The sequence below is a fragment of the Olleya sp. UBA1516 genome, from assembly GCF_002323495.1.
Classification (GTDB): Bacteria; Bacteroidota; Bacteroidia; order Flavobacteriales; family Flavobacteriaceae; genus Olleya.
This window is the reverse complement of sequence record NZ_DCQO01000006.1, coordinates 1-230,686: the sequence shown is the minus strand read 5'-3', so window position 1 is coordinate 230,686 and position 230,686 is coordinate 1. Positions and strand designations below refer to the sequence as shown.

The window sequence follows — 230,686 nt, the reverse complement described above, 5'->3', positions numbered from 1 at the left end:
TACAAATAACCAAAGTGGTACTACAGTTATACTTATGGCGAACCTAAAGGTAGATAAAAACTCAGCTTCCTTAATTTTTGGTTTTATATTATGTCTCCAAACCAGAATAGGCACACATAATAACAAATAAAGGATTGGCTTTATTAAGACTTTAAAATTAGACTGTTTTACACGCTTAACTTGACACGTTTTAAACTGACTTACAATACAATGATTAACACTGTTGGGATTGGTAAAATCCACATTTAACTTATTAAGTTTTTCTACTATTGAAGCATAATTACTTTGTGGTATGTGAGTCGTTAAGCTTATTATCGAATTAAAAACATCCTGCTTAATTTGTTTAGTCGCAATAAAATCGTCTAAATGATTATAAGATTTAGACGCTAAAGCTTCTCCAAAAAAAATGGAAACAGTACTACCCATTGCTTTAGGCGCTTGGTAATTTAAACCCACTGGAATTAAATGTATTGACTGCTTAGGATACGTATCCCTATGTTCTAAAATAATTCTTGTAAACCCCTTACTTAGTGGTCTAACTCGTCTTTCTAAATTGTGATTTCCTTCTGGAAAAATAGTCACTGCTTTGTTATCATGTAACAAATTAACAGTATTACTAAAAACAGATTTATTTTTAGCAATCGTGCTCCAGCCATCTCTAACACGATAAATTGGTCGCATATTCAAGCTATGCAATAACCTACTTACCAATGGTTTTTTAAAAACACCAGCTCTAGTTAAAAAATAACTTAAGCGTCCAGACTTTGTAGCCAATAGCAAAGCATCTATTAACGCATTTTGATGATTGGATAAAAATAAAACGGGTTGGTCTTTTGGGATGCTTTTTTTTCCGTTTACAATTATTTTTTTATAGTAAAAAAACAATCCTAATTGAATATAAATCCTAACGGTATGTAATACTATTTTATTCAAATATCTTAACCATACTACTATGATACAGAAGTTCCGTTAGGAACTTTGGTTTCTGGATTTAACAAAATAACATCTTTAGCATTAACCGCTCCTAATACTAAACACTCACTCATAAATTTTGCAATCTGCTTACGCGGAAAATTTACCACTGCAACAATTTGCCTATTTAGTAAGTCTTCTTTTTTATAAAGCGTTGTAATTTGCGCACTAGTTTTTTTAACTCCCAAACCGCCAAAATCTATGGTCAATTGATACGCAGGGTTTTTGGCTTCTGGAAAATCATTAACTTCTAAAATGGTACCTACACGTAAATCTACTTTGGTAAAATCTTCAAATTGAATAGTGCTCATAATTACCCTTGGTTATAATTTAATTTAGGACTTTAAAATAAAACTAATTTTAAGTCAAAACAAACAATTATTAATCTAAATCCAGCCTTTACTTTTTAATACACCTTCTATATGCGCGTAATGATGATTACTATGCCAAGCATAATTACCTAAATTTTTATCTAAAGCTATCATTTGATTGTTTTCCGGATGAATAAAGGTACGTTGCAATTGTTCTGCTGTTAAGCCTTTTAAATAATACACCAATTTAGCATGTACTACTTTAATATGTAATAGAGATAGCGCTATTGGCTGATTATAATCATGCTGAGAAGCCCAAGTGTTTTCATCATAGGCTTTTATTACTGGGTTATCTTCTGTCATTGCCCATTTAAATCTTATATAACTATGATGGTGACTGTCTGCAATGTGGTGTATTACTTGTCTAATAGTCCAGCCTCCTAACCTATAAGGTGTATCTAATTGCTTGTCTGACAAGTTAATCACCAACTGCTCCAACCTATTTGGAAAATGTTTTAGTATAGATAACCAAGCATCAATAGTCGCTTCCGTTATTGTTGATGGACATTCAAATTTTCCGATAGGATATTTTAAACTTTCTAATTTTTGATCTAACATTGGATTAATGTAATTAAAAAACCTCAAAAGATATTACTCTTTTGAGGTTTTAAATATTTATAATTTTTGTTTTAGAATATCTAAATAGAACAATAAATAATTAATTATTATTTAACATCTACAAGTTCTACATCAAATACAAGTACAGCATCTGGTGGAATTGCTCCTCCTGCACCTCTTGATCCATAACCTAAATCTGAAGGTATAACAAAACGGGCTTTATCACCTACTTGTAATAATTGAATCCCTTCATCCCATCCAGAAATAACTTGACCAACTCCTACTTGAAAATCTAAAGGTTGATTACGTTTGTAAGAACTATCAAAAACAGTTCCATCTGCTAATTGTCCTTTATAGTGTACAGAAACTTGGTTACCTTTTTCAGCTTTTTTACCACTACCTTTTTGGATAATTTGATAACGTAAACCGCTTTTAGTTTCTTCAAAACCTGCTGCTAATTTATCTAATTCTGCACGTTTAGCTTCACGTTCTGCAGCTACACGTTTTTCTCTTGCACCTTCAAATGTTCTAAAGGCTTCAATTGCATTAAAGTTTTCTGCATCAGCACCAACTCTAACAATTTCTAAAGTTTCAATCTTATCTCCTTGTGCAATAGCATCAACGATGTCTTGTCCCTTTACTACGTTTCCAAAAACAGTATGGTTACCATCTAACCAATCTGTAGCAACATGAGTAATAAAAAACTGACTTCCGTTAGTACCAGGTCCAGCATTTGCCATACTTAATATTCCAGGTCCACTATGCTTTAAATCTGGGTGAAACTCGTCATCAAACTTATATCCTGGATTACCTGATCCGCTACCTTGTGGACAACCTCCTTGGATCATAAAATTATCAATTACTCTATGAAACTTTAATCCATCGTAATAAGGTGTCCCTTGTGGTTTAACATCGTTTTCCATGTTACCTTCAGCTAAAGCAACAAAGTTACCAACTGTTCCAGGAGTTTTCTCAAATTCTAAAGCGACTAAAATTTCGCCTTTATTCGTATTAAATTTTGCGTATAAACCGTCTTGCATTACATTGTTTTTTAATGAACTGCAAAGATATAAAGAAGTTAAAAGTAATAAGTAATGACAGATGATTTTTTTTATCCAATCCTGTTTTACTAAATTTTGTTAGATTTGAAAAAATAAAAAATTATTATGGGTGTATTTAATAAGCTATTTGGAGGTAATGATAAAAAATCAAAAAACAACCAATTAGCTGATACCAATTATATTGAGGCTATTTTAAAGCATAGTGAAGACCAACCTGTAGGTATTGCAGATCAAAATGTGATTTATGCAGGTTATGCAGAGCTTGGTGGTTATTATTTTTTACAAACTTTTATTGTTGGAAAACTAAATATAAAAGCAAAAAAAGGCGCTAGACTTTTAATGGTTAACAACGATCATACTTTAGATTTAAAATCAGACATGGATGAGTTTGAGTCTGAAAACATGGGTGTTTTTGATGGTTATGTTACTAGAATAGATTTTGAAATTGAAAAAGAAGCTGCCGAAAATATCAAACGATCTGCAATTAAAAATATAACACTACAAGTAAAAAAACACGCCATTACTTTTACACCGCTTACCATGGAAGGTTTAGATGAATTACAAATAGCAGAAGAAAACAAAAAAGACCTAACAAATTAACTTGTTAGGTCTTTAATAAAGTGTTTTTTTGGTATTATGCTTAGTTTGCGACTTCACTTATAAATTTAATACGATATAATCGTAACTCTTCATCATCATAATCTCCATCAAACTCGTCTATTGCAACGTCAATCTTATCTGTTTGTGACTCCATAAAATAATCATGGATTTCTTCTTGTTGGTCTTCGTCTAAAATATCATTGATCCAATAATTAATATTTAATTTTGTCCCTGAAAAGACAATAGCTTCCATTTCTTTAATAAATGCAGACATTTCCATTCCTTTAGCAGATGCAATATCTGTTAATGGTAATTTTCTGTCCACATTTTGTATGATATATAATTTAAGTGCAGAGTTGCTACCTGTAGATTTAACCACTAAATCATCTGGTCTTACAATGTCGTTATCTTCTACATATCTTGCAATAAGCGCGACAAAATCTTTACCATACTTTTTAGCTTTTCCTTCTCCAACACCATGAACGTTAGATAACTCTTCCACAGATACTGGATATTTTAAAGCCATATCCTCTAAGGATGGATCTTGAAATATAACAAAAGGAGGTACACCTAATTTTTTAGCATTAGTTTTTCTTAAGTCTTTAAGCATTTTCATTAATGCCTCATCCACTACTGCTCCACCACCACTTTCTGCAGTGATAATAGTATTGTCTGACTCGTCACCAAACTCATGATCTTTAGTCATCATGAATGATTCAGGATTATTTATAAAATCCCTTCCTTTATCTGTAAGCTTAATAACACCATAGGTTTCAATATCCTTTTTTAAAGATCCTGATACTAATATTTGTCGTGTTAAAGCCATCCAATAGGATTTATCTTTATCTTTTCCTTTACCAAAAAAGGGTTGATCGTCGGTTTTATGAGAGCTGATTAACGCGTTAGATTTACCTACAATAACGTTTACTAACTCTTTAGCCTTATATTTCTCATTGGTAGCATCGACAATTTCTAAGACAAGTTTTACATCATCTTTAGCTTCTTGTTTTTCCTTTGGATGACGCATATTATCATCCATATCTCCACCTTCACCTGTTTTGTTATCAAATGATTCACCAAAATAGTGCAATATAAATTTACGTCTTGATATTGAAGTTTCCGCGAAAGCGACAACCTCTTGCAATAGTGCTTGACCTATTTCTTGCTCTGCTACAGGTTTACCTGACATAAACTTCTCTAACTTTTCTATATCCTTATAGGCATAATAAGCTAAACAATGACCTTCTCCTCCATCTCGTCCTGCACGACCAGTCTCTTGGTAATAGCTTTCTATACTTTTAGGAATATCGTGATGAATTACAAATCTTACATCTGGTTTGTCTATTCCCATACCAAAAGCTATGGTTGCAACTACCACGTCAATGTCTTCCATTAAAAACATATCTTGGTGATTGGATCTTTTTTTAGCATCCAAACCTGCGTGATATGGTACCGCTTTAATACCATTAACTTGTAAGACTTGAGACAACTCCTCTACACGTTTACGACTTAAACAATAAATGATTCCGGATTTACCTTCGTTTTGCTTTACAAAGCGAATAATATCAGCGTCTACGTTTTTAGTTTTTGGACGTATCTCGTAATATAAATTAGGTCTATTAAATGAGGCTTTAAAAGTGTTAGCGTCATTCATCCCTAAGTTTTTCAGGATATCCTCTTGTACCTTAGGTGTTGCTGTAGCTGTTAGACCAATTATAGGAATATTATCTCCTATACGTCTAATTATAGATCTTAAATTACGGTATTCTGGTCTAAAATCGTGACCCCATTCACTAATACAATGGGCTTCATCCACTGCCATGAAAGAAATTTTTACGGTACGCAAAAACTCTACATTTTCTTCTTTAGTTAAGGATTCTGGTGCTACATATAATAATTTTGTAATACCATTTGTAATGTCTTCTTTGACTTGTTTAATTTCGGTCTTATTTAAAGATGAATTTAAAACATGAGCCACACCATTTTCATTGGAGACACCTCTAATTGCATCAACCTGATTTTTCATTAAAGCAATTAAAGGAGACACAACTATAGCTGTACCTTCTTGCATTAACGCAGGTAATTGGTAGCATAAACTTTTACCACCACCTGTAGGCATTATTACAAATGTATTTTTTTGTTCTAGGATACTTTTAATGACTTGTTCTTGAAGTCCTTTAAACTCGCCAAAGCCAAAGTATTTTTTTAGTGCTGAATGCAAATCGCTTTTCACTATGTATAACTTTCGTATTTAATTAATTATTTACACTTACATACTTTTGACAAACTATAAATAGTTGCTAAGAATTGAATTCCCCTCTCAATTTTTTCGCTAAATTTGTCGAAATTATTAATCTAATAATCTTAAGGTGATTTAGATTAAGACTAAAGATAGTAAAATCTTTATAAACCAAAAAAAATAAACACATTGAAAACAAAAGCTTCCATTATTAGTAGTGCCAAAGAAACTATTAAACTTGAAGGACAGTCCATATTAAATTTATCAAATTTAATTGATAACGACTTTGCTGAAGCTGTGGAATTGATTTATAATTCTAAGGGTAGAGTCATAATTACTGGAATAGGAAAAAGTGCTATTATAGCAACAAAAATAGTGGCTACGCTAAACTCGACTGGTACTCCTGCTGTATTTATGCATGCTGCAGATGCTATACATGGTGACTTAGGATTAATACTTCAGGATGATGTGGTGATTTGCATTTCTAAAAGTGGAAACACACCAGAAATTAAAGTTTTGGTACCATTAATTAAAAATGCAAAAAATAAAATGATTGCTATAACTGGTAATAAAGATTCATTTTTAGGCCAGCAAGCGGATTTTGTTTTAAATGCATTTGTAGAGAAAGAAGCTTGCCCAAACAATTTAGCACCAACAACCAGTACTACTGCACAACTAGTATTAGGTGACGCATTAGCGGTTAGCCTTTTAGAATTAAGAGGGTTTTCTAGCAAAGATTTTGCTAAATACCATCCAGGTGGTGCATTAGGTAAAAAATTATATTTAAGAGTTCAGGATATTTCTTCTGTTAATCAAAAACCAGAAGTCACTTTAGACACTAACATTAAACAGGTAATTGTTGAAATTTCTGAAAAAATGCTAGGTGTTACAGCTGTCACTGAAAACCATAAGATTGTCGGAATAATTACTGATGGTGATTTAAGACGAATGCTAAGTAAAGTGGATAACTTTAGCGACTTAACTGCTAAAGATATTATGAGTGCCAATCCAAAACGTATCGAAGAAGACGCTATGGCTATTGATGCTATGGAGGTTTTAGAGACCTATGGGATTTCTCAATTACTTGTGCAAAAAGATGGCAAGTACGCTGGTGTAGTGCATATCCACGATTTAATAAGAGAAGGAATTTTATAATGGCAAAAAAAAATGTAAACGAGATGTCTTTTTTAGATCATCTTGAAGATTTAAGATGGCATTTAATTAGGATTGTATCTGCTGTAGTTATTTGTGGTACAATCGCTTTTTGTTTTCCAAGTATACTATTTGATAGCATCCTATTTGCACCTCAAAAAATGACGTTTCCCACTTACCAATGGTTATGTGAAATGTCTAAATTTTTTGGATTGGATGACATGAGTTTTTGTGCAGATTCGTTTCCGTTTATAATACAAAACCGTGAAATGGCTGGACAGTTTTCTATTCATATATGGACGTCCATTTATGCGGGATTTATTGTAGCATTCCCTTATGTAATTTACCAATTATGGCGATTTATTAGTCCTGGTTTAACCTCTAAAGAACGTCGAACATCTACAGGTTTTATCATAATATCTTCTTTACTGTTTTTTATGGGTGTATTATTTGGATACTACATTATAACACCTTTATCCATAAACTTTTTAGGAACCTACTCCGTAAGTACAGAAGTATCCAATGAGATTGATATTTCATCATACGTTGGGTTAATCAGAGCGTCTGTTTTAGCGTCTGGAATAATATTTGAGCTACCAATATTAATCTACTTTTTAACTAAAGTTGGTTTGGTAACACCTCAGTTTTTAAAAAAATACAGAAAATTTGCTTTAGTTATAGTTCTAATTTTATCTGCAGTCATAACACCTCCAGATGTAGCAAGTCAAATAATTGTAGCGATACCTGTACTAATTTTGTATGAAGTTAGTATTCATATCTCTCGAATTGTAGTGAAAAACGAAAATAAAAAACAAAAAAAAGATGTCAGAACTAGTTAAAGAATTTAACGACTATCGCGAAAAAATGAATGATAAAATTCTAGGCGATAACAATAAAATAATCAAACGTATTTTTAATTTAGACACTAATGCCTTTACTGAAGGTGCATTGGACGTAAAAACTAAAGAGCTATTAGGCTTAGTAGCCTCTACCGTTTTACGTTGTGATGATTGTATTAAATACCATTTAGAGTCAAGTTATAAAGAAGGTTTGTCTAAAGAGCAAGTAATGGAAACCCTAAGTATTGCTACATTAATTGGTGGTACTATAGTGATCCCACATTTAAGACGTGCGTATGAGTTTTGGGAAGCTTTAGAAGCGCAGGATCAAGACCAACAAGGTTAAACTTTATATAAATTAAAGCGCCTTTTTAATAAGTTATATTGAAATGCTTATTTTTAGGACAATTAAACACACCAAATGAAGCTAAGAGCCGAACATTTAATGAAGTCCTACAGTGGACGTAAAGTTGTAAAAGACGTATCTCTTGAAGTTAGTCAAGGTGAAATTGTTGGGCTTTTAGGTCCTAATGGTGCAGGAAAAACAACATCATTTTATATGACTGTTGGTTTGGTAAAACCAAATGCAGGAAACATCTATTTGGATGACACTAATATTACCAATTACCCTATGTATAAACGTGCACAAAATGGTATTGGTTATCTAGCACAAGAAGCATCTGTATTTAGAAAACTAAGTATTGAAGACAATATTTTAAGTGTTTTACAAATGACCAAACTGAGCAAAAAAGAACAATTGCACAGGATGGAAGCATTAATTGAAGAGTTTAGTTTAGGTCATATTAGAAAAAGTAGAGGTGATTTATTATCTGGAGGAGAACGTCGTCGTACCGAAATTGCACGTGCCTTAGCAACTAACCCAAGCTTTATTTTATTAGACGAACCCTTTGCTGGAGTAGATCCAGTTGCAGTGGAAGATATACAACGTATTGTAGCGCAATTAACCAAAAAGAACATTGGTATATTAATTACTGACCACAACGTACAAGAAACGTTAGCTATTACAGATAGAACTTATTTAATGTTTGAAGGAAGTATTTTAAAAGCAGGAGAACCTGAAGAATTAGCTAATGACGAAATGGTACGAAAAGTATACTTAGGTCAGAATTTTGAATTACGTAAAAAGAAGATTAGAGATTAATCAGAATGTTGTAAATAAATAATTTATAAATAAAAGCCCAATTGAAAATTCAATTGGGCTTTTAATATTTAATGACTATTTATGTCACTATATTTTTTCTTCAGACTTAGCTTTAATTCTAGCATTCTCTGCCAATATCTTTTTTTGATAACGACCCTGAACAACATCTACAATAATTAAAATAAACAACACAAAATAAAAGGTTGTTTTACTCATAGACTCAATTGGGTTTCCAAATAACTTTAAGTGTGCTAAATGTCCACCTTCGGTAACTAACATTATACCTACAATAAATAGAATAAACAACCCAAGCACTTCATACATTCGGTTTTTTGCTAAAAACACAGAGATTCGATCTGCCAAAAACAACATTAATAATCCGCTAATTACAATAGCAATAGCCATTACAATAAAGGCTGTTGTAGCGTTTTCAATATCACTTGTTAACCCTATGGCTGCTAAAATAGAATCAAAAGAGAATACTAAATTCATTATTACAATACTGGTTATAACAGCACTTGCAGACTTACCTCTCGTGCCATCACCTTCAATATCATGATCTAAATCATGAGCACCAATCATATGCCAAATTTCTTTTATTGCTGTATAAATAATAAAACCTCCTCCAGCTAATACAATTAAACTGTGTCCATTAAAAGCAAAGCTGGCCACATTACCAAATTCACCTGTCATAAACGAAAAAGGCTCTTTAAAAAAATCAATTATCGATACTAATACAAACAATAATATGATACGTAAAACAATCGCAATTAAAATACCAACTTTTCTAACGCGCTTTTGTTCAGATTCTGGTGCTTTTTTTGACTCTAAAGAGATATATAATAAGTTATCAAATCCTAAAACAGCCTGCAACAAAACAAGCATTAAAAGCGTAAAAATAATTTCTAGCATAGTGGGTATTAATTGATGTTATTAAATAAGGATAGTAATATGTATAGTATTATTATTAAAGGGATTGCTGCAAAATGCAACACCACTAAAAGCACAATACTTAAGATTATAAAAATGTAACGTACTGCATTTGACTTAAAACTCCAGTTTTTAAATTTTAAAGCAAATAGTTTTACAGATGAATTTAATATGTAACAACTTAAAATAGTTAACACAATTAAAAACCATTTATTAAGTATAATACTATTTATTAAATCATTATTCTGAAATTCTAAAATTAACGGTAATGATAAAATTAGTAAGGCATTAGCAGGTGTTGGTAGTCCTTTAAAATAACTTTGTTGTTCTTCGTCAAGATTAAAACGAGCCAATCTATAAGCAGACGCTAATGTTATAAACAGCCCAATAAACGGTAATAAGTTAAATGTATAACCTGTCCATTGCATAGTTTCTGACCACTCATCAATGGATGTTACTGCTTTACTATTACTAGCTAATTCTAACAGTTTAAAAACTACTATTCCTGGTACTAATCCACTAGTTACCATATCTGCCAAACTATCTAATTGTAAACCTAAATCGCTTTGCACATTTAACTTTCTTGCTAACAAACCATCAAAAAAATCAAAAAAGATGCCTAAAAACACAAAAAAGGCAGCAAAAATAAAGTGGTTATTAACAGCAAATATGACTGCCACACTTCCGCTAAATAAATTAAGAAGTGTGATAAAATTTGGTATAAAAGCTTTGATGTTCATCAGTTAGTTTTTTGTAAAAATAACAAAGTATTTGTGTCTATTCCAAACACTATGCAATATAGTATTAAAATTGAAGTTTAATATATAGAAAAATTATAGCATCTTTGTAAAAAAAAATTGAAATTGAAAGTAAGTTTACTAGCCTTTTTATTACTGAGTGTCTCATTATCTTTTGCTCAAACCCGAAAATATTCAAACGAATTTATGAATATTGGTGTGGATGCAGCAGCTTTAGGGATGAGCAATGCTACCGTTGCTAGAACCAACGATGTAAATTCTGGCTATTGGAATCCTGCTGGATTAATTAAACTAGAAGACAATCAATTAGCCTTAATGCACTCTAGTTACTTTGCTAATATTGCAAATTATGACTATGCAGCTTTTGCAATGCCTTTAGATGATAATAGTGCTTTCGGAATCTCTTTAATACGTTTTGCTGTGGATGATATCCTAGATACTACACAGCTTATAGATGAACAAGGTAATGTTAACTATGACCGAATCAGCTTATTTTCTACAGCAGATTACGGTTTAACCTTATCTTACGCTAGAGACTTACCGCTTGAAGGGTTAAGTTATGGAGTTAATGCTAAAATTATTAGACGTATTATAGGAGACTTTGCTTCAAGTTGGGGTTTTGGTTTGGATGCTGCTATTCAATTTGAAAGTGATAATAATTGGAAATTTGGTATCATGGCACGTGACATTACCACAACTTTTAATGCTTGGACTATTAATGAAGATGAATTTGCTAAAGTCCAAAATGCAGTAGAAGGTCAAAATCAAGAATTACCAGAAACCACCGAAATTACAATACCAAAACTACAATTAGGTGTAGCTAAATTATATCGTTTTCATTATGATTATACGCTGGAAGCAGAGCTAGACTTAAACGTAAGATTTGAGCAAAATAATGATGTTATATCAACCTCTTTTGCTAGTATAAATCCTGCTTTAGGCTTAGAGTTTGGCTATATTGATATGATTTATCTTAGAACAGGTGTTGGTAATTTTCAAAATGAATTACAGATAGACAACTCTGAAGATTTAACGTTTCAACCAAGTTTTGGTGTCGGTTTTAAATATAAAGGCATCCAAGTAGATTACGCGTTTACAGATATTGGCGATCAAAGCGTTGCTTTGTATTCTAATGTATTTTCGTTAAAACTAGATTTTAGCGTTTTTAGATAAGTTATCTTTGTAGCATGAGACTATTATTATACATTGTTTTTGTACTTAGTACAACTACAGGATTTACGCAAGCAATACCTTTATCCCAGGACACGACAGTAAGTGTTATCACATTTGGACCAGGTAGTAACTTAAACGATGCTTTTGGGCATAATGCCATCCGTATTAAATCCCGATTTGCTGATATTGCATATGACTTTGGCAGGTATAATTTTGACGATCCAAATTTTTATTTAGATTTTGCTAGAGGAAAACTTAATTACCTACAAGGTAAATCCAACTATAAAAACTTTATAGCGTTTTATATTAGTGAAAATCGCACAATAAAAGAGCAACAACTGCGCTTAACTCAAGCTGAAATCAAGCAACTATATGATTATTTAGAGGCTAATTACAAGAAAGATCAAGGAGCTTACCTGTATGATTTTTTTTATGATAATTGCGCCACTAAAATAAGAGATGTCATTGAAACTACTTTAGATGGAAATCTAGAGTATAACCTACCAGAAGACTATAAACAGCAAACTTTTAGACAATTAATTGACCATAATTTACATTGGAATACTTGGGGAAGCTTTGGGATAGATATTGCACTAGGGTCTATAATTGATAGACAAGCAACGCCAAGAGAACAGCTTTTTTTACCTGAAAAAGTTAATCAGTTTTTTGAGCTTGCTACTTTAAAGGATTCAAAAGAAAAATTGGTTACTGCATCTAAAACAATTTTTACTAAAAAAGGAGAAAACGAAAATAAAAACAGCTTTTTTTTAACTAGTCCATTACTTTTAACATTGGTTTTAGCATTGGTTATTCTTTACATAACCTATAGCGATAATAAAAATAACGCTAGAAATAAAGGGTTAGATTTAGCCCTATTTACAGTCACAGGACTAATAGGTATTTTACTATTTTTATTATGGTTTGCAACAGATCATACAGGTACTACTTACAACTACAATTTATTATGGGCTTTTCCTTTAAGTCTGTTTTGTATCCTACAAATTTTAAAGACTAGTCCTAAAAAATGGTTTATAGCTTATATTAAATTTTCAATTTTAATGTTATGCTTGATTGTGATGCATTGGACTATAGGTGTGCAACGCTTTGCTCCTGCTTTAGCACCTTTATTACTAGCGTTAGCAGTTAGGTATATATACCTTTTAAGGTTTTATAAATTAACTGAAAATAAAGCCTAATTATTGTCCTCTAAAAAAGATGACAGTACTTAACGTTTTAACTATAATATTGATGTCTAATAAAAAGCCTCTATGCTTAATATAGTATAGATCATATTGTAATTTTAATAAACTATCATCCACGCTTGAACCATAGCGTGCTTTAACCTGAGCCCAACCTGTTAGTCCTGGTTTAACGATATGTCTCGTCTCGTAAAAAGGAATGACTTGGGACAATTCGTCTACAAAATAAGGACGCTCTGGTCTAGGACCAATCAAACTCATGTCGCCTTTTAAAATATTTAAAAATTGAGGTATTTCGTCTAATCTGGTAACTCTTAAAAACTTACCAAAAGCTGTAATTCTGGTATCATTTTTTGTTGCCCAAACAGCTCCTGCTACTTCTGCATTTTTAACCATAGTCCTATACTTAAAAATCTTGAAAGGGATTCCGTTTTTTCCAACACGTTCTTGAGTGTAAAATAACGCACCTCTATTACCCAAAGCGTTACCAATTAAAATAAAAGGTAAAATTAGTAATCCTAAAAACAAACCAAGTAATGATAACAAAATATCAAAAAGACGTCTGTAGGCTAAATATAATTTGTTTTTATTGTTTCGACTAAATGGAAAATATTTATAAAAATCCTTACCAACAAACTGTACAGGAACACGATAGGTTATATCTTCATAAACCTGAGTATACTCTTTTATTGGAAACCCTTTTTCTAATAAAGTAATTAAATCGGAATATATATTAGAAGTAATATTTTCTGAATTATAGCTTGCAATTACGACTTCAGATATATTTTCATCTTTAATTATCTGATGCATTTTAGAAGGCTCGTATTCCTTTAAACCCTTATATTTTATAGTGTCTTTTTTACTTATTTCGCAATTAATAAAACCAATAATCTTATAATTTGGATCAGCACTAGCAAAAGCGTCAACAATGGTTTTAATATTAGAAATTTCGCCAACTAAAAGCACCCTTTTAAAAAACCTAGGAGAAGAAATAAATGTTATGTAAGCCCATCTCCAAAAATATAAACCAAATAAAATAGCCAAATAAAAGTAAAGTATTTGTAATCTATTTTCGGGTAATGATGGTGTGTAAAACGGAGTTAAAAGATAAAATAAAACGGTCACAGAAGTGGTAAGTAAAACCGTACCTAAAACCGTGTCTAATCGACTTGATTTTTGCAAATCATATAGCTCTAAGACTGTTCCAAAAACGGTAATATAAATGGCAAGCACAATAAACCAGGTCCAATGTTGGTCATACACTTTAAAATAGTCAAAGTCAAAAAAAGTGCTTACTGTAAATAGTGATAAGCCTATAAAAAGTAAATCAAATAAACGCAAAAGTATTTTACGTTCAGAAATTTCAAAGTGGATACCACTACTTGTATTCATTGTTACTGGTTGGTAGAATTATTTCAAAGATAACAAGTAAATGTTTTAAACCAAGTTTTTTACTTTAAAGTGCTAATCCATTTTTGTTTAACGGTGTTCCAATCAAATTGTTCTGCTTTATTTCTGGCAGAAGTAATTACAGATTGTGTCCATTTTGGATTGTTCTTATAATGTAATACGGCTTTAGTAAATGCCTTTACATCATTTGGAGGCACTAATTGTCCGTCTATAGTATTATCAATTAAAAAAGGTAAACCACCTACATGTGTTGACACTATAGGTAACCCTAAAGCCATAGCTTCGATAACGCTAACAGGTGTATTATCAAAATTAGTGGTATTAATAAATACATTGTAATTTTTAGATAAAGTAATCCACTCTTGTTTAGTCAATTTCCCTGTAAAGAACACCTCTAAACCTAGATTGTTAGCATATTTTTTAACTTCTTTTAAACTGCCATCATTGTCAGGACCAACCATACACAACGAACAATTGTAACCTTTTTTCTTTAATTCAGATAAGACATTGATTGCTAATTTTGGATTGTACAAGTTTGAAAAAGAACGTACCCAAAGTAGATTTATGGTATCTATTTCTCTAACTAAAAAAGGATAATTTATAATGTCAATACTATTTGGTATCACTTCTACATTTATATAACCTTTTTCATTAAAACATGCTTTAATATAATTTGAAGGTGCAATATTAACATATGCATTTTTAAAGATAGAAGCACTTAATTTGGGGTTTTTAGTAAGCCGAATAGGTAGATTCCCTCCATGTAAAATAGGAATGTATTTTAAGCCTGAAATTTGACACAACTTACTTACAGCATAGGCATAATAAAAATTTAGCGTACTGTATGTATCGATTAATACATACTCGGTAGATTGTCTATGTCTAAAAACAGTCCATAGCATATGGACCAATCTAAAAAATACATTTTTATAACTAGACGCATAATTTATTTTAAAACCAGCTGCCTCTAGACCTTCTCCCAAAGTATCTATGGTTGTAGCTGTTTTACCTTTTAAAGCTAACTTATTACCTATGTAAACTATGTTTTTCAAAAATGTTTAAAGTTTATATAAAAATATTGGACCTTCGGTATGCACAAGTGTTGCAGGAACACCTTTATTTCTAGTAACAAAATAATCAACATTGAAAAGCTTTAAATAATCAACAACTTCTTGCATGGACTGTAAATTATTGATTTTTTGTTGTCGTAAATGCCACTTAATAAATTGCTCTGGATTCCCTTCAATTAACATAGAAGCTCCTTTACCATCAAAAACTACTGACCGTTTTGTAGCGCCTCTGTAAATATGACTGCCACAAATTAAATCTGACACCTCTGTGTTAGTTTCAATATAATTAGACATCCTATCTATATCTAATTGCGAGTCTTTTACTGTGGAAAAAAAACTTAAATTATGAGGTAAAATAGTGTTTGAAATATCATCTCCTATAAAGGGTACATTTTTTAACCAAGGACTTTGACTGAAGCTTAATAATACAAAGTATAACCCTACTAAATACGGAAATAATTTAATCATTATCCTTTTGGATTTAATTACATTTTTTAATAGAAATGCTAATGCAAAAAAACCTGGTATAATCGCTACTTTTTGGACACGAATTAACTGAAACGACAACCTCAAATTTAAACCTAATACATTATTAACCAATTGCTCAATAGGGACACTAATAGTTGGTATTAGTACTAAAATAAAAGTCAAAATTATTAATACTTTTGCTTTTTGTAATTCCTCTTTTATTTTGAAAGAATATACATAAAACAACCCTAAAGGAAGAATAAAAAATAAGGTTTTAAAATGAAACCATTGTTTTAAAAAAAATAAAGGCTGACTAAAATATTCAGGAATTCTGGCGTTGAATGCTGCATTAAATTCGGCTATACTATAAGTAACCTCTGAAGTTGTTTTGCCAAAGTAAGTTAAGATAAACGGTAGCATACCCATTAGAATACATATTAAAACTGTCATGGATTTAGTTAAGGTTAACCACTCTTGCTTTTTAAAATAAATTTGACTTAATGATAAAAAAGAAACAAATAATAATAGACCACCAAGTCCTGTTATTGGATGAAAATTAAAAATTAATCCAATTATAAAAGCAGCAAATAAGACTCTAGTAAAAGTATTGGAAAGAAGTATAAAAGGTAATGGCAGTAGACTAATATAAAGGGTCCTTGGCATAATAGTCCATAAATCTGAAATACCCCAAATTTCTAGTCCAGGAAGCCAAATAATCCCTCTCATTAATATGGAAACAAATAATGCTACCCAAAAACTATTAATGTATTTGTAAAGTAGAAAAAACCATAAAATTCCAAATGCTAAATGACAAAATAAACCTAAAACATTAATAGCTTGAACGTAATTATAATTTGTAAACTTAGCAATAAACCTTAAGGATTGCACATAAAAAGGTGTATAATACTTAACATTACTTAGATTATCTAAATATAAATCATGTGTAAATAATTGTGGATTATCAAATTTTTGAGCCACCGGAATTATATTTTGAATATCTGAAGATAACTCGCTATAACTAGCGTCTTTATTATCTATAAAATAAGCGACAGCTATTATAATGTTAATAAAAAAAACTAACAATAACTTGTACTTGCCAAGACGCTTCATTTAGTTAGATTTTGGGGCTTTAGTGATATCATAATGCACTGCTTGTAACAATAACTGAAAACCAATTATTATGGTTAAGGTCACTAACATGATAGTCCCTGTAGGCGCAAATATAGATTGACTGCTATAAAACCACCATGTATATAATCCATATATTAAACCAAATAAAAATAATGGAAGACCAAATAATATATATATTGAAGACATGTTAAAATCGTAAATAAAATATGATTTTATAATACGCTTTATAAAGGTTTTAAAAAGCTTTGGTAGAAACACAAAAGGCATTTTCCAGACGCTCATACTTGATTTTTCATCACCATAAATAGCAGGCATTGAAATGTCTTTGATTCTTGACTCCTGAAAATAAAGTTCGGCAATTAATGACGTTTCAAAATAATATCTATTAGCAATATTATCAAAATCCAGCTTTTCTAGTGTTTCTGTTTTAACAGCAAAAAAACCATTTGTAGGATCAAAATTATTCCAATAACCTGTCGCTGCTTTAGTTAAAAAAGATAAGCCTAAGTTTCCAATCTTACGCGTTATAGGCATTGCTTTTAAGGCTTTAAAATCCCTAAAACGATTACCTTTAGAATAGTCAGCTCGGTCATTTATCAATGGTGTAATTAATTCCTCTATATACTTAGTATCCATTTGGTCATCTGCGTCAACCTTAACAACAATAGCTATCCTATCTGTTATTGCAGCTTTAAAACCTGTTTTTGTAGCACCTCCAACACCTAAATTTTTATCATGTTTTAGATACACTACATTTTGAAATCTTGTCAAAACCTCCTTTGGTAATGTTTCATCACCACAATCATCAATAATGTAAATCACATCAATAATCTTTGGTAATTTAACCAATACATTTACTATATGCAGTGAAGCATTATAATAAGGGATTACGACAGCTATTTTATTTTGATTTAACATTGGTAAAGTAATAACGTGGTGCGATTAACATCACCACAATTAACAAAAAGTAACCTAAAATTGTAAATAATGAACGGTAAATATATAAATGTTCTCCAAAAAACAAGGTCACAAGCATAGCTAATACTAAACCATTTAAAACAGATTTTAAAGACTTAGCTTTGCCAAACTTTAAATACAAATAATTGGTTAGCCATTTAAAATATAAAAACAAGCCTACTAATCCTACTTCATTAATTAAACTTAAATAAATATTATGTGCAGAAAACTGAATTAATAAACGATTATTTAACCCAATACCAAAAGGCATAATCAATGGATTTTCAATCAAATAATAAAAATAACGCACAGATAATTGTTTACGACCTGCACCTAAATCTTCATATAAATCTCCAACATCTAAACTTTCTCCTGTAAAAATTCCTGGATTAGATACTTTATTAACCACTCTATTTTCAATGGTTGATGTTATGGCTTCAATAAACTCTAGATTAAAGAAAAACGCAACAATCACGCCTAATGAAATAATAATAGACAGTCCAAAAAACTTTTTAGTACTTGAAACAAATAAGTAACAAACAAAGACAATTAAAGCTAAATACGTTGTTCTAGATCCCGAAACACCTATGGTTGCCAAAGAGGCTAGCAAGGCTACAATCACTAATATTCGGTTAACTTTTAAATGCTTTTGTAATAATAATCCAGTTGCAAAAATAAAAGAGAAAAACATATTCATCCCCAAATTAATTTTATTAGGACCTAAGGCACCAGATAAAAACCCACCATAAGACTCAAGGTAGATATCATTCCATAAAAACGGAACCAATCCAGCATGTTGAGAAAACACTAAAACAGACTCTGCAATAGCTAACACCAAGATTAAGCTAGCAATATATTTATAATGGGATTGTTGTCTTAAATACATTGCTATTAATACAGCTGTGTAAAAAAAGACTAACAAATGATAATAATACATGCAGGTTTGTACAAACCACAACGGTCGACCTTTATAGATACTAAAAGCAGCATTAAATATTAAAGTAAAACCAGCCCACAATATAAAGGTGTTTAAATACTTTAAATAGGTTTTAGAATTGACATAAATTGACACTAATTTAAAATTATTAAAAACTATAAACAGGATAACTACACCTACCATGTCATAAAGTCTTAACTCGTTGCCTCCTGTCAAATCATATTTCAAAGCAGGCAAATTATAAAAATACGAAACCACCATCAACACTAAAGCTAACCTTATATAAAGCGACTTAAAAAGGGACTCTATTTTTTTATTGATGTATTCGCTTTGTGTCATTAACTGGTAATGGTTTGGAATTCATTTATAAAATTTATATACTTTTTTAGGAAACCACTTGAACCATAATTTTTGTTAATATTATAGCTCAATTTTTCTGCCTTAATTTTAGATATTTCCTTATTCATTAATGATTCTTTTATTGCTTTTGCTAGTAGTTCTGGTGAGTTAGGTGGAACTAGCCAGCCAAACTCTCCGTCACCTAAAACCTCCCTGCATTGTCCAACATCTGTACATACAACAGGTAAACCAGCCAAACCATACTCTAAAAGAGATACAGGTAATCCTTCACTTACAGAGCTTAAAACACCCAAGTCAGAAAAGCTTAATAACCGTGAAATATCTTCAACCGGTCCTAAAATTTTTACACACTCAACTAAATTTAAATCAATTATTAAATTGTTAACTTTTTCAACCCAAACCTTATCTTCTAACGACCCAGCCAACAATAATTTAAAATCTACATTTTGGTTTTTTAATATTGAACAAGCTTTTAATAAATTTGGATGATCCTTTTGGTCTCTAATGTTAGCTACGCATAAAATAGTTTTCTCTTCAGACTTTTTAAATTCTATTAAATTTAATAACGGATAATTAGGTATGTAAATAATAGATTTATCCCTTATCTTTAATCTCGCTGAATTCCATTTTTTAATTTTAACATTCACACAAATCACACCATCTATTAAAAAAGAAAACATTCTAATTATTTTCCTATCAGAGTCGCGTAACAAATCACTAAAACCCCAATGATCATGCCAAATCACTATTAATTTTGGGTAAACTAATTTAATAATTAAAACCCAATAAATTGATGTTTGATGTGCATGAATAATTGAAGGTTTTATTTTTTTTATTAAGTTAAATAGTTTGAAAAAGGAAACTAAATCTAGTGCTCTTTTCTTATTTAAAAAACGAACATTTTTTGAATTCTCAATGAATCTACTTAAAGGACCATTATTTCTTGTAACTATTAAATAATTTTCAATTTTGTTTTTGGTTAACGTGTTGTAGATATTAACGCTCATTCTTTCAGAGCCCCCAATACTAAGAGAATCAATCACTTGAAAAATCACATGCTTAGTTTTCATACTTTTAATTATTACTTTTCGCTATTACAACCAAACTAATTCCAAAAATTTTAGAATATAAATAAGGATTAATATTTAAAAAAAATTTCTTAAAAGGCTTTGATATTTTTTGTGTGATACTTTTGTTATTAGAAGGTGCATCAAGCGATTTTTTTGAATACTCATAACCTACAACACTTAATCCTGAAAAAGTAATTAAATTAATCGCAGAATTTATATTTAAAAAAATTAAATGACCTGGATTTTTAATTTTCGTTTTTTGCAAGTTTCTTAAATTAACTGACAGACAATCTTCTAGTGGTATATGCATTACAACATAGTTTGCACGCTTACCTACTTCCTTTAAAAAATTTATTGGATCTGTTATATGTTCGAAAACATCATTTAAAGTCACCAAATCATAGGTCTCTGACGAAAATGTAAAGTCTTCAAAACAAAATTCTACTAAATCATCCTTTATATCCTTAACATGAGGAGAAACATCATAGCCTTTTAAAACTTTAATTGTTTCAAATTCTTTTTTTAAATCTCTCCCTAAAACCTTAACTATATCTCCAGAACCACAACCAACATCAGCATAAGAATTAATGGTGATATTATTTTCTTTTATAAAACTAAATAGTATTTTTTTTATAGCATTTACTTTATAAATACTATCCTCATTGTGCCTATTTGGATTCTTAAAATAATCTCCTTCTACATACATTTATTAAACTTTTATTTTATTGACTATTAAATTTTTAATTTCATTCTCAAAAACATCCAAAGTGTACTGTTGTGACCAGTCTGAAGCTTTAATAGATTGTTCTCGCAAATGCGATTTATCTAACAAACAACTTTCAATTTTGTTAACTGCAGACTCTAAATCAGGTGCTATCAAGAGGCCTCTTTTTCCATTCTCTAACATATTTGGCACACAAGATATTGACGTAGCAATAGGTATGACGCCATAAAACATAGCTTCAGCTAAGGCTTTTGGCCAACCTTCGGACTTTGATGCTAATATTGAAAAATGTGATTGTTTTAATGCTGCTTTTATGGTTTCATTGGTTTGATTTCCGTGTAAAACGATATAGTTTTCTAATTTATTTATTTTTATGTATTGCTGCAATTCTGCTTTTAAAATTCCATCACCATATAATGCTAAGTGACTTGCAATCCCTTTTTTAATTAATTTTTCAACGATTTGTATGGCCAATAATGGACGTTTCCCTTCAACTAAACTACCAACAAAAATAAAATGCAAATCAGCAGAATAATCTCTAAAAATAATCGTTTCTCGATCTTCATTTTTAAAGGTTGCTGTAAAAAACGACTTGATATTTTTAGTCTGATTGTGCCACTCACCATAAACTAAAGCAGTCATATTTTTAGTCCAAGTGGTATTTGAAAGTATTTTTTTTTGAAGTTTGTAACTTAAGGGTTGTTTCGCATTTGGATCCCAATTACCTGCATATTTAGCAGTTTTTAATTTCTTCGGAAAAAAAACCTGAACCATACAACCTAGTAAACCAATATTTCCTGGACATCTTAAATGAATGTGGTCAGCACGTTTACAAGCCTGAAATAATCTAAATAGTATAAATGGTATGGCAACTAATGACTTTAAGATACTACTAAAATTGATAAAAGCGATGGATGGTATCTGAGTAAACTTAACGTTATCGTGCATGTATGCTATATCAATGTCTGAAATAGACGCATTTGTTTTTGGAGCTACGATTTCAACCTCATCTACATAGTTTAACCACAAATTCATTTCACGCACATAAGGTGCATAAGCAAACCATTGCTGTACTTTTGGTTTATGAAAAACATGTGTGATAATTAAAAAACGCATTATTGAATTTTGGGTTTGTTAAATATAAGCGAAATCCAACCAATGTTACGACCTAACGTTTCGGTTAATGCTTTTAATTTTTCTTTAGAGGTAATGATATTTGTAGCTCTAATTGTCATTAATAATAACTCGGTCGCATGAAATTTAAAGCTAGCTTTTAAAGTAGGATTTGGATATTTGACGCGCCACACATACCAACTGTTTCTAACTACCATTTTACCATAATTATACTGGTTTGGTCGTCCAGAACCATCATGATAATGAGCCAGTTTAGCATTTGTGTTAATATATAATGGTCCTAATTTAGCTAGTCTTATTGAAAAATCTGCATCTTCATACAAGCCATAACCTTCAAAATAAGTAGAAAATGATAACTGCTGAAATATTTGTGTTTTATAACTAGAAACGCCACCCATTAGTTGCTCAACGTTATAAATCTTACCAGAAGGTGGTAAAAAACTAACCGAACGTCCATGTGCAAATGTTGGTAAAAATCCAGGATTTGTATCAGGTTGTAAACCAAAAATGGCTCTAATTTTAAATCTAGAGGGCTCACTGCGCATCCAGTTATCAAAATAGAATTTTGATGATTTATTAGCTTTATCTGATACTTCCCATTTTACTTCGTTAGTGATATAACCTCCTACAGCTAGCGCTTGTGGATGCGTTTGATAAGTAGTAATTAATTGCTGAAAATAATCACTTTCTAATACAACATCATCATCCAAAAAGCAAACAACATCTTTGGATTTATCGACTTTACTAATTCCAAAATTACGTTGTTTGGTCAAGCCTCTATTAGACTCATCAACATTAAAATATTTTAGGTTTTTAAAAGTATTTTTATTTAAAACTATTTCAGTTTCAGAATTTGAAGAACCATCTATTACAAGTATTTCATTAGGATACAATGTCTGTAAGGCAACGGACTTTAAAAGCTTAAGTATGGCTTCTGGTCGCATATACGTGCAAATGACTAATGAAAAAGACAAATTCATGGATTCCTATTTAGTTTTAAACTGTTTATAAATTTCTAAAAAATAAGCGTCGCGTTGCAACGTATTAAGCCATAAGTTGCGATTAGAATGTTGGATATTCTCAAATTCAGATGCTGATAATCCTTTATGAAATTCTAAAATTTGATCTGCTATTTTAATGTGACTTGATGTATCTAAAATTAAACAATGTTTAGACCAATCAATATGCGTGTTTAATGGTAATCTACAATCTGTATTTAACAAAATAGGAATGCGTCCTACAGCCAAAGTTTCGTAAAATCTAACCGAAAAATTCCCAACACCTCTTATGCAAAAAGTATAGGCATTACTAAATAGATTATTATAAAATTGCTGAGTAGTTTTTTGTTGTGTTTCAGGAGAATGCGAGCCTGCTCTATATTTAGTTCTAAGAATAAAATTGGTTTCTAAACCTTCATTTATAGCTAGTGTTTGTAAATAGTTGGCACGCTTAACACTGGATGGATAAAACCTCTGTTTATCTGCCAGTATTTTATTAGACTTTCGTTTGACTTGATATTTTAAATGATTGGAATAGTCTTTCAAATATTTTAAAACGCCAGATTGTGCATGACCAACAAAACCAATACTTGGCTTACTTGTTTTTTTTAAAACAGAAAAATCTTGAGTCAAAACGGAAGCATACGGATCGTTTATAAAAGATGGTAAAACATAAGTACTTTTATCCATTTTACTATCAAAACCACCTAACCTAAAGGTATAACTATTAGGTATGTAATTAGTAAACCCATAGTCTCCTGAAGTATAAATCCATATAGGAAGCTTTGCTGCTTTAGCAGCTTTTAAAAGCTCTAAAAAAGGTTTGCTTTGCTTTAAAAACACTGCATAATCTACTGGTAAAACGACAATATTTGCATCTTCAATACTAGAAACAATACTGTACTTTTCAAGTAGCTTTTGGTTTTGCTTAAATACCAAATCAAATAACAACGGAAAGACTTGACGTCGATACGCTTCGGTTAAAAAATTAGTATTTGTGTATAGTTTAAGCATTTCGATTTTACTGTAATTTTTTACTCCAAAATTGACTACGCTCCCATTGTTTTTTATACTGTTTTAAATAAGTATAAGGGTTTTTATTAGCGCTACTTTTAAAGCTGCGTAAACCTAATAATAATTTATAACCTAATAATTGTTCAGGCGTAAAATAAGTTTGATACAACAGTTGTATGGTTGGCGATGGTTTTGGTACAATCTCATCCTCTGACCAAGGATGACTCACTTTGGTACGATAACCACCAATTGGAGCTTTAAGATGGTCTATTTTTATGTCTGCAAAGTAAACCACATCTTCACCTAAATGTCGCAACTGCATACCAAAATCAGTATCTTCTCCATAGTTAAACTCATAGTTTAAATTAAATTTCACCTGTTGGATTAGGCTTGATTTAATAATACTATTACCTGCCCCAAAAATACTAGTTTGCGCTGTTTTTAAATAGGTTTGCACTTCATTTTTCTGCAGATAAACTGTTGTACCTACTTGGACGCCATATTGGTTAATTCGGTTAAATAAAGTCTCTATTAAATTGGAATCAAATCTATTATCATCATCTCCTAAAAAAGTCCATTCGCTTTCTACTTGTGATAAGGCTAAATTACGCGCATTACAAACACCTGATTGATGTGTGAAAGTATGTTTAATCTTGAAAGGCCATGCTTCATTTGTTAAATAATCCAATTCAGATTTTGAAGTTTTTAAGGAGTTTTGTTCTACAATAATTACATTTTTTGGCAAAATGGATTGCGTCGCCAAATCCTTTAAAACATCGTATAAATATTGTTTTCTACCAATGGTTGGAATTATAACATCAATTTCTCGCTTATTAATTACACTTTTGGTGGACTGAATAGGTATTTGTTGTAAATTAAATGTTGTGCTCAGCTGTTTATAAAACAAGCTTTTGATTAAAGGTAATAACGTTATTTTTTTTTCATAAATAAGATAAGATAGACTTAAAAAAAACACCCAAACCCATTTATAATGTTGCTTTACAAATTTAAAAATTTCATAAATCGAACCTTGTTTTATTTCAGCTGTAGCTGAAAAATTTCCTCGTAACAATTTTGGTTCAGAATAACAAAACAACCCTTCAACCATTGCTCGTTTGGCTAACGAATTTATAAAATAATCAAAGTTTATATTAAAATTTAAGTCTTTATATAAGTTATTTATGACTGAAGCATGTATACCTCCAACACAACTTGACATCATCCAAGTTGGATAAGTCACTTTTTTATTGACTTTAACATAAAATGACCGTTCCACATACCCAATTTGTTTTTGCAAATAAAAGTTAGTGTTAGTATTATAACTAGCTAAAATACGTCGATGATGGAATACTGTAGGTATACTATTAACATCTAAAACTTTTAAATAAGCCACATTACACCAAATAATTAATACATCAGGAAATGTCGTCGACACATCATAAATAGTTTGGGTTATAGAATTACCAATAGCAATACATGTAATGGTTTGCATTTTAGCATCCAATACTTGAGTTGTTTTGTATTTATGATGAACAATAATTATCATGCTTCTAGTACTTCAAAATTAGCTTGACCAACAATTGCAGCATATTTAGAAAAACTACTATTATACATTGGTTTTACATTTAAAAAATAGACCGTATCGCTTTTGGCAATCATAAAAAAATCAATTAATGTTTTTAAATGACCATCTGTATTGTTGTTATTACTAAAATTATCCATGTGAAACGGTTGACCTTCTATACTACTAACTTGCCCTTTTTGTTTAGCAAATTTGATAAAATTAATGCTATCTGAAAACACAAACGCATTAATGTTATGCGTTGCCTTAACTCGGTTAATAATAGTCACTAAATTGTTACACAAAACGTCCTGCTCGTCCACAGATAAAACTTTAGTAGTGCTATCTTTAAAATCTCCCATTAATGTTGTAAATCGAGAATGAAATGAAATAAATGGTGTTGTTGTAATAGCATTTAATTTGGCTTCCAATAATTCACTTTTTTTAAATAAATGATTAAAATCAGTACGCCATTTATTCTCTAATTGCTCTGTATTTAAATCCGGAAAAATGGTTTTACCATAATCAATATTAGCGTACACATAAAACTGTTTGGCTTTAGAGTTTTTAATCAGTTTTAATGGGTTAACCTTAAAATCATTTACTAAATACACAGTTTTTGATTTAGTTGGATGCCAACTCATTTTACTTGTGTTAATCTGCCAATCCACAGTATTGGGTTGTAAAAAGAGGTTTAAATCAAATGGATTATTAAAGATTATTTTAAAATCGTAATCCAATATTTGTGCTATTTGATAAAAAGAGATAATGCCTTTTAAACGATCAACCAATCCACCATGCGGAAACAAGCCATCAAAGCAAACTATAATTTGTTTTTGATTGGTTGGCTTCAAACTAAAGTATTTTAGATAGTGAGCAAATACCTTTGTCTTTTTGTGATTTTTACCTAAAAATTGTTTTATTTTTTTTAAAATCATTAAGCTTTAGCGTCTGATATTACAGATTTATAAAAGGTAATATTTTTATCTGCAATACTATTAATATCAAAAGATAATTCGGTTTTTTTTCTAGCAGCACGACCAATATTTGCCGATAACTCAGGATCTTTAAATAATTTTAAGATAGCTTTACTATAACCTTCAATGTCAGAAGGATGCACTAAAAATCCATTGATACCATCATCAATCAACTCTTGTGCCCAACCAATGCTAGTATTTACAACTGGTTTTTGTAATGCCATACTCTCTATAGTAACCATACCTAAAGTTTCAGCAAAACTAGGAAAAGTACAGACATGGGCTTTTTTAATATGTGCTTTAACATCGCTGTAAGGTATTTTACCCAAATACGCCACATTTTGTTTAGCTTGATCTGAAAAGATAGACTGCATTAAAGCAAAAGTAGATGTTTGTCCTGTTTTTATGTCAGGAGCATCACTACCTACTAATTTTAATTTAGCGTTAGGTTCTGTATCTAAAATTCTATTAAATATTTGAGCTAGCTCCAAAACACCTTTTTTTCTGATAATTGTACCTACATATATTAACGTTTTAGGGTCGTAAATTTCAGGTGTATAATTATTAAAATAATCTAGTTGTACTCCATTATGAATCGTCTTTATTTTTTTTCGGTTTAAACCGAAAATCTTAGCAGTAATTTCTCCTGCAAAGGTAGTTGGAGCGATGTAAGCAATAGCTGATTGTAGCGCTAATTTTTCAAAAACAAAATTTTTAAATTTCTGTCGTCTTTTCTCTAGATTGCAAAAGTAAGCATCACTACCATGAAGCTTAATAACTAAAGGTGCTGTTAGCTTCATAAAAGCTGTAATACCAGTCCAATCAGGTGCTTCTATTACATCTATCTTTTGTGTTTCTATTACAGTGTTAATATAGTTCTGAAGTTTCTTTCTATAAAAATACCAAGTAAAAAATGGTGATTTCTTTTTAGGAATTAGGTGGATTGTCACGCCTTGATCTTCTATAATTTGTGAGGTATCCTGATGATACACAAAAACAGTAACTTGCTCACCTTTATTTACTAAAGCATCTGCCAGATTTTTTATGCTAGTACCTATTCCTGCAGCGTGAGACACTTTAGGATGTGGATACCCTGATGTTAAAAAAGCGATGTGCATTAATTGGTTAATTTAATTAACTTTCTACCTAAATTTATAAATGGTTTTTCAATTAAAAAATAGGTGATATTTGAAATTACAAATGTCATACTGCATATTACTAGAAAATTAAAAAAGAAATTAAATAAATAATCTAGATAATTATCTACTTCTAAATAATTTAAACATCCAAAGTGACTTAACCAGTGTAATATAGCAAAATGCACCAAATAAGAACTATAACTAATATTTCCTATATATATAGTTACTCTATTCACAAATAGCTTTAAATTTTGTTTTGATAACAAATAAATAAAAATTGAAAATAAAAAAGCAAAAGGTAAATTGCTATGTATATAATCTCTTAAAAAAAATAAAGATACTAAAGTCACAATTCCAAGAATCAAGTTATTTTTACTTAATTTGTAATCTTTCCTTACTAATAAAAAATACAACAATATTCCAAAGCCAAAAACTGGTAACTGATTTGGGAAATAAAAAAATAAATATTCATTCCATAACCTATTTGAACTTATTAAAACATTAGTCTTCAACAAGGAAAATAAAATTAATGAAATCATAATTGACACTAAAGTGAAATTTACAGCCTTACTCAAGGTTGTTAATTTCCTTACTAAAAATGGAACAATTAAATAAAAAGTCATTTCAACTCCAATAGACCAACCTCCTGGAACCAAACTTGTGATCCAATATGGATTAAAGTCATTGATAAAAAAAATATTAGACAAAACATTATAAACACTTATGTACTCAAAATCACCTAACCAATATCTTGAGCCAAAACCGTCTTGAAACAAAAAATATAGGATACCTATATAATACATAGGTGCAATTCTAAAAAAACGCCTAATAAAAAAATTTTGATCAATATTATTTTTCTCGTCTACTATTCTATTATTAAATGAAATGAATAAAGTAAAAGCACTTATTATAAAAAATAATTGAACTCCTCTTGCTCCATGAGATATTATATTGTTAAAAATACCATCAGAAAATGAAGTACTATATTGAAAAGTATGAGTAGCCATGACTAACAATATAGCTATTCCTCGAAGAGCATCAATATACTTTAACTTCATTATTTTTTCCTCTCTAAAGTTATCTCAATACACTTAGGTTTGTCTTTACCATCAAAACCTCCTGATGGATTAATACCTAAATACACTAAATCAAATTGTGCTTGGCATGAGTTTATAAAATTATAAACGCGATCATGATGTTTATGTAAATCATGAAACTCGAAAACTAAAGCTGAAAAGCAATCCAAATTGGAAGATATTTCATCTAAAAAATCATATTCGCTACCTTCTATATCTAGTTTTAATAAAATATTCTTATCATGATTAAAAGTGGAATTTGCTATTTTCAAAATAGATTCCGGTTGTTTTAACCACAATTTTAGATGTTGACAACGTAAGGTTCTAATTAGATAATTAAATTGTAATGCATTAAACAAATAACGCAGTTTATTAGGCTTTTTAAAAAACAATCGAGCCAATCCCTTAAAGATAAGTTTAGCTCCAGATACCGTAGGATCTACCATTACAATATTGATACGATCATTAAACCTAAACAAATCGTACTCGAACTCTACATTAGAAGATATGCCTCCACTAAATAAAACATGAGATTTTGTAATTGTTTCGGGATTCAGCCAATAGCCACCATCATCAATACTTCCATATCTAAATAGAGACGTATCGTTAACTAAAAACTGATTTTTTATATTTTCGAAGTAGTTTTCAGTCATACGTTAATTAAGTATTATATTAATTGCCTTCCATATATTTTCTGAGGCTTTGGTTGGTGTTTTACCAACAATAATCTCGTACCATCTTTTACCTTCTACTACATTTGATAATTGACCATCTAATATTTGTTTTACTAAATGATCCAAATCGTTTTTATCGGTACAAAATACTGCTGCTTCATCACTTGGCATACTTCTAAAATGAACGTATTTATAGTTTTGACCTATATCTCTAATCCCTTTTTTAAGTTGCGGTTGCTCATAATTATAATAAATGCAAGCTTTGTCGTGCGCAACAAAATCAAAGACAGTGGATGAGCAGACATTGGTTACAAACGCACTATGCTCGCAAACATTATACAACATTTTAAAGTCTTCCTTTGCTGGTAATACCTGGTTCCACTGGTCACCTATTGGCTTCCAAATGGGATCTAAAACGTCAATAATATCTTTATTAGCATGGATTACAGCATCGTATCTTGATGTAAAATCCACAGGACACTTTCTGTAAATGATACCTAAATTTTCGCCTTTAGCATTTAAACGCCTTACTGCATTTGCTAAATCTTCTAAATAATATTGATCTAAAGGTGACGTCGTTTCATCATCACCAGAATAGCAAATGTATTTTTTATTAATATCTAAATTATATTGCTTAAAAAAGTCTGCTCGACTTTGTTTTAAGCTAGTATTATAATGTGGTTCAAACTGTGGTGTTCCTGTTACAAACACTTGTTCAGCTTTCACAAATGGATAATATTGTAAGACTTCACGCTTCATATGGTCACTCCAAACACAATAATAATCAGTCTCCACGACTTGCATCGCTTTGGGTACATTATCCCATGAGTACACAAAAGCAACCGTAGGAATGCCTAAATCTTTTGCAGCTAATAACGCACTTATCGACTGTGTAGCACGTTGCGTTGTACAAAATATTAAATCTGGTTTATGCTGTTGTAATTGTGCTTTACAATACGCATACTTAGGGTTTTGACGCTCTAAATTATTTATCTTTTGTCTAATTTTTTCAACACCTTTTTCAGAAGAATACAATCCAATTAACACTTTGGTATATAAACTTTTTAGCGTGTTTTTAACGCCTTTATAATTAAAAGGAAACTTATAAGTAGGGTAAACCTCATCATTAAATTTATCTCTAGAAACGTTTAATTCTGCATGTTTTCGTGCTCTCGAATATAAGGGTGTTAATGGATGAATTTGATGGTTATCTATCTTAACTTCATTAAAACCTAAATGATCTTTTAACGAAAAAACAGTATTATTCCAATACGTGATATCAAAACCATGCTGTTCTCCAATGGATTTAAAATCTGTAAAGGCAAAGTTTCGTAAACCAACACCATCAGGAAAAAAGACAAATACTTTTTTTTTCATTATAATAAAATCAGGTTATCCTTTTTGATTTTTTAATTTATCACGTTGTACTTGCTCTATGGGTAAAATGTCTTGGCTTTTAAACGTTAAAGCTTTATGCACAGCATTTAAATCTCTTGATAATTTACGTAAACCCATAGGCTCCAAAGAGGCAGCATGATCCGTTCCTTTCCAAGTGCGATCTAAGGTATAATGACGCTCAATAATTGGTGCACCTAAGGTGTAAGCTGCAACATCTACTGCAATACCCAAATGGTGTCCAGAAAAACCAATATGCTTGACTTGATTACCGTATTTTTCAATTAATAAATTAATATCTAATAAACAAACATCTTCAAAGGGTACTGGATAGCCAGAAGTACAGTTATATAACACTAAATCTTTGGCTCTGTTATGCTTACTAAATAACTGTACTAAATCTTCAATTTCAGATTTAGTGGTCATTCCTGTAGAAATATGAAGTTCGCCTTTGTAATGTTCACATAACCATTCTAACATGATAACATTATTATTACAAGCTGAAGGTATTTTGATAAACTTTGGCTGTAATGAAGCAATCTCTTTTGCTGATGTTAAATCCCAAACAGAGGTTGAATAATCAATCCCAATAGATTCGCAAAAATCTTTAAGCTCTTGATGTTGAGCCACATCAAACTCTAAATACTCTCTATGTGCACCATAAGTATCGCCATACGAGTTGGAAGGATTTGGGTGTGGACTATTATATTGTTCTTCCGTTAGCAGCTCAATATTATGACGCTTCTGAAACTTGACAGCATCTACATTACAAAATATTTTAGCCATTTGGATCAACTCTTTGGCAATTTGCATATCGCCTTTATGGTTACATCCAATCTCTGCTATGATGTAAGGTTTTTTGTATGTATTCATGTATTTACTTAATATCTTTTATTATAATTTTTAATAAACTGACAAGCTTCTCTGATGGCTCCTGCGCCAGATGGTTTTGATAATACAACGTCTGCTATGGTTTTAATTTCGGTCATAGCATTTTGTGGTGCTAATGACCAACCAACGCTACAAATGTTAGACATATCGTTTACATCATCGCCTACATAAGCCACATTATTTAACGAAAAGCCTTGTTGTTTTGATAAGGTTTGAAGTAACGTGTATTTATCTTTTACACCTAAAAACACTTGTTTTATTTGAAGCTTCTGCATGCGTTTTGCGACCAACTCGGATTGTTCGCTAGTCATAATCATAACCTCAACACCAAACTGTCTTAAAATCTCTAATCCCATCCCATCACGCATATCAAAGTTTTTGGTATGTTCGCCATCCTTGGTATAAGTTATGGTTCCGTCCGTAAAAACGCCATCAACATCTAAGACTAAATGTGTTATTTTCTCAGCTTTTTTTAATTGTTGTTGACGTGCTATTAATAGATTTTCTACTGTAATCCAATCGGATTCTGTATCAATTTCGTGTAAACTATCTTCTGGCATTTTTACAACACCTACGTTATTTCCTAGTCTATTTTCATGGTCTTTTAACACCTGTTTAGTGCAAGTGTAAACTGCACCATTCTCTATCAACAAGCCTTCAAAATCTTGACGCCTAGGACGCTTCTTGGGATTGTAGTTTATAGCAGTACCATCAGCATTCCATAAAAAACGATGGGTATTAACGACGGTTAAGGCGGAATCTTTTCCGTTATCCAAAGCGGTCAAACAATTATTAATGTCTTGTGCTGTAGTAAAAGGTGACGTCGCTTGTAGTAAGCAAAACACATCAAAATCGTAGTTTATTTTTTCTGCAAATTCCAACATAGCGCTTTCTGTGGAAGCAGTATCTGTAGCGCTACTGTTACTTCTTAAAAGCCCTTTAACTTTATCTGTATAGTGGTATTCTTTTGTAATAAAATCTAATATGGATTGGTCGTCTGTATATACATAAACTTCGTCTAAATTAGAGTGTAAAGCTTCACCCAAAACCCAAGTGTACAATGGTCTTCCAACCATTTTACGTTTATTTTTTCCAGGAATACCTTTTGACCCTTTTCGTAAAGGAATAAAACCTATTGTTTTCATATATTGGGTGACTTTAAAACTTTTTAACAATCGCTAAAATACATAATTTAACAGCGAAAATCTTTCAAAACGTTAATAAAATAAAGCAATCTTATTATTTATTTGAGTTTATAAAATCACTGATTTCTGAGGTGAAAATTTTGGCGCCTTTAGAAAACATATGTGTGTGATCTCTATAAATGTCTTTTTCTTTATATCTCTCATCAAGAGTATCATAAACTATGATTTTCTCGTCAGGACTAACTAATTTTTTAAATCTTTTTAGGAAATCGGTATCGAAAGTCATTAATCCAGGTGTAAACACCAAATAAAGCTCGATATCATTATTACTACACATTCTTTGAATGGAATTAAAAGCTTCTAATTTAGCTAATTCTTCCTCGTTGATTTCATATTTTTTCACTTCATTAATGTACTCTAACTTCTCATTGTTTTTTGCTTTTAATAATTTAGAACCATGAGAAGTCATTACATCTATTTCATAAATTCTTTTAGGTTTTAAAGAAAAATCTTCTCGATTTACTTTAAAAGAATAAAAAAAGTTAGATAGAAAACTTTTTTTGTTGTTTTCTATTAATTTTTCATGAATATATCCATAGTTTTTTAAAGGATTCAGCCTATCAAATCTAAAATGTAATGAATGTTCTTTTATGAATTGATAACCGTTATCAATTACTAATAAAACTTTTTTTGGTTTATTATTATGCAGTAATAGTGTTTTTAAAATAAACTCATGAAAAATAACACTCGAGCCTCGATAAGATAAATTATAACAACTGAATCCTGTTTTTTCCTCTAATTGTTTAGCAGAGACATTATTAGCTCCTCTTGAGGATCCAATAATAACTATATCTTTTTCCATTTTACCTTCAAGAATTAATTCAAGTCTTTTATCATATTCTTTTTTAGGAGCATTTTGAATAAAGTAATACAACCCTTTTTCTACAATAAAAAATAATAATCCAAAAAGCAATATGTGCTTTATAAATAATTTCATATTAAAACTGAAAATATATAAACTCTTGCTGAGTATTACTACTAAATACAAAAACCATAGCGATTATAATCATATAAAAAGCCCATCTAATAAGCCTAGATTGCTTAAGCAGCAACACTTCTATTGCATACTGTTGACGTCTTCCAATCCATTCTATACCTATAAAAAATAGAATAAGCACTAGTAAATTAGTTGGTCTAATGGTTGGTACAGTTAATAAACTAGTACTAAATAGACCTTTTAAATACGTTAATGCTTGAGTAACGCTTTCTGCCCTAAAAAAGACCCAAGCAATAACGGTTAGACCAAAAGTAAGTCCCATTTGCACCAGTTCTTTTATGTTTGGTAATTTTGAATCTTGTGCTACAACATCTAAATTAGTTCTGTTACGTTTGGCCAATAATAATGGTAAAAAATAAAGCGCATTTAAAAATCCCCAAATAATAAATGTCCAATTGGCACCATGCCAAAACCCACTGACTAAAAATATTATAAACGTGTTACGCACTTTCATCCAAGTGCCACCTTGACTTCCTCCTAATGGAATGTATAAATAATCCCGAAACCATGTGGATAAGGATATGTGCCAGCGTCGCCAAAATTCGGCTATGTCTCTAGAAAAATATGGAAAGGCAAAGTTTTGCTTTAAGTCAAAACCAAATAATCTTGAAGTACCAATGGCTATATCAGAATACCCAGAAAAATCACCATAAATCTGAAAAGTAAAAAATAATGCACCTATTAGCAAAGTACTACCAGTATGTTCCGATGAGTTATTAAAGATCTGATTAGCAAACTCGGCACAATTGTCTGCAATAACTACTTTTTTAAAAAATCCCCAAAGTATTTGTCTACATCCATCCACAGCTTGACTATAATGAAATTGACGTTTTTTATAAAACTGTGGTAGTAAATTGGTAGCACGTTCTATTGGTCCTGCCACTAATTGTGGAAAAAAACTAACAAAGGCTAAAAATGATACAATATCTTGTGTTGGCTCAAGTTTTCGCTTATAAACATCTATGGTGTAACTTAAGGTTTGAAAGGTGTAAAAACTTATACCAACTGGTAAAATTATATCTAACGTATTGGGCTGAAATGAACTCCCGAAAAATGAGAAAGCTTCAACAAAACTATCGATAAAGAAATTATAATATTTAAAAAAGCCTAAAAACCCTAAGTTTACAAGGATACTAGACCACAGCAACAACTTTCTTTTAGAAGGTTGTGCTGCTTTGTTTAATTGTAAACCAATGGTGTAATCCACAAGAGAACTAAAAACAATTAAAGATAAAAAACGCCAATCCCACCAACCATAAAACACATAACTAGCAACAACTAATAATGCATTTTGCAGTTTTAAATTTTTATTGGTTACAAACCAATACAGTACAAAAACTATTGGTAAAAATATGGCGAAGTCTAGCGAATTAAAATACATTTATCCTGAATAATTTAGTCCTTTTAGTTTTTTTATAATTTGCAACGTACTGACTTTAACAGGACGTCTATACTTTAAAATAGTTGGTAACTTTAAAAGAGTTGAAAAGCAAACATGCACAAAAGCTTTAAAATACTTAAAGTCTTTTAAAGCATACTTTTTAAAATTATGCAATAACAATTTAGCTATTTTTGTTAAAGGCGACTTATAATACACAAGATACAATCGTATTGTATTTTTTAATTGATGTTCAAACCTAAAATAATTTTTACCTTGTAACTTTCTTTTTGCGGTATCCACACGATGGTTTACTATTATTTTTGAATTGTAGACTATTTGATATCCTAAATCTAAAACCTCTAAAGCCAAAGCTGGTTCTTCACCATAAATATCAATCCAAACAGGAAAACCTCTTGAGGCATCATACGCTTCCTTCTTAATAGCAAATCCACAACCAATAAAATCATTTGTATAATACGGTTCAGTATATTTTGCGAAACTTAAAGCCTCGTTATCGGATTTATATAATCCTCTTATTTCTTGAAAAGCGATTATACCAAGGTTGGTGTTGGCATTAAAATCATCTTCGACAGATTCTATAAAGGCTTTACTTATTGGATGTGCATCATCATCTAAGCCAATAAAAATTTGTCCATTCGCTTTTTTATATAAACTATTTCTGGCTGGCGAAGCACTTATATTTGTTTTAGACACTGTCCAATTAACCCATTCAAAATCTTTAATAATGGTTTCGGTTTTAGGACAACCATCAATAAACACCAACACTTCATGAATAGTAGAATCCATTAATTCTTTCAACTTCATTAAAGTAAAAGCTAAATCTTTTGGTCTATTTTTTGTGACTATTAAAAAAGAAATTTGCATTTATTGGTTTGCGGAATAAACGGTTTGGTAAAGGGTTTCTATTTTGGATTGCAAGGTAACACGATTATAATTTTCTTGGATGAAATCGATATTAAAATTTTGAGCTTGTTGTCTTAAATTATCATTTTGAAGCGCATTTTTTATATGACACGCAATTTCAGTTTCATCTAAAGGATTATTAATCAAATAACCATTACTATTATTAGTAATCACTTCTTCTGTAACTTGTCCTGGATTAGATTGAATTGGAAATGCTCCCATTGACATGGCTTCTAGAAGTGCATTTGGCATTCCGTCGGAAATACTATTTGCTATATGAATACAGCTCTGCCCCATAACAGCTAATAAGTCTGTATTTTGAATAAATTTATGTCGAGAATATACGGTAATATTAAAATCTGAGAGTTTTTCTGAAGCTTTTATTTGTTGCTGAATAACGTCATCTGCGCTGTAAATAACAATATGTTTATTATAAAATAAGTCTTTTGAAACTAAAAGCAATGCATCCAATACTTTAGACGCTTTACCAACACCATCATCATATCCTTTTATCAAAATAAGCGGTCTATTATCAAACGGTTTTATCTTAGATGTTTGGATAGTTAATCCTCCATTTCCAGGAAACACGCCTAAAAATTGATTTTTAAAACCATTTTTTAAAACTAACTTGTAATCGCGTTTACAATCTGTGATTAAATAATTAGCACGTGCGTAAAACTGCTGCAATGCTTGTTTTGAAACACCTAATTGCTCAAAATAAAACACATCACTTCCCCAAGATGAATAGATAAACGGTATTTTATTTTGTAACATAATGGGTAAAATCGGCAATCCTGCTAATTGCATTTCAAAACAATGGATTATATCTGGTTGTATATGATCTATCGTACTTTGAAAGGTTTTTAAAACGCTATTTTCATTAATTTTCTGAATGTTTTTATATAGATTAGGTAAGTATTTTTTTATTGTACTCCTAAAGGGAAAATCCCATTTTAACTTCCAGCCTTTTATTTGAGTAACCCACTCTATTTTTGAAGATTTAGGTCCTCCATCAGTCACGTCAAACCAATACACCTCATAGCCAGACTGCTCCAATTGGTTAACCCATTGAAAAAAGTGATGGTTTGGTATGGCTACCATTAAAATCTTCATTATAATTTAAATAAGGGTTTAAATTTAGTATCTCCTTTTTTTACTAATTTAAAAACAGCTAAAGGATAATTTAACAACTGAAAGCTATTAATATTTTTAATTAAATTAATAGTTACATTAACTGTATATTCTATACTATAAACAAAGGCAAAAAAACCTTTACAAATAGTAAAGACTTGTATTTTAATAGATTGAAGATTTTTTACTATTAAATATTGAAGATTACTTATTGTTACAGCTCTGTACATCATGAGTCTATAAATTGAAAGTATTGAGTCATAACAACTTCATTTGATGCATAATCTAAATAATACTCTCGCATTTTATTTTTTAAAGCATAAATCTCTGATCTATTTTTCTGCAATAGCGATTTTATAGTATTTGTCAACTCTTCTTCTGAGTGTTCAGTTACAAATAAATCTTTATCAACTAAATTTAATCTTTGTGTCATTGCTCCAACTTTTGTAGAAAGCACGATTTTACCTGCAGCCATAGCTTCTATACCTACTAGTGGACCACCTTCGTGTTTGGACAAAACTAATAATACATCTATTTTACTTAAGAATTCAGGTACATTTTTATAAGGAATAAAATGTTCTTTAACAATTTGAGGATAGTTATTAGTTAGATTTACAATTTGGTTATTTAACGGTCCAGAACCTGCAATCCTTAATTCTAATTTATTCTTTTTAAACGTATCAACAATAATTTCTAGCCCCTTTTCGTGACTCATCCTACCCAAATAACCAAATTTTAATGGTTGTTGAAATGAAATATTTAATTGTAACAGTTCTCTTTCAAGACTACTAGACTGCTCAATACACTTAACATTAGTAAATCCTTCGTTTTTAAGTATTTCAAAATTCTCTAAAGAATGGACAACAATTTTTTCATCTTTAACAATGTTAGAGTATTTGGTTTCATTTTTTAAAGAACCAGTCACCCTTATTATTAATTTTTTATTGTTTTGATGGCATAATTCTACTATTAAGTGCAACCATTTATCTGTTAACAATCCACTATAAAAAACAATATCTTTATTGCTTATTTCTTTTTTTAATATTAGACCATATAACTTGTCAAAATCAAAAAAAAGCTTACTAATTTTATTCTTTACTAAAAACAGGTTTTCAATCTGTAAATTGTTTTTCCTTTTTATAATTTGTGAAAAACACCTAATAAAAAAAGATTTTAATGCAACTCTTTCAAAAGAATTCATTTTTTTTTCTCCTAAATACTCATCTACAATAGAAAGCGAAGAGACAGGAATTGTTGAAAAAACAGATGTATGATATTTTTTTGTAAATTGTTCTAAAAAAAAAATACTATTTATTTCCCTTCCTCCTGATTCAGAAATAGGACCAATAATTAGAATGTTTTTTTTACTCATCTTTTTATACTTTGTTTTAATTAGTAAATTTAATATTGTCTATCCACATAATTAAACACTTGAGTCTTAGTTAATCCTTTTCTTTTTAATAAATATCTTAATAAAGGTTTAATTTTTATAGCACGTTTAAAAAGTTTATTGATTATAAAATACTTAACTGCATTTTTCTTTAAAGTTTTTAAAGACGAATAGTCAATAAATTTTTGTTCTCTTTTTTTTAGAGTCTCAAAGTTTTCTTGCATCCATGGTTCAAACACATTACCTAAGTGATATGCATTATTAGTATAAGTAGCCAATCGATAACCATCAGTTAAAACTACTGGTTTATCCATATATAAAAACTCGCTATCTCCATCTATTAAATAAGCGCTATTTTCTTCTGGAAGTGCTTTAAATACTTCTGATTTATAGGTAGCAACAAAATGAGAACAGCCTAAAACTGCAACAGTATTGTCTTTTGCTGTTAATGTACCAATGCTATCACCAAATTCTTCTGGTAAATGGGTCCACCCTATACTTTTTGCAAAATTCTCTAAGGCATCAACATCTTTTACTTTTTTAAATTTTAATTTATTTGAAAACAAATATTTGCTCCAAATGTTTGCTGTTAAATCTAAATGCTTTCTGTAAACAGGGACAGGACACACAGCTCCTGCTTTTGGAAAAGATTTAAAAACAGAAACAACCTCATCTTCCCAATGATCCAAAAATAAAACATCTGCATCTGTAATGGTTACCAAACGCTCTTCTACTGTGCGTAAAGCTTTTAATAGGCTATTAATTTTTCCTATGCCTTCTTTTTCTATAATAAGCTCATCAATATCATGCTCTTGATATAATTGTAAAAGTCTTTGATTAACCTCAAAAGAACATTTATTACTAATAATAGAGACTTTTAATTTTGAGCTTGCAGTTTTTAAGATTGAAAATAGACATAATTCAAAAATCTGATAGGCATCTTTAAAGTAATCATTTTCATGTGGAATGTGTAAAGGTATTATTATCCTATGGTCACATGGCTCTTTAACAACTAACTTACCGCCTTTGGTAGGGTTATATCCTTTACGCATATTATAATTTACTGTAATGTTTAACTAGTTTTAAAACACCTTCTTCTAACGACATCAAATCTCTGCCTAAAACTTTTTTCATTTTTGAAGTATCTGGACAACGTCTAGCCATATCTCCTTCTTCTAATGCTGGTAAATGAACAATATTACTTTTTGAATTGGTTAACTTAATAATGGTTTGAGCAAGTGATAAAATAGTTTGCTCTAAGTCACTACCAACATTTAAAACTTCATTAATACAAGACTTATCTGTAATTGCTTTAATACAGGTCTCAACATTGTCGTCCACATAGCAAAACGATCGTGTTTGCAAGCCATCTCCATAAATATTAATATCTTTATCTTGCAGTGCTAATTTTAAAAAACGTGGTAGTACAAAATCTTCACTTTGATTTGGACCATAAGTATTAAAAAACCTAAAAATGGTATACTCTAAGCCATATTCTTGATAGTAAGATTTAAAAAAAGCTTCGCCAACATTTTTGACTATAGCATAAGGTAATCTAGAATTTAATGGCGTCGTATTTTCATTTTGAGGGATTTCAAAAGGCTCTCCATAAACTTCTGAAGAGCTTGAATAAAACACCCGTTTTACACCAGAATTTTTTGATAACGATAGCACATTTTTAATACCCTCAATATCTTCAAGAACACTCATAGGGTTTTCTAACGTGCGCTTAACACCAACCATGGCTGCATAATGAAACACATAATCAAAATCATAACGTGCAAAAACTGGAGCAATGTCATTATAAGTATTAATATTGGCTTTAATAAATTTTACATTATCTAGTTTTGGCATTTTATTAAGGCTTCCTGTAGATAAATTGTCAACAATTATAATTGTATTTGATTTATCGCTAGCTAAATGTTTTGCTAGTGTGCTACCTACATTTCCTGCGCCTCCTGTTATTAAATATGTGGTCATCTATTAGTATATTTTTACAAATCTAAAATTATAAATACAAACTTAGTGTGTCTAAATAAGCTTTAGCTATAGTTTTCTTAGAATGATTTGCATTATAAATTTCAATATAATGATTTTGAATTTGTTTTATCTCTTGATTACTATAACTTGAATATTCTATTATCCTTTCAGATAGCATTTGACTATCTTTTACATTAAACCACATACGGTTATTATTGACAAAACGCTCTTTCATTGCACCAACTTTAGTTGATATGATTGGAATACCTAGCAATGCTGCTTCCAAAGCATTATAAGGTCCAGCTTCTTCAATGGAAGCTATAATTAGGCAATCAAATTGAGAAATGGTTTTAATCATAAAATCATAGTCTAAATGACCATAAAATTTAATATTCAAATTTTTAGCTTTCGATTTTAAATACTCTAACTCTGGTCCATCCCCAACGATATGTAATTCTAAGTTTTTGTATGCTTTTAAATTATTAAAGGCTTCTATTACGGTTATTATATCTTTATTTTTATCCAACCTAGAAGCACAATAAAACTTTCTAATAGGATTAGTTTTAGTTTTTTGAAAATTTATAATAGCTTCTTCTTTAAAGACACATTGGTCAATTACTTTGTAATTAAGATTACTTTTATTGCTAAATATTTTGGAGTTTTCTTTTGAGTGATTCAAAAATAAACTAACATGTTTTAAGTAAGAAAAATAAGTGTCTTTTAAATTAATTTTAGGAATAGTTCCTGTTGTTCTGAAAACAACTTTCTTATTATTTTCTTTGGCTGCTAAAATAATTTCTTTGGTGTAGTTAGATGTTAATTGAGCTATAATTACTATTAAATCCGATTGCTGAATTACTTTTTTTAATGATTTATTTTTTTTGCGATCAAGTCTTCTAAATTGAAGATTTGCATAATTTAATTTAATTCCTAGATAAGCTTTTATTTTATCCACAAATGACTTGTATTTTGTATAAATAACAAGACTTGGGTTGACTATATATAAATCATTATTTTTCTCAACCGTTTCAGTAGAAAATATCGAAACCTCATATTTTGCCATCAAGGCATCTGCAATAAAAGCAGCCTCAATTTCTCTACCTCCTCTAGAGTTAATCGGTCCGAGAATAGCTATTTTTTTTTTAAACTTCATTTAATTTGAACAGAAGTAACGATTTATCTTTAAATTTTCCATTCGCCTCTTTACAATTTTCATTAATTATAGTTAGCGGTTTTGGAAAATTAAAAGGAGCTTTCTCCATGTTTAATGGTCTCCATTGGCTTGAAATTTTAATATCTTTATTATCTTTTAAATCGACAAATGAGGTTACAAGCAAGTATTTTGATTTAGTTGATTTAATGTTTTCAATTGCTTTAAGTATTTGACTAAATTTTAAATGCACAAATAAATCTCTTACAATAATCAGATCTACATTTTCTAGAGTATCAAAAACGATATCGATTTCTTTAAAAGAAATATTATTTGATTTGTACTTAGAGTTATTATTCTTAATAATTAAAGGAACTATATCTCCTCCAATATAATTGATTTTACTCAAGTCAATATTTTTCATCCAATAAAAATCACCACATGGCAAATCTAAAAGACTTTTTATATTGTAATCGCTTAAAATTTGTGGTAATTTTTTTCGAATTTCTTCGGTTTGTATTAAATCTGAACCAGGTCCTGATTTAGATGGACTTTGTTTAGTATGATTAAAACCGTCATTTTTATAAATACTAGCAAATTTAAATTTATTAAACCATTTATATCTTGAAAGCAACTCTTGAAATTTATATTTTAATCTTGAGACCATTGATGCGACATTATTATATTACCATGAAACTGTTCTTTAAGTTTTTGTTTTAGACTGTACCCTTTTGAGGAAATAATTTCTATTTTTTGAAGATTTTCTAAACGCTTCACCTCATTATTAGTCATGTTAATAACATTTAAATCTAAATAATAAGTACCTAAACTTAAATTTAAACCGACTACATCACAAAGCAAATTTATTTTATCCTCTTTGGTCACTTTAAAACCGGATAAGTAAGTGGAAAAAGTTGTTATTACTTTTCCTTTTCCATTCATAATAAAAACTTCAATTTCTAAATCTATGGCTTCTCCTAATTGCTCTAGCTCTATGACTATTTCAAATGGCTCATTAAAGCCTATAGCATCAATTTTGTTTTTGTTTTTAAAAAGGTTAAACTTTACTAGTTTATATTTATCAAAAAAAACAAATTCTTCTAAATCCTGATTTTCCTTATATTCATTTAAATATGCAGACACTACTTTCTGGGTTGCGTCCGTCATTTTCACTTTTCCATTTACCAATAAAACACATCTTGATGTAAGCGTAGAGATTGCATTCATATCATGACTAACAAATAATACTGTTCTACCTTCTCCACGACTAATATCCTGCATTTTACCAATTGCTTTTTTCTGAAATTCTGAATCACCAACCGCTAAGACTTCATCAATCACTAAAATCTCTGGTTCTAAAAATGCTGCGACAGCAAAGGCTAATCGTACAGTCATACCAGAACTGTAACGTTTAACTGGAGTATCTATATAACGCTGACAACCCGAAAACTCGATAATTTCGTCAATTTTAGACGAAATTTCTTTTTTACTCATTCCTAAAATGGCACCATTTAAATACACGTTTTCACGTCCAGTCATTTCGCCATGAAAACCTGTTCCAACTTCTAATAAAGACGCTATACGTCCTTTAGTTTTAATCTCGCCTGTAGTTGGTCCTGTGACTTTAGATAAAATTTTAAGCAAAGTAGATTTACCTGCGCCATTTTTTCCTATAATTCCTAAAACCTCACCACGTTCAACTTCAAAATTAATATCCTGTAAAGCCCATACGTATTCTGACTGTCCTTTAGTACTACGATCATTACTCTCACCTACTTTTAAATAAGGATCTTCTTTCCCTCTAAGTTTGCTCCACCACCTATTTAAATCATGACTTATTGTACCTGTACCAACTAGTCCTAAACGGTATTGCTTAGAAATGTGTTCTGCCTTTAAGATAATGTCTTTTTCTTTCATATTACACAGTATCTATAAAAGACTTTTCGGTTTTATTAAATATAACTAATCCTATTAAAAACAAGATAACACTTATTGTTCCTGCATATAAAAATTGTGATATTGAAAAATCTCCAATACCCAAAGTCATATATCTAAACAATTCAATTATTGTGGTCATCGGGTTATATTCAACTAGCCAAGAATACTCTGGCACCTTTTCTTTAAAATAAGATAAAGGATACATAACTGCAGATCCATACATAAGTAATTGTACACCAAAACCTACTAAAAAGCTCAAATCGCGATATTTAGTGGTCATCGATGAAATAATCATTCCAAAACCTAAACCAAGTAAACCCATAAAAGCAATTAAAATGGGTAGTAGAACTATAGCTAACTGAGGAAATGCATTGTAAGCAGAATCTGTAAAAAGCACGAAATAAAAATAAAAACAAGCAAATACCAATAACTGAATTCCAAACTTTATAAGATTAGAAAACACAATGGACAATGGTGTAATAACTCTAGGAAAATACACCTTACCAAAAATACCTTGATTCACTTTAAAGGTATCACTCGTACCAGTTAAACAAGAACTAAAATAGTTCCAAGAGGTTATTCCTGCTAAATTAAATAAAAAGGAAGGGATCCCATTACCAGTAGGTATAGCTGCAAGGTTATTAAATATAAGTGTAAAAATTACTGAGGTAAACAAGGGTTGTATAAAATACCATAATGGCCCTAATATAGTTTGCTTGTATTGCGTGATTATATCTCGTTTTACAAATAAAAAAAGCAAATCACGATACCTCCAAATCTCTTTAAAATTAAGATCTATAAGCTTTTTTTTGGGTGAGATGGTGTATAGCCAATCTGATTTAATATGTTTACTCTCCAAATTTATTATTTTATTGCTTATTTAAATGGATTTAAAAATGCTAGAATTTTTTTAGTAAAGGATGTATTCTTCTTTTCCTCCTCATGGTAACCATTAGTATAGTTCCCATAACCGTAGCCATATCCATAACCGTAGCCATAACCGTATTTACCTTTTTGGTCATAACCATTATATAAAAAACTAATATTTTTAATTTCTCCTTTTCTATATTTATCGTTGATTAATGTTAGCATCTCTTTTTTAGAGTAGTCTTGTCTAACAACGTATAAAGATGCGTCTGCATACTCTAACAGCTCTAAAGCATCTGCTACTAATCCAATTGGAGGTGTATCTAGGATAATATAGTCATATTGCGTTTTAAGATTAGCCATTAACTCATCCATTTTTTCGCTAATCAATAATTCTGATGGGTTTGGAGGAATAGGACCAGAAGTTATAACATCTAGGTTGTTAACTTTAGTGTTTTGAATCACCTCATCCAATGTTTTTTGTCCAATAAGGTAGTTTACTGCTCCAATATCATTTTGAATATCAAAATCCCCAAATATTTTAGGTTTACGCAAATCTAATCCTACTAATACGGTTTTTTTACCGCTTAGCGCAAATACTGTAGCAATATTGATAGAACAAAAGGTTTTTCCTTCTCCACTAACAGAGGAAGTAACCATGACAGTTTTAGTACTATCAATGTCGTGCTGCTTATACATGTATTGCAAACTAGATCGAATAGCCCTAAAAGCTTCTGCTACAGCAGACTTTGGCTTACGGTGAACAGCAAGATTATTGTCTAAAACATTTTTACCAACCACACCTAGCATAGGTATAGTACTTATATTCTCTAAAGTTTGTGGATTGTGTATTTTGGTATCCAAAAACACGACTAAAAAAGCTAATAACAATGGAGGCAGGATACCACCAAACAAAGCAAACATGTATCTAGAACTTAACTTTAGATCTATAGGTTGTGCTCCTGTATTTTTTGCGGGATCAATCCATAAAATATCTGATACTGTTGCTGCTTTAATTATATCAGCTTCACCACGCTTAGACAAAAATAAATTATAGGTTTTCTCGTTTAATAAATATTGTCTTTCAATGTCCAATAAATTCTGTTGGTCCTTAGGAAGCTTATTAAATTGACCTCTTGCTGAGCCTATTTTACCATTTATACTACCTAACTCTCTCTCAATACCAATAGATGCAGAGCTAATATTTTCCAACAATACCAACTTGATACTTTCAATTTGACTATTTAAATCATCAAAAATAGAGGCTCCTGGTTTCACTGTTGATTCAAATTTGGCTTTTTGAATAGATAGTGTGTTTATTTTACTAATGTTAGCCAATATATTACCATCATCAATACCTGCGACAGAAGGAGCAGGTAAATTTGTAAAATTATTACTAGTTAGAAGATATTTTTTTAAGCTGGTATAATATGCCTTTTTACGGTTAACGTCATCACGTTGCAACTCTAAATCGGATAATTTTGAAGATAATAACTCACTTTCTTGATCTAAGTCATAAATTCCGTTTTTAGATCTATAATTGTTTAATGCATCAGCATTTCCTGTTAAAGAATCTTTTACACGACTTAATTGGCTATCAATAAAATTAATCGTATTTGTTACAAATAAGTTTTTTCTGTCTAATTGCTCTTTAGATACTACTCGAACGGTTTCATTTAGATAATCCTCAATTTTTTTAGTGTTATTATCAACCATACTAAGGTTAATTATAGCAGAGTTTCTTGGATTAGTTATGGCAAGCCCATCTCTGTACTTCGCAACTACAGCATCAAAAGCCTCCATTTTTAAAAAATAAGTTTCCCCTAACTTAGGTTGCCTATCTTTATCTAATTTAAAAAAACCTTTTAAATAGGGTAAATCAATATATTCACCTAAAATTACACGCTTAGTAATCAACCCTATTGGCACATCAACCACGTTTAATTGAAGGTCAGAATATTTTTGAGCACTAACCGATTCTGATTTAAAATCAAATTCTAACTCAATCTCATGACTATTAATAAAGGAAACCTTAACAGGTGTATTTAATAACTGATAACCAGATGAATCTGGAATAAATCTAAATGGTGCAGCTTTATAAATATCGTCTTTTCTAAACCTAGATTGTTTTAAATAAGTTATGTAAAACTGTAAATTATCCACAACCTGCTCATGCAAACTTCTAGATTGTAATGTGTTTATAACCGTTTGAACTTTACCTGAAACACCTCCATAATTAAAGGTTAAATTAGTGTTTGTAGTAAACAATGGATTTTTATCATCTTCTATGGATATCTTAGTTGATAGTCGAAAAGATTGTTGTTTTCTGATGTTTTGTTGGTAGACTATAAAAACACCAATACCAACACATATAACAAACAACTTCCAATAACTAAGCGCTTTAAATAAAAATGCTTTTATATCGAATGCTGGACTTGAGTCTAAAACATCAAATTCGTCGTTCATGTTTATCTTTTAAAGGTTTTTGGCTAAAAAGTAAGTAGACACCAAAACTGAAAATATACTAGCTATTGTAGTAAATGTTTGTGTAGCTGTCTGTCCTGCTCCCAAAGCTTTTCTTTTAAGCGGTTTAACTAATATCATATCATTAGGCTGAATATAATAATATGGCGATTTTAAAGCTGCCACATCTGTTAAATCTATATGATGTATTTTCTGTCCATTTGGATATTGCCTAATAACAAGGACATCTTTACGATCTCCAGTATCTGTAATATCTCCTGCATTAGCTAAAGCTTCAATGATATTAACACGATCCTGAAATAAGGTCAATACGCCTCCTCCACCTACTTCTCCTGTTACAGTGTAACGTAAACCAGCTAGCTTAACAGTTATAAAAATTTTAGAGACATCTTTTAAATATTTATCTAAAAGTGCTTCTTTAACCTTGTCTTCAATTTCTTCAGTAGTAAATCCTAAAACATTAACTTTATCAAGAATAGGAAATTCAATATTACCATGTAAATCAACCGTAAAACCACTAAAATATAAATTACCATTACCTGTTGTCCCTGCACTTAGCTCTGTTGGCTGAAAAATTTCCACCAACTTTTTAAGTTCGCTATCTGTAGATTTAATACTAATACTTAAAATATCATTAACCTGAACACGATAAGGAGATGCTAAAGCCTGTAATTGCAACGAGTCGTTTATAACCGTACCTTTATCTTGCAAGTAAACAACATCTTTTTGAGTAATACATGAGGTACTTACAAGTCCAAGCACTAGGACAAGATACATTACAATTTGCTTCATTTTTACAGGTTTGTTAATTCACAAATATAACCTTTAGCACTTTAAAACAAAACAACTAACAGGGTTTTTGATTTTAAATTCAAAAATTAAGCACCAACCTTAACTATTATTGTTTTTAAAACCTTTTTTTGGTTACTAGATTATTAACCAAACAACTTTTCACTTTTAAATATTCTACATTTCACTTATAATAACCATCTTTGCTAAAAATTACACGCATTGAATTATTTAACTGTAGAAAACATTGCCAAATCTTATGGCGAATTAACATTATTTGAAGGCTTATCTTTTAGCGTCCATAAAGACCAAAAGATTGCTTTTGTAGCTAAAAACGGAACAGGAAAAACCTCCATTTTAAAAATGCTTGCTGGTTTTGATGTTCCTGATACTGGTAATATTATTTACAGAAAAGATATTAAGGTTGCTTTTTTACCTCAAGAACCAATTCTAGACCCAGAATTAACCATTGAACAAACCATATTTAATGCAGACAATCCTGTTTTAGATATTATTAAAAACTACGAAAAAGCATTACTTAATCCTGAAGATGAAGATGTTTACCAAAAAGCGTTTGAGCAAATGGACAGACACAATGCTTGGGATTTTGAAACACAATACAAACAAATACTTTTTAAATTAAAATTAGACAATTTAGATCAAAAAGTTAGCGTACTGTCTGGAGGTCAAAAAAAACGTCTTAGCTTGGCTAATGCTCTAATTAATAAACCAGACTTATTAATTTTAGATGAGCCAACCAACCATTTGGATTTAGAAATGATTGAATGGTTAGAAGCTTTTTTTGCCAAAGAAAACATCACTTTATTTATGGTTACTCACGACCGCTTTTTTCTAGAGCGTGTGTGTAACGAAATTATAGAGCTTGATCATGGCGAATTATATAGCTACAAAGGAAACTACTCCTACTACCTTGAAAAAAAAGAAGAACGTATAGCTAGAGAACAAGTAGAAACTGGTAAAGCAAAACAACTTTTTAAAAAAGAATTAGTTTGGATGCGTCGTCAACCAAAAGCACGTACTACCAAATCTAAATCTAGAATTGATGACTTTACCGAAATTAAGCACAAAGCATCCCAACGCAGAAAAGATCATGTTGTCGAGTTAGAACTAAATATGGAGCGCTTAGGAAGCAAAATTGTTGAATTAGTTAAGCTATCTAAATCCTTTAAGGACAAAGTCATTTTAGACAATTTTGATTACAACTTTCAACGTGGAGAACGTGTTGGTATTATTGGTAAAAACGGAACAGGAAAATCAACATTCCTAAATATGTTAACCCAAACTACTGCTCCTGATAGCGGAAAAATATTAATTGGTGAAACCGTTAAATTTGGATATTATACCCAAGCAGGTATTACACCTAAACCAGACCAAAAAGTAATTGATGTAGTTAGAGACTTTGGAGATTACATTCCGTTAAAAAAAGGAAGACAAATTAGTGCACAACAATTATTAGAACGCTTTTTATTTGATAGAAAAAAACAATATGATTTTGTCGAAAAACTAAGTGGAGGCGAGCGTAAACGCCTATACCTTTGTACCATTTTAATACAAAATCCCAACTTTTTAATCCTTGATGAGCCTACTAACGACTTAGATATTGTAACCTTAAACGTGTTAGAAGACTTTTTATTAGATTTTCCTGGCTGTTTGATAGTCGTATCTCACGATCGCTATTTTATGGACAAAATTGTGGATCACCTATTAGTTTTTAAAGGCGAAGGTGAAGTAGAAAACTTTCCAGGAAACTACACAGATTATCGTATATACGAAGACAGTAAAGCGCCTGAAAGCGACACTGACGCAGAAGATAAAAAAGAAAAGAAAAATTGGAAAAAAGATAGCAGCAAAGCAGCTCTATCTTACAACGAACAGAAAGAATACAAAAACTTAGAAAGTAAAATAAAATCTCTAGAATTTGATAAAAAAGAGATTGAACAAAAATTTTTAAATCCAGATTTATCTCAAGATCAAATCACAGAATTGTCTGCTAAAATTCAAAAAATCATAGATAGCATTGAAGAAAAAGAAATGCGTTGGTTAGAATTATCAGAAAAAATGGAAGGATAAAATTAGACAGAAAAAGAACAATTAGTACTAAAACAAAATAAAGCATAAAGGCCTACTGCCAAAATCAATTCACAGAATTGAACATTGAAATACAGAAATAATGAATGAAGCTTCAAAGCGCAACTTTAAGCACGTAATTCCTAGAGTGAATGCTACTTTAGTAATTCCCTCATTTCAATATGATTTTTCGGATTGGTTTACCCTAAGCGTAATCGAAGGGTTTGTTTCAAGGCAAAGTGAACAGAAAGAATTTGTCACGATCTAAAAAGCCTTTCAAGAATAAACATTTGATCTTTAAAAAAGAAAAATAATAGCAAATAGCTATCAGATGAGTAAGACTTACCAAATACAATCCTACTTTAATTTTTTAAAACGCTCCACTAATCAACATGGTGTGCACTCCCCTTTTGTTTATGATTTAGTTACCAAGTGTTTTTACGACAAAAAAAAGCACGATGCTTACCTAGATATTAAATCCTACAGAAAAAAGCTTATAAACAACACAGTCAGCATTAACGTCACTGACTTAGGCTCTGGCAGTCAAGTGTTTCAAAACAATAAAAGATCCATTTCTAAAATGGCTAAAGTGGCTGGATCAAATTATAAAGAAGCCAAACTACTATTTCGATTAACCAATTATTTTAAAAGTAATACTGTTTTAGAGCTTGGTACTTCCCTAGGTATTGCGACTCAAGCTTTAGCTTTGGGAAATCCAAAAGCAATAATTACAACCGTTGAAGGCTGTCCTAATATTTCGGCTGTAGCCGAAACCCAATTTAAAAATTTCGACTTAAAAAACATTTCAATAAAAACAGGTGATTTTGCTCAGGTTATTGCTAATTTAAATTCGCAAACCTTAGACTTAATTTATTGTGATGGCAATCATACCAAGCAGGCTACATTGCAGTATTTTGAAATACTACTACCTAAAACGCACAACGACACAGTACTTATTTTAGATGACATTTACTGGTCAAAAGAAATGACTGACGCTTGGGAAATTATAAAAAACCACCCTCAAGTAACCGTAACTATTGATACCTATAAATTTGGTTTTGTGTTTTTTAGAAAAGAACAAGCTAAAGAGCATTTTACCATTAGACTTTAAATTAATTATTAGTCGCGTCGCTTAGTTTTTAACTTTCTACTTTTAAACTTTTCCTTAACTTTACAATTATGAAAATATATACAAAAACAGGAGACAAAGGTACTACTGCTTTATTTGGAGGCACGCGTGTCCCGAAACATCATATTAGGATTGATAGCTATGGTACTGTTGACGAGCTAAACTCTTACATAGGTTTAATTAGAGACCAAGAGATTAATCAACTATATAAAGACATTTTAATTGACATACAGAATAAGTTATTTACTGTAGGTGCAATATTGGCTACAGATCCTGAAAAAGCGATTCTTAAAAACGGAAAAGAACGCTTAAACATTAATAAAATTTCTGATGAAGATATTATCTTGTTAGAACAAGAAATGGATATTATGAACCAGGACTTACCACCAATGACACATTTTGTGCTTCCTGGCGGTCATCAAACTGTGTCATTCTGTCACATAGCCAGAACCGTTTGCAGACGTGCAGAGCGCTTAGCATCAGCACTTAACGATTTAGAGCCTTTTGAAGCCAATGCGTTAACGTATTTAAACCGTCTTTCTGACTATCTTTTTGTATTGGCACGAAAGTTGTCTCATGACTTACAAGCAGACGAAGTAAAGTGGATACCTGAAAAAAAGTAATCCACGTTATAAAGCGCTGTGATTAGTAACACTGCAAAATACTTTAGTATCAAGTAGTTTCAGTTTAGAAGACGTTCTTTTTTTTAATGAAAAAATAATTCACTTTTTTCTTGACTATTTAAACTAAAAATTTATTTTTGCAAAAATTAAAACCGCATAAGAAATGTATTGGACATTAGAATTAGCATCTTATTTAAGTGATGCACCTTGGCCAGCAACTAAAGATGAGCTTATTGACTACGCTATTAGAACAGGCGCACCTTTAGAAGTTGTAGAAAATTTACAATCAATAGAAGATGAAGGTGATTCATACGATTCTATAGAAGAAATTTGGCCAGATTATCCAACTGACGAAGATTACCTCTGGAATGAGGACGAGTATTAATAACACACAAATAGTATCAAAAAAGTCTCAATTAGAGACTTTTTTTGTGCTTTTTAATATAGCTAAACGCAGCTAAAAACGTATATTTAAGCCCTTTTTAAAAGCGCACAAAACATAAAGTACTGTTATTCTTTGTAATGCAAAGAATAGCATCTCTAATAAAACACAAAAACTATGAGTTTTTTAAATTCCGTACTAAAAGTATTTGTTGGTGACAAGTCTAAACAAGACGTTAAAGCCATCACACCAATAGTAGACAAAATTAAAACCTTTGAAAAGGCTATGATAGCCTTGTCTCACGACCAATTAAGAGCTAAAACTGACGAGTTTAAAGCCATAATAGCAGAAGCGCGTCAACCGTTTTACTCTAAAATTGAAGCACTACAAGCTGAGGCTGAAGCAACAGAAGACATAGACAAACGTGAAGATATTTATCAAGAAATTGATAAAATTAAAGAAGAATCTTATACTGCTACAGAGGATACGTTAAACAAAATATTACCAGAAGCCTTTGCTGTTGTTAAAGAAACTGCTAGACGTTTTAAAGACAATACAACTATAACCGTTACTGCTAACGAGTTTGACAGAAGCCTTTCTGGAGATAAAGACTTTGTTACTTTAGATGGTGACAAAGCCACTTGGGCAAACTCATGGGATGCTGCTGGTAAAGCCATTACTTGGGACATGGTACATTATGACGTCCAATTAATTGGTGGTATTGCAATGCACCAAGGTAAAATTGCAGAAATGCAAACAGGAGAAGGTAAAACTTTAGTGGCAACATTGCCTGTATATTTAAATGCCTTAGCTGGTAAAGGTGTACACTTAGTAACAGTAAATGACTACTTAGCTAAGCGTGATAGTGCTTGGATGGCTCCAATATTTAACTTTCATGGGTTAAGTATTGACTGTATTGATTATCACCAACCTAATAGTGATGCAAGACGCAAAGCATACAACGCAGACATTACTTATGGTACCAATAACGAGTTTGGTTTTGATTATCTACGTGATAACATGGCACATGCTACTGGAGACTTAGTACAACGTCCACACCACTATGCAATTGTCGATGAGGTGGATTCTGTATTAATTGATGATGCACGTACACCATTAATTATTTCTGGACCAATCCCTAAAGGTGATGAGCATGAGTTTACAGAGCTTAAACCTAAAGTTGATGACATCGTTAATATCCAACGTAAATATTTAACTCAGGTTTTAGTTGAAGCTAAAAAATTAATAGCAGAAGGAGATACAAAAGAAGGTGGATTAAAATTATTAAGAGTTTACAGAGGTATTCCTAAAAACAAAGCATTAATAAAGTTTTTAAGTGAAGAAGGTGTAAAACAAATTCTTCAAAAAACTGAAAACTATTACATCCAAGATAACAATCGCGAGATGCCAAAGGTTGACGCAGAATTGTACTATGTAATAGAAGAAAAAAATAATCAAATTGAATTAACAGATAAAGGGGTTGAGTACCTTTCTGGAAAAGACAATCCTGACTTTTTTGTCATGCCAGAAATTGGTATTGAAATGGCTAAAATCGAAGCAAAAGGGTTATCTACTGAAGAAGAAGCTGAAGCGAAAGAAGATTTATTCCGTGACTTCGGAATCAAATCAGAACGTATCCACACGCTTAATCAATTATTAAAAGCGTATGCTTTATTTGAAAAAGACACACAATACGTGGTCATGGACAATAAAGTAATGATTGTGGATGAGCAAACTGGTCGTATTATGGATGGTCGTCGTTATAGCGATGGACTACACCAAGCTATTGAAGCTAAAGAAAACGTAAAAATTGAAGATGCTACGCAAACTTTTGCAACAGTAACCCTTCAAAATTACTTCAGAATGTACAAAAAACTGTCAGGTATGACAGGTACTGCTGTTACTGAAGCTGGTGAATTCTGGGAGATATACAAATTAGATGTTGTCGAAATTCCAACAAACAGACCAATTGCTAGAGATGACAGACAAGATTTAGTCTACAAAACTAAACGTGAAAAATACAATGCAGTTATTGATGATGTTACAAAACTATCTGAAGCAGGACGTCCTGTTTTAATTGGTACAACATCTGTAGAGATAAGTGAGTTGCTAGGAAAAATGCTAAGCATTAGAAAAATACCTCACAACGTATTAAATGCAAAACAACATAAAAAAGAAGCTGAAATAGTTGATCAAGCTGGTAAATCTGGACAAGTAACTATTGCAACAAACATGGCTGGTCGTGGTACAGATATTAAATTATCTGACGAAGTAAAAGCAGCTGGTGGACTTGCAATTGTAGGTACAGAACGTCATGATTCACGTCGTGTAGACAGACAGTTGCGTGGTCGTGCTGGACGTCAAGGAGATCCAGGAAGTTCACAATTTTACGTATCGCTAGAAGACAACTTAATGCGTCTTTTTGGATCAGAGCGTATCGCTAAGATGATGGATAGAATGGGATTACAAGAAGGTGAAGTGATTCAACATTCTATGATTTCTAAGTCTATTGAGCGTGCACAGAAAAAAGTAGAAGAAAACCAATTTGGAGTACGTAAGCGTTTACTAGAGTATGATGATGTAATGAATTCGCAACGTGAGGTCGTTTATAAACGTCGTTACAATGCCTTGTTTGGAGAGCGTCTACGTGTAGATTTAGCAAATATGATTTATGATACCTCTGAAGGTATTGCAGAATCTAACAAAGCTGCGAATGACTTTAAGAATTTTGAATTTGAATTAATCAGATTCTTCTCAATGTCATCTCCAATTACTGAGGCCGAATTTAATAAAATGTCAGCTTTAGATATAGCGCAAACCATTTATAAAGCTGGTTTTACACATTATAAAGAAAAAATGGAACGCAATGCAGATATTGCCTTTCCAATTATTGAAAATGTGTACGAAAACCAACGTGATAAATACAAACGTATCGTAGTACCTTTTACAGATGGTGTTAAAAACTTGCAAGTTGTAACCGACTTAGAAAAAGCTTACCAAACTAAAGGAAAACAGTTAGTAACAGACTTTGAGAAAAACATATCGTTAGCCATTATTGATGATGCTTGGAAAACACATTTACGTAAAATGGACGAGCTTAAACAGTCTGTACAATTAGCAGTGCATGAGCAAAAAGACCCTTTATTAATTTATAAATTTGAAGCTTTTGAATTATTTAAAAGCATGATTGACCAAGTTAATAAAGAAGTGATTTCTTTCTTATTTAAAGGAGAATTACCTACTGAAACTACTAATGCCATTAGCGAAGCTAGAGAAGTACGTAAAAAAGAAAATCTTCAAACTCAAAAAGAAGAAATCCCTAATTTAGATGAACGTTCTGCACAAAACAGAGCTGCAGGAAATACACAACCGCAACAACAAGTTGTAGAGACTATTGTTAGAGATCAACCTAAGATTGGTCGTAATGACAAAGTAACTATAAAGCATGTTATGTCGGGAGAAAATAAAACGGTCAAGTTTAAACAAGCTGAACCATTAATCGCAAAAGGCGAATGGGTTATTGTTAATGATTAAACTAAACAAACATTAAATTAAAAAAATCCTAAAGTTTATGCTTTAGGATTTTTTTGTATTTTTAATTAATAATAGCTTCCTTTTTAGGATCAAAATTTAAGACTATGCTTAAAAATATATTAGCAACAATTTTAGGTTTTATTACTGCAGCAGTTGTAGTATATTTAATAGAAACGGTAATTGGTCACACGGTTTTTCCATTACCAGGACAAATTGATCCAAACGACATAGCCTCTATAAAAGCGAATATGCATCTTATTCCAATAGGCTCAAAAGTGTTTGTTGTAATTGCACATTTTACAGGTATAATCTCAGGAATGACAATTGCAGGAATGGTATCAAAAACTAGCATGATTCCCGCTTACATTGTTGGTGCTTTAATGGTTACTGCAACAGCAGCAACCATTGTTATGTTACCAAAAGCGCTGTGGTTTTCGTTAAGTGATGGTTTATTAGCAATTGCTGCTTTCTTTTTTGGAAAGTCATTAGCTTCTAGATATGTTTTTGGAGCTTTAGTCTAAACTCAAACCAATTTAAAACAATCAATTACTACCTAAGAAAACTTAGCATTTAATGCCTGAACAATAGACTCTAACTTTTCATTTTTAGCTTTTTTATCTAAAAAAACAGGAGCTACTTCCCTAACCTTACAATCCATTATAGCGCAACGCTCACAAGTTACACCTACGTTTTTAGATTCAATTTTAGGGTCATTTAAAAAATTAAGTTTACGTTGCAGCTGTTTATTAATTAGCAGTCCTACACTAATGCTTCTATATTGATTCTCTCTAAATGGATCTTTAGTAGCTGAAGACCATACTAAATACTTCATACCATCATTTTCATAGTTAGAGATCTGCATGTCAAAAACATGCTCTAACTTACTATTACTAATATCTTTTAGCATTTTTAATGACACCCAACGTCTACAATAATGCTCATTGGTTTCATTAGCATGAGGTGATTGTTGATGCGATAAATGCAATTCTTTTTTAAGATAAAAACGCTCACTATTTGCTCTATGCGTAAACCTTAAAAAAAACAAATTCTGGATATTATATGCTTTAGGCAAAATATTAGTTAAACGTTGATAAAAAGATTCTGGAGAAGCATTATAAGCTTCAATAGCATTTAAAAACAAGTCTGTATCAAAAGTATCTTTTTCAAAGATTTTATTTAACTGCGTCTTAATTTTTTCGCTAGGTATAATTAAAGCGCCTGCAAAATAAGAAGCATAAAAATTATTTAATACCTGATCAAAGGTGTCAAATTTTATCCATGGAAAAGTAAATAAACGCTCTTTTATTTCTAAAAAATTATACGCTAACTCTTTAGCGTATATAAAGGTTCTTTGCGCTTCATCTATCTCATTAGCTAATAATAGTGTTTTAGTTTTGGGCACAAACATGGATCGTAAATTACCCAAAGCTTCATACTTACTAAGCTCATTAACTTCTATAGTATAACCATATTCTTCAACTAAAACTTCCTCCAAGTCTTGAGATGTTATGATTTCATTTAAATCAATGTGATACGCTTTAGCAAATTTTAAAACACCCTGCTCTAAATCTTCAAAATAATTATTATTCGCCTCCTGAAAAGAGCGTACAGAAGCTAAATAAAAACTTTCACGACTAAAATTATAATTCTGTGCTATTTCTATAATTGTACTAATAAAAGCATTCACTTTTGCTGGTGCATTAGCTACAATATCGATTAGATTACTTTCTTTAATACCAAATAGCTCTAACGGAATTTCTTTCAAAATTTTAGACTGTAAAATATCACCAATTGGTGCTAAATTTTTATCCAATTTTAAAGACACCATTTGGTCGTATGGCACATCCAACTTTTCTGATAATATTGCAATTTTATCTGGTTTGGGATATTTTTTACCATTCTCAATTTCGTTTAAATACGATTTTGACAAACCAGAAAGTTTAGACAAACCTAATAAGGATAAATTCTTATCAGTCCTTATCTGCTTTAGCTTAAGCCCAAAAATTAATTTAATGTAATCTTCTTCCATAATAACAAATATACTCTTTTTTGCGAATATTCAATTTTGGCGAAAAAACATTTTTAGCGAACGTTCGCTTGTTTTTTAAAAATCTTTGTTTTAATATTGTCATATAAAATCATAACATCATGGAAGACACACTTTTAAAACAACCTAAAATTTCGTTCTCAGAAAACGTGACTAATTACTATCCTGAGATTTTAACTGATGAAGCTTTACTATTTTTATCCGAATTGCATAAAAATTTTAATTCCAAACGATTAGAATTATTAAATAATCGTGTTAGTCAACAGCAATATTTTGATAAAGGACATTTTCCTAAATTCCCTGAAGAAACAAAAACGATTAGAGATGGACAATGGACTGCTGGCTCTATTCCGCATGATTTACAAGATAGACGAGTAGAAATTACAGGTCCAGTTAACCGTAAAATGATAATTAATGCACTAAACTCTGGTGCTAACACATTTATGGCAGATTTAGAGGACAGCAATGCGCCTACTTGGTCAAACACAATCCAAGGTCAACAAAATTTAATAGATGCAAACAATAAAACAATTTCATTAATAGATTTAAAAAAGGACAAAACATACAAACTAAAGTCCAAAACAGCTGTTTTATTGGTACGTCCTAGAGGTTTGCATTTAAATGAGAGCCATATAATATTTAACAATCAAGAGGCTTCTGGTAGTCTAATAGATTTTGGTTTATACGTGTTTCATAACACCAAAACACGTCTTAAAAACAATACTGCACCTTACTTTTACCTACCTAAATTAGAGCATTATTTAGAGGCTAGATGGTGGAACGACGTTTTTATGTTTGCACAAGATTACTTAAATGTACCAAACGGAACATTTAAAGCAACCGTTTTAGTAGAGACTATTACTGCTAGTTTTCAGCTTGACGAAATCATATACGAACTAAAAGACCACATAGTAGGTTTAAATTGTGGACGATGGGATTACATATTTTCTTATATCAAAAAATTTAGAAACCATCCTAATTTTGTAGTGCCAAATCGTGATCAGGTTACTATGACAACACCATTTATGGATGCCTATTCCAAATTAGTAATACAACGCTGTCATAAAAGAGGCATTTTAGCTATTGGCGGAATGGCAGCACAAATACCTATTAAAAACGACGAATATGCAAATATTGCTGCTTTAGAAAAAGTTAGAAAAGACAAAGAACGTGAAGTTAAAAATGGTCACGATGGGACTTGGGTAGCGCATCCTGCTTTAGTAAATATAGCTTTATCAGAATTTAATAAACACATGCCTACACCAAATCAATTACACGTAAAGCGCGATGATGTTGTTATTACAGAAAAAGATTTAGTCGAAATACCAAAAGGAACCGTAACCGAAGCTGGCATTAGAAAAAACATTAATGTAGGTATTTTATACACCGAAGCTTGGCTGAGAGGTCATGGAGCTGTTGCGCTTTATAATTTAATGGAAGATGCTGCTACTGCAGAAATCTCTAGAACACAAGTTTGGCAATGGTTAAAAAATGAAGTAACCCTAGAAGATGGACAAAAGTTTACTACACAATTATATACCGAATTATTTAATGATGAAGTTGAAAAAATTGTAACCGAATATGGCGAATCCGAAATTAAAAATACCAAGTTTGAGCTTGCGATAGAGCTGTTTAACACGTTGGTTACTTCAAAGCAATTTGAAGAATTTTTAACAATTCCCGCTTACCAATATCTATAAAAAAACAATCCTGCGATTGCGGCAACAATCAACAGGATCTAATTATTAATAATAAATAACGTATCACAAAATTATGAAAAATTTATCACAAACAAATTATGGTTCTGCTTTAGAGACTGTACGACAATTAAAAGCAAAATATGGAGCTACTTGGGATGCTATAAATCCAGAAAATGCTGCCAGAATGGTAAATCAAAATAGATTTAAAACAGGGTTAGATATTGCAAAATATACAGCTTCTGTAATGAGAGAAGATATGGCAGCATACGATGCCGACTCAAGTAATTATACACAATCATTAGGTTGTTGGCATGGTTTTGTGGCGCAACAAAAAATGATTGCGGTAAAAAAACACCATAAAACAACTAGTAAACGCTACTTGTATCTTTCTGGTTGGATGGTTGCAGCGTTAAGATCAGAATTTGGTCCTTTACCTGACCAATCTATGCACGAAAAAACTGCAGTTCCAAATTTGATTGCCGAAATTTATGATTTTTTACGCCAAGCAGATGCAATTGAACTGAACGATTTGTTTAGAAGATTAAAAAATGGCGAAGATGTACAGCATCAAATCGACAATTTTGAAACACATATAGTCCCAATAATAGCAGATATTGATGCTGGTTTTGGTAATGAAGAAGCAACCTATTTATTAGCTAAAAAAATGATTCAAGCTGGTGCTTGTGCTATCCAAATAGAAAATCAAGTGTCTGACGCCAAACAATGTGGTCATCAAGATGGTAAAGTAACTGTGCCACATGAAGATTTTATTGCTAAACTAAATGCTGTTAGGTACGCTTTTTTAGAATTAGGGATTGACGATGGTATAATTGTGGCACGAACAGACTCGGAAGGTGCAGGACTAACCCAAAAATTACCTATCAGTCAACAAACTGGTGATTTAGCATCACAATATTTAGCTTTTGTTGAAGCTGAAGAAATTGCTATTACAGACGCCAAAGAGAATGATGTCCTACTTAAACGTGATGGTAAATTAGTACGACCAGTTAGATTAGCTAATGGGTTATACAAATTTAGAGAAGGCACTAATATTGATCGTGTTGTTTTAGATTGTATTACAAGCTTACAGAATGGTGCCGATTTATTATGGATAGAAACTCCAACGCCTAATGTTAAACAAATTGCACATATGGTAAATAAAGTAAAAGCAGTAATACCTAAAGCTAAATTAGTGTACAATAACTCGCCATCATTTAACTGGACGCTAAGCTTCCGTAATCAAGCTTATGAAGAAATGCTTACAGAAGGTGAAAACATGACTGCCTATGATCGTAACAACTTAATGGATGCTGAATATGACAATACCGAACTATGTTTTAGAGCTGACCAAAAAATTAAAACGTTTCAAATGGATAGTGCTAAACAAGCTGGTATATTTCATCATTTAATAACATTACCAACTTACCATACCACTGCATTACATATGAATGATTTAACAAAAGGCTATTTTGGTGATCAAGGTATGTTAGCCTACGTCAAAGATGTACAAAGACAAGAAATCCGCAAAAATGTATCATGTGTTAAACACCAACGAATGGCTGGATCTGATCTTGGTGATGACCACAAAACTTTTTTTGCTGGTGATAAAGCTTTAAAAGCTGGTGGAGAAAAAAACACCTCTAACCAATTTGAATTAAAAACAAAAGCTAATACAGTTAAAAATAAAATAGCTGAAGTCGCTTAAATAAGATTTTAGTCTGATTAATCACACAAACCTATTTAAAACTAGCTGTTTGTGTGATTTCTTTTTTACAACAGGCTCACATCAATTATTAGTAAAAAGATTTAAATTAGACCTAGATTTTAAATAATAAAATCTAATTACATTTACTCAAATAAATCGCTAGTAAAATCAATAATATGCAAGAACAATTAAAAATCTTTAAAATCATCCATATAGCACTAGTCGCAGGTCTAATATTTGCTTACTTTTTTTTAGGAAACCTTTCTGATATTACCCAATTAAAGTTACCTACGATAGATAGCGACAATACAGTATATTTAGCTATTCCTATTGCTGCTTTTATAGTTAGTAATTTGCTATTTAAAATGTTGGTTTCTAAAATTGATAGCAATCTAAGTTTAAAAGAAAAATTAGTACCTTATCAAAGTGCTTCCATTGTGCGCTATGCCATTATTGAAGGCTCTGCTTTTGTTATTTTAATATTAGCACCTGACTTTATTATTTTTGGAGTGCTTTTAATTGCATATTTAATATTATTAATACCTACAGAATATAGGATTAAAAGAGATTTAAAGCTATTAGATTAGCCTTTACAAACCTAAAATTGGTTCAGGATTTATAGTATTGGATTTATAAAACTCAAGATCATTTAAGCAACAAACACCTGGATAATCTCCAACTTTATTTTGTATATCTTTTATTATTTGAAAATGTAGATGTGGTGCATAATCTCCGTTTACAGATGCTTGTCCAAGATAGGCTATTGTTTCGCCTTGAGCGACAAAATCACCTACTTTTAAATTTCCGAGTGAAGCTTCACTTAAATGACCATACAATGTGTAAAATATTTGGTTATTTATGTTATGTTCCAATATTATGGTCGGTCCATAATCTCCAAAATTAGTGTTGTTTTTAAAACTATGAATAACACCTTCAAAACACGCCAAAACTGCTGTATTAGCTGGACACCATAAATCTAAACCAATATGAATATTACGCTGTTCTGCTTCGGCTTGAGCCGAAAAATAAGCACTTCTGTTATATAAATTTCTAGTCTCTAAATAACCACCAAATGCAACTTGCTTTTTATGTGATTTAAGGTATTTGGTAATGTAGTCTTCCCAAGCTGAAGAGGATGCAATATCAAACGTATTTAAGTCTTGATTTGCTTTGGATAAATCTATAGCGATATAATCCGATTTTGGGATAGATGCGTCAATGACATTTAGGTTTTGTTCTGTCCATTGACTTAAAAAAGAAGTAGTTGTAGTAGAATTCATTTTTATTAAAAATTGAATTCAAATTTAGAAATTTTATTTAGCAATTACATTACTAAATTTTGCATTTATAATTATAGTTTTATTGGTATTACTATTGTTATTTGGATAATTTTTAATGGTTTTATTAGTCGCTGTCACGCTATTAAATTTTGAGCGATTACCATTAAAAAAAAGATTATAATCAGTATTTGGAAGCTTTAATTTAGCATCGCTGTTTTCTAAAACTATATTAAGATTGTTAAAATCTGAAGCAATATTGTTAACTAACAAATCACCAAAACTTCCGTTTATAATGGAATTTCCTGACAGATTATTTATCTGAATATCGGATGACACAGCGTTTAATATTAAGTTTTTAGCATTGGCAATTATGGCGTCATCCACATACTTTAATTTTAACTGACCAGACATCCAATCCTTTACTGCTACTTTAGCATAAGACACATTAATGGAGGTGTTACCTCCAATAATGTGATTAGCTATAAATGATCCATGAGACACTTCTCCTTTGGCGTTTTCCAGCACATTGGCTAGTTTTAACTCGCCATGCCTTACATTTAGTTTTAACTTAGCTTTTTTAGGCATTTTAATAATAATGGTCTTAGTGGTATTGTAGTCTACATCGTCAAAAATTTTGTTTTCCTTACTACTACTCTTTTTTCCATCTTGATCAAACTGCGCTTCCATTTTACGTTCAAACTCTTCTCCAAATCGTTTGCCCCAAGCTTCTAATTTAGGTGCGACTTCTTTTTCAAACTGTGCAGCCCAAGCTTCAATTTTTGGAGCGATTTCTTTTTCAAATTGTTTACCAAAATTTTCTCCCCATTCTTCCATGCTTTTTTCAAAATCGTCATCAAATAGTTTTTCAAATTGCTTACCAAAGTTTTTTCCCCATGCTTCCATTTCTTTTTCAAACTTATCAATATCTTCTTGCTTGATACTTTTTGCCCAAGTACGCATTTCTTGCTCATAGGCTTCACCATACTCTTTACGGTATTTTTTACTCCAAGCATCTAGATAAGGTTCGCCTTCTTTTTTATACTTGTCATAATCAAAATCTACATTATAATTTCCATCTGGAGATTTTGGAATACGTAATGTTTTTAAGGTTTCAGGCAACTCGCCTAAAACATCCATATTTTCTAACTTTTTTAATAATGGACCTAAATTAAGCTCTAATTTTTCAGGAAGATTAGCTAAAGCCTCAATAGATGCTTCATCCAATATCGTCACGCTCATATCATCAGACCAAATACCTCTTGATCCTTTAGACGTTATTTTTACATAATCCGAGTCTCCTGTTAAAGCAACGTCCCAATTGTCCAATGCTTTTTGCATCTCTTGTTTGGTCAACTTTTTACTTTCAATATAAGCTTCAACCTCTATATAATCCTTATTCCAAGTTTCTACAATAATATTGGTATGACTAGTATTTAGGTCTACGGTTACGTCTTTATTTGCCCTAACCGATTGGTCAATTTTACTTAATTTTTGTTGCGCTGTAACACTTACTGTAATAAGCAGCATTAACGCAATAAGATATCTGTATTTTATAGTTTTTAATTGTTTCATTTTGATTGTCTTTTAACGACTACCCTTGGGAAGCCTTCATGTTGTTTAACTGATTAAGTTGTTCTTTAAGACGATACATCAAGTTTAAACGAAATTTTAGATTTTGGATTAGTGCATTTACCGTATGCTCATCTGGACCATTATCGGTCAACTCTGTAGACAAGCTTTTGTATTCTGCATTTAACTCTTCTAACCTTAACACATAACCATCAAACAATTCTTTATTTTCTGGTGTTAGCTTAAGTTTAGACAATTCTAAATTAATATTTGCCACGTAATAATCTTCTACCTTTTTTAAATCCGGAGAGATATCTCCAAGCGTCATGGTTTTTGTAGTTTTATTAATTTCTGGTTTTGGTTGCTCAGTATCTACGACTGTAATAGGATTTACGTCCTGTTTAAAAAACGTATATCCTCCAAAACCTAATCCTAAAATTATCACGATGCTTGCTGCAATGTTTAAAAACGTCCAATTAGATTGCTTTTTTTGTGGCAATGCTTGGTCTAACTTGTCTAAAAATCTAGCTTCATGTCCTTGTGACATTTGCTTATCAGACTGTTGGTTATCATTTTTAAATAATTCTCTAATATCTTTCGCCATAATCATTTTGTTTTAAAAGGGCTTGCAATTTTACTTTTCCTCTGGATAATTGGGTACGCGACGCGACTTCGGTAATATTTAAAATTTCTGAAATCTCTTGATGGTCATACCCTTCTATTAAAAATAGCATGACTACGTACTTATATTTTTCCGGAAGACTATTAATGGCTTGCTTTATTTGGTCTAAAGTTGTTGTGTCTTCTACTAACCATTTGTCATCAGTATTAGTATCTATTACTTTCAGATGCACCTCATCTAATTCAACTAAGCGTTGTTTTTTAGATTTTAAGTAATCAATACTTTTATTAATAACAATACGTTTTAACCATGCACCAAAAGTAACGTCACCTTTAAATTGATGTAGTTTTGTAAAGGCTTTTATAAAAGCCTCTTGTACGACATCTTCAGCTTCGGCAGTGTGATTTACAAAACGTAATGCAACATGGTACATAGCATCGCAATATTGCTGATACACTTGTAATTGTGCCTTACGGTTATTTTGTTTACACAACTCGATGTTATCTAAAGTAACGACTTTCACTTGTTGGTTTTTGGTTAGTGTTCAGGTTAAAGACGACACAAAAAAAGCAGTGTTGCAAAAAAGTTGATTTTTTTTTCAATTTAGCACAAATATTTAGAATAATTTAAGGGTAATCCTTCTATATGTACTAAATTTTCAGTTAATTTTGTTGCATTATAAAGTGCTAATATTAAGAAACCAGTACATGAAAAAACTTATATATCTATTAATTATCGTTGTAATTGGCGTTTTAGGCTATCAATTTACCACAAAAACAGGCTTATTTAATCAACCTTTAAGTCCAAAGGATACTGCTGGTATAAAAATTAATGATTTAAATTTAAGAGTAGTCTATAATAGACCATCTAAACGTGACAGAGCTATTTTTGGTGCTTTAGTGCCATTTAATAAAGTCTGGCGTACTGGAGCAAATGAGGCGACTACCTTTGAAACCAATCACGATTTATCTGTAAATGGTGTAAAGCTTCCTAAAGGAAAATATACGCTTTGGACTGTACCTATGCAAAACAATTGGAAAGTTATGTTTAACTCCAAACAATATGATTGGGGAGTTAACGAAAAAATGGAACCAAATTGGGATCCAAATTACGACGTTGTAGAAGTAGAAGTGCCTGCACAAACCTTAGATAAACCAGTCGAGCAGTTTACAGTAGCATTTGACAATAGTACAGACGACTTAAAAATGACTATGGCTTGGGACGTTGTAAAAATTGAAGTGCCTTTAAAAGATTAACCTTAGTCTAAAACTAATTTTAACAACGCTTTCGCGGAAATTAAAAGCAACTATGTCCAAAAATAAATCAGCATTAAGCGAGCAAGATGGTGTATCCTCTCCAGAGATGACCAATGCAGATGCTGTTTTAAAAATTAAGGCAAGACGCAAACTGCAACGTACAACACAAGACTTAGTATCCGCTATTTTAAAAGGTAATATAACCGCTTTAAGCCAAGCCATTACTTTAGTAGAAAGCAAAAACACAAAGCATACAGATCAAGCCAATGCTATTATTAAAGCATGTTTACCACATGCTAATACCTCTGTTAGAATTGGTATTACAGGTGTTCCTGGTGTTGGAAAAAGCACTTTTATTGAAGCGTTTGGAACACATCTAACAACATTAAACAAAAAAGTTGCAGTCTTAGCTGTAGATCCAAGTAGCAGTATTACTAAAGGAAGTATTTTAGGTGACAAAACCCGAATGGAAGAGTTGGTTAAAAACACCAATGCTTTTATACGTCCATCTGCTTCCGGAACCTCTTTAGGTGGTGTTGCCAGAAAAACACGCGAAACCATTATCCTTTGTGAAGCAGCAGGTTTTGATACTATTATTATAGAAACCGTTGGTGTTGGACAAAGCGAAACTGCAGTACACAGTATGGTTGACTTTTTTCTACTTTTAAAATTAGCAGGAGCTGGAGACGAGTTACAAGGTATAAAACGAGGTATTATTGAAATGGCAGACGCAATAGCCATTAATAAAGCAGATGGTGACAATGTTAAACGTGCTAAAATGGCTAAAGTCGAGTTTAACAGAGCTTTACATATGTATCCAATAAAAGATTCTGATTGGCAACCTAAAGTAACGTTATGCAGTGCCTTAACAAACGATGGTATAGATGCGATTTGGGATGTAATTTTGGATTACATAACACTTACCAAACAGAATAACTATTTTAATACCAAGCGTACAGAACAAAATAAATTCTGGCTACTTCAAACTATTGAAGAGCAACTTAAAAGTGTCTTTTTTAATGATCCAGAAATTAAATTAGAACTTAATAAACAACTCGCTTTAATTGAAGCTAATAAAACCACTCCTTTTGCTGCTGCAGATTATTTATTGGGATTAGGGTAATGCTGTAATTTAGTAATTTGTCTTAAAAAACTAACAACAAAAAAAGGACAGTTTTATAACTGTCCTTTTTTTTGAATTTCTCTGTATATTTAAATTATAAAAAATTAGCTTTATACCATTCTACTTGCGCCTTAACACCTTCTAACAATGTGGTTTGCGGATTATAATCAAGTAACTGTTTAGCTTTATCTATGTTTGCTTTAGTTCGCAATTGGTCTCCTACTCTAGCCTTAACATGATCTATTTTAATAGACTGACCAATGACTTGCTCAACCGCTTCTATTCCATCTTGTGTGGTATGTTCAACCTCTGTACCAAGGTTAATAATTTCGCCATCTACTTTACTTTCTTTTCCTACTACGCTTACAATTCCGTCGACAATATCACCAACATAAGTAAAGCTTCTTAAATGGGTTGCGCTACCTTCGTATAACGGAAATGCATCTCCATTAAATGCACAAGCAATTAATTTGGTGTACATTTTTTCTGGACGTTCTCTTGGTCCTATAACAGAGTATAGTCTTAACGAGCAACTTTTAAATAATTGCTCTCTACTTTTTTGTAATACTAACTGCTCGGCAGTTAATTTAGTAACACCATAGTACGATGCAGGTTTAGGCGCTTCGGTTTCCGGAAAAGTTGCTTCTAATCCATAAATAGAGGAAGTCCCTATATTTACAAATAATTCTAAATTTGGGCATTGTAATGCATAATCCGTAAGATTCTTAGTCGCAATAATATTGTTAGTAAAATAATCTTCAAAAGTAGAGCTTGCAGAAATACCTGGTTGAGCTGCAAAATGAAAAATATAGTTGATGTCTTTTGGTAAAACTTCTGCTAAATCCTGGTTTCTTAAATCGGTAGTAATAACTTTAATACCTTTTTGTAACAGTGCTTTTTCGTTTAAAGTTTTCAGCGCTAAGCTATAATAATTATTAAAATTATCTAAACCAACAACTTCATGACCTAAATCGTGTAAACGCTCACAGGTGTGAGAGCCTATAAAACCTACTGCTCCAGTGACTAATATCTTCATATGTGTTTTTCTGTATTACAAAGAAACAGATTTTTTTTCGATACTAATTTCAATTCTATAAAAAACAATACATTTGTAACACTAAAAAAGGTTTATGAATTACCAATTTACCATCGTCGTTCCTGTTTATAATGAGGAAGATAATTTACTTAGAGTGGAAAAAGAGTTATTAGCTTACACGCAAATAGCAACCAAAACCACTAAAATATTATTTGTTAATGATGGCTCAAAAGATAAAAGTCAAGATTTAATTGAAGCTATTTGTAGCAGACATGATGCTTTTGACTACATATTATTCAAAGACAATCGTGGTTTAAGTGCTGCTATAAAAGCTGGTTTTGACTACACTACCACGCCTTTAGTGGGATATATTGACTCTGATTTACAAACTGCACCAGAAGATTTTAATTTACTACTAGCACATATAGGCGAATATGATTTAGTTACAGGTGTGCGTGCTAACCGTAAAGATAGTTTTGTAAAAAACATGTCGTCTAAAATTGCAAACGGAATTAGACGTGCATTTACTAAAGACGGAATGGATGATACTGGTTGTCCATTAAAAGTAATTAAAACGGACTATGCTAAACGTATTCCCATGTTTAAAGGATTACACCGTTTTTTACCTGCAATGATTATGTTGCAAAATGGAAAAACTAAGCAAATACCTGTACAACATTTTCCTAGAGTTGCTGGCGAGGCTAAATTTGGCGTTTGGAATAGGTTACTAGGACCTTTAATGGATTGCTTTGCGTATTTATGGATGAAGAAAAAATACATTAACTACGAAGTCGCTAAGCAAAAATAATGAGTAATTGGATTATACTTAGCATAGGCTTTTTAGCACAAACCTTATTTTCTTCTAGGTTAATAATCCAATGGATTACTAGCGAGAAACAAAAACGTGTGATCACGCCTACATTATTTTGGACGCTTAGTTTAATCGCTTCGTTTTTGCTATTTATTTATGGATATTTACGCGATGACTTTGCTATTATGCTTGGTCAAGGGTTAACCTATTATATTTATATCAGGAATTTACAATTACAAAACCAATGGAAAACATTTCCGGTCGGTATACGTTATATCTTATTATTAATGCCAGTATTTATAACTGTATTTTATTTTAATAATAATGAAATTGATACTGTTAAGTTATTTAAAAACGAAGCTATTCCGTTTTGGCTGTTAGTGTTAGGGATCGTCTCTCAGATAGTGTTTACACTACGTTTTGTGTACCAATGGATATATTCTGAAAAAAACAAAGAGTCCTCTTTACCACTTGGCTTTTGGGCTTTAAGCTTAATAGGGTCGTTATTAATTTTAACCTACGCTATATTTAGGGTCGATTATGTGCTATTGGTAGGACACTCTTTAGGTGCTATAATTTACTTCAGAAATTTGTTAATCTTAAAAAAGCAAGATGCCTAAACTATTAAAAGATTATCCAATCATCTTTATTTGTTTGCTATTAGCAGTCATGCTATTACCTAACTTAGAGACCATACAAGTAACTATAATGGAAGCACGTAATTTTATTACTGCCAGAGAGATGCTATTGGATGATCATTGGTTATTAACTACCATGAATGGCGAAGCACGTTACGAAAAACCACCTTTACCAACATGGCTTACCGCTATTTCTGGAATTATTTTTGGTGTAAAAAGTGTTTTTGGAATGCGTTTACCTGCTATTATCATGATAATGATTTTGGCTGTTTATAGTTTTAAATTATCCAAAACCATATTAAAAAGCAGAGCACATAGCATGATTAACACGTTAATATTAATAACATCGTTTTATGTTATTGGTATTACTATTGAAGCACCTTGGGATATTTTTACTCATGGCTTTATGATGATTGCAATCTATCATTTATTTAAGTTTTTTAAATCAGAAAACATAGATTGGAAACATACTATTATTGCTGCTTTTTGTATTGGTTTTTCAATATTAAGCAAAGGGCCTATTAGCTTTTATGCTTTATTACTTCCTTTTTTACTAGCTTTCAGCTTTAGTTTTAACTATAAAAACATCAAAACTAAAGCGCTACCAATTATTGTTATTTTGATATTATCATTAGTTGTTGGTGGCTGGTGGTACTTTTATGTAAGATTAGAAGATCCAACTACATTTGCTGCTATTACTAGTAAAGAAACTGGTAATTGGACCAGCTATAATGTTAGACCTTTTTATTACTACTGGAGCTTTTTTACACAAAGTGGATTATGGACTATTCCGGCTTTTATTAGCTTATTATTTCCGTATTTAAAACGACGTGTAGTACATTACAAAGCCTATAAGTTTACTTTTTTATGGACCCTATTTGCTGTTATTTTGTTATCTATAATTCCAGAGAAAAAATCTAGATATTTGATGCCTGTTTTAATTCCTTTAGCTTTAAATATTGGATTTTATATTGAGTATTTGATTCGTAAGTTTAAAACGCTAAAAGACAAACGCGAAACCATACCTGTCTATTTTAACTTTGGCTTAATTGGTTTGATCGGTATTGTGGCTCCTTTTGTGTTGTATTTTCAGTTTAAAACACAATTAAATAATAGCTTATTCCTTTTTATAATATTTGCAATTATTGTGTTTACTTTAGGCTTGGCCATCCTTTCACAATTAATAAAAAAAGAGATTAAACATGTCTTTTTGTTAACTACTGCTTTTTTTGGAGCTTTATTTTTATTTGGCTTACCCATTTTCAAAACGTTTACAAGCGACAATTTTAAACCCATAACTACGCTTTTAAAAACACATAAACAAAAGGACATAAAATTGTATGCTATTGACTACGTTTCGCCAGAAACTATATGGCAATATGGAGCTAAAATACCTCAAATTAAGCAAGAAAACAATGCTTATAACTTTCCGCTTGAAGCGGAATTTGGAGTTTTATCCAACGGAATAAATCCTAAAAATCAAGCTATTCTTTTTGAAAAATATAATATCAAAGAAATGGCTATTTATGATTTAAATGAGAGTGAGCCAGATAGCAAACAATATAAAGATCGATTGATAAATACCTACTATTATTTTACTAGAAAGTAATTATTTTAATTGAAATCTAGATTGTAAGTATTTATCAAGTTTATAAAACATAAATCCTGAAAGTCCACCAAATAGCATTCCGCTTAAAACATCTAAAGGATAATGTACACCTATGTATATTCTACTATACGCCATAGTTATAGACCAAACAATTAGTATATAAATTAGATATTTATATTTATATCTTAACATTAAACCCGAAAAAATAGCGACAGCCATACTGTTACTTGCATGTCCAGAAAAGTAGCCATATTTACCACCACACCACGATTTAAGCAATCGCATGGCTTGCACTAAATCGTCCTCATGACATGGTCTAGGACGTTTTACCAAGAAATTTTTAAATAGGTTAGTAATTTGGTCTGTAAATAAAATCATTAAAGCTATAACCACTAAGGTTAGTACAAACATTTTAGTATTCAATTTTTTGTACATTAAAAAAGCTAACACAGCATAAAACGGAATCCAATGTAATTTATCTGTATAAAACAACCAAAATCCATCCCATGATGTTGTTCCTAGGTTATTTAAAAATAAAAAAAGTTCTTTATCGTATTGTACTAATTGGTCTAACATAAAATTGTTTTGCAGTTACCTAAAAGTTAGGTTATTTATATGGTTGAAATGATTTTATGAGTGCTTAATCTTCATAACGCTCCACTTCTCTATCGTAAAATGCGGTCGCTTCTTTGATTAGGTTTTCTGTTTCCATTTCCAACTCTTTTTCATCATGTTGGTCAAAATCTTCAAACCACTCAACTTCATCATCTTCTAGATTGATTATAAATCTAGGGAATTCTGTATGAATCACAAAGATTGCGTTTGGTAAATCTGTATTATCACCTAAAATGAATTTTGGTAATTCCATAATATATTTGCTTTTTAAAGGTTAGCGACTAGTTATTTTGAGAGTCCAAAATTAACCTTTTAGTTAGATAATTAAAACGTATAAACAATAAAATAGCAGCAGTAGTTAAGCCAGCTAGTAATCCTAACCAAATTCCAAAACTACCATAAGCATCTGCTTTACCCAAATACCAGCTTATTGGAAAACCAATTAACCAATAGGAAATAAAAGTAATAATTGTTGGTATTTTAACATCCTGAAGTCCACGTAAAGCACCAAGTACAATAACTTGTAAACTATCACTTATCTGAAATATAGCTGCTGCAATTAATAATTGCGAGGCTATTGTGACCACCTCTAGATTATCTTTAAAGTTTACTGCATCATCAAAATCTACATATAACCTTGGGAAAAACTGATTAAATATTAAAAATAAAGAAGCAAAAATGACAGCAAATATAAAGCCCATTAAAAATAGCGATACAGCTACACGACGTAATTCTATGTATTGATGTAATCCTTTTTGGTTACCTACTCTAATCATAGACGCAACACTTAATCCCATAGCAACCATAAAGGTCATTGAGCTTAAATTTAAGGCTACTTGATTTGCTGCTTGAGGGTTTTTACCTAACAAACCACTTAACCAAATAGCAGCAGTAAAAATTGCAACCTCAAAAAACATTTGCATAGCACTTGGTGTCCCTAATCCTATAATTTTTTTAAGCATTAATTTATCTAACACAAAAAACTTAATATTAGTTACATAGTCTTTAGACTTTTTACGACCTTTTAATAACCACCATAAATAAGCGACCATAATAACACGCGACACTAAAGTACCATAAGCTGCTCCAACAATACCCATTTCTGGGAAACCAAACTTACCAAAGATTAGTAAATAATTTAAACCAACGTTAACTAGATTAGCTACAATAGTAGCATACATAGGATATTTAGTTAAAGATAACCCATCACTAAACTGTTTTATTCCTTGAAATATTATTAAGGGAATTAAAGATATTGCTACTAAATCTAAATACGGAATAGCTAACTCTACAACCTCAACAGGTTGCTTCATTAAATACATTAAAGGTTTGGCTAATAGCAATAATAAAAAAAGTAACACTCCTAAAACGGTACATAAAAACAAACCATGTTTAAAAGCTGATTTACCTTTATCAAAATCGTTTGCACTATCTGCTTCCGCCACTAAAGGCGTAATGGCAGTACTAAAACCAATACCAATAGACATAGCTATAAACATAAAGCTGTTACCTAAAGACACAGCAGCTAATTCTGCTGTTCCAATTTGACCAACCATAATGTTGTCCACAAAACTAACAAACGTATGACCCAACATCCCTAACATTACAGGAGCAGCCAATTGCCAATTATATTTAAATTCTTTAGTATAAGTGCTTAATACCATTTACTATTGTTATTATTTATTTTAAAGCCATCGTATTTATCTTTTTGAAAACACGACATTTTCACCTGATTTAGAGATATCAAAATTAAATGTGCTTAATCTTAAGTGCACTAAATCTGTGACACCTGGAGCATAAGTTTCATGTAATTCTAAAAAGCCAAATTTAGTCTTAGATAACCAATATTGATAGTTTTGTTCAAAAACTTTTTTTTCAGAGCCTTCAATATCCATTTTTAAAATATCAATAGTTTTTAAATCGTGCTCTAACATTATGGCATCTAGACTATAGCCCTTAAACTCTTTTGTATTATCCAGCGCTTCCTCCACTCTAAAAGCCCATTTACCGGCTTTTTTATCTAAAATTTTTAAGTCTGCATTTATATCCCAAATACCACCTTGTACAATATGAATATCTTTAATTCCTGAGGTGTTTTTTATAATCATTTCTATATTAGACCTATCAGGCTCAATAGCGATAAGCTTTGCATTTTTAAACTTATTTTTAAAATACACTACAGAATATCCACAATTAGAACCAGCGTCCACAATAGTATTAACGTGGTCTGGATAGTGGACGTTATATTCTTCTTCAATAAAAATTTGCTTGAAAATTTTATAATCAGACGTATTTGGCCTTAAATAAATTGGTTGATTATACCCTTTTAACTTTAACGTCAAATAGGTTTTTTTGCTTGTTTTAGAAGTTAATAGTAAAAAATATTGAAGCAACCCAAGTACACTTATCCATTTAGGAATCCATTTAATTTGAGCTGTTTTACTTAGCAGTTTATGAAGAATCATTATAAAGTTATACAATAACTACTGTTATAGTTTAGTGACATTACTTTTAGCCTCTTCAAACTCAGAAATCATGTCCTTTACAATTTCTGAAACAGGTTTTATATCGCGAATTAGTCCAGCTATTTGACCAATTTCTAATTCGCCTTCCTCTAAATCTCCTTCAAACATTCCTTTTTTAGCACGCGCACGACCTAATAACTCTTTAAGTTGTTCTGGTGTTGGACTTGTTTTGTACAACTCTTGTAACTGATTATAAAATTTATTTTTTACTAGCCTAACAGGCGCTAATTCTTTTAAAGTTAATTGCGTATCACCTTCTTTTGCATCTACTACAACTTGCTTAAATGCTTGATGCGCACTACTTTCTTCACTTGCAACAAATCGGCTACCTACTTGCACAGCATCTGCACCTAAAACCATACAAGCTAACATCGCTTTTCCTGTAGCAATTCCTCCAGCTGCTATTAATGGAATATGTAGTTGCTCGCTTACCATTGGAATAAGTGTAAGCGTTGTAGTTTCATCACGTCCATTATGTCCTCCAGCCTCAAAACCTTCTGCAACTATGGCGTCAACTCCAGCATCTTGAGCCTTTAATGCAAACTTGACACTACTAACCACATGCACTACTGTAATCCCTTTGTCTTGTAACCATTTAGTCCATGTTTTTGGATTTCCTGCAGAAGTAAAAACGATTTTAACTTCTTCCTCTACAATTATATTCATGATTTCCTCAATGTTAGGATATAACATTGGGACATTAATACCAAAAGGTTTATCTGTTGCTTTTTTACATTTTTGAATGTGCTCCCTTAATACGTCTGGATACATGCTTCCTGCACCAATTAATCCTAATATTCCAGAATTACTTGCTGCTGAGGCTAACTTCCAGCCACTATTCCAAATCATTCCTGCTTGAATGATTGGATATTGTATATTAAATAGTTGCGTAATTTTATTTGCCATTTACTATAAATATCTTGTGGTTAATATTTTTAAAAACGAAGGCGATATACGTTAGTTGTAACCTCTAGTTTTTAATTATCTTTTTAGTAATCGCTAAACCTTCAGATTCAACCTTAACTAAATAAACACCTTTAGACAATGCGCTTGTGTTTATTGTTTTATTGATTGCGGTTATCTTTGTATCAATAATTTTCTTTCCTAAAACGTCATATAATCTAACTCTAGCTTCTTCATATTGACTAGGAATTTGAATAGTTAATTGATTAGACACTGGATTAGGATATAACTTTAATGTTACGCTTTCATTTTGAAACTCGTTTACAGACAAACCTTGTGCTAAAGCCAAAGATAAATCAGGAATACCATAGCCTAAAAAGAAATCTGGCGCATTGTATTGCGAAGCAGATTCACGAACTAACTGCATGATTTCGGCATTTGAAAGATTAGGTAGCGCTTGCCATAAGCAAACGATTCCACCTGCCATAATTGGCGAACTAAATGAGGTACCATTAGATGTGGTAACCACATCCGAAGTTGTAATAATATAATTGGCTTGACCTTGGGCCACGACATCTGGTTTTTGAGTTGGTTGTTCACTGCTACCTCTAGAACTAAATGATGCATAAGTACCATCTGCCTTTACAGCACCAATACTAAATACACCAGATGCATCTGCTGGAGCTCCAACAATCTGCCAGCTTCCGCTACCAGAATTACCTGCAGAATTAACAACTAAGATCCCTTTTTGAAAAGCAATATTTGCACCTTTGGTAATGTAGGCTGTGTTACCATCCATTTCGGCAGGAGTATAACTGTAATTAGGATTATCAAAAGTGGTATATCCTAAAGACGAATTTATAACATCTACACCTAAACTATCTGCACGCTCTGCTGCTTCAACCCATAGACTTTCTTCTAAAGGGGTTTCAGTAGCTGCATCTTCTGTTCTAAATAAATAATAATTTGCATCTGGAGCAGTACCTACAAATTCATCTTGTAAATAACCAGCCATATCGCTTAATACCCATGTTCCATGAGAGTTTCCTGTGTAAGCGTATACATCTGTGTTTCTGTCTACAAAATCATAACCTCCTAAAATACCACCATTATCACGCAAACGCTGAAAACCATTCATGGTACCAACATTTGTAAATCCTGCATCTATAACTGCGACGGTCATACCAGAACCTGTATAACTATCTGGATGTTGGTGCAAGTCGTCTGCACCAATCATCACTGCTTGATTTGCTGCATTACCATAATTAAATGTAGTTAGACTAGCTTCAAACTCATGCTTATCTAGATTTTGACTTATTCTGGCGTCAAAATTATCGTCTGCAAAATCTATACTACTAACTATAGTAGTACTATTAACGGTTAAGGTATTTAACGCCATGATATCTGATGGATTACCTATAACGTGCAAGGCATTAAACCATTTTGATTTTGACATTACAGTAACACCTGGTTGAGATTTGATAAGTGCAATGTAACTTTCTTCCACAGGAACGTCTTTAAAATCTACAACAACATTATGAGCTGCTTTACGATCCAGCGCTTTTTGTGTTAAAATTGTATTGGGATTTGCTAATGCTGCTGCGCTATTAGGTTTGTCCGATAAATAGACCCAAGCATGCTCTTGTCCAAATGACAATGCAGAATAGGTTAAAACGAAAAAAAGAAGTAGGTTTTTCATAACAGTAACTTTTGTTACTGCAAGTTAAGAAATTACACCTGAACCAACTAATTCTTCCTCTAAATACCAAGCAACAAATTGTCCCTCAGTAATAGCTGATTGTTGGTTTTCAAATTCTACATACATACCACTTTCTACTTTATGTAATGTTGCTTTTTGCAAAACTTGTCTATATCTTATTCTTGCTAACACTTCCATGGTTTGGTCTGTAGCTAATGCTAAGTCCTCTCTAACCCAATGCAACTCTTCATTAGATACAAATAAAACATTTTTATATAATCCTGGGTGTGTTGTCCCTTGGCCTGTATAAATAACATTTTCTGTAACGTCTGTATCTATCACAAATAATGGTTCTGCTGTACCACCTACTGCTAATCCTTTACGTTGTCCTTTAGTAAAATAATGTGCGCCTTGATGCTTTCCTTTTACTACACCTTCAGCTATACTATAGCTAGGTTTTCTAGAACGATATTTTAATTCTTCTAATTTATTATTGAAACTAGGAAGCGTTTCATTATAAAATGAATTATCTCTTGGTATTTCTACAATAACACCTTCTTTAGGCTTAAGTTGTTGTTGTAAAAAGTCTGGCAATCTAACTTTACCTATAAAACATAATCCTTGTGAATCTTTTTTATCTGCAGTTATTAAGTCCTGAGCTTTAGCTATTTCTCTAACTTCTGGTTTTAATAATTCACCAATAGGAAACAATGCTTTAGCCAATTGCTCTTGAGATAATTGACATAAAAAGTAAGATTGATCTTTATTTGGATCCTTACCTGCTAATAATTGGTGTACCTCTTCTCCGTTTTTTGTAATGGTTGTTTTTCTGCAATAATGACCTGTAGCCACGTAATCTGCACCTAAATCTAAGGCGATTTTCATGAAGACATCAAACTTAATTTCTCTATTACATAAAACATCTGGATTAGGTGTGCGACCTTTTTCATATTCGTCAAACATATAATCTACGATGCGCTCCTTATACTGTTCGCTTAAATCTACAGTTTGAAAAGGTATTCCTAATTTATCTGCGACCAACATAGCATCATTACTATCATCCAACCAAGGACACTCATCAGAAATTGTTACAGTGTCGTCGTGCCAATTTTTCATAAAAAGACCTATAACCTCATAACCTTGCTCTTTTAATAAATACGCAGCAACACTAGAATCCACTCCTCCTGATAATCCAACAATAACTCTTTTTTTCATGACTAATTTTAATAGACTGCAAAGATAAGTCTTTCTAAAAAAAATCAAACACATATATATAAATGGAATGACTTAATAAATGCCTGACAAATAAACATTTAAATAACTTTAACAAATCTTTAATTCTTTTTGTTTAATCTTTTTATAGTTTTGTTAAACAAACCTATTAAAAAACTTTATTATGAAAACGATTAAAAAATTATCGCTACTATTTTTAGCAACTTTTGTGTTATGGTCATGTAGTGACGATGACGATGCGTCAACACCAACGCCAACACCAACGCCAACAACTTTAAATATTGTTGAAACAGCCCAAGCAACAGCAAGTTTAAGTAGTTTAGTTGCTGCAGTAGTGGAAGCAGATTTAGCCATTACTTTAAGTGGACCTGGACCTTTTACAGTATTAGCACCAACAAATGAAGCTTTTGCAGAATTTATGTCTGATAATGGTTGGGCAACAGTACAAGATATTCCAGACGCTGCCTTAGCACAAACATTACTAAACCATGTAATAAGTGGTACGGTTACATCAACAGACCTTGTAGGTTTAGGTAGTGGTTACACTAATACTTTGGCTGATGGTGCAGGAGATAATAAAATAAGTTTATTATTTGATACTTCTAATGGTGTAGTATTTAACAATGTGTCTGAAGTATCAACTGCAGATGTCACTGCATCTAATGGTATCGTACATATTGTAGATAAAGTAATTGCTTTACCTACAGTAGTAGATCACGCAGTAAATAATGCTAATTTTTCAAGTCTTGTAGCAGCTTTAGGTGCTGCAGATGGTGATTTAGTAAATGTATTATCAGGAGTAGGACCTTTTACAGTATTAGCTCCAGACAATACTGCATTTGCAACATATTTAAACGGAACAGCTTTGGCAGATGTACCAACAGATGCATTATCTGAGTTATTATTAAATCACGTTGTTAGTGGTGCATTATCGTCTACCGACTTAACTACTTTAGTTTCTGGATACACAAACACCTCTGCTAGTGGTCTTGGAGGAAACGCTTTAAGTTTATATTTTGACACTACAAATGGTGTTAGTTTTAACGGAATATCTACAGTAACTGCTGCAGATGTAGTAGGTACAAACGGAATTATCCATGCAGTAGATACTGTAATAGATTTACCAACTATAGCAACGTTTGCAACTTCAAATCCTGCATTAAGCAATTTAGTTGCTGCATTACAATACGCAGATTCTGGGACACCAACTGTACCTTATATTACTACTGTATCTGATGCAACAGCTGGACCATTTACTGTATTTGCTCCAACTGATGCTGCTTTTGGAAGTTTATTAATGGAATTAAACGCAACTGCTTTAACAGATTTAGATACTGCTACAGTTGACGCTGTACTAACGTACCACATTGTTGGAGCTAATGTACAATCTAGTATGCTAATGAGTGGACCAGTAACAACATTAGGTGGAGATATTACTGCAGACGCAACTAACTTTACTTTAACTGATCCTAATGGAAGAGTAAGTAACATTGTTACATCATTGGTAGATATTCAAGCAATTAATGGTGTTGTACACCCAATTGATAAAGTAATTTTACCATTACAATAAGAATATAAAGTCTTAATTAAATAGTTTATTCCCTTTAAAACTAACATTTTGATAGCAAAAAAAAACGCCTTAAGACATTAAGGCGTTTTTTAATTTATAGTAACTAAAGCTTATTTTTTCGCTTTTTTATCTAAGTCTTTTTCTTCGACTAACTTTCCATCTTTATAACGTTTCCATACACAACATTTTACGTCGTCCTTGTAATAACCTTCTACAGCTATAACACCATCTTTAGTGTAGGTTTTATAAGCACCTTCAAACTTATTAGCGTTATAAGTTATTAGTTTCATTATGGTACCATTTTCTGCATACCATTTAGATTCGCCATGTAATAATCCGTCCATGTAATATGCTTTTTCGGCTATTTGACCATTTAAATAAAACACCAAACGTTCTCCTTCAAGCTTACCTTTGTCATTATATAATTCTTGCGTCATAACTTGGTCTACATTTTTATGATAAATTACCCATTTACCAATATAATCATGACCACGCATTTTACCTTCACTTATCTTTTTTCCATTACTAGCATAAAAGGTTACTAAAGCAACATTATCGTTACTGTTAAAAACCTTGGTAGCAGTTAATACCGCTTTATTATCTATATTTTTATAAAATTTGAATGTTCCTACTTCCTTACCATGGTCAAATTGGCCTTCATATCTTACCACTTTAGTATTGTCAAAATTCTTTTTCCAGGTACCATGACGTTGTGCATTAGCGTCAAACTGATTTAAACTTTGAGCCATCACTAGACTTGTGACAAATAAACAGAATAATAAAAAACTTGTTTTTTTCATTGTATCGTTACTTTATATCGCTTTCGCGGAAACCATGCCTTACGGTTTAACGTTAATATTAAACATTTGTTATAACAAAAAAGCTGCCAAACTAAAATTATAGCAGACAGCTTTTTTTATTAATTTTAAATAAAGAGATTATTTTCCTTTATTTTTTTGTTGCATTTGTTTTTGTTTTTCAGCTTGTTCCATCATTTCTTTCATTTTTTTCTGGAACTTACTTTCTTTTTTAGGCTTAGCTTTTTGAACCTGAATATTAGCATGAATCTTATCTTCATCTAATATAAAATTCTTGATTACTAATAAAATACCAATACTAATTAAGTTAGAAATAAAGTAGTATAAACTTAATCCTGAAGCGTATTGATTAAAGAAAATTAACATCATGATTGGAGCAAAGTATATCATATACTTCATCATCTTAGCCATATCAGGCATCCCTTCTTGTTGTGGTGCTGACATTTGATTTTGACCAGTCGTTAACTTCATGTAAAAGAAAATAGCGATTGCAGCTAATATTGGAAATAAACTTACGTGATCTCCATATAATGGAATATTAAAAGGTAATTCTGCAACAACATCATAAGAAGATAAATCTTCAGCCCATAAAAACTTTTTCTGTCTTAAAGCAAATGCAGTCGGGAAAAACATAAATAAAGCATAAAATACTGGCATTTGAATAAATGCTGGTAAACATCCTGCTAAAGGACTTGCTCCTGCTTTGTTTTGAAGTGCCATAGTTTCCTGTTGCGCCTTCATTTTGTTGTCTTTATACTTTTCTCTGATAGCATCAAGTTCTGGTTTTAAAACTTTAAGCTTCATTTGCGATAAGTATTGCTTGTATTGTACAAATGACATGGCTAACTTAATAAGTACTGTCATTACAATAATTGCAATTCCGTAAGGTAAAAACGAACTTAATCCGTTAAATAATGGAATAAATAAAAACTTGTTAATCCATCCAAAAATTCCCCATCCAAATGGGATACTTTCTACTAAATTATCATCGTAATTTTTTAAAATCTCGCTATCTGTTGGACCATAATACAACTTTAAATTGTTGTTAATTGAGGCTCCATTTAAAGCTAATGCAGTTTTAGTAGAAAATTGTTTTGTAAATACAGAATCTACCGCTTCGTCTTCTACTAAGTTTTTAGATGTAATTGAAACTTCCTTAAACGCCTTATCAGACACTAGAATAGTACTAAAAAAGTGTTGTCTGTAAGATAACCATGTTACGTCCTCTTCAACCTCATCATCGTCACCCATTTGGGATAACTTGTCTACATCACCATCTGTTTGGTAAGTTAAACGTGTGTATCTATTCTCGTAACTAATACTTTGGTCATGTCTTATCGTTTTTTGTGTCCAATCTAAATTAATAGGATTTGACGTATTTATAGCAGACTCTAAACCTTGAGATTTAATGGTAAAATCTACCATATAATCGTTTGGCTTAACTACATAATTATACTCTAAAAATTTATCTTCTGCAGTTTTTAACTTCATGGACACTACTGTGTTTTCTCCACTTTTAGTTACTGTAGGCTGAAAATATAAATCTTTAGTATTTAAAGTACGATTATCTGTTGTTTGGAAATTGATATTAAATACCGAATTACCATCCTTTACTAAGTAAATTGGAATAGAATCAAAGTTTACAAAGTTTTTAAGTTTAACCTCTGACAGATGACCACCTTTTGTGTTAAACTTTAATGCTAATAAATCACTTTCAACCAATACCTCACTATCTGTAGTAGTTGTAGTCGCTAAAGAATAAGCAAAATCACCGATTTTTGATTGTAATGCTGCTACTTGAGTAGAGTCCTTTGGTTTAGAAAAATCTAATGCAGTAGTAACTTTAGTCTCTGATGGAGCTGTAGCATTTACTTTTTTCTGAGCCTCAATTTGAGCTTGCTTTTCTACCTCTTGCGCTTTAAGCTCTTCAGGAGATGGCTGGTTTTGCCACATCATGAATAATAAGATTCCGAAAATTAATACAAATCCTATTATCGACTTAACGTCTAGTTTTTTTTCTTCCATAATTGTTTGGTTCCTCTAACTTATTCAAGGAATAATTAATTAGTCAAATATACGACCACTTTTAAATTGGTGTCAAATTGACACTTATTTTTTCTTACTGTGCTTTAAACTTGCTTTTACAAATGCCACAAATAAAGGATGTGGATTGGCTACTGTACTTTTATATTCTGGGTGGTATTGCACACCAACAAACCAAGGATGAGATGGGTTTTCAACAATTTCGACCAATTTTGTATCAGGATTATAACCTGTGGCTTTTAATCCTGCAGCTTCGATTTGAGTTTTAAAATTACTATTAAACTCATATCTATGTCTATGACGCTCTTTAATATCTTGAGATTGGTAGACTTTATAAGCTATAGACTCTTTTTCGATATGGCAATCCCAAGCACCAAGACGCATTGTTCCTCCTTTATCTGTGATGGTTTTTTGGTCTTCCATAATATCAATAACTGGATTTGTAGTCTTAGGATCCATTTCTGTAGAGTTAGCATCTGCTAATCCCATGACGTTACGACAAAACTCAATAACTGCCATTTGCATACCTAAACAAATTCCTAAAAACGGAATGTTGTTTTCGCGTACATATTTAATTGCTGTTATTTTTCCTTCTATACCACGCTCTCCAAAACCTGGAGCTACTAATACACCATCAAGGTGTGATAACTTCATTTTAATATTGTCTGCATTTAAATACTCAGAATGTACAGACTCTACATTTACTTTAACTTCATTTTCTGCTCCAGCATGAATAAATGCTTCCAATATAGACTTGTAAGAATCTTGTAACTCTACATATTTACCTATTAATCCGATTGTAATTTCAGATTTTGGATTTTTATGTCTCTGTACAAACTTATTCCAAGTTGTTAAATCAGGAACATCACTATTTAATGCTAATTTTTTAAGTACAACTTGATCCAGTTTTTCTTCAAGCATTAAATTTGGCACATCATAAATTGTTGATGCATCAATAGATTGTATGATTGCCTCTTCGCGTACATTACAAAATAAGGCTAATTTTCTTTTTAGATCTGAAGGTAATTCATGCTCTGTACGACAAACCAATATATCTGCTTGTACACCACTTTCCATTAAAGTTTTTACACTATGTTGGGTTGGTTTTGTTTTTAACTCTCCAGCTGCTGTTAAATATGGAATTAATGTTAAGTGAATGACCAATGCATTATTATCACCTAAATCCCATTTTAATTGTCTTACTGCTTCAATGTATGGTAAGGACTCAATATCTCCAACGGTTCCACCAATTTCTGTAATAACAATATCATAATCTCCAGAGTTACCTAGGATTTGGATTCTGTGTTTAATTTCGTCTGTAATATGAGGGATAACTTGTACTGTTTTTCCTAAAAACTCACCTTTACGTTCACGATTTATAACGCTTTGATAAATACGTCCAGTCGTAACATTATTGGCTTGACTAGTTGGTACGTTTAAAAAACGCTCATAATGTCCAAGGTCCAAATCGGTTTCTGCACCATCATCTGTAACATAACATTCGCCATGCTCATATGGGTTTAACGTACCTGGATCTACGTTAATATAAGGGTCTAATTTTTGGATTGTGGTTCTGTAACCTTGCGCTTGAAGTAGTTTAGCAAGAGATGCTGCTATAATTCCTTTTCCTAAGGAAGATGTTACTCCTCCTGTTACAAATATGTACTTAGTTTCTGATGTCATGTTGCGTTGTTAAACGCGAGCAAATTTACGATTTTTAAGTAGAAACTGTTGGTCTTTCTTGTTTTATTTTTACAACTCTTTTTTATATTTTTTTATGAGCAACTTAGCACTTACATCTACTAATTATTTTAATAACCTAAACTTTGCTTCTTCCATTAGGCTTTAAAAAACAACTGATTATATTTTAATTTAATCAAATTGCTTAGTGATACCGTTTTTACATGGTTATTACTATAACTTTACGTATTTTTTAGAAGGATTAAAAAATCAAACCTATACAATGACTAACGAGCAAACTGCAATACGTACAACTTACTTTAGTATTATTGGAAATACATTGCTTGCACTTATAAAAGGATTAGCAGGTGTTTTTGGAAACTCTTATGCATTAATCGCAGATGCAATTGAGTCCACAACAGATATATTTGCTTCACTATTAGTATTATTTGGTTTTAAATATGCAAAACGTCCTGCAGATGAAAATCATCCTTATGGTCATGGAAAAATCGAACCTTTAATCACTTTTGCTGTTGTTGCCTTTTTAGTTGTGTCTGCGACTATAATTGCATCAGAAAGTATTCATAACATTTTAACGCCTCATAAAACACCTAAATCATGGACACTAATTGTGTTAGGTGTGATTATTATTTGGAAAGAAATAGCGTTTCAGATTGTAATAAAGAAAAGCAAACAAACCAATAGCTCATCATTAAAAGCAGATGCTTGGCACCATCGTAGTGACGCTATAACATCTATAATGGCTTTTATTGGCATTTCTATAGCAATACTTTTTGGTAAAGGATTTGAAACTGCTGATGATTGGGCTGCTTTATTTGCGTCAGCCTTTATATTATATAATAGTTATTTAATTTTAAGACCTGCTTTAGGTGAAGTCATGGATGAGCAAGTTTATGATGATCTAATTATTGACATTAGAGAACAATCCTTAAAAGTGAAAGGTGTTTTAGGTACCGAAAAATGTTTTATACGTAAAGCTGGCATGAAGTTTAATGTTGATTTACATGCTATTGTGGATGGTAATATTTCAGTAAAACTAGGACACGACATTTCACACAACTTAAAAGACTATTTGCGAGAACAAATTCCAAATTTAGGACACGTGCTTATTCATATAGAGCCTAATGAAAACTATTAATAAGCTTAAAATCCACTAAGAAGTCTATTTAGGATATTGTTTTTTTATGTTACGAATTAAATCTTCCAATCCATTTAATTTAACCGTATAAACAGTTTCTAACATTTCGCCTAGTTTTCCTTTAGGGAATCCTTTATTATGATACCAAACAATATAGTACTCTGGTAAGTCTATCAAAAAACGGTCTTTGTATTTACCAAAAGGCATTTTGGTATGTGCCAATTTAATTAAAAAATCTTTGTCTGGTTGAAGCAAATTATCCTTTAGATTTAAACTTGTTTACAGCCTTTAGTCGCACAGCAATACTGTCCTTCCATTTTTTTTGACCATCGACGTTAATAGAATATTCACTTTGTAAGTCGTACGTATTTTGCATCTCTGCTAATTGACTATCAATCGCACTATGCATCTCTTGAAGTGTTTTAGCCAAATCTTCATGTGGCTTAATTGCAGCGATGCGTTGCCTAAATAGCCTTGCATGCAACTCTGTAATATCAAAATGTAATTGCTCGTGACCTAAAACGTGTTTATCTACTTGGTCAGATTTGCACCAAGAATGTTCTGGATAAAAAAACGCTTTAACTAAGGTTTTAAAACCATAGACTTTATCATCACGTTTGTTAATAGAGTAACTAAAAGTAATACCAGATGCTGTTACTGCAACAGCATCTGTATCCTGATTAGGTTGTCCTTTAAAATCATCCCAATTAAGTTTGTAATTTTCACTCCATGACAGCTCTTCCATTACATCACTGTGTAACAAGAAAAACCCCAAGCAAATAAATACGTACTTAAACATGATTATAAAAACGACTACTTTTTAATTTTTTACTTCTACTATTTTTAAATCTTGATATTTAACAATGTATACTGTATTGTTATAATACCCTCCAAATAATTTCTTTTTGTATGCAAATTTATTTTCTACATAAGTTGTCAATGGAGACTCGTTTACAGAGGTATAAATATCCTCTGAAGTTACTAAACGTAAAACAACATCCATTGTTAAATCAAATCCTCTTACAGCGTATGTGTTTGGTGACTCATTATACATTGCTTTGTAACGTTTTGCAAAACTGTTATTTTCATCTTCGCTAAAAGACTTATTAATGGACGCATAGGTAAATCCTAAATTAGACAAATGTGTACTTCTAACCTCATCATCCTCAAACGCATTATTTTTATCTGTAGTTGTTAATACGACAGACATATTTGGTTTAATTTTAGAATTTAGGATACTAGAAACATTTGATACAAATCCTGCATTTTCAGTTTCTAAAAAGACAATATTTTTACCTGGTTTAAGCACATTAACCATATCCTGATCAAATACGTAATAAGCATCTGCTCCTGTCTTAGCAACTTTTCTAGATTTTACCATAGCAGCTTTAGGGAATGACACCTTAAGCGCATCTGCTGTTACTTTATTTTTTATATCAGAGACGATTATAAAGTGTGATGTACTATCTGCTTTAAAATAATTTAATAGTTTTTCTTTTAACAATGCCTCGTCAGGTCTAGATTGAAATACATTTTCTTGTAAGTCTACCGTTTTGGTTATTGGAGATACTAATGGTATTTTTTTACTTTTTAGTGTTGCTGCTGCAGTATTAAAAAGTTTTGGCATTACTGGTCCAATCACTACATCTACATCGTCAAAATTATTAGATTGTAATAATGACACAACTTTACTTTCTCTATTTTCTGTATCATATACATCTACCTTAAGATTTATTCCTAAAGTTGCTAAACTATCTATTGCCATTTTAGCTCCTGAGTAAAAATCCAAAGAGGTACTAACATAAGGATCGTTTTTAATTAGCTTTTTAGCGTCGTAAACTGAGTCTGCATCTACCTTAGTTAATTTAAAAGGCAGCATAATTGCTATGTGTTTTGTATTTGCATCCAAATTACGTGTTGTTAAATCTGATGTAAACAACTTCTCTCCTGCTAAAGTGATACCTAAACCTTCATTTTTTGCTCTAACATCAGAATCAAACGGAATTTTTAAAACCATGCCTTCTTTTAACCCTGTTGTTAAAAGCTCTGGATTTAATTGCTCTAATTGCTCCTGTTCTAATCCGGTTTTAAGTTTTAGTCTGTAAAACCCTTCAGATTTTAAAACTGTATAATAACTGTATTTTTCATCAATTGTTTTTACTTCTTCAGCTTCTAGATTAGGAACATTTATAACTTCTCCTGGTTGTAAAACAGCTGACATATCAGGATTTAAATCCTCTAACTCTTGCACTGTTATACCATATTGATAAGCAATACGCCATTTACCCTCTTTTGGTTTTACAGTATGGCTTTTTGTGGCTAATTTTACCTCAACAACAGCTTTGGTTACTTTGTAAACTGGAATTTTAATTTTATCACCTTTACGCAAATTATTAGCATATAATTCTGGATTATGCTTTTTAATTTCCTCTTGCTCTACATCGTATTTTTTAGATAAACTATATAGGGTTTCTTTACGTTTAACTTTATGGGTTTTAAAACCATCTAACGTTTTAACCTCTGTTAATTGTGGTGAAGCTTGTGCTGCCTTACTATTTGGAATTATTAATACAGAATTTACTTTTACTTCTTTTCTAGCGTCTGGATTTAATGCATAAATCTGAGATTTTGTAACACTATATTTTGCAGCAATTTGCTCTATAGTTTCTCCTGCATTTACTTTATGCGTTTTGTAATTTTGCGCTTTCGCGGAAGCACAGCCAAACATTACGACTACGCTTAAGATATATATTAATTTTCTCATATGTTATTTATACGTTTCAAACTGCGTTAGCGGTTGTAATGGCATCCTTTTTTTTGCTGCCATATATGGCAAAAAAAAGATATAATGGAAGACGCGACCCTTGTGGTAACGCCCAACATTTTGATACTATTTTATCAAGCTTAAAAAATTACTTGAAGTGACGGTATTAACCTTTATTCCCACTCAATAGTTGCTGGTGGCTTACTGCTTATATCGTACACTACTCTATTAACGCCTTTTACTTTGTTTATTATATCGTTACTTGTTTTTTGTAAAAACTCGTATGGTAAATTTACCCAGTCTGCAGTCATACCATCTGTGCTTTCTACTGCTCTTAATGCTACACATTTCTCGTAAGTACGCTCGTCACCCATTACTCCTACACTATTTACTGGTAGTAAAATAGCTCCTGCTTGCCATACTTTATCGTATAATCCTGCGTCGCGTAATCCGTTAATAAATACTGCGTCTACTTCTTGTAATATACGTACTTTTTCTGCAGTGATATCACCTAAAATCCTGATTGCTAGACCTGGTCCTGGAAATGGATGACGTCCTAAAAGGTCTTTATCCATACCCATACTTGCACCTACACGTCTTACTTCGTCTTTAAATAAAGCACGAAGTGGCTCTACAATTTTAAGTTTCATGTAGTCTGGTAATCCACCTACATTATGATGACTTTTTATTGTTGCGCTTGGTCCTCCTGTTGCACTTACACTTTCTATCACGTCTGGATAAATAGTCCCTTGTGCTAACCATTTTACGTCTTCTATTAGGTTTGCTTCTTGGTCAAAAACCTCGATAAACGCGTTACCTATAGCTTTACGCTTTTTTTCTGGATCACTCAATCCTGCTAATGCATCCAAAAAGCGTGCCGAAGCGTCTACACCTTTTACGTTTAAGCCCATTCCTTTGTATTGTTCTAATACATCAGAAAATTCGTTTTTACGTAATAATCCGTTATTTACAAATATACAGTACAGGTTTTTACCTATTGCTTTGTGCAATAACATTGCTGCTACGGAACTGTCTACGCCTCCTGATAATCCAAGAACAACTTTATCGTCTCCAAGTTTTGCTTGTAAATCCTCAACGGTTTCTTGTACAAACGCATTTGGTGTCCAATCTGGATTTACATTTGCAATTGATACTAAAAAGTTTTCTAGTAATTGTTTACCGTCTTTAGAGTGGTATACTTCTGGATGAAATTGAATCGCGTAAGTCGACTCGCCTTCTATCTTATAAGCTGCATTTTGCACATCGTGCGTGCTTGCTAATAATTTTCCGTTTGTTGGTAGGTGTTTGATGGTGTCACTATGACTCATCCATACTTGACTACCTATTGATATATTTTTAAAAAAAGTATCCTCTTCTACTAAGCTTAAGTTGGCACGACCATACTCGCGTGTATTAGATTCGGCTACTTCACCTCCAGAAAAATGGGCTAAATATTGTGCGCCATAACAGACAGCTAGCATAGGCTTTTTACCTCTAATTTCTGACAGATCCGGATGAAAAGCATCCTTAGATCTTACAGACATTGGGCTTCCAGAAAGGATAACAGCCTTATAATCGTCTACGTTTTTTGGTGGTTTGTTAAATGGGTGTATTTCGGAATAGATGTTAAGCTCTCTAACTCTGCGCGCAATTAGTTGTGTGTATTGCGATCCGAAATCTAAAATAAGTACTTTGTCGTGTTGCATGCACAAAAATAGTAATTGCATTGATAAATACTATTTATGATTTATGAAAATTTGCACTATTTTTTTAACAATTAACAAATACTATTTCATGGACTCCAAAATTGCTTTAATATCTTGAGTAGTTGTGTCTGGATTTATAAAGCAAAAACGAGAAACGGTTTCAAAATTAGCTCCTGTTTTCCATTTGGTTGGTGTTACTAATGCAAAGCCTTTATCGTGATTTTTAAAAGTCCAATCTCTGTAGTCATTTGGTGTCCATCCCTTACGTCTATAAAGCACACAAGATAAGCTTGGCTCTCTTACAAGCTCTACATGATCCATATCTTTTATTAACTGTCCAGCTATGGTTGCTAATTCCAAACCACGCTCCACAGCTTCTTTATACCTGTCAGTACCATGAGTAGCTAAACTAAACCATAACGGTAATCCACGTACACGACGTGTTAATTGTATTTGGTAATCTGTTGGATTAAAACCATGTGCTCCTTCGTCTTTAAAAATATCTAAATAGGAACCTTCCTGTGCGTGCGCTTTTTTAGCTAATTCTGGTTGCTTATATATTACAGCACCACAATCGTATGGAGAAAACATCCATTTGTGTGGATCAATGGTAATGCTGTCTGCTTTTTCAATTCCGTTAAATAAGTACCTAACAGAGTCTGCTGCTAACGCACCACCACCATAAGCTGCATCTACATGCAACCATAAATGTTCTGTTTCGCAAATGTTTGCAATACCTTCTAAATCGTCAATAATTCCTGCATTTGTAGTTCCTCCTGTTGCAACTACTGCAAATAGACGTTGTCTTTGGTGTGTTGTTAAGTCTGAAATAGTTTGCTTTAAAGCGTCTCCTTTTAAACGGTCTTCTGTATCTACCAATAATACATCCACATCCACCACTTTAGCCATAGCTTTGATTGAAGAGTGTGCACCAATTGAGGTAATGATTAACCCTTTTTGATTTTTGTTGTCGTCGTTTAAACTTCTCCAATACTCGCGTGCTGTAACAATTGCAGACAAGTTTGCTGCAGTACCACCACTAGTAAATACTCCAAAAGCACCTTGTGGTAATCCTGTTAAGGATACAATCCACTTCATGGCTTCGTTTTCGCAAAAAATACCACCTGCTCCTTCCATCCAATACGCACCATGAATACTTGATGCTGAAGTTACCAAATCAAATAAAATAGAGGCTCTGGTTGGAGATGCTGGCACAAATGCTAAATGACGTGGATGATCAATTTTTACATTGGCATGCATTAAATGTTGCTTCCATAAGTTAAAAGCAGTCTCGCCACCAATACCTTTGTCTGTCACTGTTTCTCCTACAAGCGCTTTTAAAGTTTCGGCTTTTTGAGGTTTACCAATGACGTCTTCAGTTTTTGAAATACGATCTATTGTATATTTCATGACGTCTAGCGTCATTTCAACTAAATCTAAATCTATTTTATGCATGGCTTATAATTCAAGAATTAAAAATTGACCTTGCAAAGGTTTTAAATTTTTAATTAACTGAGGTATTAAATCCGTACCAAATTCTAAATATAATTCTGAAAAATTAGTATTACGTTCTTGCAAACTATAATTAGGAAACAATTGGTATTGTAAATCGGTAATACGCTCTACTTGATCTTTAAGTTTTCTTTTTTGAGCAGTTAACAATCTTTTTTCAAGATGTGCCAACCCATTAATTTGCTTTTTTTCTTGAGAGGCTACTGCACCAACAAAAGACTTATCCGTTGATTCTGCTAGCTTATAAAGTTGTTGAAACTGTGATTTTAGATGTTGAATTTGCTCAGAAAAATCAATATCAATATTAGAAATTTCTCGTACTTTTTTGTTAATAAAACTATCACGTTTTAAAAACAAGTCCTTATCAGATATGCTTAGTTTTTTAAGTTTATCCGCTTGCTGTTTTGTTTTTATCAAAACAGAATTACGTAAAAGTAATATTGGAAAAACCACATTATTAGCTTCAAAATTAGCTTTTAACTGAAACCAGTAAGCTAGCTCACCACCACCACCAATGTAACATAAATTTGGCAAAATAACTTCTTGATACAATGGACGCATAATTACATTAGGACTAAAACATTCTGGAGCCTGGTCTATATGTATTGACAACTCTTCTTTAGTCCAAGATATTGACGTGTTTAAAACAGAATATTTTTGATCTTTAAAAACAATACGTTCTCTTACATTTTTAGTGATATAAAATAAATTTATATCTCTAGGATTTACTTGTATAGCGTAGTTTTCTGATACTTGACTTAATTGATTTGATGTTTCAGTAACTTTTTGAAATGATGTATTATTAAATAACTCTGTTTTAATTTGAGGTATAAATAATGTTTTTAAATCTTTATTATTAGCATCTATAATTACCAAACCATGCTCACCAAATAATACATTTGCTAAATAATGCGTGGCTTTAGCTAAATTATCATGTTTTAAGTAAGCGTTTTCAAATAGTGATTTTAAAAATTTAGCATTTTGACCAATCCCTAACTCTTTTGCAAAAAGGTCTAACACGTTATCTAAACCAGTAGTATCTAAATCTCCAACTGCTCCTGAAGCATTTTTGTTCCAACGTATTTTTTTGCCTTTAAAATTGAAATAATTTATTTCTTCAAAATCATGATCCTCTGAAGCCATCCAATAGATAGGCACAAAATTATATTCTGGATATTGTATTTTTAATTGCTTAGTTAAATTTATTGTAGACACAATTTTATACAAAAAATATAATGGTCCTGTAAATAAATTAAGCTGATGACCTGTTGTAATTGTAAAGGTTTTATTGTCTGCTAATAACTTAATGTTAGTGTCTGTAGCTTCTGATGTTTCCAGTAGGTTATATTGCTCTTGCAAAGTTTTTGCTAAGACCACTCTACCTTCTTGAGAAAAATTATCTTGCTTCTGTTTTATTTGAGCTTCAAAGTTTTTGATATTAGGAAACCTATTATAAAACGGTTTTAGTGATTCAGCTTCAGCTAAATAATCACAAATTAATTGAGAAAAATATCCTGTTTCTTTAAAGGGTATACAGTCTGTTGGCATAGTTACAAATTAATCTGCTGTAAAGATAAGGCAGTTTGCCCTTTAGTATGTCTTAAAATTAACATAAAACCCAAGAGTAAAGTGTTGAAATTTGAGTAACTTTATAAGATAATCTGCAAACACAACACTAGTGAAATCAACTGTACTACCTTTAAACATTAAAAACTACATAGTCTATTTCACACTACTAACTTGTTTTTTTGGTTTTAGTCAAAATATAACCGAATTTAAAGGAATAGTATTAGATAAAACTACCAATAATCCTTTAGCATTAGCCGATTTAATTATTACCAACTCCAACGTTAGTACTATAGCTAATAGTGATGGCGAGTTTACGTTAAAAGTCCCAGAAGACCTGTTACAAAACAATGTAACAATATCTTATTTAGGGTATCAAAAATTAGAAGTTGCTTTATCAGAATTTAAACCAACTGATACTAAAATATATTTACAAGAAGCAGCCACAGTATTGGCTGCTATAGATATTGCAGCACCTAAAGATGCAGAAGAATTAGTAAAGAAAGTATTAAACCTAAAAGGAGAAAACTACGCTACTGAAACTGTGTTTATGACAGGTTTTTATAGAGAAACTATTAAAAAACGTAACAGAAATGCATCATTATCTGAAGCCATTGTTAGCATTAATAAATCGTCTTATAACTCTAGTAAAAATGACAATGTTACTTTAATAAAGGCTAGAAAAAACACAGATTACTCAAGGTTAGATACCATCGCCCTTAAAATTCAAGGAGGTCCCTTTAGCAGTTTACACACTGACATTATTAAGTATCCTGAATACATTTTTAATGATGAAACCCTAAGTGACTACACGTTTACTTTTGGTAGATCTACTCAGGTTGATAATCAATTAGTTTATGTTGTAAATTTTAAACAAAAAGAAACTGTTTATAGACCTTTGTATTATGGCACACTTTATATTGACGCTAATAATTATGCTTTAACTAGTGCTGTTTTTAATTTAAATGTTGAAAATCAAACCGAAGCCACCAAATTATTTGTGAGAAAAAAACCAAGAAAAGCTAATGTATATCCAACTGAAGCTGCTTACAAGGTTAATTACAGAACAAAAGATGGCAAATGGTATTTTGCTTATAGCAATATATTAATCTCTTTTAAAGTTAATTGGGATAACCGATGGTTTAATAGTAGATATACATTACAAAGTGAAATGGCTATAACAGATTGGAATATAAATAAGGATTTATTAACCAATACACAGTCTAAAAAACTTAAACAAAATAGTATTTTGCAAGACCAAGTTTCCGGCTTTAGAGATCCCGATTTTTGGGGCGAATATAATATTATAGAGCCTGAAAAATCTATTGAAACTGCTATTAAGAAAATTAAAAGGCAAGTCGAAAAAAACTAGATTATTTTACTTTTGGTGATTGATTATAATATTAAAATAATTTGGATCGTAAAACGTTTTAAGTGAATTATATTTTTGCTGATCTGTAATACTATCTGCTACTTGCAGAATTTTTAAATTATGCTCGTATATACGCCAAATTAACTCAGAGCAATAATGCTCAGTAGTATCTTTATAATTAAAGCTATGATCAAAGGGTAATTGTTTTTTATAGTAATAATCAATTTGCTTTACAATTTTACTTTGTTTAATTGTATCTATATTTTTTAATCTAGTGACCAAAATCGTCTTATCATGAGAATTGTGCACAAAAGAATCTATTGCCTGCAAACGTAAACCATCCTGATTAGATACGCTACTTGACAGCGCATGTGCAATTTTTAAATTATCATTTTGCTTGATAACAACACCTAGATGAGTTACATCATAGTCCTCACTCATCATTTTAGAAATCATAGTACTTACAAAACCGTAACCACGTCTTAAAATAATATCTCCAGTTTGAAGTTTAGCTTTTTCTTTAGGCGATAATTTATACAAAAAAGACGATTCATACGGTCTGTTTGAATCGTCTTTAAAAAATTTATATGCTAAAAAAATAACAGCTAAGACTAGTGATATTTTTATAGTGGTTTTTAACATTTACTCAGCAGCCTCATAATCATCTTCCTCAATCATTTCCTCATCCATATCGTCATCAGACTCCATATCAGGATTTCCTGTTTCTTTATTAGCTTTATCTAAGCCTTCTTTATTCATTGACTCTTTGTCCATACTTACCAACCATTTCCCTTCTTCTTTAATAAGATTCATTGGCATGTCTTGATCTTTTTCATCTTGACTACTTGACATTTTTACAGTACATACTGCTTTGTCTCCATCAATTTTAGTATCAACTACTTTAAAAGAAATATCTGCTTCTTTCATCTTATCTGCAAATTGATCTTTTGCGCCAAAAGACTCTAGCATAGACAACATAGATTTTGTGTCTGTAGTTGCGTGTTTTTTAGCTGTTTCAAAATCTCCAGAATACATAGCTTCTAAAAAGCTAATTGTAGCACCTTCTGGTCCTCCACCACCACAAGCTGTTAACATAAAAAAGCAAGCTACTACTACTGTTTTTAATACTGATTTTTTCATTTTTTGGTTTGTTTAGTTTTGTAAATATACTTTTTTAGATTTAACATTCAAATTGTTTTATTTTGAACGCCTTAATTTAAGCTTTTACTAACTCACCATAAAGATCAAAATCTTCAGCTTCAGTCACTTTAATATTGTAATATTCTCCTGTTTTTAAATACGTGTCAGTTGCATCAATTAACACTTCATTATCTACATCTGGACTATCAAACTCAGTACGACCTACAAAATAAGTACCTTCTTTACGGTCTATAACCACTTTAAAGGTTTCTCCGATTTTTTCTTGATTTAACTCCCAAGAAATCTGAGATTGAATTTCCATAATTTGGTTAGCTCTGTCTTGCTTCACTTCTTGTGGCACATCGTCTTCCAAGTTATAGGCATGAGTGTTTTCTTCATGAGAATAAGTAAAACAACCTAAACGCTCAAAACGCATATCTTTTACCCACTGTTTTAATTCTTGAAAATGTGCTTCCGTTTCGCCTGGATAACCAACAATTAATGTTGTTCTAATAGTCATCTCTGGGACGATAGCTCTAAACTGCTTAATTAGATTTGTTGTTTTTTCTTTGGTAGTACCACGACGCATACTTTTAAGTAAATCGTCACTAATATGTTGTAATGGAATATCTAGATAATTACAAATTTTTGGTTCTCGCTTCATTAAATCTAACACATCCATTGGGAAGCCTGTTGGAAAAGCATAATGCAATCTAATCCATTCAATACCTTCAACTTTAACTAAGTTTTCAAGTAACTCTGCTAAGTTTCGTTTTTTGTATAAATCTAAACCGTAATACGTTAAATCTTGGGCAATTAAGATTAACTCTTTAACGCCATTTGCTGCTAACTTTTCAGCTTCCGTAACCAAGTTTTCAATTGGCGTAGATTTATGCTTACCTCTCATTAAAGGAATCGCACAAAAACTACATGGTCTATCACAACCTTCTGCAATTTTTAAATAGGCATAGTTTTTAGGTGTAGTTGTTAAACGCTCTCCTATTAACTCATGTTTATAATCTGCACCTAAAGCTTTAAGTAAACCTGGCAACTCTGTAGTCCCAAAATATTGATCTACATTAGGTATATCTTTTTGTAATTCTGGCTTATAACGCTCACTTAAACATCCTGTTACAAAGACTTTATCAACCTCTCCATCTTCCTTTTTTTGCATGTACTCTAAAATAGTGTTCACGCTTTCCTCCTTTGCATTATTAATAAAACCACAGGTATTAATAACTACCACGTTACCTTCTTCCTCATGCACAACTTCTTTTCCGTTAGCTTTTAATTGTCCCATTAGGACTTCGCTATCGTAGACATTTTTACTACAACCTAAAGTTATAACGTTGATTTTGTTCTTTTTAAGTGACTTTGTTCTCATACCTCATTTTTGGACTGCAAAGATACAAAATGATTTAGGATTTACGTTTATTAAATCTTAACATAAACAACTTATAACAGCATAAACATCTAACATTCAAATTGTTTAACAATCAACTACTCTTATCTAAAAAATTTGCTATTTAGTTTAAAAAATTATTTAATATATTGCGAATATTAACCAACGATTAAACTTTTATTTTAATGAAAAAAATACTATTAATTTTTATCTCAATAGTTCTTTTTAGCTGTTCTAGCGACAGCGATAGCGATAATGACACAGATAACACAAACAGTTGTGCTAAACCAACAAATCTTTATCTTACAACTATTGCCAATACATTTGCTCAATTAGATTGGACATCTCAAGTCAATTCATCTTTATATCAAGTTGAGTATGGTAATTTAGGATTTACATTAGGCAGTGGAACATTATATACAGTACCAGATACTTACAAAATTATAGAAGGCTTAGAACCAGAAACTCAATATTCGTTTTATACACGTGTTTATTGTAATGATATCGAAGCTTATAGCAATTGGGCTGGACCTTTTTCTTTTGTTACCACAGATGACAACCCTTATTGTAACGAACCTACAAATTTTAGTTTAGGATACAACACTAATGGTCCTAATGTTGGATCAGATTATGCTAGATTTCTTTGGTCAGATAATGGTGGTGATGAATATGAAATTGAATACGGAGCCCAAGGATTTAACCCAGGAAATGGAACAGTTCATGTAACTTCAGAAAACTCTTCAACAACTGTCTCTGGTTTGACCGCTCAAACAACTTATGATTTTTACATAAAAAGCAAATGTACTGAAAATGGTTATAGTGTATGGACAGGTCCATTAACAGTTACAACAACTACTGCTGCTTTTAATCCAAACTGTATAGATCCTTTTAATTTTGAAAATATTGGCACAGGTACAGGAAGTAGTTCTGGTTTTCCAACAAGGTATTTTGATTTTAATTGGGACCATGTAGATTCCCAAAATAATTGGGAAATAACGTATGTTGAAGCAGGCAACTCATTTAATACTTTAAATACAGCAGCTATTCCTATTGTTCCAGTAAGACTTACATATTTTGTAGGTAGTAGCGGACTAACATCAGGACAAGCTTATGACTATTACATTAGATCTAATTGTGGTGGTACAAATGGGTTTAGTGATTGGATAGGTCCTGTAACTGTTACAGTTCCTTAAAATATAAAACACTTAATAAATAAAAGTCTAGTAAATAAATAACTAGGCTTTTTTTTTGCTATAATTATTAAAATAATCTATTTTATATTAGTACTATTATAAACTATTACTATGAAACCCATCAGAAGCCTTCTCAGCATTATACTTCTTTTTACATTTGGTTGTTCTTCTGAAAACAAGGACTTTGAAATAGAAAATCCAACTACCGAAGCTATATATTTTCCGCCTATAAATTCTGATACTTGGGAAACCCTTTCGCCTTTAGAATTAAATTGGAATACAAACGCTTTAGACGAATTATCATTATTTTTACAAACATCAAATACAAAGTCTTTTATAATTTTACATAAAGGAAAAATTGCTTTTGAGCAGTATTTTAATGATCATGCTTTAACTGATCCTTGGTATTGGGCAAGTGCAGGAAAAACATTAACTTCAACTGTAACAGGTATTGCTCAAGACCAAGGATTATTAAATATAAACAATAAAGTGTCCGATTATTTAGGTACAAATTGGACTAGTGAAACTTTAGAACAAGAACAACTAATTACTTGCCAAAATCTATTATCCATGGACTCTGGTTTGGATGATAGTTTAGGCGATAGTGTTGTACCAGAAAATTTGCAATATATTGCAAACGCAAGTAATCGTTGGGCATACCACAATGTATACGTCAAATTACAAGATGTTGTTGCTGCGGTTAGCAATCAAAGTTGGTCGGATTATTTTAATGAAAACTTAAAAAATAAAATTGGTATGACAGGTACTTGGATTACTATAGGAGACTTAAGTGTTTATTGGAGTACTACCAGAAGTATGGCTAGATTTGGTTTAATGATTTATACAAATGGCCAGTGGGACAACCAACAAATTGTATCTGAAGCATTTTTAAATCAGGCAACAAACACCTCACAAAGTATTAATCAGGCTTATGGCTATCTATGGTGGTTAAATGGTAAGTCTAGCTATCATCTACCACAAACTCAGGTTGAATTTACGGGTGAATTAATTCCTAATGGTCCAAGCGATATGTATTGTGCTTTGGGTAAAAATGACCAAAAACTATACATTGTGCCAAGTAAAGATTTGGTTATTGTAAGAATGGGAGAAGCAGCTGACGACTCTAATTTTGCTTTATCAAGTTATGATAATGCGCTTTGGGAGAAATTAAACAACGTATTTAATTAATAAATTTATATTCCATAAGGATTAATGCTGTATAGTCCATCAAATACAATATTAGGATAGAAAAAATAGAATAAACAGATTGCAAAAATCAAAACAATTATTACCTTATTAAGTGTTTCTTTTAATAGAGTGTTCCAACAATACCAAATACAAAATGCAAAAAGCGGTATTAAAACTACTAAAGGAAAAAGCGAATAGTAGATTAATTCTTCAGGAATTAAAGGACTTTTAGGTTGTAAAAAAGAACTTATAGCAAAAACCACATTACTACCAATTGCTACTAACAAATAAAGTATAATAAATACAGTAATAATTCTAAAAATTCGATCGGAATTAAAAGACATGCTTATTTAAAGAAAGAATCTACAAACTCAAACTTATTAAATACTTGCAAATCTTCAATACCTTCTCCAACACCAATATATTTTACAGGAATTTGAAATTGATCACTTATACCAATTACGACACCACCTTTAGCAGTACCATCTAATTTAGTAACTGCAAGGCTTGTAACCTCTGTTGCAGCAGTAAATTGCTTGGCTTGTTCAAAAGCATTTTGACCAGTACTACCATCTAAAACTAATAATACATCGTGTGGTGCATCACCAACAACTTTTTGCATGACACGTTTAACTTTAGTAAGCTCATTCATTAAGTTAACCTTATTGTGTAAACGACCAGCAGTATCAATAATAATAACATCTGCATTTTGATTAACTCCAGATTGTAAGGCATCAAATGCAACTGAAGCTGGATCGCTTCCCATATCTTGACGTACCATAGGTACATCTACACGATCTGCCCAAACTTGTAATTGATCAATAGCTGCAGCTCTAAAAGTATCTGCTGCACCTAAAACTACTTTTAACCCTTGTTTTTTAAATTGATAAGCTAATTTACCAATAGTGGTTGTTTTACCAACTCCATTAACACCAACAACCATTAAAACATAAGGTGTCTTAGATCCATCTTGCTGTTTAGGTAATTGCGGAATTTTATATTCTGTATCTTCACCAGAGTTAGTTTCTGACAGTAAGCCAGCAATTTCCTCTCGTAATATTCTATTAAGCTCATCTGTACCAAGATATTTATCCTTAGATACTCTAGCTTCAATACGTTCTATTATTTTTAAAGTGGTATTAACACCAACATCACTTGAGACTAATACTTCTTCTAAATTATCTAAAACTGCATCATCCACTTTAGACTTTCCAGCGACAGCTTTACTTAATTTACCTAAAAAGCTTGTACTTGATTTTTCTAAGCCTTTATCTAAGGTTTCTTTTTTTTCTGAAGAAAATATTTTTTTAAAAAAACTCATTTCAAATTATTGTTTTTGTTTATATACTGATCCCTAAAAAGAGATCAAGGTTTAATATACTGTAATAATTATAAGTAAATCTATCACTTATAAATGTATATTTTACAACTTTAAATTAATGTTGTATACTATTAATCACTTTATATAATAATCAACATAACAATTATGAAGCCTAATTTACAGGACTGCTACATTGTCATATTTCTATAATGTAAAGTAACGTAATATTTTAAAAACAAAAAAGCCACTTTCCAAAGGTAAGCAGCTTAATACTATATTAAAATAGAGTAAAATTATTTCTTATCTAAGAAATCTTTTACTAATTCAGGTGACATAATTGATTCAACAAACATGTAAGCTCCAGTTTTTGGAGACTTCACCATTTTAATTGCTTTTGATAATCTTTTAGACGATGTCTGTAAAGATGCTACGGTTTTCTTTGCCATGACTTATATGTTTTAGTATTCCTTAAAGGGAATATTATTTAATTTCTTTGTGTACGGTCATTTTCTTCAAGATAGGATTGAATTTTTTAATTTCCATTCTATCAGGAGTGTTCTTTTTGTTCTTCGTTGTAATATAACGAGACGTTCCTGGCTTTCCAGACTCTTTGTGCTCTGTGCACTCTAATATTACTTGTACTCTATTACCTTTCTTTGCCATAATACTTTAATTTACCTAATTGGGTAATTATTTTATAAATCCGTTTGCTCTAGCTTTTTTCAAAGCAGCAGCAATACCTATTTTATTGATTGTTTTTAATGCTGATGTAGATACTTTTAAAGTTACCCACTTATCCTCTTCTGGAAGATAAAAACGCTTTTTTATCAAATTAGCATCAAATGTACGCTTTGTTCTATTCATCGCGTGAGACACGTTGTTTCCAACCATTGCCTTCTTTCCTGTAAGTTCACAAACTCTTGACATTACTTTATAACTTTAAAAATATGTTATTAAAAATCGAGGTGCAAATATACTAATTATTTACTATTTGGCAATAGCTAAATAATTAATTTTCAAAAATTTCTTTTTGAAGCAACTCTAAAGCCTTATTTACTGTTTTATTTATGACGCGTTCTCTATGGTTTCCCATGTTAAATTTATAAGCCTTTACTCCGTTTTTTGAAGCTATTGCTATAAAAACAGTTCCAACCTCTGCGTCAGAGTCTCCTTTTGTTGGTCCAGCGTTACCTGTTGTAGCAACAGCGTAATCTGTTTTAATTATTTTTCTAATATTGGTTGCCATAGCCTCTGCAACCTCTAAACTGACCACAGAATGACGATTTATCAACGCTTCTGGAACACCTAAAAGATCAATTTTAGTCTGTGTGGCATAACTAACAATTGCGCCTTTAAAAAATTGTGAAGCACCAGAATGTGACGTAAATTGCTCTGCTAATTTTCCGCCTGTACAGCTTTCCGCTAACGCTAAAGTTTGTCCTTTTTTTGTTAATTGTCTTGCAATACTTAGCTCTAAACCTTCATCATTATCCTGAAATCCGACAAAAACATCTTGAATTAATGGTAATATTTTATCAATTTCAACTTGAATATCTAAAGCTAAATTAGCCTCGTCCTCACCTTTTCCTGATAAACGCAATCTTACTTTACCTAAACTTGGCAAATAGGCTAATTTAATATGTTTTGGAAGTGCGTCTTCTATAGCTTCTATACGTTCTGCAATTACGCTTTCACCTAATCCATAGGTTAGTATGGTTTTATGCAAAATATATGGTCGTTTATACTTTTTGACTAAATTAGGTAGCACTTCATTATCTATCAATGCTTTCATCTCGTATGGCACACCTGGTAAAGAAATAAAGGTTTTATTTCCTTTTTCTAACCACATACCTGGAGCTGTTCCAAACCTATTCATTAGCACTTTTGCTTTAGTTGGCACTAATGCTTGTTTTTTATTAATTTCGGAAATGGGTTGGTTGATGTACTTTTTAAATAACTGCTCTACATGGAGTAAAACCTCATCATTTTGAACTAAAGTATCTTCAAAATAATCTGCTAAAGTATGCTTTGTTATATCATCTTTTGTTGGACCTAATCCACCTGTTATAATGATAATATCTGCATTATTTTCTGCTTCAGCAAATGCTTTTAACAAATGCTCTCTATCGTCTTGAATAGAGGTAATTTGATAAACAGAAACACCAATAGAGTTTAGTGCTTTACCTATAAATGCTGAGTTTGTGTCTACTACTTGCCCAATTAGAATCTCGTCACCAATGGTAATTATTTCTGCTTGCATTATAAATTAAAATCTTGAATAATCTCGTTAGTTGCATTATCAATAGCAGCTAAAACGATGTTTAATTTATCGGTAATATCGATCTCTTTTTTTTCAAATTTACCCCAATCTTGCACCTCAATTATATCGTCAAGTATACCTAACTCAAACATATCAACTGTAGGTTTCATTTTGTGTGCTGTTTGATAAGTCAATAGATAATTTTTGTTTTCTACTGCCAATTTAAGCACTTTAGCATCACTTGGTACTTCATCTATAAATGTTGAAGCTAAAGCTAAAATAAACTCTTGATCGTCGTCTGCTAATTCTTTTAGTCTATGTAGTTTGTAATGTTGTTCCATGTATTATTTAACTGTTATAGAAAATAGTTCTTTATCCTCTAGATAACCTTTTAATTTATCATTGGCAACTACCTTGCCAACTCCTGAAGGTGTTCCCGTAAATATAATATCTCCAATCTTTAAAGTAAAATATTTTGAGACATATTCTATCAATTCGTCAATTTTCCAAAGCATAAGGCTTGTGTTTGCGGTTTGAACCACACTTGAGTTTTTCTCTAACCTAAAATTTAAACTATCTACATCAGAAAATTCTGACTTATCAATCCATTTTCCAATTACTGCAGCTCCATCAAAAGATTTAGCTTTTTCCCATGGTAAACCTTTTTCTTTTAATTGTTTTTGTAAATCACGAGCAGTAAAATCTATTCCTACACTTAATTGATCATAATATTTATGAGCAAATTTTTTATCAATATGTTTTCCTAGTTTGGTAATTTTAACCAAAACCTCTACTTCATGATGCACATCATTAGAAAAATCTGGAATAAAAAAAGGTTGTTTTTTTAAAAGTATGGCATTATCAGACTTAATAAACACTACAGGATCTGTAGGTTTTTCGTTTTCTAACTCTTTGATATGGTCTGTATAATTGCGACCTATGCAAATTAATTTCATATTTTAAAATTTATTATTTAAAGCTCTTAATTTAATTGCTGTCAGCACTTTTTTAGTGTACAACGGAAAATCTGCATTAAGTAACCATCCAAAATATCCAGGCTCTTTGTCTAAAACCTCTGTCACCAATTTGCCTTTATGCTTTCCAAAAGAAAACACTTCTTGTCCTTCCTTATCATAACTTATAAAACCTGCAAAATCTGCAAATTTTTTGCGAGAACTAAATTCGGCTAAAAATTTTGTATCATTTTCAAGTTCGTCATAACGCTCTACCTGAGCTTTTAAAACCTCATATGTTGCTAACGTATCCGCTTCTGCAGTGTGTGCATTTTCTAAACTTTTATCACAATAAAACTTATACGCAGCACCTAAAGTACGTTGTTCCATTTTATGAAAAATTGTTTGCACATCTACAGCAACACGACCTTTCATGTCAAAGTCTAAATCTGCGCGCAGCATTTCTTCCGCTAAAAGCGGAATATCAAAACGATTAGAATTAAAGCCTGCTAAATCTGCATCTTTAATCATCGAATTAATCTCTGGTGCCAATTGCTTAAATGTAGGCTCGTTGGCAACTCTCTCATCAGTAACTCCATGAATTGCAGACACCACAGCTGGAATTGGCATTTCTGGATTAACTAACCAGGTTTTACTCTCTTTATTTCCGTTAGGAAACACTTTTAATATAGAAATCTCTACAACCCTATCGTTGGTAATATTGATTCCTGTAGTTTCTAAATCGAAAAAGCAAATTGGTTTTGTTAAGTTTAATGACATAAAAGATTTTATTGGTATGGTTTATGCAAATATAATTCTAATCTGTTACTTTTACTTTGTAATACTTTGAAAATGATTAGAAACCTTATACTGCTGCTTATCACTTTTACTACCATGACTGTTTATTCCCAGAACAATCATAAACATGTCTCTATAAAAGAAGAGGTAAAAGGAAAACGATACGAGCTTTATATTGAAAATACCGACTCCATATCTTATGATGTTTTTTTAAAAGTTGAAACTAATGATTTTAGACGTAGTAGTGAACGTCCGATTTTAGAGACTATTCCTGGTAATAGCAAAAAACGTGTATTAACCATGGTGAAGCTAAATAATACCGAAGGAAAATACACCTACATTTTAGTGGTAAACGAAGTGTCTTATAGCCTAGAGATTGATAAAGATTTTGAAATTATAGATTTTAAATTAGACAGAGCATTGCATAACAAAGAGGTCACACTTTACACTAAGGACGACTGCACGATTTGTCCTGATGCTAAACACATATTAACAAAAAACAAGATTAATTACACCGAATATAACCTAGATAAAGACACAACACATTATGATAAAATAATTAAAGAATTTAAATCCATTAATTCTAAAAGTGACTTTAGCCAAATCCCTATTTTAAAGATTGATGACAAACTTTACAACAATATCACTAGTTTAGACGAGTTTATTCAAGCTTTACGCGAAGGACTAAATTAACAAACACTGCTACCTAATTGGTTTTAAATTAATTATTCTTACCCTATTATGAAAAAAATATACTTTGACAACCTTTCTAACTTTAAGAATTCGTGGTTATCTAAAACTGTTTTTATAGTGGCACTATTATGCATCTTTTCAGGTTTTATTTTTCAGGCTACTGATGCAATTGATGGCGTTTGGATTAAAAGAATACAAAGTTTTGGATACATACTTTTTGCACTTTATTTTTTGAATAAAGTTTTTAGAAAAAACTATGTGCAATGGAACAAATTAGGAATGACTATTAGGATTAATAGTTATTTTAAAGAACACCGATTAACTTTTTCAAAATTTAAATATCATACGTTTGAGAATAATAACTTAACGGTCTACCAAATAGACAACACGTTTACTGTAGACATGAGCAATACTAACACATCTGATACTGATCAATTAATACAAATTATTACCGACAATACAATTAATAAATAAGGCATGAGGATTAACAGACTGTTTTCTAGCTTAGTCGCGTTATTAAATGTGTATTATATAGGTGCCTGGATATTTGTTTTTAATACTTATAGTAATCAAACGGATAGACAGCTTTCTTTTTTAAACGGTTGGTTTAATCTTTTTAAAAACATTAACCAACTGGACATAACGTTAGTTGTTTTAACACTAACCTCTATAGTTTCTACCATTTGGATACATAAACCAAATTTAAAACGGTTTGCCAAAATCACATTACTTATCCATCTGCTATTTTTAGCCTACATGCTATGGTCACATTTATAAGATGCTTACTATTATAACCTAATGTTATTAAACACAAAAAAGCACAATCAAATGATTGTGCTTTTTTTATAAAATACTTTATGTTATTTATATCTCTCTGTTTTTATCCCAAGACTCTAAGTAATCTTTAACAGATTTAACAAATTGTCCTCCTAAGGCTCCATTTACAACTCTATGGTCATAACTGTGCGATAAAAACATCTTATAGCGGATTCCGATAAAATCTCCATCTGGCGTCTCAATTACAGCAGGTACTTTACGTATTGCACCTAAAGCTAAGATACCAACTTGCGGTTGACTAATAATTGGTGTACCCATGATGCTTCCAAAAGTACCAACGTTAGTTACTGTATAAGTACCACCTTGGATATCATCTGGTGCCAACTTACCTTCTCTAGCACGTCCAGCAAGATCATTTACTTGCTTAGTCATACCTACTAAGTTTAATTGATCTGCATTTTTAATAACAGGAACAATTAAATTACCATCTGGTAAAGCTGCTGCCATACCAAGATTAATATTTTTCTTTTTGATAATCTTATCTCCTTGAACAGAAATATTCATCATTGGATGGTCGCGTAACGCCTTAGCAATAGCTTCCATAAATATTGGAGTAAAGGTTAAGTTTTGACCTTCGCGTTTTGCAAAACTATCCTTAACTTTTTTACGCCAGTTCCAGATATTAGTAACATCTGCCTCAATAAAACTTTGTACGTGTGCACTAGTTTGAGTAGACTCTACCATATGATGAGCAATTAATTTACCCATTCTAGTCATTTCAATAACTTCATCTCCAGCAGCAACTTGCATTGGAGCCTGAGGTTTAGCTTGTTGTTTTGGTGCAGGTGCTGAAGTAGCAGGTTGTGCTGCTGCTTTAGCTGGTTGACTACTTCTATTTTCTAGATAAGTAACCATGTCATTTTTTGTAACACGACCATCTTTTCCTGTTCCTGTAATTGCATCTAGTTCTGATTGTGAAATACCTTCTGCTTTAGCCATATTTTTTACTAATGGCGAATAAAAACGATCATCGTTTGATGCTATTGGAGCTGCTGCTTGTTGCGCAACTTCAACCGTTTTAGATACTTCTTTTACTGCTTCTGTTTCTGGAGCAGGACTATTGTCTTGCTTAACAGCTTCGGTTGTAGCACCTCCTTCTCCTTCTGTTTCAATTATAGCTATGGTCTGACCAACCTGAACCACATCGTCCACATTAAATAGTACTTCTACTAAAACACCGTCAACCTCACTTGGTACTTCGCTGTCTACCTTATCTGTTGCAATTTCTAAAACTGCCTCATCTGCTTCTATAGTGTCACCAACTTCTTTTAACCATGAGGTAATCGTTGCTTCTGCAACGCTCTCTCCCATTTTTGGTAATTTAAGTTCAAATCTTGCCATATTAATAATCTAATAGTCTTTTTACTGTGTTGAATTGCAAAATTAATAAAAAAATCAATCAAACGGTTAAATAAGTTTAAAACATCAACTTAAAAAAACGTTAATAGTATTTTTATTATACAATATTAAAAAATATTTGGTTTTGTTTTAAGATATTTTTAGTCTCTTTATTGGGATTTACTAAAATAACGTGTTGAGCTATCTTAATTAATGGTAAATCATCAAAATGATCTGTTATTACAGTATCAATGTGTTTACTGCCTAATGTTTTTAAATAAGTGGTAACTGCCTGCTTTTTAACTTCTCTAACATTTTCAAAATCGGATTTATAGTTTTTTTCTGGTGTGTTAGTTGCCAAACAAACATCAAACCCTTCGTTTAAAGCAATGATTTTTGAATAGCAATTTGGCGCTGCAGTTGCTAAAATTTTAATATCAAATGTGGTTTCTTCAATTACTTTTAAATGGTTTTTATAATTTGACAAACTAGACACAAAAGCTTCATAATTTATTTTATTATTTCCTTTAATTGCCTTTAAAATAATATATTTCATTTTAGAGTGATTAATAAAGCCAAACAACCTTAAAAACATAGCTTTTACAAGCTTAAAAAGCAGTATAACATTAAATGTTTTTATACTAAAACGCACCAAATATTTGATAAAAAAGTGAAAGGTATTAACGCTATACAACGTACCATCCAAGTCTACTACAATAACTTTTTTATTTGATTTATTTTCGTTTATAATCATTGGACCAAGGAAATCTTAATAATGTGTTATTATATAAATAATAATCTGGTTTTATTATTGAACTATCAATTGTCCAAGCTAATACTGCAATTTTTATTTTTGCTTTAGGAAACTTTTGCTGCAAATTACTTTTAACAACAAACATGGTTTTTCCACTATCTATAGCATCATCTATAATAAGAATGTTTTTTATGGGTTTTGCTATTGTATTTCTTGTATCAAATGCTATAGTATTATCCTGTAATTTTTCTAAATTTAAATTAGAAATTTTAGCTTTCACACTATTAGACTCTAAAATACGAAGCCAATTTAAGATAGAATATGGTAATATGGATAAAACAGGTTTTAAAAAGCGCTGTTTAACATTTGTAGATTGTCTTTGTAAGGTTACTACTTCAAATAAACTACTTTTTACATTGGGATGCTGTTTGATAGCTTCCAACACATGACCTCCTCCTGACAATATACCAACAACTAAATCTGGATTAACTTCAAGTTTAGAAATTAATTTGAGACTCTCTTTTTCAAAAGTTTCAGTATTTAATGTTAGTACTTTCATTTATTTATAAAAAAAAGTTTTTTTAAAGTATAGTAAAATACTTTTAGGTATCAGACTAGTCGCAAAAGCTCTAACCAAACCTAAAGTTGCAGTAAATGTATAATTATAATTATCCTTAAGTAGTTTAATTCTACTTTTAGTTTGCTGCTTTCTTTTTAAATTAGAAATACTATTTGGATTAACCTCATACTCTAACAATAACTCTGGCAGAACCATAGTTTTAAAATGTTTAATTACTTTAAAAAAATAAGCATGATCTTCAAGAGCTGGGTAATTTTCTGGATACAACCCAATAGTTTTAACAACTTCCGTCTTATACATTACAGCAGGATGGATAAATGGGTTGTATTTATAAATGGCTTCTTGTAATTTATTATGAGTTAATGGTGGTTTAAAATTAAATAAAAAGCTATTATCCTTTGCTATAAAAGTAACGTAGCTAGAGGCTAATCCTAACTTGGGATCTAATTGTAATGCCTGCAGTTGTTTTGCTAATCTATTATTAATACACTTATCTCCTGCGTCTAGTCTTGCTATATATTTAAAATGAGGTTGGTTTAGAATATAATTTAAACCATTATTTAAGGCTGCAGTTACACCAAGACATTTTGGTTGCTTTAATAAGGTAATATCAATCTTGGACTTAAACGAAGCTATTACGCCATCTATTTGCTTCTGGTTATTACTACCATCGTCAATAATAATTAATGTAAACGGTTCCGTTTCGGTTAATAAAGAATGTAATGTAGCAGTTAACCCTTCAATATTATTGTAGTGAGGCAATAAAATGGCTAATTGATGCTCCATTTATTAGCTTATAATTTTAATGAAGACTCAAACGGAATTCTATTAATTATACTTCGTCCTAAGGTAATTTCATCTGCATATTCCAACTCATCACCAACTGAGATTCCTCTAGCAATCGTTGATGTTTCTATACTATAATCCTTAATTTGCTTGTAAATATAAAAATTGGTTGTATCACCTTCCATAGTTGGACTTAAAGCAAAAATCAACTCTTTAACCTGTCCACTTTTTACTTTTTGGATCAAACTAGGGATGTTTAAATCATGTGGACCTACACCATCCATTGGCGATATTTTACCACCTAAAACATGATAAAGCCCTTTATGTGACGCTGTATTTTCTATAGCCATCACATCTCTAATATCCTCCACAACACACACGACATCATCCTTTCTTAATGGATTAGAGCAAATATCGCATAGTTCGTTATCACTTATATTATGGCATGATTTACATAGTTTTAAGTCATTTACCATATTTAATAAGGCATGACTTAAATTATGTGTGTGCTCTTTAGGTTGACGCAACAAATGCAAGGCTAAACGCAAAGCTGTACGCTTACCAATACCTGGTAATTGCGAGATTTCGTTTACTGCATTTTCAAGAAGTTTTGAAGAAAATTCCATAGCCACAAAATTAAGGTTTTTACTAATGATTCACGAATTTATTTTTGTTAAGAATACACTAATACTCAACAACCTTTTCTAAACAATTTTACTTACCTAAAAACTTTTAAGTGTTATAAACTAAAGTCCTTTTAGTAATTTTGTACTTTGGCACTGATAAAACCCTTTTATGACTTCAATACAAATACTATTATTAATAGCAGCCTATTTTGGAGTGCTAATTTTAATCTCTTATTTTACAGGTAAAGACGACTCAAATGACGTGTTTTTTAAAGGTAAAAAACAATCCCCTTGGTACGTTGTCGCTTTTGGTATGATTGGCGCATCACTATCTGGTGTAACATTTATATCTGTTCCTGGTTTGATTGCAGGACAACAGTTTGCCTATATGCAAGGGGTTTTTGGTTTTTTTGTGGGTTATCTAATCGTATTACTAGTACTTTTACCGTTGTATTACAGGCTTAACGTAACATCTATTTATCAATATCTAGAACAACGTTTTGGAATAGTAAGCTATAAAACTGGTGCCTTTTTCTTTTTGCTATCTCGTGTTACAGGCGCTGCGTTTAGATTGTTTTTAGTGGCTTTAGCAATGCAATATATTGTCTTTGAAAAATTAGGTGTTCCGTTTTGGATAACCGTAGTTATATCCATTGCATTAATCTGGTTGTATACTAATCGTGGTGGTATTAAAACAATTGTTTGGACAGACACCTTGCAGACCTTAGCTATGTTAACTTCTGTAATTGTGGCTATATTTTTAATTGTAAACAAATTAGACTGGTCCATAACTGAGGTTTTTAGTAAAGCGTCTTTTAAATCAAAAAGTCAACTATTCTTTTTTGATGACGTAAATAGCAGTACTTATTTTTGGAAATATTTTATTGGCGGAATTTTTATTACCATCGCTATGACTGGTTTAGATCAAGATATGATGCAAAAAAACTTAACCTGTAAAAATCCTGAAGATGCTAAAAAAAATATGTTTAGCATGTCTGTACTATTGGTCTTTGTTAATGTTATATTTTTATCATTAGGTGCTTTGCTTTTTATTTATTCAGAGCAGTTTGGCGTTTCAATACCTGAGGTAGATGGTAAAGTACGTACCGATTTATTGTTTCCTGAAATAGCAATGAATCAAGGGTTAGGTCTAGGATTACAAATCACCTTTTTAATTGGACTTATTGCTGCTGCTTATAGTAGTGCAGATAGTGCGTTAACCTCATTAACAACATCGTTTTCGATAGATTTTTTAAATATTGAAAAACTGCCAATAGCCGAACAAAAACCTTTACGAAAAAAAGTACATATTGGTGTCTCTTTATTACTGATTATTGTTGTTGTTATTTTTAATGAATTAGAAGGAAGCGTCGTTAATAACCTTTTTAAATTTGCAACCTTTACTTATGGTCCTTTATTAGGATTATTTACTTTTGGTATACTTACCAAACGAAGCATTAAAGACAACTATGCTTGGATTGTTGGCTTGGCTTCCATACTAATTACCTATTTTATTACAGAGCTTCCTGCAAACTTTCCGGATAGTTTTATTGGTAAATACGCCTTCCATTGGGAAATCCTTCCTCTTAATGGACTTATAACTTGTTTAGGCCTGTATTTAATTTCCGCGAAAGCGAAACCTAATACTGATTTGTAGATAATAATACCAAAGTACAAGCAACCTCATAGTCTATTCCGTTTACTTTTAATATTTGATATAATTCTGGATTTTCTGTACCAGGATTAAATATTACGCGCTTTGGATTTAGGCTTACTATATAATTGTAGTAGTCTTTTTGTCGTGAAGGATTTAAATATAATGTTACAGTATCTAAAGCGTCATAATGTTGTAATTGCGTATCAATGGTAACATCAACCACCTCTCCTGCTTTCATCCCGAAAGCCACAGTATCATGATTATACTTAACCAATTTGCGTAACGCAATGTTGCTATATCTATCTAGCTTTAATGAAGCGCCAAGTACTAAAGTTTTCTTATTCATAAATGTTAAATTTTAAAATAAATGTTATTCAAGCGTAACAGATTACTAATTAAGGCGTCTTTATAGCATAACCAAGTTTCATCAATCAATCAATCAAAACAAAAATGAAAAAACTACTCACCATTGCTTTACTATTGGTAGCCTTTAGTATTCAAGCACAAGACAACACAAACGATTCGCCCAAAATAGGAACCATTACTGGTACTGTATTAGACGTAACACTTGACCAACCCTTACCTTATGTAAATGTAATTGTTAAAGACACCAATAACAAATTAATTACTGGTGGTATTACAAATAACGATGGGCAATTTGAAGTTAAGCAAATCCCAGAAGGCACTAACATTGTTACTATTGAATATCTAGGTTTTTTACCTCAAAATAAAACTATTGTTATTAGTAATGACAACAAAATAATAGATTTAGGAACCATAAATTTAGAAGAGGCTGCAACCAATTTGGACGAAGTGACTATTGTTGCAGAAACCTCAACAATACAGCAAAAGGTAGACCGTAAAGTCATTACTATTGGTAAAGATTTACAGACTGCTGGAGCTACTGCTAGCGAGATTATGAACAACCTACCATCCGTTAGTGTGGACCAACAAACTGGATCTATTAGCTTACGTGGTAACCAAAACGTTAGAGTTATGGTGGATGGTAAATTGTCTAACATTCCTGCAGAGCAATTACTTAAACAAATACCGTCGTCTTCTATTAAAAGTATCGAGTTAATTACTAATCCAAGTGCTAAATATAATCCTGAAGGCATGAGTGGATTAATAAATATTGTGCTTCATAAAAACACAAAAATTGGCTTTAACGGAAACATAAACATTGGACTATCACACGATATTGAAGCTAAATTTAACAGCTCCATTGATGCCAATTACCGCAACGGAAAATTTAATGTCTATGGATCGTACAATAATAGTGTGACTAAAAACTTTAATTTTGGTGAAATAAACAGAATTGAACAGGATATTCAGCAAAAATTTGAAATTTTAAATAATAACAAATCACACTTATTTAAGGTTGGTGTGGATTATTATTTAGATGAAAAAAATACGATTTCAGTCTTTACCAATCAAAACCTATTTGATGGTTGGGTTAACGTAAATTCTGGTATTAACTATTTAGCTAATCCGTCTTTAAACGAATCTCAGTTTACAAGAAACGACAACGATAACGATTCTGAACAATACAACTTTAACTACAAGCATGACATAAATGATGAAGGTCATAGTATTGAGTTAGAAGTTGATCATGATACTTACAATGGTTTTGGATATACTAAAAACACTTTTTTTAGCTCGCAACGTCCAAATTTTATTGAAGACACAGATACAGACAGACAAAGCACAACTATAAATTTAGATTATAGCAACCCTTTATCTGAAACTGCAAAACTAGAAGTAGGCTTGCAAGCACGATTGTTTAATACCAATATTTTTTATCAATCTGATGCCAGAGAAACTAATCAATTAGGACAATATATACCTACTACAACAACGTTTGATTACACTAGAGACATCTATTCTGCTTACGCAACATATGGAAAAACCCTAGACAAATGGAGCTACCAATTAGGTTTACGTGCAGAGACTGTTAATGTAGACTCTGAGGCTTACAAAAAAGATTTAGCGTCTAATGAGCAAACTAACATTCCGTTTGAAAATGATTATTTTAGATTATACCCTTCTGGATTTTTAACCTACACACCATCCGAGAAAAACGCATACCAATTTAATTACAGCAGACGTGTAGATCGTCCTGGTATTAATCAGGTTAACCCACTACCAGAATGGAACACGCCTTTAATCTCTCAGTTTGGTAACCAAGCGTTACGTCCACAGTTTACAAACTCGTTTGAAACTAATTACACAAGACAATTAGAAAAAGGAAGCATTACAGCAGGAGTATTTTACAGAATTATTGAAGACGAAATACAACAAGCCATATTAATTGACAGAACAGATACAAATAGATTAATTTTTACAGATCTAAACTTTGATAACTCTACTGCTTATGGTATCGAGTTATCTTCAAACTACAGACCTACAAAATGGTGGAGTTTAAATGCTAGTTTTGATTTGTTTTCGCAAACCCAAAAAAGTTTAGCCGAGTCTTTTGACACCAATCAAAATATTGTTTTAAATACCGTTAAAATAGATAATGTTGTTTGGAATGTTAGAGCATTTAACAATTTTAAAGTTACAAAAGATCTTAGCTTTTCTGCTTTTGGAATGTATAGCGGAAAAAATAAAAACATTCAATTTGAAATGAATGATATGCTTATGGTAAACCTAGGTATGCGTTATAGCTTTTTACAAAACAAAGCAAGCTTTAGCTTAAGTTACAACGATATTTTTGATACTATGTACGCACAATTTGAAGGAGACAGACCTTATGCTCAAGTGGGACGTTTTAACTGGGAAAGTCAACAAATTTCTGGACGTTTAGCGTACCGTTTTGGTGGCGGAAACTATAAAGCAAAAGCAAGAAAACAAAGAGATGATGACACAAAATCTGGAGGCGGATTTATGTAAACCTATAAACAATACCATCTAGAGGTTATTTAGTAGCTAATAAACAGTTAATGGTTAGTGTTTAAGTTAGTTGCTAAATAAAAACCCCAAAGCCTGATCAGCTTTGGGGTTTTGTTTTTAACACGCTTTTTAGTTTATATACTTAACAATGTTAAATACGTGTTAAATACTGATTTTCAGCGTAATAAAATTCACTTTTTGGCGTCTTAATAGTAACAAGACAGTAAATCGTTTTTATTTTTTATTTGAATTAGTCTTCACAAAAAAACCAAGACAAAGATTTATAAAGTTAAGTTTAAGTAGTTAGTTAATAGAAAAAGCCAGAAACATAAATATATGTTTCTGGCTTTTCGTTTTATATCATTTAAGTGGCTTCAAAAGTAAATTAAAGCACTTAAATTGTTACCATTTAATAATTGCACTTCCCCAAGTAAATCCACTTCCAAAAGCAGCCAACACAACATTGTCGCCTTCTTTTATCTTACCTTCTTCCCAAGCTTCCGTTAAAGCAATTGGTATGGATGCTGCAGTCGTGTTACCATATTTCATAATATTGTTAAACACTTGATCATCCGTCAACCCAAATTTTTTCTGGATAAACTGTGCAATACGTAAATTAGCTTGATGCGGAATTAGCATATCAATAGCCTCTTTATCCATATTATTTTTAGCTAATCCTTCCATAATCACTTCGCTAAAACGGACCACTGCATTTTTAAATACAAACTGACCATTCATATGCGGAAAATAACTAGTATCCTCAGGATCGTTATCTGCTATAATATCATTTACCCAACGTTTACCCATTCCTGGTGCAACTAAAACAAGCTCTTCAGCATGCTCACCTTGACTATGTAAATGTGTAGATAATATACCTTTATTAGTATCTTCTTCTCTAGTTAAAACTGCTGCTCCTGCTCCATCTCCAAAAATTACAGTCACACCACGTCCTCTTGTGGTTTTATCTAAACCATGAGAGTGCAGCTCGCTACCAATTACCAATATGTTTTTATACATACCAGTTTTTATAAAATTATCTGCAACAGATAATGCATATACAAAACCAGAACATTGGTTACGTACATCCAAAGCGCCAACCGTTTTAATATCTAAAGCGTGTTGTACTTGCACACCTGGACCAGGAAAATACATGTCAGGACTTAACGTTGCAAAAATGATAAAATCTATATCATCCTTATCTATTCCTGCACGTTCTATTGCTTGTTTGGCAGCTTTTACTCCCATTGTTGCAGTGGTGTCACCAGAGCCATCTTTTACCCAACGTCTTTCTTTTATTCCAGTACGTTCTGTAATCCACTCATCATTAGTATCCATCATTTTGGATAAATCGGCATTTGTGACGATGTTGTCAGGTACATATTTACCTAAACCAATAATTTTTGAATTGTACATTAATTTTAATTTTATTAATTCTAAGCTATTTTTCTGTTTAAAAAAAATAGTATCGCAATTTACTGCTTTCATAAATAACGAATTCACAATTATTTTTTATTCGTTATGCATGCATAATACTTTTATGGTTATTTTAAATGTCATCTTGTCACCTTTCAGCAATTGGCATTTTTGTTGTCTATTACCTAATCAGAAATTAATAGAAGGGTTTCGCTTAAGCGGAACTTAAAAAATAAACATAAAATCATGGCAAAAGGAAATATTAACGTTTCAGTAGAAAACATTTTTCCGTTAATCAAAAAATTCTTGTACAGTGATCACGAAATCTTTTTACGTGAGCTAATCAGTAACGGAACCGACGCAACATTAAAATTAAAACATTTAACTAGTATTGGAGAGTCTAAGTCTGAGTACGGAAACCCAATAATCGAAGTTAAAATTGATAAAGAAGGTAAAAAACTTCATATTATCGATCAAGGTTTAGGGATGACAGCAGACGAGGTTGAAAAATACATCAACCAAGTGGCTTTTTCTGGTGCAGAAGAGTTTTTAGACCAATATAAAGATAGCGCTAAAGATTCTGGAATTATCGGACACTTTGGTTTAGGGTTTTACTCAGCATTTATGGTTGCTGAAAAAGTTGAAATCATTACAAAATCTCATAAAGAAGGGACTACTGCTGCACATTGGACGTGTGATGGTTCGCCTGAGTTTACTTTAGAGCCACATGATAAGGCTGACAGAGGTACTGAGATTATCTTACATATTGCAGAAGACTCGACTGAGTTTTTAGAAGAAGCACGCATTAGCAGCTTACTATATAAGTATAACAAGTTTATGCCTATTCCAATTAAATTTGGAACTAAAGATGTTAACGATCCTAACCACAAACCAGAAACGACTACAGATGCTGAAGGTAAAGAAACGACTGAACCTCAGAAAAAAATTACAGTAGACAACATCATCAACAACCCTAATCCAGCTTGGACTAAACAACCAACCGAATTAGAAAATGAGGACTACACTAACTTTTATAGAGAGTTATATCCAGCACAACACGAAGACCCATTATTCCATATTCATTTAAATGTGGATTATCCTTTCAACTTAACAGGTATTTTATACTTCCCTAAGATGTCTCAGGATATGGCTATGCAAAAGGATAAAATTCAGTTATACCAAAACCAAGTTTACGTAACAGATAACGTAGAAGGGATTGTACCTGAGTTTTTAACTATGCTACGTGGTGTGATTGACAGTCCAGATATTCCGTTAAACGTTTCTAGAAGTTACTTACAAGCAGATGGAGCAGTTAAAAAAATTAGCTCGTACATTACACGTAAAGTAGCAGACAAACTTAAATCACTATTTAATAATAATCGTGAGGAGTTTGAAGCTAAATGGAATGACATTAAAATTGTTATCGAATACGGAATGCTATCTGAGGACAAGTTTTTTGACAAAGCAGATGCTTTTGCATTATATCCAACGGTAGATGGTAAATACTATACTTACGAGGAGTTATTTAATGCTATTAAAGCAAAGCAAACAGATAAAGATGGTAAATTAGTAATCCTTTACACAAGTAACCAAGATGAGCAACACAGCTACATTGAAGCTGCTAAAGACAAAGGTTATGAAGTTTTATTATTAGATAGTCCGATTGTTTCGCATTTAATGCAAAAATTAGAATCTACTAAAGAAAACATCACTTTTTCTCGTGTAGATGCAGATAGTGTTGACAAATTAATTGCTAAAGACGAAACTGTAATCTCTAAGTTAGATGATGACCAAACTAAAGCTTTAGATGCGTTATTAAAAGACGTAATCCCATCAGAAAAGTTTATGGTACAGTTAGAGCCAATGGATAGCAACGCAACACCATTTATGATAACACAACCAGAATTTATGCGTCGTATGAAAGAGATGCAAGCGTCTGGTGGTGGAGGCGGAATGCAAATGTTTGGTAACATGCCAGAAATGTATAACCTTGTGGTTAACACAAACTCTGACTTAGTTAACGAGATTTTAAATACCGAAGCTAAAGACAAACAAGCGCATTTAATTACGCAAAGTTTAGACTTAGCACGTTTATCTCAAGGTCTTTTAAAAGGAAAAGAATTATCAGACTTTATCAAACGTAGCTACGAGTTACTAAAGTAAATCACATAATTATATCGCTTACGCGGAAATTAAAAACCACCTGTAATAGGTGGTTTTTTTATGCTTGAATATCTCGTTTTTAAAAACTAACTTCGTTATGAATCAATAACATAACAATAGCAATCAACTAATCAATCAAAAAATCAATCAAACATGAAACAAGTTCTCTTATTAGCTTATGTACTTCTTATTGTAAGTTGTAATAACACAAATACACCACCCGAAATATTAAAACAAGACCATAATGTTTCAACTAGTAACGATAAAATTAAAGTCTTAAACTTTGGAAGCTTCCATTTTGGAGAAACCACAGATGCTAACAGTACAGATTTTGATGAGACTAGTCCTGAAGCCCAAAAACAAATAAAACAAATTGCGCAAATGCTAGCAGCATTTAAACCTACCATTATTTGTGTAGAAAATTTACCAAGCTTAAATGACACCTTAAATATAGACTATCAAAAGTATCTTAAAAACCCAGACCAACTAGACACAAGTTTTGGCGAAACTAGTATGATTGGTTTTGAAGTAGGACGATTAAATGCAGTTAGCAAATTATACGGAATTGACAATCACATGGGTTATAATTATAGCGTTGGCGATTTTTTTGAATCCAGTCCAGACTATACAAACGCTATAGATCCAAAAACCTATTTACAACTCACTAATCAGCCATTTAAAGATTATCCTGAAATGGCTAAACGTGATCAAAATTATGAGACGTTGTCTGTTTTAGAAAAACTAAAATTAATTAACGAGCCTTTACAACTGGACCAATCTATAGTTGCCAATGCAGACAAATTACTATATGTTGGTACTGAGGATAATTTTGAAGGCGCAGATAATGCAGCTAAATTTTATCATAGAAACATGAAAATATATTCTAATCTAAATAGAATACCAATGACTAAAAAGGATAGAGTTTTTATAATCATGGGATCTGCGCACACAGCGTTTTTAAGAGAATTTATAAACAGAAGCCCAAAATTTGAAATGGTCAACACCTTAGAGTACTTAAAATAAAGTAATAGCTATTAATTATAAAGCCACGAGTAGAAGTATAATTTTTCAGGCTTTGCTAGTGTCCTAAAAATTACCGAACTTCGTTTTACTTATTTATAAGCTATCAGGCCAATTACTGATTCCAAGAAAATATTTAAATGAAAAAATTCTTATTAGTCCTATTATACTTTTCAATAACTATTGGATACGGTCAAACTACATTCCAAACACTTTTAAACGACGCAAAAACAGAATTTAAAAGAATAGAAAATCTAAATAGAGAAGCTTATGACAATGTCAATTTTAATCAAATTGCAGATTGGCTTGAGCAAGCCATTTTAATTAAACCAAATCATCCAGAAGCAAGATATTATTTAGGATATACTTACAGTCGTCTAAACGCTAAAAATGGTCGTGGTACACCAGATATGACATTAGATTTATTATATAAAACTAGTCAACAATTAGAAAAAGTAATACAGTTATCACCAAAATACACAGGAGAAATAATTGCATTAAACCCGTATTATAAAAATGGAGCAGAATGGGGAAGCATGGGACTTAAATATTTATTTGAACAAAAAAAAGACTCTGCTATATGGGCATTTAAAGAAGGTAAAAAAAGAGGTGGTTTTAGCAAGTACACCCTTAAAACGCATCAGCAAATTTTAAAAAACTGCGATAAAAATGCCTTACTTATTTCATCTGGAGATATGTCTACCTTACCTTTATATTATCTACAAACTGTTAAAAATTATAGAAATGACGTTATCATAATAGATGTAGCTTTATTAAATACTCATTGGTATCCTAGATTTCTTTCTAAAAATAAAAACTCCCTTTTTGATATACCTAATAAAGCATTAGATTCCATAAATTATATAAAATGGGATGACCAAAAAGTCACCATAAACAATGCACAATGGACTGTCACTTCAAGTTATGATGGCTATTTATTACGAGGAGACAGGTTATTATTAAGCATATTAAAGCAAAATCAATTTAAAAAAAGTGTCTACTTCACTAAAGGGTTTGATCCAAAAGGTAATTTAGGATTAAATACTTTTTTGAATTCTGAAGTTTTATTAGATAAAGTAACTTTCATAAATAAAAAACAAGACTTTGATCAATACCTAAAAACAATAACCAATCTATTAGGCAATACTAAACTTATTGATTTAAACATTCCGAAAGAGCATGATATCATTGAGTTTTACAGGTACGAAATATTAACTAAAATTAAAGAATTAGCAGATAATAACCAGATAGATAAAGCAAAACAACTATTTACAATTCTAGAACAATATGCTAGTAATGACATTATACCTTATAAATATGAGGAGCTATATAACTTAGTAAAATACTATAAAAAACAGTTATAAACTTTAAATCAAAAACGTAATTTAAAACCACCTCATACAGGTGGTTTTTTATTTCTATTAAAAAAAATAATACCTTTTATTAAAATGTATTGTAAAAAAATGTATATTTGACATATGTATAGCAAAGAACTCACCAAAGGAACATTACAACCTATCATTTTAAAGCTACTAAGTCAGCATGATAAAATGTATGGTTACGAGATTACACAAAAAGTTAAAGACCTGACTAAAGGTAAAATAGACATCTCAGAAGGTGCTTTATACCCTATTTTACACAAGTTAGAAAGCAATAATATTTTAGAAACCGAAAAAGTTTACATTGGTAAACGCGTCCGCAAATACTACTCTGTAACTAAATCTGGACAGCAAGTTATTATTGATCAAAGCCATCAGATTAACGATTTTATTAAAACCTTATCGTTAATATTTAACCCTAAACCAACCGTAAAATGAGACTATCAGACCAAAATATAGACTACATAACGACAAATTTAGAGTTATATGGTTTAAAAAATCAAGACTTAAAGGAAGACATCTTGGACCACATTTGCACCTATCTAGAAAACGAAGAACAGCTTAGTTTTGACGAGGCTTACAAAATAGCAATTCAGCAATTTGGAGGCTACTTATCCATTACCCAAATACAACAAGAAACCAACGCACAACTGTATTTTAAATCAGCAAAAAACAGAAACAGAGTCCTTATTATTTTAGAGTTTATTACTGCGTTTATAATAATTACAGGTAGCTTATTTAAAATCATGCATTGGCCTTATGCAGGCATTTTAATTTTTTCTGGCTTTCTATTTTTAATATGCATCACATTGCCTTTATATTTTTATAATAAGTATAAAGAACAAACACTTAAATATCAATCTTAATACGAACATTAAATCAATCAAAATGAAAAAATCAGTTTATGTTTTAGGCTTTTTAGCCTTATTTACACTTAGTACAGCATCATTATTTAAAATTATGCATTGGCCTTATGCAGGCATCCTAATATTTGTAGGCTTCTTGCTATTTAATTTTGGATTTTTACCAACACTATTTTATAAGCTGTACAAAAAAGACGCTATTAAAAATTAAATTATCGCTTTCGCGGAAATCAAAAACCACCTAAAACAGGTGGTTTTTTTTAGTATAATACACAACCCAACAACAATAGATATTAATAACCAATATGTTATAGTTCAAAAAAAACATAGGATTTTGCTAGTTAATAAAAAAGTGTAGATTTGTTACATGTATAAAATCCTAACTAAAATCGCTTTTACTAACCACGATTTTATACCAAACGCTAACCAATTATATAAACCATAATCGCTTAATTAATCTAAATGAAATCACTTCTCAGTTTTCTAATTTTCACTGTATGTATCTCTTTCAGCTATTCACAATGTAACAACAAAGTACTATTTATTGTGGATGATTCAGGCTCTGTTTCTTTTTCAGAACGTCAAGACATGGAAGCCTCAATTCAGCAATTATCTAATCAAATATTTAGTCAAAATCCATTAGCCGAAATTGGTTTAGTGCAATACGGACAACCTGATGCCTCATCAACCTCTCAACCAAGTTACTACCTATCCTACCCTTTTACAGTAAATCCAACCATCAGTATACCTGATAATCCTGGAGGTAATAATTTAATACAAGACGTGTTACCAAACTCGATAAACACCATGATTAATGATGGTTTATTTACCACTGGTGGTGCATTTGATAATACAACATCCATATTCATATTTACGGATGCATTAATTGATTCGGGTTGCTCTTCAGTATTAACAAATTGTAGTAGTTGTAACGTCCCAGCGTTGTCTTGTGGATATGATTATCTAACAGACTTAAGTAACAGTTTAGGTGGTATACCAATATCTACCTATCGTGTCACTAGTAGTTTTAATCCAGGAACTGCAGATGGTATTCAACAAGGCGCTGGTGTTTTGATAGAAGGTTCAAACTTTCAGTTAAACAGTACGCAAATTGATTTACTAACAGACAGTTTAATATGTATTGATGCAGATTACGATGTCTTTAACACCTGTATTGGAGACACTACACAATTCACTTTAACAACATCAGATCCAATTACCTCAGCATTATGGGATTTTGGTGATGGTAGCCCAACATCGTCAGATTTAAACCCAACACATACCTTTCCTGCACTTGGAGATTACGTTATAACCTTAACGTTAACTAGCAATGGTGAGGTCGTTACAACCACTAACACCATAACAATAAGCGACATCCCAGTTGCTAACCCAATACCAGATTACATTCTTTGTGATGACTTGTCCAATGACCAAACAGAACTGTTTGACTTAACCACAAGAGACGTCTTTATATTAGGATCGCAATCTGCAGCAGACTTTACAATTAACTATTTTGCAAATTTTACAGATGCAGACAACAATCAAAATGCATTAAGTACCAATTACTTTAACACCTCTAATAACCAAGATATATTTGCAAGAATTTACAATACAAATAATCCAGATTGTTATAGCATTACAGACTTTAAGCTAATTGTGGATGCACAACCTATTGCTAATCCAGTGTCTGATTTTATAGTTTGTGACGACGACACTAACGATGGTATTGCAACTTTTGATTTATCAAACATCGATAATGAGGTGTTAGCAGGACAATCTGCAACGACCTTTACTGTCGTTTACTATTTAACTAATTTAGACGCTATTGGTGATAATAATCCATTACCAAATAATTATACCACCACATCAGCCAATCAAATAATTTACGCTAAGGTATTTAACACTAGTAATACAGACTGTTTTGCAATAACGACCGTAAATCTTATTGTAGATGTTAAACCTATTGCTAATCCAGTACCAGATTTTATTAATTGCGAAAACGACCCAAGTCTAATCAATTTAAATCAGTTTAATACTACAGTACTTGGCACACAAAATAGTACAGACTTAGTGGTAACTTATCACACCTCAGAAGCTGATGCAATTGCAGGACAAAACGCCTTATCAAACAATTACCAATTAGACCAAACAACAACACTATATATTAAAGTAGAAAACACAAATGGTATTGGCTGTTACGACATTACAACAGTAAACCTATCCATTTTTGAATTCCCATTTTTAGACGCTAAAACTATCGAAGACTGTTTACCAAATAATTACAATATTAATGCAGATATTGGTATCACTAACGCGACGTATTTATGGGATTCTGGTGAGACTACAGCAGCAATTAATGTTAATAGCTTTGGCATATATAACGTGCAAATCACCATTGGTAACTGTACAAAAAATCAAACCATCACGTTTGTAAAAGCTAATAACTGTAACATACCACAAGGTATATCTCCTAATGACGATACACTTAACGACTTTTTTGATATTAGCTACCTAGAAGTAGACAACATCATAATTTATAACAGATACGGAACCGAAGTGTACAGTAAAGCCAATTACGCTAAAGAGTGGAATGGACAGTCTAACTCTGGACAAGAGCTGCCAACCGGAACATATTACTACGTTATAAAAACCAAAACAGATCCTAAGCCATTAACTGGTTGGGTATATTTAGCTAGATAAAATAACGCTTTCGCGGAAATTAAACACCACTTTTTAAAGTGGTGTTTTTTATGCTTTTATATTAACATTACGGATTACCGTAAAATAAAACCAAAGGTTAGCTATAATTTAGCATGATTAGACCAAAAAATTATAAACCCAAGTATAACCAAACAACAATTTAAATGAAAAAAATTATTTTATCGCTTTCAATCCTTGCATTATTCTCATCATGTAGATCAAGTTTACATTCTGGAGGATACAACCAACTAAACCAAACGCAAACGGTTTTAACAAGCAATAACTTTACAGTATTAGGTAGCTTTACAGGAAGTGCAACCACAAAAATTGTAACAGGTAACATTACCAATAAAGAAGGGATCATCTCTCAAGCAAAAGCAAAATTACTAGAAAACGCTAAAGCTGCAGGAGTAAGCTTAATAGGTAGCAGAACTTTAGTAAACGTATCTATAGATATTATTGAAACTAAAAAAAGAATTAACGCTACAATGTCTGCCGAAATTATCGAGTTTAGATAAAACCTGAATTTGTTTTATAACACCAAAACCACCTTTTTAAGGTGGTTTTTTTATGCTCTAATTTTAGTTTACGGTTTACCGTAAAAAACAATGAAGCCAGTAAGCTAACTTAGCTTTTGACAAATAAATTTACGGAGTAATAGGTATAGATTAATTAAATTAAAAGAACTACATTGGACTACCGAATGATTTTAAACATTAAAATGCACAACTATTAATTAGTAAAATAACCACACAATCGCTTCAATAAAAAAACAACCCAAAGCATAAACAATTATGAAAAAAACACTTCAAATTTTACTTGTAACCTTAATTTTTTCTACAACCATTTATGGTCAATCTACTGAAAGATTCATTCGTATTATCGGAAACGCAAAAAAAGAACTAACTGCAAATAAAGCCAAAGTACAATTAACGATTACCGAACAAAAAGCAACTAAATACAAAGAAGACTCAAAGGACATCGCGTTTGAAGACGTATATAATACTACCATTGCAGAGCTTTCAAAATATGGAATCGCAGAAAGTGATCTTGAAGTAATCATTCAAAGTAAAAACTACTCTAGAGCCACCAGTAAAAGTTATTATTTTACAACAGACATTAACACCCTAGAAGATATCGCAAACATAACAGTAGATGGTGTAAAAATAACTGACATTAAATACTTGTATGATACTTCTGATGAAGACCTAGAAACAGAATTAAGCCTACTAGCCATTAACGATGCTAAGCGAAAAGCAAAAACAATTGGTGACGAGATAAATATGACCATTGGAAAAATTCTTAATATCGAAGTCAAGGAATCTTCCTTTGGAACCGATAGTGTAGAAAGCAAGAAAAACGAAATCACAAAATCGTACAGAATAGCAATTACCTTTAAACTAGTTGATTAAATGAAGTTATATATACTAATCCTATGGTTTATAACTTTTGCCCATTACAGTCAAGCGCAAAGTATAACCTTACGCATTTTAGGACAATCCAACTATACTGAATATGCTGAAAGCAACGTAGTGTTACTATCTGTCCAACAACATGATATCACAAAAATAGAAGCTTTAAAAGACTCGCTAACCGCTAATGGATTGGACAACACAGTCGTTAAAGTGGCCACGTCAAAAAACCAACAAATAACCCATTACAAGTTTGAAAATCAAGACCTAAATACATTTGACAACGTATTGGTTTGGTGTAGTGCATTGCAAATTAATGTTTACAAAGTCTATTTTAAAATGCCAGAACACCAATTTAAAAACGAGGATGACCATGCTGTTTTGGCACTAAAAAATGCCAATACACAAGCAAAAATATTAGCCAATCATTTAGGATACAAAATTGAAACTATTCTAAATATTGATGACGAAACCACCTATGCAAACCCAATATATGACACCATTGATTTTGATAGTAGTAAAGGACAAAGGATGTTAAAGTTTCTTGAGTTATTAAGTAACAGAGACGTAACCTATGACACTAAAAGTAATAGTCCCTCAAAATCTGGAGGCTATAATATATGGGTAACATACAGACTAACAAAAACATAACAACCATTTACAACAAATTATTTATGCTTTTATTTTTAGTTTACGGTTTACCGTAAATTATAATGAAACAAGTGTTATAACTTTGCTTCTGACAAATAAATTTACGTAGTTGTACGTATATTATAGTTGTAAAAAATAACCTAGCTTTGGCTAGCCTTTTTAAAAATAAAAGGATAACAAATAGGAATAAACTCCTTTGGTAGTCTTTTCTATTGTTGCCACACATTTAAAATCACTCTTACGTATGAATGATGAACAAAAGAAAATAGCGTCTGAAATAATCTTTTTTATAAAGGATAATGGTAATAAAGTTTTTAAGAGTAAATTGTTAAATTCATTCGATATTGACCCAATTGAAAGAACATTTGTTTTAAGAACATTAAAAGAGGAATATGATTTAATAAAGGTAAACGGGGAATTATTTTCTTTATCTAAAAAAGGGTTTGAATTTACTTCTTTTGAAGATTTAGAACTAAAAGAAAAATTAGAGTTTGAAAAATTAAAAACGGATTTGTCTTTAGCTAAACAAACATTAAAGGAATTCCCTAAAACGAAATATTTCGCTAGAATAGGAGCTTTCATAGGAATAGTTTTAGTGTTGAAAGAATTAATCGAATGGTTAATGACACTATTATAACAATAATGTAAAATTTGATTTCTTGAATATCTGATCTAAATAATTTCATAATATTTATATTTATAATTAATAATCTGAATTAATAACGTGTGGAAACAATGTGTATAATTAATGGCTAGTTATCGCCTACTTACGAAAATCCTCGCGGATTTTCTATTTGGTATTTATTTGCTAACTCAGGTGCTTAAACACGCCTCTAATCATACACAAAACCGACAGCACACATACAAGACAAACTATGAGTAAAAAATTAATACTACTGACTTTATTCCTACTTATTGCTTTAACGATGACTGCTCAAGAAACAACCTTATTTGATAGTCAAGGAAATGCGAGAGCATATATTGATTACGATGATGATGAAACTATATATTTATGGAATGGAAAAGCAGTTGCCTTTTTAGAAAATGACGGAAGTGATATGTGTATTTTCGGATTTAATGGGATTTTTTTAGGTTGGTACGAAGACGGAATTGTACGAGATAAAAACGGAAATGCTGTAGGTGCAAGAGATGGAGCAACAAACATGGTTACGAATATTGAACCAATAAAAAGCATACAAGAGATATCACCAATAAGACCAATAACGCCTATAACACCAATTAAACCAATATTCAGTAATAGTTGGAGTTCGGAACCTTTTACCGAATTCTTATATTCTGGCAAAAATTAAGATTATGAAAAAAATTCTATTTATTGTTTTTCTTTTAGTATCAATCGCAAGTAATTCACAAGTTAACAGATATACAAAAGTTACAACTTCAAGGTATCAACCAATGTCTTCAAGTGAAATTTCAAATGTTGCAATGACATTGCAAAAACGATACAACCAAAACCAAAAATATCTTTACGATATGAAAAAATGGATTTTGGAGTTAAAACCACAAATATCTGAACAAAGTTTCTTAACGAGACTTGACAAAGAATATAAAGATTTGACAGATATAGAAGATGGAGATTTGGCAAGAGCAACAAAATATCTGAAACAGACTGAAAATGCTATCCTAGAAATAATATCTGATTACAACGTTTGGGTAAATCAAAACAATAATAAAAGTCAATCAAATTCATCTAATAATCAAAACAATAATGTAGAAGTTAATTATGCAGAAAAAGGCTTTCAACTTCAACAAAACAAGGAATTTGCTGATGCGATCTTCAATTACACAAAACATCTTGAAAAAGACGAAAATAATACAGATGTTTTATTTTTAAGAGCAATGTGCAAAAGCAAACTAAATGATATATATGGTGCAATAAATGATTATGATAGAATTATAGAACTTGAAAAATCCGCAAAACCAAGAGTTTACAAAATGTCAACAGTATATAATAATAAAGCATATTGTTTAGTAGTTCTTAAAGAATATGAAAAAGCACTTCCTTTCGTTACAAAGGCATTAGAATTGGACAAATCAGAGGCTTATATTTGGGACACTCGTGGAGAATTGTATTATCATATTGGAGAATATGAGAAAAGCATTAAGGATATGGATAAAGCTATTAAAATACAAAAAAATGCAAATTCATATTACTTCAGAGCTTTAGCCAATTTAAAACTTGAAAAAAAATCAAAAGCGTGTTCTGATTTTTCAAAGGCTGGAGAACTTGGCGAAAGCAAAGCATATAAGCAGATTTCCGAAAATTGTAACTAATAAAGTACGTGTGCTAACAACGTATATAAAAAATAGCGCAAGTCTTAGCTACAACAAAAGTTCGGGCATTTTTAGGAAGTCTTCAAATTTTTAGATTTTAACGATTTCCAATAAAATAGCTAAATAGTAAAATTTAAAAATAGGGCTTGTGCTCAACCAGAAATTAATCATTAATTTACACGTTTGGAAACACATACAAAACCGTTCTAAATCATTAAAACGAACTCATGAATGCAGTAATTGGAAGCATATTAGAGAACTTAAAAGCTATAGAGATAATTTATGAACCAACTGTTGAAGTTTTCAAAGGTGATAGAACAAATACTGGAGATTCTAAAGAAATTTCTGTAAATGACTTCATTCTAAGTTATTTAACATCTGACTATCGTGTTAAAAAAGGAAAAATTTACTCTTTAGATAACGAAAGTGCAAATATAGATTGTGTTGTGCTTTCACCAAATCACCCGAATTTAATAACACCAAAAAGAGAAATAATATTAGCTGAAGGAGTTTTTTGTGCTATTGAGGTAAAACCAGATATAACTTCGTTAACTGAAAAATCAGAGTTTAGTCGTGGTTTAAAACAAATTCAATCTATCAAAAAACTCAATCGACAAATTACAAAAATATCTGGTAGAGGCAAACCAAAAAGCTTTGATAGTATTCCTTCCGTAATATTTTCCAAATACTCATCTGATTTTGACAAAGTCGTAGGCACAATAAGAGAGAAAGTATTGGACAAACAATTGAAGCCGGATGAACTTCCTGATTTAATTTTCTCAATGGATAAAGGAGCTCTTTTTTATTGTCCTAGTTTTAAGGACCATAGATTCTTTAAGTTACTAAGCGACTCTCAAAAGTTAGTTTTTAATGAGGCTGTTTTTTTACATTTTTCTTCGAACGAAAAACATGTTAATTTGTTACTTTTTTTAATTATTGTCTTGAACTTTCAAAAACCAGATATACCAATCTCTGATTTTTTTATAAAAAAATATCTTACATTGGAAAATATGAATGAAACAAGACAGTTATACCTTTTAGACGAGAGTAAAATGGATTTAGAAAAAAATCCTGAATTAGAAAAAAAATTAATTGAATTAGCTAATAAAAAGAAATAACTATACACAATACCATATATAATTTATTACTAGTTTTTGCCTACTTATAAAAATCCTCCGGATTTTCTATCGAAAATTTGTTTTTGTATTCGATGACAAAATTTTTAAGCAACTAAATATAAAAGTCGTCATACAGCTAGATTTAATAAGTTAATATGCTGTCAAAACGATATAGGTAGTAAACACTAATAACCAACCATCTAATTAAAAATGTCCATTAAGGAAATATAGAACAGTATGAAAAACATTAAAGTACTTTTCGGAATTATAGTGTTAACAATAATTTCGTCTCAATCGTATTCACAAGAATATGAAGTTGACCAAAACACGGTAATTAAAATATTTGAAATTGATGGTAGAGATAAATCAGAATTATTTTCTTCAGTTAATAAATGGATTTCTATAAATTATAATTCAGCAAACAATGTTATTCAGCTGGATGACAAAGAATCTGGAGACATAATCGTAAAAGGTATTAATACGCTTTATTATGAATCGGAAATTCCATATAAGCCAAATGGTTACGTACCACATAAACTAAATCTATCATTTAGGCATATGATTGAAATTAACATAAAAGACAATAAGTTTCGTGTAAAATTTACTATGCTAGAAATTGATAAAGACAACTCCTTCTTACCTAAATGCTATTGGACTTTTGATAACGCTAAATTTTATAATTTATTTTCTAATTGTGTTAGCCTAAAAGGTACAAGTGCAAAAGCTCTATTAGCCTATAATGAACAAATCGCAAAAGTCCTAAAAGGGCAATTAGCAGGTAAAAAGAAAAAAAAGTTAATCCTAGAGCAAAACAAATTTATGTTTGAAGAAATGAACGAAAAAATAAAAGCGGATATTTATTTAAAATTGGAATCTATTAAATCTTCTGTTATATCAGACAAAAAAGACGGTTGGTAAGCAATACCGTTTCAGTAGAAAAATTAAACACTGTATATTAAGTATTATGGGTTGTATGGCTTATTTTACTCTAAATAAGTTAAAAAAATTACCTTATACCAAAATCTAAAATACTCTAGCCTACTTCCATATACACTCACCTATTTTATATCAGGTTTTAATTTATTAAATTACATTCTCAAACACATAAAAGACCATAATACAATCACGTTGTGATACTTTTAAAATATAATATGAATACAAGATTATTACTTTTCTTTTTTTCAATGATGTTTATATCATGTGCTGGAGTTAAAAAAAATATCGTCGCACCTGAAACGTATACAAAACTGCTGCCAGAATTAAATAAAATTAAAAGCTCAGAAATTGGAAGCTTTGTTGCTTATAGAGAAAAAGGGTTTCAAAATGATGCTATTGAAATAGTAAAAACATTTAATATTAAACCTGATGGCGTTTTAAAAGTAATTGAAAAAGGTACAATCTTTATCATGCAGTATAATACCAGAGATTATGATTTTTATAGTAGTGCTTCTAATTCAGAATTTGGCGTTGCTATTCCTAGAAATGGGGAAAATCCATTGATTTACTTTAAAAGCATTATTGATGGCATTTACTCAACCGGAACTAATTATAATGAACTAACCTTAATAAAACCAAAAGAACAAATAGACTACAATCACATTAAAGTAAGAACAAAGCATAAAGATTACTTTAAAGAAGAATTCATTTATAATGGTCGTGTTGGTAATGCACTTAAATTTATTTATCGAGAATACATAAATGATTATGCAAGACCTTCTTTTAAGCAAGAAGTGCAGTATGATTTATCAGAGAATAAAATTATTGGTTTTCGTGGCATGCGCATTGAAATTATTAATGCCACAAACACAACAATTGAATACAAAGTTTTAAATTATTTTGAAAAATAAAAACGTTGTAAAACTACCTGTATTATCAAGTGCATCTCATTACTTACTTCCATAAATCCTCACGATTTTTTTATTCGTTTTGTAATTACTACATTCGCTGCTGAAAAACGCAACTAAGCGAACACAAGACCGTCGCTAGCAAACATTAAACCCAAATAATAAATATAATTTAATCTATGAAACAACTTTACAAAACAATCAAAATCTATCTAATAATTAGTGTTTTATTTTTATCACAAACAGCTATTTCTCAATGTCAAATAAGCGATATTGGTAACGGATCTGATGTTGAATCAAGCGCTGGAGCTTCGTTTCTTTGGGGACAAGGTTTTACTTCTGAATGCGATGGAGACTTAGAATATGTTCAATTTGTTTCAAATGAAACAGGTACGGTTTCTGCTGGAACACTCAATGTGTATAGTGGAAATTCTGTTAGTGGCACACCTATTTACTCCCAATCCCACCCTTCAATCACTATAAATAATATTGGAGACCCAATTAGAATTAACATAACTAATACTTTAGCGTTAACACAAAACAATCAATATACTTTTGAATTTACTGTTGATAACGCAATGAATGTTTTAGCTGATTTTAGTGGTGGTTATACAGGTGGAAGCGCCTTTCAAGATGGCGTAGAATTTGCGACAATTAATTTTATTTTTGAAGTTTCAATTTCAAATTCTACACTATCTTTAGATGATTTTGTTGAAAATAAAAACATACAATTATTTCCAAATCCTTCTAGCGATTTTATAATTATTTCTAATTTAGAAAAAATTGAAACATTTAGCATTTTAAACACCTTAGGACAAGAAGTTGTTAAGGGTAAAATAATAAATGACGAAAAGATTGATATAAGCAACTTTAAAAATGGATTATATTTCTTAAGATTTGAGAACGGAAATACATTAAAATTTATAAAGGAATAATAACATAGGACAACGCCATGTATAATTTATTGTGATTTATAAATGTCTTACTTAAATCCACTCAAATTTCTGTATAGTTTGTATTTACTAAATTGGTTGCTCAACCACACAATAAATCACCAAATACGCTGCGTCAATCTATTTTTTATTAGCAAAAACAATAATAAAAAACCACCCAATCCAAAAATGAAAAACACCTTTACCTTAGTGCTACTTGTATTAACTGCAATGGTTACTCAAGCACAGATAACCAAAGACAAATCATTAAATGTACAATTAGGTTATGGTATTTCTGCACCTTATAACAGTATTACAGACGTAGCAGATAAAGGTGTTTTTGCACAAACAGAATTAGTACTTAAAGTAAAATCTTGGTTAGAGCTAAGACCTTACGCTGGTTTAATGATTACAAACTCTAATGGTAAGGATTTAAACAACAATCCTACCTTTGAGGTTTCCGAAACTAAAGCACTTTTACTTGGTGGTAAAGCCAGATTACGTGCACCAATTCCGTGGGTTGCGCCTTATCTAGAGCTAGGTATCGGAACATCCATAGGATCTTTTAAAACCTTAACTGCTTTTGATTTTGTAGACAAAGGTGGTATTATTTATCATATTCCGTTAGCGTTTGGTTTAGAACTAGGAAAAAACAACAATGTAGATTTAGGCTTTACCTATTTTTTTCAACCTTCGGTTAAACAATTTGCTGGCGCAATTGCTGTTGGTGTGACCTTTCCGCTTAATAATTAAAAGTGCAATACTACTCAGCATTAAAAAGTTAACCAATATAAAACGCACCACTCCAAGATTAGTACTATACATAGTCCTTGTTTTAGCAACCTTAATTGATTTAGCCATAAATGGATTCCCTAAAAAAGATAACACTTATAAATCCATTGGATTAGTAGTTATACTTAGCGTGTTAAGTTATTTAATTTTTAAAGACATTCAATCTAGAGTCAAAAAAAAGATGCTAAAACCTTAGGATAGCATTGGGTTTTATAACATTCCACTATTACAAACACCCAAAATTCAGCTTTAAAACATTTACAATTCCCTTAACATTTAAGCGCTTTAGGTGTTATAAAAAATAACTAACTTGTAACCAACAAACTTTACAACCAGTTATTATGACAACATTAAGCATGACGTCAAGGCTTTTTGCAGCACTATTTTTAGTGGCTACAATGGGTTTTGCACAAGACAAAACGGTTCCTGTTTTTGAAAATGGAGAAGCGCAAATTGTCGAAGGATTTAGCAACTACAAAGATTACATAAGACATGACCTTTGGGTACAAACTACATTTAATACAGATGGAGACGACACCTTAGATCGTGTACACGTATCTGTAACTAGACCAAAACAAACAGATACTGAAGGTTTAAAATTACCTGTAATTTATGTAACTAGTCCTTATTTTGCTGGAGTTGCACCAGATGTTCCTGGTATTATGTGGAATGTAGAGCATGAGTTAGGTGAGTTACCAACACAAGAGCGTGCACATCCTGAGGTAAAACGTTTAGGAGAGCGTCCAATTATATCAAATTCGCATATCTCTAAATGGGTACCTCGTGGTTATATTGTTGTACACTCGTCGTCTCCAGGTACAGGATTATCACAAGGTAGTCCAACCGTTGGTGGACCAAACGAAGCGTTAGCACCTAAAGCAGTTATTGACTGGTTAAATGGTCGTGTTAAAGGATACACAACACCTGATGGTGATGAAGAGGTTAAAGCCTTCTGGTCAACAGGAAAAGTTGGTATGACAGGGACGTCGTACAATGGTACATTACCTTTAGCTGCTGCGACAACTGGAGTGGAAGGTTTAGAGGCTATTATCCCAATTGCACCTAATACCTCATCATATCACTACTACAGATCTAACGGTTTAGTGCGTCATCCTGGAGGTTATTTAGGTGAAGATATTGATGTACTATACGATTTTATACATAGTGGTGACGAGAGCAAACGTCCTTACAACAACAAAACGGTTAGAGATACCGAAATGGCTAACGGAATGGACAGAAAAACAGGAGATTTAAACGACTTCTGGAATGATCGTGATTACCTAAACCAAATGGATGGTATGAAAGCTGCATTATTAATGTCTCATGGTTTTAACGACTGGAATGTGATGCCAGAACATAGTAACCGTATTTACCAAAAGGCTAAAGCAATGGGATTACCAACCCAAATTTACTACCACCAAAATGGACATGGTGGACCACCACCAATGACTATGATGAACCGTTGGTTTACGCGCTATTTACATGGTGTAGAAAATGGTGTAGAAAACGATAAACAAGCTTGGATTGTTAGAGAAAACGATAAACGTGATCAACCAACTGCTTATGATGCTTATCCAAATCCAGAGGCTAAAGACGTGACTTTATTTTTAAATAAAGGTGGTAACCAAATGGGAATGCTAACTACAAAAGCTAGCAAACGTCAAAAAACAGAAACGTTAGTAGACGATTTTACCATTTCTGGGAAAGACCATGCGCAAGCATCAAACTCGACACACAGATTATTATACGCAACACCAACTTTAAAACAAGATTTACACTTATCTGGAGAAAGTACTATTAGCATAAGCTTATCTAGTAGTAAACCTGCTGCTAATTTATCGGTTTGGTTAGTCTCGTTACCATATACAGACGACGCCAAAGTATTAACCGATAATATTATTACACGTGGTTGGGCTGATCCTCAAAACTATAAGTCGTTAACAGAAAGTGAACCTTTAAAACCTGGTCAATTTTATGATTTAACGTTTAAATTACAACCAGATGATCAAATTATTAAAGCTGGTCAGCAAATAGGATTAATTATCTTTTCTAGCGATAAAGACTTTACAATCCATCCAAAACCTGGTACTGAGTTAACAGTAGATTTAGACAAAACAACACTAACATTACCTGTTGTTGGTGGTTTAGAAGCTTTAAAAGCTGCAACTGAATACTAATGACTATTGTTATAAACAGTATTGAAATCAATAAGGCCAACATCCTAAATTTATTATCTAAAGGTAAAAAGCTTCAAGCTATTAAAACCGTTAGAGAACAATTGGATGTTGGTCTATATGAAAGTAAAATTATAGTCGAAAATTTAGAACAAAATCCTAATTTTTACGACGGAAGACCACACACGATTTTAACAGATTTCCCAGACATGGAAACCTTAGATACTGATCCTATTAAAACAACTAGTGGTCATATTATATCAGATACCTCTAGCAAATTTAAAGACACGGTAATTATCTTTTTAATTATAGCTATTGTGGTATTATTATTAATTCAATTTAGCAAGTAACCTTTTGTCCATAACCGAAAAACTATATCGCTTTTTAAACAACGAAACGGAAGAACGTGTTTGTAAAGACATTACTGAGCAAGCTTGTGACGCTGTACCAAAAAACTATTTTTTACTGATTTTTAGTAGTGTGTTTACCAAATTAGGAGACACATTAAGCAATCCAAAAACGGTCTTAACATGGTTGATGAGTTATGTTAGTGCGCCTGTATATTTAATTAGTTTAATTGTACCTATTAGAGAATCAGGCTCTATGGTTCCGCAAGTATTTTTATCAAAATATGTCAAAAAGCAACCTGTTAGAAAGTGGATTTGGGTTTTTGGTTCCTTTTTACAATTTTTAGCAATTGCGTCTATTGGTTTTATAGCTTTAAATTTTGAAGGCACTACTGCTGGATGGCTAATTATAATCGCTGTTATAATATTTAGTTTGTCCAGAAGTATTTGCTCGTTATCGTCAAAAGATGTGACTGGAAAAACCATTCCTAAAACAAGACGTGGAAAACTTAAAGGTTACACTGTATCTGTTTCTGGAATCTTAGTACTTGCTGCTGGATTGTTTATTTTATATCAATCTAAAAGCGAACAAACCATTACCTTTTATAGCTATTTAATCTTTTTTGCTTCGGCAATGTGGTTAATTGCTGCTGTAATTTATTCTAGAATTAAGGAGTTTCCGGAAGATACTAATGCTTCGGACAACGACAAAACGTCTTTTATTTCAAAATTAAAACTATTAAAAAAAGATGCGCATTTTAGAGATTTTGTAATCGCACGATCGCTATTATTATGTTCTGCTTTAACAGCACCTTACTACATATTATTAGCGCAAAAATACATTGGAAAGGAAGTTTATTTGCTTGGATTGTTTATTATAGCCAAAGGAATCGCATCCATTGTAAGCTCGCCAACTTGGGGAAAACTAGCTGACAAATCCAGTAAAAATGTGATGGCAATTGCTGTATTAATTGCATCAGGTTTAGGGATTATCTTATTTTTTATAATTACCTATTTTGATACTGTTAGAAGTCTAGTTTGGTTATATCCTGTAGCTTTTTTTATTTTAGGAATTGCTCATGGAGGCGTCCGACTAGGTCGTAAAACTTACATTGTAGATATGGCTAAAGGCAACCAACGTACAGACTACGTTTCTGTTAGTAATACTGTTATTGGTATAATTTTATTATTTACTGGTGGTTTAAGTGCTTTAGTATCGTCAATATCTATTGAAGGTGTGGTTTTAATTTTATCTTTATTCGGGATTTTAGGTGCTTACAAAAGCTACAAACTACCTGATGTTGAGTAATTTTAACTGATTTTTAAAGGTCAAAATTTAATTCTATTCTTAGGTTTTTTTAAAACCGCTAAATTCTAATTAATTGAAGGTATATTTGCCTAATTAATATTACCTGTTTTACATTTAAATGTCAATTACATTACTCTCTTCTCCTTTACAAGGTTTTACGGATTTTAGATTCCGTAACGCGTTTCATCATTATTTTGGTGGTATCGATACGTTTTACGCACCTTATATTAGACTTAACGGAAAGCTAAAAATTAAGCAATCGTATCAATTAGATTTACAACCGGAAAATAACACGACTTTAAATGTGATTCCGCAAGTCATGACAAATGATGCTGACGAGTTTATGTTTGTCGTAGATTATGTCCAAAGTTTAGGTTATAAAGAGTTAAACTGGAATTTAGGCTGTCCTTATCCAATGGTTACTAAATCTGGAATGGGTTCTGGGTTAATTTGTAATCCAACAAAAATTGACGAGATTTTAAAACGTGCACATAACGAGAGCGACATAACGGTTTCCATGAAAATGAGAATGGGTTATGAACATGCTGCCGAAATTTTAGACACCTTCCCTATCCTAGATAGTTATCCACTTAAAAATATTGCAATACATGCCAGAATTGGCAAGCAATTATATAAAGGACCAGTAGATTTGGAAGCGTTTGAGCGTTGTATTACTGGTACAAAACACAAGTTATATTACAATGGTGATATTACGTCTGTAGACGCTTTTAAAACTATGGAAGCACGCTTACGCTTCCCTAGTATTGATCATTTTATGATTGGTCGTGGACTAATTGCAGACCCGTTTTTACCAAGTATGATTAAAAATAACACCACAACATATCCTAAAGACCGTTGGGAGATTTTTAGTCAGTTTCATGATACGATTTACCAACAGTACGACGACTACCTTTCTGGTCCAACACCAATAAAAATGAAAATGTTAGGCTTTTGGGAATTTTTCTCGCAGTCGTTTTCTAATCCTCAAAAAACTTATAAAGCCATTAAAAAAGCTAGTAATCCTGTAAAATACAAACAAGCAGTTGCTACTATTTTAAATAACGAAAAGTAGTTTTTCAATATTTACTCTATATTTACAAAAACCAACCAGAGTAATACCATGCAAAATAATTACAGATCCAAAGCTTTTAAAGCTTGGCTAGACAAACTACAACAAGAAAGTTGGCAGTTAGAATTAATTATTTCTGGGTTTTCTATTTACGGATTATCACAAGCTTTTGAACCCTTAGAATTATATTTTAATATTTCTCAAAACGAAAGCAACTCGTACTTAACCACAATCTTAATGATTGCGCTTATCTCTTGTTCCATTTTACTATTTACATTATTACTTCATGTTATACTAAGAGGCTTATGGATTGGTGCCTTAGGATTACGTTACGTCTCAGGAGATATAGACTATAAAAAATTAAATTACAGACCTAAATTTGACCGTTATTTACGTAAAAAAGTAGGTTCTTTTGATAAGTATATCGCAAAACTAGAGGATTATTGCAGTATCCTTTTTGCAGTGTCATTCCTGCTGATTTTTTATATACTATCCGTATTTATTGTTATTGGAAGTATTGTCACAATTGCATTTCTGTTTCTACATAATCACGAGAGTCACCACGTTTTGTTATTTACAATTGGCTTGATATTACTATTTTTTGTGCTTATAGGCATGCTGCTTACTTTTTTAGATTTTATCACACAAGGCTATCTTAAAAAAAACAAATGGTTGGCTAAAATTTACTTTCCGTTTTATTGGGTATTTAGCTATTTAACGTTGTCGTTTTTATATCGTCCATTAGTACATAATTTTTTGGATAATCGTTTTGGCAAACGACTAAGTTTCACTTTAATTCCTATTTATTTTGTTATAATGCTATTAGCTTCCTATAATTATAATCGTTCCAACTATTTTTCAGCAGTGGATGACTCCAATAGTTTTACTGCTAATGCCAGTAATTATGACGAAAATATCACAGAAAAAGGCGTATTTATTTCAGATGCTTCTATTCCTTCTAAAATAATAAACACCAACTATTTACCTGTATTTTTAGAATACCAAAATGACATTGAAGACGTTATTTTTGAGTACAATAAATCCCTTAAACCAGAACAGGATAAACGTGGCTTAAAATCGGATATTTTTACCTCTACCAATCAAATGATTGCAAAAAACAGTCGAGACCGTCTTAAAGCAGATTACATGCATACGCTATCTAATATTTATAGTTTTAAAATAGACAGTTTAAACTATGATAATCCTGACTTTATTTATGCTAAACACAATAATAACCAACAGGGTTTTGAAACCGTTTTATCTTTAAAAACTATTACAGAAGGTAAACACGTGTTAACTATAAATAGACTGGTTAAAAAGGATAGTACGTTTATTAAAACAACACTTTTAAATATCCCTTTTTGGTATTTTAATAGTAATTAAAGTTTATGGAAATCACGTCTACCAACATAGCAAAACCAACAACCATTGTCTGGAATGGAAAAACACAAACCACAGGAATTTATAAAAACCCAACGCCTACAGGCATATATCTAGAAAAAGAAGACGTTAAAGGTGACGAGGTCTCTGATCGCAAACACCATGGTGGCATTTTTAAAGCGTGTTATTTATTTTCGGAAGACCATTATGCTTATTGGCAAAACTTATATCCAAATTTAGATTTTAATTTTGGGATTTTTGGCGAAAATCTAACCGTTAAAGGTCTAGACGAAACTAAAATAACTGTTGGTGATATTTACAAAATTGGCACTGCTTTAGTACAAGTCACGCAACCCAGAGAACCTTGTTTTAAATTAGGCATCCGTTTTGGTACGCAAACAATTCTTAAACAATTTATTAAGCATGCACGACCAGGAACTTACGTTCGTGTTTTAGAAGAAGGCTTGATAAAACCTGGAGATAAAATGATTTTGGTACAAGCTGCAACAAAGAGCTTAACCACAGCGCAATTATTCACCTTGCTTTTTGCGAAACAAAAAGACCAATCTCAATTAGCTTTAATTGTACATAATGATGCAATTCCACTTAAAAAACGTCAAAAACTAGCTGCTTTTATAAAAAACTAATAGAACACAAAACCGATAAGCTACATTAACTTATCTTTGCTGCAATCTATTTTTAAAGCCATTTTTTTGAAAGATCTTTTACTAATAACGCCTCCTTTTACGCAATTAAACACACCTTATCCTGCAACTGCCTATTTAAAAGGATTTTTAAATACGATAGGTGTTTCTGCCTTTCAGATGGATTTAGGGATTGAGGTGATTTTAGAATTATTCAGTAAAAAAACATTTGAAAAACTTTTTGATTTAGCAATAGAAAACGATTCTATTTCAACCGAAAACTGTCAACGTATTTACACGTTAAAAGCGGATTATTTACAGCCTTTAGATGCTATAATTTTGTTTCTTCAAGGTAAAAATCAAACCTTAGCAAGACAAATATGCACCACAAATTTTCTACCACAAGCGTCTAGATTTGAACAACTAGAAGATATGGATTGGGCTTTTGGCGAAATGGGAATGCAAGATAAAGCCAAGCATTTAGCAACCTTATACCTTGAGGATTTATCGGATTTTATTATAGAGTGTATCGATCCTAATTTTGGTTTTAGCAGATATGCTGAGCGTTTAGGACAAAGTGCCAATGCGTTTGACGAGCTATACGATAGCTTGCAAAATAAACCAACATTTATAGACAATCTAACGCTAGCCATTTTAGAAGACAAACTAAAAACGGTACAACCAAAGTTAATTTGTTTTTCGGTTCCCTTTCCAGGGAATTTATACAGCGCGTTTAGATGCGCACAATTTATAAAAGCCAATTATCCTGAAATTAAAATAGCAATTGGTGGAGGTTTTCCTAATACCGAATTACGTCAAGTCACAGACACTCGTGTTTTTGACTTTTTTGACTTTATTACCTTAGATGATGGTGAGCTGCCAATTGAGTTATTATATCAAAATGTATGTCAACCTCACAACAATAAAGGTACTGCCGGAACTGATTTACAAAACAATATAGAAAACAAAGACCAAAATAGCAATAACACCAATCATGCTGAGCGCAGTCGAAGTACTACAATACACGTTGGTCACAATAGTAAAGAAAAACAATACAAACGCACCTTCCTTTTAGAAGATGGAAAAGTTGTTTATAAAAACAACACCACACGTCCAGATTACAAACAATTGCAAGTTGGCACGCCAGATTACTCAGATTTATTATTAGAAGATTACATTTCGGTTATTGAAATTGCTAATCCAATGCACAGTTTATGGAGTGATGGACGTTGGAACAAACTAACTATGGCTCATGGTTGTTATTGGGGAAAATGTACGTTTTGCGACATCTCTTTAGATTATATCAAGATTTACGAACCCATTGCTGCTGCACTTTTAGTAGACAGAATGGAACAGCTAATTGCACAAACAGGAGAAAACGGATTTCATTTTGTTGATGAAGCTGCTCCTCCTGCATTAATGAAAGCCTTAGCTTTAGAAATATTAAAGCGTCAATTAACCGTTACATGGTGGACCAACATCAGGTTTGAAAAAAACTTTACACAAGATTTATGTTACTTACTAAAAGCCTCAGGTTGTATTGCAGTCTCAGGAGGTTTAGAAGTGGCATCAGACAGACTATTAAAGCTAATTGATAAAGGTGTAACTGTGGAGCAAGTTGCGCAAGTCACGCGTAACTTTACACAAGCTAATATTATGGTTCACTCCTATTTAATGTATGGTTATCCTACACAAACAGTACAAGAAACTGTTGATAGTTTAGAGATGGTTAGACAATTATTTGAGTTAGGTATTATACAATCTGGATTTTGGCATCAATTTGCGTTAACAGCACATAGTCCTATTGGGTTAAATCCATCAGATTATGGTGTTACACCAAACTACAAGTCTATTACATTTGCAAATAATGATATTGATTTTACGGACAAAACTGGCATTGACCATAACCAATTTAGCTTCGGTTTAAAAAAATCGTTATTTAATTTTATGCATGGTATTGGTTTTGACATGGACTTACAAGAATGGTTTGATTTTGACATTCCGCAAAGTACAATTACACCTTATTACATCGAGGATTGCTTAAACACACCAGCTAGCTTAACAACTAAGCCAACTGCCAAAATAGTGTGGTTAGGTCATTTACCTTTAGTTAGAGAATACACAAAAACTAAAAAAGGATTTGTAAATGAATTGCTGGAGCTAACGTTTCATGATAAAACGGATCGACTTCAAATTACAGTCAATAAGCCTGAAGGCGAATGGTTGCTAGATACGCTTGAAACCTTAAAACCAACCACAGGACAAGCGCTTTCATTTTCAGCATTAAAAAAAGATTTTGAGTCCCAATTTGAAGATTTTGAACTCTTTTGGTTTTCTAAACAGATGCAAAAATTAAAGGACTTTGGATTGCTTCAATTATAATTAACACAAGATTAATCTAGCCAATTCACATTAAAAACTACCTTTGCTTAAATGCAAAACAAGCTAAAGACACAGTTAAAAACAATCGAATTGTTCCTTAAAGGCTCAAGCTTTTACAGAGGCGTTGTGCTTACCATTGCTGCTGTATTACCTTTAGTGATCTTTAGTGCTATAGACTTATTTGTCTATGCACCTTCCATAGCTGTTGGTGCTTTTTTGAATGCGCCAAGTGATGTTCCTGGTAGTTTAAGACGTAAAATTAATGGGATACTAATTAGTATAGTACTAACCATGTTAGTGACGTTTATTATTTTTATTACTAAACCTGTTTTTATCTTATTAATACTTGCTATTGCAGTGTTAAGCTTTGCAATTAGTTTAATATCTGTCTATGGATTTAGAGCCTCTTTAATATCGTTTTCTGGACTATTATCTATTGTTTTAGCTTTAGCCATTAGTAAACCAGATCCTGCAGCTATTTTTTTACATGTTGGCTTAATGGGTCTTGGAGGTTTATGGTATTTATTTGTGTCACTGTTTTCTAAATGGATTGCACCTAAAAAAGATGACGACCAATTACTATCAGACACCTTAGCTTTAACTGGTCAGTATTTAAAAATTAGAGGTAAACTTTTAACTAAATCCAATAAACGAGAAAAATATGCTAAAAAAGCACTTATCCTACAAACACAAATAAGTGAAAAGCATGAAACTTTAAGAGAACTACTATTGGAAGGCCGAAAACGTTCTGGACGCTCCTACTCTAATGAGAGACGCCTTTTAATTTTTATATCGCTTGTTGATATTTTTGAATTAGCATTAGCAAATACCTTAGATTATTCTAAAATAGATACGTTATTTGGTCTTCAAAAATCATACTTAACACCTTTTAAAGATTTAAATAAAGCACTAGGAAATCTCCTTATTACTTTATCAGAACTTTTAATTAAAAAAGAAACACTTCCTGACTTTGATTCCATTTCTAAAATAACAGATAAAACCAATAGTGCTATTGAAGATTATGTAACAGAAATCACCTTACCAAAAGCTAGAGAAGGTGCTATAACACTAAGAAATCTTCAAGACTACCAAAAACAATTATTGCAAGAAGTTAAAGCAATTAGACGCGTTTTAAGTAAAGTTAAAGACAACACTAAAGCGTCTTTGAAAACACAGGATTCTAAACAGTTTTTAACCTCTCAGGATTATAGACTAAACATTTTATGGCAACATTTTAGCTTAAAATCACCCATGTTACGACATGCGTTTAGGGTGAGTTTAGCTATGGTATTTGGTTTTTTATTAGGAAGTCTTTTTGATTTAAAAAACGCCTATTGGATTGTATTAACCATTGTGGTTATTATGAGACCTAATTATGGTTTAACTAAAGAGCGCTCTAAAAACCGAATTATAGGGACTATTATTGGAGCAATTATAGCAACAACTGTTGTATTAATTACTCAAAACACCATAGTATATATGGTATTAGCTGTAATATCATTAACCTTTGCATTTTCGCTAATCCAACAAAGTTATAAAGCTGGAGCTGCATTTATTACACTTAATATTGTTTTTGTATATGCTTTAATTGATCCAAATGCATTTGATGTCATCCAATACAGAGTTATTGATACTGTGATTGGAGCAACCATTGCTGTTTTGGCTAATTACCTATTGTTTCCAAGTTGGGAATATAAAAATTTAGATGCAGTTATAGTTAATGCCATTACATCTAACAGTAATTATTTAAAGGCTACTAAACAGTTATACCATAATAAAGAAGCTAAAAACTTGGATTATAAAATTTCTAGAAAAGAAGCCTTTCTAGCTATGAGTAATCTAAACGCAGCCTTTCAAAGATTAACGCAAGATCCAAAATCTAAACAAAAAGAGTCGGTTTTAATTTACGATATCGTTACTTTAAATCATACCATATTATCTGCTGTAGCGTCTATTGGTAGTTATATTTTAAATCATAAAACAACATCTGCTTCAGAAGAATTTGATACCATTATCGATGGTATTACAGACACTTTAAAACATGTGATTTTAAAATTAGAACAAGATAAAACCATTCCTTTTACAGAAGTAGATGATGTAAATAAAGCACATCAAACGTTACAAAACAAATATGCTAATCTTTCTGAAAAACGAGATATAGACATACAAGCAGGTCAGACTGAGATTGATACTAACACCTTATTAGATCTTCAAGAAGCGCATTTAATAAGTAACCAATTACTATGGTTAAAATCGTTATCTGCTAATTTAATAAATGCAACGTCTAAATATAAATCTGTTTTTAATTAACTTGCTTAAGCAATTTAAAACTATGCATTGAAAACGACTGTATCTGACCAAATACGTTTTATTAAGCAAGCCTTTAAACCACACTTCGGGATTTTAGGTATTGGTTTTGCTATAATTTTATTTGGTGTTTTTTTTGCTTTTATAGGCTTTAAAGTTGAAAATGGCTTAGGATTTATACTATTTGGAGGCCTTTTTATTGTGCTTAGCTTAGCCTTTATGCTATATACTTTACCTTCTAGTTTTATGTATTATTATGAGCAAGCCGAAATAAAAAAATACGGTAGCTATACAACTGCTAAAGTTATAAATAAGCGTGTGGATGATTATTCGCATAGTAACTCCACGTTTAATGGAGGATCAAAAAAAACTATTGAAACCTACTTGTACGTTATCGCGTTTGAATTTACTTATAACAATACCATTTATAATAGCGAATGTTTTTTTGAGCATAAATCCACTTTTGATGCTATTACAATGCACTCAACATTACCTATTAAGTTTTTAAAAACTAAACCTCAAAATGTTACTTTACGTCGCAAAAAGCTAGCTGATCAATTAGGTATTACTGCTAAAATGTGTCAATAATCAACCATCTACAATTTTGCTTCCTCTGTAAAAGACATGGTTTACTCACCCAAAAGGAGGATTAACTAAGTGTCGGTTTTATTACTTCTATTGTTACCATAGGTTTGTTATGTAATAATGTATTAAACCTATATATCATGAAAAATCAAATAAATTTAAACATCACGACGCCTTGCAATCAAAATTATAATCAGTTTACGCCTACACCTCAAGGTGGTTTTTGTAACGCTTGCACAAAAGAGGTTATCGATTTTACTAAAATGACTACTGAAGACATCGGTCTTTACTTTAACACTAAACAAACCACTAACGTCTGCGGAAGATTTAAAAACACACAGCTAACAACACTTCCTGTTAAAGCTAAAAAAAGTAAACTTAGTTTTATAAGTGCAATTGGATTAGCTTGTTTAGCCCTATTCGCTTTAACAACTGCAAAAGCACAAGACAATCTATCTAGAGTCAAGACATCTAAAATAAAAATCAATCAAAATCAAGCTAATATTACTGTAAAAGGAACTGTTTATGACAACGATGGTTTACCACTTCCAAGCGCAAACGTTGTTTTGCAAGGCACAATTGTAGGTGTTACAACAGATTTTGATGGACAGTTTATTTTTCCTCAAAAGTTAAAAGAAGGTGATATTTTAGTGTTTAGCTATGTTGGTTATGAGTCTAAAAAGATGGTTATTCAAAATCCAGATAGCATGTCTAACGTACTTTTAAATGTAAGCTTAAGTAACGATTCATATATTATGATGGGTAAAGTTGCTGTCAAATCGGTTTATTCGTCTAAAAAATAAAGTGTTTTAAAATGAAAAAAATAAGCCTACTTTTTTGTTTTTTGCTTTGCACGATAGTAACAGCTCAAATTACCGATTTTGATGACATCAATTTTACCAAAGCTGATAATATTGCTAAACGTCATAGCAACTTAGATTTAAAAAACCTTCCCTTACTTGCTCATAATTTGACTTTTAATTTACCTACTGAAGCAGAAAAATTTAGAGCAATATACACTTGGGTTTGCAGTAATATTAAAGGTGATTTAGTACAAGATAGTAAGGTTAGTAAAAACAGAAAAAAATTTAAAAACGATAGTATTGGCTATGTAAATTGGAATAATTCTTATAAAAATAAAGCCATAAAAAAACTATTAAAGCAAAATAAAACCATGTGTACAGGTTATGCCTATTTAATTAAAGAGTTATGCTTTTTGGCTAATATAGAATGTAAAATAATTAATGGTTATGGACGTTCCACAACCACTAATGTAGATACCTTACAGTTAGTTAACCATTCTTGGAATGCAGTTAAGTTAAACGACAAATGGTATTTATGCGATGCTACTTGGTCTAGTGGTTATTTTATAAATGATGTCTTTATAAAAGACTATAATTTAGGCTACTTTTTAACTGAACCCATTCTATTTGCCAAAAACCATTATCCAATTAACAAAAAATGGTTACTGGATAGTACTTTAATATCAAATGATTATCAAGCATCTCCAATGGTTTATGGTAAAACGTTTACACATCAAATCACTCCTATTTACCCTTCAAATTTAAATACAACCATAAAAAGAAACGACGTTATAAATTTTAGGTTTAAAATTCCAGATGATATTAATATCAAGGATGTCACATTAATAGAATATTCTGGTTTTAATGAAATTACTCGTGATTTAGAATACACAAAACAAGATAATGGTCAGATAACATTAGCTAGTACATTTAAAAATGAAGGCATTTTTGATGTGCACTTAAAATTTAAAAATGATATTATCTCCTCCTACACTATTCAAGTCCTAGAAAAGTAAAGACTCACGGTTGTGTAAAAAAATATTAAGCCTTATTAAATGCTTGGAAAAAACTACCTTTGTAGCAAATCTTAATTCATGTCATTTAAAGACTTACAACTAAATAGACCTATTTTACGCGCAATTGCCGAAAAAGGATACGACAACCCAACGTTGGTACAAGAAAAAACAATTCCTGTAGTACTTAACAAAAAAGATGTTATTGTCTCTGCCCAAACTGGTACAGGAAAAACAGCTGCTTTTGCATTACCTATTTTACAGTTATTATTTGACAAACAAGACGCACCTAAAAAAGGAAGAAAAATTAAAGCATTAATTGTTAGTCCAACACGTGAACTAGCAATACAAATTGCAGAGAATTTTGAAGCCTATGCGACTTACACTACCTTAAAAAGCGCAGTAATATTTGGTGGAGCGTCTATCGATCCACAAAAAGAAATACTTCGTGATGGTGTTGATATTTTAATTGCAACGCCAGGACGTTTATTGGATTTACATAAGCAAGATGTTATTAATCTGGACTATGTCCAAACTTTGGTATTAGATGAAGCAGATTTAATGCTAGACATGGGTTTTATTGATGATGTCAAAAAAATTGAAAGGTTATGTCCTAAGACTAAACAAACCCTATTATTTTCGGCAACGATACCTTATAAAGTAGAACAATTAGCAAGTACAATATTAAACGAGCCACAACGTATAGAGGTTGCTCAAAACAGTTCGACATCTAAAAATGTCAATCAATTACTATATTTTGTTCCTAAAAAAGACAAAATAGAATTAGGTTTACATTTACTACGAAACACTATTAAGGGTAACATCATTATTTTTAGACGTACTAAATATGGTGTAGATAAACTAGAAAAAACGCTGCTTAAAAACGGTTATAAAGTGGACAGTATCCATGGTGACAAAAGTCAAACTGCAAGACAGGAAGCTTTAAATAAATTTAAGAAAAAAGAAGTCAATATATTAATTGCAACAGATGTTGCTGCGCGTGGTATTGATATTGATAATTTAGATGCAGTAGTCAATTTTGACCTTCCTAACGTCCCAGAAACTTATGTCCACAGAATTGGTCGTACTGCTCGTGCTGGACAAACTGGTATGGCATACTCACTTTGTAGTGCAGACGAGAAACCTTACCTACTAGAGATACAAAAACTGATTCATTTACAATTAGATGTTATAGATGAGCATCCTTATCCACTAGATCCAAAAGCAAAACCAATCATTCATAAATCTGCAAAAAAAGGGAGCAAACATAAAAAAGGACGTAAAAGTGAAGCGTCTAAAAAGAAGAAAAAACGTTGGTATTAATCATTATTAAATAGACTGTATGCACTCTAGATATTTCATTATTTTACTTTCATTACTATTTACAATTAATAGTTTTAGTCAAACTACAATTATTGATAGTATTACAAAAAATGGCGTCTCGTTTGCAACAGTTTCATTTGGAAATGGAAATGGAATATTTGCTGATGACGATGGTAAATTTTTCTTCACTAAAAAGCTATATTCAAATATCGATTCGCTTTTCGTTTCAGCATTAGGTTATAAAGATGTCAAACTTGCTTCAAAAACGCTAAAAGACACCCTTTATTTAACACCACAATCTGATCTTTTAGACGAGGTTATCGTTACTGCTAAACCTTCAGGAAAACACAAAGAAGTTACATTAAAGCCAACAGCACATGACGACTATTATAAATGTTGGTTACCTACTATTGAAAGTGAAATTGCTGTATTTTTCCCTAACACAGACAACAAGCCAAAGCATGTCACTAAAGTGTTAATTCCTATTAAAACCGAAGCTAAAGATTGGGACAAAAGAGGTAAAAGTAATAAAGCAAAACGTCCTTTTTCAACGTTATTTAGAGTACAGTTTTACGAGAACAATAATGGACAACCTGGAGATGTTTTAACCTACGAAAAAGTAATATTTATTGCTACGCAAGACACCAAACCTGTTTTTGAATTTGATGTGTCTGGATTTGATATTTTTATTCCAAAAGATGGTATTTACATTTCCATACAAGTTTTAGGCTTTACAGACAAAAACGGAAAATTACTTCCAAATAAAAAATATCAAGAAGTTAAAACTAGACGTGGTATTGTAAAAGTATCGACAACGTTTAGACCATTATTACCTTTTACAGACCAAATTTCTGAAAAAACTACCTTTGTAAAACGTGTTTTTCAAAACAATGGACAATGGGTTCTTTTTGATAAAAAAAACATCGATAACTCAAATCTTTTAAACGCTGGTTTAAACAATTATGGTATGGGTTTAAAAATGGAAGTTTATAAAGAACAATAGCCTTTTTACTGCAATATTTTCATCTTACAAAAAGCTTATTCAGTTTTAATCAAAATTAGACTAATGTGTGTTGTCCATTCATAATTTTGTAGTATTTTTAGTATTCATTCTATTTTAAATGAAGGAGAGCAATCTATGACAGAAATCGATATTGAAAAAGAAAATGCAGACATTGCAAAAGCCTATAAGCAACTTTTAAAAGTTAGCTATCGCACATTGTCTACAGAGGACAAAAAACTAATCCGAAAAGCATTTGATGTCGCTGTTGAAGCACATCGTCCACAACGCAGAAAAAGCGGAGAAGCCTACATCTTCCATCCTATTGCTGTTGCCAAAATTGTTGCCCAACAAATTGGTCTAGATGCAACATCTATTGCTGCTGCATTACTGCATGATGTAGTTGAGGATAACGAAAACTACAGTGTTAAAGATATTGAAGATTTATTTGGATCTACAGTAGCCAAAATTGTAGATGGTTTGACAAAAATTTCGTCTTTAAGCAAAGAAAAAGACATGGACGTGTCTTTACAAGCCGAAAATTTTAGAAAAATGCTACTGACTTTAAATGACGACGTTAGAGTTATCATTATAAAAATAGCAGACCGTTTGCACAACATGCAAACCATGGACAGTATGCGTCCTGACAAACAAGAAAAAATAGCATCCGAAACCCTGTACATTTATGCTCCTTTAGCGCATAGAATTGGATTATATAATATTAAAACAGAATTAGAAGACTTAGGATTAAAATACACAGCACCTGACACCTACAACAAAATTCTTAATAAAATTAAAGAAAGTAAGGAAGAACAAGATGCTTATATAACCGAATTTAATGATGTTATAAAAAAATCCTTAGACAAAGAAGGCTTAAACTACACTATAAAAGGACGACCTAAATCCATATTTTCTATTAAACGCAAAATGGACAAACAAGGCGTTACATTTGATGAGGTTTACGACAAATTTGCTGTTCGAATTATATACAAAAGTGATCGTGAAAACGAAAAATTTCTAGCCTGGAAAATTTACTCCATTGTAACCGACCATTTTAGACCTAACCCAACCCGATTACGTGATTGGATATCCTCTCCAAAATCTACTGGTTATGAAGCCTTACACATTACTGTAATGGGACCAAAAGGACGATGGGTAGAAGTACAAGTACGTAGTGAGCGTATGAATGAAATAGCCGAAAAAGGTTATGCAGCACACTACAAATATAAAAATGCCGAAGACAAAGAGGATAATTTAGACATGTGGATTAATCGTTTGCAGGAAGCCTTAGAAAATGCCTCTACCAATGCAGTCGATTTTGTAGAGCAGTTTAAACTTAACCTGTATTCTAAAGAAATTTTTGTTTTTACACCCAAAGGAGAATTAAAATCTTTACCAAAAGGCGCAACACCTTTAGACTTTGCGTTTAGTATCCATACAGAAGTTGGCAAAAAAACTAGAGGCGCCAAAGTAAACGGAAAATTGGTGCCTTTAAGTCACGAATTAAGTAGTGGTGATCAAGTAGATATTATCACTTCAGAAAACGCAAAACCTAATCCTAACTGGCTAGATTATGCCACCACTGCAAGAGCTAGAGGTAAAATTAAATCGCTATTAAAAGAAGACACTAAAATAATAGCAGAAGAAGGAAAAGAAATTTTAAGACGAAAACTAAAACAACTTAAAATTACGCTTAATGAAAAATCGGTTAACGAAATGGTTAGCTATTTTCATTTAAAAACTAGTTTAGACTTATTTTATCGTGTCGGTACAGGTAATATTGACAACACGATGCTTAAAGAGTATGCAGCTTCGCGTAGTAATGCTTTAGTAAGTTTCTTTAAAAATAAAATTACCAGAAAACAAACTATATCTCCAGAAGAAGTTAATAAAGATGAGATTACTAATAAATATGACCTATTAGTCTTTGGTAAAGAAGAAGAGAAACTAGATTACAAATTAGCTAATTGTTGTAATCCAATTCCTGGAGACGCAGTATTTGGCTTTATTACCATAAACGATGGTATTAAAGTGCATAAAAAAAATTGCCCAAATGCAATAAGTTTACAATCTAATTACGCCTATCGTATCATTCAGGCAAGATGGATAGACTCGTCACAACAAGAGTTTGCTGCACAGATTATTTTATCTGGAATAGACAATTTAGGACTGGTTAATCACATTACTAAAGTCATCTCATCCAACATGCACGTCAACATGAATAGTATTAGTTTTCAGAGTGATGACGGTATCTTTAAAGGAAAAATAAATGTTATTGTACGTAACAAATCCATGCTTAAAAAGTTAATGGATAATCTTAAAAAACTTAACGGTATAGACAAGGTAACTCGGGTTTAAATTAATGTTGTTAATAACTGTCTAATAATACTTAAAGTAAAGTCTAAGTTTTATGATTGCAACCTCAAAAAAAGATGTAAATTTGCTTGGTATTTATGAGCGCAAAAACAGATATAAAAAATCAAGAGATTGTAAAAAACGTATTCACTTCTTTTTTAGAAGCGAATGGTCATAGAAAAACACCAGAACGTTACGCTATACTTCAAGAAATCTATTCTAACGATGAACATTTTGATATAGAATCCCTATATCTAAACATGAAAAACAAGAAGTATCGTGTAAGTCGTGCTACGTTGTACAATACTATCGAGCTGCTTCTAGATTGCGGCTTAGTTAGAAAACACCAGTTTGGTAAAAATCAAGCACATTACGAAAAATCTTATTTTGATAAACAACATGACCATGTTATTCTTCAAGATACAGGAGAAGTTATAGAATTTTGTGACCCAAGAATTCAGGCAATTAAAAAAACAATTGAAGAAGTCTTTGATATCGAAATCTCTAAGCACTCACTATATTTTTACGGAAATAGAAAAAAAAAATAATAACAACACAACTAATTAAAAATGGCAGTAGATTTACTACTTGGTTTACAATGGGGAGATGAAGGCAAAGGAAAAATTGTCGACGTTTTAACTTCAAATTACAATATCATAGCACGTTTTCAGGGTGGTCCAAATGCAGGACATACTTTGAAATTTGACGGAATAAAACACGTACTACGTACTATACCTTCAGGAATTTTTCATAAAGATGCTATGAATGTTATTGGAAATGGTGTAGTAGTTGATCCAGTTGTTTTTATTAAAGAATTAGAAGGTTTAGACCAATTTGATGTTGATTATAAAGCCAAACTAATTGTATCTAGAAAAGCACACTTAATTTTACCGACGCATCGTTTATTAGATGCAGCTAGTGAAGCCTCTAAAGGTAAAGCCAAAATTGGTTCTACTTTAAAAGGTATTGGTCCAACATACATGGATAAAACTGGTAGAAACGGTATTAGAGTTGGTGATCTAGAACTAGATAGCTGGAAAGAAAAATACAGAGCTTTAGCTAATAAGCACGAAGCTATGATTGCATTTTATAATGTAGACGTACAATACGATCTAGAAGAAATGGAAGTTGAGTTTTTTGAGTCTATTGAAAAACTTAAAGAATTACAATTTATAGATAGCGAAGCCTATTTACATCAATCCCTTAAAGATGGTAAAACTATTTTAGCAGAAGGTGCTCAAGGATCGCTTTTAGATATCGATTTTGGTACCTATCCATTTGTAACTTCAAGTAATACAACTGCAGCAGGAGCTTGTACTGGTTTAGGTATTGCACCAAACCAAATTAAAGAAGTCTTTGGTATTTTTAAAGCCTATACAACACGTGTAGGTTCCGGACCTTTTCCAACAGAGTTGTTTGATAAAGATGGAGAAGAAATGGCTAGAGTTGGCCAAGAGTTTGGAGCAGTAACAGGTCGTGCTAGACGCTGTGGATGGTTAGACTTAGTGGCTTTAAAATACACTTGTCGCGTTAATGGTGTTACACAATTAATGATGATGAAAAGTGATGTTTTATCTGGTTTTGAAACTTTAAAGGTAGCAACTGCTTATAAATATAAAGGAGAAACTATTAAACATTTACCGTTTAACATAGAACCGGAAAATGTAGAACCTATTTATACCGAGTTTAAAGGTTGGAGCGAAGACTTAACTAAAATGAGTGAAGCTTCTCAATTACCAAAAGAACTTAATGATTATATCGCATTTTTAGAAAAAGAATTAGAAATTCCTATTAAAATAGTATCTGTTGGACCAGACAGAAAACAGACTATTTTTATGTAATTAAATCATAAAACATAATGCCTAAAACCTCATAAATTTTAAAATTTATGAGGTTTTTTATTTAAATTTAAATAATACTTTCACCGAATGAACTTAGAAAATTTAAACATTAACATCTTCAATATACTTATAATTTCGGGTGTAATTCATGGTATTATTTTTAGTTTCATTCTATTTCTTCAAAAAAAACAAATTTTAAAACATACTTATTTTTTAGCGCTAACAGTTTTATTTTTATCTCTTAGCAATCTACAATATTGGTTAATTGACACCTTAATAGTTAATTCTAAAATTACTTTATTATTAACAACTATTCCTTGGCAATGGTTAATAATGCCAGTATTTTATTTATATGTATTTAATTTTGTAAAACAGAAAAAAGCGAAAACAAAACTAAAATTACTATTAGTACTACCCTTTCTAATTGTTTTTTCCTTAAACTTGATATTACAAATTAATTTTAACACAAACGTTTCTCAAAAAATTTCAATTCATGCAATAACAAATCAAATATTCAATTTTTTATCTATTATTTACAATGTGATCATTATAATTTTCACTTTAAAAATGATTAAATCTTATGAAAAAAGTAACATTATTGTAAAATCAAAAGTCTATCCAGAAACATTGTGGTTAAAGCGACTTCTAAATATTGGATTACTAATTTGTTCAGTTTGGCTTATAACTATAATATTCTCAATATTAAATGAAAATTATAAAAATCAAATCTTCTACCCTATGTGGATTTGTATATCATTCCTAATCTACTGGATTGGATATATAGGTTTAGCTAAATCAAAATTATTAATAGAACGGAAAAAATTAAAAGCGAATAAGAAAAGGGAAACTAAAATTAAAAAATCAATTAATAGTAATAGTACATTTAATAAAATTGAAACTAAAATTATAACTGAACAACTTTATCTAAATCCAAACTTGAATTTAAGCTTACTATCTAACTTATTAGGTTTAAGCGAAGGTTATATTTCTCAACAAATAAACACAAATTCTGAAATCAATTTTAATGATTATATAAATAAGCTTAGGATAAATAACGCTAAAGAAACCCTTACTAATAAAGACTTTAATAATTATACTATTGAATCTATAGGTTTAGAGTCTGGTTTCAATTCTAAATCAAGCTTTTACGCTGCTTTCAAAAAATTTACCAATCAAACACCTGTTCAGTATAAAAAAGATGTCCGAAATCTTTAACTTAATTAATATTTTAAACATTAAAGTATAAAATAGTGCATAGTATTGTGTAATAAAACATAAAAACCATGAAACTCAAATATTTTATAATTAGTGTATTTTTAATTAACATCAGCTACTCACAATCTAATAAATCTAAAGATTGGACAAACGATGAAACTGCTTATTACAATACTTTCGAAAATTTAGCGAGATACTCATACAAAAAAGACATAGATAGTATTTCAAAAGACACTCTTATTGAAAAGTATATTTACTTTGATTATGTTTTAAAAGATACTGTACAAGAAAGAAAACAAAAGAGAATAAAAAAACTTATACCTCTTTTTAGTTATTTTAAAAAAACACTTGATAGTCTGGGTGCAGATAATATTGACGCAAAACCTATACGCTTTTATAAAAACCATAAAATTTATGAGCCTTTTGATGAAGATAAAACTCAATTAAAAACGGTTGGAGGCAAAAAAATGTATACAGAAGATGTTAATGTATTTGCTTACTTCAGGAAGGAAGATCCAGAAAACCCATTAGGGACATTGTTATTTGAACCCACAACACATAAACTATTATCATGGGTTTTAATAAATCAAGGTGGTTATAGATATTTTTTACTTTTCAATATCTTATAATAAAATGTTTAATCAATTATCAAAACTCATAGGTTTTAAAAATCTGTGAGTTTTTTACAAATTAATCAACTCTCATCTTAAATAATTCCTAACAAACAATACTAAATACTTTAAATCGTTATTTTTGTGCCAAACCATGACATCTTGAAAATTAATAAACACATATATTTTTTATTCTTAATGCTTACAATGCAGTTAGGAATAGCACAACAAAAAACCATAGAGATTAAAGACTCTGGTGCTTTTGGTGATATTGACGAAGAAAACTTTCCAGGAGCAAGTATCCTAACCCGAAGTGATCAAGGTCAAGTCCATATTTACCATGATGGTATTGATATGTTTTGCGACAAAGCCATATTTTATGGTAAAGAAGATTTTGTTGAAGCCTACGGAAATGTAAACATGAAGCAAGGTGACACCATAAACTTAACGTCAAAATACGTGGAGTATTCTGGTAAAACACAATTAGCATTTGCAAGTGGTGATGTGGTATTGACAGATCCTCAATCTACTATAACATCTGACACGCTATACTTTAACAGAGCAAAACAAGAATCTTATTATAAATCTGGAGGGAAAGTTGTAAGGGACTCATCTGGGACGATTACAAGTCGTATTGGTCGTTATTATATGAATGACAAAAAATACCGTTTTGTAGATAGCGTCAAACTTGTCAATCCAGATTACGAGCTTAACACAAAAACCCTGGATTACTATTCTGATAATGGTCATGCCTACATGTATGGTCCTTCAACAATAGTTGGTGATAGTAGCAAAATTTACAGCGAACGTGGTTTTTACGACACCACAAACGACACTGGCTATTTTGTCCGAAACTCAAGAATAGACTACGATAATCGTGTTATTGTTGGTGATAGTTTACATTTTGACAGAAGACTAAATTTTGCGTCAGCAACTAATAATATAATCGTTACAGACACTATTAATAGTAGTATCATTAAAGGACATTATGCAGAAGTTTATCGTGCTAAAGACTCTGTGTTTATTACCAAACGCGCTTTAGCAATAACTATCCAAGAAAAAGATAGTATATACATGCATGCAGACACTTTGATGGTTACAGGTAAACCAGAACATCGTATTACTAGAGGCTATTACAATGGTAAGGTATATAAATCAGATATAAGTGCAAAAGCAGATTCGATTCACGCAGACCATAAAACAGGACTAACACAATTAATCAATTTAAAACGATTAAATAAAGGTGATGCGTTTTCGGCTGCAAGAAAACCAATACTCTGGAATCTGGACAATCAAATGACAGGTGATACGATTCATTTAAAATCAAATCCCAAAACCGAAAAATTAGATTCACTCATCGTTTTTTATAATGCTTTTTTAATTAGTAAGGACACGATTAGTAAAGACTCATACAATCAAATTTCTGGTAAACGCTTAATTGGAATGTTTGATGATGATAATCAAATCAAACAAGTAGATATACTTAAAAATGCAGAATCTATTAACTTTAGTAGAAATGATAAGCAAGAGTTAATTGGAATAGAAAAATCAAAATCTGCAGATATTATTATCTATTTTGAAGAAAAAGAAGTTGTTGAGCTTAGAAAACTTTTACAATTTGAAGGCAAGCTTTACACAGAAGAAGATTTACCATTAAACGCTAGAAAACTTAGAGGTTTTGATTGGCGAGATGATGAACGTCCAAAATCTGTTGAAGATTTATTTAAAGACGATCCACCTTTTACACTACCTGTAATTAAAGGACTAGAAGCCTATGAAGAAGGTGAAGAGTTTTTTGGAGAGGCTTTAATTGGACGTGTTAAAAAAGCAGACGACGAAGCTGAAAAGAAAAATTTAAATAAAAAAGACGAAGCTCCTAAAGCCTCTAGGAATGTTCCTAAAAAATTTCTAAATACAAATACTAATACTCCTGCTTTACAAAAAGCAACTTCAAAAAAACAAACAGTTAATCAAAAAGTACAATCTAAGACTGATCAGGATTAGGAGTTATGAAGGATAGATTTTTTAAACACCAAGCACAAACGTCTCCATATCCTTTAGCTCTAGAAATATCACATGCTAAAGGAAGCTATATTTACGACACCAATAACAAAGCCTATTTAGACTTTGTTGCAGGTGTATCTGCATGTACATTAGGACATAGCCACCCAAAAGTAGTTAATGCCATTAAACAACAAGCAGACAAATATTTGCATGTTATGGTTTATGGAGAATACGTCCAAAAGCCAACAGTAGACTTATGTAAATTTATAGCAGATCACTTACCAGAACCTTTAACATCTACGTATTTAGTTAATTCTGGTACGGAAGCTATTGAAGGTGCTATAAAATTAGCACGACGTGTTACTGGACGCAGTCAGATTATTGCAGCCCATAACGCCTATCATGGTAATACCTTAGGATCTTTAAGTTTAATGGACTTTGAAGAGCGAAAAGCACCTTTTAGACCATTACTGCCAGATATTAGTCACATTACGTTTAATTACCAACCACATTTTAAACATATCACTACAAAAACTGCTGCAGTAATAGTAGAAACCATTCAAGGTGGAGCTGGTTTTATAGAGCCTACTAACGATTATTTAGCCAAATTAAAAGCAAAATGTCAGGACGTTGGAGCGCTATTAATTTTAGACGAAATACAACCAGGAATTGGCAGAACAGGAAAGTTATTTGGTTTTCAAAATTATAATGTTGTTCCAGACATAGTCGTTACCGGAAAAGGATTAGCTGGCGGATTACCAATTGGCGCATTTACAGCGTCTAAGGCGCATATGGATGCCTTTCAGGATGGACCAAAGCTAAGTCATATTACAACTTTTGGTGGTAACCCATTAATTGCAGCTTCGGCTTTAGCCACATTACAAGAAGTTACAAATAGTGACTTAATGTCACAAGCTTTAGAAAAAGAACAATTAATCAGGCAACACTTAAAACATCCTTTAATTACCGAAATTAGAGGTCGTGGTTTAATGTTAGCAGCAATAACTACTGCAGCAAACATCACTGACCAAGTAGTACTACAAGCGAAAAATCAAGGATTAATACTCTTTTGGTTGCTGTTTGAGCCTAAAGCAATACGTATAACACCACCTTTAACCATCAGTAATGAAGAAATTAGTAAAGGGTGTGGCATTATTATTGACTTATTAAATAAAATAACGGACTCTAATTAAAGAGTAAGTCTCTTTCAATCAATCAAAAACACATTAAAACCCGTAATTGTTGATTACTTTGTTAAAAACAAAAGTGGCAAATGCCATTTAAAAAGTAATAGAACAGTACATTTATTACAATAGAAACACCTAAACAGTGCCTATGGAGTTTAGTCAAGAAGAACCAAATAAAGTATCGCTTAGCAGATTTGAATCGATGTTAAAAACAAACAATGTGTTGTTTTTTGACTCGGACGAATTTGAAAATATAATACACCATTACCTTAACCAAGGTAAAGTATCTTTAGCAAAAAAAGCTATTAAGTTAGGCTTAGAGCAACATCCTACATCTACTAATCTTAAATTATTTAAGGTAGAAATTTATGTGTTTGAAAATAAGCTAAAAGAAGCGAATCAGTTACTAGATGCCTTGTATGTATTAGAGCCATCAAACGAAGAAATATACATTCAAAAAGCTAATATATTATCTAAAGATGATAAGCATCAAGACGCTATTAAGGTTTTAAACATAGCTTTAGATTTAGCCGAAGAATCCTCAGAACTACATTCTTTAATAGGAATGGAATATCTATTTTTAGATAACTTTGAAGAAGCTAAACAGAGTTTTATGCGTTGTCTAGAGGATGACATGGATGACTATTCTGCTTTATACAACATTATGTATTGCTTCGATTTTTTAAATGAAAATGATGAAGCAATCACCTTTTTAAATAGTTATTTAGATAAAAACCCATATTGCGAAGTTGCTTGGCACCAATTAGGTAAGCAATACTTTACTATAAAACAATACGAAAAATCTTTAAGTGCTTTTGAATTTGCAATTATATCTGACGACACTTTTGTAGGTGCTTACATTGAAAAAGGTAGAGTCCTAGAAAAGTTAAAGCGTTATAACGAAGCAATCGAAAATTACGCAGTAACCCTAGAATTGGAAGACCCTACATCTTTTGCTTTATTAAGATTAGGACAATGTCATGAAAAACTAGGTCAGATAGATTTAGCAAAACAATATTATTATAAAACTGTAAAAGAAGATCCATTACTTGATAAGGGTTGGATAGCCATTACTAAGTTTTATAACAAACAAAAAAACTACCAAAAAGCACTATATTATATTAATAAAGCGATTAATATTAATGCAGACAATGCAGTATATTGGAAGTTATATGCACAAATAAACCACAGACTAAACTTTTTAGAAGAATCTGAACGTGGCTATAAGCGAGCATTAGAACTTGGAAATTATGAGTTAGCCTCTTGGTTACAAAGAGCAGATATTTTAATTCAATTAGGAGAACCTGAAGCTGCTAGCTTAAACTTAATTCAGGCAGCAGAATTTTACCCAGAAGATGCAGAAATTGAATTTAGACTAGCTGGTATTTACTATGGTTTATTAGAAACTGAAAAAGGAAGCTACCACTTAAAAAACGGATTAACTTTTGATGCAGAACTAATATTTATTATTGAAGAAATTTTTCCAATGGTCTACCAATCTACGACCTTTAAAAACGCGTTAAAAAAGTTACATAAATCATAACATAAAATGATTTTTGCATACCTTTGGTTACCAACAAAACTCAAATTATGCAAAGACGCTTAAAAGATTACCTTGTTATTAGTTTAAAAGGAATTGCTATGGGAGCAGCAGATGCAGTTCCTGGAGTATCAGGAGGTACCATTGCGTTTATCTCTGGGATTTACGAAGAGTTAATTACAACTATAAGTGGTGTTAACCTATCATTAGTAAAGACCTTAAAAAATGATGGTTTTTTTGCCTTTTGGAAACAACTAAACGGTAATTTTCTTTTAGCGCTTTTAACAGGTATTATTATCAGTTTTGTTTCGTTTATGAGACTAGCAAAATACCTAATCGAACAACACCCAGTTTTAATATGGTCGTTCTTTTTTGGTTTAATTATAGCTAGTATCTTTTTTGTTGGTAAACAAATTAATAAATGGTCTGCTAAAACCATTATAGCATTAATTATTGGTACTATAGCTGCATTTTACATTACTAGTTTACCATCTTTAGCTAGTAATACCAACTCCTATTTTTTATTTATTGCTGGAGCATTAGCGATTTGCGCTATGATTTTACCAGGTATTTCTGGTAGTTTTATATTAGTAATTTTAGGAGCATATAAAACATTAAGTGATGCTTTTCATGACTTTGATTTAAAAAAAATAGCACTATTTGCAACTGGAGCAATTGTTGGTTTACTTAGTTTTAGCCACGTATTAAAATGGCTATTCAAAAATTACCATAATACAACTCTAGCCATTCTAACCGGTTTTATTCTAGGTTCGTTAAATAAAGTTTGGCCTTATAAAAAAACCATTTCGGTAATGGATGACGCTTCAGGATCTGTAGTCGATTTTATTGGACTTTCAGACTACCAAACGTTAAGTGTGTTTCAAAAAAACAGCTTAGATTTTGATAGCTACAAAACCGTTTTAGAGCAAAGTGTACTGCCATCAACCTATTCTCAAATTAACGCTAATACAGACGCTCAATTAGTTTTAGCAATTGGATTGATGATTGCAGGTTTTTTAACTATTTTCATTCTTGAAAAAGTAGGTAATAAAGCAAGCTAAATGCAAAACACACGCACATTTAAAGATAAACTATTCTTAATCTTAAAAGGATTAGGCATGGGAGCAGCTAATAAAGTTCCTGGTGTATCTGGTGGTGTCGTGGCATTTGTTGCAGGTTTTTATGAAGAGTTTATACACTCCTTACAAAAGGTAAATGGCACTGCTTTTAAATTACTTTTGAAAGGACGCTTCAAAGCGTTTTATCATTATATAAATGGACGTTTTTTAAGTTTACTATTTTTTGGAATGATAGTAAGCTATTTTAGTATTTCAAAAATCCTAGACTACCTTATTACGCACTACCAACTCTATGTTTGGAGTGTCTTTTTCGGGATGATTATAGGTTCGATTTATTACATAAGTAAGGATTTTAAAGATTGGAAAACCACAACATATTTAGCTTTAATTATTGGTGCTGTTTTAGGAATAGGTATTAGTTTTCTAGATCCTGCTACAGAAAATGATAACCTGATATTTGTTTTTTTCTGCGGAATAATTAGTGTTTCAGGAATGACATTACCTGGCTTTTCAGGATCATTTATCTTAATATTATTAGGCAATTACGTCTTACTATTAGTGGACTCTGTGAATGCTTTATTTGATACTTTTTCTGAGGTACTAATTGGTGATTTTAGCTTTACTGCAAATATAGAACGTCTTAGGATGTTAAAAGTACTAGCAGTCTTTACATTAGGCTCTGTAGTTGGTTTGGTAACTTTTTCGCATGTATTAAATTACATTTTAAAACATTATAAAAATGTCACGTTAGCATCAATTATAGGTTTTATAGTAGGATCTTTAGGTGTTGTATGGCCATTTAAACATACCATATTTAAAACAAAATCTACAGGCGAATTTTTAGTAGATTCTAGAGGTCAAAAAATAATTGAAAATTACGAACGTTACTTACCTGAACTTAATACCGAAACTATAATCGCATTATGCTATACCATAGTAGGAATAGCAATCGTATTAGCATTAGAAATATATGGACAAAAAACAAAGGAATCACATGCGTAACTATGGATTAATTGGTAAAGATATCTCCTACTCTTTCTCTCAAAACTATTTTTCAATAAAATTTAAAGACGAAAATATTACTGATGCTAAATACCAAAATTTTGACATTCAAAATATTGAAAATTTTAAATCAAACATACTAACAACCAAAGGATTATCTGGTCTTAATGTTACCATCCCTTATAAAGAAAGTATTATTCCCTTTTTAGATTCATTAGATAAAAAAGCAAAAAAAATTGGTGCAGTAAATACTATTAAATTCACTAAAAAAGGACGTCTTAAAGGCTACAATACAGACATTTATGGTTTCAAAAAAAGTATCAAACCACACATAAAAAAACATCATAAAAAAGCTTTAATTTTAGGTACAGGTGGAGCCAGCAAAGCAATTGCTTATGTTTTAAAACAACTAAACATTCAATTTCATTTTGTATCAAGACAGCAGTCAAAAGCAGTTAGTTATACCTATGACACGTTAACGGAAGCTATTATTAATGACCATCAAATAATTATAAATTGCTCGCCTGTTGGGACGTTTCCTGATGTAAATGAAGCACCAAATATTCCATATGGTGGACTTTCTAAAAAACATGTTTTATTCGACTTAATTTATAATCCATCACAAACGGTTTTTTTAAAACATGGCAAAAACCATGGTGCTACTACTATAAATGGCTATGACATGTTAGTGTTTCAGGCAGAAAAATCTTGGAAAATCTGGAATAAAAATCTTTAAACTAAGAGTTAATCAACAAATTATTGGTAGTTTTTCAACTTGTCACTATCTTTAAAAGCTAAATACATAAATATCAACTAAAAACATTTTAAAAATGTCAGAGCTAGATAACCTGCAAAATGCAGATGGAACGAAAGAAAACACTGAAAACGTACAACCAGAAACACCACAAGAAGTAACTTCTAAAGTAGAAGATAACGATGATGTTTTAAATGAAATTGAAGATTCTAATGCAGAAGATGCTGAAGATGAAGGTAACGTTGACAGACACAACATTGAAGATAAAGATTACGAATCGCTTAATTTAGAGCAATTGGTTATCGAACTTGAGCGTTTGGTTAAAAACGAAAAAGTACAAGCTATTAAAAAACATGTAGATGCCATCAAAACAGAATTTGACAAGCAGTTTCATGAGCTTTTAGACGAGAAAAAAGAAGAGTTTTTAAGTAATGGTGGTAATGAAATTGACTTTAGATATCACACACCTATCCAACAAAGCTTTAAAGATAACTATAAAGATTATAGACAACGCTTAAGTGGTCACTACAAAAATATTGAACAAAACCACAAGCAAAATCTTACTAATCGATTAGACATCATAGAAGGTATTAAAGCATTAACAGAAGATGCTGAAGACTCTATGAACACTAAATACAAAAAGTTTAAAGAGTTACAAGACCAATGGAAAACTGCTGGTCCTATACCAAGAGATAAATATAACAACGCTTGGAATAGCTACCATTTTAATGTAGAACGTTTTTACGATCTACTACATTTAGACAGAGATTTGCGTGATAAAGATTTTGAACATAATTTAGAGCTTAAAACTAAAATTATCGAGCAAGCTGAAGCATTAGCTAATGATGAAAATACCAACAGAGCCTTTAGAGAACTTCAAAATTTACATAAGATTTGGAAAGAAGAACTTGGACCTGTAGCTAGAGAACATAGAGAACCAATTTGGGAACGCTTTAAAGAAGCAACTAAAAAAATTAACGCTAAGCGTCAAGATTACTTTAAAAATTTGGACACTGTTTATGAGCAAAACTTATTAAATAAACAGGCGATAATCACGCTTATTGAAGAAAAAGCAAGTGAAAAAATCACGAATCATAGTGGTTGGCAAAATAAAATTAAAGAAATTGAAGCCTTAAGAGAAGAGTTTTTTAAAGCAGGTAAAGTACCTGTTAAAGTTAACGAAGCAACTTGGGCTAAATTTAAAGAAGCTGTAAGAGGTTTTAATAGACGTAAAAACGAATTTTATAAAAGCTTAAAAAAAGACCAATACGATAATCTAGAGAAAAAACTAGAATTAATTAAAATTGCTGAAGACAATAAAGACAGTGAAGATTTTCAGGCAACAACACAGTTGATGAAAAAAATTCAAGGCGATTGGAAACGTATTGGACATGTCCCTAGAAAAGATAGTGATAAAATATGGAAGCAATTTAAAAGTGCTTGTAACCACTATTTTGATCGTATTAAAGAACAACGTAATGCAGCTAGTGCTGAAGAGGAAGAGGCTTTTACACAAAAAGAAGCCTTACTATCTGAAGTTAAAAACTTAACACTTTCTGGAGATCAAAAAACGGACTTAGCAACTATAAAAACACAAATTAATAGCTGGAAAACTTTAGGTCGTGTGCCACGTAATAAGAGACAAATAGAAAGCGACTTTAATGATACACTTGATGGATTATTTAAATCTTTGGACTTAAATAAAACGGAAGCCGAGTTGATAAAATTTGAAAACAAGTTAGATCAATTATCTTCTGGTGATGACAGTCGCGCTATTGACAATGAGCGTTTTTACATCCAGAAAAAAGTAGATGAAATTAAAGGTGAAATTATTCAACTTGAAAATAATTTACAATTTTTCTCAAATGTAAAATCAGATAATCCATTAGTTAAAGAAGTGCATAAAAACATTAAAAAGCATAAGGATGATTTACAATTATGGGATACAAAACTTAAAAAAATTAAAGGATTGTACAATTAATAAAATCTAACTAATTTTAAAATTAAAGTTGCTATAAATATTACACATGTAATAGATTTAGCAACTTTTTTTTGCTTTAGTTACACTTACAAAAACTAAATAGAGTTTTATAAATAATAACTTTGTACTTACTAAAGTATATGGTTTTAAATTAGTAAATTACTAATATGAAAATAAACCTATTATCCTGCGACGCAATTAGACCTGATAAAAAAGGAATTGCTAATTGTATCGAAGCTATTGCAATAGATATTAATGCAGCACAAGCCTTTCAATTTACAGAAATCTTATTAGAAGGAGATCCTATAGATTTTGATGTAGATGACAAAAACTCAGGATCTGCTTTAAGAGCCTTGCGCAAACTGGATATAGATTATCAAATATTAGATTAAAAACATTAGTAATAAAGTATACCAATTATGACCTACGGTATTAACGCTAAATCCTTTGCCAATAAGGACGCTTCAATCACTATAAAAGAGACTTCAATACAATTTGGTACTACACCACAATCTAACGATACACTTGCTAGTCCTGCTGATTTATTTTTAAGTGCTTTTGCTGCTTGTATTTTAAAAAATGTACAACGTTTTTCTGTTTTAATGAAATTTGAATACACTTCCGCAGACATTACAGTACAAGGCGTACGTCTAGACAAACCACCAAGAATGGATCAAATAGACTATCAATTAATAATAGAGACTACAGATAAAAATCTAAACGTGAACTTGCTGAAAAAAAATATTGAAAAATTTGGAACCATTTATAATACCGTTAAATTAAGCTGCGATATAAACGGAACCGTTACCACAAAAGCATAAATCCATTAACAGACAACAATTCTAAGATTAACTTTATGTAAACTAATACATAATTGAGATATAATTTATTTGAATGTTTAAATATTAATCGTAACATTGCAATGAATTAATTAATAATAGAATTAATTTAAATATCAAAAAATATATTAGCCATATAATACAAACTGTTTTTTAAAATCAACTTACAATGAAGTCTAATACACAGCCTATGCTATTTGAAGACATAGAAAAAACAATTAAGCAATTAAAACCTGATACCATTTCTGAATCACGAAAAGAAGTATTACAACCTTTGGCAGATTATATACAATCAAAGGTGAATAATAACCAAGACATCCGTATTAATTTTATTTGTACACATAATTCTAGACGCAGTCATTTATCACAAATTTGGGCACAAACAATAGCCAGCTACCTTGCTATTAAAAACGTATTTTGTTACTCTGGTGGTACGGAAGCAACAGCAGTTTACCCAATGGTTATCAAAACATTAAACCAATCTGGGTTTAAAATAAAGGCTCTATCAAACGATAAAAATCCAATTTATTCAATCAAATATTCTAATAACGAACATCCAATTATTGGTTTTTCAAAAACATTAGATGACGATTTTAATCCGCAATCACAATTTGCTGCAATTATGACTTGTAGTCAAGCAGATGGTGGTTGTCCATTTATTGCTGGTGCTGAGAAACGTATACCTATTACTTTTGAAGATCCAAAAGCATTTGATAACACACCTCAACAAGAAGAAAAATACAACGAAAGAAGTTTGCAAATAGCAACTGAAATGTTTTTTGTTTTCTCTCAAATAAAATCATAAAAATGGCTACAAAAAAATTAAGTTTTCTAGATAAAAATCTAACGCTATGGATATTTGTAGCAATGATAATTGGTGTTGGACTTGGGTATTTTATACCAACCTTTCCAGATATTATAAATTCCTTTAGTAGTGGATCTACAAATTACCCAATTGCAATTGGTTTAATTTTAATGATGTATCCACCATTAGCAAAAGTTAATTACGCTTTATTACCAAAGGTTTTTAGAAACACTAAAATATTATCAATTTCGCTTATTCTAAATTGGATTATTGGACCTGTTTTAATGTTTATTTTGGCTATTACGTTTTTAAAAGACTATCCAGAATATATGGTTGGGTTAATTTTAATTGGATTAGCACGTTGTATTGCAATGGTATTGGTTTGGAATGATCTTGCAGAAGGTAGTAGCGAGTATGGAGCAGGTTTAGTCGCTTTAAATAGTATTTTTCAAGTATTTGCTTATAGTTTTTACGCTTGGCTTTTTATAACCATATTACCTCCTTATTTTGGATTTGAAGGTGCCATCGTAGATATTTCAATAGGTACCATTGCAGAAAGTGTCGCTATATATTTAGGAATCCCTTTTCTTTTAGGGATTTTAAGTAGACAAATTTTAGTAAAATTAAAAGGTGAAGATTGGTATACTAATACATTTATACCAACAATATCTCCTATGACTTTAATTGCACTATTATTTACAATAGTCATTATGTTTTCGCTAAAAGGTGAGTTAATTGTACAAATACCAATGGATGTTTTAATTATTGCAGTACCATTACTTATCTATTTTTTACTAATGTTTATTATCGGATTTTTCTTTACAAAAGCTTCTGGTGCAGAATATGATAAAACCGCTTCTGTTGCTTTTACTGCTGCTGGTAATAATTTTGAACTAGCTATTGCTGTCGCTATTGCTGTTTTTGGACTTAATTCTGGACAAGCTTTTGCTGGTGTTATTGGTCCTTTAGTTGAAGTTCCTGCGCTGATTTTATTAGTGAGAGTCTCTTTCTGGCTACGAAAAAAATATTATGGACACGCTACTTTGTAAAAAGACGTATAACGCAGTAAATAAATAATTACTTAACAGATAATTACAAGTAATAAAATAAAAAAGCACAATCTAAAGATTGTGCTTTTTCTATATTATATAATACTACTTAAAACGATTACTTTTTAGGAATCTCCTTTAAAATATCTAATACAAACTTCCAGTATTTTTTAGCAGAAGATATTTGCGTGTATTAATCAACTATATCTTAACCTTTATTGTGATACTGTATTAATTGCAAATTTGACTTTGTCCTTTTTTTCAACTAACTTCGTTTAACTTCGAATATAATTCATTGAAACGGAATCGTATTCACTATACTTTGTGCAACATACACGAAGAACATTAAGTAACAAAATGTCTGAAAGAAAAATAACATTCGAATTTATTACTGTCAAGTCTAACAAAGAAAAGCAGGATAAGAATGAAAAAATAATTCACCATAAAAATTCTCGAAAGAATAGAGTGAAATTTAGAAAAGAAAAGTATGAAGAAAAAGAGCTTATTTGGACTTTAAAAAAAAAAAAAGGAGAAAGAGCAGCTGACGGAATGAATTGGCAATATCAATCATCAGCAGATAAATTAAATGACGAATTGACCGCAGAAAATATTGTCGGAATCATAAATTTGGGAATTGAATTTGACTTTGAATATATTCCACAAGAAAATGATTTTTTGGTTTTGAAATTTGAATACACCAATCCAGAATTAAAAAACAAAAGGAGACCATTCATTAATTATTATACTTCGTTTTTATATAATAATGGAAAATGGAACATTAACGAAGGTTTTGACCATATCCATTATGATTTTATAGAATTTAAAAGCGGAATTATAAAATACGCGCCACAACACCATATATAATTTATTGCTAGATCTAGCCTACTTACGAAAATCCTCGCGGATTTTCTATTAAGTTTTTATTTGCTAAATTAGGTGCTTAAAATACACAAAAAAACATATACACAAACGTTTAAACGAACTTGAATAAATCACATAAAAAAGCACAATCTTAGATTGTGCTTTTTCTATTTTATATAATACTACTTAATACGATTACTTTTTAGGAATTTCTTTTAAAATCTCTAATACAAAGTTCCAGTATTTTTTAGCAAACAATATTTACGTGTATTAATCTACTTTATCTCAGCCTTTACTCTGATAATGAATTAGTTGCAAATTTGACTTTATCATTTTTTTCAACTAACTTCGTTTAACTTCGAATATAATTCATTTAAACGAAATCATATTCGCTATACTTTGTGCTTCGTTATGACCAACCAATAACCAATGATAAAATTCTTTAGAAAAATTCGGCAAAATTTGCTTTCAGAAGGTAAAACTGGAAAGTATTTGAAATATGCTCTTGGTGAAATTATACTTGTTGTTATTGGAATTTTAATTGCGTTACAGATTAATAATTGGAATGAAAATAGAAAAAGCTCAAAAATTCGCAATAATTATTATAAGCAGGTTGTACAAGATTTAGCGAAGGACACTGTTTATATTAACAGAAGAATTATATATCTTGATTCTAGTCTTTCGAAATATAAAAAGTATTTAGAAAAATTACCTAAAGCTGAAAGTATCAATGATTTAATACCTCTTATTGGTACACTTGAGTGGGAATTTGGTTATTATACTTTCAATACAAACACAATAGAATCTTTAATATCTACGGGAGACATTAAATTAATGCCAGATGAAATTAGGAATGCTCTATTAAATTTGAGAACTACTCAAAACGAAATTATTAAAACTATATCTGGGAATAATGATGTTCATTTAAAGGACGGTCAAAAAGCGATTGGTCTTGGGCCTATAAATTATATTTTAAATATAAATCCCAAACTATTGAATCAATTAATTAGGGAGGAAGATATAATTTCAGCAATTAACATTATAAATGGGACTTTTCAATTAAGAGATTTTACAGATAAAAATTTATTAAAGGATATGCAATATTTACTAAAATCCACAAAAGAATTATCTGAATTAATCAACGAAGAGTTAAACAAATAACGAAAGCACAATAATGCATATATTTTATTGCTAGTTATAGCCTACTTACGAAAGTCCTCGCGGACTTTCTATTTATGTTTTATTTGCTAGCTTTAATGCTTAAAATACGCAACAAAACATATACACAAACGTTTAAACGAGCTTGAATAAATCACATAAAAAAGCACAATCTAAGATTGTGCTTTTTCTATTTTATATAATACTACTTAAAACGATTACTTTTTAGGAATTTCTTTTAAAATCTCCAATACAAAGTTCCAGTATTTTACGCAGAAGATATTTGCGTGTATTAATCAACTATATCTTAACCTTTATTCAGATACTGCATTAATTGCAAATTTGACTTTATCATTTTTTTCAACTAACTTCGTTTAACTTCGAATATAATTCATTGAAACGGAATCATATTCGCTATACTTTAGCTATAATGTTGAACAAACATCACGAATGAAAAGAATACTTACCATTTCAATCATAATGATAAACTTATTAAATCTATTTGGTTGCAAAGCCCAAAACGAAAACGACCCTTATTGGAAATTCGATAAAGCCGAACATTTCCGACCTGAACTAAATAAAGGCGAATTCTTCAAATTAAGCGGTTATGATTTTGGATGGTTTGTACTTGAACCAATCTCGAAATTTGTAAAGGACAAGGAGTTCGAAATTGAACGTGGAAAATCTTTATCATACGGACAGAAAGCACTTTACCATTGGTGGTATTTAGATGCCCAAGTGACAAATGGTGGATTTGTTCAATTCTACTACAATGGTTATGGACCTTATATTCCAACAATAATTAAGGGATTGGAACATATTGGAGATACTGAAATGGCAAATCTGGTTAAAAAAGCAGATAAAATCTATCAAAAAAATAAAAAGCTAATGGACAAAGCACAAGAAAGTGATTTGTTTGGTAGCGACCTTTATGATAGACTTGATGAAATGTCTTTACTTGATGACAGTTACTATGAAATGAATGAAAAGACAATGTCTTTAATTGAAACATACATTCGTAAAAACCCTAACGAAATTTGTCTTGATGAAGATGGAAAAGAATTTGATATGAACTTCTCTGGTCTTTGCAAGACCTTTTATGATAACAAAAATGTTAAAGAAGAGTTTCTGCTTGACAAAGGTGTAATAAATGGAGAATTTAAGTCTTTTTATGAAAATGGAGAACCAAAGGAAAAAATAGATTATTTAGATGGAAAACAAACAGGAGAGCGAAAAGAATTCCACGAAAATGGAAAACTGAAATATCAAATAACTAAAGATTCTTCAAAAAACATCTTAATTCACGAATGGTATTATGACAATGGAAATCCAAAAAAGCTTGAATCAAAACTTATAGATAAAAACGAAAGAATTGGCGCATATAAAGAATGGTACGAAAACGGACAACTTGCCGAAACTGGAAACTACAAAACAGCATATGAACGTCAAGGAGAATGGCTTGAATTTTATAAAAACGGAAGTAAAAAAGAAGAAGCTGAATTCATAAATGGAGAATATAGACTTAAAAATTATTGGAACGAAAAAGGAGAACAAACTTTAAAAAAAGGAATCGGATTTACCGAGTTTTATTCCAATCCAAATTTCAAAGATGATGCGCCAGAATTATATTATCGAGAATACAAAAATTTTATTCCTCACGGAGTTTGGAAAGAACTTAAAAACGATACATTACAAAGACTTGTAAACTATCAGAATGGTAAGCGACACGGTAAAATGGAAGTTTATTATAATAATGGTAATTTGAAAGAAGAAACTTTCTACGAAAAAGGAAGTTCTGTTTCATCTAAAAAGTTTCGCAAATTTAAAAACCCAAAAGTTAAAACATATGTAGTTTCAAGAATTTGTAAAGGATGCTACGAAGATTATGAAGAATATCAATTACCAGACAATGAGCCTAAACCCATAAATGACGTGGAATTGACAGAGAATTTTCAAGCCGAAGTATCAATATTCGAACCTTATGGAGACGACCATATTATGTTTTATGGCTATTATGTATTCGTTAATGAAAAAGGAGTTATAGATGAAATCAAATTTGCGGTAGCTGACAATATGTGGTTAGATGAACAAGTAAAATCAAGTATGTCGGAATTGAAATTTGAACCTGCCATAAAAAACGGAAAACCAATTAAAAGCATACATTACGTTCGATATAAATTAAAACTAATTGAATAAAACACTATAGCTAACACTGTATATAATTTATTGCTAGTTCTAGCCTACTTACGAAAATCCTTGCGGATTTTCTATTCGGTTATTATTTGCTAAATTTAGTGCTTAAAACATGCAACTAATCTTATACAAGACCGTTAAACGAACATAAAAAAAGCACAATCTTAGATTGTGCTTTTTCTATTTTATATAATACTACTTAAAACGATTACTTTTTAGGAATCTCTTTTAAAATCTCTAATACAAAGTTCCAGTATTTTTTAGCAGACGATATTTGTGCACGCTCATCAGGACTATGTGCGCCTTTAATGTTTGGTCCAAAACTAATCATTTCCATATCTGGATAATTTTGACCTAAAATACCACATTCTAAACCAGCGTGACAAGCCGCAATATGTGCTTTTTCGCCATTTAATTTTTGGTATAAATTATCTAAAACTTTTAATATCGAGCTATCCATGTTTGGTGTCCATCCTGGATAATCTCCGGAAAGCTCAACCTCACAACCTGTAAGCTCAAATGCAGCACGCAACGTATTTGCTAAGTCCATTTTACTACTTTCTACAGAGCTACGTGTTAAACATCCTATTTTTACGTGACCATCCTTAATAATTACACGTGCAATATTATTTGATGTTTCTACCAATTCAGGAATATCTGCACTCATACGATACACACCATTTACTGCTGCATATATAGCACGTGTTAATCCTTCTTGTACACCAAGGTCCATAATTAATTCTGGAGTTTCTGTTTTAGAGACTTCAATCACCAAATCAGGCTCCATAGTTTTAAGTTCGGTTTTAATAGTGTTACCTAACTCTTCCATTTCGTTAATAAAAGCAGCTTCATGTATCGCATCTATAGCAACTACTGCTCTACTTTCTCTTGGAATAGCGTTACGTAAACTTCCACCATCAATTTCTGAGATACGTAAACCAAAGTTTTCAAAACCATCAAATAATAAACGGTTCATTAATTTATTAGCATTACCTAAACCTTCGTGTATTTGCATACCTGAGTGTCCACCTTGTAAGCCTTTTACTTTTACTTCAAATCCTATTTTAAATTCTGGAGTTTCTTCTTGCTCGTAAGTTCTAGTTGCAGTCACATCAATACCTCCTGCACAACCAACACCAATCTCGTCATCTTCTTCCGTATCTAGGTTTAATAAGATTCCGCCAGTTAACAAACCACCTTTTAATCCCATTGCTCCTGTCATACCAGTTTCTTCGTCAATAGTAAATAACGCTTCAATTGCTGGATGTGGTATGTCTGTACTTTCAAGAAGTGCCATAATTGTAGCTACTCCTAAACCGTTATCTGCACCAAGTGTTGTTCCTTTTGCTTTTACCCAGTCACCTTCCACTACCATTTGGATCCCTTGTGTGTCAAAATCAAAATCGGTATCTGCATTTTTTTGGTGTACCATATCTAAATGCGATTGCATTACAATAGTCACACGATCTTCCATACCTGCAGTTGCTGGTTTTTTAATAATCACATTTCCAACCTCATCTTCTATAACTTCTAAACCTAAATTGGTACCAAAGTCTTTCATGAATTTAATCACGCGTTCCTCCTTTTTTGAAGGTCTTGGTACTGCGTTTAAATCTGCGAATTTATTCCATAATGCTTTTGGCTCTAAAGCTCTAACGTCTTGACTCATTTGTATAGTTTTTATTGAATTACAAAAGTACAAATTGCAGATGCATTTAGAAACCTTTTTAAGTTAGAAATAACATTAGTCGCTACTCCTGATGGTAGTGGCATCCTTTTTTGCAAAAAAAGATATAACGGACAGCAGGTAGAAACCTTTTAAATAAACCTAAGTGATTGGTCCTAATTTTTAATTATTTTTGAGTCATGCTAAAAAACAAAAAACTGTGGATTGCGCTACTGATTATACCTATGTATATATTGGTGAAAGTTGTGGCTAAATTTCCGGACACAATCGAGGTTGTGTATAGTAATGGTTTATATCCTTTTATTTCTAAATTATTTAGATATACTTTGGGTTGGTTACCATTTAGTTTTGGCGATTTTTTATATGCTTTTAGTATTATTTTTATTCTCCGTTGGCTAATTTTAAATGTAAAACGCATCTGGAAAGATACTGTCCATTGGCTAATTGATGTGTTTGCTGCTGTAAGTATTATTTTTATAGCGTTTCATTTATTTTGGGGTTTTAATTATTACCGAAATCCTTTGCATAAAAATTTAAATTTAGAGGATGATTACACCACTGAGCAATTAGTTACAGTTACTAAAAACTTGATTGAAAAATCAAATTACATACATCTAAAGATTACTAAAAACGATAGTTTGAAGGTCGATTTACCATTTACTAAATCCGAAATTTTAGCATTAACGCCTAAAAGTTATGAGGCTTTAAAAACTGATTTTCCGCATTTGGAATACCATCCTAAAAGTTTAAAAAAGTCGTTATTTAGTTATCCTTTAACGTACATGGGTTTTAGTGGCTACCTTAATCCAATAACCAACGAGGCTCAGGTGGATGATATGATTCCTGTGTACAAATTCCCAACCACTGCTGCGCATGAAGTAGCCCACCAATTGGGTTACGCCAAAGAAAACGAGGCTAATTTTATTGGCTTTTTAGCCACTATTAGCAATGATAATATATACTTTAAATATTCGGGATACACCTTTGGTTTAAGGCATTGTCTAGGTGAAGTTTTTAGACGTGATCCTGATTTATATTATAAATTATTACCTACTATTAACATAGGTATTATAAAAAACTATCAAGAGGTTAGAGATTTTTGGAATGATTACAAAAACCCGTTGGAACCAATTTTTAGATCTACTTACACGTCTTACCTAAAAGCTAACAACCAAGCCAAAGGTATGGATAGCTATAGCTATGTGGTGGCTTTATTGGTTAATTATTTGGAAGATAAAATCTTATAAAAACGTTAAAATCCTAATTGGGTGTTGTTTGGCATATTGGCTAATGCGTATCTTTAGTGTTTATCAACCTTAAACTATCAACCAATGATTAAAAAATGGGCAGCATTAAGCCTGCTGTTGTGCAGTTATTTTTCTTTTGCGCAAGAGTATGTTCCTAAAAACGATGGTGTAAAAACCAACACTTCTAATTACACAGCATTAACAAACGCTAAAATTTACGTCACTCCTAATCAAGTTATTGAAAACGGAACCTTACTTATTAAAGATGGTAAAGTTGTCTCTTCTGGAGCTGCTGTTACTATCCCAAAAAACGCTGTTGTTATTGATGTAACAGGAAAATCTATTTACCCATCCTTTATAGATATTTATACAGATTTTGGTGTAAAAACACCTAGTAGCGCTTCTGGAAATAACAGAAGTCCGCAATATGACGCTAGTCGCGAAGGTTTTTATTGGAATGACCATATTAGACCTGACCAAAATGCAATAGACCATTTTGAATTTGATAGCAAAAAAGCTGAAGAATTACGTAAAGCTGGTTTTGGTGTTGTAACCTCGCATATTGATGATGGTATAATCCAAGGTACTGGTGTTTTAGTAACACTAGCTGATTCTGGTAGTGATGCAACTAGATTATTGGACGACAAAGTTGGACAATTTTCTGGAACATCAAAAAGCAAAACTTCTAGACAGGCTTATCCAACATCATTAATGGGAACTATGGCGTTATTACGACAAGTAAACCATGATGCAGATTGGTATGCTAAAGGAAATATTAAAGAAAGAGATCGTGCTTTAGAAGCTTACATTGCTAACAAAAATCTGGTTCAGTTTTTTGATGCTGGCAAAAAAATAAATGCGTTACGTTTTGACAAACTAGGTGACCAATTTGGTATCCAATATGTATTTGTTGGAGGTGGTGATGAGTATGAGCTTATTAATGACATTAAAAACACCAATGCTAAATTTATTTTACCATTAGACTTTCCGGATGCATATGATATGGAAGATCCACTATTGGCACAATCTGTTAGTCTTGAAGATTTAAAAGCATGGAACCAAAGTCCTGCTAATCCTAAAATTTTAGCCGAAAACAATATTCAGTTTGCATTAACAACACATAAATTAAAAGAAGCTAAATCATTAATGCCTAATATTTTAAAGGCTATTGAATATGGTTTAGATAAAACAAAAGCTTTAGAAGCTTTAACAACTGTGCCTGCCGGAATTATTGGTAAATCAACAGAGCTTGGACATTTAAAATCAGGTGCTTATGCTAACTTTTTAATTACTTCTGGTGACGTTTTTGATAAAGAAACGACAATTTATGAAAACTGGGTAACAGGTATTAAAGATGAATTAGTAGCAATGAATACTACAGATTTACGTGGTAGTTATACCTTTAATTTTGATAATACGGATTACGAGTTAGAAATTTCTGGCGAAATTGAAAAACTAAAATCTAAGGTTAAAACCGAAACTAAAGAATATGGTTCAAAAATAAGCTTTAGCGATAATTGGATGCAATTAACCTTTGCTGCTGCAGATAGTACAAAAAAAGAATTTGTTAGAGTGGTAACAAACGTGACCAACCCAAACATGTTAAGCGGTAAATTATATTACCCTAATGGTAACGAAGGGACTTTTTTAGCCAATAAAAGAGTTAAAGAAGATGACAAAAAAGACAAGGATAAAACGGATGATAATGATGAAGTAACTCCTAAAATTTATCCTGTAACGTATCCAAATATGGCTTATGGTATGGAAAGTTTACCTAAGCAAGAAACATTATTGTTTAAAAACGTAACGGTTTGGACTAACGAGAAAGATGGTATTATTAAAAATACGGACGTTTTAATTAAAAATGGAAAAATTGCAAAAATTGGTACTGATTTAAGTGCTGGTAACGCAACTGTTATTGACGGAACTAATAAACATTTAACGTCTGGAATTATTGACGAGCACTCGCATATTGCAACAGAAAGTGTTAACGAAGCAGGACACAACAGTACTGCCGAAGTAACTATTGAAGATGTATTGGATGCTGAAGATGTAGACATTTACCGCAACCTTGCTGGAGGTGTTACTAGTATCCAGATTTTACATGGATCTGCCAATCCGATTGGAGGACGATCAGCAATCATTAAATTAAAATGGGGAGAAAAAGCCGATAATTTAGTATACCAAAACAGTCCTAAATTTATCAAATTTGCTTTAGGAGAAAATGTAAAACAAGCCAATTGGGGAGACAATGCAAGAACCCGTTTTCCGCAAACCAGAATGGGTGTTGAGCAAGTGTTTACAGACTACTTCCAACGTGCACAAGAATATGATGCTTTAAAGAAAAGCGGTAAACCTTACCGTAAAGATTTAGAGCTAGAGACTATTGCCGAAATTTTAAATAAAGAGCGTTTTATCTCTTGCCACTCTTACGTGCAAAGTGAAATTAATATGCTAATGAAGGTTGCTGAAAAATTCAACTTCAGAATCAACACATTCACACATATTTTAGAAGGATACAAAGTAGCAGACAAAATGGTAGAACATGGTGTTGGAGGATCAACATTCTCTGACTGGTGGGCTTACAAGTACGAGGTTAATGATGCTATCCCTTTTAACGCACCAATTATGCATAACGCTGGTGTTTTAGTAGCCATAAATAGTGATGATGCAGAAATGTCTAGACGTTTAAATCAAGAGGCTGCTAAATCTGTAAAATATGGAGATATTAGCGAAGAAGACGCTTGGAAGTTTGTAACCTTAAATCCTGCTAAATTATTACATATCGACGATCGAGTTGGTAGTATTAAAGTTGGAAAAGATGCAGATGTTGTGCTATGGAGTGATAATCCGTTGTCTATTTACGCTAAAGCGGAAAAAACAATCATTGAAGGAAAAGTTTATTTTGATTTAGAGCGTGATGCTAAACTTAGAGAGACTATAAAAAAGGAGAAAAATGAACTAACAATGCTAATGCTTCAAGCTAAAAACAAAGGGTTAAAAACAAAACCTATTGAGAAAAAAGAAAAAGAGCTATTACATTGCGATTCTATTGACCACCAACACTAGTCAATTCCTAAAGTAAAATATAAAATATACACTCATAAATTTTTCGCTTAAGCGGAAATAAAACGATAATAAATCATGAGAAAATTTAAAATATTAATCCTAACGTTATGTGTTTCGGTAATTAGTTTTGCCCAACAAACGCCTGGAGATAAACAAACCACAGCCATTACTATTGAAGGTGCAACTGCACATTTAGGAAATGGTGACGTTATTGAAAATGCTTTAATAATGTTTGAAAACGGTACACTTACTTTTGTTGGTAGTGCTAACACAAAAATTGCGAGAAAAGGAACAATCATTGATGCTAAAGGTAAGCATGTCTATCCTGGTTTTATTGCACCAAATTCAACTTTAGGTTTGGTCGAAGTAGACGCTGTACGTGCTACCAACGACGATGACGAAGTTGGTGCTATGAATCCACACATACGTAGTCTTATTGCTTATAATACCGAATCTAAAGTAGTAGAATCTATGCGACCAAATGGTGTTTTAATGGCTCAAATTACACCTCGTGGTGGACGTATTTCTGGAACATCAAGTGTTGTACAATTAGATGCTTGGAACTGGGAAGATGCAGCTATTAAAACTGATGATGGTATACATTTAAATTGGCCAAGCACCTACTCTAGAGGTCGCTGGTGGTTAGGAGAACCAAATGTTTTAAAAGAAAACAAAAATTACGCAAAAGAGATAGAAGAGCTAACCAATTACTTTGCCCAAAGTAAAGCCTATAATGCTAATAAAACATCTCCAAAAGATTTACCTTTTGAAGCTTTAGAAGGGTTAATGGATGGTAGCAAAAAACTTTTTGTACACGTAGATAACGAGAAAGGAATTACAGACGCTATTAATTTTGCTAAAGCAGAAAACATAAAACACTTAGTTATTGTTGGTGGATATGAAGCAAATAATGTTGTTGATTTATTAAAACAAAACAACATACCTGTATTAGTACAACGTACGCACTCTAGACCAAATGGAGATGATCATGATTATGACTTACCATACAAATTAGCATCGCAATTAGTAAATGCTGGTATTTTAGTTGGATTAGAAAATGCAGGAGATATGGAACGTATGAACACTAGAAACTTACCTTTTTTAGCAGGAACTACTGTTGCCTATGGCTTATCTAAAGCACAAGCTTTAAGTTTAATTACATTAAATACAGCAAAAATATTGGGAGTTGATGATAAAGTAGGCTCATTAGAAGTTGGAAAAGATGCTACATTATTTATTAGCCAAGGTGATGCTTTGGATATGAGAACAAACAAATTGGACCAAGCCTTTATCCAAGGTCGTAACATCAGTTTAGAAACACACCAAACAGAATTGTACAAGCGTTATTCTAAGAAGTATAAGAAATAAAGAGAATTTAATAAAAAAAAGGCTTCGACTACGCTCTGTTTATCAACAATATTAGTAATTATCATTTTAGTACTAATGTCAGGCTGAGCGCAGTCGAAGACCTTTAAAACAAAAACCATAAAATTAAATAAGCACTTCGACTGCGCTCAGTGTGACAGTTAAAGTACTAAACATAATTCTATCAACAATGTCAGGCTGAGCGCAGTCGAAGACCTTTTAAATAAAAAGCATAAAAATAAATAAACACTTCGACTGCGCTCAGTGTAACAATTAAAGTACTAAACACAATGCTATAACTAATGTCAGGCTGAGCGCACTCGAAGACCTTGTAAAACAAGAAACATAAAATTAAATAAGCACTTCAACTGCGCTCATTGTGATAGTTTAATTAATAAACATAATTCTATCAACAATGTCAGGCTGAGCGCAGTCGAAGACCTTAAAACTAAACAAACACAAATGTATTTCTATTACGTTTACATCTTAAAATGTTCTGACAATTCGTTCTACACAGGAATTACAAATAACCTAGAAAAGCGACTTAAAGAACACCAATCAGGTAAAAACAGAAGTAGTTATACATACAAAAGAAGACCAATCATTTGTCAATTTTACCAAGAATTTAATGATGTAATCCAAGCCATTTATTTTGAAAAGAAAATTAAAGGTTGGACAAGATCTAAAAAAGAAGCTCTAATTAATAAGGACTTTGATTTACTTAAAATTTTATCTGAATGTAGAAATGCAACACATTATAAATATAGTGGAATATAAGTCAATAAACTAAGCACTTTGACTGCGATCAATGTAAAACAACAACACTAATTATTATTTTACCACCAATGTCAGGCTGAGCGCAGTCGAAGACCTTGCAAAACAAGAAACATAATACTAAATAAGCACTTCGACTGCGCTCAGTGTGACAGTTTAATTAACAAAATAACCATAAACAAAAAAGGCGACCCAAAGGGTCGCCTTTTTTATTTAATAAAATTGTAAATACTACTTCACTACAACAGCAGATTCAGGCTTTGCAAATGTACTTGCAGCTAATGATTGCTTAGATAAAGTAACATTTGTAAATTGTAAATCGTTTCGTTTTTTAACTGGTAAATTATCTTCAACAATATACCATGTTAAAATCTCTGGTAATACTATGCCTTCAATAGTATGCCAATTACTGTATTTGATAAACGACCATTGTTCGCTTTTAGCTTTACTATTAAATGTAACAGTGTAAGCTAACCATTCCATTTTAAATGTAGTCGGACTATAATATAATACATACTCATCGTCAGAAGATGCTCCTACACCATTATCATAACTAATTTTTATTCCTGGATATTCCACTCCTTCAAAGCTTAATGGTTTAGCTACTTCATAATTAATCCCATTATCAGCTAACACAAATGGCATTGTATGAAAATAAAACATCAAGTTATAATAAAACTTAGGGTTACCTTGATACTCCTCTTTATTTTTAGAATCCAACCATACGTCTTTACCATCAAAACCTAGCGTGTGATTTGGCGTAGTAATTACAGATTCTCTAGATTTTAGATTAACTGTGGTCACTTCTTTACCTGTTGGCTTTGTCATGGTAAAAGCTAAAGATTGCATTTGGTTCCAGTTATCTAAACCTCCATGAGCTTCAAAAACTTTAGATATATTTTCTGGATAGATTGAAGTCGTTACATCCAATGTTTCTTTAGAATAATCAGTTTCAGATATGGTTTCTTTTTTAACTTCACTTTTACAAGAAAAAAGCATTAATCCTAAAAATAAGGTGTATAGTAATTGTTTCATTTATAATATGTTTTATTTATGAGTAGCAAGTTAAGTCGTAAATTATTACATTCTTTACAAAAAAAAGCCTCAGTATTACACTGAAGCTTTTTAATATAATATATAACTTAAATTAGTCTACAAAATTAGCTTGTTCTGGCTTAACAAACATTGTTGCATCTGGTGCTGTTGTAGACAACTTTACATCTGTAAAAACATTAGGAGTTTTGGGTGTTGTTGGCCTATCATTTTTAAAACCATAACCTGTAATTGTATTTGGTAAAAGTAAACCGTTTACTTCTTGCCAATCACCATAACGTCTAAAATGTAACTCTTTAGTATCAATTCCTGGCACAAAGTTTACTGTGTAACCCAACCATTCCATTTTAAAAGTCTCAGCATCATAATACAATACATAAATATCCTCTGGTGTTGCACCTACACCATTATCGTATGAAATTTTAATTCCTGGGTAAGTTATACCTTCAAAAGTAAGTGCTTCTGCTTCAGAAAATTTAATTCCGTCGTCAGACAAAATAAAAGGCATAGTATAAAAATAGAACATTAAGTTATAGCCAAATTTAGGATCATAACCTTTATATTCTTTATCTGTTTTATTTAATAACCATGGTTTTTGACCATCAAAACCAATAGCATAATTTTGAGATGATAACAAGGCTTTTCTATTGTATAAATCTGTAGTTGTAACTTCTTTTCCATCAGGCTTCTCTTGCGTAAACTCTAAAGATCGCATAGATTTCCAAAGCTCCAAACCACCATGTGCCTTAAATACTTTAGTTAAATTTTCCGGATATTTGTTAGTCTCTTTAACTGCTTTTTCTGTAGGTGCTTTTTCTGCTTCGTTTGTCACAGTTTGAGTTTCGGTTTTTGTTTCAGATTTACATGAAAACAAAAATAAACCTAGTGATAATGTGTAAAGTATTTTTCTCATTTAAATAATGGTTTTTAGTATTCTTAAGTAAGTCGAAATTAATCACATTTCTTTACAAAAAAAAGGTAGCAATTTGATATTTTTTATAAGTCTTCAATTTTTAAAGTATCTGTTATTTTATAGCGTATTTATTATGTATTTACACCTAAATATCAAAATAAATTTTAGATAATGCATCAGTCTTGTAGACTGCAAGATTTAGCTTAAATTTGTGATGAAATATAATTAGGGTTTTAAACATTTAAAATGGCAAATAAAGAAATAAGTAGCACTCAAAATCCACTAATAAAACATATTGTTTTACTTAAAGAAAAATCCCGTGAACGTAAAAAAACAAATACGTTTGTTTTAGAAGGTGAACGCGAAATTCAGCTGGCTTTAAACGGACAGTATGCCATACAAACTATTTTAGTCTTACCCGAAATTTATGACATTACAAAACTTGATGATTTACCAAAGACTATTGATATTATTGAAGTCTCAAAAGAAGTTTACCAAAAAATAGCCTATCGTGAAACTACGGAAGGTATAATCGCTATTGCCAAAAGCAAACCACATCAATTAGAATCTATTGTTTTTAACAATAACAATCCTTTAATTTTAATCGCTGAAGCACCTGAAAAACCAGGTAATATTGGTGCCATTTTACGTACTGCAGATGCTGCAAATGTAGATGCTGTAATTATTGCAAATCCAAAAACAGACCTGTACAATCCAAACATCGTACGTTCTAGCGTTGGCTGTGTTTTTACTAACCAAATTGCGACAGGTAGCACTGAAGATATTATAACTTTTTTAAACAAAAATAATATTGCTATTTACAGTGCCATTTTACAAGATGCTATGCATTATCACGAACAAGATTATAGCAAAGCAACTGCTATTGTTGTTGGTACGGAAGCTGATGGTTTAAGTGATACTTGGCGACAAGCGTCTAAACAAAATATAAAAATACCAATGCAAGGTGCAATAGATTCCATGAATGTGTCTGTTGCTGCTGGAATATTAATTTTTGAAGCTAAACGTCAGCGTAATTTTAAATAAACAAATGACTGCAACCACTTTATTTTACATTTTAATAGCCATACTAATTATAAGTTTTATAATAGATAAAATTCTGGATGCGCTTAACGCGAAACACTATAATGATGCTTTGCCTAACGAGCTAATGGATGTTTATGACGACGCAGAATATAAAAAATCACAACGTTACAAAGCGACTAACTATACATTTGGATTGCTTACCTCTACGTTTTCTATACTGTTAACTTTAGGGTTTTTCTTTTTTGATGGTTTTGCATACGTAGATCAATTGGCAAGACAGTTAACCAATAATTCTATTTTAGTAACACTTATTTTTTTTGGAATAATAATGTTAGGTAGCGATGTGTTGACTACACCTTTTTCTTATTATAAAACCTTTGTTATAGAAGAACAGTTTGGGTTTAATAAAACCACAAAAAAAACCTTTATCATAGACAAAATTAAAGGTTGGATGATGACTATTTTGGTTGGTGGTTTAATATTAGGTGCTTTAACCTGGTTTTATCAAACTACAGGCTCAAAATTCTGGTTATATGCTTGGATGCTAATAACCGTATTTACGGTCTTTGTAAATCTATTTTATTCAAGACTAATCGTGCCAATATTTAATAAACAAAGTCCATTGGAAAATGGCAGTTTGCGTACTGCAATCTCTGACTATGCTAATACTGTTGGTTTTAATTTAGATAAAATTTTTATTATCGATGGCTCTAAACGTAGCACAAAAGCAAACGCTTATTTTTCCGGTTTTGGAAATGAAAAACGCATTACGCTATATGATACTTTAGTTAATGATTTAAATGAAGATGAAATTGTTGCTGTTTTAGCACATGAGATTGGCCATTATAAAAAGAAACACATTATTTTTAATCTGATAACATCCATATTATTAACAGGTTTTACCCTTTATATTTTATCGCTTTTAATAGGAAACCCATTGTTGAGCGAAGCCTTAGGTGTTACAACACCAAGTTTTCATATAGGATTAATTGCTTTCGGAATTTTATATTCACCTTTATCTGAAATAACAGGTTTATTAATGAACTGGTTTTCACGCAAGTTTGAGTACCAAGCCGATAATTTCGCAAAAACAACCTACAAAGCAGAACCTTTAATTACGTCTTTAAAAAAATTATCTAAAAATAGTTTAAGTAATTTAACACCACATCCAGCGTATGTTTTTATGCATTACTCGCATCCTACTTTGCTAGAAAGAATTAAAAATTTAAGACAGTAAATCAGTGTTATTTATAATTTTACTTTAACTTGTAGATACTATTTCCAGAAAAATAACATGAGATTAATTGTATCATGTTTAAAAGTATTAAAATTAATTTAGTGTCAATAAATTAAAAGTAATGTTTAGACATCAAGGCAAAAGCAGAAATCTAAAACATAATCTACGCATTGCTACAGTATTATCGTTTGTTGCTGGAATTGTTAATGTAGTGGGATTTTTAGCTTTTAATCAATTAACAACAAATGTTACAGGTCATTTTGCGCTATTTATAAATGATGTTGCTGAATTTAAATTTTGGAAAGGAACCATCTATTTTTTGTATATATTTTCATTTTTGTTTGGTTCTTTTTGCTCTAGCTTTTTGATTGAAAAATTTAGAGAAAACAAACAACTTAATGTTTACGTTATACCTACACTTATTGAATGTTTTATTTTAATATCTGTAGGCATTTCAAGTAATTTTTTAATAATTTTATATCCAAACATAGTGACATGTTTACTCCTTTTTGCGATGGGACTTCAAAATTCTTTTGTAACAAAAATCTCAAATGCAGTTGTCAGAACAACACATTTAACTGGTCTTTTTACAGACTTAGGTATTGATCTTTCCATGTTATTATTCCCCAAATATGACACTATAAGAGTAAAACTAAAAGCAAATATTAAACTGCGTATTTATATTATTTTATTCTTTTTTGCTGGTGGACTTAGTGGTGGATTTTTTTACTCAAAACTAAATTTACAATTAAACACATTAATTATTGGTGCAATAATTTTACTAATAAGTTTGTACTATGATGCGCTTAGATATAAAGTTATAAAAGTTAAAAGGAAAAATTATAAATAACTGGTTTTAATACTCCTCTTGCAAAGCACTTTGCAAATTGTAATGCTCAAAACTAAATCCAGTATCTTCTATCTTTTTAGAACTTACACGTTGACTTTCAAATAACAAAATATGCATTTCGCCTAAAATTAGTTTCATTAAAGACTCTGGAATATTAGGTAAAAACAAAGGTCTTTTTAACTGTTGTGCTATAGATTTTGTTAATTGCTTGTTAGTTTCTGGATTTGGTGCTACACCATTATATACACCTTCTAATTTGTTTTCTAGTACATGTAAAAACAGATTAGCCAAGTCCGTAATGTGTATCCATGATTGCCACTGTTTACCAGATCCAAAAGCTGCTCCTGCTCCAAATTTAATTGGTTTAGCCATTTCAGGAAGCGCACCACCTTTTGCAGATAGTACCAATCCTATTCTAACTTTAGACACCATAATATTTAAGGAAGAAAAGGCATCTACAACCTGCTCCCACTGTTCTACCACTTGACCTAAAAACGAAGAACTGACTGTATTAAAATCTTCTGAATAGTAATTAGTTAATGAACTTGGATATATACCAATTGCGCTAGCAGACACAATTTGTTTAACCTGATTAGGATGATTTTTAAGCGTATCAAAAAGTAATTGTGATGTTTGGACACGACTTAACATAATTGTTTTTTTATAAGACGCTGTCCAGCGTTTTGAAATACTAGCTCCTACTAAATGTATTATAGCATCAACCTCATTTAGGCATGCTGTGTCTATTTCATTTTTTGAGGGATTCCAATAAAACCCTTTATAATTTGGGTCTGTTTCTAATTTGGATTTACTTGTAGTAAGGTAATTAACAGCAATATTATTTAAACGACATTGTTTTACAATTTCGCTACCAATTAAACCTGTTGCTCCTGTAATTAATATGCGCATTCTTTTTTATATAAAAATACGAATAAGTCTGACTAATTGTAATTGCTTTAAGTAAGCTTTAACGTTTAGTAAAATGATATAAATTATACTAGTTAATTAGGCTTCTTTTACAGCTCTTAATATATGTCGTTTACTTGGTGGACCAGGAAGACGGTCTACCTTAAAACCTACGCTTTGCATAGCACGTCTTGCAGCACCTTGAGCGCAATAGGTCATTAAAACACCATTGGGTTTAAGTGCTTCAAACATAATTTTAAAAATAGAGGCTGTCCACAATTCAGGTTGTTCGGTTGGTCCAAAAGCATCAAAATAAATAACATCAAATTGATTAACCGCTTTTAAATTAAAGATGTCTTGGTTTCTTTTTTCTAGTGTAAATCTTGGTGTTATTTTATGTGGTATGTCCCAAGAGACCTCATGCATTGTATTAAATATGTTTTGCTGTTCTGGAACCAATAATTCTTCTGGAAAATTTAATTGATTAATTATATCCATGGTAACCGGAAACGTCTCTACACCAACATAATTAATGGTTAGTGGTAGTGTTTCTGTTTTAACTAGCGTATTAAAGGCGTTAAGTCCAGATCCAAAACCTAGCTCTAAAATAGAACAGGATTGTGTTACTTCTTGACTTTTTAAAGAAGACAAAAAATAAAACAATCCTGATTTAAGATAGACAAAATCAGACTCTTCTATTGCTCCAGAAGTAGAATGGTAATGTGCTTTGTATTTTGGGTGCAACAATGTTGAAGAACCATCTTTTGTAATTTCGATTATTGGTTTCAACCTATTGTGAGATTAAAAGTTTTTTAATTTTAGGAATTGGTCCTGTACATTCTAAACTGTGACAAGAGATACATGTATTAATCGTATTATTAAACCTGTCTTTTAAACTTAAATCAGAACTAGTGTTATAAATCTCCTTTTGAGCAGTTAAAAAGATATTAGAAAAACTTTTAAATCGTTCGGTTCTTGCTTTAAAGTCTGATAATTGGGCAGTATGAATATTCAAAAATTGCTCCGGAAAAGGGGTTAAATCCTCTTCTTTTACAACCTGTTTTTTAAGCTCAAGATTAAATGCATACAGCTCTTTCATTAAAACTGACATTTCTGAAGGTACATACATGTCGTAAATAACCTCTGCTTTGACAGCCTTATTAGCATTGTCTTTACATGATATAAAAAAGACTAGAATTATAAAACAAAAAACAGGTTTCATATTATTGTTTTTCTACTAATAATACACCATCAGCTAAAAATGAAAATGTACGTTTTGGTTCAGTAATAGCTTCAATTTCTGCTTTGTCTGCACCTTTATCTTCTGCATAATGACGTTGCTCCTCTACTGACACTTCTTCAACAAAAGCCAAACCATTGACAATAACCTCTTGTTCTGCAATATTTTTTGGCATAAAAAAACCATAGTCTTTAAATTTTACCATAACGTCATTACCATCTCCTAAGTCTGCTGTCATCCAACAACCTTTATTTTGACACACTTCCTTAACTTTTAAATTTACCTTAGTTGGGATACTATCTCCTGCTTTCATGTCTGCGTAGTGACTAAGCATAGATGAAGAAGCAACAGCATCATCAGCATTAATCTCTTTACCAAAAGATTTGTAACTCACCTCAACCGTTTCAGTAACAACTTCGTCTTTAACTGTGTCGTCTTGTTTTGTTTCATTTTTACAAGCTACTATTGTTAACAATAATGCAAATAAGATTAAATAATTTTTCATCGTGATTTCTATTATAATTTGTTATCCAAAGATAGTATTTTAAGCGTAATAGCATACTTTCTAATATATATTTCTGTATTTTTGTAACAGAAATTCAACCACAATATATGGCAACTTTAACCAAAAAAGACATAAAAATTACTAGAACTGAAACTTCAAAACTAAGCACTGTTGATTTTAACAATTTAGCTTTTGGACAAGTTTTTTCAGATCATATGCTAACTTGTGATTATAAAGATGGTAAATGGCAACTGCCAGAAATTGTACCATATAGCCCAATTACTTTAGATCCATCTGCCAAAATTTTTCATTATGGTCAGTCTATTTTTGAAGGGATGAAAGCCTATAAGGATACTACTGAGGATGTGTTTATGTTTAGACCTTTAGAGAACGTAAAGCGTTTAAATATTTCGGCTAAACGTTTATCAATTCCTGAAGTTCCGGAAGATTATTTTCTTGAAGGATTAAAAGCACTTTTAGAAGTTGAAAAAGACTGGATACCTACTAACGAAGGTAGCTCATTATATATCAGACCATTTATTTTTGCCTCAGGAAAAGGGTTTCATGCCTCTCCTGCTGACGAATATAAATTTATCATTTGTACTGCACCTTCAGGTGCTTATTTTTCTGGAAAAGTAAATGTTTTAATTGAAGAAACTTACTCACGAAGTGCTAATGGTGGTGTAGGTTTTGCTAAAGCTGGTGGTAATTATGCTGGACAATTTTATCCAACACAATTAGCAAAAGCTAAAGGATACCAACAGGTTATTTGGACAGATGATACTACACATGAATATATCGAGGAAGCTGGTGCAATGAACGTGTTTATACGTATCAACGACACTTTACTAACCTCTCCTGTTAGTGATAGGATTTTAGATGGAATTACAAGAAAAAGTATCCTACAATTAGCTGAAACTGAAGGTATAAAAACTGAGGTAAGAAAAGTAAAAGTTAGCGAGTTAGTTGATGCTGCTAAAAACGGTAGCTTAAAAGAAATGTTTGGTGCTGGAACTGCTGCAGTAATTTCGCCAATTTCTGGTTTTGGTTTTAGAGGTGAAGACTTTGAAATCCCAGAGCAAGACCAATCATTTGCGTCACAATTAAAACAACGTATTATAAATATACAAACTAATAAAACTGAAGATCCTTTTGGATGGCGAGTTAAACTTTAATTTTAATAAATAGTTTTATCTAATTTTAGATAACTAAAAAAGCAACCATTTGGTTGCTTTTTTTTTGTTGTAATTATTATTTATTACTTGTCTAATATTGCTTTAATATTAGGCTTAAAATAATTTGGACCTTTTAGTACTTTACCGTCCTCTCTGTAAATAGGTTCTCCATCTTCGCCTAATTTACTCATATTACTACGTTGTATTTCTGCAAAGACTTCGTCTATCTTATCTTGCATACCATGTTCTATTATCGTACCACACAATATGTATAGCATGTCTCCTAAAGCATCTGCTACTTCCACTAGGTCGTTATTTTTTGCTGCTTCTAAATATTCTTCATTTTCCTCTCGCATTAACTCGTAACGCAGTAGGTTTTTATCTGTACCTAAATCTGCTTTAGGCGTTTCTCTGTGTCCTATTTTAAAAGCGGTATGAAATGCTTTTACAGCCTGTAGTTTATCTTGCATGTAATTGTTGTTTTATTCCTTGAAGTTAGTACTTAGTTTTACTAATTTTGCTTAAAAATAAATTATGTTTAGTAAAGGACAAATCGTTTTTGGAATTTTATTCGCTATCGCATTTATTATTGTACTGATTAGAATGTACCGTAAGGATCTAAACTTGCACAAAGTCCATTATAAAGGTGTCCTATGGATACTATTAGCTTTTCTTGCTTTTATTGGTATGATTGTCGCTATTAAGGTGATTTTTAAGTAAAATACACCTTATAATTATAATATAAAAAAAGCCTTAATCTAAATTAGATTAAGGCTTTTTAATTTCCGCGAAAGCGTTATAATTTTAATTTTCTTCTGGTAGGAAGTTGTAGTTTTTACTGTAAAATAACATTTGACCATCAAAACTTTCTGGTTGTGTTACGTTAATAGCAGTAATCTCTCCTGCGTCATTAGTTTCTGGCACTAAAACCGGGTTTACAAATCCACTATAAGGAGGTGATGTAAATTGTTTGTTACGTTCCAAAACTTCTGCATGTATTGCTTGGTCTACTTTTACTCCATATCCTTCTACTAAATCCTCAACCGCTTTATAATCTCCTTCAGATTTAATACGTTGTGTTTCGCGCAGTAATTGCCCAAATAAGTCATGTAGCTTATCGTAGTCATTAATATTAAAATAGGTTTTTCCGTCTCTTGTTATTTTTTCAATAACATTGTCTGCTTGACCTTTTTCAAATACCCAAGCACTTACCCATTGTCTGTTACGCATGTGTGCTTCTTCTACATCATCTCCTAAATTAAGTCTTATTAATTGGGACATTAAACCATTACGTATGTAACCATCATAAGCAGCCATACCAACACTTTTCCAGTCGTCAACTAATCCTAATTCTTGTAATTTAGGATTGTATAAATAGTATAATCCTACTAAATCTGCACGACCTTCTTCCAAAGTTGAAGCATAGTTTTTAAGGGTTTCTTTAGTTTCTCCAACACCTGGATTTAATTGTCCTGACGCGTGTCCAATAACTTCATGTAAAGCAGTGTGTAATTTATCTGCTATTTGACCATATTTTTCTTCTAACTCATACTCTTGATCATCGTTTACAAACTCCTTTAAACGACCTGTACTTCCTGCATTATTATAGGCATGAATGATGTTACCTAAGGATACTGACTTACTTCCAACTGCTGCACGAATCCAGTTTGCATTTGGTAAGTTTACACCAATTGGTGTGCTTGGTGAAGCGTCTCCAGCTTCTCCTGCAACGTTTACAACTTTATACGTTACACCAACCACGTTCTCTTTTTTATGTTCTTGCATTAAAGGAGAATTATCTTCAAACCATTGTGCGTTTTCAGATAAAACTGCCATTTTTTGAGACATATCAAAATCGTTGATTTGTACTATAGTTTCGTAAGATCCTCTATAACCTAATGGGTCATTATAAACTTCAATAAAACTATTAATATAATCTACATTACCAGCTGTTGCTGCTGTCCAAGCCACATTATAATTATCCCAAGTTTGTAAATCTCCTGTGTTGTAATATCTAATTAAAAGTCCTAAGGCTGTAGCTTGCTCTTGGTTTTCAGCTACTCCTTTTGCTAATTCTAACCATTTTACAATTTGATCAATTGCCGAACCGTATAAACCACCTGATTTATAAACACGCTCTTTTAAAACACCATCTTCTTTTACTAACTGCGAGTTTAATCCGTATGATAATGGTTTGTCTGGATTTGGAGATTTCATTTTTTTGTAAAACGCTTCTACATCTGCATTAGTCACATTTGGTCCATAAAAATTAACTGCACTTTCTAAGACATTATCAACTCCTTTAGCTTGATTAACTTTTTTAGCATCTTGGTCGTTAAAAATTACATCAAAAGCTTCACCTGCTAATGTTGTGTTTGTTGCTGACATAATTTCCTTTAGATACTCTTGAGAAAATTCTGGTTTAAGTTTATCGTTAGAATAATGATGATGTATACCATTACTAAACCACACACGCTTAAGGTAAGCGTCAAACGCCTTCCAATTATCTGATGTTTTATCACCTTTATAATTGGTATACACGTTTTCTAATGCTTTTCTAATTTTTAAATTATGTCTGTAATTTTGATCCCACATTATATCGCGACCTGCCAAACCAGCTTGTGTTAAATAGTACACTAATTTTTGTTCCTTTAAGGTTAGTTTTTCCCAACTCGGAATTTGATAGCGTAGTATTTTAATATCTGCAAATTCTTCTACATTAAAGTTAAAAGTAGTTTCTACTTTAGGTTCCTCTTGGGTCGTTGGCTTTTCTGCTTTGTCATTACCACAAGACCATAATAGTGTCGCAACAAATGCAGCACTTAATATTGATTTTAATTTCATAATTAAATAGTTTTTTAAAAGTCTTTAAAGATAAGAATTTAACAAATTGTAAATTGATTATCTTTGAAATAACAACCATTTAATTTTTAAGAATGAAATACTTAAAATACCTTTTATTTTTATTGCTTATTGCAATCATAGCTATAGCTATTTATATTGCAGTACAACCTAATGATTTTAGTGTATCAAGAACTAGAACTATTCAAGCACCTGCTAGTTTAATATATAATGAAGTGATAGATTTTAAAAACTGGGAAGATTGGAATGCTTGGACAGAAGAAAAACCAGAAATGACTACTAATTATCCAGAACAAACAAAAGGTATTGATGGTTCTTACTCTTGGATTGATAATGGTGAAACAGGTACCATGCGCACTATAGATACCAATCCTAATAAGTCCATTACACAAACCATGCAGTTTGCAGATTACCCAAGTTCTGACGTTGTTTGGACTTTTATACCAAATGCAGATGGTAGTACTGATGTAAAATGGACAATTTCTGGTAAAGATTTACCTTTTGGTTTTAAAGCTTATGCTGCTTTTACAGGTGGCATGGATAGTAAAATTGGACAATACTACGACAGAGGCTTAGAGCTTTTAGACCAAAAGGTAGTAAAAAGCATGACAGTTTATAATGTCAAAGTATATGGTGTAACTAAACATGGTGGTGGTTTTTACTTGTACAATACAACATCAAGTAAAATTGAAAATTTTAAAGTTAAAATGCAGCAAATGCTACCTGAAGTCAAACAATACCTTACAGACAACAATATAAAACCAGCAGGAGCTCCTTTTATTATATATCATAAATGGGATTTAGAAAACAATGCTGTGATTTTTTCTTGTGCTATGCCAACTAGTGATAGAGTAATTACAACTGATAGCGAAATTTTAACTGGACAACTAGCTCCTTTTGACGCTTTAAAAACAACCTTAAAGGGAAATTACACGCATCTAGAAGAAGCATGGAATACAGCCATGAAATATCAAAAAGATATTAATTTGGTACCTGATGAAACTGGTGTTGCATTAGAAGTATACGTCACTGACCCAAGCGACACACCTAACCCAGCAGATTGGATTACAGAAATTTATTTACCTATAATATTAGATAATAACACAACTTTAAGTCATTAAATGAAACAACTTGTTTTAGTTTTTGTAGGTGGTGGTTTTGGTAGTGTCCTACGCTATATTATTGGAAAAGCGCTAAATAACACAAACAACGGAATCCCTTACGGAACCTTTTTAGCCAATGTATTAGGGAGTTTACTTATAGGTATAATATTAGGTTTTGCTCTAAAAAATAATACACTTAGTAACAACCAAACATTGTTACTAGCTACAGGTTTTTGTGGTGGATTTACAACCTTTTCTACTTTTGCTTATGAAAACCATGTGTTTTTAAAATCTGGAGATTTTACCAGTTTTGCATTATACACAATCGCTAGTTTTATTCTTGGCTTTTTAGCAGTCTTTTTGGGAATGTGGTTAGCTAAACAATTTTAGTTTACACTTTGGTATATTTTTTTACACCTGCTTCAATACGTACATATAAAATATTTTCAGAAGGCACAATCGGACAAGAGTACTTTTTATTATAAGCGCAATAGGGATTATAAGCTTTATTAAAATCTATATATATTTTGTCATCTTTAGGCAATTTAACCTCTATGTAGCGTCCACCTTTATAGCTTTCAACACCATTAGTATTATCCATAAAGGGTAAAAACAAAGCTTCCTCTTGACCTACTTCCTTAGCCATGTCTAAATCTTGATAGACATTCAATTTTAATATTTTATCTTTAATAGTAAAAGTAGCTTCGCCATATTTAATATAATCTACTTCTCTATCTGTGGTGGTTTTCATTTTAAAAGGCGTCTCATCAGGTGTGCGTTTAAAATCTGCATTAACCATATAAATGCTATCAAATTTAAAAAAATCTAGACTTCTAAATATTTTACGATCTCTATCTGTTAAAGGTGACTTGGCTGCATCTTTAAAATCTGCATTCATCTGTCGTTGGTAATCTGTATCTCCTAATAATGGTAATTTATCTTGCGCACAACTTAAATTTGTGATTATTACAAATAACAATATAATATATCTCATGCGTTACTCTATTAAATATGAATACTTTAAAAATTCAACTCAAAAATACAACTTATTCAAAATTTTGTTTAGCTTTGGTCTAATAATTTATTAAAAATGAAATTAGTCATTACATATTTATCTAAACAAACCTCTTGTAGAAACACAGGTAGTTGGCGTTGTAATATGTTATGATGATGTAAATATCAATTTATACAATACAAAAAAGTCCAACCTAACCGTTGGACTTTTTACATTTATAACAACAACCAAACCATGAAAAAACTATTTAACAACTACATAAACACTTTTGATGGACTATCAAAAGAAGTATGGTGGCTATCGTTAATTACGCTAATTAACAGAGCAGGTACAATGGTAATCCCATTTTTATCTTTATACCTAACAGAAGATTTAGGATTTACCTTATCAAACGTTGGTACAGTAATGACTGCTTTTGGGCTTGGATCTGTTTTAGGATCTTGGTTAGGAGGTAAACTAACAGACAAGATTGGTTACTACAAAATTATGGTATTTAGCCTATTTATATCAGGCTTTATGTTTATTGGTTTGCAATACCTTAAAACCATTTACACATTATCATTGGGTATTTTTGCGTTAATGATAGTGGCAGACATGTTTAGACCTGCTATGTTTGTTGCTTTAAGCGCTTACAGTAAACCAGAAAACAAAACACGAAGCGTTACTTTAATTAGATTAGCAATTAATCTTGGGTTTTCAGCAGGACCTGCAATTGGAGGTTTAATTATTGTTGGATTGGGTTATGGAGGATTATTTTGGGTTGATGGCATCACTTGTATTGCGGCTACATTTGTTTTAATTAATGTATTAAATCCTAAAAAGGCAAGAATACAAGACGAAATTAAAGTAGACAATCCATACTCTGCTTATAAAGACAAACCCTTTATAATATTTTTGTTTGCTTTGTTTTTATTTGGATTTATCTTCTTGCAATACTTTTCTACAATGCCTTTATACTATAGGTCAGAGCATCATTTAAGCGAGCTGCAAATTGGATTATTACTAGGTGCTAATGGTTTTTTTATTTTTTTATTAGAAATGCCATTAATTAAATATTTGGAAAACACACGTTTTGCAAAAACGTCACTAATCCTATTTGGCGCCTTTTTAACTGCCACTAGCTTTTTAATACTTAACTTTTCTAGTTGGTCAGGCATTTTAATTTTTGGTATGTTTTTAATGACCATTGGCGAAATGATAGCCTTTCCGTTTGCTAATGCTTTTGCCTTGCAACAAGCTAAAAAAGGAAATCAAGGTGAATATATGGCATTATACTCGATAGCATTTTCGTTTGCACATATCTTTGGTCACAAAACAGGTATGGAACTTGTTGAAGGTGTTGGTTTTGATAACACTTGGTATATCATGACCTTATTAGGAGGTTTATGCATGTTTTTATTATACCTATTAAAACAGTTTATGAAAGGAAAAAAATTAGCTAAATGAATTTAAATCAAGTAACCATATCCTCTAAAAATTTAGACAAATCCGTCACATTTTATAAACGTTTAGGACTGCAACTTATCGTTGACGCACTACCAAGATATGCTAGGTTTACCTGTCCCGATGGTGACGCTACTTTTTCTATACACCAAAATATAAATATGCAACCTAGTGATAATACAACGCTATATTTTGAGGATGAAAATTTAAAAGATTTAGTTTTTAAACTGAAACAAAAAGGAATAGTTTTTACATCTGATATTGAAGACAAGTCATGGCTTTGGACAGAAGCGCATTTAAAAGATCCTGACGGAAATAACATTATATTATTTAAAGCAGGAAAACATAGAAAAAATCCACCTTGGCGAATTTAAACTGGCTTTATAGCATTGTTTTTAACTACATGAGATAAAATTATTTGCGTTTTACATTCGCCATAAATAATTAATTGATCAATAAAAGCCTCTAAATGCTTGTGGTTTTTTAAAACCACTTCCATAACTATGTTTTCATTTCCGGTAATCCTGTAACAATTAACCACCTCATCAAGGGTTTTTACTTTTTCTAAAAACGGTTTTAATTTACCCATAAACGCCTGTAAAGTAATTAAAGCTTTTAACTGATAACCGACTTCAAAAGGAGAAATCAATGTGATATGATTTTGAATAATTCCTAAATCCTCCATTTTTTTTATCCGCTCTGATACAGCAGGTGAGCTTATTCCCACCTGACGACCAATAGCAGCATTGGATTGCCTAGCGTTTTGCTGTAAACATTTCAAAATTTTCCAATTCAATTTATCTATACTCATTTTTAAATAATATTTTAAAAATATATTAAATTTTAAAGTAAATATACACTAATACTTTAAAATCGAAAGTTAAAAATACTGGTAAGTCGTTATTTTTGATAAAAATTAAAACTTAAAATGTCGGCTCCAATTCCTTCTCATCTGTCAGAACTGCCTATATATAAGCAGGCTATGCAAATTTTTGTTTTATCTAGAAGCATTTCTAGCTATTTAAATCAGGATTTAGCATACTTATACGATGATGGTAAAGAAGATGCCAATATTTATGTATCAGGTGATATTGTGCAACAGTCGGTATCCTTAGCTCCAGAAATTATTAATGCAGAGTTAGAGCATTGTCGTGACAAAAAACACAGACATATAGCATCCGTAAACCGTCTAACTAATAGGCTGTATAAAAACTGTAGTCGTCTAGAGTCTTGTAACAGCAATGGTAAAGACTACTTACCAATTTTAAAAAGAGAGATTAGAAAATTTAGAAAATTGCAAACAACTTGGATGTTGACACTTTAATTATTTAAGAAAAATCAACTACTCTTGCATTATACATAAATGAGTCTTGAAAGGCTTTAATTTTAGGATTAAAGGTTTCAGAAAAAATCACAAACTTAGCTTTAGGTGCGCTTTCGCTTAATCTTAAAATGTAATTGTGATAATTATTTCTAGTAATAAAATCTGCATCGTGTAAAACAAATAGCTTCAATTCTCCTAAATGCAGACTATTTAAATGATACAATTTACTTAAACGTTTTGGTGTTGCAATCAAAATATCCACACCATAATAGACTTCTTCACGTTGTTTTTCTAAATCATGCTCTTCATAAGCACAGTAAATACGTAAATCTGTTCTTTTAGTAAAAGCTTCAAAACGTTCTTTTAATTCTAAGGTCGTTTTTTTGTCTTTAGCTATAATTACTGCTCTTGGCGAATCCTCAAAAGCTTCGGCTCCTAATTTTTGAATGGTACTAATTATCATAGCAGTAGTCTTACCGCATCCTTTTGGTCCTATTGCGTAAAGATCTGTTCCTGCCTTAATTAAAGGCATCACTTCTTTTTGAAACTTGTTAGTGGTTTCAAAACCTGCTTTTTCAATATTTTCTTTTAATGAAGGATGGTATTTTTTGAAAGACATTTATGTAATTATGATATGTAAATATTAGTGTAAACTGTAGATTACAAAGGTAGTAATTAATGGCACATTTTACAGTCTGCTTTGTCTTTAACTTCACCAACCAAAAATCCTTGGTCATTAATTACAAAATCACAACAATCCACAAAACCTTGAGCAATCATTTTTCGACCTCGTTGGATTTGTGACTTAATAGTAGGTAAGGCTAAATTTAATTGGTCTGCAATTTGTTGTTGCTTTAAGCCTTTTACATCACTTAAAAGTAGAGGTTCTCTGTACTTTTTAGGTAAACTTTTAATAATACCATGTAAGCAATCGGCTTCAGTATGTTCTAGTTTTTGTTCTTCAAAAATAAAATCTTCATCTGTTGTTTCATACACCAATTTTTTACTTCTAAAGTAGTCCAAAACGGTATACCTAGCAATAGAGAAAAGCCACGATTTAAGCTTATCTTCATCTTTCAAAGTATTTAATTTAGTATGTACTTTAATAAATGTTTCTTGCAATAAATCGTCCGCAATAACCTCGTCTTTTACTTTACTTAAAATAAAATATTTGATATCGTCTGCATGTAATTTCCAAATGTCTTTAGTATCCATATCAATTGTAATGTAAAAACGCTAATCTTGGTATAAAGTTACCAAAACTAGCGTTATTAATACTGTTTTTAAGTCATGCTTAACAGTTGCAGTTATTGCAAGTACACGTATTACATGTGCAGTTAAAACAATTTCCTTTAGAGCAACCGTCACAGTCACAAGTACAATTTATATTTTTCATAATATCTATTTTTATGGGTTCATATAATAGACGTGACTAATTAAAAAAAGATGCAAATTTGAAGTCTTTTTTTTAAAATGAAATTATTTTACCACAATTTTAGCGTGATGTGTTATTGGAAAATTACATGAGTTTGCTATAAAACATAATTGATTTGCTTTACTATGAAGGTTTTCCGCTAACGCCTTTTGAGTTTCATTTTTTATAGTTACAACAGGTTTTAATCTTACTGTTTTAAAACTTCCACTTCCTGAAGTATTCACTTCCAAATCGCCTTCTGCATCATCTGAATAACTTATTACCTCTATATTGTTTTGCGCGCAAACGTATAAATAAGACATCATGTGGCAGGATGCTAAAGCTGATAATAATAAGTCTTCTGGGTTGTATAACGTGTCATCTCCTCTAAATGGTTTTGCTGCAGACACGGATAAATCCGAAACTTTATTAGCAATGGTTACCTTATGATTTCTGCTAAAAGTTCTTGGGTTACTTGTACTTTCACCATCATTAATTGTCCATTTTACTTGTGCTTTGAAGGTGTGTTTCATCTACATTTTTTTATTGAAATTTTAAAATAATAATAATTTTATAAACAAACTTTACTTTTAAATTGAATGTGAGTTATTTATTTAGGTTATTTTTAATTATAAAACTTCAAATTAATAATTTTTATATGAAAACTGAAGAAGCAAGAGGTTATACCATCCAAAAACTAAACACAATAGAAATCACTATTGATCAGATAATTACAAATTATTTTAGTCCCAAAAATCTGAATAATTTCAACAACATTTTATTGAACAGCTCAATTCTTGAGTTTGGAAAAAAAGTCAAATTAATTAGTAGTCTTGATTTAATAGATAAAACAACATTCAGTGATTTACTAAAACTAGCATCTATTAGAAATAGTTTTGCTCATGCAGAAATAAGAAATGTAACTCATTATACTACAGGAGAAAAAAACACATTAGCAGAAATAAAAAAAATGATTGTAGTAATGAATTCAAATGGAAAAATATCAAAAAAATATATTTCTGAATTCTTAATTGAATTTGACAACTTATTCAATAAATTAACAATTAAATTAGATGAAGTTTCAAAAGCTGTAGCAAACATGAATTTTTAAAACTTTATTTACTTGAAAAAAAATAAGGACAACTAAAACAGTTGCCCTTATTATATATATTCTTTAAATAAAATTACATGTTTCTGCGATACTGACCACCAACTTCAAACAACGCTGAAGTAATTTCTCCTAAACTACAGACTTTACAAACATCCATTAACGCTTCAAAAATATTTTCGTTGTTAATCGCTCGTTCTTGTAAATCCTTAAGCAATGCTTTTGTGTCATTTGCCTCATGAAGATTAGATAACGTTTTAATCTGGAATTGCTTTTCTTCTTCTGTTGCTCTAATGACTTCCGCAGGAACAACCGTTGGAGATCCTTTACTACTTAGGAAGGTATTTACACCAACAATTGGGAATTTTCCGTTATGCTTTAATGTTTCGTAATACAAACTTTCTTCTTGTATTTTACTACGTTGATACATGGTTTCCATTGCACCAAGAACACCACCTCTTTCTGTAATTCTGTCGAATTCTAAAAGCACAGCTTCTTCAACTAAATCAGTTAATTCTTCAATAATAAAAGACCCTTGTATTGGGTTTTCGTTTTTATTTAATCCTAATTCTTTATTGATGATTAATTGAATAGCCATCGCACGTCTAACTGACTCTTCAGTTGGCGTTGTAATAGCCTCATCATACGCATTTGTATGTAATGAGTTACAGTTATCATAAATAGCGTATAATGCTTGAAGCGTTGTACGAATATCATTAAAGTCAATTTCTTGAGCATGTAAACTACGTCCAGACGTTTGAATATGATATTTCAACATTTGCGCTCTTGCATTTGCACCATATTTGTGCTTCATTGCTTTTGCCCAAATTTTACGTGCTACACGACCAATTACTGCGTATTCTGGATCGATTCCGTTTGAGAAAAAGAAGGATAAGTTTGGACCAAATTTGTTGATGTCCATACCACGACTTAAATAATATTCCACATAAGTGAAACCGTTAGATAATGTCAACGCTAATTGCGTAATTGGGTTTGCACCTGCTTCTGCAATATGATACCCAGAAATTGATACTGAATAGAAGTTACGCACATTATTCTCGATAAAATACTCCTGCACATCTCCCATTAAACGTAATGCAAATTCTGTTGAGAAAATACACGTGTTTTGTGCTTGGTCTTCTTTTAGAATGTCAGCTTGAACCGTTCCTCTTACTTGAGCAATGGTATTTGTTTTAATCTCTGCATATACATCTGCTGGTAATACTTGATCACCTGTAACACCTAAAAGCATTAATCCTAAACCATTGTTTCCTTCTGGTAAGTCGCCATTATAAGTAGGACGTTCTTTACCTTTATAAATCTTAGCTATTTTAGCTTCTACTTCTTTTTCTAAACCGTTTTCTTTAATGTAAAACTCACATTGTTGGTCTATGGCAGCATTCATAAAAAATCCTAATAACATAGGCGCAGGACCATTAATAGTCATACTTACCGACGTCATTACATTTGCTAAATCAAAACCTGAATACAGTTTTTTAGCATCGTCTAAACAACAAATACTAACCCCTGCATTTCCAATTTTACCGTAAATATCTGGTCTTAAATCTGGATCGTTTCCGTAAAGCGTTACACTATCAAAAGCGGTTGACAAACGTTTTGCTGGCAATCCTGCACTTACATAATGAAAACGTCTGTTGGTACGTTCTGGTCCACCTTCTCCTGCAAACATACGTGCTGGATCTTCTCCCGTACGTTTAAACGGATATAATCCTGATGTGTATGGAAACTCTCCTGGTACATTTTCTTGCAATGTCCAACGTAATAAATCACCCCAAGCTTGATACTTTGGTAAAGCTATTCTTGGAATTTGTAAATGCGATAACGACTCAGAATGTGTTTCTATTTTAATTTCTTTATCTCTTACTTTAAAGCTATAAATTGGATTTTTGTACTTATTTACTTTCTCATCCCAACCTGTAATAACTTCCCAATTGTAAGGATCTAAGTTTAATTTTACACGGTCAAATTCTGCAATAAGCATTTTAATTAAATCCTTTTTGTCATCCTGAACTAGTTTCAGGATCTCATCTTGATCAAGACCTTGCTTTCCTATAAAAGATTTTTCGACTGCGCTCAAGGTGACATCTCCTACAGAACCAATGGTTTTAAAGATACCGTATAATCGTTGTGCTACCTCAACTTGCGTGTTTGCTGTTTTATCGTAAGCACGATTACTTTCTGCAATTTCCGACAAGTAACGAGTACGTGATGGTGGAATAACAAAAATTTTCTCGCTCATTTCCTGAGAAATTTCAAATGTCGATTTTAAAACCGAATCCGTCTTTTCTACCAACTTATCCATGATGGCTTTGTAAAGCGTGTTCATCCCTGGATCGTTAAATTGCGACGCAATAGTACCATAAACTGGCAACTGATCTTGTGGTATATCCCAAAGATTATTGTTACGCATGTATTGTTTTTTAACATCACGAAGCGCATCTAAAGACCCACGTTTGTCAAATTTATTAATGGCAACTAAATCTGCAAAATCAAGCATGTCGATTTTTTCTAATTGTGTAGCTGCACCAAATTCTGGAGTCATAACGTATAAAGCCACGTCAGAATGTTCCATAATCTCTGTATCAGATTGTCCAATACCAGAGGTTTCTAATATAATTAAATCGTATTCTGCAGCTTTTAAAACCTGAACTGCTTCGTTTACATATTTAGATAATGCTAAGTTAGATTGACGTGTAGCCAAACTACGCATGTATACTCTTGGAGAGTTGATTGCATTCATCCTAATCCTATCACCTAAAAGTGCTCCTCCAGTTTTACGTTTTGATGGGTCAACAGATACTAAACCAATAGTTTTTTCTGGAAAATCGATTAAAAAACGACGAACTAATTCATCTACTAAAGATGATTTACCTGCACCACCTGTTCCTGTAATTCCTAAAACTGGTGTTTTAGAATCTTTATTTTTAATATGAATTTTATCTAAAGTCGCTTTAGCTACATCAGGAAAGTTTTCGGCAGAAGAAATCACTCTAGCAATTGCTTTAGGGTTTTTGGTTGGCAAAATGTCCAACTCATTACTTAAAGTATCACCTATTGCAAAATCCGATTGTTCAACCAAATCATTAATCATCCCTTGTAATCCCATTGCACGACCATCATCCGGAGAGTAGATTCTGGCAATACCATAATCCATAAGTTCCTTAATTTCTGAAGGTAAGATTACACCTCCACCACCACCAAAAATCTTGATGTGCTCTGCGCCTCTTTCTTTTAAAAGGTCATACATGTATTTAAAATACTCGTTATGACCACCTTGGTAAGAGGTTAAACAAATAGCATTAGCATCTTCTTGAATTGCGGTATTTACCACTTCATCTACACTTCTATCGTGTCCTAAATGAATTACCTCAACTCCTGTAGATTGAATAATACGACGCATAATATTTATGGACGCATCATGACCATCAAATAAGGCTGCTGCTGTTACAATTCTAACTTTATATTTTGGTTTATATGGTGTTGCTTGTGTCATTCTTAAAATATAATGGGTTTTGAGGTTGCAATTTACGGAATATTCAAAAATATTGCTCTATAATCTGTAATTATCTAAAAGTTAAAAACAAATAATTATCCCGATAAATTTACAGTAAATTTAGTTGCTAATACCAACTGAAAATGAACAAATTAACGATCTTAATCCATTGTAATGACCAATCAGGAATTATTGCAAGTGTTACAAATTTTATTGCCAATAATAATGGTAACATTGTTTACATAGACCAATATGTTGATAGAGAACAAAACATTTTTTTTATGCGTTTGGAAAGCGAATTTGAACAAAACACATTTAATACCGAAGCTTTTAAGGCTACTTTTAAACACGAGTTAGCCGATCGTTTTAAAATGAAATGGCGTATTTACTCTGCCAAAACAAAACCAAAAATGGCACTATTTGTATCCAAATATGACCATTGTTTATATGATATATTAGGACGTTACAATTCTGGAGAATTAGACGTAGACATTCCGTTTATAATTAGTAACCACAACACTTTAAAACCCATTGCAGACAGTTTTAATATACCGTTTTATCATATTCCAGTTACTAAAGAGACTAAAGCCAAAGCTGAAGACCAGCAATTAGAACTTTGTAAAAAACATGGTATAAATTTTATTGTTTTGGCACGCTATATGCAAATTGTATCCAATAAAATAATAAGTCAATATCCCAATAAGGTTATTAATATACACCACTCTTTTTTACCTGCTTTTGTTGGTGCAAAACCCTACCATTCTGCCTACAAACGTGGTGTGAAAATTATTGGTGCGACTAGTCACTATGTGACAGAGGATTTAGATGCTGGTCCGATTATTGAACAAGATGTTGCAAGAGTATCACACACACACGCAATTGAAGATTTAATTGCAAAAGGACGTGATTTAGAAAAAATTGTACTGGCAAATGCTATAAAGCTTCATCTTAAACGAAAAGTAATGGTGTTTAATAATAAGACTGTTATTTTTTCATAAAAATCATTTATCTAGTGCTTTTAAGCCTTGTGTTTATTCATAAAAAAAAGAAAATTAAAATAAAACGCAGTTTTTGTATTAAAAACGCATCCTATTAATAGGTATATTTGTGCCTTAAATTATATAACATGAAAAAAATATTAGCGTTACTAATTGTTTTAAATTTTACTGCTTGCGCAGAATTACAGCAAGTTGTTAACCAATTACCGCAAGCTGGTGGTGTTAGCGACTTAGATATTGCTGGAGGATTAAGACAAGCTTTAGACTTAGGTATTGACAAACAGGTTTCTAAATTGACACAAACGGATGGTTTTTTTAAAAACGAATTAGTTAAAATTTTACTTCCAGAGGAATTACAAAAAGTTGATAAAGCCTTACGTGATATTGGCTTAAGTAATCTTGCTGATGAAGGTTTAAAAGTATTAAACAGAGCTGCAGAAGATGCTGTTGGAGAGGCTACACCAATTTTTATTAATGCAGTTAAAGAGATTACTTTTACTGATGCTAAAAATATCCTATTAGGAAGTAATGATGCTGCAACGCAATACTTAAGTAGCAAAACACAAACTGCTTTATATGACAAGTTTAACCCAGTTATTAAGGCCTCATTTGATAAAGTTGGTGCTGACCAAATTTGGGCTAACTTAATTAATAAATATAATGCTATCCCTTTTACAAATAATGTTAATCCTGATTTAACAGATTATGTTACTGGAGAAGCTTTAAAAGGTGTTTACACTATGATTGCTGTTGAAGAGCAAGAAATTAGAACCAAAGTTGGCTCTAGAACAACTGCTTTATTACAAAAAGTATTTGCTTTACAAGATTAACCCTTTTATTAAACTTAGAATAATACTAAGTTAACATTGAAACAAAATATAAGCTAGATATTTGCATCGTATTAGAAAGCACACTTTCGTTTTTGATGCAGAGTTAGTTTAGTTAGTAATTAGAGTCTATTTTTAGGGTTAAGAATGGGCTCTTTTTTTGTGCCAAAAAATCGCTAATTATTTTGTTTATATCAATAAAAAAAGTAATTTAAATGTCTAATTACCAACCCCTAAGACCATGGACAGACTAAATTTACTAAAACAACATCAAAATAAGCTCAATAAGCGATACAAACAGCTTATAGAACAGTCTTATAATTTAAGGCAAACAGACCACGAACAAAGTGACGTATCTGCATTTAAAGCTATTAAGATTTTAAATAAGCTAAATAGATTAAAATTTTTAGCAAGAGAACAATCACAAACGGTCTCTTAATTTTTTAAAATAATCAAACGCTTTTAGTAATCTAGAACCATACCACGAAAAATACTCGCCATCCACAAAAATAACTTTTGCATTATTTGATGCATGACTAACTTCTAAAGCGTGTACCTTTTTAAAAGGATAAGGCTCACTAGATAATAATATAACCTCAGGATTGCCTTCTAGCTGCATTGCTTTTATATCGACCTCTGGATAACGATCTAGGTTAGCGTATATATTCTCAAATTTATTTAATTGTAACAAATGATTTATAAATGTTCCGTTAGCAGCGACCATCCAAGGATCTTTCCAAATAAAATAGGCTACTTTTAAACTGGCTTTTTCTTTTATAAAAATTTGAAATTCTTTTAAGTTAGTTTCAATAGTTTCGCAAATCTTTTTAGCATTATCACGTTTGTTAAAAAGCTGACCATATTGCTTTATTAAATCCAAGCAATCTACTACAGTTACAATATCTGAAACATGTACAGGACAAATAGCTTGACAATCTGACACGATATCTTGCGTATTTTCTTCTTTATTACAAAGTATAATATCAGGTTTTAATGCCTTAATTTTTTCAAGATTAATTTGCTTTGTTCCTCCCACAATTTGCTTATCTCCTTTTAAATGTACTGGATGTACACAAAATTTAGTAAGTCCAACAATACTATCTTCTAGACCTAAATCATAGAGCAATTCGGTTTGAGAAGGCACTAACGAGATGATGCATATTGGTGTTGCATCTATGTTAAGAGTATTACCTATTTGGTCTGTAAGTGTCATTTAGTTATGGCTTAAAATTGTCGTGATGTTTTTAATAATGAGATACTTAAACAAGTTCAGCATGACGTTACAAAACGATATTATTTTTATTGAAATAAGTCCAGCATTACGATTGACCGTACGACATAACATTACTATTATTACTTAAATAATGTGATACTGAAATAAATTCAGCATGACAGAACGTTCAATTGTTTATTTACTATTTAAAATAACTTCCATTTGTTGCTGTAAATCTTTTGCTTTTGCAGCTGCTGCCTGTGCAAAATCTTCGTTAGTTGAAGCATATATAATTCCTCTTGACGAGTTTATTAATAAGCCAACATTATCGTTCATTCCGTATGTACAAACGTCTTGAAGGTTTCCGCCTTGAGCGCCAACACCAGGAACTAGTAAAAAACTATTTGGAACTATTTTTCTAATGTCTGCAAAATACTCAGCCTTAGTTGCACCAACTACGTACATTAGGTTTTCAGCATTTACCCACGATTTAGAGGTTTCTAGTACTTGTTTGTACAGCTCTTTACCATCTACTGTTTTAGTTTGAAAATCAAAAGCACCTTGATTAGAGGTTAGCGCTAACATAATAGTGTGCTTGTTTTTAAAAGCCAGAAATGGTTCTACCGAATCTTTTCCCATGTAAGGAGCAACAGTAACACTGTCAAACGCTAAGTCTTCAAAAAAAGCTTTTGCATACATTGTACTAGTATTACCAATATCACCACGTTTAGCGTCTGCTATTGTAAAAATCTCTGGATGCTTTTCGTTAAGATAGTTTATCGTTTTTTGTAATGCTTTCCAGCCTTTTAAACCATAAGCTTCGTAAAATGCAGTGTTAGGCTTATAAGATACACATAAGTGATGTGTTGCATCAATAATAGCTTTATTAAACTCGAAAATAGGATCTTCGGTTTGTAATAAGTGTTTAGGAATTTTGTTTAAATCGACATCTAATCCAATACATAAAAAGGATTTTTTGATGTGTATTTGTTCTAGTAGTTGTTGTGTTGTCATGTTATAAAAAAAGCCTCAATAAAGAGGCTTGTTATTAAATATGTTGGTCACTAGCTTTTAATTTTTCTGTATTATCAGCTAATTGTAATTCGTCAATAATTTTTTGGATATCTCCATTTACAATGTTTTGTAAATCGTATAATGTTAAACCAATTCTGTGATCCGTAACACGTCCTTGCGAGTAGTTGTAAGTTCTAATCTTAGCACTTCTATCTCCAGAGGTTACCATCGTACCACGTAAGGCTGCATCTTCTTCGTTTTTCTTAGCCAACTCCATGTCGTATAAACGCGAGCGTAATACTTTAAAAGCTTTCTCTTTGTTTTTATGTTGTGATTTTTGATCCTGACATTGCGCTACTAATCCTGTTGGAATGTGCGTTAAACGTACTGCAGAATATGTTGTATTTACGGATTGTCCACCTGGTCCAGAAGAACAGAAAAAATCTACCCGAACTTCTTTAGGGTTAATCTCTACATCAAACTCTTCAGCTTCTGGAAAAACCATTACAGTTGCTGCACTTGTATGTACACGTCCTTGAGTTTCGGTTTGTGGTACACGTTGTACACGATGCACACCAGCTTCAAACTTTAAAGTCCCGTAAACATCATCTCCAGTGACTTCAAATTGGATTTCTTTAAAACCTCCATTTGTACCTTCGCTATAATCTACAGTATCTACTTTCCATCCTCTGCTTTCGCAATATTTGGTGTACATTCTAAATAAATCTCCTGCAAAAATACTAGCTTCATCTCCACCTGTTCCAGCACGAAGCTCAACCACTGCATTTTTAGAATCTTGAGGGTCTTTAGGTATTAATAACACTCTGATCTCGTCTTCTAGTTTTGGTATTGCCTCTTTAGCTTCGTCGTATTGCATTTTAGCCATGTCTACCATTTCGGCATCACTACCATCTGCAATAATTTCTTCAGCTTCTTTTAAATTTTCAGTAAATTCGATATATATCTCACGCTTATCCATTAATAAACGTAAATCCTTATACTCTTTATTTAGTTCTACATAACGCTTTTGATCTGTGATAACATCAGGTTGAATGATTAAATCACTAACCTCATCAAAACGTTGCTTAACTATTTGTAACTTCTCTAACATCTTCTTCTAAAATTGTGAAACAAAAATACGATAATTTATGAATTTGCAATACTTTAATATTGTTTGCTTACAATAAAGCATTTATTTAAAATTTCCTTTTTTAAAATGCTAAACATTTGGTCTTATAAAATCAAAATTAAGGCTTTTCAATATTTATGTCAGAAGCAAAAAACAAGTAATACCCTAAGTACATAAAGGCTAAATAGTACAAGAGTCTTTCAATAAAAAAGAAAGCATAGGCTTCAAAAAAATTAGCTATAAAACCACTTAAGTCTGTGAAAATGAATAAAAATGTAAACCCAACAAAATAAACCGCTTTAATGGAGTCGTCACAAAAATAATATTTAGCTGCTAAAGCACCAGAAATAACGCATACAATCCAATATAATTGAATGGACAACAACTGACTATAATCTAATAATGTTGATGTTTCGGATACTGCTTTATAACCAATTAATAGGTTAATAATGATAACGACTACAAATAAGCCTGTAATAGTTTTACCTAGCTTTTGATGTTTAAATTTTTTATATAAATTGACACATAATAAAGAGAATGCTAACATTTTAATTACCGAATAGGTTTCAATTATAAATGGTTGAAGATAGTACAAATCAAAAGCATCTGCGACAATCAACAAACAGATAAAACCAATTAGATTTTTATCTTTTATTTTATAAAAAACAAATAACAATAAAAAGAGACAACTTGAAACGAGTCTAACAATTTGGCTATTAAAAAAGTCCAAAAAGACTATCGATGCTATGTTTAAAATAACAACAATTAAAGTGAAAATTTTTATAGCTTGTTTAGTTTTCAATAAGTCTTTATAATTTTAAAAATCAACTATCACTCCAATACCTAAAAGTTGCTTCCATTGTATTGAGGCTCCTTTTTCTGCAAATTCATCTTCTATCTCTGTTTCTTCAATAATCTTAACATCATTATCATATCTTAAGTGCGATCCTAAAGTTGCTTTTACAAAATCATTAACCTTAAAATCAAAGACGACTTCCCAGTCTACATCTATATTACCAAAACTATTTAAATAATCAGTATATAAACTTACTCTATTTTTAAGATAAATATTTTCTAAAACCTGAGTCTCATAAGAATTTGTAACTAAAACACCCATTTCTGTCCTTACATTTTCACCATCTACTATTTTATTACCCAGTGTATCAAAAATTGCAGGACTTACACCAAAAGTACCTTTATCCGCTAATTCCTGATCTAACACAAAGGTTGCTTTAAAGGTTAATGGAGACATATAAAATGATAATTTTTCGATGTTTTTACCGTATTCCACTCCGCCTCCAACAAACAAGTAACCAGGTGCCATAAATCTAGAAATAGCATTATCCCTATTTGGATAGTTATATCCATTAGCATACTGAGTTTTAAAATTAAAACGTCCAGAATAATACCAATTAGTAATAGTGTCTTTTCTAAAACCTAAGGTAGAAATTAGCTCTAACTCGTCTTCAGTTTTTCTTAAACGTTGGTTTTCTTGTTTGTTTACACCGTAACGCGTTCTAACTTCATTAAACCAAATTAGGTTATTTTTTTTATATCTTAAACTAGATTTTATGGCTAATAGTGCTGATATTGAATTTGCTCCTCCAGCATTCCAATTAACAAAGGTGACTTCATTTATGTCTAACCCAAGTTTATTTAATTGTCTCCATTTTACTGTATCCAAAACTTTTACTGGTTGTTCTGGGTTTTGTGGATTTACTGGTTGTTCTGTTTGGGCAAATACACTATTTACACAAACCATTAAGCATATTAAGAAAAAGCCTTTCATATCTTTTAATTTTTCATTTGTAATTAATAAACAAACGTTCCGTATTGACTTTCTATTGTAAGCTTTTTAGCATCTGAAGCCTCTACCCTTCCAATGACCTGAGCATTAACATTATATGATTTTGAAATTTCGATAATAGACTGTGCTATTTCTGGTGACACGTATAGCTCCATCCTATGTCCACAGTTAAACACTTGGTACATCTCTTTCCAATCTGTCTTAGATTGTTCTTGAATTAATTTAAACAATGGTGGTACAGGAAACAAATTATCCTTTACAATATGAAGGTTATCTATAAAATGAAGGATTTTTGTTTGCGCTCCTCCACTACAATGCACCATACCATGCACTTCTTTATTATTATATTTAGATAATATTTCTTTTATAATAGGTGCATATGTTCTAGTTGGCGAAAGCACTAATTGACCTGCATCTATTGGAGAATCTTCAACCTTATCTGTCAGCTTTACTTGACCAGAGTAAACTAAATCTTCTGGTACAGACGCGTCAAAACTTTCAGGATATTTATCTGCCAAATACTTACTAAAAACATCATGTCTAGCAGAGGTCAGACCATTACTTCCCATACCTCCATTATAACTTTTCTCGTAAGTTGCTTGACCAAAACTTTCTAGACCAACTATGACATCTCCTGCTTTTATATTAGCATTATCTATAACATCAGTTCGTTTTATTCTTGCTGTTACGGTAGAGTCTACTATAATCGTTCGGACTAAGTCTCCTACATCTGCAGTCTCTCCTCCTGTACTATGGATGGTTACTCCAAAAGATTTTAAATCCTCTATTAGCGCTTCTGTCCCATTTATTATTGCTGAAATAACGTCGCCTGGAATTAAGTTTTTATTTCTTCCAATGGTAGATGACAGCATGATATTATCTGTTGCACCAACACATAACAAATCATCAATATTCATGATTAATGCGTCTTGTGCAATGCCTTTCCAAACCGAAAGATCACCTGTTTCTTTCCAATACATATAGGCTAAAGACGATTTTGTACCAGCTCCATCTGCATGCATAATTAAGCAATATTCTGAATCGTTGGTTAAATAATCAGGCACTATTTTGCAGAAAGCTTTAGGAAATAAACCTTTATCAATATTTTTAATTGCGTTGTGTACATCTTCTTTTGAAGCAGATACACCTCTTTGGCTGTAGCGTTTAGAAATTTCGGAACTCATTGTGTTGTGTTAGGCTACAAAGATATTTATAAATAAAAAGCACACAAGTAATATGTGTGCTTTTCTATTTAAAATGATGTAAAGTAAGTATTTACTTCCAATCTGGCATTTTTGCATTTTCTAAAAACAAGGTTCTATCATTAGTAGTTAATACATCAATTACAACTATGTCTTTTTGTGATATTCCATCATTTGACGTATTAACAAAAATAACCTGAGCTTCATTTGGTGAAAATTTAGGATCTAAATCATTAGTACCAGCAGGTTTATTTAATGATATATCATCAACAGCAGAAGTCGCTATTTCATAAATAAACATATGGTTATTTAATTGTCTGTAATCTGTATTTTGATTACCAGACACATCATATGTATATAATAACTTTGTTCCATCAAAAGAATAGTCTAATCCTCCAGCAGCACCATTAACGCCTTGTAATACATAGTCCAAGATTGTACCAGAATTATTTATCGTGTAAATCTCTACGTTATAACCAGAAGCATTATTTGTTTTAATCGCTAAACGTTGTGTAAATTGATTCCAATCAACCTCTGTTATAAAATTAGCGTTTAATGTCTGATGGATTTGGGTTAACCCTGAACCATCTACATTTATTTGATATAGCTTATCAAAATTTGGATATACAAATTTTGTATTATCATCTTTCCACTCAAAATCTAGTTCTTCTAAATTAAAGCCATTAACTGAAATACTATTAGTTACCTGAGCCACGTTGGATCCGTTAAGATCCATAGTATAAATTTGTGTTTGACCTCCATTTGATCTTAAAAATGCTAACTTATCAATATTGCTTGCTTTTCTTGGCCTCCAACTATTACTACCTGATGATGTTAATTGGTACTCATTACCATCAGAATCCGCAGAAAATATAACATTATTACCATTTATTTTTCTAGTAAAAAAGACTCTGTTGGTAGGAAACTCAATGGTTTTAAAGTTAAACGTTTCACTTAAAACCGGATCATTAATATTGTCTGAAGCAGATACTTGCCAAAAATATTTGATTCCGTAGTCTAATCCTGTAACCGTCAATGTGGTATCTGTTAGGTCTGTATAATTTAAAACATCTGAATTTTGGTCGTTTAATATCTGAACTTGATAAACTAAATCATCATCTTCAGGATCTGTCCCAACCCAAGTTAGATCTACAGTTAAGGTTTGATTAATCGCATTATTAGCAGGTGTCACTAAAATTGGTGCATTTGGCGCGTCATTATTAGCGGTTTCTACTTCTAGCTCAAAAATCACGTTTACACTATTATCCTCAGTAACAGTCGCTGACTCAAACTTTGATAAATAGCCATCTTTTTGTGCTTGTACAGAATAAGTACCAATTGCAACATTATTAATTACAAAATCTCCAGAAGCATCTGTAAAAACGATACTAGAACTAGGGTTTGTTGACACTCTTGTATTTTCTAGTGGTACATTATCTCCTTTAGAAACCACTTTTCCTGTTATTGAACCAGTACCACTAAAGGATACTTTGTCTTCACTACAACCAACGACTAGTAAGATTATGACTAATAAACTTATATATTTTGAAAATGTTTTCATCTGTTTCACTTTTTTAAATGTTAAACTAAAATTTAACAGATTAATTATCTTTTTTGATTGGACGTGCTAACTTGTTTTTTTCTTGCATTTGTCTACGATTTTCTTTTTTCAAGGCTCTAAATTCTGCCTTTTTAAGACGCTCTAACTCTTTACGTTGATTAAATTTAGTATTTGGTGTAGATAGATAAATATTAACACCTACCCCAAAACGATAAAACATATCGTCAATGGATCCAGACACTACACCATCCAATTTATCAGAAAATACTAAGTTATGCTCTCCAAACACGTATATTCCTAAGTTATCTTTTACCAAATACTCTATTCCTAAACCTGCCTGTAATTTAGGGTCTAAAGTGTTAAAATAGTCCAAAGCATTTGTACCAATACCGCCAAACAAGTAAGGTGTTAGGTTGTCAAATGGTAAGATTTTATATTCTAAATTTAAATCAAAGGACATAAATCCTTCATTAAACATTTCTTTGTTTTCTAAATTAAATTTATTAAAAGAAAAATCTAATCCTAAATATGGATTTAATTTACGTTTAAATCCTAATTTACCATTAAAAGCTAGCTGAGGATTAGCCAAATCACCATTCATTAATGTACCTCCTAATGCTGCTGTAATTGCGTAATCGCCTCTTCTTTCTGTTAAAAAACGATCGTATAACTCTGTAGTAATAGCTTCATCTTTTTCAGCATCATAGTCTTCTACAAGTTTAGCTGTAGCTTCCTCATTTAATCTTGGCAACCATAATTCGTCTTTTATTCCTTCAATAATCAAAGCCTCTACTGCTTTTTCAATAGCCTCTTTCATGGCTAATTGGACAGGTTCATTTTTTGTAAAACCTATTTCAGTCTCAAGTAATCTTTGAAATTTAACGTACTTAAACAGATTTGCAGATACTGCTTGAGATAAGATTGTTTTTGAAATATAAACTGTTTTTAACACTCTACCACTAGAGGTAGACACCGCTCTTAAATACACTGTAATCCTATCTTGTCTATATTGTGTTGAAGTACCTACTCCTAAATATCTTGCTCCTGCACCACCTGTGATAATATTAGTATCATAGGATATAACACCACCTTCTAATAATATTCCTGCATAAAGTAATGGTGGTAAATTAGGCTCGCTTGGGTTTTGATTTTTTCTATACTCATCACGAGTAGATCTAATTATATTTCTTTCGTTTAAAAGATTACCTAAGTTTTCCCTTTCAATAACTGTAAACCATTTAGAGTCCTCTAAGGCCTTATTTAACATCGTTGTACCTCCTTGAGAGACTGCTGTGCTAAAAGTACTTCCATTTTCTACAGCTTTGTACTGACCTGTTTGATCTTTAAAGTTATATACTCCAGCTACAACAGGTTCTTGAGGTAATGGAAACTCTTTTAACTTTTGTGCAACTGGAGAGGTTTCACCAATCCTAGCTCGTTCTTGCTTGTAAGGTTGGTTAAAAAACGCACCACAACTGGTTAATAATAAAAATAATATGACTGCAAAAGCAGATCTATAGTTAAGCATGATAAATAATTAAGTGGTTAATTAGGGACTATAATTTGTGTCTGCTCTCCAGTAGTTGTATCTAAAATATTAATGACTAAGCCTTCTGCAGAGTCATAAACTTCTAGTGCTAAACTACCAAAACTAAAATTTCCTTCTTGTAGACCTTCTCCTAATTGTGTTTGAAATAGAGATCTAGATAACTGACTAAGTATTTGTCTATTTAAATTTTCGGAAAATGCTGCTAAAGAGCTGTCATCATCTGATTGGTTTGCTTTTGGGTCTGTAAAAGAATTTTGAGCGTTAGCTGAACTTAATAACCATTGATAATTAAAAGTATCTCCTCCAAATGCTGGATTTATAGGTTTATAAGATAACTGTTGACCAACACAGAAGTAGCTAGCCGAGAAAATTAAAATTATTAGTAATTTTTTCATGTCTAAAAAGTTAATAGCGTTTAATTGTTTTAGATTCGTTTTCAAGTTTTTTAAAATGTTTGTATACGTTAACTATCGCGTAATCATTCATTTTAGTTAAATACTCAAGACTAGGTCTTACAAAAAACGAAAAAATCTCATCATCTCCAACAATAACCTCTATTTTCGTGTTTCTACCTAATGCTAATACCTCTTTGATTGTCACTACTTTATTACCGTTAATATTATTTTGAGTGTATAAAGAATAAAATAACTTGTAGAAGTCCCTACCTGGTTTTGTTTTTGTGTCTTCAACTACGATTCCTTTTAACTCTAAACCATCTCTTTTACCTTTATTGACGTCTTGAGAGTTTGCCTGTTCCTCTTTTAATTTATCTAATAATTTTTGTTTATTTTCTATATCTAAATTTGACTTATCATTATAAACCACTCGGTCTTGACCTATCAAATTATTATCTAAGTCATATATAAGCATAACGCAAATAACTGGCTGATCTCCAATAATATTAAATGAAGCCTCAGCAAGTTCTATTTTTTGATTGGCAGATATAATAAAGCGTTGCTTTTTGTCTTCAAGAAGGTTATCTACACTTTCTTCTTTATCAAAAACCATTAATTTAAAGATTAAACTTTTTGTAATTTCGGTTTTATTGAAAGCTGTAGCTTTTATGGTTGTAAAGTCATTTTGTTGAGCTGTTTCTATTTTAGCCTCAACTTCATTGTTTACTAATTGCGCAGAAATTTTGAGACTAATATCATCAATTTTTTCTGCAATATTTTTTTTAACATTAAGATTATTGTCTTCATTATCGTTATAAACGATTCTATCCATACCAATAATATTATCTGTTGAATCAAAAATTAAAAGTAGAATTATCACCTTTGTCTCTTGATCAAAATTAATGGATGTTGTTGACAAATCTTTTTGTTGATCTGCATTTAAATCTAATTGTCCGCTTTGCTCGTTTTTAGATTTGTTTTGATTTTTATCTGTTTTAAAAACAGATAATTTATAAGATATACTTTTAGACAATTGCATTTTATTAATAGCAACGCCCTTTATATTAATAATATCATTGTCTTGGGTAACTATCAGCTTTGCCTCAACTTGCGTGTTATACGATTGCGAGTGAGCGTTAATAGCATAAAAAAAGACAACAATTAATACCATTGTTTTTTTGAATTCACATAAAAACATAATGGCTTATTTTTTAAAAATTTCTAATTATGATTGATTGGTCTTGTCCTTGCATAGAAATTTTAATTTTTTCTGATAAAGAATTTGATCCAAACATGGTCAAATTTTGGTTATTCCCTGTTTGATTAATCGTTGTGTTTTTTATATCTGTTTTAAAAGGACTGTAATCAAAAACTGTATTATTATCTCCATTTTGTATTACCGTTTCAACAAGTTTAGTACTATTAATATCTAATACAGTAAGGTTATCGTTACCGTTTTGGATTATATTAATATTACTTTGTGTAGATCTTGTGACACTTACCGCTTCATTATTATCTCCAATCTGAGCAATAAAGATTGCATTATTTGTTGAAGCTGAATTTAAGTTTGAAGCACTTTGATTAAGTAAAAAGTTTTCTTGTGACGCCTGTGTATCAAAACCCGACAACTGACTCTCTTCTTGAGCTTCAAAAGTTTGAGCAGTAAGAGTATTACTCGATATAAGAATTAAGGCAACTATTAAAATTTTAAATATTGTTTTCATAGTCTTATGTTTTAACTGTGTTACTACATGTAAGTTATAAAATAAATCTGTTATAAAAAGTATAAGAGCAAATTAATGCTCTTATACCTTATAATTATTTTACTAAATAATCTATTTTACAAAAGCTTCTGCTTAGTCATTTTGAGTTACAGAAGAAGAGTTTCCGTTTCCAATTTGATCCACAGAACTTGAATGAGTTGTTCCGTTTTGATCTACTGTACTAGAATTAAAATCCCCTTGTTGATTAACATAACTATCGTGCATAAAACCGTCTTGATCAACAATACTATTATTTAACAATCCGTTTTGAGTTACGTTAGATAAATGTAAATCTCCCATTTGTGAAACCGAACTATTGTTAGCTGTACCATCTTGATCTACATATGATTGATTATCGTTTCCAGTAGAAGTCACTTGACTTTGGTTTCCTGTACCATCTTGAGCAACTACAGAGATGTTAGTGTTTCCTGTTTGAGAAACAGAACTACTATTAGCATTTCCATTTTGATCTACATCAGAATCGTTATCGTTACCTAATTGAGTTACAGCTGATCCATTATTGTTTCCTATTTGATCCACATAAGACTCATTAGTGTTACCTATTTGATAAGTTGTTGCTGTGTTAGCGTTACCTTGTTGATTTTGAGTAGAAATATTAGAGTTACCTTGTTGAATTGAAAGTGCGTAGTTGAAATCACCAACTTGATCAATATCACTATCATTCATATCTCCATATTGTCCTGCTCCTCCATAATTATCATTACCTATTTGACTAACATCTGCAAGATTAGAATTACCAATTTGCTCTGCTTGACCCCAGTTATCATTTCCTAATTGAGTAACTGCAGCTGTATTCATATCACCTGTTTGCCAGATATCTGAGTCATTATTATTCCCATCTTGATCAGCGTCTGCATCATTACTATCACCATCTTGATCTACTAAAGAGTCATTCATATCTCCATTTTGATCAACACTAGCGTCATTCATATTTCCATCTTGATCAACATCAGAAATGTTCATATCACCAGTTTGGTCAACATCACTAATGTTCATATCACCAATTTGGTCAACATCACTAATGTTAGACTCTCCATCTTGGTCAACATTAGAATCGTTATCGTTTCCTGTTTGTGTAACTGAAGAATCATTTCCTCCTCCTAAATCATTGTCTTGACTCACATAAGACGTATTATTGTCACCATTTTGATCAACAACACTCGTGTTATTATCTCCTGAATAACCCTGAAAAACATCTGAATCGTTTCCGTCACCATCTTGATCTACATCAGAAGTGTTAAAATCTCCCCATTGGTCAACATAAGAATCGTTATTATCTCCTGTTTGATCTACATCTGATAAATTACTATCACCATCTTGCCATACAAAAGAATCGTTATCATCTCCTGTCTGAGTAACAGTACTAATATTAGAATCTCCTACAGTACCTTGCCATACAGTAGAGTCATTGTTATTACCATCTTGAGAAACATCAGAATCATTTAAATTTCCAACTTGTTCAACTACTGAATTATTTCCAGAACCTCCAAATTGATTTACTAAAGATGTGTTATCATCTCCATCCTGCTCTACTGTACTGGTATGAGAACCATCACCTGCTGTACCATAACCTTGGAATACATCAGAATCGTTTCTATCACCATCTTGGTCAACAGTACTTGAGTTACTGTCTCCCCACTGATCTGTGTATGAGTCATTACTATCTCCCATTTGATCAACGTCACTTGCATTTAAGTCACCATCTTGCCAAGTAAAATTATTGTTTAAATCTCCTGTTTGATTAACTGCAGAAATATTATCATCAGATAAACCATCTCCTCCTGGTCCTCCTCCAGTTTGGCGAGTCTCATTAGTGTTAGAAGTTCCGTTTTGATCTACCGTAGAAATGTTATCATCTCCGACTGAATCTACGTCAGAGTCATTGGTCATACCAGTTTGCATTACAGTTGAAGCATTTCCACTTCCGATCTGGTCTACATCACTGTTGTTCGATTGTGCAAACATCATTGTTCCACACATTAGCGCAGCTGCGCTGAAAAATACTTTTTTCATGTTTAAATATATATTGATTAATAGCAATTCAAAGATAAAGAATTTATTCACTCCTAAAATTTGATAACCAAAAAAACATGCGTTTTTAACTATATATTCGTTAATAATTGAGATTTACACGTTAAAACGCATGTTTTAAAGAGAATTTTCCTACAATATTTTTAGATTCAAAATAACACCTAAACCCCTAATACACTTGAATATACGTACAACTACGTATAAAAAAAGAGCAAAAAAACCGTAGTAAGACAGCACACCTTAACCTACATAGTCTTCCTAAGATAATTTTAAAGAAATTTAAAGATAATAAATAACTCAAATTACATGTTGAAGAATTTTATATAGACCTTACATTAATTACTTCAATAAAAATTTATAGGTATAAAAAAAAGAGGATTCTTTAAAGAACCCTCTTTTTTTTTTAAATAACACTTTTTAATATTAATCGTTTTGAGTAACAATAGATATATTAGAATCACCTATTTGATCTACATCACTAATATGTGTATTACCACCCTGATCAACTGTACTTGTATTAAAATTACCGGATTGATAAACATCACTTAAATGAGAAAGACCAATTTGGCTTACCATACTACTATTAGAGTTACCTAATTGCAACGTTGCAGAATCGTTTAGATCACCATCTTGTATAGTAGAGGCTATATTATTATTTCCTGTTTGACTTGTCGTTTCAACATTATCATCTCCATCTTGTGATACATAAGAATCGTTTAAATTACCTATTTGACCAACTAAAGAAGAATTATTAATCCCTACCTGAAAAACTCTAGATTCATTATTGTTACCAATTTGATCTACATCACTAAAGTTATCTCCTCCTGTTTGTTTTTGGTTAGAAAAGTTTCTGTTTCCTACTTGGGTCAAGTAAGCTGTATTTCCTGCCGACTGATTAGGTACTGCATTTTGATTTTGTCGTCCTACATTTCTGTTTCCATCTTGATCAATATCTCCAAAGTTATTGTCAAAACGTTGGATTTGAACTGATTTGTTTCGGTTACCAAATTGGTTTGTGTAAGCTATATTATCTTCTGCTGCACTTGTACCTTGATCAATACGAGCGTTGTTTCTGTTTCCTTCTTGATAAACATCACCAAGGTTTCTATCTCCTGCTTGCTTAACTTTAGACTTGTTTAAATTTCCTAATTGAAATACATCAGAATCGTTTGCTTCACCACTGTTTGGGTTACCAGGAACAGATCCATATTGATCTACGTCAGAGTCATTATTTGCTCCTTGTTGGAATACATCAGAATCGTTAGAAACACCAGTTTGATCGACATCACTAACGTTTGATTGTGCGAGCATGACTGACCCACACATTAGCGCAGATGCGCATAGAATGATTTTTTTCATTTTGAATATATATTGATTAATAGCATCTCAAAGATATATATTATATGTATCAAAAAATGATAATACCATATAAATCAGCATATTTAAAGCAACTTTTCGATAATCTCATAATTTTCTCGGACAAACAGAATTATAGAGCACAAAAAAGCCTCAATAAATATTGAGGCTTTTTTTTATATAAATATTTATACATTTATTTAGTAAACAACAACTCTCTATACTTTGTTAAAGGCCACAACTCGTCATCAACTAACAATTCAAGTTTATCACAATGGTATCTAATATCATCAAATAAAGGCTTAACCTTGTTGCAATAAGCTTTAGCTTTGGTTTCTATATTTTCATCTTTATTAGACTTTTTACGCGCTTCAGTCATTTTAGTCACGTTAGAATTAATAGATGCGATGTGTTCTGAAATTTCTTCTATTAAATTAAGTTGTTCTTTTGCAAACTTTTTAAAATCTGCTCCATAGATCTCTTTTAAGCCTTTTACATTTTTAATTAGTATATTTTGATATCTAACAGCTGTAGGCACAACATGGTTACGAGCAATATCACCTATAACACGACTTTCAATTTGCACACGAAGTACATACTCTTCCATTTCAATTTCATAACGCGCTTCAGATTCAATCTTATTCATGACACCTAAACCTTCAAACAGCTCTAAAGTTTTTTTAGATACTTTAGCCTTTAATGCTTCTGGTGTCGTTTTATTGTTACTTAAGCCTCTTTTTTCTGCTTCCTTCTCCCAGGCTTCACCATACCCATTACCTTCAAATAATATGTTTTTAGATTTTTTGATGTACTCTCTTAATATATTAAAGATAGCATCATCTTTTTTCATATCCTTTTTCTCTATTAAGGTATCCACCTCTTTTTTAAAGTCGATTAATTGTTTTGCAACAATACTATTTAAAACCGTCATTGGGTTAGCACAATTAGCAGTAGATCCAACCGCTCTAAACTCGAATTTATTTCCTGTAAAGGCAAAAGGAGACGTCCTATTACGATCAGTATTATCTAGCAATACATCAGGTATTTTACCAACAACATTAAGTTTTAAATCTGTTTTTTCCTCTGGAGATAATTTGCCATCCGTTACGTTTTCTAACTCATTTAAAGTTTTAGTTAACTGATCTCCTATAAATACAGATATAATAGCAGGAGGTGCCTCATTAGCTCCTAAACGATGATCATTACTTGCAGATGCAATTGCAGCACGCAGCAGCTCTTCATTATCATATACCGCTTTAATAGTATTTATAAAAAAGGTTAAAAACTGAAGATTACTCATAGGTGTTTTTCCTGGTCCTAATAAATTAACTCCAGTATCTGTGCTTAAGCTCCAATTGTTATGTTTTCCTGACCCATTTACACCTGCAAACGGTTTTTCATGAAATAGAACTTTAAAATTATGTCTGTCTGAAATTTTATCCATCACATCCATTAATAATGAATTATGGTCTACAGCCAAATTAGCTTCGTCATAAATTGGTGCTAATTCAAATTGATTAGGAGCCACCTCATTATGTCTAGTTTTTACCGGAATACCTAATAGCATGCACTCTGTTTCAAGATCTCTCATAAAAGCCATTACACGATTTGGTATTGTCCCAAAATAGTGATCATCTAACTGTTGTCCTTTAGCTGGAGAGTGTCCTAATAATGTACGACCTGTTTGCACTATATCTGGTCTAGACATTGCCAAATCACGATCTATTAAAAAATACTCTTGCTCCCAACCTAAAGAGGCATTTACTTTTTTAACATTTTTATCAAAGTACTTACACACAGCTACAGCTGCGCTATCTACAGCCTGTAATGCTCTAAGCAAAGGCGTTTTATAATCTAAGGCTTCTCCTGTGTAAGACACAAAAACGGTAGGAATACACAATGTTGTACCATATATAAAAGCAGGAGACGTTGGGTCCCAAGCTGTATAACCACGAGCTTCAAAGGTATTTCTTATTCCTCCATTAGGAAAACTTGATGCATCAGGCTCTTGTTGCACTAATTGTCCGCCTCCAAATTTCTCTATTGCTAATCCGCCTCCAATAGTTTCAAAAAAAGCATCATGCTTTTCTGCTGTTGCACCTGTTAAAGGTTGAAACCAGTGTGTGTAATGGGTTGCTCCTTTAGAGATAGCCCATTCTTTCATTCCTGTAGAAATATGATCCGCAACTATTCTATCAATTTTTTTTCCCAATTTAATAGCATCACTAACACTTTCAAAAGCTTCTTTAGTTAAATATTGACGCATGGTAGACTCATTAAAAACATTGCTTCCAAAAATTTCTGAGCGTCGTTGTTTTTCTTCAATTACAACAGGACGTCGTTTTAATGATTCTTTTATAGCATGAAATCTTAATGTTGACATATTCTTTTTTTTAATTAGTTGAATTACGAATTTACAAAAAATAACACTTGCAAAATGTCATACCCTAAAAAAAACAGGGTTATTAACATTCTTTTAATAAAATTATCAATTATACCCATATTTTTTTAGAGGTGAATTCAATTTTATTCTATATTTGCCTTAACATATAACTAAAATGAGTTTTTACCATGAAAAAATCTAAATTAGAATACATCTGGTTAGATGGATACTTTCCAACACAAAACATGAGAAGTAAAACTAAAGTTGAAAATGACTTTAGTGGAAAATTAGAAGACTGCCCAATTTGGTCTTTTGATGGTTCATCTACTAAACAGGCTTCAGGAGGCGCTTCTGATTGTCTTTTAAAACCTGTCGCAATTTACCCAGATCCTGCAAGAAGAGATGGTTATTTAGTAATGACAGAAGTTTTAAATGCAGATGGCACACCACATGTATCTAATGGTAGAGCTACTATTGAAGATGAAGATGAAGATTTCTGGTTTGGTTTTGAGCAAGAATATTTTATCATGGATAACAAAACACAATTACCTTTAGGTTTCCCTATTGGTGGTTATCCTGCACCACAAGGTATGTATTACTGCTCTGTTGGCGGAAGACATACACATGGTAGAGATTTAGTTGAAGAGCATGCAGACTTATGTATCGATGCTGGCCTTAACTTTGAAGGAATTAACCAAGAGGTTGCTTCTGGACAATGGGAATTTCAATTATTTGCTAAAGGTGCTAAAAAAGCAGGAGACGAAATCTGGATTGCAAGATATTTGCTTGACAGATTAACTGAACAATACGGTTATTATATTGAATACCATCCAAAACCATTAGGTAAAGATATGGATTGGAATGGTTCTGGTATGCACGCTAACTTCTCTAACACTGTTTTAAGAACATGTGGTAGCCAAGAAACTTACGAGAAAATTTGCGAAGCATTTAGACCAGTGGTTAAAGAGCACATTGCGGTTTACGGAGAGTTTAACGACCAACGTTTAACTGGAGATCACGAAACAGCATCAATCCATGACTTTAGTTATGGTGTGTCTGATAGAGGTGCATCTATACGTATACCAATTATCACTGTAGAGAAAGGATGGAAAGGTTGGTTAGAAGACCGTCGTCCAGCATCAAATGGTGATCCATACAAAATAGCAGGTCGTATTATTAAAACTGTAAAATCTGCTAATATTAGTTAATATTGATTACATAGTTAAATCCATTAAAAAACGCTTTCTATAACTAGAAAGCGTTTTTTTATATATAAACGATAAACTAAATTACCCTCTAAAAACTAATATTATAAAAACTGCATAAATCAATACTAAGCCAAAACCTTTAATTTTACCAATTTCATGCTGCTTAGGCAACAATCCTAGCACCAACACTAAAGCTGCAAAAATTAACATCCAAAATATATCTCTAGACAATATTAAAGATTCTGTTACAGGAATTGTCTTTATCATAGATGTTAAACCCAGCACAGACCCAATATTAAAGATATTTGATCCAATCAGATTCCCTAATGATATTGCTTTTTCCTTTTTAGCTGCTGCAATAACCGATGCTGCTAACTCAGGCACACTTGTACCAATTGCAATCATAGTTACACCAATTACAGCTTCACTAACGCCTAAGCTTGTAGCTATTTGTGTAGCTCCTTTAACTAGCCATTCACTACCAAAATACAAAGCAGCTGCACCAATAAATAACCAGATACCAATTTTAAAGTTAGACACCACAGCTAAGGCATCATCCACTTCCTCTAAATCATCCGTAGATTTTTGTGTTTTAATCAAATAGACTATAAAAACAATTAATCCAATAAAAAGCACTAAACCTTCCATAGCAACTAATTGGTTATCATTCCATAAAAAATAATATAACGCCATAGAAAACAACATCATAACTGGCCAAGTCAATTTATAAAAAGACTTATCTATTGCGATTGCACCTACAATTGCTGTTATACCAAGCACTAAACCTATGTTTGCTATATTGGAACCCACCACATTATTAATTGCAATTGCAGGCGACCCACTTAAAGCTGCTTGCAAACTAACCAATAATTCTGGCGCAGATGTCGCAAAGGACACAACTGTCATACCAATTACAATTTTAGAAATATTAAGCTTAAAGGACAAGGCTACAGATGATCGCACCAAAAACTCTCCTCCCACTACTAATAATACAAAACCTAAAATAAGATATGCTACACTCATAATAATATAATTTTTGCGAAGATACATTTTGAAATCTTCAAAAAGAATTAGGACTTAATTTTTTTCGCTGTAGCGGAAAACACTTTTGTAAAACTAATTCTCAACTATAAAAAGCAATAGTAAGGATAAAATTTTCAAAATTAAAATCTCAACAAATGACAAAAAAGGAAATAAAACTAAAACAAGTTATCAGTATCATAAAGGAATAAGTCCAATAGAAACAACTTTAGATGGTACAGGAGAATTATAAATAAATTCAAAATAAGTTACCAAATAAATCTACTAATAAAAAAGCCCAAACAATATGTTTGGGCTTTTTATTGTCTAGTATAAATACTATTCTACAATTATTTTTTTTGTAATACGTTTATCTTCAGTTTCAATTACAACCATATATAAACCGCTTGCTAGTTTTAAATCAATATAGCTATTATTAATAACCGTTTGTGATAAAACAGCTCTTCCTTCCGAAGAAAAAATTGACAAATCATACATTTGATTTTCTCCTGAAATAAATAATTTATCTGTTACCGGATTTGGATATAGTTTTAAAGTTTCTGTCGTAAAATCAGCAACACTTAAAGACTGATTCCATGTGTTACCAACTTGATTTCCCCAAATATATTCAACCAAATCAGGTTGATCAATAAAAGGGTTTCTATTTACTTGCCATTCATAAACCACATTGTTTCTGTTCATTTCAAAATCATCTGGCGGATCGTTTCTATGCCAATCTAAAAGCGTCGCTAAATCACCCATTTGACCTGATACGCTTGGATAACCGTTTACAACACTTAATCCATTATAACGGATTTGCATATACAAAACACTTCTAGCAACATCACCTTTAAAGCTTCCTGCTGTACCTGTAGGTCCATTGTATTCTCCGTAGTGTTGATTTCCTCTAGAACTGTTTTCTGGTCCATCTGCAGCACGCAATGCATGTCCATCACTATTACCATGACGTAAGGAATCTGCTGTGGTATTCCAAAACACATCTTTACCATCTCTAAAATCATCTAAATCAATACTATTGTAACCTGCTAATGACCTTGGAAAAGTATGTTCTCTATTCCAAGTACCTGTATTATTAGATGTTGTCTGATAGTCTAACTTTGGACGACCAATCTCAGAGTACACTAGCCAAACCTGATTACTATTTGCAGGATTTTGATCTGCTGCTTCTAAAATATCTATTATATCAGAATAGGTTTGCGCTTTAACCACACCTTCTTCTGCAACGATGTCTTGCAAAGCTTGCTGTAAAGCAACTCCAGATAAGCCATCTAAACTATCATAATAATCAGTAGGTTGCGTACTAGCCACAATACCATAAGTTGGGTTTAAAGGTGTTCCAAATGGAGCAACAACAAAATCATTATCCACAACTCTCACTTCTAAGTTATTGTTAAGCGCAATATAAACCGTAGGCAAACTAGAAATCACAATTTTTAAAACCTCATCACCTTCATCTAAAACATCGTCTATTAACGCGATAGTTGTAGAAATGGTATTTTGCCCTAATGGCACAACCACAGATGTACTTCCTGAAAAATCAGATGTATTAAAACCTCCATTATTTAAAGTAAAATCAATAGTTAAATCAGAATCCACATTTTGCTCTGTAGTAAAAGTAATATCAAAAGCAGCTCCTTCGTCAACTTGCGTTTGCGTTACAGATGTTAACACACCGTTTAATATAATACCGCTTCCATCATTTAATGCTCTTGGTGTTGGTACTGTAGACACATAAGTTATACTATCTGGATTACCCAAACCGTCATCAAAACGCTGAATTGAATTTGTATTATTTCCAGAACCCTCATTAATCTGCTCTGTCACACCAAGCAATGCCATTAAACCTGTATCATCAGAATCCGTAGTATCATAAACTAATGCATCTACTAAATTAGTCTGTGTTGCTAAAGTCCCTTCCGGAAAATCAGTGTCATCACCTAAATATATAGCAGCTGCATCTGCTCCGTTTTGAATAAGGTTAGCAGGTATAATTAATTGAGGAAAAGGAGAAACACCTGTACTACCAATTAACAACAAACCATTAACATCTGTCGTATAACCATCTAAATCCAAAGCAAAATAACTAGAATCAGCACCAGATGAAGAACCATTAAACAACACAACGACATATCCATCTAAAGAAAAGTTAGGAGTACTTGATAGCAGCTCTATAAATTCTTGATCATCAATTCCTGGTGTATCAGAGTCTAACTCGTTAATAACAACAGATTGAGAATACCCTATTGCCGAAATAAGCATAATAAAAAGTAAAGTAATTTTTTTCATCCAATTATTTTTTTTGCAAATATAGCAGATATTATTAGCTGACCTTTTAAACAATAGTTAATTAACCTTTTAATAATCAAAAATAATCAAAACCTCTTTTTTGATTTAAAAACATAACAAAATCCCCTAGAAAAAAAATATACTATTGAAAAAAGCCCTACATAGATATCAAATAGAAACCATAAAATAACTTTATAACTACAAATTAAAACTTTAATTAAGGCAGTTAATAAAATATTGAAATAGATTAGATCTTTTTACTTTAATAAGTAAAGTCAAATGTATAGATATATCCTTTTTTTCTTGGAGAATAATATCAAAAAAATATATCTTCAAAAAACAATCCTGAAAAGTATTGCTATTATTAACCCTTAAACTTAAAATTATGCTAACAATCGCCCAATTAGTAATCGATATTATAACATCGATTATACTTTAAACCAAAAAAATGTAAAACTTAGTCTAGAATAGGTTTTACTATTTTTAAATATTAAGGACTATTTGGCTATCAATTACTAAAGCAATAATTTTGAATTTAAATTTCAATTATGAAAAAAGCAGGATTCAAGCTGTTGGCAAAGCTCAATAAGCTGGTACTACCAAGTTACACGAAACAAAAATTAGACCTCAGCAAAGCCACTAAAATACAGTTGGCAATTTTTGGATGGAAGGTATTTGTTACAAAAAACGCATTAAATTAAATTAATTCATCAAAAAGTTTTGATGTTATTATAAAAAAGTAATATATTTGCACCCACAAAAAAAAGGCCTCGTGGCGCAACTGAATAGCGCACTTGATTACGGCTCAAGAGGTTACAGGTTTGAATCCTGTCGAGGTCACTAATAAAACCAATACTTTACAAAGCTTTTGTAAATGTTGGTTTTTTTTATTTGCAGAAAATTTGCAGAAAAATAACTGTATAATTTCGCTATTACTGCCTGTATAATTATTGTTATTTTCTGAGTATAGCTAATATTTCCTGTTTATTGTAATAGCGTTTATTACCAATAGCGTAACTCTTTATAATACCTTTGTTTGTCCAATTCCAAAGTGAAACTAAACTAATTTTTAAAAAATCTGCCGTTTCTTGTCTTGTTAAATACGCTTCATTTCCATTAGTATGCAAATCATTTAAATAATGTTTTATTTTTATTAAAAGCTTATCTGCTACTCTATCTGCTAATTCATCTACTGTAATTTCTTGTACTTCTATTGTTTTTGTTATCATACCTTATTATTTTTTATAAAATGAAAGTTAACGAAATGAAGCAAACAAAAACTTGAGGTAAGATAGACGTCTAAAAAAATGAGAGAAGTGAAGCTATTGCTTCTATTATACAACTTAGCTTTGGGTCAGTTTTGTTGCGGAATAGAGGTTTTAAGCATTAGCAATAGCCCTTTGCTTTTTTATTGTACTAATTTATTTATATAGATACTTTTAAATAAAACAAGCAATGTGCTATTATAGCGTTGGATACAAGTATTATAACATAAAACCAACTATGTATTGCTCGCGTAATAACACAAAGGATTTTGAGCTTTCGACAGACTCAAATCGAAGCAAGCAAAAAAACTAGGTTCTGACTTGTATGGAATAAAAAAGAGCCTTCCGAAAAAGACTCTTTCATTATTGATCTAATGGTCGTGGTTTGAATGGTCATCACTTTTTTCCTCACCAGATTTATTCATTATCATATCGTGTTTATATTGACAGCAAGATGGAAGACTGTTAAATGCCTCTTCATCACCAGCTACTTTTTCGGTATCATAACCTGAAGCTGCGATTGCTTTATGGATTGCCATTGCATCCGTTTTTGAATCATCAAATGACACATCAATCTTCTTTTTATCAACGTCCCAATTGGCACTTGCCACACCTTCAACACCGTTAGCTGCTTTTTCGATAGTGTTTTTACACATTCCGCAATTTCCTCTTACACCAAAAGACAGGTCTATCATTGCCATATCTTTAGACATTTCAGTAGTTGTGGTTTCTGTTTCTTTTTTGGTTTCGTTTTTACAACTTGTTAAACCTAATGCTGCTATTACAGCTACACTTAAAATTACTTTTTTCATTGTTTAAAAATTTAATTGTTATTATTCTATTACTTGTTTTACTTCTCCACAGGTTAGCATTGCTTCACCAAAATATGGGTTGATTACTTTTTCTTCTTTGCTCAACCAATATGCACCATTATTGTTATCTGCCATTGGACAAAATTCCACATAAACCTTTTCATTGACACCAAATAGTTGTACAGCATTGATTAGATGTGATGATAAATGTTTAAAAAGGTCTCTTTGTGATTCTATATCGGACGTTTCAGAAATTGAAGTTGCAGAAGATTTTATTTCGCCTTCTAATGACATCCAATGGTTATGCGCCTTATTATCTGACAACAATTTCATATCTACTTTGTTCAATTCATTTAATAAAGTTTTTGTGCTTGTTGAAGTACTTTTTGAATCTTCTTTTACTAAAGCATCTTTTAAATTGATATACGCATTGAAAACAGCTTTTAACTGCTCTTGAAATTTCGCTGATACTTCCAAACGCTCATTCATATTAGTGTGGTCACTTTCTTTGTTAGATGCATTGTTATCCATACCTAAATGACCTTCGTGTCCAGTCATTACTTTACCACCATCTTTATTCATCATAGACTTTTTCCCTTGTAATTGTGCTGCTGCATCAACCGTAAATGTACCGTTAGTCACTATTTCATTTCCAACAAATAATCCTTCTACAACTTCATATTCATTACCAATTTGATTGCCTAATTTAATTTCACGCATTTCAAAAATAGGTTGGTCTGGATTTGTTTTAAGGTACACCACAGAACGTTCACCTGTCCATAACACAGAAGATGAAGGAATTGTTAATAGGTCATCATTATTAGCTGTACTGCCTTCAATATTTGCGGTTACAAACATTCCTGGTTTAAATACATCGTCCTTATTGCTTAAAACAACACGTAAGTTTACAGTTCTTGTTTTCGTGTTTAAAACTGGGTCAATGAAATCTACTTTACCTTTAAACTCTTTATTAGGATAAGCATTGGTTGTTATCATCACTTCCTGTCCTTTTTTAAAGCGGTCAATCTGATTTTCATACACATCAAAATTTCCCCAAACCGTGTTTAGATTAGCAATTTTAAGTAAGGGTTGTCCTTGTTTAATGTAATCGCCTTGCTCTACCAATTTTTCTGTAACAGTACCCGAAACGGTCGCATAAACAGGAAAGTTTTCTTTTACTTTCCCTGTTTCTTCAATCTGATTGATTTGATTTTCAGAGAGCTTCCATAATTTCAATTTATTACGGACTGCTTTGTATAAAGCAGGTTGTGATTCTTTTAAAGATGCTGCTGTAATTAATTCTTGTTGTGCTGCATAGAGTTCTGGTGAATAAATGGTTGCCAATAATTGACCTTTACGAACTTCTTCGCCTGTAAAACTCACATTCAAGCGTTCAATTCTACCTGAAAAGTAACTGACTTGTACTGCATTAGCTTCTTCGTTTTCAGCAATTTTACCAGATAATTTGATAGTATTGCCTTCAACATTGCCTTTACCAACAATAGATGTTTGAATATTAGCTAAAGCCATTGCGTTTTCAGTCAATTTGAATTGGTCTGCTAATAAACCATCACTTCCACCATCAGCAGGAATTAAATCCATACCACAAATAGG

The 230,686-nt window shown here is 31.5% G+C and carries 211 protein-coding genes and 1 tRNA gene (1 of these 212 cut by a window edge); 100 read left to right on the top strand and 112 right to left on the bottom strand.

The window, feature by feature from the left end; all coding sequences use genetic code 11:
• From B2989_RS03415 to B2989_RS03400, 4 genes are all read right to left on the bottom strand, one after another.
• Positions 1-933 carry the 5' portion of a 1-acyl-sn-glycerol-3-phosphate acyltransferase gene (locus B2989_RS03415; RefSeq protein WP_292944153.1) on the bottom strand. Its footprint begins 96 nt before the window's first position, so 933 of the gene's 1,029 nt are visible here — the first part of the coding sequence; the start codon lies at positions 931-933; its stop codon lies beyond the left edge, outside the window.
• Positions 934-950: 17 nt separating this feature from the next.
• Positions 951-1,283: a tRNA-binding protein gene (locus B2989_RS03410; protein WP_414692208.1), complete on the bottom strand. Its 333-nt coding sequence runs from the start codon at positions 1,281-1,283 to the stop codon at positions 951-953.
• 75 nt (positions 1,284-1,358) lie between these two features.
• Positions 1,359-1,901, bottom strand: a complete 543-nt coding sequence (locus B2989_RS03405; protein ID WP_292944150.1) for a YfiT family bacillithiol transferase — start codon at positions 1,899-1,901, stop codon at positions 1,359-1,361.
• A 107-nt stretch (positions 1,902-2,008) separates the two neighbouring features.
• Positions 2,009-2,941, bottom strand: coding sequence for a peptidylprolyl isomerase (locus tag B2989_RS03400; protein WP_292944147.1), 933 nt, complete (start codon positions 2,939-2,941; stop codon positions 2,009-2,011).
• Positions 2,942-3,067: 126 nt separating this feature from the next.
• Here B2989_RS03400 and B2989_RS03395 point away from each other — a divergent pair, with 126 nt between their 5' ends.
• Positions 3,068-3,562, top strand: a complete 495-nt coding sequence (locus tag B2989_RS03395; RefSeq protein ID WP_292944144.1) for a hypothetical protein — start codon at positions 3,068-3,070, stop codon at positions 3,560-3,562.
• Between the two features lie 40 nt (positions 3,563-3,602).
• Here the strand turns inward: B2989_RS03395 and B2989_RS03390 are convergent, their stop codons facing one another.
• Entirely contained in the window at positions 3,603-5,783 is a 2,181-nt protein-coding gene (locus B2989_RS03390; protein ID WP_292944141.1) for a RecQ family ATP-dependent DNA helicase, read from the bottom strand.
• A gap of 207 nt (positions 5,784-5,990) precedes the next feature.
• On the opposite strand from B2989_RS03390, the gene B2989_RS03385 reads away from it, so the two are divergent.
• From B2989_RS03385 to lptB, 4 genes are all read left to right on the top strand, one after another.
• A complete protein-coding gene (locus tag B2989_RS03385) occupies positions 5,991-6,956 on the top strand; it encodes a KpsF/GutQ family sugar-phosphate isomerase (protein ID WP_292944138.1) in 966 nt (321 codons plus the stop codon).
• Positions 6,956-7,792 carry a twin-arginine translocase subunit TatC gene (tatC, locus tag B2989_RS03380; protein WP_145000147.1) on the top strand — a complete coding sequence of 279 codons (837 nt, stop codon included), beginning with the start codon at positions 6,956-6,958 and terminating at the stop codon, positions 7,790-7,792. Before B2989_RS03385 ends, tatC begins: the two co-directional genes overlap by 1 nt.
• A complete protein-coding gene (locus B2989_RS03375) occupies positions 7,776-8,138 on the top strand; it encodes a carboxymuconolactone decarboxylase family protein (RefSeq protein WP_145000149.1) in 363 nt (120 codons plus the stop codon). The genes tatC and B2989_RS03375 overlap by 17 nt, the downstream gene beginning before the upstream one ends.
• Positions 8,139-8,213: 75 nt before the next feature.
• Positions 8,214-8,954: an LPS export ABC transporter ATP-binding protein gene (lptB, locus tag B2989_RS03370; protein WP_028282850.1), complete on the top strand. Its 741-nt coding sequence runs from the start codon at positions 8,214-8,216 to the stop codon at positions 8,952-8,954.
• 87 nt (positions 8,955-9,041) lie between these two features.
• Here lptB and B2989_RS03365 read toward each other — a convergent pair whose 3' ends face one another.
• Complete coding sequence (locus B2989_RS03365; RefSeq protein ID WP_292944131.1) at positions 9,042-9,866, bottom strand: TerC family protein; 825 nt, start codon at positions 9,864-9,866, stop codon at positions 9,042-9,044.
• A gap of 8 nt (positions 9,867-9,874) precedes the next feature.
• Positions 9,875-10,624: a CDP-alcohol phosphatidyltransferase family protein gene (locus B2989_RS03360; RefSeq protein ID WP_292944128.1), complete on the bottom strand. Its 750-nt coding sequence runs from the start codon at positions 10,622-10,624 to the stop codon at positions 9,875-9,877.
• Between the two features lie 123 nt (positions 10,625-10,747).
• On the opposite strand from B2989_RS03360, the gene B2989_RS03355 reads away from it, so the two are divergent.
• Complete coding sequence (locus B2989_RS03355; protein ID WP_414692209.1) at positions 10,748-11,815, top strand: PorV/PorQ family protein; 1,068 nt, start codon at positions 10,748-10,750, stop codon at positions 11,813-11,815.
• A gap of 14 nt (positions 11,816-11,829) precedes the next feature.
• Entirely contained in the window at positions 11,830-13,011 is a 1,182-nt protein-coding gene (locus B2989_RS03350) for a DUF4105 domain-containing protein (protein WP_292944125.1), read from the top strand.
• On the opposite strand, the gene B2989_RS03345 is transcribed toward B2989_RS03350, so the two are convergent.
• From B2989_RS03345 to B2989_RS03195, 31 genes are all read right to left on the bottom strand, one after another.
• Entirely contained in the window at positions 13,012-14,406 is a 1,395-nt protein-coding gene (locus tag B2989_RS03345) for an exopolysaccharide biosynthesis polyprenyl glycosylphosphotransferase (protein ID WP_292944122.1), read from the bottom strand.
• A gap of 59 nt (positions 14,407-14,465) precedes the next feature.
• A complete protein-coding gene (locus B2989_RS03340) occupies positions 14,466-15,476 on the bottom strand; it encodes a glycosyltransferase family 4 protein (protein WP_292944119.1) in 1,011 nt (336 codons plus the stop codon).
• Between the two features lie 6 nt (positions 15,477-15,482).
• Positions 15,483-17,072: a hypothetical protein gene (locus B2989_RS03335; RefSeq protein ID WP_292944116.1), complete on the bottom strand. Its 1,590-nt coding sequence runs from the start codon at positions 17,070-17,072 to the stop codon at positions 15,483-15,485.
• Positions 17,073-18,011, bottom strand: a complete 939-nt coding sequence (locus B2989_RS03330) for a glycosyltransferase family 2 protein (RefSeq protein ID WP_292944114.1) — start codon at positions 18,009-18,011, stop codon at positions 17,073-17,075.
• On the bottom strand, positions 17,995-19,215 hold the full coding sequence (locus B2989_RS03325; RefSeq protein WP_292944111.1) for an O-antigen ligase family protein: 1,221 nt from the start codon (positions 19,213-19,215) through the stop codon (positions 17,995-17,997). The genes B2989_RS03330 and B2989_RS03325 overlap by 17 nt, the downstream gene beginning before the upstream one ends.
• A 110-nt stretch (positions 19,216-19,325) precedes the next feature.
• Positions 19,326-20,417, bottom strand: a complete 1,092-nt coding sequence (locus B2989_RS03320; protein ID WP_292944108.1) for a glycosyltransferase — start codon at positions 20,415-20,417, stop codon at positions 19,326-19,328.
• 4 nt (positions 20,418-20,421) lie between these two features.
• Entirely contained in the window at positions 20,422-21,123 is a 702-nt protein-coding gene (locus B2989_RS03315; RefSeq protein WP_292944105.1) for a class I SAM-dependent methyltransferase, read from the bottom strand.
• A 3-nt stretch (positions 21,124-21,126) separates the two neighbouring features.
• A complete protein-coding gene (locus tag B2989_RS03310) occupies positions 21,127-22,257 on the bottom strand; it encodes a glycosyltransferase (RefSeq protein WP_292944102.1) in 1,131 nt (376 codons plus the stop codon).
• Entirely contained in the window at positions 22,257-23,255 is a 999-nt protein-coding gene (locus B2989_RS03305; protein ID WP_292944099.1) for a glycosyltransferase family 2 protein, read from the bottom strand. The genes B2989_RS03310 and B2989_RS03305 overlap by 1 nt, the downstream gene beginning before the upstream one ends.
• Before the next feature lie 6 nt (positions 23,256-23,261).
• Positions 23,262-24,287, bottom strand: a complete 1,026-nt coding sequence (locus tag B2989_RS03300) for a hypothetical protein (protein WP_292944096.1) — start codon at positions 24,285-24,287, stop codon at positions 23,262-23,264.
• A gap of 7 nt (positions 24,288-24,294) precedes the next feature.
• A complete protein-coding gene (locus B2989_RS03295; RefSeq protein ID WP_292944093.1) occupies positions 24,295-25,833 on the bottom strand; it encodes a glycosyltransferase family 2 protein in 1,539 nt (512 codons plus the stop codon).
• Complete coding sequence (locus B2989_RS03290; protein WP_292944090.1) at positions 25,830-26,702, bottom strand: hypothetical protein; 873 nt, start codon at positions 26,700-26,702, stop codon at positions 25,830-25,832. The genes B2989_RS03295 and B2989_RS03290 overlap by 4 nt, the downstream gene beginning before the upstream one ends.
• Positions 26,703-26,785: 83 nt before the next feature.
• Entirely contained in the window at positions 26,786-27,943 is a 1,158-nt protein-coding gene (locus tag B2989_RS03285; RefSeq protein ID WP_292944087.1) for a glycosyltransferase family 4 protein, read from the bottom strand.
• On the bottom strand, positions 27,943-29,022 hold the full coding sequence (locus tag B2989_RS03280; RefSeq protein WP_292944084.1) for an acyltransferase family protein: 1,080 nt from the start codon (positions 29,020-29,022) through the stop codon (positions 27,943-27,945). The genes B2989_RS03285 and B2989_RS03280 overlap by 1 nt, the downstream gene beginning before the upstream one ends.
• Positions 29,022-29,693 (bottom strand): FkbM family methyltransferase, encoded by a 672-nt coding sequence (locus tag B2989_RS03275; RefSeq protein ID WP_292944081.1) that lies wholly within the window; start codon positions 29,691-29,693, stop codon positions 29,022-29,024. Before B2989_RS03275 ends, B2989_RS03280 begins: the two co-directional genes overlap by 1 nt.
• 3 nt (positions 29,694-29,696) lie before the next feature.
• Positions 29,697-31,091: a UDP-glycosyltransferase gene (locus B2989_RS03270; protein ID WP_292944079.1), complete on the bottom strand. Its 1,395-nt coding sequence runs from the start codon at positions 31,089-31,091 to the stop codon at positions 29,697-29,699.
• A gap of 15 nt (positions 31,092-31,106) precedes the next feature.
• Complete coding sequence (locus B2989_RS03265; RefSeq protein WP_292944077.1) at positions 31,107-31,982, bottom strand: N-acetylneuraminate synthase family protein; 876 nt, start codon at positions 31,980-31,982, stop codon at positions 31,107-31,109.
• Positions 31,983-31,990: 8 nt separating this feature from the next.
• Positions 31,991-33,145, bottom strand: a complete 1,155-nt coding sequence (locus B2989_RS03260) for an acylneuraminate cytidylyltransferase (RefSeq protein WP_292944075.1) — start codon at positions 33,143-33,145, stop codon at positions 31,991-31,993.
• A gap of 94 nt (positions 33,146-33,239) precedes the next feature.
• Positions 33,240-34,142, bottom strand: a complete 903-nt coding sequence (locus B2989_RS03255) for a hypothetical protein (protein WP_292944073.1) — start codon at positions 34,140-34,142, stop codon at positions 33,240-33,242.
• Position 34,143: 1 nt separating this feature from the next.
• Positions 34,144-35,583 carry an MBOAT family O-acyltransferase gene (locus B2989_RS03250; RefSeq protein ID WP_292944070.1) on the bottom strand — a complete coding sequence of 480 codons (1,440 nt, stop codon included), beginning with the start codon at positions 35,581-35,583 and terminating at the stop codon, positions 34,144-34,146.
• Positions 35,584-36,468: a glycosyltransferase family 2 protein gene (locus tag B2989_RS03245; RefSeq protein ID WP_292944067.1), complete on the bottom strand. Its 885-nt coding sequence runs from the start codon at positions 36,466-36,468 to the stop codon at positions 35,584-35,586.
• The gene (locus B2989_RS03240; protein ID WP_292944065.1) at positions 36,469-37,620 is read right to left on the bottom strand and encodes a glycosyltransferase family 4 protein; all 1,152 of its coding nucleotides are present in this window, start codon (positions 37,618-37,620) and stop codon (positions 36,469-36,471) included.
• Positions 37,621-37,867: 247 nt separating this feature from the next.
• Positions 37,868-39,010: a glycosyltransferase gene (locus B2989_RS03235; RefSeq protein WP_292944063.1), complete on the bottom strand. Its 1,143-nt coding sequence runs from the start codon at positions 39,008-39,010 to the stop codon at positions 37,868-37,870.
• A 29-nt stretch (positions 39,011-39,039) separates the two neighbouring features.
• A complete protein-coding gene (locus tag B2989_RS03230) occupies positions 39,040-40,080 on the bottom strand; it encodes a glycosyltransferase (protein WP_292944061.1) in 1,041 nt (346 codons plus the stop codon).
• A gap of 1 nt (position 40,081) precedes the next feature.
• Complete coding sequence (locus B2989_RS03225) at positions 40,082-41,008, bottom strand: NAD-dependent epimerase/dehydratase family protein (protein WP_292944059.1); 927 nt, start codon at positions 41,006-41,008, stop codon at positions 40,082-40,084.
• Between the two features lie 28 nt (positions 41,009-41,036).
• Complete coding sequence (locus B2989_RS03220; protein ID WP_292944057.1) at positions 41,037-42,161, bottom strand: glycosyltransferase; 1,125 nt, start codon at positions 42,159-42,161, stop codon at positions 41,037-41,039.
• Positions 42,151-42,825: a hypothetical protein gene (locus B2989_RS03215; protein WP_292944055.1), complete on the bottom strand. Its 675-nt coding sequence runs from the start codon at positions 42,823-42,825 to the stop codon at positions 42,151-42,153. Before B2989_RS03215 ends, B2989_RS03220 begins: the two co-directional genes overlap by 11 nt.
• Positions 42,810-44,075, bottom strand: coding sequence for a polysaccharide ABC transporter ATP-binding protein (locus B2989_RS03210; protein WP_292944053.1), 1,266 nt, complete (start codon positions 44,073-44,075; stop codon positions 42,810-42,812). The genes B2989_RS03215 and B2989_RS03210 overlap by 16 nt, the downstream gene beginning before the upstream one ends.
• Before the next feature lies 1 nt (position 44,076).
• Positions 44,077-44,955 (bottom strand): ABC transporter permease, encoded by an 879-nt coding sequence (locus B2989_RS03205; RefSeq protein WP_292944051.1) that lies wholly within the window; start codon positions 44,953-44,955, stop codon positions 44,077-44,079.
• A 17-nt stretch (positions 44,956-44,972) separates the two neighbouring features.
• Entirely contained in the window at positions 44,973-47,429 is a 2,457-nt protein-coding gene (locus B2989_RS03200; protein ID WP_292944049.1) for an exopolysaccharide transport family protein, read from the bottom strand.
• Positions 47,430-47,438: 9 nt separating this feature from the next.
• Entirely contained in the window at positions 47,439-48,239 is an 801-nt protein-coding gene (locus B2989_RS03195; RefSeq protein ID WP_292944047.1) for a polysaccharide biosynthesis/export family protein, read from the bottom strand.
• Between the two features lie 219 nt (positions 48,240-48,458).
• Between B2989_RS03195 and B2989_RS03190 the strand changes: the two genes are divergently transcribed.
• The 6 genes from B2989_RS03190 (at position 48,459) to B2989_RS03165 (ending at position 56,513) form a co-directional block, all read left to right on the top strand.
• Entirely contained in the window at positions 48,459-50,327 is a 1,869-nt protein-coding gene (locus B2989_RS03190) for an ABC-F family ATP-binding cassette domain-containing protein (protein WP_292944045.1), read from the top strand.
• 328 nt (positions 50,328-50,655) lie between these two features.
• On the top strand, positions 50,656-51,435 hold the full coding sequence (locus B2989_RS03185) for an O-methyltransferase (RefSeq protein ID WP_292944043.1): 780 nt from the start codon (positions 50,656-50,658) through the stop codon (positions 51,433-51,435).
• 68 nt (positions 51,436-51,503) lie between these two features.
• Positions 51,504-52,076 (top strand): cob(I)yrinic acid a,c-diamide adenosyltransferase, encoded by a 573-nt coding sequence (locus B2989_RS03180; RefSeq protein ID WP_292944040.1) that lies wholly within the window; start codon positions 51,504-51,506, stop codon positions 52,074-52,076.
• A gap of 163 nt (positions 52,077-52,239) precedes the next feature.
• Positions 52,240-52,461, top strand: a complete 222-nt coding sequence (locus B2989_RS03175) for a DUF2795 domain-containing protein (protein WP_006989959.1) — start codon at positions 52,240-52,242, stop codon at positions 52,459-52,461.
• A 174-nt stretch (positions 52,462-52,635) separates the two neighbouring features.
• A complete protein-coding gene (secA, locus tag B2989_RS03170; protein WP_292943996.1) occupies positions 52,636-55,992 on the top strand; it encodes a preprotein translocase subunit SecA in 3,357 nt (1,118 codons plus the stop codon).
• Between the two features lie 104 nt (positions 55,993-56,096).
• The gene (locus B2989_RS03165; RefSeq protein WP_292943994.1) at positions 56,097-56,513 is read left to right on the top strand and encodes a hypothetical protein; all 417 of its coding nucleotides are present in this window, start codon (positions 56,097-56,099) and stop codon (positions 56,511-56,513) included.
• A 32-nt stretch (positions 56,514-56,545) separates the two neighbouring features.
• Here the strand turns inward: B2989_RS03165 and B2989_RS03160 are convergent, their stop codons facing one another.
• A complete protein-coding gene (locus B2989_RS03160) occupies positions 56,546-58,021 on the bottom strand; it encodes a helix-turn-helix domain-containing protein (protein ID WP_292943992.1) in 1,476 nt (491 codons plus the stop codon).
• 119 nt (positions 58,022-58,140) lie between these two features.
• Between B2989_RS03160 and aceB the strand changes: the two genes are divergently transcribed.
• The 3 genes from aceB (at position 58,141) to B2989_RS03145 (ending at position 62,031) form a co-directional block, all read left to right on the top strand.
• The gene (gene aceB / locus B2989_RS03155) at positions 58,141-59,739 is read left to right on the top strand and encodes a malate synthase A (protein ID WP_292943990.1); all 1,599 of its coding nucleotides are present in this window, start codon (positions 58,141-58,143) and stop codon (positions 59,737-59,739) included.
• A 73-nt stretch (positions 59,740-59,812) separates the two neighbouring features.
• A complete protein-coding gene (locus B2989_RS03150) occupies positions 59,813-61,444 on the top strand; it encodes an isocitrate lyase (protein ID WP_292943988.1) in 1,632 nt (543 codons plus the stop codon).
• Between the two features lie 176 nt (positions 61,445-61,620).
• Positions 61,621-62,031, top strand: coding sequence for an MFS transporter (locus B2989_RS03145; RefSeq protein ID WP_292943986.1), 411 nt, complete (start codon positions 61,621-61,623; stop codon positions 62,029-62,031).
• Between the two features lie 3 nt (positions 62,032-62,034).
• On the opposite strand, the gene B2989_RS03140 is transcribed toward B2989_RS03145, so the two are convergent.
• Genes B2989_RS03140 through B2989_RS03125 form a run of 4 tightly spaced genes read right to left on the bottom strand, consistent with a single transcriptional unit; the run spans position 62,035 to position 65,438 of the window.
• A complete protein-coding gene (locus B2989_RS03140; RefSeq protein ID WP_292943984.1) occupies positions 62,035-62,724 on the bottom strand; it encodes a peptidoglycan DD-metalloendopeptidase family protein in 690 nt (229 codons plus the stop codon).
• Between the two features lie 33 nt (positions 62,725-62,757).
• Positions 62,758-64,296 carry a hypothetical protein gene (locus tag B2989_RS03135; RefSeq protein ID WP_292943982.1) on the bottom strand — a complete coding sequence of 513 codons (1,539 nt, stop codon included), beginning with the start codon at positions 64,294-64,296 and terminating at the stop codon, positions 62,758-62,760.
• Positions 64,297-64,315: 19 nt separating this feature from the next.
• Positions 64,316-64,897 carry a hypothetical protein gene (locus B2989_RS03130; protein WP_292943980.1) on the bottom strand — a complete coding sequence of 194 codons (582 nt, stop codon included), beginning with the start codon at positions 64,895-64,897 and terminating at the stop codon, positions 64,316-64,318.
• On the bottom strand, positions 64,881-65,438 hold the full coding sequence (locus tag B2989_RS03125) for an RNA polymerase sigma factor (RefSeq protein WP_145000263.1): 558 nt from the start codon (positions 65,436-65,438) through the stop codon (positions 64,881-64,883). Before B2989_RS03125 ends, B2989_RS03130 begins: the two co-directional genes overlap by 17 nt.
• Before the next feature lie 184 nt (positions 65,439-65,622).
• On the opposite strand from B2989_RS03125, the gene B2989_RS03120 reads away from it, so the two are divergent.
• Both B2989_RS03120 and meaB read left to right on the top strand, forming a co-directional pair.
• Positions 65,623-66,171, top strand: coding sequence for a DUF2911 domain-containing protein (locus B2989_RS03120; RefSeq protein ID WP_292943978.1), 549 nt, complete (start codon positions 65,623-65,625; stop codon positions 66,169-66,171).
• Positions 66,172-66,223: 52 nt separating this feature from the next.
• Positions 66,224-67,294 carry a methylmalonyl Co-A mutase-associated GTPase MeaB gene (meaB, locus tag B2989_RS03115; protein WP_292943976.1) on the top strand — a complete coding sequence of 357 codons (1,071 nt, stop codon included), beginning with the start codon at positions 66,224-66,226 and terminating at the stop codon, positions 67,292-67,294.
• A 94-nt stretch (positions 67,295-67,388) separates the two neighbouring features.
• Here the strand turns inward: meaB and B2989_RS03110 are convergent, their stop codons facing one another.
• Complete coding sequence (locus B2989_RS03110; RefSeq protein WP_292943973.1) at positions 67,389-68,330, bottom strand: NAD-dependent epimerase/dehydratase family protein; 942 nt, start codon at positions 68,328-68,330, stop codon at positions 67,389-67,391.
• Positions 68,331-68,424: 94 nt separating this feature from the next.
• On the opposite strand from B2989_RS03110, the gene B2989_RS03105 reads away from it, so the two are divergent.
• From B2989_RS03105 to B2989_RS03095, 3 genes are read left to right on the top strand one after another with little or no spacing between them, the layout of a single operon-like run.
• The gene (locus tag B2989_RS03105) at positions 68,425-69,138 is read left to right on the top strand and encodes a glycosyltransferase family 2 protein (RefSeq protein WP_145000275.1); all 714 of its coding nucleotides are present in this window, start codon (positions 68,425-68,427) and stop codon (positions 69,136-69,138) included.
• A complete protein-coding gene (locus tag B2989_RS03100; protein ID WP_292943968.1) occupies positions 69,138-69,761 on the top strand; it encodes a lipid-A-disaccharide synthase N-terminal domain-containing protein in 624 nt (207 codons plus the stop codon). Before B2989_RS03105 ends, B2989_RS03100 begins: the two co-directional genes overlap by 1 nt.
• Positions 69,754-71,388: an ArnT family glycosyltransferase gene (locus B2989_RS03095; protein WP_292943965.1), complete on the top strand. Its 1,635-nt coding sequence runs from the start codon at positions 69,754-69,756 to the stop codon at positions 71,386-71,388. Before B2989_RS03100 ends, B2989_RS03095 begins: the two co-directional genes overlap by 8 nt.
• On the opposite strand, the gene B2989_RS03090 is transcribed toward B2989_RS03095, so the two are convergent.
• From B2989_RS03090 to mnmA, 7 genes are all read right to left on the bottom strand, one after another.
• Positions 71,389-71,964: a phosphatase PAP2 family protein gene (locus B2989_RS03090; protein ID WP_145000283.1), complete on the bottom strand. Its 576-nt coding sequence runs from the start codon at positions 71,962-71,964 to the stop codon at positions 71,389-71,391. It abuts the gene before it with no gap.
• A 64-nt stretch (positions 71,965-72,028) separates the two neighbouring features.
• Entirely contained in the window at positions 72,029-72,256 is a 228-nt protein-coding gene (locus B2989_RS03085; RefSeq protein WP_145000286.1) for a hypothetical protein, read from the bottom strand.
• A 28-nt stretch (positions 72,257-72,284) separates the two neighbouring features.
• Positions 72,285-73,667: an MATE family efflux transporter gene (locus B2989_RS03080; RefSeq protein WP_292943958.1), complete on the bottom strand. Its 1,383-nt coding sequence runs from the start codon at positions 73,665-73,667 to the stop codon at positions 72,285-72,287.
• A 36-nt stretch (positions 73,668-73,703) separates the two neighbouring features.
• On the bottom strand, positions 73,704-74,468 hold the full coding sequence (locus tag B2989_RS03075; protein WP_292943956.1) for an FkbM family methyltransferase: 765 nt from the start codon (positions 74,466-74,468) through the stop codon (positions 73,704-73,706).
• A 24-nt stretch (positions 74,469-74,492) separates the two neighbouring features.
• Positions 74,493-75,434, bottom strand: a complete 942-nt coding sequence (locus B2989_RS03070; protein ID WP_292943954.1) for an NAD(P)H-dependent flavin oxidoreductase — start codon at positions 75,432-75,434, stop codon at positions 74,493-74,495.
• A 64-nt stretch (positions 75,435-75,498) separates the two neighbouring features.
• A complete protein-coding gene (locus B2989_RS03065; RefSeq protein WP_292943952.1) occupies positions 75,499-77,130 on the bottom strand; it encodes a S8 family serine peptidase in 1,632 nt (543 codons plus the stop codon).
• Between the two features lie 24 nt (positions 77,131-77,154).
• A complete protein-coding gene (mnmA, locus tag B2989_RS03060; RefSeq protein WP_292943950.1) occupies positions 77,155-78,345 on the bottom strand; it encodes a tRNA 2-thiouridine(34) synthase MnmA in 1,191 nt (396 codons plus the stop codon).
• Positions 78,346-78,526: 181 nt separating this feature from the next.
• Here mnmA and B2989_RS03055 point away from each other — a divergent pair, with 181 nt between their 5' ends.
• Positions 78,527-79,933, top strand: a complete 1,407-nt coding sequence (locus tag B2989_RS03055; RefSeq protein ID WP_292943948.1) for a fasciclin domain-containing protein — start codon at positions 78,527-78,529, stop codon at positions 79,931-79,933.
• Between the two features lie 110 nt (positions 79,934-80,043).
• On the opposite strand, the gene B2989_RS03050 is transcribed toward B2989_RS03055, so the two are convergent.
• From B2989_RS03050 to B2989_RS03040, 3 genes are all read right to left on the bottom strand, one after another.
• Entirely contained in the window at positions 80,044-80,733 is a 690-nt protein-coding gene (locus B2989_RS03050) for a toxin-antitoxin system YwqK family antitoxin (protein ID WP_292943946.1), read from the bottom strand.
• Between the two features lie 138 nt (positions 80,734-80,871).
• Positions 80,872-82,776, bottom strand: a complete 1,905-nt coding sequence (gene yidC, locus B2989_RS03045) for a membrane protein insertase YidC (protein WP_292943944.1) — start codon at positions 82,774-82,776, stop codon at positions 80,872-80,874.
• 84 nt (positions 82,777-82,860) lie between these two features.
• On the bottom strand, positions 82,861-84,477 hold the full coding sequence (locus tag B2989_RS03040) for a CTP synthase (protein WP_292943942.1): 1,617 nt from the start codon (positions 84,475-84,477) through the stop codon (positions 82,861-82,863).
• Positions 84,478-84,757: 280 nt separating this feature from the next.
• Here B2989_RS03040 and B2989_RS03035 point away from each other — a divergent pair, with 280 nt between their 5' ends.
• Positions 84,758-85,633 (top strand): cation diffusion facilitator family transporter, encoded by an 876-nt coding sequence (locus B2989_RS03035; protein WP_292943940.1) that lies wholly within the window; start codon positions 84,758-84,760, stop codon positions 85,631-85,633.
• A gap of 24 nt (positions 85,634-85,657) precedes the next feature.
• On the opposite strand, the gene B2989_RS03030 is transcribed toward B2989_RS03035, so the two are convergent.
• From B2989_RS03030 to bshC, 6 genes are all read right to left on the bottom strand, one after another.
• Positions 85,658-85,888 carry a DUF3820 family protein gene (locus B2989_RS03030; protein WP_145000324.1) on the bottom strand — a complete coding sequence of 77 codons (231 nt, stop codon included), beginning with the start codon at positions 85,886-85,888 and terminating at the stop codon, positions 85,658-85,660.
• Position 85,889: 1 nt separating this feature from the next.
• Positions 85,890-86,432 carry a DUF922 domain-containing protein gene (locus B2989_RS03025; RefSeq protein ID WP_292943938.1) on the bottom strand — a complete coding sequence of 181 codons (543 nt, stop codon included), beginning with the start codon at positions 86,430-86,432 and terminating at the stop codon, positions 85,890-85,892.
• A gap of 21 nt (positions 86,433-86,453) precedes the next feature.
• On the bottom strand, positions 86,454-88,397 hold the full coding sequence (locus B2989_RS03020; RefSeq protein WP_292943936.1) for an amino acid ABC transporter substrate-binding protein: 1,944 nt from the start codon (positions 88,395-88,397) through the stop codon (positions 86,454-86,456).
• Positions 88,398-88,570: 173 nt separating this feature from the next.
• Complete coding sequence (gene guaA / locus B2989_RS03015) at positions 88,571-90,103, bottom strand: glutamine-hydrolyzing GMP synthase (RefSeq protein WP_292943934.1); 1,533 nt, start codon at positions 90,101-90,103, stop codon at positions 88,571-88,573.
• 81 nt (positions 90,104-90,184) lie between these two features.
• Positions 90,185-91,558, bottom strand: coding sequence for a pyridoxal phosphate-dependent decarboxylase family protein (locus tag B2989_RS03010; RefSeq protein WP_292943932.1), 1,374 nt, complete (start codon positions 91,556-91,558; stop codon positions 90,185-90,187).
• Positions 91,559-91,561: 3 nt separating this feature from the next.
• Positions 91,562-93,163 carry a bacillithiol biosynthesis cysteine-adding enzyme BshC gene (gene bshC, locus B2989_RS03005; protein WP_292943930.1) on the bottom strand — a complete coding sequence of 534 codons (1,602 nt, stop codon included), beginning with the start codon at positions 93,161-93,163 and terminating at the stop codon, positions 91,562-91,564.
• Positions 93,164-93,293: 130 nt separating this feature from the next.
• Between bshC and B2989_RS03000 the strand changes: the two genes are divergently transcribed.
• Positions 93,294-94,553 carry a carboxypeptidase-like regulatory domain-containing protein gene (locus B2989_RS03000; protein ID WP_292943928.1) on the top strand — a complete coding sequence of 420 codons (1,260 nt, stop codon included), beginning with the start codon at positions 93,294-93,296 and terminating at the stop codon, positions 94,551-94,553.
• Positions 94,554-94,559: 6 nt separating this feature from the next.
• On the opposite strand, the gene B2989_RS02995 is transcribed toward B2989_RS03000, so the two are convergent.
• The 3 genes from B2989_RS02995 to rimO form a co-directional block, all read right to left on the bottom strand.
• Positions 94,560-95,195, bottom strand: a complete 636-nt coding sequence (locus B2989_RS02995) for a YiiX/YebB-like N1pC/P60 family cysteine hydrolase (protein WP_292943925.1) — start codon at positions 95,193-95,195, stop codon at positions 94,560-94,562.
• Complete coding sequence (locus B2989_RS02990) at positions 95,196-95,693, bottom strand: DUF4878 domain-containing protein (protein ID WP_145000339.1); 498 nt, start codon at positions 95,691-95,693, stop codon at positions 95,196-95,198. It abuts the gene before it with no gap.
• 76 nt (positions 95,694-95,769) lie between these two features.
• Positions 95,770-97,077: a 30S ribosomal protein S12 methylthiotransferase RimO gene (rimO, locus tag B2989_RS02985; protein ID WP_145000341.1), complete on the bottom strand. Its 1,308-nt coding sequence runs from the start codon at positions 97,075-97,077 to the stop codon at positions 95,770-95,772.
• Positions 97,078-97,280: 203 nt separating this feature from the next.
• Between rimO and B2989_RS02980 the strand changes: the two genes are divergently transcribed.
• The gene (locus B2989_RS02980; protein WP_292943919.1) at positions 97,281-98,288 is read left to right on the top strand and encodes a fibronectin type III domain-containing protein; all 1,008 of its coding nucleotides are present in this window, start codon (positions 97,281-97,283) and stop codon (positions 98,286-98,288) included.
• 111 nt (positions 98,289-98,399) lie between these two features.
• Positions 98,400-99,476, top strand: coding sequence for a serine hydrolase domain-containing protein (locus tag B2989_RS02975; protein WP_292943917.1), 1,077 nt, complete (start codon positions 98,400-98,402; stop codon positions 99,474-99,476).
• Between the two features lie 346 nt (positions 99,477-99,822).
• Here B2989_RS02975 and ftsY read toward each other — a convergent pair whose 3' ends face one another.
• The 8 genes from ftsY to B2989_RS02935 form a co-directional block, all read right to left on the bottom strand.
• Positions 99,823-100,797, bottom strand: coding sequence for a signal recognition particle-docking protein FtsY (gene ftsY / locus B2989_RS02970; RefSeq protein ID WP_292943915.1), 975 nt, complete (start codon positions 100,795-100,797; stop codon positions 99,823-99,825).
• A 293-nt stretch (positions 100,798-101,090) separates the two neighbouring features.
• Positions 101,091-101,243, bottom strand: a complete 153-nt coding sequence (locus B2989_RS02965; RefSeq protein WP_145000347.1) for a DUF4295 domain-containing protein — start codon at positions 101,241-101,243, stop codon at positions 101,091-101,093.
• 34 nt (positions 101,244-101,277) lie between these two features.
• Positions 101,278-101,460 carry a 50S ribosomal protein L33 gene (rpmG, locus tag B2989_RS02960; RefSeq protein WP_028282775.1) on the bottom strand — a complete coding sequence of 61 codons (183 nt, stop codon included), beginning with the start codon at positions 101,458-101,460 and terminating at the stop codon, positions 101,278-101,280.
• Between the two features lie 27 nt (positions 101,461-101,487).
• Positions 101,488-101,724 (bottom strand): 50S ribosomal protein L28, encoded by a 237-nt coding sequence (rpmB, locus tag B2989_RS02955; RefSeq protein WP_028282774.1) that lies wholly within the window; start codon positions 101,722-101,724, stop codon positions 101,488-101,490.
• A gap of 82 nt (positions 101,725-101,806) precedes the next feature.
• The gene (locus B2989_RS02950) at positions 101,807-103,057 is read right to left on the bottom strand and encodes a competence/damage-inducible protein A (protein WP_292943904.1); all 1,251 of its coding nucleotides are present in this window, start codon (positions 103,055-103,057) and stop codon (positions 101,807-101,809) included.
• Entirely contained in the window at positions 103,057-103,398 is a 342-nt protein-coding gene (locus tag B2989_RS02945) for an Hpt domain-containing protein (protein WP_145000351.1), read from the bottom strand. The genes B2989_RS02950 and B2989_RS02945 overlap by 1 nt, the downstream gene beginning before the upstream one ends.
• A gap of 3 nt (positions 103,399-103,401) precedes the next feature.
• Positions 103,402-104,013: a fumarylacetoacetate hydrolase family protein gene (locus B2989_RS02940; protein ID WP_145000353.1), complete on the bottom strand. Its 612-nt coding sequence runs from the start codon at positions 104,011-104,013 to the stop codon at positions 103,402-103,404.
• A gap of 3 nt (positions 104,014-104,016) precedes the next feature.
• Positions 104,017-104,790 carry a 3'-5' exonuclease gene (locus tag B2989_RS02935; RefSeq protein WP_292943899.1) on the bottom strand — a complete coding sequence of 258 codons (774 nt, stop codon included), beginning with the start codon at positions 104,788-104,790 and terminating at the stop codon, positions 104,017-104,019.
• A gap of 72 nt (positions 104,791-104,862) precedes the next feature.
• On the opposite strand from B2989_RS02935, the gene B2989_RS02930 reads away from it, so the two are divergent.
• Together B2989_RS02930 and B2989_RS02925 are read left to right on the top strand one after the other, a co-directional pair.
• A complete protein-coding gene (locus tag B2989_RS02930) occupies positions 104,863-105,501 on the top strand; it encodes a glutaredoxin family protein (protein ID WP_145000356.1) in 639 nt (212 codons plus the stop codon).
• A gap of 48 nt (positions 105,502-105,549) precedes the next feature.
• On the top strand, positions 105,550-105,975 hold the full coding sequence (locus tag B2989_RS02925) for a hypothetical protein (protein WP_292943894.1): 426 nt from the start codon (positions 105,550-105,552) through the stop codon (positions 105,973-105,975).
• Between the two features lie 390 nt (positions 105,976-106,365).
• Here the strand turns inward: B2989_RS02925 and B2989_RS02920 are convergent, their stop codons facing one another.
• The 5 genes from B2989_RS02920 to recR form a co-directional block, all read right to left on the bottom strand.
• On the bottom strand, positions 106,366-107,679 hold the full coding sequence (locus B2989_RS02920) for a dihydrolipoamide acetyltransferase family protein (protein ID WP_292943891.1): 1,314 nt from the start codon (positions 107,677-107,679) through the stop codon (positions 106,366-106,368).
• A 115-nt stretch (positions 107,680-107,794) separates the two neighbouring features.
• Positions 107,795-108,232: a hypothetical protein gene (locus B2989_RS02915; protein WP_292943888.1), complete on the bottom strand. Its 438-nt coding sequence runs from the start codon at positions 108,230-108,232 to the stop codon at positions 107,795-107,797.
• Between the two features lie 178 nt (positions 108,233-108,410).
• Entirely contained in the window at positions 108,411-108,989 is a 579-nt protein-coding gene (locus B2989_RS02910; protein WP_292943885.1) for a phosphoribosyltransferase, read from the bottom strand.
• Complete coding sequence (locus B2989_RS02905; protein WP_292943882.1) at positions 108,990-109,796, bottom strand: glycosyltransferase; 807 nt, start codon at positions 109,794-109,796, stop codon at positions 108,990-108,992.
• An 8-nt stretch (positions 109,797-109,804) separates the two neighbouring features.
• Positions 109,805-110,422 (bottom strand): recombination mediator RecR, encoded by a 618-nt coding sequence (gene recR / locus B2989_RS02900; RefSeq protein WP_292943880.1) that lies wholly within the window; start codon positions 110,420-110,422, stop codon positions 109,805-109,807.
• Positions 110,423-110,591: 169 nt separating this feature from the next.
• On the opposite strand from recR, the gene B2989_RS02895 reads away from it, so the two are divergent.
• Positions 110,592-112,079, top strand: a complete 1,488-nt coding sequence (locus B2989_RS02895) for a sodium:solute symporter (protein WP_292943878.1) — start codon at positions 110,592-110,594, stop codon at positions 112,077-112,079.
• Here B2989_RS02895 and B2989_RS02890 read toward each other — a convergent pair.
• A complete protein-coding gene (locus B2989_RS02890; RefSeq protein WP_292943875.1) occupies positions 112,063-112,425 on the bottom strand; it encodes a CoA-binding protein in 363 nt (120 codons plus the stop codon). The two genes, B2989_RS02895 and B2989_RS02890, sit on opposite strands and share 17 nt — an antisense overlap.
• Positions 112,426-112,529: 104 nt before the next feature.
• Here B2989_RS02890 and B2989_RS02885 point away from each other — a divergent pair, with 104 nt between their 5' ends.
• On the top strand, positions 112,530-114,974 hold the full coding sequence (locus tag B2989_RS02885) for an outer membrane beta-barrel family protein (RefSeq protein ID WP_292943872.1): 2,445 nt from the start codon (positions 112,530-112,532) through the stop codon (positions 114,972-114,974).
• Positions 114,975-115,376: 402 nt separating this feature from the next.
• Here B2989_RS02885 and B2989_RS02880 read toward each other — a convergent pair whose 3' ends face one another.
• Positions 115,377-116,387 (bottom strand): 3-oxoacyl-ACP synthase III family protein, encoded by a 1,011-nt coding sequence (locus tag B2989_RS02880; RefSeq protein WP_292943869.1) that lies wholly within the window; start codon positions 116,385-116,387, stop codon positions 115,377-115,379.
• Positions 116,388-116,633: 246 nt separating this feature from the next.
• Here B2989_RS02880 and htpG point away from each other — a divergent pair, with 246 nt between their 5' ends.
• From htpG to B2989_RS02630, 50 genes are all read left to right on the top strand, one after another.
• On the top strand, positions 116,634-118,550 hold the full coding sequence (htpG, locus tag B2989_RS02875) for a molecular chaperone HtpG (RefSeq protein ID WP_292943866.1): 1,917 nt from the start codon (positions 116,634-116,636) through the stop codon (positions 118,548-118,550).
• 153 nt (positions 118,551-118,703) lie between these two features.
• Positions 118,704-119,573 carry a DUF5694 domain-containing protein gene (locus tag B2989_RS02870; RefSeq protein WP_292943863.1) on the top strand — a complete coding sequence of 290 codons (870 nt, stop codon included), beginning with the start codon at positions 118,704-118,706 and terminating at the stop codon, positions 119,571-119,573.
• Between the two features lie 137 nt (positions 119,574-119,710).
• Positions 119,711-120,934, top strand: coding sequence for a hypothetical protein (locus B2989_RS02865; protein ID WP_292943860.1), 1,224 nt, complete (start codon positions 119,711-119,713; stop codon positions 120,932-120,934).
• Positions 120,935-121,048: 114 nt separating this feature from the next.
• Positions 121,049-121,387, top strand: a complete 339-nt coding sequence (locus tag B2989_RS02860) for a PadR family transcriptional regulator (RefSeq protein ID WP_145000385.1) — start codon at positions 121,049-121,051, stop codon at positions 121,385-121,387.
• Positions 121,384-121,815, top strand: a complete 432-nt coding sequence (locus B2989_RS02855; protein WP_145000387.1) for a GldL-related protein — start codon at positions 121,384-121,386, stop codon at positions 121,813-121,815. Before B2989_RS02860 ends, B2989_RS02855 begins: the two co-directional genes overlap by 4 nt.
• Positions 121,816-121,837: 22 nt before the next feature.
• Positions 121,838-122,023, top strand: coding sequence for a hypothetical protein (locus B2989_RS02850; protein WP_292943851.1), 186 nt, complete (start codon positions 121,838-121,840; stop codon positions 122,021-122,023).
• A gap of 251 nt (positions 122,024-122,274) precedes the next feature.
• Positions 122,275-124,512 carry a gliding motility-associated C-terminal domain-containing protein gene (locus B2989_RS02845; RefSeq protein ID WP_292943848.1) on the top strand — a complete coding sequence of 746 codons (2,238 nt, stop codon included), beginning with the start codon at positions 122,275-122,277 and terminating at the stop codon, positions 124,510-124,512.
• Between the two features lie 164 nt (positions 124,513-124,676).
• The gene (locus B2989_RS02840; protein ID WP_292943845.1) at positions 124,677-125,030 is read left to right on the top strand and encodes a DUF6567 family protein; all 354 of its coding nucleotides are present in this window, start codon (positions 124,677-124,679) and stop codon (positions 125,028-125,030) included.
• Positions 125,031-125,306: 276 nt separating this feature from the next.
• Complete coding sequence (locus B2989_RS02835) at positions 125,307-125,924, top strand: SIMPL domain-containing protein (protein ID WP_292943842.1); 618 nt, start codon at positions 125,307-125,309, stop codon at positions 125,922-125,924.
• Positions 125,925-126,575 (top strand): hypothetical protein, encoded by a 651-nt coding sequence (locus B2989_RS02830; protein WP_292943839.1) that lies wholly within the window; start codon positions 125,925-125,927, stop codon positions 126,573-126,575.
• 244 nt (positions 126,576-126,819) lie between these two features.
• Positions 126,820-127,212 carry a hypothetical protein gene (locus B2989_RS02825; protein ID WP_292943836.1) on the top strand — a complete coding sequence of 131 codons (393 nt, stop codon included), beginning with the start codon at positions 126,820-126,822 and terminating at the stop codon, positions 127,210-127,212.
• A 238-nt stretch (positions 127,213-127,450) separates the two neighbouring features.
• The gene (locus tag B2989_RS02820; RefSeq protein ID WP_292943833.1) at positions 127,451-127,885 is read left to right on the top strand and encodes a 4-fold beta flower protein; all 435 of its coding nucleotides are present in this window, start codon (positions 127,451-127,453) and stop codon (positions 127,883-127,885) included.
• A gap of 4 nt (positions 127,886-127,889) precedes the next feature.
• Positions 127,890-128,867, top strand: coding sequence for a tetratricopeptide repeat protein (locus B2989_RS02815; protein WP_292943830.1), 978 nt, complete (start codon positions 127,890-127,892; stop codon positions 128,865-128,867).
• Between the two features lie 227 nt (positions 128,868-129,094).
• A complete protein-coding gene (locus B2989_RS02810; protein WP_292943827.1) occupies positions 129,095-129,985 on the top strand; it encodes a DUF6602 domain-containing protein in 891 nt (296 codons plus the stop codon).
• A gap of 237 nt (positions 129,986-130,222) precedes the next feature.
• Positions 130,223-130,903 (top strand): DUF4468 domain-containing protein, encoded by a 681-nt coding sequence (locus tag B2989_RS02805; protein ID WP_292943824.1) that lies wholly within the window; start codon positions 130,223-130,225, stop codon positions 130,901-130,903.
• Between the two features lie 233 nt (positions 130,904-131,136).
• Positions 131,137-131,832: a hypothetical protein gene (locus B2989_RS02800; protein ID WP_292943821.1), complete on the top strand. Its 696-nt coding sequence runs from the start codon at positions 131,137-131,139 to the stop codon at positions 131,830-131,832.
• Positions 131,833-132,008: 176 nt separating this feature from the next.
• Positions 132,009-132,764: a T9SS type A sorting domain-containing protein gene (locus tag B2989_RS02795; protein WP_292943818.1), complete on the top strand. Its 756-nt coding sequence runs from the start codon at positions 132,009-132,011 to the stop codon at positions 132,762-132,764.
• Positions 132,765-132,950: 186 nt separating this feature from the next.
• Positions 132,951-133,514 carry a hypothetical protein gene (locus B2989_RS02790; RefSeq protein WP_292943815.1) on the top strand — a complete coding sequence of 188 codons (564 nt, stop codon included), beginning with the start codon at positions 132,951-132,953 and terminating at the stop codon, positions 133,512-133,514.
• A gap of 380 nt (positions 133,515-133,894) precedes the next feature.
• Positions 133,895-135,730: a Xaa-Pro dipeptidyl-peptidase gene (locus B2989_RS02785; protein ID WP_414692207.1), complete on the top strand. Its 1,836-nt coding sequence runs from the start codon at positions 133,895-133,897 to the stop codon at positions 135,728-135,730.
• Positions 135,730-136,077, top strand: a complete 348-nt coding sequence (locus tag B2989_RS02780) for a hypothetical protein (protein ID WP_292943812.1) — start codon at positions 135,730-135,732, stop codon at positions 136,075-136,077. The genes B2989_RS02785 and B2989_RS02780 overlap by 1 nt, the downstream gene beginning before the upstream one ends.
• Positions 136,078-136,081: 4 nt before the next feature.
• Positions 136,082-137,383 carry an MFS transporter gene (locus tag B2989_RS02775; RefSeq protein WP_292943810.1) on the top strand — a complete coding sequence of 434 codons (1,302 nt, stop codon included), beginning with the start codon at positions 136,082-136,084 and terminating at the stop codon, positions 137,381-137,383.
• 118 nt (positions 137,384-137,501) lie between these two features.
• Positions 137,502-138,455: a tRNA dihydrouridine synthase gene (locus B2989_RS02770; RefSeq protein ID WP_292943808.1), complete on the top strand. Its 954-nt coding sequence runs from the start codon at positions 137,502-137,504 to the stop codon at positions 138,453-138,455.
• 48 nt (positions 138,456-138,503) lie between these two features.
• Positions 138,504-139,835, top strand: coding sequence for a hypothetical protein (locus B2989_RS02765; RefSeq protein WP_292943805.1), 1,332 nt, complete (start codon positions 138,504-138,506; stop codon positions 139,833-139,835).
• Between the two features lie 5 nt (positions 139,836-139,840).
• On the top strand, positions 139,841-140,479 hold the full coding sequence (locus B2989_RS02760) for an MOSC domain-containing protein (RefSeq protein WP_292943802.1): 639 nt from the start codon (positions 139,841-139,843) through the stop codon (positions 140,477-140,479).
• Between the two features lie 66 nt (positions 140,480-140,545).
• Positions 140,546-142,858 (top strand): B12-binding domain-containing radical SAM protein, encoded by a 2,313-nt coding sequence (locus tag B2989_RS02755; RefSeq protein WP_292943799.1) that lies wholly within the window; start codon positions 140,546-140,548, stop codon positions 142,856-142,858.
• A 51-nt stretch (positions 142,859-142,909) separates the two neighbouring features.
• Positions 142,910-145,168, top strand: coding sequence for an FUSC family protein (locus B2989_RS02750; protein ID WP_292943796.1), 2,259 nt, complete (start codon positions 142,910-142,912; stop codon positions 145,166-145,168).
• Between the two features lie 27 nt (positions 145,169-145,195).
• Positions 145,196-145,753: a hypothetical protein gene (locus B2989_RS02745; protein WP_292943793.1), complete on the top strand. Its 558-nt coding sequence runs from the start codon at positions 145,196-145,198 to the stop codon at positions 145,751-145,753.
• A gap of 137 nt (positions 145,754-145,890) precedes the next feature.
• On the top strand, positions 145,891-146,553 hold the full coding sequence (locus B2989_RS02740) for a carboxypeptidase-like regulatory domain-containing protein (protein ID WP_292943790.1): 663 nt from the start codon (positions 145,891-145,893) through the stop codon (positions 146,551-146,553).
• Positions 146,554-146,564: 11 nt separating this feature from the next.
• Positions 146,565-147,569, top strand: a complete 1,005-nt coding sequence (locus B2989_RS02735) for a transglutaminase domain-containing protein (protein WP_292943787.1) — start codon at positions 146,565-146,567, stop codon at positions 147,567-147,569.
• 78 nt (positions 147,570-147,647) lie between these two features.
• Positions 147,648-148,889, top strand: coding sequence for a DEAD/DEAH box helicase (locus B2989_RS02730; RefSeq protein ID WP_292943784.1), 1,242 nt, complete (start codon positions 147,648-147,650; stop codon positions 148,887-148,889).
• A gap of 19 nt (positions 148,890-148,908) precedes the next feature.
• Entirely contained in the window at positions 148,909-149,892 is a 984-nt protein-coding gene (locus tag B2989_RS02725) for a hypothetical protein (protein WP_292943781.1), read from the top strand.
• Positions 149,893-150,027: 135 nt separating this feature from the next.
• Positions 150,028-152,247: a RelA/SpoT family protein gene (locus B2989_RS02720; RefSeq protein WP_292943778.1), complete on the top strand. Its 2,220-nt coding sequence runs from the start codon at positions 150,028-150,030 to the stop codon at positions 152,245-152,247.
• 95 nt (positions 152,248-152,342) lie between these two features.
• Positions 152,343-152,792, top strand: a complete 450-nt coding sequence (locus B2989_RS02715; protein ID WP_292943775.1) for a Fur family transcriptional regulator — start codon at positions 152,343-152,345, stop codon at positions 152,790-152,792.
• Between the two features lie 21 nt (positions 152,793-152,813).
• Positions 152,814-154,085 carry an adenylosuccinate synthase gene (locus B2989_RS02710; protein WP_292943772.1) on the top strand — a complete coding sequence of 424 codons (1,272 nt, stop codon included), beginning with the start codon at positions 152,814-152,816 and terminating at the stop codon, positions 154,083-154,085.
• A 567-nt stretch (positions 154,086-154,652) separates the two neighbouring features.
• The gene (locus B2989_RS02705; RefSeq protein ID WP_292943769.1) at positions 154,653-155,300 is read left to right on the top strand and encodes a helix-turn-helix domain-containing protein; all 648 of its coding nucleotides are present in this window, start codon (positions 154,653-154,655) and stop codon (positions 155,298-155,300) included.
• A gap of 68 nt (positions 155,301-155,368) precedes the next feature.
• Positions 155,369-155,929 (top strand): hypothetical protein, encoded by a 561-nt coding sequence (locus B2989_RS02700; RefSeq protein WP_292943766.1) that lies wholly within the window; start codon positions 155,369-155,371, stop codon positions 155,927-155,929.
• Between the two features lie 189 nt (positions 155,930-156,118).
• The gene (locus B2989_RS02695; protein ID WP_292943763.1) at positions 156,119-157,915 is read left to right on the top strand and encodes an OstA-like protein; all 1,797 of its coding nucleotides are present in this window, start codon (positions 156,119-156,121) and stop codon (positions 157,913-157,915) included.
• Between the two features lie 5 nt (positions 157,916-157,920).
• Positions 157,921-159,108, top strand: a complete 1,188-nt coding sequence (locus B2989_RS02690) for an aspartate aminotransferase family protein (RefSeq protein ID WP_292943760.1) — start codon at positions 157,921-157,923, stop codon at positions 159,106-159,108.
• A gap of 142 nt (positions 159,109-159,250) precedes the next feature.
• Positions 159,251-160,645 carry a tetratricopeptide repeat protein gene (locus B2989_RS02685; RefSeq protein WP_292943757.1) on the top strand — a complete coding sequence of 465 codons (1,395 nt, stop codon included), beginning with the start codon at positions 159,251-159,253 and terminating at the stop codon, positions 160,643-160,645.
• A gap of 47 nt (positions 160,646-160,692) precedes the next feature.
• A complete protein-coding gene (locus B2989_RS02680) occupies positions 160,693-161,703 on the top strand; it encodes a DUF368 domain-containing protein (RefSeq protein ID WP_292943754.1) in 1,011 nt (336 codons plus the stop codon).
• The gene (locus B2989_RS02675) at positions 161,704-162,723 is read left to right on the top strand and encodes a DUF368 domain-containing protein (protein WP_292943751.1); all 1,020 of its coding nucleotides are present in this window, start codon (positions 161,704-161,706) and stop codon (positions 162,721-162,723) included.
• Positions 162,716-163,459: a shikimate dehydrogenase family protein gene (locus B2989_RS02670; RefSeq protein ID WP_292943748.1), complete on the top strand. Its 744-nt coding sequence runs from the start codon at positions 162,716-162,718 to the stop codon at positions 163,457-163,459. Before B2989_RS02675 ends, B2989_RS02670 begins: the two co-directional genes overlap by 8 nt.
• Before the next feature lie 94 nt (positions 163,460-163,553).
• Positions 163,554-165,458, top strand: coding sequence for a DUF349 domain-containing protein (locus tag B2989_RS02665; RefSeq protein ID WP_292943745.1), 1,905 nt, complete (start codon positions 163,554-163,556; stop codon positions 165,456-165,458).
• A 167-nt stretch (positions 165,459-165,625) separates the two neighbouring features.
• The gene (locus B2989_RS02660; RefSeq protein WP_145000449.1) at positions 165,626-165,850 is read left to right on the top strand and encodes a hypothetical protein; all 225 of its coding nucleotides are present in this window, start codon (positions 165,626-165,628) and stop codon (positions 165,848-165,850) included.
• A gap of 27 nt (positions 165,851-165,877) precedes the next feature.
• Positions 165,878-166,279, top strand: coding sequence for an OsmC family protein (locus B2989_RS02655; RefSeq protein ID WP_292943741.1), 402 nt, complete (start codon positions 165,878-165,880; stop codon positions 166,277-166,279).
• Between the two features lie 187 nt (positions 166,280-166,466).
• On the top strand, positions 166,467-167,102 hold the full coding sequence (locus tag B2989_RS02650) for a low molecular weight phosphatase family protein (protein ID WP_292943738.1): 636 nt from the start codon (positions 166,467-166,469) through the stop codon (positions 167,100-167,102).
• A gap of 2 nt (positions 167,103-167,104) precedes the next feature.
• Positions 167,105-168,151 carry an ACR3 family arsenite efflux transporter gene (arsB, locus tag B2989_RS02645; RefSeq protein ID WP_292943735.1) on the top strand — a complete coding sequence of 349 codons (1,047 nt, stop codon included), beginning with the start codon at positions 167,105-167,107 and terminating at the stop codon, positions 168,149-168,151.
• Positions 168,152-168,616: 465 nt separating this feature from the next.
• Positions 168,617-169,015 (top strand): hypothetical protein, encoded by a 399-nt coding sequence (locus B2989_RS02640; RefSeq protein WP_292943732.1) that lies wholly within the window; start codon positions 168,617-168,619, stop codon positions 169,013-169,015.
• 426 nt (positions 169,016-169,441) lie between these two features.
• Complete coding sequence (locus tag B2989_RS02635; protein WP_292943729.1) at positions 169,442-170,173, top strand: DUF6090 family protein; 732 nt, start codon at positions 169,442-169,444, stop codon at positions 170,171-170,173.
• Positions 170,174-170,620: 447 nt separating this feature from the next.
• Positions 170,621-172,366: a DMP19 family protein gene (locus B2989_RS02630; protein WP_292943727.1), complete on the top strand. Its 1,746-nt coding sequence runs from the start codon at positions 170,621-170,623 to the stop codon at positions 172,364-172,366.
• A gap of 205 nt (positions 172,367-172,571) precedes the next feature.
• Here the strand turns inward: B2989_RS02630 and B2989_RS02625 are convergent, their stop codons facing one another.
• Complete coding sequence (locus B2989_RS02625; RefSeq protein WP_292943724.1) at positions 172,572-174,032, bottom strand: aminoacyl-histidine dipeptidase; 1,461 nt, start codon at positions 174,030-174,032, stop codon at positions 172,572-172,574.
• Between the two features lie 197 nt (positions 174,033-174,229).
• On the opposite strand from B2989_RS02625, the gene B2989_RS02620 reads away from it, so the two are divergent.
• From B2989_RS02620 to B2989_RS02605, 4 genes are all read left to right on the top strand, one after another.
• Entirely contained in the window at positions 174,230-175,297 is a 1,068-nt protein-coding gene (locus tag B2989_RS02620; protein ID WP_292943722.1) for a DUF3810 domain-containing protein, read from the top strand.
• A gap of 84 nt (positions 175,298-175,381) precedes the next feature.
• Entirely contained in the window at positions 175,382-178,366 is a 2,985-nt protein-coding gene (locus B2989_RS02615) for an amidohydrolase family protein (protein ID WP_292943719.1), read from the top strand.
• 75 nt (positions 178,367-178,441) lie between these two features.
• Entirely contained in the window at positions 178,442-179,734 is a 1,293-nt protein-coding gene (locus tag B2989_RS02610) for an amidohydrolase family protein (protein ID WP_292943716.1), read from the top strand.
• A gap of 459 nt (positions 179,735-180,193) precedes the next feature.
• A complete protein-coding gene (locus B2989_RS02605; protein ID WP_292943714.1) occupies positions 180,194-180,508 on the top strand; it encodes a GIY-YIG nuclease family protein in 315 nt (104 codons plus the stop codon).
• Positions 180,509-180,736: 228 nt separating this feature from the next.
• Here B2989_RS02605 and B2989_RS02600 read toward each other — a convergent pair whose 3' ends face one another.
• Both B2989_RS02600 and B2989_RS02595 read right to left on the bottom strand, forming a co-directional pair.
• Positions 180,737-181,540 (bottom strand): DUF6503 family protein, encoded by an 804-nt coding sequence (locus tag B2989_RS02600; protein WP_292943712.1) that lies wholly within the window; start codon positions 181,538-181,540, stop codon positions 180,737-180,739.
• Between the two features lie 112 nt (positions 181,541-181,652).
• The gene (locus tag B2989_RS02595) at positions 181,653-182,471 is read right to left on the bottom strand and encodes a DUF6503 family protein (protein WP_292943710.1); all 819 of its coding nucleotides are present in this window, start codon (positions 182,469-182,471) and stop codon (positions 181,653-181,655) included.
• Between the two features lie 246 nt (positions 182,472-182,717).
• Here B2989_RS02595 and B2989_RS02590 point away from each other — a divergent pair, with 246 nt between their 5' ends.
• The 3 genes from B2989_RS02590 to B2989_RS02580 all read left to right on the top strand — a co-directional run bounded on the left by B2989_RS02590 (position 182,718) and on the right by B2989_RS02580 (position 185,602).
• The gene (locus B2989_RS02590) at positions 182,718-183,515 is read left to right on the top strand and encodes a TrmH family RNA methyltransferase (protein ID WP_292943708.1); all 798 of its coding nucleotides are present in this window, start codon (positions 182,718-182,720) and stop codon (positions 183,513-183,515) included.
• A gap of 4 nt (positions 183,516-183,519) precedes the next feature.
• Positions 183,520-184,752, top strand: coding sequence for a M48 family metallopeptidase (locus B2989_RS02585; RefSeq protein ID WP_292943705.1), 1,233 nt, complete (start codon positions 183,520-183,522; stop codon positions 184,750-184,752).
• Positions 184,753-184,873: 121 nt separating this feature from the next.
• Positions 184,874-185,602: a YoaK family protein gene (locus B2989_RS02580; protein ID WP_292943702.1), complete on the top strand. Its 729-nt coding sequence runs from the start codon at positions 184,874-184,876 to the stop codon at positions 185,600-185,602.
• 6 nt (positions 185,603-185,608) lie between these two features.
• On the opposite strand, the gene B2989_RS02575 is transcribed toward B2989_RS02580, so the two are convergent.
• From B2989_RS02575 to B2989_RS02560, 4 genes are all read right to left on the bottom strand, one after another.
• Positions 185,609-186,511 carry a TIGR01777 family oxidoreductase gene (locus B2989_RS02575; RefSeq protein WP_292943699.1) on the bottom strand — a complete coding sequence of 301 codons (903 nt, stop codon included), beginning with the start codon at positions 186,509-186,511 and terminating at the stop codon, positions 185,609-185,611.
• A gap of 96 nt (positions 186,512-186,607) precedes the next feature.
• Complete coding sequence (gene mnmD, locus B2989_RS02570; RefSeq protein ID WP_292943696.1) at positions 186,608-187,297, bottom strand: tRNA (5-methylaminomethyl-2-thiouridine)(34)-methyltransferase MnmD; 690 nt, start codon at positions 187,295-187,297, stop codon at positions 186,608-186,610.
• Position 187,298: 1 nt separating this feature from the next.
• Positions 187,299-187,730: a hypothetical protein gene (locus tag B2989_RS02565; protein WP_292943693.1), complete on the bottom strand. Its 432-nt coding sequence runs from the start codon at positions 187,728-187,730 to the stop codon at positions 187,299-187,301.
• Position 187,731: 1 nt separating this feature from the next.
• Positions 187,732-188,253 (bottom strand): DUF4920 domain-containing protein, encoded by a 522-nt coding sequence (locus tag B2989_RS02560; RefSeq protein ID WP_292943690.1) that lies wholly within the window; start codon positions 188,251-188,253, stop codon positions 187,732-187,734.
• Between the two features lie 107 nt (positions 188,254-188,360).
• Between B2989_RS02560 and B2989_RS02555 the strand changes: the two genes are divergently transcribed.
• Positions 188,361-189,428: a branched-chain amino acid aminotransferase gene (locus tag B2989_RS02555; RefSeq protein WP_292943687.1), complete on the top strand. Its 1,068-nt coding sequence runs from the start codon at positions 188,361-188,363 to the stop codon at positions 189,426-189,428.
• An 83-nt stretch (positions 189,429-189,511) separates the two neighbouring features.
• Here B2989_RS02555 and B2989_RS02550 read toward each other — a convergent pair whose 3' ends face one another.
• Positions 189,512-189,898 (bottom strand): nucleoside triphosphate pyrophosphohydrolase family protein, encoded by a 387-nt coding sequence (locus B2989_RS02550; RefSeq protein WP_292943684.1) that lies wholly within the window; start codon positions 189,896-189,898, stop codon positions 189,512-189,514.
• 334 nt (positions 189,899-190,232) lie between these two features.
• Positions 190,233-192,272 carry a dipeptidyl-peptidase 3 family protein gene (locus B2989_RS02540; protein WP_292943674.1) on the bottom strand — a complete coding sequence of 680 codons (2,040 nt, stop codon included), beginning with the start codon at positions 192,270-192,272 and terminating at the stop codon, positions 190,233-190,235.
• A gap of 92 nt (positions 192,273-192,364) precedes the next feature.
• On the opposite strand from B2989_RS02540, the gene B2989_RS02535 reads away from it, so the two are divergent.
• Both B2989_RS02535 and crcB read left to right on the top strand, forming a co-directional pair.
• Complete coding sequence (locus B2989_RS02535) at positions 192,365-193,411, top strand: SRPBCC family protein (RefSeq protein ID WP_292943671.1); 1,047 nt, start codon at positions 192,365-192,367, stop codon at positions 193,409-193,411.
• Complete coding sequence (gene crcB / locus B2989_RS02530; RefSeq protein ID WP_292943669.1) at positions 193,412-193,783, top strand: fluoride efflux transporter CrcB; 372 nt, start codon at positions 193,412-193,414, stop codon at positions 193,781-193,783. It begins immediately after the preceding gene.
• A gap of 1 nt (position 193,784) precedes the next feature.
• On the opposite strand, the gene B2989_RS02525 is transcribed toward crcB, so the two are convergent.
• Positions 193,785-194,387 (bottom strand): DUF1684 domain-containing protein, encoded by a 603-nt coding sequence (locus B2989_RS02525; RefSeq protein WP_292943667.1) that lies wholly within the window; start codon positions 194,385-194,387, stop codon positions 193,785-193,787.
• A gap of 255 nt (positions 194,388-194,642) precedes the next feature.
• On the opposite strand from B2989_RS02525, the gene B2989_RS02520 reads away from it, so the two are divergent.
• Entirely contained in the window at positions 194,643-195,854 is a 1,212-nt protein-coding gene (locus B2989_RS02520) for an MDR family MFS transporter (protein WP_292943664.1), read from the top strand.
• Complete coding sequence (locus tag B2989_RS02515; protein ID WP_292943661.1) at positions 195,851-196,225, top strand: VOC family protein; 375 nt, start codon at positions 195,851-195,853, stop codon at positions 196,223-196,225. Before B2989_RS02520 ends, B2989_RS02515 begins: the two co-directional genes overlap by 4 nt.
• Here B2989_RS02515 and B2989_RS02510 read toward each other — a convergent pair.
• A complete protein-coding gene (locus tag B2989_RS02510; protein WP_099570378.1) occupies positions 196,222-196,662 on the bottom strand; it encodes an Lrp/AsnC family transcriptional regulator in 441 nt (146 codons plus the stop codon). The genes B2989_RS02515 and B2989_RS02510 overlap by 4 nt on opposite strands.
• 117 nt (positions 196,663-196,779) lie before the next feature.
• On the opposite strand from B2989_RS02510, the gene B2989_RS02505 reads away from it, so the two are divergent.
• Positions 196,780-197,175 carry a hypothetical protein gene (locus B2989_RS02505; protein WP_145000505.1) on the top strand — a complete coding sequence of 132 codons (396 nt, stop codon included), beginning with the start codon at positions 196,780-196,782 and terminating at the stop codon, positions 197,173-197,175.
• 4 nt (positions 197,176-197,179) lie between these two features.
• Here B2989_RS02505 and B2989_RS02500 read toward each other — a convergent pair whose 3' ends face one another.
• The 3 genes from B2989_RS02500 to B2989_RS02490 form a co-directional block, all read right to left on the bottom strand.
• The gene (locus B2989_RS02500) at positions 197,180-197,794 is read right to left on the bottom strand and encodes a DEAD/DEAH box helicase (RefSeq protein ID WP_145000507.1); all 615 of its coding nucleotides are present in this window, start codon (positions 197,792-197,794) and stop codon (positions 197,180-197,182) included.
• Between the two features lie 56 nt (positions 197,795-197,850).
• Positions 197,851-198,390, bottom strand: a complete 540-nt coding sequence (locus tag B2989_RS02495; protein ID WP_292943649.1) for a sigma-70 family RNA polymerase sigma factor — start codon at positions 198,388-198,390, stop codon at positions 197,851-197,853.
• Positions 198,391-198,654: 264 nt separating this feature from the next.
• The gene (locus B2989_RS02490) at positions 198,655-199,122 is read right to left on the bottom strand and encodes an OsmC family protein (RefSeq protein ID WP_292943646.1); all 468 of its coding nucleotides are present in this window, start codon (positions 199,120-199,122) and stop codon (positions 198,655-198,657) included.
• A 125-nt stretch (positions 199,123-199,247) separates the two neighbouring features.
• On the opposite strand from B2989_RS02490, the gene B2989_RS02485 reads away from it, so the two are divergent.
• On the top strand, positions 199,248-199,700 hold the full coding sequence (locus tag B2989_RS02485; RefSeq protein ID WP_292943644.1) for a hypothetical protein: 453 nt from the start codon (positions 199,248-199,250) through the stop codon (positions 199,698-199,700).
• Positions 199,701-199,773: 73 nt separating this feature from the next.
• Here the strand turns inward: B2989_RS02485 and B2989_RS02480 are convergent, their stop codons facing one another.
• A complete protein-coding gene (locus B2989_RS02480; protein ID WP_292943641.1) occupies positions 199,774-203,211 on the bottom strand; it encodes a methylmalonyl-CoA mutase family protein in 3,438 nt (1,145 codons plus the stop codon).
• Between the two features lie 143 nt (positions 203,212-203,354).
• On the opposite strand from B2989_RS02480, the gene purU reads away from it, so the two are divergent.
• The 3 genes from purU to B2989_RS02465 all read left to right on the top strand — a co-directional run bounded on the left by purU (position 203,355) and on the right by B2989_RS02465 (position 205,475).
• Positions 203,355-204,209, top strand: a complete 855-nt coding sequence (gene purU / locus B2989_RS02475) for a formyltetrahydrofolate deformylase (protein ID WP_292943638.1) — start codon at positions 203,355-203,357, stop codon at positions 204,207-204,209.
• A 128-nt stretch (positions 204,210-204,337) separates the two neighbouring features.
• Complete coding sequence (locus B2989_RS02470; RefSeq protein ID WP_292943635.1) at positions 204,338-205,039, top strand: DUF4197 domain-containing protein; 702 nt, start codon at positions 204,338-204,340, stop codon at positions 205,037-205,039.
• Between the two features lie 238 nt (positions 205,040-205,277).
• On the top strand, positions 205,278-205,475 hold the full coding sequence (locus B2989_RS02465; protein ID WP_292943632.1) for a Lacal_2735 family protein: 198 nt from the start codon (positions 205,278-205,280) through the stop codon (positions 205,473-205,475).
• Here the strand turns inward: B2989_RS02465 and B2989_RS02460 are convergent.
• From B2989_RS02460 to B2989_RS02395, 14 genes are all read right to left on the bottom strand, one after another.
• A complete protein-coding gene (locus tag B2989_RS02460) occupies positions 205,458-206,249 on the bottom strand; it encodes an ABC transporter substrate-binding protein (RefSeq protein WP_292943629.1) in 792 nt (263 codons plus the stop codon). The genes B2989_RS02465 and B2989_RS02460 overlap by 18 nt on opposite strands.
• Positions 206,250-206,444: 195 nt before the next feature.
• The gene (gene pyrF / locus B2989_RS02455) at positions 206,445-207,263 is read right to left on the bottom strand and encodes an orotidine-5'-phosphate decarboxylase (RefSeq protein WP_292943626.1); all 819 of its coding nucleotides are present in this window, start codon (positions 207,261-207,263) and stop codon (positions 206,445-206,447) included.
• A gap of 34 nt (positions 207,264-207,297) precedes the next feature.
• The gene (prfA, locus tag B2989_RS02450; RefSeq protein WP_145000524.1) at positions 207,298-208,374 is read right to left on the bottom strand and encodes a peptide chain release factor 1; all 1,077 of its coding nucleotides are present in this window, start codon (positions 208,372-208,374) and stop codon (positions 207,298-207,300) included.
• A 136-nt stretch (positions 208,375-208,510) separates the two neighbouring features.
• Positions 208,511-209,011, bottom strand: a complete 501-nt coding sequence (locus B2989_RS02445) for a hypothetical protein (protein ID WP_292943621.1) — start codon at positions 209,009-209,011, stop codon at positions 208,511-208,513.
• A gap of 198 nt (positions 209,012-209,209) precedes the next feature.
• A complete protein-coding gene (locus tag B2989_RS02440; RefSeq protein WP_292943618.1) occupies positions 209,210-210,181 on the bottom strand; it encodes a DUF3078 domain-containing protein in 972 nt (323 codons plus the stop codon).
• A 23-nt stretch (positions 210,182-210,204) separates the two neighbouring features.
• Positions 210,205-211,383 (bottom strand): AIR synthase related protein, encoded by a 1,179-nt coding sequence (locus B2989_RS02435; RefSeq protein WP_292943615.1) that lies wholly within the window; start codon positions 211,381-211,383, stop codon positions 210,205-210,207.
• A gap of 91 nt (positions 211,384-211,474) precedes the next feature.
• Positions 211,475-212,962 (bottom strand): carboxypeptidase regulatory-like domain-containing protein, encoded by a 1,488-nt coding sequence (locus tag B2989_RS02430; RefSeq protein ID WP_292943612.1) that lies wholly within the window; start codon positions 212,960-212,962, stop codon positions 211,475-211,477.
• A gap of 40 nt (positions 212,963-213,002) precedes the next feature.
• Complete coding sequence (locus B2989_RS02425; RefSeq protein WP_292943609.1) at positions 213,003-214,490, bottom strand: CsgG/HfaB family protein; 1,488 nt, start codon at positions 214,488-214,490, stop codon at positions 213,003-213,005.
• A gap of 17 nt (positions 214,491-214,507) precedes the next feature.
• Positions 214,508-214,906: a curli production assembly/transport component CsgF gene (locus B2989_RS02420; RefSeq protein WP_145000536.1), complete on the bottom strand. Its 399-nt coding sequence runs from the start codon at positions 214,904-214,906 to the stop codon at positions 214,508-214,510.
• A 10-nt stretch (positions 214,907-214,916) separates the two neighbouring features.
• Positions 214,917-216,077 (bottom strand): CsgE family curli-type amyloid fiber assembly protein, encoded by a 1,161-nt coding sequence (locus tag B2989_RS02415; protein ID WP_292943606.1) that lies wholly within the window; start codon positions 216,075-216,077, stop codon positions 214,917-214,919.
• 40 nt (positions 216,078-216,117) lie between these two features.
• Positions 216,118-216,630, bottom strand: coding sequence for a hypothetical protein (locus tag B2989_RS02410; protein ID WP_292943604.1), 513 nt, complete (start codon positions 216,628-216,630; stop codon positions 216,118-216,120).
• Between the two features lie 132 nt (positions 216,631-216,762).
• Entirely contained in the window at positions 216,763-218,703 is a 1,941-nt protein-coding gene (locus B2989_RS02405; protein WP_292943601.1) for a beta strand repeat-containing protein, read from the bottom strand.
• Between the two features lie 441 nt (positions 218,704-219,144).
• Positions 219,145-220,080, bottom strand: coding sequence for a hypothetical protein (locus B2989_RS02400; protein WP_292943598.1), 936 nt, complete (start codon positions 220,078-220,080; stop codon positions 219,145-219,147).
• Positions 220,081-220,273: 193 nt separating this feature from the next.
• Entirely contained in the window at positions 220,274-222,460 is a 2,187-nt protein-coding gene (locus tag B2989_RS02395) for a glutamine synthetase III (RefSeq protein WP_292943595.1), read from the bottom strand.
• Positions 222,461-222,648: 188 nt separating this feature from the next.
• On the opposite strand from B2989_RS02395, the gene B2989_RS02390 reads away from it, so the two are divergent.
• Positions 222,649-223,668, top strand: coding sequence for a glutamine synthetase beta-grasp domain-containing protein (locus B2989_RS02390; RefSeq protein ID WP_145000548.1), 1,020 nt, complete (start codon positions 222,649-222,651; stop codon positions 223,666-223,668).
• A gap of 81 nt (positions 223,669-223,749) precedes the next feature.
• On the opposite strand, the gene B2989_RS02385 is transcribed toward B2989_RS02390, so the two are convergent.
• A complete protein-coding gene (locus tag B2989_RS02385) occupies positions 223,750-224,691 on the bottom strand; it encodes a calcium/sodium antiporter (RefSeq protein WP_292943587.1) in 942 nt (313 codons plus the stop codon).
• Positions 224,692-225,027: 336 nt separating this feature from the next.
• The gene (locus tag B2989_RS02380) at positions 225,028-226,995 is read right to left on the bottom strand and encodes an endonuclease (protein ID WP_292943585.1); all 1,968 of its coding nucleotides are present in this window, start codon (positions 226,993-226,995) and stop codon (positions 225,028-225,030) included.
• A gap of 548 nt (positions 226,996-227,543) precedes the next feature.
• Between B2989_RS02380 and B2989_RS02375 the strand changes: the two genes are divergently transcribed.
• Both B2989_RS02375 and B2989_RS02370 read left to right on the top strand, forming a co-directional pair.
• A complete protein-coding gene (locus B2989_RS02375) occupies positions 227,544-227,696 on the top strand; it encodes an SsrA-binding protein (RefSeq protein ID WP_292943582.1) in 153 nt (50 codons plus the stop codon).
• Positions 227,697-227,761: 65 nt separating this feature from the next.
• A tRNA-Arg gene (locus B2989_RS02370) sits at positions 227,762-227,835 on the top strand.
• Positions 227,836-227,948: 113 nt separating this feature from the next.
• On the opposite strand, the gene B2989_RS02365 is transcribed toward B2989_RS02370, so the two are convergent.
• From B2989_RS02365 to B2989_RS02355, 3 genes are all read right to left on the bottom strand, one after another.
• Positions 227,949-228,224, bottom strand: coding sequence for a helix-turn-helix domain-containing protein (locus tag B2989_RS02365; RefSeq protein ID WP_191101293.1), 276 nt, complete (start codon positions 228,222-228,224; stop codon positions 227,949-227,951).
• Between the two features lie 407 nt (positions 228,225-228,631).
• Complete coding sequence (locus B2989_RS02360; RefSeq protein WP_292943578.1) at positions 228,632-229,072, bottom strand: heavy-metal-associated domain-containing protein; 441 nt, start codon at positions 229,070-229,072, stop codon at positions 228,632-228,634.
• Positions 229,073-229,093: 21 nt separating this feature from the next.
• Positions 229,094-230,686, bottom strand: a 1,593-nt coding sequence (locus B2989_RS02355) for an efflux RND transporter periplasmic adaptor subunit (protein ID WP_292943576.1), incomplete at its 5' end; no start/stop codon positions are given.

Coding starts and splice junctions, on each gene's coding strand:
- B2989_RS03410 (WP_414692208.1), bottom strand. CDS start 1,283: ATGAGCACTATTCAATTTGAAGATTTTACCAAAGTAGATTTACGTGTA.
- B2989_RS03405 (WP_292944150.1), bottom strand. CDS start 1,901: ATGTTAGATCAAAAATTAGAAAGTTTAAAATATCCTATCGGAAAATTT.
- B2989_RS03400 (WP_292944147.1), bottom strand. CDS start 2,941: ATGCAAGACGGTTTATACGCAAAATTTAATACGAATAAAGGCGAAATT.
- B2989_RS03395 (WP_292944144.1), top strand. CDS start 3,068: ATGGGTGTATTTAATAAGCTATTTGGAGGTAATGATAAAAAATCAAAA.
- tatC (WP_145000147.1), top strand. CDS start 6,956: ATGGCAAAAAAAAATGTAAACGAGATGTCTTTTTTAGATCATCTTGAA.
- B2989_RS03375 (WP_145000149.1), top strand. CDS start 7,776: ATGTCAGAACTAGTTAAAGAATTTAACGACTATCGCGAAAAAATGAAT.
- lptB (WP_028282850.1), top strand. CDS start 8,214: ATGAAGCTAAGAGCCGAACATTTAATGAAGTCCTACAGTGGACGTAAA.
- B2989_RS03365 (WP_292944131.1), bottom strand. CDS start 9,866: ATGCTAGAAATTATTTTTACGCTTTTAATGCTTGTTTTGTTGCAGGCT.
- B2989_RS03360 (WP_292944128.1), bottom strand. CDS start 10,624: ATGAACATCAAAGCTTTTATACCAAATTTTATCACACTTCTTAATTTA.
- B2989_RS03350 (WP_292944125.1), top strand. CDS start 11,830: ATGAGACTATTATTATACATTGTTTTTGTACTTAGTACAACTACAGGA.
- B2989_RS03345 (WP_292944122.1), bottom strand. CDS start 14,406: ATGAATACAAGTAGTGGTATCCACTTTGAAATTTCTGAACGTAAAATA.
- B2989_RS03335 (WP_292944116.1), bottom strand. CDS start 17,072: ATGAAGCGTCTTGGCAAGTACAAGTTATTGTTAGTTTTTTTTATTAAC.
- B2989_RS03330 (WP_292944114.1), bottom strand. CDS start 18,011: ATGTTAAATCAAAATAAAATAGCTGTCGTAATCCCTTATTATAATGCT.
- B2989_RS03320 (WP_292944108.1), bottom strand. CDS start 20,417: ATGAAAACTAAGCATGTGATTTTTCAAGTGATTGATTCTCTTAGTATT.
- B2989_RS03315 (WP_292944105.1), bottom strand. CDS start 21,123: ATGTATGTAGAAGGAGATTATTTTAAGAATCCAAATAGGCACAATGAG.
- B2989_RS03310 (WP_292944102.1), bottom strand. CDS start 22,257: ATGCGTTTTTTAATTATCACACATGTTTTTCATAAACCAAAAGTACAG.
- B2989_RS03305 (WP_292944099.1), bottom strand. CDS start 23,255: ATGAATTTGTCTTTTTCATTAGTCATTTGCACGTATATGCGACCAGAA.
- B2989_RS03300 (WP_292944096.1), bottom strand. CDS start 24,287: ATGCTTAAACTATACACAAATACTAATTTTTTAACCGAAGCGTATCGA.
- B2989_RS03295 (WP_292944093.1), bottom strand. CDS start 25,833: ATGATAATTATTGTTCATCATAAATACAAAACAACTCAAGTATTGGAT.
- B2989_RS03285 (WP_292944087.1), bottom strand. CDS start 27,943: ATGCACATCGCTTTTTTAACATCAGGGTATCCACATCCTAAAGTGTCT.
- B2989_RS03280 (WP_292944084.1), bottom strand. CDS start 29,022: ATGAAGTTAAAGTATATTGATGCTCTTCGAGGAATAGCTATATTGTTA.
- B2989_RS03275 (WP_292944081.1), bottom strand. CDS start 29,693: ATGACTGAAAACTACTTCGAAAATATAAAAAATCAGTTTTTAGTTAAC.
- B2989_RS03270 (WP_292944079.1), bottom strand. CDS start 31,091: ATGAAAAAAAAAGTATTTGTCTTTTTTCCTGATGGTGTTGGTTTACGA.
- B2989_RS03265 (WP_292944077.1), bottom strand. CDS start 31,982: ATGAATACATACAAAAAACCTTACATCATAGCAGAGATTGGATGTAAC.
- B2989_RS03260 (WP_292944075.1), bottom strand. CDS start 33,145: ATGAAAACAATAGGTTTTATTCCTTTACGAAAAGGGTCAAAAGGTATT.
- B2989_RS03255 (WP_292944073.1), bottom strand. CDS start 34,142: ATGAAATTATTTATAAAGCACATATTGCTTTTTGGATTATTATTTTTT.
- B2989_RS03250 (WP_292944070.1), bottom strand. CDS start 35,583: ATGTATTTTAATTCGCTAGACTTCGCCATATTTTTACCAATAGTTTTT.
- B2989_RS03245 (WP_292944067.1), bottom strand. CDS start 36,468: ATGCAAATTTCTTTTTTAATAGTCACAAAAAATAGACCAAAAGATTTA.
- B2989_RS03240 (WP_292944065.1), bottom strand. CDS start 37,620: ATGAAGATTTTAATGGTAGCCATACCAAACCATCACTTTTTTCAATGG.
- B2989_RS03235 (WP_292944063.1), bottom strand. CDS start 39,010: ATGAGTAAAAAAAACATTCTAATTATTGGTCCTATTTCTGAATCAGGA.
- B2989_RS03230 (WP_292944061.1), bottom strand. CDS start 40,080: ATGCGTAAAGGATATAACCCTACCAAAGGCGGTAAGTTAGTTGTTAAA.
- B2989_RS03225 (WP_292944059.1), bottom strand. CDS start 41,008: ATGACCACATATTTAATAACAGGAGGCGCAGGAAATGTAGGTAGCACA.
- B2989_RS03220 (WP_292944057.1), bottom strand. CDS start 42,161: ATGAAGTTTAAAAAAAAAATAGCTATTCTCGGACCGATTAACTCTAGA.
- B2989_RS03215 (WP_292944055.1), bottom strand. CDS start 42,825: ATGGTCTCAAGATTAAAATATAAATTTCAAGAGTTGCTTTCAAGATAT.
- B2989_RS03210 (WP_292944053.1), bottom strand. CDS start 44,075: ATGAAAGAAAAAGACATTATCTTAAAGGCAGAACACATTTCTAAGCAA.
- B2989_RS03200 (WP_292944049.1), bottom strand. CDS start 47,429: ATGAACGACGAATTTGATGTTTTAGACTCAAGTCCAGCATTCGATATA.
- B2989_RS03195 (WP_292944047.1), bottom strand. CDS start 48,239: ATGAAGCAAATTGTAATGTATCTTGTCCTAGTGCTTGGACTTGTAAGT.
- B2989_RS03185 (WP_292944043.1), top strand. CDS start 50,656: ATGAGTAAGACTTACCAAATACAATCCTACTTTAATTTTTTAAAACGC.
- B2989_RS03180 (WP_292944040.1), top strand. CDS start 51,504: ATGAAAATATATACAAAAACAGGAGACAAAGGTACTACTGCTTTATTT.
- B2989_RS03175 (WP_006989959.1), top strand. CDS start 52,240: ATGTATTGGACATTAGAATTAGCATCTTATTTAAGTGATGCACCTTGG.
- secA (WP_292943996.1), top strand. CDS start 52,636: ATGAGTTTTTTAAATTCCGTACTAAAAGTATTTGTTGGTGACAAGTCT.
- B2989_RS03165 (WP_292943994.1), top strand. CDS start 56,097: ATGCTTAAAAATATATTAGCAACAATTTTAGGTTTTATTACTGCAGCA.
- B2989_RS03160 (WP_292943992.1), bottom strand. CDS start 58,021: ATGGAAGAAGATTACATTAAATTAATTTTTGGGCTTAAGCTAAAGCAG.
- aceB (WP_292943990.1), top strand. CDS start 58,141: ATGGAAGACACACTTTTAAAACAACCTAAAATTTCGTTCTCAGAAAAC.
- B2989_RS03150 (WP_292943988.1), top strand. CDS start 59,813: ATGAAAAATTTATCACAAACAAATTATGGTTCTGCTTTAGAGACTGTA.
- B2989_RS03145 (WP_292943986.1), top strand. CDS start 61,621: ATGCAAGAACAATTAAAAATCTTTAAAATCATCCATATAGCACTAGTC.
- B2989_RS03140 (WP_292943984.1), bottom strand. CDS start 62,724: ATGAATTCTACTACAACTACTTCTTTTTTAAGTCAATGGACAGAACAA.
- B2989_RS03135 (WP_292943982.1), bottom strand. CDS start 64,296: ATGAAACAATTAAAAACTATAAAATACAGATATCTTATTGCGTTAATG.
- B2989_RS03130 (WP_292943980.1), bottom strand. CDS start 64,897: ATGGCGAAAGATATTAGAGAATTATTTAAAAATGATAACCAACAGTCT.
- B2989_RS03120 (WP_292943978.1), top strand. CDS start 65,623: ATGAAAAAACTTATATATCTATTAATTATCGTTGTAATTGGCGTTTTA.
- meaB (WP_292943976.1), top strand. CDS start 66,224: ATGTCCAAAAATAAATCAGCATTAAGCGAGCAAGATGGTGTATCCTCT.
- B2989_RS03110 (WP_292943973.1), bottom strand. CDS start 68,330: ATGAAGATATTAGTCACTGGAGCAGTAGGTTTTATAGGCTCTCACACC.
- B2989_RS03105 (WP_145000275.1), top strand. CDS start 68,425: ATGAATTACCAATTTACCATCGTCGTTCCTGTTTATAATGAGGAAGAT.
- B2989_RS03100 (WP_292943968.1), top strand. CDS start 69,138: ATGAGTAATTGGATTATACTTAGCATAGGCTTTTTAGCACAAACCTTA.
- B2989_RS03095 (WP_292943965.1), top strand. CDS start 69,754: ATGCCTAAACTATTAAAAGATTATCCAATCATCTTTATTTGTTTGCTA.
- B2989_RS03090 (WP_145000283.1), bottom strand. CDS start 71,964: ATGTTAGACCAATTAGTACAATACGATAAAGAACTTTTTTTATTTTTA.
- B2989_RS03085 (WP_145000286.1), bottom strand. CDS start 72,256: ATGGAATTACCAAAATTCATTTTAGGTGATAATACAGATTTACCAAAC.
- B2989_RS03080 (WP_292943958.1), bottom strand. CDS start 73,667: ATGGTATTAAGCACTTATACTAAAGAATTTAAATATAATTGGCAATTG.
- B2989_RS03075 (WP_292943956.1), bottom strand. CDS start 74,468: ATGATTCTTCATAAACTGCTAAGTAAAACAGCTCAAATTAAATGGATT.
- B2989_RS03070 (WP_292943954.1), bottom strand. CDS start 75,434: ATGGCAAATAAAATTACGCAACTATTTAATATACAATATCCAATCATT.
- B2989_RS03065 (WP_292943952.1), bottom strand. CDS start 77,130: ATGAAAAACCTACTTCTTTTTTTCGTTTTAACCTATTCTGCATTGTCA.
- mnmA (WP_292943950.1), bottom strand. CDS start 78,345: ATGAAAAAAAGAGTTATTGTTGGATTATCAGGAGGAGTGGATTCTAGT.
- B2989_RS03055 (WP_292943948.1), top strand. CDS start 78,527: ATGAAAACGATTAAAAAATTATCGCTACTATTTTTAGCAACTTTTGTG.
- B2989_RS03050 (WP_292943946.1), bottom strand. CDS start 80,733: ATGAAAAAAACAAGTTTTTTATTATTCTGTTTATTTGTCACAAGTCTA.
- yidC (WP_292943944.1), bottom strand. CDS start 82,776: ATGGAAGAAAAAAAACTAGACGTTAAGTCGATAATAGGATTTGTATTA.
- B2989_RS03040 (WP_292943942.1), bottom strand. CDS start 84,477: ATGACATCAGAAACTAAGTACATATTTGTAACAGGAGGAGTAACATCT.
- B2989_RS03035 (WP_292943940.1), top strand. CDS start 84,758: ATGACTAACGAGCAAACTGCAATACGTACAACTTACTTTAGTATTATT.
- B2989_RS03025 (WP_292943938.1), bottom strand. CDS start 86,432: ATGTTTAAGTACGTATTTATTTGCTTGGGGTTTTTCTTGTTACACAGT.
- B2989_RS03020 (WP_292943936.1), bottom strand. CDS start 88,397: ATGAGAAAATTAATATATATCTTAAGCGTAGTCGTAATGTTTGGCTGT.
- guaA (WP_292943934.1), bottom strand. CDS start 90,103: ATGCAACACGACAAAGTACTTATTTTAGATTTCGGATCGCAATACACA.
- B2989_RS03010 (WP_292943932.1), bottom strand. CDS start 91,558: ATGCATAAAATAGATTTAGATTTAGTTGAAATGACGCTAGACGTCATG.
- bshC (WP_292943930.1), bottom strand. CDS start 93,163: ATGCCAACAGACTGTATACCCTTTAAAGAAACAGGATATTTTTCTCAA.
- B2989_RS02995 (WP_292943925.1), bottom strand. CDS start 95,195: ATGTTAAAAACCACTATAAAAATATCACTAGTCTTAGCTGTTATTTTT.
- B2989_RS02990 (WP_145000339.1), bottom strand. CDS start 95,693: ATGAAAAAATCAGTATTAAAAACAGTAGTAGTAGCTTGCTTTTTTATG.
- rimO (WP_145000341.1), bottom strand. CDS start 97,077: ATGAGAACAAAGTCACTTAAAAAGAACAAAATCAACGTTATAACTTTA.
- B2989_RS02980 (WP_292943919.1), top strand. CDS start 97,281: ATGAAAAAAATACTATTAATTTTTATCTCAATAGTTCTTTTTAGCTGT.
- B2989_RS02975 (WP_292943917.1), top strand. CDS start 98,400: ATGAAACCCATCAGAAGCCTTCTCAGCATTATACTTCTTTTTACATTT.
- ftsY (WP_292943915.1), bottom strand. CDS start 100,797: ATGAGTTTTTTTAAAAAAATATTTTCTTCAGAAAAAAAAGAAACCTTA.
- B2989_RS02965 (WP_145000347.1), bottom strand. CDS start 101,243: ATGGCAAAGAAAACCGTAGCATCTTTACAGACATCGTCTAAAAGATTA.
- rpmG (WP_028282775.1), bottom strand. CDS start 101,460: ATGGCAAAGAAAGGTAATAGAGTACAAGTAATATTAGAGTGCACAGAG.
- rpmB (WP_028282774.1), bottom strand. CDS start 101,724: ATGTCAAGAGTTTGTGAACTTACAGGAAAGAAGGCAATGGTTGGAAAC.
- B2989_RS02950 (WP_292943904.1), bottom strand. CDS start 103,057: ATGCAAGCAGAAATAATTACCATTGGTGACGAGATTCTAATTGGGCAA.
- B2989_RS02945 (WP_145000351.1), bottom strand. CDS start 103,398: ATGGAACAACATTACAAACTACATAGACTAAAAGAATTAGCAGACGAC.
- B2989_RS02940 (WP_145000353.1), bottom strand. CDS start 104,013: ATGAAATTAATTTGCATAGGTCGCAATTATACAGACCATATCAAAGAG.
- B2989_RS02935 (WP_292943899.1), bottom strand. CDS start 104,790: ATGTCATTAAACTTAACAAAACCAATTTGCTTTTTCGATTTAGAAACT.
- B2989_RS02930 (WP_145000356.1), top strand. CDS start 104,863: ATGATTAGAAACCTTATACTGCTGCTTATCACTTTTACTACCATGACT.
- B2989_RS02925 (WP_292943894.1), top strand. CDS start 105,550: ATGAAAAAAATATACTTTGACAACCTTTCTAACTTTAAGAATTCGTGG.
- B2989_RS02920 (WP_292943891.1), bottom strand. CDS start 107,679: ATGGCAAGATTTGAACTTAAATTACCAAAAATGGGAGAGAGCGTTGCA.
- B2989_RS02915 (WP_292943888.1), bottom strand. CDS start 108,232: ATGAAATATATTATTTTAAAGGCAATTAAAGGAAATAATAAAATAAAT.
- B2989_RS02910 (WP_292943885.1), bottom strand. CDS start 108,989: ATGAAAGTACTAACATTAAATACTGAAACTTTTGAAAAAGAGAGTCTC.
- B2989_RS02905 (WP_292943882.1), bottom strand. CDS start 109,796: ATGGAGCATCAATTAGCCATTTTATTGCCTCACTACAATAATATTGAA.
- recR (WP_292943880.1), bottom strand. CDS start 110,422: ATGGAATTTTCTTCAAAACTTCTTGAAAATGCAGTAAACGAAATCTCG.
- B2989_RS02895 (WP_292943878.1), top strand. CDS start 110,592: ATGACTTCAATACAAATACTATTATTAATAGCAGCCTATTTTGGAGTG.
- B2989_RS02890 (WP_292943875.1), bottom strand. CDS start 112,425: ATGAATAAGAAAACTTTAGTACTTGGCGCTTCATTAAAGCTAGATAGA.
- B2989_RS02885 (WP_292943872.1), top strand. CDS start 112,530: ATGAAAAAACTACTCACCATTGCTTTACTATTGGTAGCCTTTAGTATT.
- B2989_RS02880 (WP_292943869.1), bottom strand. CDS start 116,387: ATGTACAATTCAAAAATTATTGGTTTAGGTAAATATGTACCTGACAAC.
- htpG (WP_292943866.1), top strand. CDS start 116,634: ATGGCAAAAGGAAATATTAACGTTTCAGTAGAAAACATTTTTCCGTTA.
- B2989_RS02870 (WP_292943863.1), top strand. CDS start 118,704: ATGAAACAAGTTCTCTTATTAGCTTATGTACTTCTTATTGTAAGTTGT.
- B2989_RS02865 (WP_292943860.1), top strand. CDS start 119,711: ATGAAAAAATTCTTATTAGTCCTATTATACTTTTCAATAACTATTGGA.
- B2989_RS02860 (WP_145000385.1), top strand. CDS start 121,049: ATGTATAGCAAAGAACTCACCAAAGGAACATTACAACCTATCATTTTA.
- B2989_RS02855 (WP_145000387.1), top strand. CDS start 121,384: ATGAGACTATCAGACCAAAATATAGACTACATAACGACAAATTTAGAG.
- B2989_RS02850 (WP_292943851.1), top strand. CDS start 121,838: ATGAAAAAATCAGTTTATGTTTTAGGCTTTTTAGCCTTATTTACACTT.
- B2989_RS02845 (WP_292943848.1), top strand. CDS start 122,275: ATGAAATCACTTCTCAGTTTTCTAATTTTCACTGTATGTATCTCTTTC.
- B2989_RS02840 (WP_292943845.1), top strand. CDS start 124,677: ATGAAAAAAATTATTTTATCGCTTTCAATCCTTGCATTATTCTCATCA.
- B2989_RS02835 (WP_292943842.1), top strand. CDS start 125,307: ATGAAAAAAACACTTCAAATTTTACTTGTAACCTTAATTTTTTCTACA.
- B2989_RS02830 (WP_292943839.1), top strand. CDS start 125,925: ATGAAGTTATATATACTAATCCTATGGTTTATAACTTTTGCCCATTAC.
- B2989_RS02825 (WP_292943836.1), top strand. CDS start 126,820: ATGAATGATGAACAAAAGAAAATAGCGTCTGAAATAATCTTTTTTATA.
- B2989_RS02820 (WP_292943833.1), top strand. CDS start 127,451: ATGAGTAAAAAATTAATACTACTGACTTTATTCCTACTTATTGCTTTA.
- B2989_RS02815 (WP_292943830.1), top strand. CDS start 127,890: ATGAAAAAAATTCTATTTATTGTTTTTCTTTTAGTATCAATCGCAAGT.
- B2989_RS02810 (WP_292943827.1), top strand. CDS start 129,095: ATGAATGCAGTAATTGGAAGCATATTAGAGAACTTAAAAGCTATAGAG.
- B2989_RS02805 (WP_292943824.1), top strand. CDS start 130,223: ATGAAAAACATTAAAGTACTTTTCGGAATTATAGTGTTAACAATAATT.
- B2989_RS02800 (WP_292943821.1), top strand. CDS start 131,137: ATGAATACAAGATTATTACTTTTCTTTTTTTCAATGATGTTTATATCA.
- B2989_RS02795 (WP_292943818.1), top strand. CDS start 132,009: ATGAAACAACTTTACAAAACAATCAAAATCTATCTAATAATTAGTGTT.
- B2989_RS02790 (WP_292943815.1), top strand. CDS start 132,951: ATGAAAAACACCTTTACCTTAGTGCTACTTGTATTAACTGCAATGGTT.
- B2989_RS02785 (WP_414692207.1), top strand. CDS start 133,895: ATGACAACATTAAGCATGACGTCAAGGCTTTTTGCAGCACTATTTTTA.
- B2989_RS02780 (WP_292943812.1), top strand. CDS start 135,730: ATGACTATTGTTATAAACAGTATTGAAATCAATAAGGCCAACATCCTA.
- B2989_RS02770 (WP_292943808.1), top strand. CDS start 137,502: ATGTCAATTACATTACTCTCTTCTCCTTTACAAGGTTTTACGGATTTT.
- B2989_RS02765 (WP_292943805.1), top strand. CDS start 138,504: ATGCAAAATAATTACAGATCCAAAGCTTTTAAAGCTTGGCTAGACAAA.
- B2989_RS02760 (WP_292943802.1), top strand. CDS start 139,841: ATGGAAATCACGTCTACCAACATAGCAAAACCAACAACCATTGTCTGG.
- B2989_RS02750 (WP_292943796.1), top strand. CDS start 142,910: ATGCAAAACAAGCTAAAGACACAGTTAAAAACAATCGAATTGTTCCTT.
- B2989_RS02740 (WP_292943790.1), top strand. CDS start 145,891: ATGAAAAATCAAATAAATTTAAACATCACGACGCCTTGCAATCAAAAT.
- B2989_RS02735 (WP_292943787.1), top strand. CDS start 146,565: ATGAAAAAAATAAGCCTACTTTTTTGTTTTTTGCTTTGCACGATAGTA.
- B2989_RS02730 (WP_292943784.1), top strand. CDS start 147,648: ATGTCATTTAAAGACTTACAACTAAATAGACCTATTTTACGCGCAATT.
- B2989_RS02725 (WP_292943781.1), top strand. CDS start 148,909: ATGCACTCTAGATATTTCATTATTTTACTTTCATTACTATTTACAATT.
- B2989_RS02720 (WP_292943778.1), top strand. CDS start 150,028: ATGACAGAAATCGATATTGAAAAAGAAAATGCAGACATTGCAAAAGCC.
- B2989_RS02715 (WP_292943775.1), top strand. CDS start 152,343: ATGAGCGCAAAAACAGATATAAAAAATCAAGAGATTGTAAAAAACGTA.
- B2989_RS02710 (WP_292943772.1), top strand. CDS start 152,814: ATGGCAGTAGATTTACTACTTGGTTTACAATGGGGAGATGAAGGCAAA.
- B2989_RS02705 (WP_292943769.1), top strand. CDS start 154,653: ATGATTAAATCTTATGAAAAAAGTAACATTATTGTAAAATCAAAAGTC.
- B2989_RS02700 (WP_292943766.1), top strand. CDS start 155,369: ATGAAACTCAAATATTTTATAATTAGTGTATTTTTAATTAACATCAGC.
- B2989_RS02695 (WP_292943763.1), top strand. CDS start 156,119: ATGCAGTTAGGAATAGCACAACAAAAAACCATAGAGATTAAAGACTCT.
- B2989_RS02690 (WP_292943760.1), top strand. CDS start 157,921: ATGAAGGATAGATTTTTTAAACACCAAGCACAAACGTCTCCATATCCT.
- B2989_RS02685 (WP_292943757.1), top strand. CDS start 159,251: ATGGAGTTTAGTCAAGAAGAACCAAATAAAGTATCGCTTAGCAGATTT.
- B2989_RS02680 (WP_292943754.1), top strand. CDS start 160,693: ATGCAAAGACGCTTAAAAGATTACCTTGTTATTAGTTTAAAAGGAATT.
- B2989_RS02675 (WP_292943751.1), top strand. CDS start 161,704: ATGCAAAACACACGCACATTTAAAGATAAACTATTCTTAATCTTAAAA.
- B2989_RS02670 (WP_292943748.1), top strand. CDS start 162,716: ATGCGTAACTATGGATTAATTGGTAAAGATATCTCCTACTCTTTCTCT.
- B2989_RS02665 (WP_292943745.1), top strand. CDS start 163,554: ATGTCAGAGCTAGATAACCTGCAAAATGCAGATGGAACGAAAGAAAAC.
- B2989_RS02660 (WP_145000449.1), top strand. CDS start 165,626: ATGAAAATAAACCTATTATCCTGCGACGCAATTAGACCTGATAAAAAA.
- B2989_RS02655 (WP_292943741.1), top strand. CDS start 165,878: ATGACCTACGGTATTAACGCTAAATCCTTTGCCAATAAGGACGCTTCA.
- B2989_RS02650 (WP_292943738.1), top strand. CDS start 166,467: ATGAAGTCTAATACACAGCCTATGCTATTTGAAGACATAGAAAAAACA.
- arsB (WP_292943735.1), top strand. CDS start 167,105: ATGGCTACAAAAAAATTAAGTTTTCTAGATAAAAATCTAACGCTATGG.
- B2989_RS02635 (WP_292943729.1), top strand. CDS start 169,442: ATGATAAAATTCTTTAGAAAAATTCGGCAAAATTTGCTTTCAGAAGGT.
- B2989_RS02630 (WP_292943727.1), top strand. CDS start 170,621: ATGAAAAGAATACTTACCATTTCAATCATAATGATAAACTTATTAAAT.
- B2989_RS02625 (WP_292943724.1), bottom strand. CDS start 174,032: ATGAGTCAAGACGTTAGAGCTTTAGAGCCAAAAGCATTATGGAATAAA.
- B2989_RS02620 (WP_292943722.1), top strand. CDS start 174,230: ATGCTAAAAAACAAAAAACTGTGGATTGCGCTACTGATTATACCTATG.
- B2989_RS02615 (WP_292943719.1), top strand. CDS start 175,382: ATGATTAAAAAATGGGCAGCATTAAGCCTGCTGTTGTGCAGTTATTTT.
- B2989_RS02610 (WP_292943716.1), top strand. CDS start 178,442: ATGAGAAAATTTAAAATATTAATCCTAACGTTATGTGTTTCGGTAATT.
- B2989_RS02605 (WP_292943714.1), top strand. CDS start 180,194: ATGTATTTCTATTACGTTTACATCTTAAAATGTTCTGACAATTCGTTC.
- B2989_RS02600 (WP_292943712.1), bottom strand. CDS start 181,540: ATGAAACAATTACTATACACCTTATTTTTAGGATTAATGCTTTTTTCT.
- B2989_RS02595 (WP_292943710.1), bottom strand. CDS start 182,471: ATGAGAAAAATACTTTACACATTATCACTAGGTTTATTTTTGTTTTCA.
- B2989_RS02590 (WP_292943708.1), top strand. CDS start 182,718: ATGGCAAATAAAGAAATAAGTAGCACTCAAAATCCACTAATAAAACAT.
- B2989_RS02585 (WP_292943705.1), top strand. CDS start 183,520: ATGACTGCAACCACTTTATTTTACATTTTAATAGCCATACTAATTATA.
- B2989_RS02580 (WP_292943702.1), top strand. CDS start 184,874: ATGTTTAGACATCAAGGCAAAAGCAGAAATCTAAAACATAATCTACGC.
- B2989_RS02575 (WP_292943699.1), bottom strand. CDS start 186,511: ATGCGCATATTAATTACAGGAGCAACAGGTTTAATTGGTAGCGAAATT.
- B2989_RS02565 (WP_292943693.1), bottom strand. CDS start 187,730: ATGAAACCTGTTTTTTGTTTTATAATTCTAGTCTTTTTTATATCATGT.
- B2989_RS02560 (WP_292943690.1), bottom strand. CDS start 188,253: ATGAAAAATTATTTAATCTTATTTGCATTATTGTTAACAATAGTAGCT.
- B2989_RS02555 (WP_292943687.1), top strand. CDS start 188,361: ATGGCAACTTTAACCAAAAAAGACATAAAAATTACTAGAACTGAAACT.
- B2989_RS02550 (WP_292943684.1), bottom strand. CDS start 189,898: ATGCAAGATAAACTACAGGCTGTAAAAGCATTTCATACCGCTTTTAAA.
- B2989_RS02540 (WP_292943674.1), bottom strand. CDS start 192,272: ATGAAATTAAAATCAATATTAAGTGCTGCATTTGTTGCGACACTATTA.
- B2989_RS02535 (WP_292943671.1), top strand. CDS start 192,365: ATGAAATACTTAAAATACCTTTTATTTTTATTGCTTATTGCAATCATA.
- crcB (WP_292943669.1), top strand. CDS start 193,412: ATGAAACAACTTGTTTTAGTTTTTGTAGGTGGTGGTTTTGGTAGTGTC.
- B2989_RS02525 (WP_292943667.1), bottom strand. CDS start 194,387: ATGAGATATATTATATTGTTATTTGTAATAATCACAAATTTAAGTTGT.
- B2989_RS02520 (WP_292943664.1), top strand. CDS start 194,643: ATGAAAAAACTATTTAACAACTACATAAACACTTTTGATGGACTATCA.
- B2989_RS02515 (WP_292943661.1), top strand. CDS start 195,851: ATGAATTTAAATCAAGTAACCATATCCTCTAAAAATTTAGACAAATCC.
- B2989_RS02510 (WP_099570378.1), bottom strand. CDS start 196,662: ATGAGTATAGATAAATTGAATTGGAAAATTTTGAAATGTTTACAGCAA.
- B2989_RS02505 (WP_145000505.1), top strand. CDS start 196,780: ATGTCGGCTCCAATTCCTTCTCATCTGTCAGAACTGCCTATATATAAG.
- B2989_RS02500 (WP_145000507.1), bottom strand. CDS start 197,794: ATGTCTTTCAAAAAATACCATCCTTCATTAAAAGAAAATATTGAAAAA.
- B2989_RS02495 (WP_292943649.1), bottom strand. CDS start 198,390: ATGGATACTAAAGACATTTGGAAATTACATGCAGACGATATCAAATAT.
- B2989_RS02490 (WP_292943646.1), bottom strand. CDS start 199,122: ATGAAACACACCTTCAAAGCACAAGTAAAATGGACAATTAATGATGGT.
- B2989_RS02485 (WP_292943644.1), top strand. CDS start 199,248: ATGAAAACTGAAGAAGCAAGAGGTTATACCATCCAAAAACTAAACACA.
- B2989_RS02480 (WP_292943641.1), bottom strand. CDS start 203,211: ATGACACAAGCAACACCATATAAACCAAAATATAAAGTTAGAATTGTA.
- purU (WP_292943638.1), top strand. CDS start 203,355: ATGAACAAATTAACGATCTTAATCCATTGTAATGACCAATCAGGAATT.
- B2989_RS02470 (WP_292943635.1), top strand. CDS start 204,338: ATGAAAAAAATATTAGCGTTACTAATTGTTTTAAATTTTACTGCTTGC.
- B2989_RS02465 (WP_292943632.1), top strand. CDS start 205,278: ATGGACAGACTAAATTTACTAAAACAACATCAAAATAAGCTCAATAAG.
- B2989_RS02460 (WP_292943629.1), bottom strand. CDS start 206,249: ATGACACTTACAGACCAAATAGGTAATACTCTTAACATAGATGCAACA.
- pyrF (WP_292943626.1), bottom strand. CDS start 207,263: ATGACAACACAACAACTACTAGAACAAATACACATCAAAAAATCCTTT.
- prfA (WP_145000524.1), bottom strand. CDS start 208,374: ATGTTAGAGAAGTTACAAATAGTTAAGCAACGTTTTGATGAGGTTAGT.
- B2989_RS02440 (WP_292943618.1), bottom strand. CDS start 210,181: ATGAAAGGCTTTTTCTTAATATGCTTAATGGTTTGTGTAAATAGTGTA.
- B2989_RS02435 (WP_292943615.1), bottom strand. CDS start 211,383: ATGAGTTCCGAAATTTCTAAACGCTACAGCCAAAGAGGTGTATCTGCT.
- B2989_RS02430 (WP_292943612.1), bottom strand. CDS start 212,962: ATGAAAACATTTTCAAAATATATAAGTTTATTAGTCATAATCTTACTA.
- B2989_RS02425 (WP_292943609.1), bottom strand. CDS start 214,490: ATGCTTAACTATAGATCTGCTTTTGCAGTCATATTATTTTTATTATTA.
- B2989_RS02420 (WP_145000536.1), bottom strand. CDS start 214,906: ATGAAAAAATTACTAATAATTTTAATTTTCTCGGCTAGCTACTTCTGT.
- B2989_RS02415 (WP_292943606.1), bottom strand. CDS start 216,077: ATGGTATTAATTGTTGTCTTTTTTTATGCTATTAACGCTCACTCGCAA.
- B2989_RS02410 (WP_292943604.1), bottom strand. CDS start 216,630: ATGAAAACAATATTTAAAATTTTAATAGTTGCCTTAATTCTTATATCG.
- B2989_RS02405 (WP_292943601.1), bottom strand. CDS start 218,703: ATGAAAAAAGTATTTTTCAGCGCAGCTGCGCTAATGTGTGGAACAATG.
- B2989_RS02400 (WP_292943598.1), bottom strand. CDS start 220,080: ATGAAAAAAATCATTCTATGCGCATCTGCGCTAATGTGTGGGTCAGTC.
- B2989_RS02395 (WP_292943595.1), bottom strand. CDS start 222,460: ATGTCAACATTAAGATTTCATGCTATAAAAGAATCATTAAAACGACGT.
- B2989_RS02390 (WP_145000548.1), top strand. CDS start 222,649: ATGAAAAAATCTAAATTAGAATACATCTGGTTAGATGGATACTTTCCA.
- B2989_RS02385 (WP_292943587.1), bottom strand. CDS start 224,691: ATGAGTGTAGCATATCTTATTTTAGGTTTTGTATTATTAGTAGTGGGA.
- B2989_RS02380 (WP_292943585.1), bottom strand. CDS start 226,995: ATGAAAAAAATTACTTTACTTTTTATTATGCTTATTTCGGCAATAGGG.
- B2989_RS02375 (WP_292943582.1), top strand. CDS start 227,544: ATGAAAAAAGCAGGATTCAAGCTGTTGGCAAAGCTCAATAAGCTGGTA.
- B2989_RS02365 (WP_191101293.1), bottom strand. CDS start 228,224: ATGATAACAAAAACAATAGAAGTACAAGAAATTACAGTAGATGAATTA.
- B2989_RS02360 (WP_292943578.1), bottom strand. CDS start 229,072: ATGAAAAAAGTAATTTTAAGTGTAGCTGTAATAGCAGCATTAGGTTTA.